Origin of the sequence: Pseudomonas kitaguniensis, from assembly GCF_049199985.1 — a bacterium.
Taxonomy (GTDB): domain Bacteria; phylum Pseudomonadota; class Gammaproteobacteria; order Pseudomonadales; family Pseudomonadaceae; genus Aquipseudomonas; species Aquipseudomonas kitaguniensis.
In genome coordinates, this window is sequence record NZ_JBLZPT010000001.1 from 1 (window position 1) to 165,244 (window position 165,244).

A 165,244-nucleotide genomic window follows, 5' to 3' on the forward strand; every position below is an offset into this window, starting at 1 on the left:
AGTCTCGTGGGCTCGGAGCTGTGCATTAGTGACTTGTTTCAGTCAGCTTTTTTGTGGCAGGTGCACCGCTATCGGGAGCAAGCCCCCTCCCACAGTTTGGTCGGTTGTGTGTCAGTGACTGAACAGCTTGGCCATGGCGTTGAGCCGCTTTTTGTATACGCGGCGCGCTTCGAGGGCTTCTTCCAGGGTTACTGCCACAAACCCCGCTCGCTGGTTTGGCTGCATCTGCCCGATCAGGTCCAGGTCGGCGCTGATCACCGTGCCAATCATGGCGTAACCACCGCCCGACACGGCATCGCGATGCAACACGATCGGCTCCAGCCCGGCGGGCACTTGGATTGAGCCGATCGGGTAGCAACTGTCGACGATATTCGAGGGGTCCGAACCCGCGCCAAACGGTTGCTCGCGAGGCTCAAAGCTCAAGGCGCTGCCGCCCTTGAAGCGATAGCCGATGCGGTCGGCCTCGGAACCGACTGTCCACGGTTCGGCAAAAAAGCTGCTCTTTGCTGCAGCCGTCAGCCGGTCGTAATACAGCCCCGGCACGACCCGCAGGGTCACATCGCCGCCGACTGAGCGACGCAATGCCATCGGCAAACTGTTGCCCGCACGCCCCTGCCCGCTGGCTTCGCCGATGGGCAACTCATCGCCTTCCTGCAAGCGCCGCCCATGAAACCCGCCGAGCGCACCCAGCGTGTAGGTCGAGCGACTGCCCAGCACCAGCGGCACGTCAATGCCCCCGGCCACGGCGAGGTAAGTGCGCGCGCCGGCCCTGGGGAATTCAAACCGCAGCACCTGCCCGGCGCGCACCTGAAACGCGGTGTCCTGGTGCACCACTTCGCCGTCCAGGCGCGGCGACATCAATGCGCCGCTGAGCGCCACCAGCGCGTCTTGTTGAAATGCCAGCTCCGGCCCAATCAGGGTGCATTCCAAACCGGCTGCGCCGGGCGGGTTACCCACCAAGTGGTTGGCCGCACTCAACGCGTACGGGTCCAACGCGCCCGACGGCGGGATGCCCAAGTGGTAATACCCTTCACGGCCGAGGTCCTGCACGGAAGTGGCGAGACCGGGTTTAAGCACCTTGATCATGCCAGCGCCTCCTGCAGGGTTTTCGGATAGCCGACAGGGTCGGCGAGAAAGTCGTCGAGGGAAAATTCCACCGGGCGAATGCGCAGGTCAAAACGCCCCGCGTCCACCTCGGCAACGGCCAGGTCATAGGCGTCACGGTCGATCGGTTTGAACTGCACGATGTCACCGGGGCGAAAGAACACCATGTGCGCCTTGAGGTACGCCAACTGCTGCGCCGGGTCGTAGATCGGCGCCGGGGTCACGCCAAACATCTGGTAACCACCGGCGCCACGCACCGAGTAAATACAGCCAAAACAGCCGCCATGCCCCAAGGTCAACTTGGGCGTGTCGGTGCGCGGCCGCAGGTATTTGGGCACCTGCAATTGCCGTTCACGCTCGACCATCTGGAACATGAACGGCAACCCCGCCACAAAGCCGACCATCGACACGAACCACGGCGCGCCACTGTGCGCGGCGATAAACGCGTCGACGTCGGCGAGGCCGTTGATGCGCGCGGCGTATTCCAAATCTGTGCCCGTGGGGTCTTGATGACGGTCGCGAAAACGCATCAGGGTTTCATGGGTCCACGGGTCGTTGTAGAGCACCGGAATTTCGATGATGCGCGTGTGCAAAGTGCGTTCAGCCACGGCCTGCGCTTCAGCGCTTTGCACGGCATCGAGCAGCGCATACGGCGCAATGCGGTCGGGGTCGAAGCGAATCTGGAACGACGCGTTAGCCAGGCACACATCCAGCACGCCTTCGAGCGCCAGGCGTTCTACGGCGCGAGTCACGGCCATGCCTTTAAAAAAGGCCTCCAGCGACATGCTCTCGCTGACCTCGGCAAACAGGTGTTCATCACCGCCGAAGCTGTAGCGGATGGGGGATGTTTGGGCCATGTCTGTTCCTCTTGTAATCATTCTAGAAAGGCAGGCAAGCAGTGCGGTGTTGATGTTTTTCGATGTTTTTCGATGTTTTTATTCTGCAGTTCTGACGTCAATGCCCGCCAAATCCAAGGCCTCGCGGGTAGCCTCCACCAGTTCCAGCGCGCCTGGGGTGTCGCTGTGCAGGCAGATGGAATCGAATTCGATAAACAGGTCTTCGCCTTCAACGGTGCGCACCAACCCGGTCTGGCAAGCACGCAAAACTCGCGCCGCGACCGTGGCCGGGTCCAGCGCGCGCACGTTGCGGGTAAACACGATGGAGCCGGTCATGTCGTATTCCCGGTCGGCGTAAAACTCGCGCACCACCGGTTGCCCCAGCTCTTTGGCGATACGCCAGATCACCGAGTGGGGCATGCAATACAGCAACAGCGTTGGCTCGATAATTTGCAAGTTTTGCACCAGCAACCGCGCGGCGTCTTCATCGCGGGCCAGGTGCATGTAGAGCGCGCCGTGGGGCTTGATGTGTTGCAGGGCCACGCCTTGCGCACGCGCGATTTCACGCAGCGCGCCGAGTTGGTAGAGGATGTCGTCCACCAGTTCCTGAGGCGGCGCATTCAGGTGCCTGCGGCCAAACCCAACGAGGTCGCGAAACCCCGGATGCGCGCCGATGGCCACGCCGAGCTGCTTGGCGCGCTCGACGGTGCGGCGCATGGTGCCGGGGTCGCCGGCGTGGAAGCCGGTGGCGATATTCGCCGAGCTGATATACGCCATCAGCTCGGCGTCGACGCCATCGCCGATGGTCCAGGGGCCGAAGCTTTCGCCCATGTCTGAATTGAAATCCACTGACTGCATCGAGGTCGCTCCGCCAAAGATGATGCTCGAAAAGTAGGCTGGCGCTTGACCCCTTGGGAAGATCTATTATCAGATAGCCCATCTTCTGAAAATCAGATAAAGCGATAAAGATCGTTCCCACGCGTGGGAACCAGCAGCAAAGGCGCGCAGTGCGTGGAGCCATCAGTTGGGAGAGTTGCATGTCATTGACCTTGCGCCAAATTCGCTACTTCGTCGCCACCGCTGAAATCGGCCAGATTTCTCAGGCGGCGATTCACCTGAACATCTCGCAGTCGGCGGTGACCACGGCGATCAAGGAATTGGAGGCCATGCTCGGCGTGCAGTTGTTCGTGCGCTCGGCGCAGGGCATGAACCTGACCGACGCCGGGCGGCACTTTCTCAACCGTGCTTATGTGATCCTGCGCAGCGTCGACGACGCGTTGAACAGCCCGCTGCCGGATTACCGCGCCAGCGGCGTGCTGCGTATCGCCGCCAGTTACACGGTGCTTGGCTATTTTTTGCCACACCACTTGCAGCGCATGGAACACTGGCACCCGGACGTGACCATCGAGGTGTTCGAGCAGGAACGCCAGGCCATCGAACACGGCCTGCTCGACGGCCAGTTCGACATGGCCGTGGTGCTGACCGCCAACCTCACCCACGCAGATATTGTCTCGGAAATCTTGTTCAACTCGGAACGCCGCCTGTGGCTGCCCAGCCATCACCCGCTGTGCGAACGCGGCGCAGTGAGCCTGGCGGATGTGGCACAAGAGCCGTACATTTTGCTCACCGTCGACGAAGCCGAACACAGCGCCATGCGCTATTGGGAACAGGCCAGGCAGACGCCCAAGGTGCGGCTGCGCACCAGTTCGGTGGAGGCGGTGCGCAGCATGGTTGCCAATGGCAGCGGCGTGGCGATTCTGTCAGACCTGGTGCACCGGCCTTGGTCGCTGGAAGGCAAACGCATCGAAACCCTGACCGTCACCGACCCGGTCACACCGATGAGCGTGGGCCTGGCCTGGCACCGCGAGCGGGCGTTTACCCCGGCGATGCAGGCGTTTCGGGATTACTTCCACGACGCCTTCCTGGCGCCGCAACAGTTGTCGGCGCGACGTTAGAGCTGCGCTTGCAAGGTGGCGGCCAGCCAGTCCATAAACACCCGCACCCGCTGTGGCAGGTGCCGTTGCCCGGCGTACAGCAACGACACGTCCAGCGCTGGCGCCGGGTAGTCTGGCAATACCGCTACCAGCTCGCCGCTGTCGAGTAAGTCACGCATCCCCAACACCGGCACCTGGATAATGCCGAAGCCGCCCAGGCACGCCGATTTGTACGCATCGGTGCTATTGACCGTGACGCGCCCCGCCATCGGCACGCGGTGCACCTTGTTACCGAGCTGGTATTCAAACCCCGCCGAGCGCGAACCCAACGGGCGCACGTAATGCACCAATTGATGGTTCGCCAGGTCGGCCAATGTCTCGGGCTTGCCATAACGCTGCAGGTATTCGGCGCTGACACAGTTAACCATCGGCATGCTGTACAGCAGCCGCGCCACCACTGACTGGTCCGGTTGCGCGCCGACCCGCAGCACGCAATCGAAGCCTTCGGCGAGCAGGTCGACTTGGCGGTCGGTGGTGCTGATCTCCAGCTCGATCAACGGGTGCGCCTGCATAAAGTGCGGCAGGCGCGGCAAGATCAGATCCCGCGCCATTACGTTGGGCATGTCGACGCGAATGCGCCCGCTGAGTTGCGCTTCGTTTTGGCGGAACAGGCCTTCAAGTTCCTCCATGTGCGCCAGCAAGTCTTTGCTGCGCTCGTACAAAACGCGCCCGTCCTGAGTGGCCTGCACCTTGCGCGTGGTGCGCTGCAACAGCCGCGCGCCGAGCAATTCTTCGAGCGCCTGCACATGCTCCGACACGGTCGAGCGTGGCAGCCCGAGGCTCTCGCCCGCTTGGGTAAAACTCGACAGCTCAGTGACCCGCACAAAGGTGCGCAACAGTTCCAGCTTGTTCATTGGATTGTTCGCTTTATCCGGCCAGTGATTCCGATAGCGCCCTGTTTATCACGTTAGGAGCGGACAAATACACTGCGTCCCACCACCACTCACAGGGAAACACACCATGACTCGCAAAATCGCACTGATCACTGGCGCCAGCCGCGGCCTGGGCAAAAGCGCCGCGCTGCAACTGGCGGCGCAAGGCGTCGACATTGTGGGCACTTATCACAGCAAGGCCGACGAGGCGCAGGCGCTGGTGGCGCAGATCGAGCAGTTGGGCGGTCGCGCGGCGATGCTGCAGTTGGACGTGAGCCAGAGCGCAACCTTCGCGGGTTTCGGTGACGACGTTGCCCGCGTGCTCAAGGATGTTTTCGCACGGGAGCATTTCGACTTTCTGATCAATAACGCCGGTATTGGCATTCACGCAAGCTTCGCCGAAACCACTGAAGCGCAGTTCGATCAGTTGCTGGCGATCCAGTTCAAAGGCCCGTTTTTCTTGACCCAAAAGCTCTTGCCGCTGATCCGCGACGGTGGCCGCATCCTGAATATTTCCAGCGGCCTGGCACGCTTCAGCCTGCCCGGCTACGCCGCCTATGCCGCCATGAAAGGCGCGATGGAAGTGCTGACCCGCTACCAGGCCAAGGAACTCGGCGCGCGCGGTATCAGCGTAAACATTCTGGCGCCTGGCGCGATTGAAACCGACTTCGGCGGCGGTGCGGTGCGCGACAATGCCAACCTCAACGCCATGGTGGCAACCAACACGGCATTGGGCCGCGCCGGCTTACCGGACGATATTGGCGGGGCGATTGCCAGCCTGCTCGCCGACGGCAGCCACTGGATTACCGGGCAGCGTATCGAGGCTTCGGGCGGCATGTTTTTGTAAGCGCTTTTCGCGCAACACGTCATAGGCCCAGTGATACACATAGGTGTACGGCAGAAAAAACAGCAGCACACCTATGTCCAGAATAAATGCCTGCATCAGGCTGATGTTCAGCCACGCGGCTATCAACGGCACGCACACCAGGATCAGGCCGCCTTCGAACAACGCGGCGTGCAGCACGCGGGTCCAGCCACTGTTGGCCAGTTGCAGGCGCGCCTTCAGACGGTCAAACAAACCGTTGAAGATCACGTTCCAGGCCAACGCCATCAGGCTGATCGCCAGGGTGACCATGCCCATTTCCAGGGCGGGCTTGCGCATGATCCACGCCAACAATGGGGTGCAGATCAATAGCGCCAGCGCCTCAAAACCAATGGCTTGGCAAACGCGTTCAGTAATCGATTTGGTAGGGCTCATGACCCGGCTCCGTGAGTGAACAGGGTTGCCATCATTACCCGCGAGCTCGATACTTCATAACCAATAACCATCGATCAAGGCGATAGCCATGGCCTCCCACGAAGTGCTGCAGGCGTTTGTACAGGCCGCCACCCTAGGCTCGTTTTCGGCGGCGGCGCGCAAGCTGGGCAAAAGCCAGTCGACCATCAGCGCGGCGGTGGCCAGCCTGGAGATCGACCTCAACGTGGTGCTGTTTGATCGCAGCAGCCGCAAGCCAACCCTCACGCCCGCTGGCCACGTGTTGTTGCAACGGGCCGAGCAGGTGCTGGAGGCCAGCAGCCGGCTTGAGCTGACGGCGAGCCAGTTGTCACAGGGGCTGGAGCCGAAGCTGACCGTTGCGATGTCGGACACTTACCAGTCCGACCGCTTTGAAATCGCGCTTAAAGCTTTTGAGCAACGCTACCCGGACCTTGAGCTGGAATGCCTGATCGCCGAGTGCGAAGACTTGATCGCGCTGGTGCAGAGCGGCCGAGCGCAGGTGGCGTTTATCGAGCAACAGGGCAGCTACCCACCCGACCTCACGGGTTCGCCAGTCGAAGAACGCACGGAAATCGCCCTGTTTGTCGCGCCGCAACACCCGTTGGCCAGCCTGAAAAACGTAACCGCGTATATTTTGCAGCAGCACCGCGAACTGCGCCTGGCCAGCATCATTAACCCGAACGAAACCCGCGCCGGCGGCCGTGTGTGGTCGGCGCCGAGTTATTTGATGCTGATGGAAATGGCGCAACTGGGCTTTGGCTGGGCGCCGTTGCCACGCTGGCTGGTGGAGCGCTTCGATGGCGGCCGCCTGGTCGAACTCAAGGCGCGCGGTTGGCCGTGCTCGGTGGCGGTCGATGCGCTGTGGTCACGGCATCATCCGCCGGGGCCGGCAGGGAGTTGGTTACTCGGCAAAATGCTGGAATAAGGCGTCCGCTGAAAACTACTATCGCGTTGGGCAAACCGGCTAGAATCCGCGCACCTTTGTAGGATTTCGGATGCGCCACCGATGGAAACCCGCCTCGTCCCCTATGAGACGCTGAGCCTTGTGCAAAAACAGCAGCTCGACGCGCTGCAAGTGCACCCCGAGCAACTGGGGTTTTCCGGCGATATTTATTGCGCGCTGAACAGCGTATTGGTCAACCCCAGCCCGGGCATCAAGGGCTTCGCCCTGCTCGCCGAGGATATTCCGGTGGCATTCCTGCTACTCAAACGCCCACCGTGTCTGCCGCATTGGGCCGACGAACAGAGTGCCACGCTGCACGCGCTGCAGGTGGATCGAAATCAACAGGGCCGTGGCTTCGGCAAAGCCTGCCTGCACGCGCTGCCCGAAGCAGCGCGGCAAGCGTGGCCGCAGATCCAGGCGCTGGAGTTGTCGGTGGACATCAACAACGTGGCGGCGATGGGTTTGTACCTGAAGGCCGGGTGGGTGGACTGCGGGCAGGCCTACAAGGCGCGGGTTGGGTATGAGCGCCGGCTGACGCTCGCATTGGGGTGAGCGGGCAAGCCCGCCCGCGCGCCACAAAAGTCCCAGGCCAGTAACCAACTACAGCCCACTGGCCAAAAGCAGGTCGCCCAAGCTGTTGCGTTACTTGGCTTCAATCGGCAACCAGACCTCTACCGTCCCGGTGCCCTTCTTCCCGTCAAAATCTGCGCTATAGCGCTCGAAATCCGCCCCGGCCACCTTGTAGCCCGAGTGCGGCAACCACTCGAACATGATGCGTTCGTAGGTCTGCGCAAGCGCCTGCACCGCGCCGTAGTGCGGGAACACTGCATAGTGATGCGGCGGAATTTCGATGTATTCGAAGTTGCTCGGCACGTCGCCTTTGGCGGGTACTTCAACCCCGGCCATGTAATCAAATTCGTCATGGTGGGGGTTATGGCAAACGCCATACGTCACGCCGCCGACACGCTTTTTGATGTCCTTGATGCAGGTATCAAACAATTCCCACAACTTGGGAATATCACCCACAGTGGCCTTTGAATAACGCCCTTGTACACCGGCAATCACCAAGGCTTTGCCGTCTTCCATGCGCGGCGCTAACGGTTGTTTTGTCTGCTGATCCATCTGAACAGTCTCCTTCTTGTCAGGGCACAAACCCGTACCGAGTATAGGGGCAAGTGCGCGCTGTACTCCAAGCAGAAATTTTTGCGGTGCCATCTGGACAACCGGCCATCATCGACCGTATTGTCAGCCCCGCAGGCCACCGCAGTGGCCGACGTCGCTCGGACGGTTCCGGGCGCTTACGTACTCTTGAGGCAACAATGGCTAACCAAGGTTTGCCGCGCCGCTTTGCGCGCATCGATCGACTCCCCCCTTACGTGTTTAATATCACTGCCGAGCTGAAGATGGCTGCGCGTCGGCGCGGCGAAGACATCATCGACTTGAGCATGGGTAACCCTGACGGCCCCACGCCACCGCATATCGTCGAGAAAATGGTCACCGTCGCCCAGCGTGAAGACACGCACGGCTACTCCACGTCCAAGGGCATTCCGCGCCTGCGTCGGGCCATTTCGCGCTGGTACAAGGACCGCTATGAAGTGGACATCGACCCGGAAACCGAAGCCATCGTGACCATCGGTTCCAAGGAAGGCCTGGCGCACTTGATGCTGGCTACCCTGGACCAGGGCGACACGGTTTTGGTGCCGAACCCCAGCTACCCGATTCACATCTACGGTGCGGTGATTGCCGGCGCCCAAGTGCGCTCGGTGCCGCTGGTGCCGGGCGTGGACTTTTTCGACGAGCTGGAACGGGCGATTCGCGGGTCGATTCCCAAACCCAAGATGATGATCCTGGGCTTCCCGTCCAACCCGACCGCGCAGTGCGTAGAGCTGGATTTTTTCGAGCGGGTGATCGCCCTCGCCAAGCAGTACGACGTGCTGGTGGTACACGATTTGGCCTACGCCGACATCGTTTATGACGGCTGGAAAGCCCCCTCGATCATGCAAGTACCCGGCGCCAAGGACATTGCGGTGGAGTTTTTCACCCTGTCCAAGAGCTACAACATGGCCGGCTGGCGTATTGGTTTTATGGTCGGTAACCCGGAGCTGGTCAACGCGTTGGCGCGCATCAAGAGTTACCACGACTACGGCACCTTCACCCCGCTGCAAGTGGCGGCGATTGCCGCGCTGGAAGGCGACCAACAGTGCGTGAAAGACATTGCCGAGCAGTACCGTCAGCGCCGCAACGTGCTGGTCAAAGGCCTGCATGAGCTGGGCTGGATGGTCGAAAATCCAAAGGCATCGATGTACGTGTGGGCAAAAATCCCGGAGGCGTATGCCGCCATGGGCTCGCTGGAATTTGCCAAGAAGTTGCTGTTGGAAGCCAAGGTGTGTGTGTCGCCGGGCATTGGCTTTGGTGAGTATGGCGATGATCACGTGCGCTTTGCGTTGATCGAGAACCAGGACCGGATTCGCCAGGCGGTGCGCGGTATCCGCGGGATGTTCAGGGCAGACGGGTTGATCGCCAAAGCCTGAGCCGATCCAACTGTAGAACTGCATCTTTGATGTAGCGCTGTGGCGCGGCAAGCGGGCCTGGGGGTGTTGTTCAGGTTGGGGATATATCCGGTATTTGGGTTATGGCTTGTATTGGTTTCGCTTTTACAGCGAGTCACTTTTGAAAGGACCGGAAGCCGGCCCAGCCAAAACTAACCAAAAGGTCCTCGCCCCACCACTCGGTGCCTCGCTTAGGCTCGGCATGCCCGCACACAGGCTTGAATCCGTGGGCCGCCGCGATGGGCCATCCTTGGCCCAGCGCGGCTAACCCGGCGTCCTGCCGGGTTACCCACGGATTCAAGCCTGCGTGCGGCCAGCGTGGTTTAACGGGGCGCTTCTTAGATCAAGATCACAAAGATCAAGAGCAAGAGCACGGCGGCCTGAAAGCCGACCTGAGTGGTTGAAGCAGATCAAGGGCGGCTTTGCATGCACAGCAGATCTGCTTTTTTTGCTTTTTTTGCTTTTTGTGGGAGGGGGCTTGCTCCCGATAGCGGTGTGTCAGTTGAAAAATATTTATCTGACACTCAGCAATCGGGAGCAAGCCCCCTCCCACAATTGTTTTTGCGCAGTGGTGGTTACACCACCAGCGACAGCAGCATGATAAAGATCAGCGCCACCACCGACAGGATGGTCTCCATCGCCGTCCAGGTCTTGAACGTCTCGGCCACGGTCATGTTGAAGTACTGCTTCACCAGCCAGAACCCGGCATCGTTGACGTGAGACAGGATCAACGAACCCGCGCCCGTGGCCAATACCAGCAGCTCACGGTTAACCCCCGGAATCAAACCCACCACCGGCACCACAATGCCCGCGCCGGTAATCGTCGCCACTGTGGCCGAACCGGTAGCGATACGAATCACCGCCGCCACCAGCCACGCCAGTAAAATCGGGTTGATCTGCGCGTTCACCGCCATGTGGCCGATCACGTCACCGACGCCGCTGGTGACCAGCATCTGCTTGAAGCCACCGCCGGCACCGATGATCAGGATGATCGCAGCGGTCGGCGCAAGGCTGGCGTCGAGCAACTTGAGGATTTGCTTGGAATGAATGCCCTGGCGATGGCCAAAGGTGTACAGCGACAGCAGCAACGCCAACAGCAATGCGGTGATCGGGTGACCGATCATGTCCATCCAGTTGCGCACTGCGTGGCCATCCGGCAGGCCGATGTCGGCGAAGGTTTTCAGCAGCATCAGGAACACCGGCAGCAACACGGTGATCAAGGTGATGCTGAAGCTCGGCAGGTTTTTGTGTTCCGACTCGCGGGCCAGTTGGTCGACCAGTTCCTGGGACGGGTTGCCTGGAATGTATTTGGCGATAAACGTGCCGAAGATCGGCCCGGCAATGATGGCGGTCGGCAGTGCGACGATCAGGCCGTACAGAATGGTCTTGCCGATGTCTGCGCCAAACACGCCGATGGCCAGCAGCGGGCCAGGGTGCGGCGGCACCAGGCCATGCACCGCCGACAGGCCGGCCAGCAGCGGGATACCGATTTTAATCAGCGACACGCCGGTGCGCCGCGCTACGATAAACACCAGCGGGATCAGCAACACAAAACCGATCTCGAAGAACAACGGAATGCCCACCAGGAACGCGGCGAACATCATGGCCCACTGGACTTTTTCCTTGCCGAAGGCGCGGATCAGGGTTTGCGCGATCTGATCGGCGCCGCCGGATTCGGCCATCAGCTTGCCGAGCATCGTGCCCAGCGCGAGGATGATGCCGACAAAGCCGAGCACCCCGCCGAAACCGTCCTGGAAGGCCTTGATGATCTTGTCCACGGGCATGCCCGAGGTCAGGCCAAGAAAGCCGGCCGCGATGATCAGTGCAATGAACGGGTGAACCTTGAACTTGGTGATCAGGACGATCAGCCCGATGATAGTAACCACTGCATCTAGCAGCAGATAGGACTCGTGGGACATGCCAAACATGGGGGGTCTCTCCTGTTTGTTGTTGTTATTAAAGCGGGTATTCAATCCTTCGCCGGGGATAGCGCTATCTTTTCCGGCAAAAAATTATTTGGATGGTTCAAAACCGTGTTGTTGCCACCAGGCATTGGTTTGCTCGGCGAGCGCCTCGACGCTGTCTTCGCTGGCGTTAAGCGCCAGCGTCAGCGGCTCGCCCACAGGCGATTCCAGGGTGGCGAACTGGCTGTCGATCAGGCTGGCTGGCATAAAATGGCCGGGGCGATGCGACACGCGGTCTGCCGCCACGGCACGGGTCAACTCCAGGAATACAAACCCCAGGCCCGGCGCAGCTTCACGCAGGTGGTCGCGGTATTTCTTTTTCAGCGCCGAGCAGGTGAGTACCGGGTGTTCACCGGCCTTGAGCGCACGGCGCAACTCATCGCAGAGGATGTCGAGCCAGCCGGCACGGTCGTCGTCGTTAAGCGGGTGGCCGGCGCTCATCTTTTCGATGTTCGCGGCGGGGTGAAAGCTGTCGCCTTCAATCGCGGTGGCGCCGTTCAGGTGGCACAGGGCTTCGCTGACGCTGGACTTGCCACAGCCGGAAACACCCATGATGACCAGGGCGGTAACAGGTTGACTCATGAAACACCTCAGGACGCAGATAGCGCTACCTTTGCAGGCGGTAAAACGCGTGCAAAAACAGGCTTTTCCCGCGCCGTCTTGTCATTTTTATGGAGTGACGCGTGCATCCTCTCCAATCATTTGAACCGGATCAGGCAACCCAACGTTCAAGTATTTGCAGCCATTTGGAGACAGCGCTACCTTAGTGCCTCGATTTTTGTTTGGCAAGCCGCCTGATGACCTCCAAGAACGATAAAAATACGCGCACTACCGGTCGCCCTACCCTTAATGAAGTCGCACGACTGGCCGGCGTCAGCCCAATTACCGCCTCCCGCGCCTTGCGTGGCATCAGCACCGTGGCCACCGAGCTGGTGGAAAAAGTGCAACTGGCCGCCGCCGAACTCAACTACGTGGTCAACCCCGCCGCCCGTGCCCTGGCGTCGGCGCAAAGCCACTCGGTGGTGGTGTTGGTGCCCTCGTTATCCAACCTGCTGTTTATCGAAACCCTTGAGGCTATCCATCAAGTGCTGCGGCCCAAAGGCTTCGAAGTGCTGATCGGCAACTCTCACTATTCGCGCGACGAAGAAGAAAACCTGCTGCGCAACTATATGGCCTACCAGCCACGCGGTTTGCTGCTGACCGGGTTTGACCGCACCGAAAGCGCGCGGCGGATGGTCGAAGCGAGCAATGTGCCGTGTGTGTACATGATGGACCTGGACCCCAACGCCGGGGTGAACTGCGTGGGTTTCTCGCAGTTGAATGCGGGTGAGACGGCAGCGGCGCATTTGCTCTCGCGTGGGCGCAAGCGCCTGGCGTATATCGGCGCGCAGTTGGACCAACGCACGCTGCTGCGCGGTGAAGGCTTTCGCCGTGCGCTGCAACATGCCGGCCTGTATGACCCCGCGCTGGAACTGCTGACACCGCGCCCGTCCTCAGTCGGCCTGGGGGGCGAGCTGTTTTTGCAACTGCTGGCCGCCCACCCGGACGTGGACGCGATTTTTTTCGGCAACGACGACCTGGCCCAGGGTGCGCTGCTCGAAGCCATGCGCCACGGCATCAACGTGCCGGAGCGGGTGGCGGTGCTGGGCTTCAACGATTTGCCGGCGTCAGCGTTTATGGTGCCGCGCCTGAGCAGCATCAGCACGCCGCGTGAGGCGATTGGGCGGCGCGCGGCTGAGCATTTACTGACGATCATGGCGGGTAACAAAATCGCCAAACCGGTGGTGGATATGGGCTTTGAGTTGCAGGTGCGCGAGAGTACCTGAGCCGCTGATTGCCTCGCGCTGTGTGGGAAGGATCAGGCGAGCGTAGGACGCCAGTAGGACGCGACTGACATTACGGTCAACACCGTGCTCCATTGCCTACGCTTACGTCAGAACCCACCGGCTTGCGCACTTGGGGAGCGAGCCACTAAGGTTTGCCGGTCGCTGAATTTCTCGGTGATCGGGTTTAGTTGCCCGACGTTTGGTCACCCTTAGTGCGCGAGCCTCACCCATGATCAAAGAAATTGAAAGTCCGCCAACCACGCTTTTCACCGTCATCCCCGATACAACCACCGAGACGCTGCTGATCAACAGCTACGAAACCGTGTGCTCGGTGCGCACCTTGTTGCTCGACCTGTCCGATGACCTCACCGGCAAACACCGCGATGTGGCCTTGGCGATTCACCAACTGAGCGAGCTGAGCGTATTGCTGGTGGGCCAGGCGATGGATCAGCACACACCCAGAATCCAGGGGGCCTGAAGGGTTTGCCTGCTAATCACACTCGCCGTCATTCATACCCACTGCTAAATTGGCCATTCTCCAACGCCAGGAAAGCACCATGGGACACTCACTGAAAATATTGGGCCGCACATCCTCCATCAATGTGCGAAAAGTGTTGTGGACATGCCAGGAGCTTGGCATCGACTACGTGCGTGAAGACTGGGGCATCGGCTTCAAGCCCACCCAATCCGCCGAATTCCTGGCCCTGAACCCCAACGCTCAAATACCCGTGCTGATCGACGACCACGGTGTGCTGTGGGAATCCAATACCATCTGCCGCTACCTCGTGAACCTCTACCAACGCCACGACCTGCTGCCCATCGCCCCCGCGCCGCGTGCGCGCATCGAGCAGTGGATGGACTGGCAAGCCACCGAACTCAACCCGTCGTGGGGTTACGCCTTCCAGGCCCTCGTACGTAAAAGCCCCGACCATCAAGACCCGCAACGCCTCCAGGCCGGGGTGCAGGCGTGGAATGACAAGATGGGCTTACTGGAACAACAGCTGGCCAGCACTGGCGCCTTTGTTGCCGGTGATGAATTTTCCCTCGCCGATATTCTGATCGGCCTCTCGGTACACCGCTGGCGGAGCACGCCCATGGCGCATCCGCCCTACCCCGCAGTCGAGGCTTATTACCAGAGGCTCAGCCAGCGCCAAGGCTTCAAGATCTTTGCATTAAGTGGTTACAATTAAACAAGCAATGATAAGCTCCCGGCGCCAAGCATCGCAGCTGACCGAGGGTTTCCCATGTCGACACTCACCACTTCTGCCATGGACGGCATCGACCCAACCCGTGCCGCGCACATCAGCGCGCGCATTGACCGCCTGCCCGCCGTCGCCACCCTCTGGCGCCTGGTGGCATTGCTCTCAATCGGCGGCTTTTTCGAGCTGTATGACCTGTTTCAAACCGCCTACATCAGCCCCGGTTTAATCAGCGACGGAATTTTCCACACCGGCGGCGAGGGCGTATTTGGCTTCTCCGACCAGGCGGCGTTTGCCTCGGCAACCTTCCTCGGCCTGTTCCTCGGCGCCAGCTTGCTCAGCCCGATTGCCGACCGTTTCGGGCGGCGCGCGATTTTTACCTTTGCGTTGATCTGGTACACGATCGCTACGGTGCTGATGGGCATCCAGACGTCCGCGCTGGGCGTTATCTGCATGCGCTTTCTGGTCGGCATCGGCCTGGGTATCGAGCTGGTAACCATCGACGCCTACTTGTCGGAACTGGTGCCCAAGCGCATGCGCAGTTCGGCCTTTGCCTTTGCGTTTTTCATCCAGTTTTTGTCGGTGCCTTCGGTGGCCTTGATGTCGTGGTGGCTGGTGCCCCAAGCGCCCTTCGGGATCTCTGGCTGGCGTTGGGTGGTACTGAGCAGCGCGGTGTTTGCGCTGTTTATCTGGCAACTGCGCAAGCGCCTGCCGGAATCACCGCGCTGGCTCGCGCAGAAAGGCCGTTTTGATGAAGCCGGGCAAATCGTCGACACCTTGGAGGCGCGTTGCCAAAAAGACCATGGCAAACCCTTGGATGAGCCGGAACCCGAAGCCGTCAGCGTGCACAGCAGCGGCCGTTTTGCCGATATATGGCAACCGCCCTACCGGCGCCGGGCATTGATGCTGATTGTGTTCCATGTGTTCCAGGCCATCGGTTTTTTCGGCTTCGGCAACTGGTTGCCAGCGCTGCTCTCGGGCCAGGGCCTCAGCGTGACGCATAGCTTGATGTACGCCTTTATCATCACCCTCGCCTACCCGCTTGGGCCGTTGCTGTTTGTGAAGGTGGCCAACCGCTTTGAAAACAAATGGCAGATCGTCGGCTCGGCCATGGGCTCGATGATTTTCGGCAGCCTGTTCGCGCTGCAAACCACGGCAGTGGGGCTGGTGATTTGCGGGGTGATGATCACCTTTTGCAACGCTTGGCTGAGCTTCAGTTATCACTCATACCAAGGCGAACTGTTCCCGACCAATATCCGCGCGCGGGCGGTGGGGTTTTGCTATTCGTTCAGCCGCTTGTCCACGGTGTTCAGCAGTTTATTGATCGGTTTTATTCTCGAACATCTGGGCACCCCGGGCGTATTGGCGTTTATCGCCAGCAGCATGTTGATCGTGATCATCACCATCAGCTGGTTCGGGCCGCGTACGCGTAACCTGGCGTTGGAAAATATCGCCCACTGACGGCAACGGTTGGCCGCCTGCGCGACAATAGTTGCCGCGACGGCCACCCCTTACTCAACAAAACCGGGAGTCTGGCGCCCGGCATGCTATTTGCTGGACGTAGTGCACCGAACAAATTCGCAGGTGACCGACCATGCTGGTTAACAACAACACTCAAGCCGTGTCGACGATCGAAAAGCTCAAGCGCTCCGACATGGACCCGGCCAACGCCGCTGCCAGTACGTTGTACAGCGGTGCCGTGCAGGCGGCGCAACAAAGCATCACCGTGCCGACCGCGCAGAAGGACCTGAACAAGGCCAGCGATCGCATCGACGAAGCGTTCGCTAAAACCCGCGTGCAGTTGCAAGCCACAACAGCGGCGACCACGGCAACCACGGATGTACCGGCAACCGGTTCGACCACCAGCACCGCACGTACCGACTTCAGCGACTACATGAAGCTGTCCCCGGCCGAACGCATCCGCGAGCAACTGCTCAAGGAACAGGGTTTGACTGAGGTACAAGTGCAGGCAATGCCGCAGGAAAAACAGGACGCGATTGGCAAGCAAGTCGCTGATCGCGTGAAGCAGCAGCAAGAACAGCAGGTAGCCGCGAAAACCGCTGACCCGCAGGCGCAAGCGCTGAAAGAAACCCTGGCCGCGCTCTGAACGCGCAGCCATTGAAGGGTGGCGCCACACCGGCTGCCACCCTTGCTCAACTAATGTTTACAACGCCTTGCCTGGCTGATCCGTAGGGGCGCTGAACATCTGCTTCATCTGGGCCGAGAACGGCACATTCAAATTCAGCGTCTTGGCCACAATCGGCGACTCAAACCATTTCACGTAGAGTGTTTTGGCTTCCCCTGATGCCATCAAGCCCGTCAGGGTGGTGTCCACCATACGTTTCAAGCCGGGGTTATTTTTCGGCATGATCAACGCCAGGTGTTCAACCACCAGCACGTCCTGCAAAAACTGATAACGCGCAGGCTCGGCGGCGCCCGCCATTAATGGGGCAACCACTACTTCATCAAACACCAGGCTGTCGGCCTGGTTGTCGACCAGCAACTTGAAGCCCTCGGTCAGGTTCCTGGCATGCACTTTTTTAAGGCTCCAGCCTTTGCGCTCTTCAAGCTGCTTAACCACCTCACCCACGGTGGTACCGTCGACGATCACCACGGATCGGCCATTGAGTTGCTGCAAGGTGTCGAGCTTTTCGCCCACCCTGCTCACCACTTTAATCGAGGCAGCAAAGGTTGAAACGCTGAAGTCGACCTGTTTCTGACGCTCTGGCGTGTTGGTGGTGGAGCCACATTCCAGGTCCACCGCACCGCTGCTGACGGCCGCGATACGGTCTTTGAAACGCAAGGGCTTGAAGCTCAAGGCCAGCTCGTCAAGCTTCAGGCTCTGCTTCAGGTCATTGGCGATACGCCGACACAAATCGATGGAATAACCCACTGGTTCGCCAGCCAGGGCTTGATAAGAGAACGGCAGGGCTTCCGTCGGATAACCGATCACCAATTGTTTGTTTTCGCGGATTTTGTTCAACACCGCATCGTTTGCAACCACGCCAGCCGACAGCACGCATAACGAAAGGAATAAGGCACCTTGCAACTTCATGGTTCGTCCCACTCAGTGAAATAATCTGAGTGTTTATACGTAGCGTTTGGGGGCACCTCTGTAGGGTTCGTCTGAATGCGTAGCGAGACTATTGCAGTTGCAAGGTCGAATTGAACTGACTGATCGCATCTACCACGTGCCGAGAACCTTCCTGGATCTCCAGAATCACCTGCCCCGCTTCATTCGCCAATTCCACCCCAAGCCCTGTGCGGCTCAGGCTTGACTGCATGCTCGACACCGCGCTCAACGACAGGTCGTGGTTTTTGCGCACCACCTCCACAATCTCGACGGTGGCCAGGCTGGTGCGCGCCGCGAGGCTGCGCACCTCGTCCGCTACCACGGCAAACCCGCGCCCATGCTCGCCTGCCCGCGCCGCTTCGATGGCCGCATTGAGCGCCAGCATATTGGTTTGCTCGGCAATGCCGCGGATGGTCTGCACGATGGCGCCGATGATGTCCGACTGCTTGTTTACCGCGTCGATGCTCTGTGCGGCATGGTTAAGGTCGTGGGAAATTTCCTGGATGATCTGCACCGTTTGCTGCACCACCTCCGAGCCTTTGCGTGCGCAGGCATCGTTTTGCACTGACGTGGCGTGGGCCGAATCGGCGGCGGTGCGCAACGTAGTGATTTGGTCGGTGATGTCGGTGGCAAATTTCACCACTTTGTACAGGCGCCCACTGGCGTCGAAAATCGGGTTGTAAGACGCTTCCAGAAACAGCGTTTTGCCGTATTTGTTTTTACGTTCGAAACGATGGGAGTGGTATTCGCCGCGGTTGAGCGAGGCCCAAAATGCCTTGTAAGCCGGGGATTCGACTTCGCTGCGTGGGCAGAAAATACTGTGGTGTTGGCCAATGATTTCATCCAGTGAGTAGTTCACCGTCCTCAGAAAATTTTCGTTAGCGTTGAGAATCTGGCCTTGAGGCGTGAATTCGATCATCGCCATGGAGCGGCTGATGGCGTCGATCAGGCTCTGGTTTTCGTGCTCATGGTGAACCCGCGCGGAGATGTCCGAGGCTATTTTGATCACACTTTGCACGCGGTTATCGCTGCCCAGCACCGGCAGGTAGCTGGCTTCGAGCCATACTTGCTGGCCGCGCTTGTTCAAGCGCATGAAGGTGCCGCTGAATGCCTCGCCCCGCGCAAGGTCGCGCCACAACTGGGTGTAGGCCTCGGTGTGGGTGTAGGCCTCGTCGCAAAAGAGCCGATGATGTTTGCCGCGGACTTCGTCCGCGCTATAGCCCATGGTTTTGCAAAAGTTGTCATTGGCGTCGAGTACCACGCCATTGCGGTCGAACTCGATCATCGCCAGGGAGCGGCTGATGGCGGCGAGTTTGGCGTTGGTTTCGGTGAGGGCACAGGAAAAACGTTCGATTTGTTGCAGGTCGGATTTGTGATGGCGGCTAAACATGGTCAGATCACCCTTGATTCCCGGCGCCGGAAGGCGGATTCCATTCATATTTTGGACAGTGCTGACAAACCTGTAACGGCACACAACATCCGAAACGCTGTATGGGCTGAACGTTATCTACAGTTATGGGTGAGCATAGACAGGCCCATGCGCTATGCAAGACCACTAGTCAGGCGGCTTTTTTTCAACACAGCGCTGACGGCGGTCGAGGAAAACGGGGAAGGGGTTTCAAGCGATCAACAGCAACCGGGTGGCCGTTGACGGGTAATCAGTCGCTCAGAGCAGGTGTTTCCTGCTCTGGGCAGTGAGGCGGGGAAATCTTGCAGATCGTTGGGTTCCAACCGTGTCACTCAGTGGCCGAACAGGCCTGCCTCGGATTTTTTGGTCTTCTTGTCGGCGCGTTTTTCATCGGCGGTTTTTGCCGGTTTTTTCTTCGCGGCTTTCTTTGAATCCATACCTTTGGCCATGATGCATGCTCCACTTACAGGGGGATGTAGCAGTGGGTATACCACCTATTGCCGGGCAGAAGGCGCTTATAATCTTTGGCCCTTGATAACACTCGCTTGAAAACCATGCCCGAATTGCACATCGAACCGCTGGCAGAGCCGCTGTGGCCGCTGCTGAACAAGTTTTACCGCAGCCATGATTCGTCAATGAAGGCCATGAAAGGCGGGCGTTTATGGGTGGCTCGCGACAGCCAAATTGTGGCCGGCCTGTGCCTGAGCCCGGTGGTGGGCGGGCAGTGGCTGACCGGGGTGTTTGTCGACCCGGCCTATCGCGGCCGAGGGTTGGCAGCGCGCATGATTGCGCAGGCCGCGACCAGTGTGGACGGTACGCTGTGGCTGTTGTGCCATCCCGACCTGGAAGGCCTGTATCAGCGCATGGGCTTCACGCAGGACACGCTATTGCCACAATCGCTCAGCGAACGGTGGGCGCGCTATAAACGCAACAAGCCAATGATCGCGATGGGCTTAGAGCGTTTAGTAAGGTAGACCTTGGATAATGTGTGATCGGCAGACAGAGCGCCCATGCTAGCCTCGGTGGCACAGCGGCCCACTTTTTGGATGATCATGAAAGCGACCTTTGCAGCTCTGTCCCTCACCGCCCTCCTCGCCCCAATGTTCAGCCAGGCAGCCGACACACCCATAACCGACCAGCACTATGCCAGCGTACTCGCCGGCAGTTGGCGCGACCCGGCCAACAGCGCGCGCGACGGCTATCGGCATCCGCAGCAGACCTTGCAGTTTTTTGGCTTGCGCGCCCAACAAACGGTCATCGAGATCACCCCCGGAGGCGGCTGGTACAGCGAAGTGCTGGCGCCATTGCTCAAGGACCACGGGCATTACATCGCCGCTGTGCAGGCCGCGAGCAATTCCGAACAATCACTGAAAAAGAAATTCGCCGCCGACCCGGCGCGTTATGCCAAGGCCCACGTGGTTGAGTTCAACCCCAAAGCGCCAGTGTTCGGCAAACCGGCTTCGGCCGACGCCGTGCTGACCTTTCGCAATGTGCATAACTGGGTGGCGGCCGACACCGCAAACGCCACGTTCACTGCGTTCTACCAGGTGCTGAAACCGGGCGGCGTGTTGGGCGTGGAAGATCACCGTGCCAAAGACGGCGCAGACCTTGCGGCCATAAAAGACAGCGGTTACCTGACCACGGCCCAAGTGGTGAAGCTGGCGACCGATGCCGGGTTCACGCTGGCCGCGCAGAGTGAGGTCAACGCCAACCCGAAAGACGCCAAAGACTACCCCGCCGGCGTCTGGACGTTGCCGCCGACGTTGACGTTAGGCGAGCAGGACAAGGCCAGGTATGTGGCGATTGGAGAGTCGGACCGAATGACGCTGCGGTTTGTGAAACCGGCTAAATAGAGGGGGCGAATGTAAACCTGTGTGGGAGCGGGCTTGCTCGCGATGCAGTCAACTCGGTGACCCTGATGGTCCGAGGTGCCTGCATCGCGAGCAATCCCACTCCCACAGAAAGCGCTTTTGCCGGGCTGGCGGTTACTCGTCAGCCGCTGGGTCCATGTCCGGGAACATCACTTCAATAAAGCCGAACTTGCTGAAATCAGTAATCCGCGACGGGTACAACCGGCCAATCAGGTGATCGCACTCGTGCTGCACCACCCGCGCATGGAACCCCTCGGCAACGCGTGTGATCGGCTCGCCCTTGGGGTCAAAACCCTCGTAACGAATCTGCTGATAACGGTCCACGGCACCGCGCAAACCCGGCACCGACAAACACCCTTCAAACCCTTCTTCCAGCACCGGGCTGAGCGGTGTGATCAGCGGGTTGATCAGAATAGTCTGCGGCACGGCCGGGGCGTCCGGGTAGCGTTCACTGCTCTCGAAACCAAAGATCACCAGTTGCAGGTCGACGCCGATTTGCGGTGCGGCCAGGCCGACACCGCCGACGTGTTCCATGGTCTGGAACATATCGTCAATCAGCTGCCACAGTTCAGGGCTGTCGAACATTTCCGGCGGAACCGGTGAAGCAATACGCAGCAGGCGCTCATCGCCCATTTTCAGGATTTCACGGATCATCGATCAGACTTCGTCAGTGGTGGGCTTGGTAGGGTCTCGGCCAAGGCCTGAGACGTGCTGTTTCTCATCCGTGTGAGTGTTCTCGTCGAACTCTTTTTCGCCTACATCCTTGCCTTCAGCCGACATGTGTTCGATCACGGCATTCATCTCTGCGCCCAGCAACAGCACGGCGGCAGAAATATAAAAGTACAGGAGCAAGACGATAATCGCGCCGATACTGCCATACATGGCGTTGTAATCAGCGAAGGTTTTCACGTAATAGCCGAAGCCCAGCGAAGCGACGATCCACACCACCACGGCCAGCACCGAACCTGGGGTGATAAAGCGAAATTTCTGCTCAACATCGGGCATCACGTAGTACATCAATGCCACGGCAAACATCAGCAAAATCACGATCAACGGCCAGCGCAAGATGGTCCACAAGGTGACCACGAATTCCTGCATGCCGATTTGCCCGGCCAGCCATTCCATCACTTGCGGGCCGAGCACCATCAACGCAGCAGCAGCCAGCAGCATGCCGGCAATGCCGACGGTATAAAAAACCGAGAGCGGAAAGCGCTTCCAGATCGGCCGACCTTCGACCACGTCGTAAGCGGCGTTCATCGCACTCATCATCAAGCGCACACCCGCCGAAGCGGTCCACAACGCGATGACGATACCCACCGAGAGCAGGCCGCCCTTGGATTGCTGCAATTGATCGATGACCGGGTTGACCTGTTCCAGCGCCTGCGGTGGCAGCACTAACTCCGACTGCAGGCGCAGCCAGGTAAAGAAGTCCGGCAGGTGCAGAAAACCGATCAGGGCAATCAAAAACAGCAGGAAAGGAAACAATGAGAACAGCATCTGGTAGGCCAGTGCCGAGGCATAGGTGGGCATCTCGTCATCGAGAAACTCTGTAACGGTGCGCACCAGCACTTTGTGCAGCTTGAGGCCTTGTAATACCGGAAAAATCATAGCGTCTCCTTTCGCCGCAAAAAGGTCGAGTTCATCGGCGACTCAGGGGCCGTTTTCTACACCAAGGTAGCCCATTTAGCGACCTTGAAACAATTTCGAAACTTTAACTGCAACAGATGACACAAAAACGGCCATCGATGGATGGCCGTCGGGCTGAGTGACACCAGCCAGCGATTCAGAATTACTTGGTGGCTTTTTTCACGGCGTCTTTGGTATCGCCGACTGCTTTCTGCACTTCGCCTTTCTTTTCCTGAACCACGCCTTCGGCACGCAGCTTGTCGTTACCGGTGACTTTGCCGACACCCTGTTTGATGTTGCCGACAGCTTCGTTCGCTAAGCCTTTTGCCTTGTCAGATGTGCTGCTCATGGTATTTCTCCGAAAGAACAATCTAAGGTTTTTGGTCACTACCTAAAGATTGACCCGAAGCCGTTCAGCAGAGTTTCAATTATTTTTCAGCGGGCATTTCATCGCAAGTAGAAGGTTTGGCTTTATGTTTTGCAGCCAACCCACGAGAATGCGCGGCACATTCAGGCTATAACGCTGAATAACAGATCCCGTAGGAAGGTTATGAAACTCAATAAAGCACAGGCCATCGCTCGCAGAAACCAGGAACTGGGCGGTGCCGTACTCGGCATGAACAATTGCCACTTCACCGACCTGGACCGCAAACGCAATATCTGGTGGTTTGACCTGCCGGTGGGGCGTATTTCGGTTGGCCAGTACGAGTGGATTCACTTGTTGATGCACAACGCCGAGTCCGACCAGTTGCTGCACCTGAAGGTGCCGACGGCGTTCCTGCGTGAAAAACTCGAAGGGCTGGTGGTGCGCAATGCAGGCAAGCGCAGCCCGGAAATCACCCTGGAGTTGAGTGCAGACAAGGATTCGTTCCTGAAGGACGTGCGCCCGGCTGGCGCCGGCGTGAGCTTCGCGCACCTGGCCCAGTAAACCCAACTGCAGCGGGCTGATCATTCCCACGCTCTGCGTGGGAATGATCATTGTGGGAGGGGGCAAGCCCCCTCCCACATTGGATTGCAGCTTGATCGCGCTACTTTTTCAGGCCGAGCTTTTTGAGCTCTTCATCGCGCAACTCACGACGCAAAATCTTGCCCACGTTAGTGGTCGGCAATGCATCCCGAAATTCCACAACCTTGGGCACTTTGTAGCCGGTGACATTGGCGCGCATGTGTTCCATCACCTGGTCTTTGGTCAGGGTAGCCCCCGGCTTGACCACGATGAAGATCTTGATGTGTTCGCCGGACTTGTCGTCTGGCACACCGATGGCGGCGCACTGCAGCACGCCCGGCAAGGTGGCCAGTACGTCTTCCAGTTCGTTGGGGTAAACGTTAAAACCGGAGACCAGAATCATGTCTTTTTTACGGTCGACGATGCGCATAAAGCCGTCCGGCTGAATGATCGCAATGTCACCCGTTTTCAACCAGCCTTCGCTGTCGAGGATCTCGGCGGTGGCCTCTTCGCGCTGCCAGTAACCCTTCATCACCTGCGGGCCTTTGACACACAGCTCGCCGATTTCACCCAGGGGCAACTCGACGCCGTCATCGTTGATGACTTTGCACACAGTCGACGGCACCGGAATGCCGATGGTGCCGATCTGAATGTGTTTGATCGGGTTGACCGTCGCCACAGGGCTGGTCTCGGTCATGCCGTAACCTTCGCAAATGCTGCAGCCGGTCACCGCTTTCCAACGCTCGGCCGCCGCCAGTTGCAGCGCCATGCCGCCTGACAGCGTGACTTTCAGCGCAGAGAAATCCAGCTTGCGGAAGCCTTCGTGGTTGCACAGCGCCACAAACAAGGTATTCAGGCCGACAAAGCCGCTGAACTTCCACTTCGACAGTTCCTTGACCATCGCCGGTAAGTCGCGCGGGTTGCTGATCAGGACGTTGTGGTTGCCGATCAGCATCATCGCCATGCAATGAAAGGTGAAGGCATAAATGTGATACAGCGGCAGCGGCGTGATCAATATCTCGCAACCTTCATTCAGGTTGGAGCCCATCAATGCCTTGCATTGCAGCATGTTGGCGACGAGGTTGCGGTGGGTAAGCATCGCGCCCTTGGCAACGCCGGTGGTGCCGCCGGTGTATTGCAACACGGCCACATCATTGCTGGCTGGGCAGGCATCGTTGACCGCCTGGCCATGCCCTTTGGCCAGCACGTCGTTGAACTTGATCGCCTTGGGCAGGTGATAAGCCGGCACCATTTTTTTCACGTACTTGATGACGCTGTTGATCAGCAGGCGCTTGAACGGCGACAACAGGTCGGCGACTTCGGTGACGATCACGTACTTGACGTCGGTTTTGGGCACGACCTTTTCCGCCAAGTGGGCCATGTTGGCCAGGCAGACCAGAGCCTTGGCCCCGGAGTCTTTAAATTGGTGTTCCATTTCCCGCGCGGTGTACAGCGGGTTGGTGTTGACCACGATCAGGCCGGCGCGGATGGCGCCGAACACCGCAACCGGGTATTGCAGGACGTTGGGCAGTTGCACGGCGATTCGATCGCCAGGCTTCAAGTCGGTATGCTGTTGCAGGTAGGCGGCGAACGCGCCGGACAATTCGTACAGTTCACCGTAGGTGATTGTCTTGCCCAGGTTGCTGAAAGCCGGTTTGTTGGCGAAGCGCTGGCAGGACTGTTTCAGTACCGCCTGAATATTAGGATACTCGTCTGGATTGATCTCTGCAGCAATCCCGGCGGGGTACTTATCCTTCCAAAAGTCTTCATTCATGGAAGCCCACTCCTCAGCGACGCGAATTCATCATCGCATTTGATGCGATTATTATTGGTGTATGTTTTTTTAAGTGCGCCCGGCGCGTTAGAGCAGGCCGAGGCGTCACAAAGCGCGCCGAGAGTAGCAGCTTTGCCAAGGGCCGCCTAGAGCCAAAATAGGGCTCTACAGTCATAAACATGACTCAAGAATGTTTAATAGTCACTTTTAGAGCAAAAATTCTATAACGCCAAAAAGACCTCTGGAACGGGCATTTCAGGACGATAAACAGCATTGTGGGAGGGGGCTTGCTGCCGGTTGCGCCAGGTCAGTCGATACATCTGGTGACTGTTCCATTGCAATCGGCAGCAAGCCGCCTCCCACAGTTTGAGCGCATTTCAGATCACGCTATGTCGCGCAGCTCCCGACGCAGAATTTTGCCCACCGGGGTCATTGGCAACGCGTCGCGCAACACAATATGTTTGGGCACCTTGTATCCCGTGAAGTTAGCCTTGCAGTACACCTTCAACTCCTCAAGGTTCAGACCTTGGGCGCGCGCCACCACAAACAGCTTTACCGCCTCCCCCGTGCGTTCATCCGGCACGCCGATTACCGCGCAATTGGCCACGGCCGGGTGGGCCATCATCACTTCTTCGATTTCGTTGGGGTACACATTGAAACCCGAGACGATGATCAGGTCCTTTTTGCGGTCGACGATGCGCACAAAGCCGTCATCATCGATCACCGCAATGTCGCCGGTCTTGAGCCAGCCCTCGGCGTCCAGCGCCTCGGCAGTCGCGGCGGGTTGCTGCCAGTAGCCCTTCATGACTTGCGGACCTTTGATGCACAATTCGCCGCGCTCGCCCAAGGGCAACTCGACGCCTTGATCATCAATCACCTTCATTGCCGTGGCTGGCACCGGAATACCCACGGTGCCCAGGCGCGATTTATTGCCATACGGGTTGGTGCTGGCCACCGGTGAAGTTTCGGTCAGGCCGTAGCCCTCGCTGATCGCACAGCCGGTAACCTGCTGCCAGCGCTCGGCGACGGCCTTGATCAGCGCCGTACCGCCGGAGTTGGTGAGCTTCAGATGGGAGAAATCCAGGTGCTTGAAGTCCGGGTGGTCCATTAACGCCACAAACAAGGTGTTCAACCCGAGCAGCCCGGTAAAACGCCACTTTTTCAGTTCCTTGATAAAGCCGCCAATGTCGCGAGGGTTGGTGATCAGCACGTTATGGTTGCCGGACACCATCATGCACATGCAATGCGCGGTGAATGCATAGATGTGATAAAGCGGCAGCGGCGCGATCATCACCTCCTGCCCTTCCTTGATCAGCGGGTGGCCGTGCTCGTCGGTCTGCGACATGCAGGCGCGCACCTGTTGCATGTTCGCCACCAGGTTACCGTGGGTCAGCATCGCGCCCTTGGCCAGGCCGGTAGTGCCGCCGGTGTATTGCAACACGGCGATGTCGTCCAGGGTCACCGGGTGGCGAGTCACACCCAGCCCGGCGCCCATGCGCAACGCGCGCTTGAACGACACGGCGCGTGGCAACGTGTAGGCCGGGACCATCTTTTTAACCTTGTCGACCACGGTGTTGATCAGCCAGCCTTTGGCGGCGGGCATCAAGTCGCCCATCCTGGCTTCGATCAAGTAGTCGATCTCGGTGTCGGCGCACACTTCCTGTACGCGCGAACCGAACAGGTTGAGGTAGAGCAGCGCACGCACGCCGGCATCCTTGAACTGGTGGCGCATCTCGCGCGGGGTGTACAGCGGGTTGGTATTGACCACGATCAACCCGGCGCGCAGTGCGCCAAACACGGCAATCGGGTAATGCAGCACGTTGGGCATCTGCACGGCGATGCGCTCACCGGGTTTAAGGTCGGTGTGCTGTTGCAGGTAAGCTGCGAACGCCGCACTCTGGCGCTCAAGCTCGGCGTACGTCAGGGTGATGCCCATGTTGCTGAACGCCGGACGGTCGGCAAACGCCTTGCAAGAGCGCTCGAAGACTTCGATCACCGACGTGTAGGCGGTGAGGTCGATGTGGCTGGGAACGCCCACCGCGCGTTTGTCATTCCAGAAGTCAGGTTGCATTATTCTTGTCCTCTTACCTGAGTGTGTCCGGCCGCTGCAGCTATAAAAGTGTGCTGCTAAAAAGCGGAGCTCTTGGGGACGGTAGCAGCTATGGCCAACCAGGCAATACAGGAAAGAGCCTCATTTATTGCGTGAATCTTCCTACAACGGCTTGCACTGATCAGGCGCGTCTCATGCGCTGAGCTATACACTGCAATCCCCCTGAGCAAAGGAGCCGCCATGCACCACAGCACCTTCTGGCTGACCGCGAATGACCAGAGCCGCCTGTACGTCAATCAATGGCTGCCCGATGGCCCGCCCAAGGCCTTGGTGATGCTGTGCCACGGCATGGCCGAGCACAGCGGGCGCTACGCGCGCCTGGCCCAAGCGTTGTGCAACGCAGGTTACGGCGTGTATGCAGCAGACCAGCGCGGTCACGGCCGTACCGCCGACCAAGGCACGCTAGGGTTGTATGCCGAACACGATGGCTGGAACACAGTCGTCGGCGACCTCGCCAGCCTCAACCAACACATTGGCCAACAGCAGCCGGGGCTGCCGATCATTTTGTTGGGCCACAGCATGGGCAGCTATATCGCCCAAGCCTACCTGTTGCACCACAGCGCCAGCCTGAATGGGGCGATTCTCAGCGGTTCGAATTTCCAGCCGGTGGCGCTGTACCGCGCGGCGCGGCTGATTGCGCGCCTTGAACGGTCGCGCCAGGGCCTACGTGGGCGCAGTGGCTTGATCGACTTTCTGTCCTTTGGCTCGTTCAACAAAGCGTTCAAGCCCAACCGCACCGCGTTTGACTGGCTCAGCCGCGACCCGAGCGAGGTGGATAAGTACATCAACGACCCACTCTGCGGGTTCCGCTGTACCAATCAACTGTGGGTCGACCTGTTGGGTGGCTTGCAGCAAATCAGCAAAGCGTCCAATCTCGCGCAGATTGATCCAGGCCTGCCGATTCTGGTGATCGGCGGTGAATGTGATCCGGTGAGTGAGGGCAAGCGTCTCAAAAGCCTGGCCCATGCGCTGCGTGAGGCCGGCTGCCAGAACGTGCACTTAAATGTCTACCCGCAGGCGCGTCACGAAGTGTTCAACGAAACCAACCGCGATGAAGTCACAGCGGATGTGCTGACCTGGCTCGACCAGGCTCTGGCGTTGCGCAGGCCGGCCCGCAGTGAATGACTTCTCGTTTAAAATACGCCGTTTAAAGTCAGTCAATTAAATTACCGATTAGCCACAGGATGCACCTTTAGATGACTCAGGTTAGCAACACCCCGTACGAAGCCCTCGAAGTCGGCCAGACCGCCAGCTACACCAAGACTGTCGAAGAGCGTGACATCCAGCTGTTTGCCGCGATGTCCGGCGACCACAACCCAGTGCACCTGGATGCCGAGTACGCCAAGGCGACCATGTTCAAGGAGCGTATCGCTCACGGTATGTTCAGCGGCGCCCTGATCAGCGCGGCGGTTGCCTGCGAGCTGCCTGGGCCGGGCACCATCTACATCGGCCAGCAGATGAGCTTTCAAAAACCGGTGAAAATCGGCGACACCCTGACCGTACGTCTGGAAATCCTCGAAAAGCTGCCCAAGTTTCGCGTGCGCATCGCCACCCGCGTATTCAACCAGCGCGACGAGCTGGTAGTAGACGGCGAGGCGGAAATCCTGGCACCGCGCAAGCAGCAGGTGGTGACACTGACCGAGCTGCCACCGATCAGCATTGGCTGAGTGCAGAACAAAGCGGGAGGGAGCTGGCTGCCGATTGCGGTGTATAAGCCACCGAATACAGTGACGGATACAGTGCTATCGGGAGCAAACCCCCTCCCACATTTGCGCTGCAGGCTAATGCAAAAAAAAGTGGGAGGGGGTTTCCCCCTTCCCACTTTTTGTTACAGCGCAGGGCTTACGACTGAGCGCGAGCCTGGTTACGCAGAGCTTTTACCTGGTCGTGGTTGCGTTGTGCGCCGTGGAACTGACGCTCAACCAAATCACGAATGCCCAGCAGATTGTGCTTGTTGATTTTCTCGATGGCTTCTTTGTAAGCCTTCAGTGCGTGGTCTTCACCGCGCTCTGCTTCGTTCAATACCGCTTCTTCGTCTTTACCGGTCACCATCGACTTCACGTCGACCCAGCCGCGGTGAAGAGCGCCAGCAACACTGCCGGAATCTTCCGGGTCACCGCCCAAGGCTTTTACAGCGGTTTTCAATTCAGCAGCGGCGGTGGCGCAATCAGCTGAACGCTTGGCGAACAGGGCTTTAAGTTCTGGGTGCTTGATGTCTTCAGCACACTCTTGGAAGCCTTTCTGGCCGTCGATGCTGGTTTCGATCAGGTCGTTCAGTACGGAGATCGATTCTTTGTTGATGTCGGTCATTTTTCAATTCCTTATGTGGGTTGAGAAAGCTTGCATGAATGATTGCAGCCCTCGTGCCAGCTTTTTAAAAACTATTTTAATTATATATTTCAATAACTTACGATTAGTTGAACCATCTGCATGTGCGTTTTTTGCATGATCTGTCATTTGGCCTTCATGCAGAATGCCTGTATTTTCGAACACCTCGCCTCAACCGCACGAAGCCCATGAACCCCGAAAAACTCGAACTGCTGATCACCCGCCAAATGCCCTTCGGCAAGTACAAGGGAAGGATCATCGCCGACCTGCCAGGCCCGTACCTGAATTGGTTTGCCCGTGAAGGCTTCCCGCACGGCGAACTGGGCGGTCTGCTGGCGTTGATGCAGGAAATCGATAGCAACGGCCTGGCCGAACTGCTTGAACCGCTGCGCCTGAAACACGCTAAACCCGCCCCCCGCCATTGAGTGAGAGCCCCGCCATGCCAAGGAATGCTGATAACGAAACTCACTGGCAAGCCATCGCCGGGCGCTACGAACTGGAGCCCGGACCGATCAATCTGGAAAACGGCTATTTCGGACGTATGAGCCGTGCGGTGCAAACGCAGTACCTGGAGCACGTGGCGTTTATCAACCGCAGCAACGCGGTGTATGTGCGCCAGCGCTTCGAACAAGGCGAAAACCTCGAGATTCGCCGTCAACTGGCCGAGTTGATCAACGTCGACCCCGCGTCGGTGGCCTTCACCCGCAACGCCACTGAGGCGTTGCAATCGCTGATCCGCAACTACAACCGCTTGGTGCCGGGCGACCAGGTGCTGATCAGCGACTTGGAGTACGACACGGTCAAAGGCGCCATGCGTTGGCTGGCAGGTGCGCGCGGGGTGGAAGTGATCGAGGTGTGCCACACGCACCCGGCGAGTTTCGACAGCCTGGTGCAGACCTATCGTGATGCGTTCGTGCGGCACCCGCGCCTCAAGCTGATGGCGTTAACCCATGTTACCCACCGCACCGGCCTGGTGATGCCGGTTGAGGCGATTGCACAGGCGGCGCGTGAACATGGCGTGGACGTGATACTCGACGGCGCGCATGCCTTGGGCCAGATCGAGTTCAACCTCGCCCAATTGGGCATTCAGTTCGCGGGCTTTAACCTGCATAAATGGATTGGCGCGCCGCTGACCCTGGGTTTTATGTACATCGCCCCGGAGCGCTTGGCCGACATCGACCCGGACATGGGCGAGTTTCACTACCCCGCCACCGACGTGCGTGCACGCACGTCTTACAGCACGCCGAATTTTGCGGCACTGATGACCTTGCCACGGGTGTTTGAAGAGCATCGCGCCTTGGGCGGCTCGGCGGCCAAAGGCGCGCGGGTCAATTATTTGCGCGATGTGTGGGTGAGCCAGGTGCGGCCGTTGCCAGGCATTGAAGTGCTGACCCCGGACGACCCGCAGTTATATTGCGGGATCACTGCGTTCAAGTTTATCGGGCGCGATCAGCAAGCGATGGCAGACCGGTTGCTCAATGAGTACGCGCTGTTTACCACTACGCGCACGGGCGCCGCGTTCGGCAGTTGTATCCGGGTAACGCCGGGCTTGGTGACATCGGCGGCGGACATGGGTGCGCTGGTCAACGCAATCACCGAACTGAGCAGCGAGTAACTGTGGGAGCGGGCTTGCTCGCGATGCAGGCACCTCTGTATCACAGGCACACCGCGTTGAGGCTATCGGGAGCACGCCCCCTCCCACAGTTGGATGCGTGTGAAGCCTGATGTTTTCTGCAGGCAAAAAAAAGCGGCGCACCGATTAATTGTGGGAGCGGGCTTGCTCGCGATGCAGGCACCTCTGTAGGCCAGGCAAACCGCGTTGAGGCTATCGGGAGCAAGCCCCCTCCCACAGTTGGATACGTGTGAAGCCTGAGGTTTTCTGCAGGCAAAAAAAAGCGGCGCACCGATTAATTGTGCGGGCTTGCTCGCGATGCAGGCACCTCTGTATACCAGGCACACCGCGTTGAGGCCATCGGGAGCAAGCCCCCTCCCACAGTTGGATGCGTGTGAAGCCTGAGGTTTTTTGCAGGCAAAAAAAGCGGCGCACCGAGTAATTGCGGGAGCGGGCTTGCTCGCGATGCAGGCACCTCTGTATCACAGGCACACCGCGTTGAGGCCATCGGGAGCAAGCCCCCTCCCACAGTTGGATGCGTGTGAAGCCTGAGGTTTTCTGCAGGCAAAAAAAGCGGCGCACCGATTAATTGTGGGAGCGGGCTTGCTCGCGATGCAGGCACCTCTGTAGGCCAGGCACACCGCGTTGAGGCCATCGGGAGCAAGCCCCCTCCCACAGTTGGACGGGTGTGAAGCCTGAGGTTTTTTGCAGGCAAAAAAAAGCGGCGCACCGATTAATTGTGGGAGCGGGCTTGCTCGCGATGCAGGCACCTCTGTAGGCCAGGCACACCGCGTTGAGGCCATCGGGAGCAAGCCCCCTCCCACAGTTGGATGCGTGTGAAGCCTGAGGTTTTCTGCAGGCAAAAAAAAGCGGCGCACCGACCAAGTGCACCGCAAAAATGCCGTTAAGCACAGCAACAACGATTCGGTGAATCAGATCAATCCAGCAGCGCCAGCGCCTGCGCGGTGACTTCCTGGATGCGTGCCCAGTCGCCGTTTTTGACCCACTCAGGGTCGAGCATCCAGCTGCCGCCTACGCACATCACGTTTTTCAACGCCATGTACTGCTTGATGTTGGCCGGGCCAACACCGCCAGTTGGGCAGAATTTGACTTCGCCGAACGGGCCGCCGAGGGCTTTGATCGCCGCGACGCCGCCGCTGACTTCAGCCGGGAACAGCTTGAAGCGGCGATAACCCAGGCCGTAGCCTTCCATGATGCCGGAGGCATTGCTGATGCCCGGCAGCAACGGAACAGGGCTGTGCACCGAGGCTTCCAGCAGGTCGCGGGTGATGCCGGGGGTGACGATAAATTGCGAGCCGGCGACCTCGGCCGCTTCAAGCATATGGCGGTCGAGCACGGTGCCGGCGCCTGTGCAGAGTTCCGGGCGTTGCTCGCGCAGCACCTGAATGGCCTTGAGGCCAAACTCGGAGCGCAGGGTCACTTCCAATGCGGTCAAACCACCGGCTGCCAAGGCATCGGCCAGCGGCAGGATGTCCTGTTCGCGGGCGATGGTGATGACCGGCAGGATCCGCGCCTTGGCGCAGAGGCTGTCGATCAGGGCAACTTTATTCGCCATGGACACGGTAGGTTGAGGGCTTTTCATAGCGGCTGATCCTTGGCTCATGGGCACCAGTAAATCTCTAATGTAGGTTGCAAAAACGCGCGAATCGGCATGGCAGCAATGTCATCACTGGCCAGCGCGGCGCTCAAGGTGGTCAACTTCGAGCTGCCGGAAATCGACAGCACGGTGTAATGCGCGGTGGCCAGCAACGCGCGACTCATGGTCAAGCGCTGATGCGGCACGGTCGGCGCCAGCATTGGCCAGCAACGGCGAGTACCGTCAGCCTGCAGGGCTTCGTTCAGGTTCGGGCTGTTGGGGAACAGCGACGCCGTGTGGCCGTCATCGCCCATGCCGAGCACCAGCACATCAATGCCCGGCAGCTCTGCCAATTGGCGATCGGCCAGTTCGGCGGCGTCTTCAAGGTTCGCGGCAACGTTGTACAGGCTCAAAAACCTGGCCTTGGCCGCTGGGCCTTGCAGCAGGTATTTCTTCAACAGGCCAGCGTTGCTGTCGGCGTGTTCCACCGGCACCCAACGCTCGTCGGCCAGGGTGATGGTGACTTTGGACCAGTCCAGGCCTTGTTTGGCCAGGTTCAGGAAGAACGCCACGGGGCTGCGGCCACCGGACACCACCAACGTCGCCTCGCCACGCGCACTGATGGCCGCGCGCAGTTGCTCGGCCACGTCATTGGCCAAGCCGTCCGCGAGCAATGCGGGCGTACGGTACTCATGAGCGCTGACGCCCTGAGGCAGTTTCAATTCAGATATCGCCATACCACGACCTCCCATCCCGCGTGATCAGTGCTATCGAGCTCATCGGCCCCCAGGAACCCGCCGCGTACGGCTTGGGCGCATCGCCGGATTTTTTCCACCCGGCGATCAACTGGTCACACCACTTCCACGCGGCTTCGATTTCATCTTTGCGAACAAACAGGTTCTGATTGCCGCGCATTACTTCCAGCAACAACCGCTCGTAGGCATCGGGAATCCGCGCGCTGCGATAGGTGTCGGAAAAATTCAGTTGCAACGGCCCGCTGCGCAGTTGCATGCCCTTGTCCAGGCCCTGCTCCTTGGTCATCACGCGCAATGAAATACCTTCGTCCGGCTGCAGGCGGATGATCAGCTTGTTGCTGATCTGCAAGCGCTGCTCCGGGGCGAAAATATAGTGCGACGGTTCCTTGAAGTGGATAACGATCTGCGACAGCTTTTGCGGCATGCGCTTGCCGGTACGCAAGTAGAACGGCACACCGGCCCAACGCCAGTTGCGAATATCGGCACGCAGGGCCACGAAGGTTTCGGTGTCGCTCTGGGTGTTGGAATTCTCTTCTTCGAGGTAACCCGGCACCGCCTTGCCAGCGCTGTAACCGGCGATGTATTGGCCGCGCACCACTTGGGTGGTCAGGCCGTCCGGGCTGATCGGCGCCAGGGCCTTGAGCACCTTGACCTTCTCGTCACGGATGCTGTCGGCGGACAAGTCAGCCGGCGGGTCCATGGCGATCAGGCAAAGCAGTTGCAGCAGGTGGTTCTGGATCATGTCGCGCAGTTGGCCGGCCTTGTCGAAGTAACCCCAGCGCCCCTCGATGCCTACTTGCTCGGCCACGGTAATTTCAACGTGGGAGATGTAGTTCTGGTTCCACTGGGTTTCGAACAGGCTGTTGGCAAAACGCAGCGCGATCAGGTTCTGGACGGTCTCTTTGCCCAGGTAGTGGTCAATGCGGTAGGTGCGGTTTTCCGGGAAAAACTGCGCCACGGCGTCGTTGACCTTGCGCGACGACTCCAGGTCCGAACCGATGGGTTTTTCGAGGACCACGCGGGTGTTTTCCGCCAGGCCGACCTTGGACAGGTTTTCGCAGATCGCGCCATACACCGCCGCCGGGGTGGCGAAGTAGGCAATCAGACGCTGCTCGGTGCCAGCGATTTCAGCCAGGGCCACGTAGTCGTCAGCCTTCAAGAAGTCGACGTGCACGTAGGTCAGGCGCGCCAGAAACCGCTGGGCGATGCCTTCGTCGAGTTGCTTGCCGACATAATTGCGCAATTCTTTTTCGATATGCGCCATGTGTTGCTGCTCGGAACCGGCTTCACGGGCCAGGGCCAGAATGCGCGTGTCGTCGTGCAGGAGCCCGGCGCCATCAAGTTGATAGAGGGCAGGAAATAACTTGCGAAGCGCCAGATCACCCAACGCGCCAAACAGGGCAAAGGTGCAGGGTTCTACGGTTATCGAAGGCATGATGTTTGTTCTTTTATCAAGTTAAGCTACAAATACCTTTTTTCAAGGCATCACTCAAGGGAAAATGTAGTAATAACCACAACATATTCCCGAATTACGCATTGCGAGTGGTGGTGTTCAGCTACCCTCAGTAGGATAGGCCACCGCAAAAGGCCACTCATCGATTAGTTGCCACCTTTTATTTGCATCGTCGCCCGAAGGAAGACTGAATGGACCGCGTGCGAAATCTTCTGGAGCAGATCCGGAACCGCCTCGAAGAACTCAACAAGGCTGAACGTAAAGTTGCTGAAGTCATCCTGCTCAACCCGCAGCAGGCCACACGCTTCTCGATCGCCGCCCTCGCTCAAGCCGCCTCGGTCAGTGAACCGACGGTCAACCGCTTCTGTCGTTCGTTCGGCGTCAGCGGTTACCCTGAACTTAAATTGCAGCTGGCGCAAAGTTTGGCCAGTGGTGCGGCGTATGTCAGCCGCGCCGTTGAGGCCGATGATAACCCCGAGGCCTACACCCAGAAAATTTTCGGCAGCGCGATTGCCTCGCTCGACAGCGCCTGCCAGGCGCTGGACCCAGCCCTGATCAGCAAAGCCGTAGACTTGTTGATTCAGGCGCGGCAGATCCACTTCTTCGGTCTCGGCGCTTCGGCACCGGTGGCGATGGATGCGCTGCACAAGTTCTTCCGCTTCAACCTGGCCGTCACCGCGCATGCCGACGTGCTGATGCAGCGCATGCTCGCGTCGGTGGCCCACACGGGCGAGTTGTTCGTGATTATTTCCTACACCGGGCGCACCCGCGAGCTGGTGGAAGTGGCGCGTATCGCGCGGGAAAACGGTGCTTCGGTGCTGGGCGTAACCGCAGAGAACTCGCCGCTGGCCAAAGCCAGTACGGTGAGCCTGAATATTCCGCTGCCCGAAGACACCGACATCTACATGCCGATGACCTCGCGGATCATCCAGCTGACGGTGCTGGATGTGTTGGCGACGGGCATGACATTGCGCCGTGGCGTGGATTTCCAGCCGCATTTGCGCAAGATCAAAGAGAGCTTGAATGACAGCCGGTATCCGGTGGGGGATGAGTTTAACTAGGCCTGAAGGTGTAGTGATGGTACTGGCCTCATCGCGAGCAAGCCCGCTCCCACATTTTGACCGAGTTCCAGCGTGGAATACCGTCAACTGTGGGGCTTGCTCGCGATGGGGCCATCAGCCACCCCGCTAAACCCCAGCCCTGGCCTGCAAACTCAAATGCGCCCTCTCCCCCGGCGCCAGGCTGGCGCCCGCCATCGCCGACTCTACGCACACAAACCCCGACGCCTCATTGAAGCTCACGCCGAGCAACGGCTGCCGGCCGGGGTGCCACACCACGGTGTCGGCGCTGTTGCCGGTGTCGATGCACAGTTCGCGCTGCCAGGCGTGGTCTTTGAGGTGCAATTCACCGTCGTGCTGAAACACCCGCTGGCACCCGCCCTCCACGCGCAACTCGCCTTCCTGCTGGCAAACCTGACGATTGAGTTGGTCATAACCTTGTGCGCCATCGAGCCCAGACAGCGCTACCTCGCCGACGTTGCCAATCCGCCAATAGGCGTGCAAAGCATGGCTCAGTTGGCACGGCAGTTCGTCCTGATGCTCGGTGCACAGGCGCAGTTCCAGGGTTTCGCCCAAGTGCGCGTGCAGGTCGACCTGCCAGTCGCACAGCTGCAACTGCCAGTGCAGGCGCACGCCGTCGTCGGCGGTGCTGCTGTGGAGCAATTTCCAGTCGATCAAACGCGCCCAGCCATGCGATGGCCACGCGTTTTCGCACGGATGGCGCCCATACCACGGCCAGCACACCGGCACACCGCCACGAATGGCGCCGACTTGTGGCCATTTGGCTGCGCACCACAGCCAGGGTTTTTGACCTCGCGGCTGGAAGTGCAGTAACTGCGCGCCCTGGCGACTGAACACCGCCTGGCACAGTGGATGGTCGATCACCAACACGTCACGCATCTGAAAGCGCTCCCAAGCGAACACCGGTTGCTCGCGCAGGGACTTGAAAAAGCGTTGCAGCGGATGCTCATGCATGTGCCACGGTCCTGAATATCTTCACAGTGCAACGCAAAAAAAGCGGGTAGCCATGGCTACCCGCAAAATGCGCACAGAGAGAAGGAGCTTATCGCAACAGCGTTAGAACTGAGACTGAATTTTCAGGCCCGCTACCAGCGCGTTGTCGACTTTGTCCACGCCGCCCGGGTGGGTGACGTATTGCAGGTTAGGGCGCACGGTCAGCCAGTTGGTAACGTGGAAGCCGTAGTTGACTTCATAGTTGTATTCGGTAGATCGCAGTGGCGAGAAACCGGCCTGGCTGTAGTCGGTAAACCCACCCGCATCGTTGGACAACTCGGCGTTCTTTCTCACGTCATCGTTGACGTGCAAACGCGCAGCGCCGATGCCGACGTCATCTTTTGGACGAGCATCGAATGGGCCTTTGTACACCAGCATCAGCGACTGATAGTTGTCGACGAGGTTGGTTTCCTTGTCGTGGAACGTAGCGTTGGCAGCGATGTTCAGGCCGCGCGAAGCGTCGCCGTTATGCGTGGTGAGTTGCTGTTGGGCAACGAACCAGTAGCCTTTTTTGCTGCTGTGGGTACGGTAGGCCTGGCCTGTGGTGGCAGCGTCGTTGCCGTTAACGTCTTCACGTACGTCGGCAGCGTCGGCGGCGCTTTTGTAGTAACCCACACGGTATTCGCCCGGCAGGTTGTTAACCTTCGGCGACCAGACCAATTCCACCGGAATCACGGTGCCCTTGGTGCCGCTGCCGCTGAGCTTGAAGCCGTTGCCGTGCTCCAGCTGTGATGGGTTCTGGTTGTAGGCACCGATTTGCGCATACAGCTCAGGCGTGATGTTGTACTTCACGCGGATAGCCGCCTGGCTGACTGGCCAGTTGTACCAGGTGTTTACATAGTTACCGACCTGCGAACCGCAGAACGACAGGTTCTGGAAGTCGCACGGGAAGGTGTTGAAGTCTTCGCCTTCACCGAAGTAACCGAGTTTCACGTCCAACTTGTTGTCGAACATCTGGTGCTGAATCCAGAACTGCGTCAGACGCACCATGTGGCCTCGGCCATACACTTCTTGAGACGAACTCAAGGTGCCGGCGCGCGGGTCACCAATACGGTCATTGGAAATGTTCTGGCCATTACGGTTGGTCAGCTGGATCTTGGCCTGGGTGTTATCCCAGCCCCACAGCTTTTGCAGGTCCAGTGCTACGCCCAGACCGAACTGGTCGGCGTAACGGGCAGTTTTGTCGTTGTTGAAGCCACCGTGCAGGTTGCCGCCAACTTCGCCCACGTAGTCAGCCTTGATGTCGATACCTTGCTCGATCAGCTTGGTACGCTCGCCGCCCCAATCGCCGGTCATCCACTTGGAATCAGCGCTGAATGCATCGGCCGCCATCGCATTGGCGGACAGTACAAGGGCGGCGGCTGCTGACAGTTGGCAGATCAGCCGGGTATTGTTCTGGTGCTTTTTCATCCCTACATCCTCGTCTTTATTGTTATTAAACTGTTTTTATCTAACGCGGTTTACTTTTTTTTCAATTAAAACAACAACTTATTCGTTTTTACAGCGCTGTAGCGCCATCGCGGGCAAGCCCGGCGATCTCCGGCACAGGCAACGCAGCGACGGTACCGAGGCGCTCGCCGGTCTTGGCATCGAACAGCAATACCTTGGCCGGGTCGAACTGCAGGGTCAGGGTCTCGCCAACCTGCGGAGCAACATCCGGCGCCAACCGGCAGCACACCTTGGTGTCGTTGAGCTGCACGAACACCAGCGTGTCCGGGCCGGTCGGTTCAGTGACCTGAACTTCGGCGCGGATACTCGACGAACCATTGCCCTCGCCGGTCGCCAGCACGATTTGCTCCGGGCGCAGGCCCAGGATCACATCGCGGTCTTCAAGGCCGGCGTCGTTCATGCTCAGCGGCAACTCACAACGAGCCTGGCCGCTGTCGAGCACGGCCACCAGGCGAGCGTCCTTGCGTTGCAGGCGCAGAGGAATGAAGTTCATCGGTGGTGAACCGATAAAGCTTGCCACAAAAAGGTTGGCCGGGTCGTTGTAAATCTCTTTCGGCGTACCAAATTGCTGAATGATGCCGTCCTTCATTACCGCCACTTTATCGCCCAGGGTCATCGCTTCGATCTGGTCGTGGGTGACGTAGACGGTGGTGGTTTTCAGACGCTGGTGCATCAACTTCATTTCGGTGCGCATCTCAACGCGCAATTTGGCGTCGAGGTTGGACAACGGTTCGTCGAACAGGTAGATCTTCGGCCGACGCGCCAAGGCACGGCCCATGGCCACACGCTGTTGCTGGCCGCCGGAAAGTTGGCCCGGCTTGCGGTTAAGCAGGTGTTCGATTTGCAACAGCTTGGCCACGCGCGCGACTTCGGCGTCGATGTCGGTCTGGCTCATCTTGCGAATTTTGAGGCCGAACTCGATGTTCTCGCGCACGCTCATGGTCGGGTACAGCGCGTAGGACTGGAACACCATGGCGATGTCGCGGTCCTTGGGGCTCATGCCGCTGACGTCCTGGTCACCGATCATGATGGCGCCGCCGGTAATGGTTTCAAGCCCGGCGATGCAGTTCATCAGCGTGGATTTGCCGCAACCCGAAGGGCCGACCAGAATCAGGAATTCGCCTTCTTTGATCGACAGTTCGATGTTCTTCAAGGTGTCGGGCAGGCCGGCGCCATAGGTCTTGTTTACATTGCGAAGTTCAAGCGTAGCCATGATTACCCCTTGACCGCGCCGGCCGTGAGGCCGCGCACGAAATACTTGCCTGCGATCACATAGACCAGCAGGGTCGGCAGCCCGGCGATCATCGCCGCCGCCATGTCCACGTTATATTCCTTGGCCCCGGTGCTGGTGTTGACCAGGTTGTTCAGCGCTACCGTAATCGGCTGCGAGTCACCACTGGAGAACACCACACCGAACAGGAAGTCGTTCCAGATCTGAGTGAACTGCCAGATCAGGCAGACCATGATGATCGGCGTCGACATCGGCAGGATGATCAGGCGGAAGATCGTAAAAAAACCGGCTCCGTCGAGGCGCGCGGCTTTGATCAGCGCATCCGGAATGCTCACATAGTAGTTACGGAAGAACAGCGTGGTGAACGCCAGGCCGTAGACCACATGGATAAACACCAGGCCGGTGGTGGTGCTGGCCAGGCCCATCTTGCCGAGGGTGAACGAGGCCGGCAGCAGCACGGCCTGGAACGGCAGGAAGCAACCGAACAGCAGCAAACCGAAGAACAACTGCGAACCCCGGAAGCGCCAGAACGACAGCACGTAGCCGTTCAGCGCACCGATGGCGGTGGAAATCAGCACCGCCGGAACGGTGATCTTGATCGAGTTCCAGAAGTAGCCATCAACCGTGGCCCAGGCCTTGACCCAGCCAATACCGGTGACCACGGTCGGCCAGCTCAGCAGGTTGCCGGTGCTGATGTCTTCCGGGGATTTGAAGCTGGTCAGCAACATCACCACCAGCGGCACCAGGTACAGCAGCACCGCGAGGATCAGCACCGCGTAAATCGCGATGCGACTCAGGCTGATGGCCGGTTTGTTAGCGAGACTAGTCATTACGCTTGGTCCTCAGCTCGGAGTACAGGTAAGGCACGATGATCGCGAGGATCGCGCCGAGCATCAGGATTGCACTGGCCGAGCCCATGCCCATCTGGCCACGACTGAAGGTGAACGAGTACATGAACATCGCAGGCAAATCGGACGAGTAGCCCGGACCGCCGGCGGTCATTGCCGCTACCAGGTCGAAGCTCTTGATGGCGATGTGCGCGAGGATCATCACCGCACTGAAGAACACCGGGCGCAGGCTTGGCAGCACCACGCTCCAATAGATGCGCGGCAGGCTGGCGCCGTCGATCTGCGCTGCACGAATGATCGACTGATCAACACCGCGCAGGCCCGCGAGGAACATCGCCATGATAAAACCGGAGGCTTGCCATACAGCGGCAATCACCAGGCAGTAGACCACGCGGTCCGGGTCGATCAGCCAGTCGAGACGGAAGCCTTCCCAGCCCCAGTCACGCAAGAGTTTGTCCAGGCCCATGCCCGGGTTGAGCAGCCATTTCCAGGCCGTACCGGTCACGATCATCGAGAGCGCCATCGGGTACAGATAAATGGTGCGAATGAAGCCTTCGCGACGGATTTTCTGGTCGAGAAAAATCGCCAGCGTCACGCCGATCACCAAGGTGATGCCGATAAACATGCCGCCGAAAACCGCCAGGTTCTTGCTCGCCACCCACCACCGATCGTTGTCGAACAACCGCTGGTATTGCGCAAGCCCCGCCCATTTGTAACTTGGCAGAAACGTCGACGTGGTGAACGACAGAACGAACGTCCACAGGATGTAGCCGTAAAAGCCCACCAGAACGATGAACATGCTGGGCGCCAGCACCAATTTAGGTAGCCAGCGCTGCAATGCATCTAACGGCGAGGCCTTGCTGAACACAGCAACAGAACTCATGGGAAAATCCAACAAAAGAAATAGGGCTTAGGGCGGTTGCAAGCTACAAGCTACAAGTTAGAAGCTGCAAGCCAGAAGCCATACAGCACACCGCTTCTAACTTGCAGCTTGCAGCTTAAGGCTGCGCCTTATTATTTTGCCGACTTGATCGCAGCGCCGAGTTTCTTGGCGGTGTCGGCCGGGTCGGCTTTCGGGTCGTTCATGAAGTTGGTCACCACGTCAAAGAACGCGCCTTGTACTGCCAGCGTAGTGGCCATGTTGTGCGCCATGCTCGGCTGCAGGCCGCCGGTCTTGGCGTCTGCCAGGAAGTCTTTGGCAGCGGTCTGCGCGCAGGAGTCAAAGCCGTACGAGTCCATTTTGTTCAACATGTCGATCCGAACCGGGATCGAGCCTTTGTTGATGCTGAAGACTTTCTGGAAGTTTTCACCCAGCACGACTTTGGCAATATCTTGCTGGCCGGCAGCGGTGCCTTTGTCTTTCTGCTTGAACACCGCCAGGGAGTCGATGTTGTAGGTGAAGGCTTTGTCGGTACCCGGGAAGGCTACGCACTCGTAGTCTTTGCCGGCGACTTTTTTGGCGGCGGTCCATTCGGACTTGGCCCAGTCACCCATGATCTGCATGCCGGCCTTGCCATTGATGACCTTGCCTGCTTCAAGGTTCCAGTCCTGGCCCTTGCCGTCGACGTCCATGTAGGTCGCGACTTTTTTCAGCTCGGTCAGCGACTTGACCATTTCCGGGCCGGTCAGCGCAGCGTTATCCAGGTCAACCAAGGCTTTTTTGTAGCCCTCTGCGCCCATCACCGACAGTACGACGGCTTCAAATACAGTGCTGTCCTGCCAAGGCTGGCCACCGTGCGCGAGCGCAATGAAGCCTGCGGCCTTGAGCTTGTCGCCGGCTGCGTAGAATTCTTCGAGGGTGGTCGGGTTCTTGGTGATACCGGCTTTTTTGAAGACTTCCGGGTTGATCCACAGCCAGTTCACGCGGTGGATGTTGACCGGTACGGCAACGTAGTCACCGTCATACTTCACAGTATCGGAGACTTTTTTGTCGAGCAGGGAGTCCCACTTTTCTTCTTTGGCGACGTCTTTGAGCACGTCCGTGTCGAGCAAGCCAGTCGACGCCCATTCCTGGATGTCCGGGCCTTTGATCTGGGCAACGCCTGGCGGGTTGCCGGCAACCGCGCGGCTTTTCAGCACGGTCATGGCAGTGGCGCCGCCGCCACCTGCGACAGCACCGTCTTTCCAGACGAAGCCATCTTTCTCAACTTGAGCCTTCAGTACGTCTACCGCTGCTTTTTCACCGCCGGAGGTCCACCAATGCACCACTTCAACCGTCCCTTTCGAGTCGGCGGCAAACACACTGAGGGGAGCTAACGAGGCAATGGAAATAGCAACGGCGAGGCGATTGATCGCGTTCATCTGAATACCTTTTCTTGTTGTTATGCATGCAAGTCTAGAGCTTGCGCTGCACGGAGTTTAAACAGGGATTTTCAAGGCGCAGGTAACAAAGGGACGTACAAATGTCACCACTTTGTGACATAAAGCCCTCGGCCCAAAGCGCTGGTCATGCTGGGTGCCAAGGGCAGTGCAGGCAGCACTACCGCTTGCCAGGCGTGGTACAGGTCGGGCTTGCCGCCCCAGATTTTGCTGCTGGGCTGGTTATGCGGGCTGAGTTCGTGATGCCAACTGCCATCGACACGGTCGATAAAGTGGCTGTCGCAAAATTCCCAGAAACGCCGATACCAGGTTTCGTAGTGCAACTCGCCCGTGCGCTTGAGCAACGCCTGCGCCGCAGCGCCTGCTTCGGCGTGGGTCCAATGCAGGCGCTCACGCACCACCGGACGATGATTCCAGTCCAGGGTGTAGACAATGCCGGGGGCACCGTCCACGGCCCATGCGTATTCGCAAGCGCTGGCAAACAAGCCCTTGGCGTCAGTCACCAGCCAGTCCGGCGTGGCCAACCCGGCCTGCAGGCGCGCGGCCTCCAGGTGCAACATCAGCCGCGCCCATTCAAAACCGTGGCCGGGGGTGATGCCGTAGGGGCGGAAGCCATCGGCGGGGTTGTCTTCGTTGTAGCCGAGCAAGGGTTTCCACTGTGCGTCGAAATGCTCGATGACACTGTACTGATTAGCCACGGCGTGGGTATGAATAACCCGCTCGACGATGCGTAACGCGCGGTCCAGCCAACGCGTGTCGGCGGTGACATCGGCCAGCGCCAGAAAGGCTTCGGTGGCGTGCATGTTGCTGTTGGCGCCGCGATAGGCTTCGACGTGAGTCCAGTCTTGGGCAAACGATTCGAGCATTGCGCCCTCCTCCTCGCTCCAGAAGAACTGGTCGATGATATGGATGGCGTCGTTCAACAGGTTCTGCGCACCGCGCGCACCCACTACCACCGCTGAGCTGGCGGCCAGCGCCACGAACGCGTGCAGGTAGGCAGCCTTGCCCCGGTTGCCGTCGACGGCGTTGGGCGCGGCGAACCAGCCACCGTGTTCGCTATCGTGCAAAGGACCATTGAGCGCAGCCACGCCGTGTTCAACCAGCTCGGCATAACCGGGCAACCCCATGGCATGGGCCATGGCGAAACTGTGGGTCATGCGCGCAGTGTTCATGGTTTCGGCGTGGGCATCGGCCGGCAGTTGGCCTTTATCGTTCAGGTTACCGAACCCGTCGGGCAGTCGAGAGGCTTTGGCGAATGACAACAGGCGCTGGCCTTCGGCGGCGAGCCAGGTGTGATGGGCAGGAGCGTTGAGCCAGCTGCTGGCAGGCAGCGGTTGCATGGTCATGGGTGGCCCTTATTATTTTTTGTGGGATGACCTGAGTCTAAACAAGGGCGCAGCGGCGGCATGTAACGAAGCAGAAGGTAAATGTCACCGACCGGTGACACTCCCAAAAGCGGCCCTGTGTATCAGCTGCTTGATCGTTCCCGGGCTCTGCATGGGAACGATCACGCTTATCTTGCCGGCGCGTTGAGCTGTTGCTGCAGGTTCTGCACCTGGCTCTGCAAGGTGGTGATATTGCGGGTGGTCTGGATGCGGAACACGTCGAATTCTTTATTGGTCGGCGCATCGCTATTAATCGACGGATTTTCCTGCGCGCTCTTGAGCACCACCAGGTCTTGTTCCAGACGAGCGATGGCGGCGCTCGGGTTGCCCTGCTTTTTAAGGGCGGCAACGTCGGCGGACAATTCCTTGACCTCGGCATCACGCTTGGCCACATCACCTTGCGCGGCCTTGAGGCTTGCGACGGCTTCGGTCAGCGCTTGAACCTGGCCTTGCAGCTTGCTGTTGGCGTTCGACAGCTCGGTGGTACCGGCAGCCATTTGCGCCAGGCGCTGGTCCAACGCGGTGGCTTGGCCGGCTACGCCGACTTGTTGCTTGCCCTGCTCCTGCAACTGGGTTTCCAACTGCTGGATTTGCAGCTTGAGCGCTTCGCTGCCGTTGTTCACGCTGGCCTGACTGGCCACCACCTTGCCGGAAATGTCCTGCAGGCGCCCTGCCGCTTCTTCGCTGATGCGTGCAAAGCTCTCTTGGGTGGCAACCAATTGCTGACCCATCAGGGAGATCTGCTGGAAGCTCCACCAGGCCAGGCCCACAAAGGCGATCAGCAGCGCGCCGACCAATGCCCACAGCGGGCCGGTGCTGGCGCTCTTGACCTTGACCACTTTGGTATTGCGCGAGCGCACGGACGTGGCGGGGGTCGGCTCGAAATCATCATCGTCCCCGTGGTCGGCCCGCAGGCTGGGAACGTTGTCGAAATCGTCTTTAGCATCGTTACGCATGAATCAACCCTGAATCGGTGAGATGGCTAGCTGAAAAATCGAGCGCCGGCAGTATAAACCGCGTCGGCACTGCACTGATCGACTCGGAACCCGGAATTCGGTTCCCGATGTGTTGCTGGTTGTGAGCTTACTTAAGCCCCGGCTCCTGGGCTTTCCACCAACCGCAGAACTCGTCGAGGGCGGTCCACAGGCTGACCTTGGGCTCGTAGTCGAGATAATGCCTGGCCCGACTGATGTCGAGGGTGAAATCTTTGTTCATGACCTGCATGCCCAACCGCGACAACGCGGGCTCCGGTCGCCCTGGCCACATCGCGCAGAATGCCTCGTTCAACGCCGCCACACTGTAGGACAAACCGTAAGAGCGATACCGGGTGACCTGCGGCAGGTCCATTTGTCGCATCACGTAATTGACCACATCCCACACCGGCACCGGCGCGCCGTTGCTGATGTTGTAGGCCTTGCCCAACGCCGAGCCGGGCGCCAACAAACTGCTGAGCAACGCTTCGTTGAGGTTGTGCACGCTGGTGAAGTCGACCTTGTTAAGGCCGTCGCCAACAATCGCCAGACGGTTCTTGCGCTGCATTTTCAGCAACCGCGGGAAAATACTCATGTCGCCTGCGCCGGTCACAAAGCGTGGGCGCAAGGCGAGTACTTCAAGACCGAATTCCTGAGCGCCAAACACCTTCTGCTCCGCCAGGTATTTGGTCGCGGCGTAGGGATGCTTGAAGCGCTTGGGCACCTGTTCTTCGGTCAGCCCAAGGTGGTCGCGCCCGTCAAAGTAGATCGACGGCGACGACAGGTGCACCAAGCGCCCGACGCGCTGTTTGAGGCACGCTTCAACCACGTTTTCGGTGACCAGCACATTGCCCTGATGAAAGTCCTGGTACTTGCCCCACAGCCCGACGGCGCCGGCGCAATGCACCACGGCTTCGACGTCACGGCACAGCTCGCGCGCCAGGCCTGCATCATTCAAATCACCCTGGATAAACTCGGCGCCGCGCCGTACCAAGTGCTCCACACCTTCGGCGCGCCGCCCGTTGACCCGCACGTCCAGGCCTTGCTCCAGGGCGAAACGCGCAAAGCGCCCGCCGATGAAGCCGCTTGCGCCGGTGACCAAGATCTTCATGTAGCCTCCTACGAATGCAGCCTCTAGCGTCAAGCTTCAAGCTACAAGTTAAAAACGGTCCGCAAGCTTTTCTCTTGCAGCTTGCTGCTTGACGCTTGTTACTGCTGATAGGGCACCAACCATTGGCCACATGCCTGGGCCAGATGGTCGGTGAGCAAGCCCAACAACTGCCCGCCACTGCGCCAATGATGCCAGTACAGCGGCACATCGATGGGCTTATCGGGTAACAATTCGACTAAAACGCCTTTTTCCAATTGGTCGCGCACTTGCAATTCGGGGACTAACCCCCAGCCCAAGCCCGCTTCCGTCAACCGAATAAAGCCCTCGGACGATGGGCATAAATGGTGCTCAAAACCACCCTCCACGCCCAGAGATGCCAGGTAACGGTGTTGCAGAAAGTCATCCGGGCCGAACACCAGCGCTGGCGTGCGCGCCAGTTGGTCGGCACGCACGCCTTCAGGGAAATGCCGCGCAACAAAGGCTGGGCTGGCCATTGCCCGATAGCGCATGGCGCCGAGCAACAGGCTACGCGCGCCGGCCACCGGGCGCTCACTGGCGCAGATACACGCCGCCACTTCACCGGCGCGCATGCGCTTGAGGCCGACGGTTTGGTCTTCTACCACCAGGTCCAGCAGCAGGTGCTGCTCGGCGCAAAAACCGCAGACGGCCGCCGCCCACCACGTGGCGAGGCTGTCGGCGTTGATTGCGATGCGCAGGCGTTCGGGCATGCCCTCGGCGTCCAGCGCCGGCACCAGGCTTTGCAGGTCGCGCTCAAGCAGCCGCACTTGTTGCACATGGTTAAGCAGGCGACGGCCAATCTCGGTGGGCGCAGGCGGCGCAGCGCGCACCAGCACCGGTTGGCCGATACGCGCTTCCAGCAACTTGATGCGTTGAGAAATCGCCGACTGCGACACCCCCAGTACCTGCGCACCGCGTTCGAAACCGGCTTGTTCCACGACCGCGGCCAAGGCAGAAAGCAATTTATAGTCGAACATCAGTTTCTCTAATGAGCGATCAGTAATATTTGTTTTTCTTATACAGCTTGGCGCCAGAGAATGACCAGCATTGATTCTCACAACTCATAAGGAACGCTCACATGGCTGGCGAAACTACCTTGGCGACGCTGTTGCGCAGTATGAGCCCACAGCTTAACGACGGCGATTACGTGTTCTGCACCCTGCCCGACGCCTGCATCCCGGCGGGTTGCGAGGTAATCGGCAGCTTTCGTGAGCAGGAAGGTTTGACCGTGATCGTTGAACGTCAACAGGCGCAACGCGCCGGTTTGAGCTTCGACTACATCACTGCGTGGATCACCCTGAATGTGCATTCCGCCCTTGACGCCGTGGGCCTGACGGCGGCCTTCGCCAGTGAGTTGGGCAATGCCGGTATCAGTTGCAACGTGATTGCCGGTTTTTACCACGACCACCTGTTTGTCGGCCGCGCCGATGCCGAGCGCGCCATGCACGTATTACGGCAATTGGCAGCGCACGCGGAGTAACACCTATGTGGCAGAGCTATGTAAACGGGCTATTAGTCGCCCTTGGTCTGATCATGGCGATCGGCACTCAGAACGCCTTTGTATTGGCGCAAAGCCTGCGCCGTGAACATCACTTGCCGGTGGCGGCACTGTGCATCGTGTGTGACGCGATACTGGTGGCTGCCGGGGTATTTGGCCTGGCGACGGTGCTGGCGCAAAACCCGCTGCTGCTGGCGATTGCGCGCTGGGGCGGCGCGGCGTTCCTGTTGTGGTACGGCACGTTGGCGTTGCGCCGCGCGTTTTCGCGGCAGAGCCTTGAGCAAGGCGGCGCCCTTAAGGTGCGCTCGTTACGCGCCGTATTGCTGAGTGCGCTGGCGGTCACCTTGCTCAACCCGCATGTGTACCTCGACACCGTGTTACTGATCGGTTCACTGGGCGCTCAACAAACCCAGCCCGGTGCCTATGTTGCGGGCGCCGCCAGCGCTTCGTTCCTGTGGTTCGCCACGCTGGCACTCGGCGCGGCGTGGCTGGCACCCTGGCTGGCGCGCCCGGCTACGTGGCGTGTGCTCGACCTTTTGGTTGCCGTGATGATGTTCAGCGTGGCCTACCAATTGATCAGTGCTTGAGGAATATTCCAAAACGCTCTGGAACCTCTATCCCACACAGTTGTTGCGTGGTTTTGCCGCACCCCCGGTGCTATGATCCGGACCCTGCGCCGCAAAGAGTACAAACTCCCCGGCGCTTGTTTGGCCGCCCGTGATCGGCCTTGCGCTCACCGCAACTGACCTGATTAGGAGAATCATCATGGCTTTCGAATTGCCGCCGCTGCCCTACGCACACGATGCCCTGCAGCCGCACATTTCCAAGGAAACCCTGGAATTCCACCACGACAAGCACCACAACACCTACGTCGTGAACCTGAACAACCTGGTGCCCGGCACCGAGTTCGAAGGCAAGACCCTGGAAGAAATCGTCAAGTCCTCTTCGGGCGGCATCTTCAATAACGCCGCTCAGGTCTGGAACCACACTTTTTACTGGAACTGCCTGGCACCAAACGCCGGCGGCCAACCCACCGGCGCCTTGGCTGAAGCCATCAACGCAGCCTTCGGTTCGTTCGACAAGTTCAAGGAAGAGTTCACCAAGACTTCGGTCGGCACCTTCGGTTCCGGTTGGGGCTGGCTGGTGAAAAAAGCCGACGGTTCCCTGGCCCTGGCCAGCACCATCGGCGCCGGCAACCCGCTGACCAGTGGCGACACCCCGCTGCTGACCTGCGACGTCTGGGAACACGCTTACTACATCGACTACCGCAACGTGCGTCCAAAGTATGTGGAAGCGTTCTGGAACCTGGTCAACTGGAAGTTCGTGGCTGAGCAGTTCGAAGGCAAAACCTTCACTGCCTGAGTACTGCTTGCAGTAGAAAAAGCCCGGCTATCCTGCCGGGCTTTTTTATGGGCGATGAATAAAGGCCAGGGCCTCGGAACTCGGTGAGCGAATTAAACCACCCAGTCAGCGTGAGGAATTTGCCTCTCTTACCTGTCGGAGAAATTACAATGTCCATTGGCGCAATAACCGGACTCGCCTCAGCCGCTCTCCCTATCGTTGGCGAAGCATTCAAAGCCGTCACCGAGATCGCTAAAACGGTCGGTGAGTTAGCCAAGTCGCAAGCGGCTGGTAAAGCAGGTGGAGGAGATCAAAATAAGGTGGCACACGAGAATTCGCATAGTCACGAAAAACACTCTATGCAGAATTCGTACAGTCACGAAAAACAAAACATAGAGTATTCGGCCCAGGTAGAAACGGTGAAGCGTTCGGTGACCTTTCAAAGCTGATAAACGCGTGACCGTGCGCGCTCGCGCAATTGCCTCAAGCAGGCGGACGCCAGTCCGCCTCGCTGCTGCGCCATCGTAACCCCGTCCATTCCTTGTCAAACCAGCCAAACGCCTGAATGTTCCTTTGACTGCCATCACGAGATTGCCAATACTCATGGCATATTGAGGCTACCCGCATGGAACAAGGAATGACCCTTTGAAGCTGGAACTCAAAAACAGCTTGTCGGTGAAGTTGCTACGGGTTGTGCTGCTGTCGGCATTTATCGTGGGCGTGGCGCTGAGCGTGGCGCAAATCGTCTTCGATGCCTACAAGACGCGCCAGGCTGTGGCGGCTGATGCACAGCGTATTCTCGACATGTTTCGTGACCCCTCAACACAGGCCGTCTACAGCCTGGACCGCGAGATGGGCATGCAGGTGATCGAAGGTCTGTTTCAAGACGACGCCGTGCGCATTGCCTCCATTGGCCACCCCAACGAAAGCATGCTTGCGGAAAAAAACCGCGCCTTGCAACAATCCTCCACCCGTTGGCTGACCGACCTGATTCTTGGCCAGGAACGCACCTTCACCACTTCATTGGTCGGCAAAGGCCCCTACAGTGAGTATTACGGCGACCTGAGCATCACGCTGGACACCGCCACCTACGGCGAAGGCTTTCTTGTCAATTCAGTGATCATCTTTATTTCCGGTGTGCTGCGCGCCCTGGCGCTGGGTTTGGTGCTGTACCTGGTCTACCACTGGCTGCTGACCAAACCGTTGTCGCGGATTATCGAGCACCTGACCTCGATCAACCCGGACCGGCCCAGCGAACACAAGATCCCGCAGATCAAGGGCCACGAACGCAACGAGTTGGGATTGTGGATAAATACCGCCAACCAGTTGCTCGAATCGATCGAGCGCAACACCCACTTGCGTCACGAAGCCGAATCCAGCCTGCTGCGCATGGGCCAGTACGATTATCTGACCGGCCTGCCGAATCGCCAGAAGCTGCAAGAGCAACTGGACAAGATTTTGATCGATGCTGGCCGCAGGCAACGCCGTGTCGCGGTGTTATGCGTGGGGCTGGATGATTTCAAAAGCGTCAATGAACAATTCACCTACCAGGCCGGCGACAAATTACTGTTGGCCCTGGCCGACCGCCTGCGCGCTCACAGCGCGAGGCTGGGCACCCTCGCCCGCTTGGGCGGCGACCAGTTTGCGCTGGTACAGGCCGACATCGACCAACCTTACGAAGCGGCAGAACTGGCGCAAAGCATCCTCGATGACCTGGAATCTGAATTCGCCCTGGAGCACGAACAGATTCGCCTGCGCGCCACCATCGGCATCACGCTCTTCCCCGAAGACGGCGACAGTACCGAGAAGCTGCTGCAAAAAGCCGAACAAACCATGACGCTGGCCAAGAGCCGCTCACGCAACCGCTATCAGTTCTATATCGCCAGCGTCGACAGTGAAATGCGCCGCCGCCGTGAATTGGAAAAAGACCTGCGCGACGCCCTCGGCCGCGATCAGTTCTACCTGGTTTACCAGCCGCAGATCAGCTACCGCGATCACCGCGTGGTCGGCGTGGAAGCACTGATCCGCTGGCAGCACCCGGAGCACGGCCTGGTGCCGCCAGACTTGTTCATCCCGCTGGCGGAACAGAACGGTACGATTATCCCGATTGGCGAATGGGTACTCGACCAAGCGTGCCGGCAGTTGCGCGAATGGCATGACCAGGGTTTCACCACCCTGCGCATGGCCGTCAACCTGTCCACCGTACAGTTGCACCACGCCGAGTTGCCACGGGTGGTCAACAACCTGATGCAGATCTACCGCCTGCCGCCGCGCAGCCTTGAACTGGAAGTCACCGAAACCGGCCTGATGGAAGACATCAGCACCGCCGCCCAGCACTTGCTGAGCCTGCGTCGTTCCGGGGCGTTGATCGCAATTGATGACTTCGGCACCGGCTATTCGTCCCTGAGTTACCTGAAAAGCTTGCCGCTGGACAAGATCAAAATCGACAAGAGCTTCGTCCAGGACCTGCTCGACGACGACGATGACGCAACCATCGTGCGCGCCATTATCCAACTCGGCAAAAGCCTGGGCATGCAGGTGATCGCCGAGGGCGTGGAAACGGCCGAGCAAGAGGCCTATATCATTTCCGAGGGTTGCCATGAGGGTCAGGGCTACCACTACAGCAAACCCCTGCCGGCCCGGGAGTTGGCGGCTTATTTGAAACACGCCGAGCGCAATAACGCAGCGATTCTGTGACATCACGAAACGATACTAAATATTTCCCTCGCATAAACCTTTACACAAAATGCAAATCTTTCGCATTATGTCGCAGTTTTTGCGCTCCCCGGGGCGCCCTATCAACAACCGAAGCAGGATGTTCGCCATGATTCGTATGCCCCTGGCCACCGCCAGTCTGCTGGCCATTGCCATTTCTCTCGCCGGCTGCGGCGAAGGTAAAGACAAGGCCGCCGCGCCTCAAGCGCCGACCCCGGCGGCCAGCACTGCCGCACCAGCGGCTGCCACGCCTGCCGGCCAAGTCGACGAAGCGGCGGCAAAGGCCGTGGTCGCGCATTACGCTGACATGGTGTTTGCGGTGTACAGCGATGCCGAATCCACCGCGAAAACCCTGCAAACCGCGATCGATACATTCCTCGCCAACCCGAACGACGACACCCTGAAAGCGGCCCGCACCGCTTGGGTCGCCGCGCGCGTGCCGTACCTGCAGAGCGAAGTGTTCCGTTTCGGTAACACCATCATCGACGACTGGGAAGGCCAGGTTAACGCATGGCCGCTGGACGAAGGCCTGATCGACTACGTCGACAAATCCTACGAGCACGCCTTGGGCAACCCGGGCGCCGCGGCCAATATCATCGCCAACACCGAGATTCAGGTCGGCGAAGACAAGGTCGACGTTAAAGAGATCACGCCGGAAAAACTCGCCAGCCTGAATGAGCTGGGCGGCTCCGAAGCCAACGTCGCCACCGGCTACCATGCCATCGAATTCCTGCTCTGGGGCCAAGACCTCAACGGCACCGGCCCTGGCGCAGGCAACCGCCCGGCGTCGGACTACCTGACCGGCGACGGTGCAACCGGCGGCCACAACGAGCGCCGCCGTACCTACCTGCGCTCGGTGACTCAACTGCTGGTCAGCGACCTGGAAGAAATGGTCGGCAACTGGAAACCTGACGTCGAAGACAACTACCGCGCCACGCTGGAGGCAGAACCTGCCACCGACGGCCTGCGCAAAATGTTGTTCGGCATGGGCAGCCTGTCCCTCGGCGAACTGGCCGGTGAGCGCATGAAGGTTTCCCTGGAAGCCAACTCGCCGGAAGACGAGCAGGATTGCTTCAGCGATAACACCCACAACTCGCACTTCTATGATGCCAAGGGTATTCGTAACGTTTACCTGGGTGAGTACACCCGCACCGACGGCACCAAAATGACGGGCGCGAGCTTGTCGTCGCTGGTGGCCAAGGCTGACCCGGCAGCTGATACCGCGTTGAAAGCCGATCTTGCCGCCACCGAGGCGAAGATTCAGGTCATGGTTGATCACGCCAACAAAGGTGAGCATTACGACCAACTGATTGCCGCAGGCAACGACGCCGGCAACCAGATCGTGCGCGATGCGATTGCGGCGCTGGTCAAGCAAACCGGTTCGATTGAGACGGCTGCGGGTAAGTTGGGGATCAGTGACTTGAACCCGGATAGCGCTGATCACGAGTTCTGATCCGGCGCTGTTAGATCATGTGGGAGCGGGCTTGCTCGCGATGCAGACACCTCGGTAACTCAGACGTACCGGGTTGAAGCCATCGCGAGCAAGCCCGCTCCCACAGTTGCCTGCATTTGGTTTTACAGATTGGGTCGGCATTCCTGGAATGCGCCCCAGGTTTACACACCCCGCACCCCAGGTAGAATGGCGCCTCAACCCCGACCACCCGAGCACACTTCATGGCGTTGCCGACCCTACGCATCATCGGTTTCATCATCGGCATCTTCCTGATCACGCTGGCGATCGCCATGGTCATCCCAATGGCCACCTTGGTGATCTTCGAACGCACCGCCGATCTACCGTCATTCCTGTGGGCCAGCCTGATCACCTTTCTCGCGGGCCTGGCGCTGGTCATCCCCGGCCGCCCCGAACACGTTCACCTTCGCCCCCGCGATATGTACTTGCTGACCGTCACCAGTTGGCTGGTGGTGTGCATCTTCGCCGCGCTGCCGTTTTTACTGACCCAGCACATCAGCTACACCGACTCATTCTTTGAAAGCATGTCCGGCATCACCGCCACCGGTTCCACCGTATTGAGCGGATTGGACAGCATGTCCCCTGGCATATTGATATGGCGCTCACTGCTGCACTGGCTCGGCGGCATCGGTTTTATCGGCATGGCCGTCGCGATTCTGCCGCTGCTGCGCATTGGCGGCATGCGCCTGTTCCAGACCGAATCCTCGGACCGCTCGGAAAAAGTCATGCCCCGCTCACACATGGTGGCGCGCCTGATTGTGGCAGCGTATGTGGGCATCACCATTCTGGGCAGCCTGGCGTTCTGGTGGGCCGGGATGGGCCTGTTCGACGCGATCAATCACGCGATGTCGGCGATTTCCACCGGTGGTTTTTCCACCTCCGATGAATCCCTGGCCCATTGGAAACAACCGGCAGTGCACTGGGTGGCGGTGGTGGTGATGATTCTCGGCAGCTTGCCGTTCACCTTGTACGTGGCCACCTTGCGCGGTAACCGCCAGGCGCTGCTCAAGGATCAACAGGTGCAAGGCCTGCTCGGTTTGCTGCTGGTGACCTGGCTGGTACTCGGCACCTGGTACTGGTGGACCACCAATTTGCCCTGGCTGGAAGCATTGCGCCATGTGGCGGTGAACGTCACTTCAGTGGTCACCACTACCGGCTTTGCACTCGGGGACTACAGCATCTGGGGCAACTTCTCACTGATGTTGTTCTTCTACCTGGGCTTCGTCGGCGGCTGCTCCGGCTCGACCGCGGGGGGCATCAAGATTTTCCGGTTCCAGGTCGCCTACATCTTGCTCAAGGCCAACTTGAACCAACTGATTCACCCGCGCGCAGTGATCAAGCAGAAGTACAACGGCCACCGGCTCGACGAAGAAATCGTACGCTCGATTCTGACATTTTCGTTCTTCTTCGCCATCACCATCTGCGCCATCGCGCTGGCCCTGTCATTACTCGGCCTGGACTGGATGACCGCCTTGACCGGCGCCGCCAGCACCGTGTCGGGCGTGGGCCCGGGCTTGGGCGAAACCATCGGCCCGGCGGGTAACTTCTCCAGCCTGCCGGATGCGGCCAAATGGATCTTGTCGTTCGGCATGCTACTGGGGCGGTTGGAGATCATTACAGTCTTTGTGCTGTGCATTCCGGCGTTCTGGCGTCACTGACCGTCAACGCCGCCAGCAACCGCGCCCGGTACTCGCCGGGCGTGGCGTCGAACCAGCGGCGAAACGCGCGGAAGAAGTTGCTCGGGTCGGCAAAGCCCAACAGGTAGGCAATTTCCAGCAAGGTCATGCTCGGCTGCGCCAGGTATTGCTCGGCGAGTTCGCGGCGAGTGTCGTCGAGCAGCGTCTGAAAACTCGTGCCCTCCTCCTGCAAGCGCCGCTGCAAGGTACGCTGGGACAGGTGCAGGGTCTGCGCAACCACTTCGCGCTTGGGTTCGCCCTGAGGCAACAGACGGCACAACACCTGACGCGCGTTATGAGTGACACGGCTCTCGGAGAACCGCGCGAGGTATTCGCCGGCAAACCGATCATGCAACAGCGCCATCGCCTCGTTGGCCGTGGGCAGCGGCGCCTCCATGTCCGCGCGCTCGAAAATCAGCGCGTCATACGCTGCATTGAATTCAAGCGGCGCGTGGAAGGCCAGTTTGTAGGGTGAAAGGTCCGCTGGCTGTTCGCCTTGCAATACCACCTTGCGCGGCTGCAGCGTGCGCCCGGTAAGCCAGCCGCACAGCGCCAATGCACTGGCCAGCGAGGCTTCGGCGCTTTGCCGGGTCGGCGGCAAGTGATCACCGTGCACTGTCAGAATCAGCGCATAGCCGTCGGGTAACAGTCGAAAACTCAAGTCGGCGCTTTCGGCGATGATCCGCTGGTAGCGCACCAGACGCCTAAAGCCTTCAGCCAAGGTGTTGCTCGACATCAGCGCATAACCGGCCACGTGAAACGACGCCGGGCGCACCACCTTGCCCATGTTCAAACCAATTGCCGGGTTGCCCGACAGCTCCACTGCCCGTTGCCACAGCCGCGTCATGGAGTCCTGCGCAAAACGCGCGTCAGGGTCACTGAGGGCGGCGTAGTCCAGGCCCAGTTGCTTGAACAAGACGCGGCAGTCCAGGCCATCCATTTCCAACGCCTTGACTATCCCCATCGCCCAGCTTGCAGAAGTTGTTCGTTCGCTCATGGCGTCTTCTTAATAAAGCAGGCTTAAAAACAGTAGCCAGGAAGGCAAGGATACTAAAGTGGCATCTATTGTCACTGGCTGTTACCACTGATCACTCTAGACTCAAATAAGCTACCCACCGCACACGTGCTGGGCAGCACCACCCACCGAGGGCTGGCAACCGTGGAAAACGTCAAACAATTCAACAGCTTCGCCGAGTTCTACGTTTACTACCTGAGCGAACACAGCAACAGCACCTGCCGGCGCCTGCATTTTATCGGCACTACATTGGTGATTGGTATTGCGGCCTATGCCATCGGCAGAGGCTCGTTGGGCTTGCTGATTGCCCTGCCCATCGCCGGTTACAGCTTTGCCTGGATCGGCCACTTCTTCTTCGAAAAGAATCGCCCGGCGACCTTTCAGCACCCGTTCTACAGTTTACTCGGCGATTTTGTGATGTACCGCGACATGATTCTGGGCAAGGTGCCGTTCTAGGCGTGTGACCTCTTGTCACTTGCTAAAAAAATAAAGGTTCCCGCATTCGTCGACATAAAAGTCTTTTTGTCATTTACAGTGCTGTATCCTGCCAAGGCTTTTTAAGAGCGCGGACACACCTGCGATTCAACACAGACCTTGCGAGGAGCGACGACTATGCACGAGATACCTAATCTCCCCTTCCCAAGCCTGCACCCAGCTGAGCAGCCAACACCGCAGCAGGCCAGCCCACAACAGCAGCCTGAGGCCAAAGAAGCAAAACCAGTCGACAGCGAAAGCCGCGACTGACGCCGTACCAGACCGTGTGGAAAGCGCAACAATGAGCGCTTTCCACACTGCCTGAATCATCTGAGAAACCCGCCATGACCGATAACTCCCCGAACACCCCAGCCAACACCCCCGACGCCGCCGTACTGGATGCAGCCTTGCAGATGGTCGACGTCTGGAACCGCCTCAGTGCAGACAAACAGGCGATGCTGCTCAAGCGCTTCGGTACCCAGGAAAACGCATTGGCGGCCCTGGTAACCACGCAAATGTTGACCCCTGCTCAGGCCTGATCTGAAGTTTTTGATTTTTTGCCGCCCCGCCTGGCCAAAGCGCCGGTATCATTAGCAGCCTATCTTTACCCGCTGCTACAGTGAACCTCTCCCATGCCAGATACCCAGCGCCCCATGGCGGTTACGCTGCAAGTCGTTTCCATCGTGCTGTTCACCTTTATCGGTTACCTCAACATCGGCATTCCCCTGGCCGTGTTGCCGGGTTATGTGCACAGTGAACTGGGCTATGGCGCGGTTATCGCGGGCCTGGTGATCAGTGTGCAATACCTGGCCACCCTGCTCAGCCGCCCGTATGCGGGCAAAATCATCGACACCCTCGGCAGCAAGCGCGCGGTGTTGATCGGCTTGGTGGGTTGCGGCCTGAGTGGCGTGTTCATGCTGCTCGCGGCGTGGTTTTCCAGCCTGCCGGCGATCAGCCTGGCCAGCCTGTTGATCGGGCGGCTGGTACTGGGGAGCGCGGAAAGCCTGGTGGGTTCGGGCGCCATCGGCTGGGGCATCGGTCGGGTGGGTGCGGCCAATACCGCCAAGGTCATCTCGTGGAACGGCATCGCCAGTTACGGCGCGCTGGCCGTGGGTGCACCGCTTGGGGTCGTGCTGGTCAGCCATTTCGGGCTGTGGAGCATGGGCGTCAGCATTATTTTGCTGGCGGTGCTGGGCGTGCTGCTGGCCTGGAACAAGGAGCCAGCGCCGATTGTGAGCGGCGTGCGCCTGCCGTTCATGAACGTGCTGGGCCGTGTGTTACCCCACGGCTGCGCATTGGCGTTGGGCTCGATCGGCTTTGGCACCATCGCCACGTTTATCACCCTGTATTACACCACCCAGCACTGGGATAACGCGGTGTGGGCACTGAGCCTGTTCGGCGCCAGCTTCATCGGTGCGCGGTTGTTGTTCGGCAACTTGATCAACCGTATCGGCGGCTTTCGCGTGGCGATTGCCTGCCTGTCGGTAGAGATTCTCGGCTTGCTGTTGCTGTGGCTGGCGCCGGATGCGCATCTGGCCTTGGCTGGCGCTGCGTTAAGCGGCTTCGGTTTTTCGCTGGTGTTTCCGGCGCTGGGGGTCGAAGCGGTCAACCTGGTGCCGGCCTCCAGCCGTGGTTCGGCGGTGGGGGCTTATTCGCTGTTTATCGATTTGTCACTGGGCATCACCGGCCCACTCGCCGGGGCGGTGGCGGCAGGCTTCGGCTTTGCATCGATTTTTCTGTTTGCCGCCCTTGCCGCCGCAGGTGGCTTGCTGCTGAGTGTGTACCTGTACCGGCAAGCGCCCAAAGCTCGCGAAGCACGTAACGCCTAGAAGTCGACCTTGCCGCGCCCGGCCTTGATGCTGCCGCGCTTGGTTTTGGATTCCAGCCGACGCTTTTTCGAACCCAGCGTGGGTTTGGTCGGGCGGCGCTTTTTCTCGACCTTGGTGGCGCTGAGGATCAACTCCACCAAGCGCTCCAGGGCATCCGCGCGGTTCTGCTCCTGCGTCCGGTATTGCTGGGCTTTGAGCACCAGCACGCCCTCGCTGGTGATACGGCTATCGCGCAGCGCCAGCAACCGCTCCTTGTAAAAGTCCGGCAATGACGACGCCGGAATATCAAAACGCAGGTGCACGGCGCTCGACACCTTGTTGACGTTCTGCCCACCCGCGCCTTGGGCGCGAATCGCAGTCAACTCGATCTCGGCATCGGCCAGGTGCACGTTGTTGGAAATAACCAGCATCAATCAAAAACCTTAGGCAACGGACAAGCCCAACTCGGACAACAGCATCGACGCCTGGACTTTGGAGATTACGGCGCCTTTGAACAGTTTGGCATCATTGAGCCGAAAGCCGCTCAAATCCGCACCGCGCAGGTCGGCACCGGCAAAGTTGGCGCCATTGATGCGCGCGTGGGCGAGGCTGCAGTCGATCAATTCAGCTTTGCGAAAATCGGCATCCGACAAGTCGCTGTCCGAGAAATCCAGGTTATTGAGCACGGTTCGGGCAAACGACAGGCCCGACAAAAACGCACTGTTGAGGCGGGTTTCGCTGAAACTCAGCCCCAGCGAAGCGCAGTGGGTAAAGTTGGCGCCGGTCAGCTTGCAGTGGGCAAAACTTGCCTGGGACAGTTTGCTGCGCTGCCAACGGGTGTTGTTCAGGTCGCAACTGTTGAACTGCGCCTCCAACAGGTTCGCCGCCTCGAAGATGGCATGGGCCGCGCGACAACTGGTCCATTGAGTGCCTTCAAGGCGTGAGCCCAGAAAAGAGCTCTGCACCAGGATGCAACGCTCGAACACCCAGTGGTCCAGCGCCATTCGCGACAGGTCTGCCCCGCTCAGGTCCACGCCGATCAGGCGCAACGGCCCGCTGTGCTGGTCGATCAAATCTTCCAGTTCATCGCGCTGCAAGCTGCCGCCGTCAATATCGGTGTGCTGCATGGGGCCTCCGGGCAGGGAATGGATTAAAACCAGGCGCAAGTCTAACCCGCCAGCGCCCACAAAAAACCCGGCATGGCGCCGGGTTTTCTTTAGGCCAGGCAGTTTACTTCAACGCCGTACTCGCCGCGGTCTGCGTCGCTCCAGCCGTGCGCTTGCTCTTGATGAAGTAGCACAGCGCCATAAACGCCACCCACAGCGGGATCGCGTACACCGACACGCGAATTCCCGGCGTCATCAGCATGATCACCAGAATAAACGCCACGAACGCCAGGCAGAGGTAGTTGCCGTACGGGTACCACAGCGCCTTGAACAGCGGCACCTGACCGCTGCGGTTCATGTGCTGGCGGAACTTGAAGTGCGAGAAACTGATCATCGCCCAGTTGATCACCAGTGTGGCCACCACCAACGACATCAACAGTTCCAGCGCATGTTGCGGTATCAGGTAGTTCATCAACACGGCCACCAGGGTGATCGCCGCCGAGGCGAGGATCGAACGCACCGGCACGCCGCGCCTGTCGATTTTCGCCAATGCCTTGGGCGCATCGCCCTGTTCCGCCATGCCCAGCAGCATGCGGCTGTTGCAGTAGGTGCCGCTGTTGTACACCGACAACGCCGCGGTCAGCACCACGAAGTTGAGGATATGCGCGGCAGTGTTGCTGCCGAGCATCGAGAACACCTGCACAAACGGGCTGGCGCTGTAGGCATCGCCGGAAGCGTTAAGGCTCGCCAGCAGGCTGTCCCACGGCGTCAGCGACAACAGCACCACCAGCGCGCCGATGTAGAAAATCAGGATGCGGTAGATCACCTGGTTGATGGCTTTAGGAATAACCGTGCGCGGCTGGTCGGCTTCAGCGGCAGTAAAACCGAGCATTTCCAGGCCGCCGAACGAGAACATGATGATCGCCATGGCCATCACCAGCCCGCCGATGCCATGCGGGAAAAAGCCGCCGTGTTCCCACAAGTTGCTGACCGAGGCTTGCGGGCCGCCGCTGCCGCTGACCAGCAAGTAGCTGCCCAGCGCGATCATGCCCAAAATGGCCACAACCTTGATAATGGCGAACCAGAATTCGGCTTCACCGAACACTTTGACGTTGGCCAGGTTGATCAGGTTGATCAACACAAAAAAACCCGCTGCCGACACCCAGGTCGGAATCTCGGGCCACCAGTAGTGCACGTATTTGCCGACAGCGGTGAGTTCCGACATGCCCACCAGGATGTACAGAATCCAACAGTTCCAGCCCGACAGGAAGCCGGCGAAACCGCCCCAGTATTTGTGGGCAAAGTGGCTGAAGGAGCCGGCGACCGGTTCTTCGACGATCATTTCGCCAAGCTGGCGCATGATCATAAAAGCGATAAAGCCGCAGATCGCGTAGCCCAGAATCATCGACGGGCCGGCAGATTTGAGCACCCCGGCGGAGCCGAGGAACAGGCCGGTGCCGATGGCGCCACCGAGGGCGATCAATTGGATATGACGATTTTTCAGGCCGCGTTTCAGCTCGCCTGAAGAGGCATGGGGTTCACTCATGAATAGGGTCTCACGCAAGGTTTGATGATGTTGAATGCACGTTGCTGACTTGAATCCCGACTCAAGCAGCGCCGCTCAAACCCCAGCGCAGGCACCTGGAGTACAGCGTATTGCTAACGGTCATGCGTCACCTGTTTGTTTTTATCTGTGACGAAATCGAACCCGTCCGGCGCGTGGCCGGGCGGAGTGATCAGGGTCGGTAAACCCTGGGTCTTGGCCTTTTGCGGGGTACGCAGCAGGCGGTCACAGTAAAACGCGGCGCAATTGTACACCGCTCGACAGCTTCAAGCCGCTGCCGCGAAGCGCCCGTGACAATCTGTCAGGTATTCCTTACGGCGCGGCAACGCTCAATGACACCCTGGCAAAAGCGTAAACACATCGTTACACGCCGTAAATTCCACGTTACACGCGGCTTGATCTGTCAGCCAACGTAAAATTGTCGGTAAGAAAATTCTGATCAATCGGTTCAGCCAGTCCGCTGTTTCTGTTGAAAAAATACCCAACGCAAAAAAACAGAACAAAAAATTCAAATGAGACCGTGTCAATAAAATTTTTGCATTTCGAAACACTCTCACCTAGGTTAATTCACTTGCTCAGCGAAGCCCGCTGGCAAGCCGTTCTCAAACAACGTCCTCTAGGAGATACACCATGAAAGCACTGGAAAACGACCTGGAAACCGAACTGCAACTCGACGATTGGTTTGAAGCGCCGACCCATGAGGCCGCCGTGGAAATGATGCAAGCCGATGCCGTTGTGCCATTCGGCACGGCGATGTGGCCTTTCTAACACCGCAGGTACCCGGCAGGTGTTGTGCACGGCACCTGCCACCTTACCCAAGGCACACAAGGACACACGTCATGGACAAGGCCCGCGCCGTCGAACACTTTCTCTACTACCTCGCTCACCACCCCGCCCTGCAAGGCTTGAATTGCCCCACCGTGCTACTCGGCCATACCGAACGTTATGACGCCATTGCCCAAGCGATCACCCAAGGCAGTGCCGCCCGTTTCAACTTTCAGGTGCAGCGCCTGGACCTGACACCCAGTGAAACCCTGGCCCAGACCATCGAAGCGTGCGACCTGTACCTGTTTCTGTACGACTCCTCGACCTTGCCCAACCCGCGTGCGGAAGGCCCGGACTTCATCCGCGCCCTGCAGGGCGTGATGGCGGAACACTGGAAAAAATCCCTGCTGTTCAAAGATTACGGCGACTATTTCTACGACACCTTCAGCGTCGAGCCGCAGCGCATTGCCGACCTCAACGCTACGCTGATCCGGCACATGTCCCAGGCCAACATGCTGAGCTTTACCGACAAGCACGGTTCACGCCTGGAAGCGCCGCTGAGCAGCATCAAGAAGTGGACCAATATCAACGGCGTCGGCAACCACGACCTGGCGCCCGGCGAGATCGCCACCCACAGCGAGGCCATCAACGGCCAAGTGCGGTTTGTCGGCACGTTTCTCAGCACCATTCCCTTCGCGCGTAAATACGGCGTGCTGCAATCACCGCTGGAGCTGTGGATCGAGAACTCGACGATTTGCGGCGTGGCCAGCGATGTGCCGGGTCTGGCGGATGACTTCAACAAATACCTCAATGCCAACCCGTCCAACCGCCGTGTCGAAGAGCTGGGCATTGGTACCAATGAAGGGGTCAAAGACTTGTACGCGCGTAATGCCGGGTTTGAAGAGCGCCATTGCGGCTTGCACCTGGGCTTGGGCGGCGGGCAAAAGGGCAGCCATCACCTGGACCTGATCTTTGCCAGCGGCGTGTTGGCGCTGGATGACAAGCCGGTGTTTGACGGGACGTTTGCGTTCTAAACAACTGACTTGAAACACTGCAGATTCAAGGGTGGGAGGGAGCTCGCTCCCTCCATGTTTTCGAGTGCGCTTCACCAAAAAAAACGCCAACCCGCGAGAGTTGACGCTTTTACTTGCAGCTTGCAGCTAAAAACTCACCGCTGCCTTCAAGGCTTTTTGCGACCAAAACCCGGGCGCTGACCGGAACCGGCCGGTGCGCCACGGCGCTTGCCCGACGGCTCATCGGCGACCAGTTTCAGGCCAGGGCGCTTTTTCGGCGCTGGCTTGGCTGGGCGTTTGGTGCTGGCGTTGTCGGCCGGGCGATCGGACGACGGCGTACCGCGGCCAGCTTCACCACGGTTGCCGCGACCCGCGGCTGGCGCTTCACCGCGCGCAGGACGCGGGGTGCGTGGCGCACGCTCGCCTTCCTGACGCGACGGCGCGGTTGGGCGACGCTCGCCTTCGATGTGTGGCTCACGCGAGATGCGACCGCCGGTAGCCGGCGCATTCAACGCCGGGCGCAGGGTGCGCGCAACGCGCTCGGTGCGGGCCACTGGGCGCGACGATTTACGCTGCATACGCTCAAGCTTGTCTTTGCTCTTGGCGTTCATCTGCGGCATGGCAACAGGCGTCAGGCCAACTTCGGCACTGAGGATGTCGACTTCGTATTGGCTCATTTCTCGCCAGCGGCCCATCGGCAGGTCGGAGTTCAAGAACACCGGGCCGAAACGCACGCGCTTCAGGCGGCTGACCACCAGGCCTTGGGATTCCCACAGGCGACGGACTTCACGGTTACGGCCTTCCATCACCACGCAGTGGTACCAATGGTTAAAACCTTCGCCGCCTGGCGCCTGCTTGATGTCGGTGAATTTGGCGGGGCCGTCTTCCAGCACCACGCCCGCCTTGAGGCGTTCGATCATCTCGTCATCGACTTCACCCCGTACACGCACCGCGTATTCACGGTCCATCTCGTAAGACGGGTGCATCAGGCGGTTGGCCAGCTCACCGTCAGTGGTGAACATCAGCAAGCCGGTGGTGTTGATGTCGAGGCGGCCGATGTTGATCCAGCGGCCTTCTTTGGGCTTGGGCATCTTGTCAAACACGGTCGGACGGCCTTCCGGGTCGTCACGCGTGCAGATCTCGCCATCGGGCTTGTTGTACATAATGACGCGGCGCACCGATTCGGCGGCCTCTTCACGCTTGATGACCTTGCCATCAATGGTGATTGCATCGTGCAGGTCGACGCGTTGGCCGAGGGTGGCTTCAACGCCGTTGACCTTGATGCGCTTCTGGGTGATCCAGGCTTCGACGTCGCGGCGTGAGCCCACGCCGATACGCGCCAGCACCTTTTGCAGTTTTTCGCCTGCTGGGCCGATTTCCTGGCTGTCGTTCTGGTCTTTGTCGTTCATCTTAAGCACCTCCCGGTGGGTCGAGTCAGGCATGGCCTGAAGAGTGTTGAAAGCGGGGCTTTGGGCGAATACGTCGCCAAAGGGTCGCGAATCATACGCGCATGACGCGCGTTGCGCATCACAGACTAGTCGATAAACACAGCGTCATTTGCTTTTCCGCCGACCGGTGGCATCCAGCGCCAACAGCCGCAATTCGGCTTCGGCCAGCACCGCGCGCTTGTCGACCTTGTCGAGTTTCTTCCAGGCGCGGATTTCGCGCTTGCTGCGGCCACAGCCGACACAGATGTCGTCGCTGAATTTGCAGATGCTGATGCAAGGGTCTTTGGTCGAACTCATGGGAATCCTCTGAATTTGGCCCCACTCAATGCGTGGGACCCATCAAAATGCAGGCGCCCAGAGCCAGCAGTACGGCCTGTATCAAAGGCGCTTGACGGTGAATAGTTTACCCGTCTTGGACAGTTTGCCTTGCCAGTCCTCTGCAGTGCATTTCAACTTAATCCAGACCGGAATCGCAGTGCCGTCATCGTCCTTGAATTCCGTGGGTTTGCACCCCTGAGGCAACGTGTTGGACGCGCCGATCCACAGTGCGTCCGAGGAACCTGGGCGGTAGTAGACAGGGCGTTCTACCCCCGTAGGCCCGGTACTCAGACCAACAGCGCCAGTGGGCGCGGCCCCCGCGATAATGTTGACGCTGACGTCACCACTGAGAGGGTTATAAGTGGCTGCCACCGCATAAACGCAGGTAAAAACAGCCGAACCGATTAAAGCCACCACGCCCAGCGAAGACGTAATGCGTTGACGAGTAATATTCATGAGGGGTCATCCAACTTAAAGGAAGGGATTACAACCACCACGAATGAAACGGCACAGTCGTAATGGCGTGCAGCGAGTAAACGCCGAGCATCACAACCAAACAACTGTCAGAACCAACAGGTAACACGCCTGCCATGCCGCAGGCTGACGGCTCGGACGCGCGGGTGAATCAGGGCTCAAACGCGCGACGCTCATTTTCGATGGCTTCGGCCAGGGCTTGCGCTTCAGCTTCTTCGTCACTCAATTGGGGTTGCCCCAAGGCGGCGACGGCAGCCAAGAGTTTCTCGCGGGCCACTGCGACACCCAGAATGTCTTCCTCCGGCTCGGCGCCGGGTTCAACGTCGACTTCACGCTCAACCTCAGGCTCAACCTCAACGTTCAGTTGAGGTTCGGGCTCGGCGGCGCCGTCACGCAGCAAATCATCAAAGTCAGTCTTGAGGCCCAACTCCATGTCGTCCAGCTCAAGCAGCAAGGTATGGAAACTGGTTTCGTCCTTCGGCGCTTCCGGCTCGGCGCTGGCGTCGGCGAGTTCTTGCAGGCTGGCGGGCACCGGAGCGTCGTCAAAGTCGAGCACCGGGTCGGGTTCCATCTCGCGCAGTTCGGCCAACGGCGGCAGGTCGTCAAGGTTTTTCAGGTTGAAGTGGTCGAGGAACACTTTGGTGGTGGCGAACATCGCCGGCTTGCCGGGCACGTCGCGGTAACCGACGATGCGAATCCACTCGCGCTCCAGCAAGGTTTTGACGATGTGGCTGTTAACCGCCACGCCACGCACATCTTCGATCTCGCCCCGGGTGATCGGCTGGCGATAAGCGATCAGCGCCATGGTTTCGAGCATCGCTCGCGAATAGCGCTGAGGGCGCTCTTCCCACAAGCGGCCGACCCACGGCGAAAACTTCTCACGGATCTGCAGACGGTAGCCTGACGCCACTTCACGCAGCTCAAAGGCGCGGCCGTCGCAGGATTTGCGCAAGATCTCCAGGGCCTTTTTGAACACGGGCGGCTCGGGGCGCTCGGCCTCTTCAAAGAGTTCGAACAGGCGCTCCAGAGATTGCGGTTTACCCGAGGCCAGAAGAAAGGCCTCCAGCAACGGGGCCAGTTCGCGGGGTTCAGTCAAATTCATCGATTCAGCTCTTTATTCGGCTCGCGCCCGCACGTGGATAGCCGCAAAAGGCTCATTCTGGACCAGCTCGACCAAGGACTCCTTGACCAGTTCAAGCACCGCCATAAAGGTCACCACCACGCCCAGGCGCCCTTCTTCTTTGGTAAACAACTCGACAAACGGCACAAAACCGCCGCCTTTAAGCCGCTCAAGTACATCGCTCATGCGCTCGCGGGTCGACAGCGCTTCGCGGCTGACCTGGTGGCTTTCGAACATGTCGCCACGGCGCAGCACTTCAGCCATCGACATCAGTAATTCTTCCAGGCTTACATCCGGCAACAGCTTGCGCGCACGCGCTTCCGGGGCATCCAGCTTGGGCACCACCACGTCGCGACCGACGCGGCTCAGGCCGTCAATACCTTCAGCCGCAGCCTTGAAGCGTTCGTACTCTTGCAGGCGGCGGATCAGCTCGGCGCGCGGGTCGTCTTCCTCGGCTTCAATCGATTCTGCGCGCGGCAGCAGCATGCGCGACTTGATCTCGGCGAGCATGGCAGCCATCACCAGGTATTCGGCGGCCAGTTCCAGGCGCACCGACTGCATCAACTCGACATAGCCCATGTACTGACGGGTGATTTCCGCCACCGGGATGTCGAGGATGTTGATGTTCTGCTTGCGAATCAGGTACAGCAGCAAGTCCAGCGGGCCTTCGAACGCTTCAAGGAAGACCTCAAGCGCGTCCGGCGGGATGTACAAGTCCAGCGGCATTTCCATCACCGCTTGGCCATACACCATGGCAAACGGCAGCTCTTGCTGGGCGCCTGCCTGGCTGTCGACAGTCTCTACGGCCGACATTCAGGCCTCTGCCATAAAGGGCGCCGGGTCGCCGCAGCCTACGCGGATCACCTCCGGCTCACCGTCGGCCAGGTTGATCACGGTGGAGGCTTTGCCGCCGCCAAAACCGCCGTCAATGATCAAGTCCACCTGTTTTTCCAGCAATTGGCGCATTTCGTACGGGTCTTCGAGCGGCTCGGTATCGCCGGGCATGATCAACGACACACTCATCAACGGCTCACCCAGCTCAGCCAGCAAGGCCAGCGCAATCGGGTGCTCCGGCACCCGCAGGCCGATGGTGCGCTTCTTCGGGTGCAGCAACAGGCGCGGCACTTCGCGGGTAGCGTTCAGAATAAAGGTGTACGGCCCCGGCGTATGCGCCTTGAGCAAGCGGAACGTGCCGGTGTCGACTTTGGCGAACAGCCCCAATTGCGACAAATCGCTGCAGATCAGTGCGAAGTTGTGATTCTTGTCCAGGTCACGCAGGCGTCTGACCCGTTCAACCGCGCTTTTATCGCCGATTTGGCAACCAATGGCGTAGGACGAGTCCGTTGGGTAGATCACCACGCCACCGGCGCGAATGATCTCCACCGCCTGTTTAATCAGGCGCGCTTGAGGGTTTTCCGGATGAATCTGGAAGAATTGACTCACGTGTTCTACCTGTTCAGACGGTGGCAATAATGGGGTCATGCTTGAATCGCCCCCACAAAAGCGGCAAGTCTTCCGGGACTTGGCGATATTCGCCAATCTCCGACCAACCGCCAGGGCCATGGAAATCACTGCCGGCGCTGACCAGCAGACCAAATTCGCGGGCAAGAATCGCCAGGCTACCCACCTGTTCGGCGGGTTGATGGCCGTTGACCACTTCAATTGCGTGCCCGCCCGCTCCAATATAGTCGGCAATCAGCTTGCGACGCTTGCTGCGGGTGAAATCGTAATGCCAAGGGTGCGCCAGGCTGACCCAGGCCCCGGAGGCGCGCAGGGTTTGCACGGTGTCTTCCAGGGTCGGCCAATGCTGTTTGACGTCGCCCAATTTGCCAGCGCCGAGCCATTTGCGAAACGCTTCGGCGCGGTCCTTAACAAAACCTTCACGCACCATCCAATCGGCGAAGTGTGGCCGGGCCGGTGCATTGCCGCTGTCGCCCAGCGCCTGCTGGACGGCGCGAGCGCCTTCGAGGGCATTGGGCATGCCTTTAAGGCCGAGTTTGCGGCTTATTTCTTCGGACCGCAGCCAGCGGCCATCGTGCAATTGGGCGATAGCCTCGACCAATGGCGGGGCTTTTTGATCAAACCCGTAACCGAGCACATGAATGGTGGCGCCGCCCCAAGTGCAGGACAATTCCACGCCGTTGACCAGCTGCATGCCCAAGCCATGCGCCGTCGCACGGGCTTCATCGAGGCCTTCGAGCGTGTCGTGGTCGGTCAACGCGAGGACTCGCACGCCTTTTTCAAACGCACGCGCAACCAGTACCGCGGGCGCGAGGGCGCCGTCGGAGGCCGTGCTGTGGCAGTGCAAATCAACATTCACGGAAGTGTGTAACCTCAAGTCAGCTGGCGCTTTCGCTACCAAGGATGTTTGTTATTATGCCGCCACATCCAGCTTCTGGCTCTTACTGTGAAACAATTCATCGACTTCATCCCGCTGTTGCTGTTTTTCATCGTTTACAAACTCGACCCAAGGGTCATCGATGTCGCCGGCCATGAGCTGACATTCGGAGGCATCTACAGCGCCACCGCGGTGCTGATCATCAGCTCTGTCGTGGTCTACGGCGCCATCTTCATTTCCCAGCGCAAACTCGAAAAAAGCCAATGGCTGACCCTGATCGCCTGCCTCGTCTTCGGCAGCCTGACCCTGGCGTTCCACAGCGAAACCTTCCTTAAATGGAAAGCCCCGGTGGTCAACTGGCTGTTCGCGCTGGCCTTTATCGGCAGCCATTTCATCGGTGATCGCCTGCTGATCAAGCGGATCATGGGCCATGCGTTAACCTTGCCGGAGCCGGTATGGGTACGCTTGAACGTGGCCTGGGTGGTGTTTTTCCTGTTCTGCGGCGCCGCTAACCTGTTTGTGGCCTTTACCTTCCAGAACTATTGGGTCGACTTCAAGGTGTTCGGCAGCCTGGGCATGACCGTGTTGTTCCTGGTCGGCCAGGGCATTTACCTGTCGCGCCACCTGCATGACACCGACCCCACTACGCCGAAGACCGAGGACTGACATGCTCTACGCAATCATTGCTACCGACGTTGCCCACTCGCTGGAAAAACGCCTGAGCGTGCGCCCTGCCCACGTCGAACGCCTGAAACAACTGCAGGCCGAAGGCCGCATCGTGCTGGCCGGGCCACACCCGGCAGTCGACAGCAATGACCCAGGCGACGCCGGTTTCACCGGTAGCCTGATCGTCGCCGAGTTCGCGTCCCTGGCCGATGCCCAAGCATGGGCTAACGCTGACCCTTACGTAACGGCGGGCGTTTACGCGGAGGTCGTGATCAAGCCGTTCAAACAAGTCCTGCCTTGAGGGTGACGCCCGGCAAGCGCCTGATGGCTCAATATTCCCGGTAATCTGCCGACAACCTGCTGAATATTCGTGTGGAATCAGGAGTTCCGATGCGCTTACGTCAGTTGTGTCTGTTGGCAGTGTTAATGATCGGGGCTACCGCCCACGCTGAAGAAACCTCAAACAGCGGCAGCCAGGTCACCGAGTTGCAGCAGCGTTTGAAAGAAAGCGAACGGCTGCGTGAAGAGCTGAGCAAACAACTGCACACCGCAGACGCCGCGCGCGAAAGTGCGCAGCTGAGTCGCTTGCGCCAAGAGAACCAACGCCTGGTGCAGCAACTCAAAGAAGCACAAGGCGGCGCCTTGAACCAGTGGCTAACCGAGCAACAGCAGTGGTTTGTCACCGGCGCAGCCGTTGCACTGATCGCCTTGCTGTGCGGGGTTTTCGCCAGCGGTGGGCACCGTCGCCGTCGACAATGGCTAAATTGAGTAAGTCATGAGCGAGCTGTTACTGATAGATGATGACCAGGAGCTGTGCGAGCTTCTGACCAGTTGGCTAAGCCAGGAAGGTTTCCAGGTGCGTGCCTGCCACGATGGTTTGAGCGCCCGCAAAGCCTTGAGTGATAGCGCCCCGGCGGCGGTAGTACTCGACGTGATGTTGCCGGACGGCAGCGGCCTGGAGCTGCTCAAGCAATTGCGCAACGACCACCCGGAATTGCCGGTGCTGATGCTCTCGGCCCGGGGCGAGCCGCTGGACCGTATCCTCGGGCTGGAACTGGGAGCCGATGATTATCTGGCCAAGCCTTGCGACCCACGCGAGCTTACCGCCCGCTTGCGCGCCGTACTGCGCCGCAGCCACCCGGCGGCTGTATCGACGCAGCTTGAGTTGGGTGACCTGTGCTTCAGCCCGGTGCGCGGGGTGGTCAGCATTAATCAACAGGAGTTCGTGCTCACGGTGTCCGAGAGCCGTTTGCTGGAAGCCTTGTTGCGCCAACCGGGTGAACCGCTGGACAAGCAGGAGCTGGCGCAGATTGCCTTGGGGCGCAAGTTGACGCTGTATGACCGCAGTTTGGACATGCACGTCAGCAACCTGCGAAAAAAGATCGGCCCGCACGCGGATGGCCGGCCACGGATTGTGGCGCTGCGCAGCCGTGGGTACTACTACAGCCTCTGAAGAAGCTGCAAGAAACAGCACAGGCTGCAAGCTGCAAGAAAAAGCTGCAAGCTGCAGGCTGCAAGAAAAAGCACGATCAAAGGCGCATTGATCGTCGCTCTTGTCTTGCAGCTTGCAGCTTAAAACTTGCAGCTTCCAACTTGATGCCCCTTACCAAACCTTTACCCTCACCTGACCGCCGCTGACCTTGATCTCCGTAATCTACTCACATCCGGACTCACCGGAATAGACACTGGAGAATCACCATGCGCAAGACCCTGATCGCTTTGATGTTCGCCGCCGCCCTGCCCACCGTCGCCATGGCTGCAATGCCGGAAGGCCCAGGCCCTGGCCCAGGCCCGATGGGCGGTCCTGAAGGCCACATGATGGGCGGCCCGGGCCACGACGGTGAACACGGCCCGCGTGGCAAAGGTGGCCCGTTCGCCCAGTTGGACCTGAGCAAGGAACAGCGCGAGCAAATCGGCAAGCTGATGGGCGACCAATGGCACGCTCGCAAAGACCTGGTCAAAAAGTATCTGGACAAACTCCCGGCCGCTGACCAGAAAGCCATGCAGGACGAAATGGCTGCCGGCAAACAGAAAACCCAAGCCGACATCCGTGCCGTGCTGAAACCCGATCAACAGAAGAAATTCGACGAAATCGTCAAAAAGCAAGCCGAGCGCCGCGCCGAGTGGAAGGAATTCCAGGCCTGGAAAGCGCAACAGCCGCAAAAAGCGCAATAATGTAAGCGCGTCACCTCCCCAGCCCAGTGGCCCTCGCCGCTGGGCTTTTCCTGTTTGAGGGTTTCCTGTGCGTTCATTGTTCTGGCGCATCCTGGCCAGTTTCTGGCTGGCCATCGCCTTGGTTGCCGGGTTGTCGATTCTGCTTGGTCACATGCTCAACCAAGATGCCTGGATTCTCAGCCGTCACCCCGGCCTCAATAATTTGGCGCAAGAGTGGACCCAGCTCTACGAAGCCCAAGGCGAGGACGCCGCTCAGGATTTGCTGCAACAACGCAAACGCCAGTACCACATCGACGTGCAAGTGCTGAATGAAAGTGGCGAGCCGGTGGTGCGCGGCACCTTCCCGCGACGCGCCGCCGCGCTTGAGGCCCGGCAAAGTGACAACAAGGATGGCCACCTGCCCTGGCGCCGCCTGACCGCCGAGTACACCAGCGAAAAAACCGGCGACACCTACTTGCTGATCTACCGCATCCCGCACCCGGAACTCGACGAATGGCACCGTAGCAGCCTGACGTGGCCATTAAGTGCGCTGGCGATTGCGCTGGTGGTGCTGACGCTGTTCAGTTTGCTGGTGACGCTGTCCATCACCCGCCCACTCAGCCGCTTGCGCGGTGCAGTGCATGACCTCGGCCAAGCCACCTACCAGCAGAACAGCCTGGCGCGACTGGCCAACCGGCGTGATGAATTTGGCGTATTGGCCACCGACTTCAACCGCATGGGCGCGCGCCTGCAAAGCCTGATCGGCAGCCAGCGCCAGTTGCTGCGCGACGTGTCCCACGAACTGCGCTCGCCGCTGGCCCGCTTGCGCATCGCCCTGGCCCTGGCCGAACGCGCGAGCGCCGAAGAACGCGAAAAGCTCTGGCCCCGCCTGACGCGTGAATGCGACCGCCTGGAAGCGCTGATCAGCGAGATTCTGGTGCTGGCGCGCGTCGATGCCGACAACGCCAGCGCCGAGGACGTCGACCTCAACCCGCTGCTCAAGACCCTGCAAAAAGACGCCCAACTCGGCGCGCCGGACCAAGTGGTGCAACTGACCGCCGACAACGACCTGCACCTCAAGGGCTGGCCGACGATGATTGAGCGCGCAGTGGATAACCTGTTGCGCAACGCCCAGCGCTTCAACCCGCTCGGCCAACCGATCGAACTGCAGGCCCAACGCCTCGGCGAACGTATTTTGATCCGCGTGCGCGACCATGGCCCGGGCGTTGAGGCCGAGCACCTGAGCCAACTGGGCGAACCGTTTTATCGCGCCCCCGGCCAAGCGGCCCAAGGCCACGGGCTGGGCTTGGCCATCGCCCGACGCGCGGCGGAACGGCATGGCGGCAGCCTGATCCTGGCGAATCACCCTGACGGCGGCTTTATCGCCAGCATCGACTTGCCGTTAACGCCTGGGGTTGCCACACCGGCCGGATGATCTTCTATAGTTAGCCTTCTCTCACGGAGGGCCTTTGATGACTGACCTGCTGACCCCCATCCAAGCCGCACTCGATCTGCCGCACACCGCGCTGGCCTTTACCGAGGCCGGCGCCCTGCCCTCGACCTTCGCCGTGACCGAACTCGCCAGCGCCAGCCTCGGTGCCGCAGGCCAGGCTGTCGCCCAGCTTGTACTGGAGATGACCGGCCGCTTGCCCAACATCACGGTCGACCGACGCCTCGCCTCCTTCTGGTTTTCGTCCTCGATTCGCCCCGTGGGTTGGCAAGTGCCGCCGCTGTGGGACGAGGTGGCCGGCGACTACGCCAGCGCCGACGGTTGGATTCGTTTGCACACCAATGCGCCCCATCACCGGGCCGCCGCTGAACGGGTACTGGGCAAGGTCAATACTCGCGCCGACATGGCCAAGCACGTCGCGAGCTGGAACGCCGCTGAACTGGAGCAGGCAATAGTTGATGCAGGCGGCTGTGCGGCGCAGATGCGTTCGTGGCGGGCCTGGCAAAACCATCCGCAAGGGTTGGCGGTGAACGCGCAAGCCCTGGTGCAGCGCCAGACGTTTGAAACCACCGCCGATAAACCCTGGCTCGGTTCAGTCGCGCGCCCGCTGGCGGGCACCAAAGTGCTGGACTTGACCCGCGTATTGGCCGGCCCCGTGGCCAGTCGATTCCTCGCAGGCTTGGGTGCAGACGTACTGCGCGTCGACTCGCCCACCTGGAACGAGCCGGGCGTAGTGCCGGAAATGACGCTGGGTAAACGCTGCGCGCGGCTCGACCTGAAAAGCATCGAAGGGCGGCAGATTTTTGAAACCCTGCTTAAAGACGCCGACATTCTGTTCCACGGTTACCGCGCCGACGCCTTGGAGCAGTTGGGCTACACCGCCGACGCGCTGCAACTGCTCGCGCCCGGTCTGATTGACGTTAGCCTTAATGCCTACGGCTGGAGCGGGCCGTGGCGCAATCGTCGCGGGTTCGACAGTTTGGTGCAGATGAGCAGCGGGATTGCCGACGCGGGCATGGCCTGCCAACACGCGGATAAACCGCAGCCACTGCCGGTGCAGGCGCTGGATCACGCGACCGGGTATTTGATGGCGGCCAGTGCGCTTCAGGCTTTAACACAGCGCTTGAAAACCGGGCGCGGCGGTTCGGCGCAGTTGTCATTGGCGCGTACGGCGAAGCTGTTGATGGACGCCGGGCCGGTGCCGGAGCAACCGGCGTTGCGCGCGGAAGACTCCACCGATCAAGGTGTGGTCGTTGAGCAAACACCCTGGGGCCAAGCCCATCGGCTGCTCGCGCCGGTGAGCATCAGCGGCACACCGTTGCAGTGGGATTTACCGGCGGCGGAGTTGGGGTCACACCGGCCACAGTGGTGAACTGAAAATCGCCTTCGCGAGCAAGCCCGCTCCCCACATTTTGAGGTATGAGCTGCGTTAACTGTGTGCGGGCTTGCTCGCGAAACGGCCCTGACAATCACAATTAAATACGCCAATGCCGTGATCTGAGTCAGCTGCTTACCCGGCACATCCAATTACTCTGTGGCCTCTCTTCTCCTGCATTGGAGGCACGCAATGTCTGAATCTCCCGGAAAACTTCGACTCGGTGCACTGGTTGCACTGGTCGTGGGCTCAATGATTGGGGGCGGGATCTTCTCACTGCCGCAAAACATGGCCGCCAGCGCCGATGTCGGCGCGGTGTTGATCGGTTGGGTGATTACCGCCATCGGCATGCTGACCCTCGCGTTCGTGTTCCAGACCCTGGCCAATCGCAAGCCCACGCTCGATGGCGGTGTGTACGCCTACGCCAAGGCCGGTTTCGGCGACTACATGGGTTTCTCGTCGGCGTGGGGTTACTGGATCAGTGCCTGGTTGGGCAACGTCGGCTACTTCGTCCTGTTGTTCAGCACCCTCGGTTACTTCTTCCCGATTTTTGGCGCGGGGAATACACCTGCGGCGGTGATCGGCGCGTCGGTGCTGCTGTGGGCCGTGCACTTTTTGGTGCTGCGCGGAATCAAGGAAGCCGCGTTTATTAACCTGGTCACCACCATCGCCAAAGTGGTGCCGCTGGTGCTGTTCGTGTTGATCGCCGTGTTTGCGTTCAAGCTGGAGATTTTCACCGCAGATATTTGGGGCGTAAAAAACCCGGACCTGGGCAGTGTGATGAACCAGGTGCGCAACATGATGCTGGTCACCGTGTTCGTGTTCATCGGCATCGAAGGCGCGAGCATCTTCTCGTCGCGGGCGGAAAAACGCTCCGATGTCGGCAAGGCCACCGTGATCGGCTTTATCACTGTGCTGCTGTTTTTGATGCTGGTGAATGTGCTGTCCCTCGGGATCATGACCCAGCCGGAATTGGCCAAGTTGCAGAACCCGTCGATGGCCGCCGTGCTCGAGCATGTGGTCGGTCACTGGGGCGCGCTGCTGATCAGCGTAGGTTTGATCATCTCACTGCTGGGCGCCCTGCTGTCGTGGGTGTTGCTGTGTGCGGAGATCATGTTCGCCGCTGCCAAGGACCACACCATGCCGGCGTTTTTGCGCAAGGAAAACGCCAACCACGTACCGGTCAACGCCCTCTGGCTGACCAATGCGATGGTGCAGGTTTTTCTGCTGATCACGCTGTTTTCCGCGAGCACTTACCTGTCGCTGATCTACCTCGCCACGTCGATGATTTTGGTCCCGTACCTGTGGTCGGCCGCCTATGCCCTGCTGCTGGCGGTGCGCGGCGAGACCTACGAAAACGCCGCACGCGAACGTGCGAAAGACCTGTGCATTGGCGCCATTGCGCTGATCTACGCGATCTGGCTGCTCTACGCCGGCGGCACCAAGTACCTGCTGTTGTCCGCCCTGCTCTACGCCCCCGGCGCGATTCTGTTCGCAATGGCCAAGCGTGAACTGGGCAAACCGATTTTCACCACGCTGGAGAAGCTGATTTTCGGCGCAGTCGTCATCGGCGCCCTGGTGGCGGCTTATGGGCTCTACGCCGGCTTCCTGACGTTGTAAGTGTTCCCACTGGAGGATCTGTAATGACCACCGAAAAAGTCAAGTACGGCGTACATTCCGAAGCCGGCAAACTGCGTAAAGTCATGGTGTGCTCCCCAGGTTTGGCGCACCAGCGCCTGACCCCCAACAACTGCGATGAACTGCTGTTCGATGACGTGCTGTGGGTGGCCCAAGCCAAGCGCGACCATTTCGACTTCGTGACCAAAATGCGCGAGCGCGACATTGATGTGCTGGAAATGCACAACCTGCTGACCGACATCGTCGCCATCCCCGAAGCCCTCGATTGGTTACTGGCGCGCAAGATCACCGCCAACCAGGTCGGCCTTGGCCTGGTCAACGAAGTGGGTTCTTGGCTGCGCAGCCTGGAGCCGCGCAAGGTCGCTGAATACCTGATCGGCGGCGTCTCGGCTGACGACTTGCCGGACAGTTTCGGCGGCAAGACGATCGAGATGTTCCGCGATTTTCTTGGCCACTCAAGCTTCATCCTGCCGCCGCTGCCGAACACTCAATTTACCCGCGACACCACCTGCTGGATCTACGGCGGCGTGACACTCAACCCGATGCACTGGCCAGCGCGACGCCAGGAAACCTTGCTGGCCAGCGCCATTTATAAATTCCACCCCGAGTTCGTCAATGCCGACTTTCAGGTCTGGTACGGCGACCCGGACCAGCAACACGGCAACGCCACGCTGGAAGGCGGTGATGTAATGCCGATCGGCAACGGCGTGGTGTTGATCGGCATGGGCGAGCGCTCGTCGCGCCAAGCCATCGGCCAACTGGCGCTGAACCTGTTCAAACACAACGCCGTCGAGCGTGTGATCGTTGCCGGCCTGCCGAAATCCCGCGCCGCGATGCACCTGGACACGGTGTTCAGTTTCTGCGACCGCGACCTCGTCACCGTCTTCCCGGAAGTGGTCAGCCAGATCGTCGCGTTCAGCCTGCGCCCTGATGAGAGCAAGCCCGGCGGCATTGACGTGCGCCGTGAAGAAGCAAGCTTCCTCGACGTGGTCGCCAGCGCGCTCAAGCTGAACGCCCTGCGCGTGGTCGAGACCGGCGGCAACAGCTTCGCCGCCGAACGTGAGCAATGGGATGACGGCAACAATGTGGTGGCCGTCGAGCCTGGCGTGGTGATCGGTTACGACCGCAACACGTACACCAACACCCTGTTGCGCAAGGCCGGGGTGGAAGTCATCACCATCAGCGCCGGTGAACTCGGCCGTGGCCGTGGCGGCGGCCACTGCATGACCTGCCCGATCATCCGCGACCCCATCGACTATTAAGGAGACCCATCATGGCGTTCAACATGCGCAACCGCAGCCTGCTCTCGCTGATGCACCACACCACGCGCGAGCTGCACTACTTGCTGGACTTGTCCCGTGACCTCAAACGCGCCAAATACACCGGCACCGAGCGGCCGCACTTGCAGGGCAAAAACATCGCGCTGATCTTCGAAAAAACCTCGACCCGCACCCGGTGTGCGTTCGAAGTGGCGGCGCATGACCAAGGCGCGCACGTCACCTATATCGACCCGGTGTCGTCGCAGATTGGCCACAAAGAAAGCATGAAAGACACCGCCCGCGTACTCGGCCGCATGTTCGACGCCATTGAATACCGTGGCTTTGCGCAGGAAATCGTCGAAGAGCTGGCCACCTTCGCCGGCGTGCCGGTGTTCAACGGCCTGACCGCCGAGTTCCACCCCACGCAAATGATCGCCGACACCTTGACCATGCGCGAACACAGCGACAAGCCGCTGCATGACATCAGCTACGCCTACCTCGGCGATGCGCGCTACAACATGGGCAATTCGCTGCTGATGATCGGCGCCAAGCTGGGCATGGACGTGCGCATCGGCGCGCCCAAAGCGCTGTGGCCGCACGAAGATTTCATCAAGCAATGCCGGGCCTTCGCCGAAGAAAGCGGCGCGCGCATCACCATCACCGAAGACCCGGTGGAGGCGGTGAACGGCGTGGACTTCATCCACACCGACATCTGGGTATCGATGGGCGAGCCGGTGGAAGCGTGGGATGAGCGCATCGAGCAACTGCTGCCGTACCAAGTCAACGCCAGGATGATGAAAGCCTCGGGCAACCCACGGGTGAAATTCATGCATTGCTTGCCGGCGTTCCATAACAGCGACACCAAGGTGGGCAAGGACATCGCGGCGCGTTATCCGAACCTGGCGAACGGCGTGGAAGTGACGGAAGAGGTGTTTGAGTCGCCCGCCAATATCGCGTTCGAGCAAGCGGAAAACCGCATGCACACCATCAAGGCGATTCTGGTGGCAGCGCTCGCTGACATCTAAAGCTCAAGGTTGGAACTCGATCATGTGGGAAGGGGCTTGCTCCCGATGACGGTATGTCAGTCACCAGAGATGTTGAATGTACAGCCGCCATCGCGAGCAAGCCCCCTCCCACAGCGGGTTCCGTATTCACAAGGCTGAACGCTAGAAGGATTTGATTATGCGTATCGTCGTTGCACTGGGCGGTAACGCCCTGCTCCGCCGCGGTGAACCGATGACGGCGGACAACCAACGCGCCAACATCCGTACCGCCACCGAACAGATCGCCAAAATCCACCCCGGTAACGAACTGGTGATCGCCCACGGCAATGGCCCGCAAGTCGGCCTGCTGTCGTTGCAGGCGGCGGCCTACACCCAGGTTTCGCCGTACCCGCTGGACGTGCTGGGCGCTGAAACCGAAGGCATGATCGGCTACATCATCGAACAGGAACTGGGCAACCTGCTGGACGCTGACGTACCGTTTGCGACCTTGCTGACCCAAGTGGAAGTGGACGCCAACGACCCGGCCTTCCAGAACCCCAGCAAACCTATCGGCCCGGTGTACAGCAAGGCCGAAGCCGAACAGCTTGCGGCCGAAAAAGGCTGGGCCATCGCCCCCGACGGCGACAAGTACCGCCGCGTGGTGGCAAGCCCCAGGCCGAAACGTATCTTTGAAATTCGCCCGATCAAGTGGTTACTGGAAAAAAGCGCGATTGTTATTTGCGCCGGTGGCGGCGGTATTCCAACCCTCTACGGCGAAGACGGCATATTGCGCGGCGTCGAAGCGGTGATCGACAAAGACCTGTGTTCAGCGTTGCTGGCTGAGCAACTGGATGCCGATTTGCTGGTGATCGCCACTGACGTCGACGCGGCCTTTATCGACTACGGCACGCCCACCCAAAAAGCCATCGGCCAGGCCCACCCCGACGAAATGGATAAGCTCGGTTTCGCCGCAGGCTCCATGGGGCCAAAGGTGCAAGCCGCCTGCGAGTTCGCCCGCAAGACTGGCAAAACTGCGGTTATCGGTTCACTCTCAACCATCGAAGCCATCGTTCAGGGCACCGCCGGCACACGCATCAGCACGGCGAAAGCTGGCATCACTTACCTGTGAAGCAGAGGAGAAACGCCTATGGCCACGTTTGAACCCGGTCACTTGCACGTCGAGCGTCACGCGCTCAACAAGGACGACTACAGCTACAACTTGTGCATCGACTACGCAGTCAGCCAGGACCCCAAGGAAGGCAAGGGGATGCAGTTCACGCTGCACGGCTCGGTGCAGGGCAAGGACCTCGACGAGGCGTTCTTTTTACCCAAGGACCAGGCGTTCGACTTTGCCCGGCATGCGATGAACATCGCGCAAAAATACGGAATGCCGAAGACGGCCGTGCTCAATGGCTCGATGCACAAGCAGTACGACTTGATGTTTGAGGACGTGCGGCAGCAGTTGGATGTGAAATCGGGCGACCCGGTCAAACCGGAACACCTGGAATAACCCCGGTGATCGTTCCCACGCGGGAACGATCAACGTCGCACTGCCCGCTCCCACATTTTGATCTGCATCATCTGCAAGGCATACTTGCCACCCTCCGCTCTTCAGAATCAACACCGCCCCATGCGTATCCACGTCAGCTTCATCGACCGCGTCGGCATTACCCAGGAAGTCCTGGCCTTGCTCGGTGGGCGTAATCTCAACCTGGATGCGGTGGAGATGGTGCCGCCCAACGTGTATATCGACGCCCCGACGCTGAGCGCCGAGGTGCTCGAAGAACTGCGCGACGCGTTGTTCAGCGTGCACGGTGTGCAAGCCGTCACCGTGGTCGACATCCTGCCCGGCCAGCGCCGCCACCTGCAACTCGACGCCCTGCTGGCGGCCATGACCGACCCGGTACTGGCGCTGGACAGCGCGGGCAAAATTCTCTTGGCCAACCCGGCGTTGATCGCCTTGTATGGGCGCGAACCGGCCGGAGAAAGCATCGCCGCGCTGTTCAACGACCCGGCGCTGCTCGACACCTTGCTTGAACAGGGTTTTCGCTTGCCCTTGCGCGAGATCAGCGTGAACGGCCATACGTTCTTGCTGGAGGCCACGCCGATCACCGATGCTGGCGCGCTGCTCACCCTTTACCAACCCAACCGCATCGGCGAGCAACTGTCTGCGCTGCACCACGACCATGCCGAAGGGTTTGACGCGCTGTTGGGTGAATCCCCGGTGATTCGCACCCTCAAGGCGCGGGCGCAACGGGTGGCAGCACTGGACGCACCGCTGTTGATCCAGGGCGAAACCGGCACCGGCAAAGAACTGGTGGCGCGTGCCTGCCACGCCATCAGCGCGCGCTACAGTGCACCGTTCCTGGCGCTTAACTGCGCGGCGCTGCCGGAAAACCTCGCCGAAAGCGAATTGTTCGGCTATGCCCCGGGCGCCTTCACCGGTGCCCAGCGCGGCGGCAAACCGGGGCTGATGGAGCTGGCCAACCAGGGCACGGTGTTTCTCGATGAGATCGGCGAGATGTCGCCGTACCTGCAGGCCAAGCTGCTGCGCTTTCTGAATGACGGCAGCTTCCGCCGCGTGGGCGGTGACCGCGAAGTGAAGGTCAATGTGCGCATCCTCAGCGCCACCCACCGCGACCTCGAAAAAATGGTCAGCGAGGGCACGTTTCGCGAAGACTTGTTTTACCGCCTCAACGTGCTCAACGTCGAAGTACCGCCGCTGCGTGAACGCGGCCAGGACATTCTGCTGCTCGCGCGCTACTTCATGCAGCAAGCGTGCGCGCAGATACAGCGCCCGGTCTGCCGCCTGGCGCCCGGCACTTACCCGGCGCTGTTGGGCAACCGCTGGCCGGGCAATGTTCGGCAGTTACAGAACGTGATCTTCCGCGCCGCCGCCATCTGCGAAAGCAATATCGTCGACATTGGTGACCTGGACATTGCCGGTACGTCGGTGGCGCGCCAAAGCGACGGCGAAGTCGCCAGCCTGGAACAGGCGGTGGAAGACTTCGAGCGCAACTTGCTGGAAAAGCTCTACGCCAGCTACCCGTCGACCCGCCAACTGGCCAACCGCCTGCAAACCTCCCACACTGCCATCGCGCATCGCCTGCGCAAGTACGGCATTCCCAACAAGCCCTGACGGCTGCGCAAAGATGCAACTGTGGGAGCGGGCTTGCTCGCGATGGCGGCGTGTCAGTTGAAAGATACTTATCTGACACACCGCCATCGCGAGCAAGCCCGCTCCCGCAAAAAGCGCTTTTGATCGGCTTCGACCACTGAGGTCGGCTTCCAGGCCGCCGGGTTCATCAAAAGCGACCCTCACCTGTACTGAAAGCGCTACAGCGTAACGCTATCGCTACAGCCATGTTTTTTGCGCGCCATGCAAGGCTTTGATCCACATAGGCTTTTTTTCAGGCGTCGACCTGTATCGAAATCGCTACAGATAAAATTTATAGGTTTATAACCAATTTTATTAACTTATTGATTTATAAAGATTTAATAACGTTGGCCGCAATATTGCTAAGCACTCTTCATTATTCCAATGCCGCCCTCCAGAGAAATCTGGCCTTGAGGAGTTTCCATGAGCGAGTTGCGTTTCACTGAAGATCACGAATGGCTGCGCGCCGAGACCGATGGCAGCGTCACCGTGGGTATCACCGCTTTCGCGCAGAACGCGCTGGGTGATGTGGTTTTCGTGCAACTGCCCGAGTTGCAGGCTTACGCCAAAGGCGCTGAAGCGTCCACGGTGGAGTCGGTTAAAGCCGCCAGCGGCGTGTACATGCCATTGGACGGTGAAGTGGTCGCAGTGAACGACACGCTCGACGGCAGCCCGGAACTGGTCAACGAAGACCCGATGGGCGAAGGTTGGTTCTTCCGCTTTAAACCCGCCGATGCCGAGGCAGTGGCTAAGCTGTTGGATCAGGATGCGTACGACCGCCTGATCAAAGCCAACGCTGAAGCTTGAGGAGCGCACCATGACGATTAATCTCAGCACCGCCAACGAATTCATCGCCCGCCACATCGGCCCGCGCCCGCAAGACGAGCAACACATGCTCGCACGTCTGGGCTTTGATTCGCTGGAAGCGTTAAGCGCCAGTGTGATCCCGGAAAGCATCAAGGGCACCAGCGTGCTCGGCCTGGAAGACGGCCTGAGCGAAGCCGACGCCTTGGCCAAAATCAAGGCCATCGCCGGCAAAAACCAACTGTTCAAGACCTACATCGGCCAGGGCTATTACAACTGCCACACGCCGTCGCCGATCCTGCGCAACCTGCTGGAAAACCCGGCCTGGTACACCGCCTACACCCCGTACCAACCCGAGATTTCCCAAGGCCGCCTGGAATCGCTGCTGAACTTCCAGACCTTGATCAGCGACCTCACCGGCTTGCCGATCGCCAACGCCTCTTTGCTCGACGAAGCCACCGCCGCCGCCGAGGCCATGACGTTCTGCAAGCGCCTGAGCAAAAACAAAAGCAGCAATGCGTTTTTCGCCTCGATCCATAGCCACCCGCAAACCCTCGACGTGCTGCGCACGCGTGCCGAGCCGCTGGGCATCGACGTGGTGATTGGCGATGAGCGTGAACTGAGCGAGGTCAGCGGGTTTTTTGGCGCCCTGCTGCAGTACCCGGCCAGCAACGGTGATGTGTTTGATTACCGCGAACTGACCGAGCGCTTCCACGCCGCCAACGCGCTGGTAGCCGTGGCCGCCGACCTGCTGGCCCTGACCTTGCTGACGCCGCCGGGTGAGTTCGGCGCCGACGTGGCCATTGGCAGCGCGCAACGCTTCGGCGTGCCGCTGGGTTTTGGTGGCCCGCACGCGGCATACTTCTCGACCAAGGATGCGTTCAAACGCGACATGCCGGGGCGTCTAGTCGGCGTTTCGGTCGACCGTTTCGGCAAACCGGCGCTGCGCCTGGCGATGCAGACCCGCGAGCAACATATCCGTCGCGAGAAAGCCACCAGCAACATCTGCACCGCCCAAGTGCTGTTGGCCAACATCGCCAGCATGTACGCCGTGTACCACGGCCCTAAAGGCCTGACCCAGATCGCCCAACGCATTCACCAACTGACCGCGATCCTGGCCAAAGGCTTGACCGCGCTTGGCCTTAAGGTTGAGCAGCAACACTTTTTCGACACCCTGACCCTCCACACGGGCGCCAACACCGCCGCCCTGCATGACCAGGCCCGCGCCCAGCGCATCAACCTGCGGGTGGTAGACGCTGAGCGTCTGGGCCTGTCGGTCGACGAAACCACCACCCAGGCTGACATCGAAACCTTGTGGTCGATCTTCGCCGACGGCAAAGCGCTGCCGGACTTTGCCGCCGAGGTCGACAGCGCCCTGCCTGCCGCACTGCTGCGCCAATCGCCGATCCTCAGCCACCCGGTGTTCAACCGTTATCACTCCGAAACCGAATTGATGCGCTACCTGCGCAAACTGGCCGACAAGGACCTGGCGCTGGACCGCACCATGATCCCGCTGGGCTCGTGCACCATGAAGCTCAACGCCGCCAGCGAGATGATCCCGGTGACGTGGGCCGAGTTCGGTGCACTGCACCCGTTCGCCCCGGCCGAACAAAGCGCCGGCTACCTGCAACTGACTTCCGAACTGGAAGCCATGCTCTGCGCGGCCACCGGTTATGACGCGATCTCGCTGCAACCCAACGCCGGTTCCCAGGGCGAATACGCAGGCCTGCTGGCGATTCGTGCGTACCACCAGAGCCGTGGCGATGCGCGTCGCGACATCTGCCTGATCCCCTCGTCGGCCCACGGCACTAACCCCGCGACCGCCAACATGGCCGGTATGCGTGTGGTGGTGACCGCCTGCGATGCGCGTGGCAACGTCGACATCGAAGACCTGCGCGCCAAAGCCATCGAGCACCGCGACCACCTCGCGGCACTGATGATCACCTACCCGTCCACCCACGGCGTGTTCGAAGAAGGCATCCGCGAGATCTGCGCGGTGATTCATGACAACGGCGGCCAGGTCTACATCGACGGCGCCAACATGAACGCGATGGTCGGCCTGTGTGCGCCGGGTAAATTCGGCGGCGACGTGTCCCACCTCAACCTGCACAAAACCTTCTGCATTCCGCACGGCGGTGGCGGCCCGGGTGTCGGCCCGATTGGCGTGAAGTCCCACCTCACGCCATTCCTGCCGGGCCACGCGGCCATGCAGCGCAAGGAAGGCGCGGTGTGCGCGGCGCCATTCGGCAGCGCGAGCATTTTGCCGATCACCTGGATGTACATCAGCATGATGGGCGGCGCGGGCCTCAAGCGCGCTTCGCAGTTGGCGATCCTGAATGCCAACTACATTTCGCGTCGCCTCGAAGAGCACTACCCAGTGCTGTACACCGGCAGCAACGGCCTGGTGGCGCACGAATGCATCCTCGACCTGCGCCCGCTGAAAGACAGCAGCGGCATCAGCGTGGATGACGTGGCCAAGCGCTTGATCGACTTCGGTTTCCACGCGCCGACCATGTCGTTCCCGGTGGCCGGCACCTTGATGATCGAGCCGACCGAAAGCGAATCCAAAGAAGAACTCGACCGCTTTTGTGACGCGATGATCGCCATCCGCGAAGAGATTCGCGCAGTGGAAAACGGCACGCTGGACAAGGACGACAACCCACTGAAAAACGCGCCGCACACTGCGGCCGAACTGGTCGGCGAATGGAGCCACCCGTACAGCCGTGAGCAGGCCGTGTACCCGGTTGCCTCGTTGATCGAAGGCAAATACTGGCCGCCGGTTGGCCGCGTCGACAACGTGTTTGGCGACCGCAACCTCGTCTGCGCGTGCCCCTCAATCGAAAACTACGCTTGAGGCAGGTATGAGCTGCAAGCTGCAAGCTGCAAGTAAAAGCAGAGTGGCTGTGGCTTGTAGCTTGCCGCTTGCCGCTTGCCGCTTGCCGCTTGCATTTGTTTATCGAGTGCTGACGCCCAACGGCGCGCCGGCACGTTTTTCAGGAGCTGAATATGCCCACCGAAACCCTGTTGAAAACTCCACTGCATGCGCTGCACCTTGAGCTGGGCGCGCGCATGGTGCCCTTCGCCGGCTACGACATGCCGGTGCAATACCCGCTGGGCGTGATGAAAGAACACCTGCACACCCGTGAACACGCCGGGTTGTTTGACGTGTCCCACATGGGCCAGATCCGCCTCAGCGGCGCGAACGCCGCCAAAGCGCTGGAAAGCCTGGTGCCCGTCGACATCATTGACCTGCCGGTGGGCATGCAGCGCTACGCCATGTTCACTGACGAACAGGGCGGGATTCTTGACGACCTGATGGTGGCCAACCTGGGTAACGATGAGCTGTTCCTGGTGGTCAACGCCGCGTGCAAAGACCAGGACCTGGCGCACCTGCGCAAACATATCGGCGACCACTGCAGCATCGAGCCGCTGTTTGAGGCGCGCGCCCTGCTCGCGTTACAAGGCCCGGCGGCGGTGAAGGTACTGGCGCGCCTGGCGCCTGAGGTCAGCAAAATGACCTTCATGCAGTTCGCCACCCTGCGCCTGCTGGGTGTGGAGTGCTACGTGAGCCGCTCGGGCTACACCGGTGAGGACGGCTTTGAAATCTCGGTGCCGGCGGCCAACGCCGAGAGCCTTGCGCGCAGCCTGCTGGCCGAAACCGAAGTACAAGCGATCGGCCTGGGCGCCCGCGACTCCCTGCGCCTGGAAGCTGGCCTGTGCCTGTACGGCCATGACATGAACACCGACACCACACCGATTGAAGCCAGCCTGCTCTGGGCGATTTCCAAGGCCCGGCGTGCCGATGGCGCGCGCGCCGGTGGCTTCCCCGGCGCCGAGCGAATCTTTGCCCAACAGCAAGCCGGTGTGAGCCGCAAGCGTGTCGGCCTGTTGCCGCAAGAGCGCACCCCGGTGCGTGAAGGTGCAGAAATCGTCGATCAACACGGCAGCGTGATCGGCACCGTGTGCAGCGGTGGTTTTGGCCCATCGTTGGGCGGCCCGTTGGCGATGGGGTATCTGGACAGCGCCTTCATCGCACTGGATACCGAAGTGTCGGCATTAGTACGTGGGAAAAAAGTACCTCTACGTGTAAGTAAAATGCCATTTGTGCCGCAACGCTACTACCGTGGTTGATTGACTGTTCCTATAAGTAACGCGGTTGCGTCAGCGTGCACTAAACTGTAACGCAACCGCCTTAAAGTAGTGCGTTTACGATAGCCAATACGCCCAGCACTTGCCTATAACAAGTGACCAACTCTATCGAATAAGTGCGCGCTACTTTATTCGCCAAACTGTCACGAAGCCCAGCAAAACATGGCCTTTTGGCAGGGCTTGTTTTTTCTCCGTTAGTTGGCGTAGAGTTTCCCCACTGTGTTTGCATGGGTCGCTTTGAACCTGGACCTGGGCAGTAGCCAACGGACGCTACAACCCGTTCGACGTCTCTTACTTTCCTGCAACTCAGCTCAGTACTCCTTAAATGAAAGGGGCTGTCATTAATTTTAGCGTCAGGGAAATAAGAAAATGGCTGAACGTCTGAGTGGTACCGTCAAGTGGTTTAACGACGAGAAAGGCTTTGGTTTTATCACGCCGGAAAGTGGTGCGGATTTGTTCGTACATTTCCGCGCTATTCAGGGCAACGGCTTCAAGAGTCTGAAAGAAGGCCAAAAAGTGACATTCATTGCTGTGCAAGGCCAGAAAGGTATGCAGGCTGACGAAGTACAAGCAGAGGGCTGATACTCGCTGCGACAAAAAGCCCCTGATGTCACCATCAGGGGCTTTTTTATGCGCGTTGCACCGGGTTGCCGCGTAAAATCGCTTTTTTATCCAGCGAGCCCTGCCATGTCCAAACCCTTGCTGAGCCCCCAGGGCGAGTTCCCCGCCGTTGGCCTGGGCCGTCGTTTGGCAGCGATGTTCTATGACTTTCTATTGTGTACCGCGCTGCTGATCGTCACGGCATTTGTGTACAAGCTTACGTGGATGGCGTTTATCGGCGAGGCCAAAATGCGCGTCCTCAGCGAATCCGGGGCGCTGGACGGTGACCCATTGCTGTCGACGCTGCTGTTTTTTGTGCTGTTTGGTTTCTTCGCCAAGTTCTGGACCCATTCCGGGCAGACCCTCGGCATGCAGGTGTGGGGCGTGCGGGTACAAAACGCCGACGGCTCGCGGATCAGCTTGTGGCAGGCGCTGTTGCGGTTTGTGGTGTCGATTGCTTCGTGGTTGTGTGTGGGACTGGGGTTTATCTGGTCGTTGTTCGACAAGCAGAAACGCAGTTGGCACGACATCTATTCCGACACACAACTGGTGCGTATTCCGAAGCAGAAGAAGTAACCAAAAGGTCCTCGCCCCACCACTCGTTGCCCGCACGCAAGCTATCGTGGTTTAACGGGGCGCCTTAGATCAAGATCAGAAGCAAGAGCACGGCGGCCTGAGTGGTTGGATCAAACGCGCTTTTTGTGGGAGCGGGCTTGCTCGCGATGGCATCAACCCGGTATGCCTGATGGTCCGAGGTGCCTGCATCGCGAGAGCGCTACATCAAAGATCCAGCTGGGCCGCCCACAGGGTGACCCTGCTTACGAGTGGATTAAGCATTACCCGCCAGTTTCAGGCGCGCAGCCTGGGTAAAGTCGAGCATCCGCTTAAGCGGCCGAACAGCCTGCGGTATCACCGACGGCTCCACGAAAATCTCGTTACTGCCCTCACGCAAACATTGCAGCGTGCGCTCCAGCGTATTCATCGCCATCCACGGGCAGTGCGCGCAACTACGGCAAGCCGCGCCGTTACCGGCGGTAGGTGCTTCGACAAACACCTTATCCGGGCACAACTGCTGCATTTTGTAAAAAATGCCACGGTCAGTCGCCACAATAAATGTCTTGTTCGGCAAGCGTTGCGCGGCCGCAATCAATTGACTGGTTGACCCCACGGCGTCCGCCAATTCAATCACCGCCGTCGGCGATTCCGGGTGCACCAGAATCGCCGCGTCCGGGTACAGCGCCTTCATGTCCTCAAGCTGCTTGGATTTGAACTCCTCGTGAACGATGCACGCACCGTCCCACAGCAACATATCCGCACCGGTCTGGCGCTGAATGTAAGTGCCCAGGTGCTTGTCCGGCCCCCAGATAATGGTCTCGCCGTTGTCCATCAGGCTTTCGACGATTTCCAGTGCGCAACTGGAGGTCACCACCCAATCGGCACGGGCTTTGACCGCCGCCGACGTGTTGGCATACACCACCACCGTGCGCTCGGGATGCTGATCGCAGAACGCCGAAAACTCTTCCACCGGGCAGCCGAGGTCCAGCGAGCAGGTGGCTTCAAGGGTCGGCATCAAGATGCGTTTTTCGGGGGTGAGGATTTTGGCGGTCTCACCCATGAAACGCACGCCGGCAACCAATACGGTCTTGGCCGGGTGCGCAGCGCCGAAGCGCGCCATTTCCAGGGAGTCAGAAACACAGCCACCGGTTTCTTCGGCCAGGGCCTGAATGACCGGGTCACAATAGAAGTGAGCGACCAACACCGCATCTTGAGCGACAAGCTCAGCGGCGATGGCGGCACGCAGGCTCGCCTCTTCATCGGCGCTGAGGGCCTTGGGCTGCTTGGCGTCGAGGTGGGCTTGAACCAGAAGGCGTTCGGAAATTTGCGTCATGTTCGCAAGACCTGCAGGCGCAGTTGCGCGAAAGTCGAGTGTACCACCGGCTCTGGAGCCTTTCGGGCGCCGCCGGACGAAGTGATTGTGTTCATCAAGCACGGTTCAGGTGAAGCTGCGCAAGGCTACAGAATATCGATTGGATTCAAAAGCCTAATCTGGCACGACGAAACAGGTCTGTCGGGTGTTCGAGCCCGCATCCCTATCACCTGATTATCCGCATCAAACAAAATCGAGTAGCTTAAGAAGGGTAAATACCCGGAGTTAATAAAAGGCTCGTCACCCTCCGGCGTTGATCTAAAAGACACCACCGCAGGATCGTAGCGCACTGTTTCCTTTGCCTCGTTGGGCAGACTTGTTGCAGCGGCAAACTTGAATACGACGGTGTGATCACTGCTATCTGAATCGGAAAATGCCAGCCTTACCTTAGTGCCCGCAGCGAGTACAGGTTGATCAACATACTGCGAAAAAACAAAAAAATGAGGGTCTCCGCTGTCTACAATCGTTGGCAAGCAAAGGCTCTGAGGCACGCCCAGACTGTCCAGACACGCCATAACGGTTCCATTTTTATCCAATTTCATCCGTGTGAAATCGTTTAACTGGCTTAAAGGTGGGTCAAGCACCAGTGCGCCAGGCTCGCTCGGTGAGCGTGGCAGTTGCACGATCCAACGTTTAATACCTGCGGCTTTCAACGGGTTGGGCACCCACAGGTCAGTGCGGGTAAAGAGGCGTATGCCCATGATGGCGCCAAATGCCGGGTCACTGCGGCCGTCAATGCCTTGTGCGAAAGGGGCTGAGGGGTCCAGTTTCGCGACAGAGCAATCCGGCACCCGCGTGTTGCAACGCAGCGTTTCAACCACGTGGACGGGAAGTGTTCCAAGTTCAAGCCCACCCAAATTGACGCGTTCATTTGAAATATGGCCGTGTAATTCGCTGCCACTCTCAAAGCTGTAAATAACCGCTCTGCCAGGCTGAGTTTTTCGCGGTACTACCGCAGCAATAGCCCGAAGCCCGATGGAGCCGGTGTCGAGGATGACATTGGTTTCCGGGCCGTCACCGATCCGCAATCGCACGTAGTAAAAAAGATTGCCCGCCACCACCTTGGACATCACTGGGATCGTCACACCTGACGTGGGCGCTGCATCACCCGTTGCTCCAGCGCTGCCACAGGCGAGATTTGCACCGCTCAAAAGCAGCGCCAGGGTAGAAATTTTTTTCAGCAGCCGACGACGCCCGGTTGTGAACACGCGGGCCATGAGCACCTTCGCAAGCAGATAAATCATGTTGAGAGCGCCGTGAGAGTGAGTGAGGTGTAAGGCTTTCAAGTATGCCCTGAGCGCACTCAGCCCTCAAAACAGGCCGTCAGGCGTCACGCGTAATGACCCGCCGATGGCAGTCTGCCGGGGTCAACTCTTTGCCCGCTCTGGACCGCACAGTGATGGTTTCAACCGGCTCCGACAATTCGTTGTCGAGCAAAATTGAATAATCCTCGCCTTCGTTGAACAGAAACTGTTGTCCCCACTGACGCATGCTGACGACGATCGGAAACACCGCGCGCCCCATGGGGCTCAGCACATATTCCTTATAAGCGCTGCCATCAGACGCCGGCTGGATTTCGAACACGCCCAGCTCGACGAGCAATTTGAGCTTCACCGCAAGAATGTTTTTAGCAAGACCAAGACGTTTTTGGAACTCACTGAACCGGCGTACATCGTCGAATGCGTCACGAATAATCATCAAAACCCATCGGTCACCGATCGCTTCGAGCGTTCGAGCTACCGGGCACTCGCTTTGCGCGAGCAGGTATTGCCTGGCCATAATTTTCCAAGGTGCGGAAGAGGATCAAAATGTTAGGTGAAAGTGGTTGCCTATAACAACCTGATTTGCTAAAAATCAGCCGACTGGTTTCTTTTCGAAACCAAAATCAAGGATGGAGTGATGCCGTACCTGTCGCCTGCACCGGTAAAAATGGAGGTAGCACCCGAAAAGGCTGCCGGTGGATACGCCGAATCTTCTGTAACGATTACGCCCCTCACGCTCAGTCGTTACCAAACACTGCTCTTCGCAGTGACCTGTGCGATGGCGGTAGCAAACGTCTATTTTGCACAGCCTTTGTTAGAGTCCATGGCTGCCAGCCTATCAGTTTCGCCCGCAACCATCGGCATCGTCGTCACAGCCACACAGGCCGGGTATGCGCTGGGGTTGCTGTTCATTGTGCCGCTGGGCGACTTGCTGAACCGCAAAAAACTTATGCTTACGCAAATGCTTCTGTCGGCGTTGGCGTTGTGCGCGGTAGGGCTGGCTCAGGATTGGGGCAGGCTGCTCGGCGCGATGATGCTGGTGGGCCTGATGGCCGTAGTAGTCCAAGTGGTGGTCGCCTATGCCGCCACCCTGGCGAGCCCCGAACAGCGCGGCGAAGCGGTCGGCACAATCACCAGCGGGGTCGTGCTGGGCATTCTGCTTGCGCGCTCCGTCTCGGGGGCGGTAGCCGACCTGGCAGGCTGGCGCGGTGTTTATTTCATGTCGGCGGCTTTGATGATCGGCATGGCGCTGGTGCTGTTTCGCACCTTGCCCGCCGCCACAGTACCGCCCGCTAAAGGCAGTTACTGGCAGTTGCTGCGGTCAGTGTTTCAACTGTTTCTGACTGAGCGCGCGTTGCGTGTCAGGGGTACGTTCGCCCTGCTCATCTTTGCTGCGTTCAGCATATTGTGGACATCAATGGTACTGCCGCTCAGCGCGCCGCCGCATTCACTGTCACCTACCCAGACCGGGCTTTTCGGTCTGGCCGGCGTGGCAGGTGCGCTAGCCGCAGCACGGGCCGGGCGACTCGCCGACCAAGGGCTAGGCAACCGAACCACCGGCGTGGCGTTGGTGCTGCTGACCTTATCCTGGCTGCCCACCGCGTTTGTCGAAAGCTCATTACTCGCGATGATCGCGGGCGTCGTGTTGCTGGACTTTGCCGTGCAAGCGGTGCATGTCACCAATCAGAGCCTGATTTTTGCCGCACGGCCCGACGCTCAGAGCCGGCTGTTAGGCGCTTATATGTGTTTCTACTCCGTGGGCAGCGGGCTCGGTGCGATTGCGGCTACTTATACGTACGCGCACTTTGGTTGGGTGGCGGTTTGCACAGTGGGGGCGTCGTTCAGTGCAGTCGCGCTGCTGTATTGGGCCTATTTGCAGCGCACGCTTGAATAACGCCCCGAAAGGTTAACTGCATGCTCACGGTCGCTTTATACAGCGACGTACCCCACCCTTCTCCATCAAGGCAACTGATCAATGAAACCACTGCACGTAGTGTTGGCTGTGCTGATAACAGCCATCTGGGGCGTCAATTTCTCGGTGATCAAACTGGGACTGGCCACCGTCGATCCGTTGATTCTGGCGGGCATCCGTTTCAGCCTGTGTGCGTTACCGGCGATATTTTTCATCCGCAAACCGGATGTAGCGTGGCGCTTCATCATCGGCTACGGGCTGGTATTCGGCATCGGCCTGTGGGGGCTGGTGAATCTGGGCATCAAGGCCGGTTTGTCGGCAGGCATCGCTTCGCTGGTCCTGCAATTCAGCGCATTTTTCACAATACTGCTCGGCAGTTGGTTGTTTAAGGAAGCGCTGACTCGCTTTCAAGTGCTGGGCATGTTGATCGCGCTCGCCGGGCTCTTGTGCATCATCAAGATCAGCGATGGTTCAGTGAGTGTCTATGGCGTAATGCTGGTGCTGGTGGGCGCGGCTTCGTGGAGCGTGGCCAATATCATTAACAAAAAGGCCAGCACCAAGGATGTCTTTGGGTTTTTGGTCTGGTCCAGCGCGTTCGCGCCCATCCCGCTATTTGCCCTCGACTATGCGGTAAACGGCAGCGCTGGCTATCGCGCATTCATCCATCAGGTGGACGCGACCTCCGTGATGTCGATCATGTTTCAGGTTTACCCCAACACCCTGTTCGCCTACTGGGTCTGGAACTCGCTGCTCAAAACCTACCCGGTTTCGACGGTTGCACCGCTCTCGTTGCTGGTGCCGATCTTCGGCGTACTCGGTTCGGTCGTGGTGTTCAACGAAAGCGTACCGGTGAGCAAAGTGCTGTCGGTGGGGCTGATTGTGCTGGGCTTGGCTGTCGGCCTTTATGGGCAGCGTATTTTCAGTGCTGTGTTCGCGCGCGTTGCACGCACTTCGCTGTAAATAACAGGCAAAAAAAAACCCGGAAATCCTCACTTGCGTGGGCCTTCCGGATTTTCTAAACCGCCAAAAATGGTGGGTCGTGTGGGATTCGAACCTACGACCAATTGGTTAAAAGCCAACTGCTCTACCAACTGAGCTAACGACCCGCTGTGTTGTGGCGCGTATAATACTGATTTCTAAGGATTATTCAACACCTTATTTGAAATAAATCAGAAATAACGCGTTGTCTGGGTAATTCCGCCCGTTTGGGGCAGTGCTGTCAGCGCCCTGGCTCGTCATTCCACAGGTATTTGTGCAATTGCAATTGCAGGCGTACCGGCAGGTTGTCCGCCACCACCCAGTCCGCCAGGTCACGGGCGTTGAGGTCGTGATGGCTCGGAGAGAACAGCACCTCACCGGCGCGACGGTCCAGGCCATACTGGATTAGCTTGGAGGCCGCCCAGTCATAGTCATCGCGCGAACAGATCACGAACTTGACCTGATCGTTGGCCGTCAGCAGGTCGATGTTCTCGTAGAGGTTGCGGTGCGCTTCCTTGGAGCCCGGCGTCTTGAGGTCGACGACTCGGCTCACACGCGTGTCGACCGCAGAGATGTCCAGCGCGCCGCTGGTCTCCAGCGAGACCTCGTAACCGGCGTCACACAGGCGCTTGAGCAATGGAATGGCATTGGGCTGGGCCAATGGCTCACCGCCAGTCACACAGACGTAGCGCGGCCGGTAACCCGCCACCTGCTCGAGGATGTCATCGAGGCTGCGCACGGTGCCGCCGCTGAAAGCGTAGGCGCTGTCGCAGTACTGGCAACGCAACGGGCAGCCCGTCAGCCGTACAAATACGGTAGGCAGGCCAGCGGTTCGCGTTTCACCCTGCAACGAGTAAAAAACTTCGGTAATGCGTAATGTGTCTTGCATAGTCGCCACGGGCATAACAGCTAAACAGGCTGTCCGCCTCCGTCAGGCACTTCAAGAAATCCCGCCAACGCGTAGACCCCAAGAAGCGTGTTTCATAAAAGGGCGTGGATTCTAACGAAAAAACCCGCGCCAGGCGCGGGTTTCTTCCAAACGTGAAAGCAGCGCTTACAAGCGTTGCAGATCACGCTGCGCCAACTGAGCGGCAGACGTACCCGGATATTGGGCAACCACCTGCTGCAGAATGCCTTTGACCTTGTCGGTATGACCCAGGCGGCGTTCTACATCAGCCAGCTTGTACAGCGAATCGGGCACCTTGGCGTGTTTGGGGTACAACTGGCTGACCTTGGCAAACGCCTGGCCTGCACCTTGTAAATCACCCTTGGCCAAGTTGACCTCGCCCAACCAATACTGGGCATTGCCCGCGTATTGGCTGTTTGGGTATTTGCGCAGGAATGCGGTAAAAGCCTGGCTGGCTTTATCGAAATCCTTGGCTTTGATCAGGTCGAACGCTGCATCGTAATACAGCTTTTCTTTGGCCGGATCACCCGGTTCACTGCTGGCGGCTGGCGCTTGGCTGGCAGTAGCGGCTCCAGCAGCACCGGCTGCTGCACCACCGATAGCGGCACTTGGCGCGCCACCGGCAGAAGAATTATCAGGAGTTGCGGCAGGTGTAACGCCGGCTCCAATGCGTCGATCAAGGTCCTGGTATCGCTCCAGGCCTTCTTGCTTCAGCTGGTTCACCTGGTTTTGCAAAACCTCAATGGTGCCTTGTTGCTGCGCCAATTGATCCTGCATGCGTTGCAGCTGGTTGAACAGTTCGCCCTGTGCCGAGGGGGCGGCCGTAGCCGGCCCCCCAGCATAGGCGCCGTTCGTGCCATAACCTGCTGGCGGATAACTGCTCCCGCTATTGTTATAGCCTGAGTTGCTATCCGACACAGGAACCGCAGCCCACACCGCAAGCGGTGTGAGGCTGAGAGCCAATACAGTTAGAGCACGACGGCACGTTCGCATGACGAATTACTTACGCAGTTCGACGCGACGGTTTTGAGCCCAGGACTGCTCGTCGTGGCCAGTAGCAACTGGACGCTCTTTACCGTAGGAAACCAGTTCCAGTTGGCCTGGAGCAACACCTTGCAGTACCAGGTAGCGCTGAACGGCTTTCGCACGACGCTCGCCCAGTGCCATGTTGTACTCACGAGTACCACGTTCGTCGGTGTTACCTTCCAGAACAACGCGAGCGCCGTTAGCTTTCAGGTCTTTCGCGTGAACGTCCAGAGCGCGCATGGCTTCTGGTTTCAGGTCCGAACTGTCGTATTCGAAGTAGAAAGTGGTGATAGCGCGCAGAGCAGCTTCTTCGCTCAGGGAGCCGTCAACCGCACCAGTGTTAGCGCCGTAACCAGCGTTTGGATCAACAGCTGCGCCTTCACCGGCATTGTCGCCGCCTTTAGACGAGCAACCAACGGCTACGGACAAAGCCAGAGCCAGAGCAGCAAACTTACCAAACTTCAGCATTTCCATCGTGAAACTCCTAATGAACCCCAGTGTGTTAAGTACTTCTTTTTGTAGCGCCGCGTCAGTTCAGGTAAGGGGACCAGGACGGTTCTCTGACTTCGCCTTGTGCGGTAGGAAGCGGGAGCCTTACGCGTCCATTAATGGACACGAGCATCAAGACTCCCCGGCCCTGCTGGCGGGTGGCGTAGATTACCATGGTGCCGTTGGGCGCAACAGTAGCTGACTCATCAAGGTTGGTATCTGTAAGGATTTTTACTGTTCCACGCTGCAAATCCTGGGCCGCAACCCGGAAATTAGTGAAACCATCCTGACGGTGAATCATCACCAACGTCTTTTCATCAGCCGAAAGTTTAGGGTTGGCGTTGTAGTTACCGATAAAGGTCACGCGTTCCGCACCCCCACCGCCAACGCTGGTTTTATAAATTTGTGGCTTGCCGCCGCGGTCGGAGGTGAAGTAGATGGTCGAACCATCCTTGCCCCAGAACGGTTCAGTGTTGATGCCCGGGCCGCTGGTGACACGGCTGATCTGGCGCGAAGCCATGTTCATCACGTAAATATCCGGGTTGCCGTCTTTGGACAGCACGAACGCCAAACGCGAACCATCCGGCGACCAGGCAGGTGCACCGTTAAGGCCTTCGAAGTTGGTGATCTGCTCACGACGGCCGGTGTCGATGTGCTGCACGAAGATACGTGGGCGGCGCTGTTCAAACGACACGTAGGCAATACGCTTGCCGTCCGGCGCAAAACGCGGCGACAGGATAGGCTCACGCGATTGCAGCAACGTCACTGCCCGCGCACCGTCGTAGTCCGAACGCTGCAAGGTGTAACGCGTGTTGTCTACGGAGAAACGCTCAGCCGTTACATAAAGCAGACGCGTCGAGAAAGCACCTTTGATACCGGTGAGTTTTTCAAACGACTGGTCCGAGATGTAGTGCGCCATGTCCCGCAGTTGTTCGGCAGTGCCCGATACGCTGCCGGTCAAAACCTGCTGCTCGGTGGCCACGTTGAACAACGTGTACTGGATTTGCAGGCGACCGCCGGCCGGCGTGATGTTGCCGACCATCAGGTACTGGGCGCCGACGGCTTTCCAGTCACGGAACACAACTTCGCTGGCCTGGTTTGGCTGGCTGATCATGTTGCCTTTTGGAATCGGCGCGTAGTAACCGGAGTTGCGCAGGTCGTCGCTGACGATCTGCGCCATGTCGTCCGGCAGCACGCTGCCGCCCTGCCAGCCGAACGGTACTACGGCGATCGGGGTGGCCCGATCGCTACCGCTGGTGACCAGGATGTTCTTTTCATCCGCCGCCGCTATCCCTGCCATACAGCAAATAACGACAAGCATTCCTCGAAGAAGGTTTCTCACAAGGCTAGATCCTCAGGTGTGAATGTCATCTTGAATGAACGATAGGGAGCGAAGTCACTTGGTTTCATTCCCTGCATCTCGGTCAACCGGCCAATGTTCTTGACCGCGGCAACCGCCGAACTGTCGAACGAACCGTCACCACTGGACTTGGCCACGCTGACCGAAGTCACCGTACCGTCCGGCAACATGCCGATCTGCAGCACTACTGTCATGCCTTTACGTGCCGAAGGTGGACGTGTCCAACCCTCTGCTGCGCGTGCCCGAATCAGATCGTCAAAACTGCCCGCGACTTCATCACCACGTTCATCGGCCAAGGCTTGCTGACGCTGCGGCGTGTCGGAAAGCAAATCTGCCAAGGCCTGAGCCTTTTTCTCTTCGGCGGATTTACGCGCTGCTTCCTGGGCCTTTTTCTTGGTGGCGTCGGCGGCAGCTTTCTTCTTCGCGTCGTCGGCGATTTTCTTCTTCGCCTCGTCTGCTTCAGCTTTTTTCTTGGCGTCTTCGGCGGCTTTTTTCTTCGCGTCTTCGACTATCTTTTTCTTGGCGTCTTCAGCGGCCTTTTTCTTGGCCTCTTCTTCGGCAGCTTTTTTGGCTTCTTCTTCAGATTTCTTCTTGGCTATATCAGCCAATTGTTTCTCTTCGGCTTTTTTAGCTTCGGCGGCTTTGTCGGCTTTCTTGGCTTCATCAGCCTTTTTCGCCTCGTCCGCTTTCTTCGCTTCGTCAGCCTTTTTCGATTCCTCGGCCTTTTGAGCCGCCTCTTCTTTCTTTTGTTCCGCAGCAGCCTTCACCGCTTCCTGCTCGACCTTCTTCTGTTCCATCTGCTCGACTTCAGTCTGGCGCGCAGCCGACTTCTGGGCTTCACCCGCAATCTTCTGATTGGTTTGGGTGGTGGCCTGACTTTTCGATTTCAGCTGATACAGGGTCGCCTGCACGATCGGCTTGGCTGGCGGCAGGTCCGGGGTCATGGCAAAGCTGACAAACAGCATGCCAAATACCAGGACGTGCAGGGCAATTGCCCAGACGCTAGGCCAGAAGAAGCTTTCCGAGGCGGACGGCTCTCGCTGTTGCTGCATCAGGGCGCCTCGGTAATCAAGCCAACGTTACCCACGCCGGCCTTTTGCAGCCCGCCCATGGCGCCCATGACGGAGCCATAGTCGACCACTTTGTCGCCGCGAATGAACACTTGGGTGTGCTTGCCGCCTTCGTTGCCGGACCGGATGATCTTGGTCACGGCATCGGTCATCTGCGGCAAGGTCATGGCCTTGTCCTGCTGTTTCTGAGTGTCGACTTCGCTGCCAAGGTTCCAGTAATAGGTCTTGTCAGCCTTGATCGAAATGGTCAGGACCTGAGTGTTGTTGTCTTGCGGCAAGGCTTCGCTGGAAACCTTGGGCAGATCAACTTTCACGCCCTGATTGAGCATCGGCGCGGTCACCATGAAGATCACCAGCAGCACCAGCATCACGTCGATGTAAGGCACTACGTTCATCTCGGCGACCGGCTTGCGCTTTTTGCGAGCTCGAGCGATTAAAGCCATTGGGAATTACCTGCTTATTCTTCGCTGGTGTGCACTTTACGGTGCAGGATCGCCTGGAATTCTTCGGCGAAGGTGTAGTAACGGCTGATCAAGGTTTCGCCACGTGCGGCAAAACGGTTGTAGGCAATTACTGCGGGGATAGCGGCAAACAGACCGATTGCGGTAGCGATCAGGGCTTCGGCAATACCCGGGGCCACAGTGGCCAGGGTCGCTTGCTGAGCCTGAGCCAGACCGCGGAACGAGTTCATGATGCCCCACACCGTACCGAACAGGCCGATGTACGGGCTCACGGAACCGACGGTGGCGAGGAACGGCAGGCTCTGCTCGAGTTTCTCTTCTTCGCGCGAAATGGCAACACGCATGGCACGGGCCACGCCTTCCATGACGGCTTCCGGATCAACGCCCGGTTGTTGGCGCAAGCGCGAGAATTCCTTGAAGCCGGCACGGAAGATTTGCTCCACACCCGAATCCGGGTCCGGGTTGCTGCCGGCCTGACGGTACAGTTTGGACAGGTCGATACCCGACCAGAAGCGCTCCTCGAAGCTCTCCAGGGCGCGTCGACCGGCACGCAGCAAATTACTGCGCTGAAAAATCATGACCCAAGAGGTAACCGATGCGGCTACCAGGATCAGCATCACCAGTTGAACCACAACACTGGCATTGCTGACCAGGCTCCACATGGAGGAATGGTCGACGACGGTAGGTTCCACGCTAAATCTCCTGCTTTGATTGTTTACCCGCGCCGCTTACGCCGGCGAAGGCCGCACGTAGAGCTTCGGGAATGGCCCGGGGTTTCAAACTATTGGTGCGCACACAAGCCACCAGGAACTGCCCCTCACAGAGCAGCGTTGCATCCGTTGCCCGCCTGACTTGCTGTTTAAAGCGCAGGCTGACACGGTTCAATTCGATTACTTCTGCGCTGACCAGCAGCTCATCGTCCAGCCGCGCCGGCAAGTGGTAACGCGCCTCGCTGGAATGCACGACAAACAACAGGTCCTCCCCCGCAAGCTGGGATTGGGCAAAGCCCAGTTCCCGTAGCCGCTCGGTGCGAGCCCGCTCCATGAACTTGAGGTAGTTAACGTAGTACACAATGCCGCCCGCATCGGTGTCCTCGTAATAAACGCGACAGCGATGTGCGAACGACTGATCCCCGTTTTGCGCGCGCATACTCTAGTGCTTACTCCTCAGGTTGCCAATCCGGCGAGGCAACTGTTTTTTCATTCTGCTTGTGATCATGCAGAACATTCCTAATCACTGAATGACGCCGCCAGCCACTAGGACAGCACAAACTTCAGATAAATCGACTGGCGTGACCTTTTAATCGTCCACTGCATCGAGGAATTCGTCTACCACGGGCATCTCGCCCAATCGTGACGGAATGTTTAACCCGAAGTGCAAGTAAGCGTGCCGCGTCACCACTCGGCCCCTTGGCGTGCGCATGATGAAGCCCTGCTGGATCAAATACGGCTCCAACACATCCTCAATCGTGTGGCGTTCCTCACTGATCGCCGCCGCCAGGCTGTCCACGCCCACCGGGCCGCCGTCGAACTTCTCGATCATGGTCAAGAGCAGGCGTCGGTCCTGGTGATCAAAACCGTGTTCGTCCACATCCAACAGGTTCAGGGCCAGGTCTGCCACGGCCTTGGTGATGTGCCCCTTGGCCCGCACCTCGGCAAAGTCGCGCACCCTGCGCAGCAACCGGTTGGCGATACGCGGCGTACCGCGTGCCCGGCGCGCGATTTCAAAGGCGCCTTCCGGGTCCAGCGGCAAGCCGAGAATGCTCGCCGAACGGCTGACGATGGTCGCAAGGTCTGCGGTGCTATAGAACTCAAGACGTTGAACAATGCCGAAACGGTCGCGCAACGGGTTGGTCAGCATGCCCGCACGCGTGGTTGCGCCCACCAGGGTGAAGGGCGGCAAGTCGAGCTTGATGGAGCGCGCCGCCGGACCTTCGCCGATCATGATGTCGAGCTGAAAGTCTTCCATGGCCGGGTACAGCACTTCTTCGACGATCGGCGACAACCGGTGGATCTCGTCGATAAACAGCACATCGTGCGGCTCAAGGTTGGTCAGCAACGCTGCCAGGTCACCCGGACGCTCAAGCACCGGGCCGGAGGTGGACTTGATCGACACCCCCATTTCCTGGGCAATGATGTTGGCCAGGGTGGTTTTACCCAAGCCCGGCGGGCCGAAGATCAGCGTGTGGTCGAGCGATTCACTGCGCCCGCGCGCGGCCTGGATAAACAACTCCATTTGCTCACGCACGGTGGGCTGGCCGATGTAGTCGGCAAGGCTCAGCGGGCGAATGGCGCGGTCCTGGACTTCTTCACGGTCGCGCGGGCCGGTGGCCGCGATCAGACGATCAGCTTCAATCACTTAAATCATTCCCTTCAAGGCTCGGCGGATCATGTCTTCGCTGCTCAGGTTCTTGTCCTTGATGGCCGACACCGCTTTGCTGGCTTCGGCAGGCTTGTAGCCAAGTGAAATCAACGCACTGACGGCATCGCTTTCGGCGCTGGCGACCTGTGCAGCCGGCATATCCGGCTGGTTGGGCACCAGCGCAAACATGTTCGGCACGACTTCCCACGCCTTGAAACGGTCCTTGAGTTCGACCAGCAAGCGCTCGGCGGTTTTTTTGCCGACACCCGGTACTTTGGTCAACGCCGAAGTGTCCTGAGCCGAAACAGCCCGCACCAATTCATCCACTTCCAGGCTCGACATCAGCGCCAGCGCAAGCTTGGGGCCAACGCCGTTCAGACGAATCAGCTCACGAAAAAAGTCGCGGTCACGTTTGCCAATGAAACCATAGAGCAATTGCGCGTCTTCACGCACCACCAGATGGGTGTGCAGGGTCAGCGGCTCGCCGACCGACGGCAGGCGATACAAGGTGGTCATGGGCACTTCCAGCTCATACCCCAACCCGTTCACATCCAGAATCAGGTACGGCGGCTGTTTCTCAGCCAGGGTGCCGCGCAAGCGTCCAATCACGGTTCAAATCCTTAAAGCTTGAGGGTCAGCTCAAGGGCTGACCGGGAAACACGATTGAGCTGATGCTATCAGAGACGCAGCCGCCCGCCACGACTGCGTGCGGTGCCCAGGCCGTGCGGTAGCAAGCTGGAGCGGGTGTGCGCATGGCAAATGGCGATAGCCAGGGCGTCGGAGGCGTCGATTTGCGGCTTTGACGTCAGCTTGAGCATGTGCATGACCATCATCTGCACCTGCTCCTTGTTGGCCGCACCGGTGCCGACCACGGCTTGCTTGACCTGGGTGGCGGTGTATTCGGCGATTTCCATGCCTTCTTCGGCACCGGCCACAATGGCGGCGCCACGCGCCTGGCCGAGCTTCAACGCGGAGTCGGCATTTTTGGCCATGAAGACTTTTTCAATGCCCATGGTGACCGGCCCGTAGGTCTGGATCACTTCACGCACGCCGCGATAGACGATTTGCAGGCGCTCGGCCAACTCGCCCGCGCCGGTACGGATGCAGCCCGAAGCCACGTAAACGCAGCCGCGCGGGGTGTGTTGCACCACGCCAAAACCGGTAATGCGCGAACCGGGGTCGATACCAAGGATTAAAGTCATAACGCCTGCGGAGTGGGGATAACACATTTTTTGACACAGAGATCTACAGCATTCTTCAGACCAGCTGTGCAGCAACTTCTTCCGGGATGTCGGCGTTCGAATAAACGTTCTGCACATCATCCAGGTCTTCGAGCATGTCGAGCATCTTCAGCACTTTTTGCGCGCCGTCCAGGTCCAGCTCGGCGCTGGTGGTCGGCAACATCACGATTTCCGCGTCAGTGCCTTTGAAACCGGCGGCTTCCAGCGCGTTACGCACGGCGTAAAAACCCGCGAACGAGGTGAACACGTCGATAGAACCGTCATCGTTGGTTACCACGTCGTCGGCGTCCGCCTCCATGGCAGCTTCGATCAGCGCATCTTCATCCACGCCCGGCGCGAAAGCTATTTGCCCCTTGCGTTCGAACAGGTAGGCCACCGAGCCGTCGGTGCCCAGGTTGCCGCCGCACTTGCTGAACGCGTGGCGCACCGCAGCTGCAGTGCGGTTGCGGTTGTCGGTCATGCACTCGACCATCACCGCCACGCCGCCCGGGCCGTAGCCTTCATAGCTGAGTTCGACCATGTCGTCGGTATCGGCAGCGCCGGCACCACGGGCCACGGCGCGGTCGATTATGTCGCGGCTCATGTTCGCGCCCAACGCCTTGTCCAGCGCCAGGCGCAGACGCGGGTTGGAGCCCGGGTCACCGCCGCCTTGGCGAGCAGCGACGGTCAGCTCGCGAATCCACTTGGTGAAAATCTTGCCTTTCTTGGCATCCTGACGCTCTTTGCGGTGCTTGATGTTCGCCCACTTGGAATGGCCAGCCATAACACAACTCCGAAATTCTGTAGAAACCTTATCAATCCCGCCGGGGCGGGATATGCCTCGTGTAACGCAAAGGCGCATCCGAAGATGCGCCTTTTTAGACCGCGTAAACCTCAGTGCGCTTTCACGCAGCAGCCTTACTCAGCCTTGGGTGTCTCGCGCAGACGGATGTGCAGTTCGCGCAGCGCCTTGGCATCCACCACGCCCGGAGCCTGGGTCATTACGTCCGCAGCACTTTGGGTTTTCGGGAAGGCAATCACTTCACGAATAGACTGCGCGCCGGTCATCAGCATCACCAGACGGTCGAGACCGAACGCCAGGCCACCGTGCGGCGGCGCGCCATATTTGAGGGCGTCGAGCAGGAAGCCGAACTTCTCTTGCTGTTCCGCTTCGTTGATGCCCAGCAGACGGAACACCGACTGTTGCATCTCTTTGCGGTGGATACGGATCGAACCGCCACCCAGCTCGGTACCGTTCAACACCATGTCGTAGGCACGCGACAGAGCGCCGGCCGGGTTGGCTTCAAGCTCCTGAGGCGTGCACTTTGGCGCGGTGAACGGGTGGTGCAAGGCGCTGAAGCTGCCGTCCTCGTTCTCTTCGAACATCGGGAAGTCAACGACCCACATCGGTGCCCACTTGCAGGTCAGCAGGTCGAGGTCGTGGCCCAGCTTGATGCGCAGTGCGCCCAGCGCTTCGCTGACAATTTTAGCTTTGTCGGCGCCGAAGAACACGATGTCGCCGTCAACCGCACCCACGCGGTCCAGAATCGCGTTCAGGTTGTCCAGCGGGATGTTTTTCACGATCGGCGATTGCAGACCTTCAACACCGTTGGCGCGCTCGTTGACCTTGATGTACGCCAGGCCCTTGGCACCGTAGATGCCAACGAACTTGGTGTAGTCGTCGATCTGCTTGCGCGGCATGCTCGCGCCGCCAGGCACGCGCAGGGCGGCGATGCGGCATTTAGGGTCGTTCGCCGGGCCGCTGAACACCTTGAAATCAACTGCTTTGAGTTGGTCGGCCACGTCCACCAGTTCCAGCGGGTTACGCAGGTCTGGCTTGTCGGAACCGTAGCGGCGCATGGCTTCTTCGAAGGTCATGTGCGGGAATTCGCCGAACTCAAGGTCCAGCACTTCCTTGAACAGGTTGCGGATCATTTGTTCGGTCAGGCCCATGATCTCTTTTTCATCGAGGAAGCTGGTCTCGATGTCGATCTGGGTGAATTCAGGCTGGCGGTCAGCACGCAAGTCTTCGTCACGGAAGCACTTGGCGATCTGGTAGTAACGGTCGAAGCCGGCCACCATCAGCAGTTGCTTGAACAGTTGCGGCGATTGCGGCAGGGCAAAGAAGCTGCCGGCGTGCGTGCGGCTTGGCACCAGGTAGTCACGCGCGCCTTCCGGGGTCGCCCGGGTGAGGATCGGCGTTTCGACATCGAGGAAGCCGTTCTCGTCGAGGAAGCGGCGGATGCTGGTGGTCATGCGCGAACGCAGGCGCAGCTTCTCGGCCATTTCCGGGCGACGCAGATCCAGGAAGCGGTAGCGCAGGCGGGTTTCTTCGCCAACGTCGGAATATTCGTTGAGCGGGAACGGCGGCGTTTCCGATTCGTTCAGCACTTCCAGCTCGTAGCCCAGTACTTCGATGCCGCCGGAGGCCATGTTCGCGTTCACGGCACCGGCCGGACGCAGGCGAACCTTGCCGGTGATTTTAACGACATACTCGCTGCGCACGCGGTCGGCGGCGGCGAAGCTTTCGGCGCGGTCCGGGTCGAACACCACTTGGGCCAGACCATCACGATCACGGATATCGAGGAAGATCACCCCGCCGTGGTCGCGGCGACGGTGAACCCATCCGCAAAGAGTGATTTCCTGACCTTCCAGGGTCTCGTTCAGTTGGCCGCAATAATGGCTGCGCATCATGGTAGTGGTTTCACTTCTCGTAATTCGAAATTCGATGGAGGCTTGCCTCGTCACCGTACTGTTAAGCAGGGGACGGATAATGCAGGAGCCTGCGCGTAGAGTTCAACTCAGTCTGCTTTGTCGCCGCCCGCCAGATTCTTTTTGGCGCCGGTCTTGAAATCGGTCTCGTACCAGCCGCTGCCGCTCAGGCGGAAGCCCGGCATGGACAACATCTTCTTCAGCTCAGGCGCCTGGCAGGCAGGGCAATCGACCAGCGGCGCTGCGCTGATCTTCTGAATGGCTTCCAACTGATGACCACAGGAAGCGCATTGATAGTCGTACATGGGCATGGAGATGTCTCGGCGATCGGATCGTAACTACGCCGCGCGCCCTGTGGATAAAGCCCGGCTTGCGCAGCAAAGCGCGAGATTATATCTGGTAAATCGACACAGCGCAGCCGGCTTTCTGCCCGAACACCGGCCCGCGATAACCGCGGGCCGGCTGCGAGCGCCGGGTTAATCCGGGCTCATGGTTGCCACGCGACCGTTTAATACGTGGACGACACACACCACCCTGACCAGCCCGCTGAAGTTCTTCACCCCTCCGTAACGCAAATGCACTTCCCGATCGACGTATGACAGCAACGCACTGACTGTGCAGGCATTGATCCTGGCTATCTCCGTGAGGATATTCCAATAGATCTGCTCCAGACGCAGGCAGGTGGAAAACCCGTTGAGCCTGACCGACCGGGACAATGGCTTGGCCAGTCCCATATCGAACCCTTTGGTGAAGGGGTCGACCTTTATCTTATGAAAACCACAGGTTTCCATTACTCCATTACCCACTGTGCGCGACATACAGCTGACACTCCATTGCCAAACAACAGCCCATGGGTTTCTCCCATTGGACAGTGGCTCTATAAAACAGCAGGACGCGAGGGGCAGCCAGAAGACGCGGAGTTGATAGTCGTAGGACAACGCCAGGAAATGCGCGGAAACAAGCAAGCAGCGCCACAAAGGCGCCACTCGCTGTTTTTTGGAGCGGGGGGTTTACTGGTTTTCGAGCAGCGAACGCAGCATCCAGGCGGTTTTCTCGTGAACCTGCATGCGCTGGGTCAGCAGGTCGGCAGTCGGCTCATCGCTGACTTTATCGAGCAACGGGAAAATGCCGCGCGCGGTACGCGTCACTGCTTCCTGGCCTGCGACCAATTGCTTGATCATCTCTTCGGCGCTGGGCACGCCCTCTTCTTCCTTGATCGAAGACAGACGCGCGTAGATCGAATAGGCGCCCGGCGCAGGAAAGCCGAGGGCACGAATACGTTCGGCAATGGAGTCCACCGCCAGCGCCAGTTCGTTGTACTGCTCTTCGAACATCAAGTGCAGCGTACGAAACATCGGGCCAGTCACGTTCCAATGGAAGTTGTGGGTCTTCAAATACAGTACATAGGTATCAGACAGCAGCCGTGAAAGTCCGTCGACGATGGATTTACGATCTTCTTCACTGATACCGATATCGATTGCCATGTTTTTTCCCTTCAATTGACGAGGATTCATTGATCCGTTGCGGCACCACTCTAGCAAGGGCACCACTCTAGCAAGAGTGCAGGCTGTGTGCAGCCCGACACACGCGGCGGCGTGCGGCAAATCGCCGCTCTCTACACCGCGACTGCCGGTTACAGCCAAGCCTGTGCACAGGCTAGAGAGATTCTCAAAATACCGCGCAAAAAGCACGCACCGGTCTAGGACACGTATTTGACGCAGAAATGCGGTCGATGTCGCAACACCCCGAAATGCTTGATTTGAGTAGGCACAGCCTTTGCTGTTAAATAGGCGGCGTGTGCTTGCCGTTTATTTCTGCGGCAGTCACATAGGCTGATACCCGCGCACGTGCCCAACGCCTCCCATTGTTCAGAAGCGAACCGTGCCAGTCAGCTCTTCCTTGTGATCCTTCTTAACGTGAGTTAATCAAAATGTTGAAAATCGTCCACCTGCTAACGGGCGTTGCAGCGTTGCTGCTGTCCTTTATACCGAGCTTGCAACAGGGAAGCCCTCCCTACCTGGAACAACACGACGCTCTGTACCTGGCCTTGTTCGGCCTTCTTAACCTGACGCTGGCACCGGTGATCCCTTACTGGAACAAAGGCACGCGTCATCAACTGCAAAACCTGGTCAGCGCGCTGCTGGTGCTGACCGTTGTCGTTCAAACCCTCACCCTCCTCGCACCTATGCCTGAAGTGGGCGGCCACCCGGCCATCCTGCTCAGCCTGGTGATTGCTGTGGTCGCCATCGCTCTTCACCTGGCCATCAGCTTCTACCGCTCGTCGCCTGCGGCCGCGTCGCAAAGCTACGATATGACCAACCGGGATACCGGGACCGTCAAGTGGTTCAACACCTCCAAAGGCTTCGGCTTTATCTCCCGCGATTCGGGCGACGATATTTTCGTCCACTTCCGGGCCATCCGCGGCGAAGGCCATCGTGTTCTGGTGGAAGGCCAGCGCGTGGAGTTCTCGGTGATGAATCGCGATAAAGGCCTGCAAGCCGAAGACGTAATCGCTGCCCTGCCGCGCCGCTGACCTTAGCGTTCGCAGCAAAAAAAAACCGCGATCCAGCACTGCTGGGTCGCGGTTTTTTTATTGCCTGGCGATTAACCAGCGGCGGTTTACACGCACGGCTTAGTAATGCGGCGGCGGCGCTTCTTCTTCGGATGACTCGAACTGGCCACCCATTTCTTCCTGGCGCTTGAGCAGCGCGGTCATCTGCAACTGCAGGCGTTCAACCGCACGCTGCTGGGTAACCAGAATGTCATTCAGGGTTTCGATGGTGTCGTCCTGAAACGCCAGGCGGCTTTCCAGGTCGGTGACGCGGTCTTGCAGATCCATGGTTCAGTCCTGAGTAAAGATGAAGTTGGCGGGCAAAAACGCGCGCAGCCTTGCGCGAATCGCCGCCACTTGCTCTTCGGTATACGGCTGCGCCGGATGTTTGCCCCAAACCGGTGCTGGCCAAGCAGCGTCATCGCGTTTGCGCACGATCACATGCACGTGCAACTGGCTGACAACGTTACCCAACGCGCCAATGTTCATCTTGTCGGCAGCCCACGCTTCGTTCAGCCACTGCGCCAGGGCGGTGGTTTCTTGCCACAGCGTCTGTTGGTCTGCGCCATCGAGCTGAAACACTTCGCTGATAGCGTCTTTGCGCGGCACCAGGATAAACCACGGGTAATTGGAATCGTTGGACAGCAACAGGCGGCAGAGCGGGAAGTCGCCAATGGCCAGTGTGTCTTGTTGCAGGCGTTGATCTAAGGCGAACACGCGGGCACTCCGTTCGGCAGGTCAATTTCAGGCGCCCAGCATACCTTCGAATGCTCAAGGCTTCACGGTGAATGCGGGTGCCTTGAGGCAGCCGAATAAAAAACCTGCACCTTTAAGTGGCAGGCGAATACCTGGGCTACGCTGGAATGGGCCTCGACGGGTTGCACCAAAATGACCCACCTGTGCTTCAAAGGCGCCCGCGATTACCCGGCAATGGTGTGAACCGGTAACGTTTTTCCTGGGTGCAGGCTGCGTGTACCGCTGGTCAGGTGCAATGCGGCTGCCTGTCGCTCAAACCAAACGGCGTAAAAGCCCGTGGTTATGCGGTTTTTACACTGCCGTCACGTTTTTCACGAAAAAATGACATTCGCTGACCGGTTTGGGCGCGCTTGTTGCATTAGTACCCGTATCGTCGGCAACGGCACCCGCTTGGACGCAGGTGCTTCGCGATCAGCACCACTAGCGTTTAAGTGCCTGCAGAGGAAGTTTTCACACTTCGAAAGCTGTATGAAAACAGCACTTAAGTTGTCAGCCCGGTTACCGTTGGGCTGTGAATTTGCGACACGGAATTAGCAATTTTACGACAGCTTCGTAAAGAAGCTGAAAGGATAGTTGAGTCAGTATCGTCAATAGGGTCTGCGTGATATAACTTTGCGCTGACACAAAAAAGAAAGAGCCGCCCAGATAAAAATACAGGTGGGACGGCAGTACTCTTCCTAAAACCAAAGGAGCAAATCACGATGCGCGTGATGAAGTGGAGCATGATCGCACTGGCTGTTTCAGCAGGCACCTCGCAGTTCGCAATGGCGTCCGCCCAAGATGATTCCAAGGGCTTTATCGAAGACAGTACGGCCAGCATCCTGACCCGTACCCTGTACTTCAGCCGTGACTTCCGTAATAACGCGCCCGGCACCCAAAGCCGCCGCGAAGAAACCGGCCTTGGCTTCCATGGCCTGTTCAGCTCGGGCTACACCCAGGGCACTATCGGTGTCGGTTTTGATGCCATTGGTTTGCTCGGCCTCAAACTCGACAGCGGCAAGGGTCGCACCGGCACGGGTCTGTTCCCGAATGGCTCCGATGGCCGTGCTCAGGATGAATACTCCAAAGGCGGCGCAGCCATCAAGTTCCGTATCTCTGATACGGTCTTGAAAGTAGGTGACCAGTACACCACCGCGCCAGTATTCGCCTCCGACGACAGCCGCTTGCTGCCAGAGCTGCCACAAGGTATCTCGATCACCAGCAACGAGATCAAAGGCCTGAAACTGGAAGCCGGTCACTTCACGTCGATCGTCGCCCAGGACCACACCTACAAAGACAGTATCTCCAGCTCTGAGCCGGTCACCGGCACCGGCCTGAGAGACGCCAACTTCGTCGGCGGCGTTTACTCCTGGACGCCAGAGCTCACTACCAGCCTCTACTACTCGAAAGTAGAAGATTACTGGAAGAAGCTCTACGCCAACGTGAACTGGACCCACGCGCTCAGCGATGACCAATCGGTCGCGGTAGACTTCAACATCTACGACACCAAAAGCGATGGCGCAGGCCTGCAACGCGCTGAAAAAGACGGCACCACCAAGCTCGACAACCGTGCATTCAGCTTGCAAGGCGCGTACACCGTGGGTGCACACACCTTCACCCTGGCAGCTCAAAAGGTTAGCGGCGACGGTGACTACGGCTACGGTGTAGACGGCGGCGGCACAGTATTCCTGGCCAACTCCATCGCTCGTTCCGACTTTAACGCCGAAGGCGAGAAGTCGTTCCAGGCGCGTTACGACATCAACATGGCAACCTTCGGCATTCCTGGCCTGAGCTTCATGACGCGTTACGTAACCGGCAGCGGCGCCAACACTGGCACCACGTCGAACGGCAAAGAGTGGGAACGTGACATCGAAGGCAAATACGTGGTCCAGAGCGGTCCGGCTAAAAACCTGAGCTTGCGCCTGCGTCAAGCGACCTATCGTTCGTCTGACAACGTGTACTACGGTTCGGCTTCCATCGACGAACTGCGTTTGATCGCGCAATACCCGCTGAACATCTTGTAATTGTCAGTTTGATTACAACGATGACTTAAGGCCTCGGCCTTAAACAAAAAGCCGCTCCCCTGTTTAAAAGGGAGCGGCTTTTTTATTGCAGTTTTATTTCATCCGAAAAATAACCAGCACGCTAACTAACGAGATTAGCTGCCAGCATCAAACCTGACCTATTGGCCAAGTTCGATGCCTTGCCGTCTGGTTGTTTAAAGGCCGGTTATTTAGCCGCAGGCTCCTGCATAACGCGAATAACCCGCTGCGGAAATGGAATATCAATCCCCGCGCCTTTCAAGCGGTCTCGTGCCAGTTCATTGAGCATAAACACCACATCCCAATAATCCGCCGTGTTGGTCCAGCACCGCAGCGACACAGTGATAGAACTGTCGCCCAAGGTCGACACCACTGCCACCGGCGCAGGATCTGCCAGCACGCGAGCGTCTTTTGCCAGCTCAAGCAGCACTTCACGGGCTTTTTGCAGGTCGGCCTCATAGTCGACACCCACGTCAAACACCACTTTGCGGGTCGGCTGACGGTTGGTGTTGGTGATGATGCCGTTGGACAGGATGCCGTTTGGCACGATCACGGTTTTGTTGTCGCCAGTGCGCAGCACGGTGTGAAAGATCTGGATGCTGTCGACCGTGCCGGAAGTGCCTTGGGCTTCGATCCAGTCACCAATGCGGAACGGGCGGAACAACAGAATCAGCACGCCGCCGGCGAAGTTGGCCAGGCTGCCTTGCAACGCCAGGCCGATGGCCAGGGTCGCCGCACCGATGGCAGCGACAAACGAGGTGGTGGCCACGCCGATCATCGACGCCACGCTGACAATCAGCATGATCTTCAACGCGATGTTCGCAAGGTTGGTGATGAAGTGCTGCAGCGCCAGGTCGGCGTTACGGATGGCCAACAAGCGCCCGACCCGGTGCGTAAGCCGGTTGATCAACCACCAGCCGATGGCCAGGGTGACCACCGCCAGCAACACACGGCTGCCGTATTCCATAATCATCGGGATCCAAGACTGTGAGGTCTTGATCAGGTGATCAAATTCAGCGTTCAAATCCATCTATATTTCTCCTGTTTCACGGATGTGCGGCTTTATTGACTGCCTAAAAACGCAAATGAGCCCCGAAGGGCTCAAGTGTAGGCACAAACTGTGGGGCGTGGGACGTCAAAAACGCCTGCAGGTTCCGCAGCGTGCTCTCAGTCGCGGAAGTTGTTGAACTGCAGCGGCATGTCAAACGTCTTGGCGCGCAGGGCAGCGATCGCTTCCTGCAAGTCATCACGCTTCTTGCCGGTGATACGCACCTGCTCGCCCTGAATGGCGGCCTGCACTTTCAACTTGGCATCCTTGACGTGAGCGACGATTTTTTTCGCCAGCTCTTTGTCGATGCCTTCCTTGAGCACGGCTTCCTGCTTCATCAGCTTGCCGGAGGCGTACGCGTCTTTGATTTCCAGGCACTGTGCGTCGATCTTGCGCTTGACCAGGGACAGCTTGAGGATCTCGATCATCGCTTCCAGCTGGAAATCGGCTTCAGCGGTCAGGTTGACGGTCAACTCCTTTTCCTTGAACTCGAAGCTGCCCTTGCCTTTCAGGTCATAGCGACGGTCCAGCTCTTTGACGGCGTTCTCGACGGCGTTGGTGACTTCGTGTTTGTCCAGTTCGGATACCACGTCGAACGAAGGCATGTCATTTCTCCAAAATAAGGGGCGGGCTCAGTAGAGATGGAGCGCGCCCAAGCTAAAATGCCCGGGCATTATAGCGGTTCTTTCGCCGCGTTCACTGTGAGCGACCCCACGGAGCACAAACTCATGTCGACCACCTGGCATATTCTCGGCGCCGGCAGCCTGGGCACACTCTGGGCCACGCGCCTGGCTCGCGCGGGCGTGCCGGTGAGGTTGATTTTGCGTGACCACGCGCGCCTGGCCAGCTATCAGGCCGGGCAGGGGCTGACGCTGGTCGAACACGACGTAGCACACACTTACCCGGTCATCGGCGAAACGCCCGACAGCCCTGAGCCGATTCAGCGCCTGCTGGTGGCGTGCAAAGCCTACGACGCACAAAGCGCTATCGCACAGCTGCAACACCGTTTGGCGGCGGATGCTGAGCTGATCCTGCTGCAAAACGGCCTTGGCAGCCAGGACGCAGTGGCCGCCCAAGTGCCGCAGGCGCGCAGCATCTTTGCCTCCAGCACCGAGGGCGCGTTCCGCGACGGCGATTGGCGCGTGGTGTTCGCCGGGCATGGCTACACCTGGCTGGGGGACGTGAGCCAGCCGACGCCACCGCTGTGGCTGGACGACCTGCACGCCGCCGGCATCCCTCACGAATGGAGCACCGAGATTCTGACGCGCTTGTGGCGCAAGCTGGCGCTCAATTGCGCGATCAACCCACTGACCGTGCTGTACCAGTGCCGTAACGGCGGCCTGCAAGACCATCAATGCGAAGTCGCAACGCTGTGCGCCGAATTGGCCGAACTGCTCGAATGCTGCGGCCAGCCCGCGGCCGCGCAAGCGTTGCACAGCGAAGTGCAACGGGTGATCCAGGCCACCGCGAGCAACTATTCCTCGATGTATCAGGACGTGACCAACGCGCGGCGCACCGAAATCAGCTACCTGCTGGGCTATGCATGCCAGGCGGCAGCCCGCCATCAATTGGTGCTGCCGCACCTGCAACAGCTACAAGCGCGTTTGGTGGGCTATTTGCGTGAACGCGGATTGGCCAGCGACTGAGGCACGCGCTACCCTGCCTACCTGTCTATCGTCTCGGAAAGCCCTGATGCCACTGCGCCAGCGTCTTGAAAATCTACCCGTAGGGCAGAAACTGCTGGCCGCCCTGCTGGTGCTGCTGACTACCGTATTGCTGGTAGCCAACCTGACGTTTATCAGTGCGGCCTACTGGATCTCGCAGGAAAGCATGGCGCCTCAGGCGCTGCAGGCCATCGGCCGCCTGGTGTCAAACCCGGCCCTCGCCGCCGATGCGCTTGAGTCCCCGGCCAAAGCCGACGCCCTGCTCGCTGAATTGACCAGCTATTCACCGCTGCGCGCCGCTGCGCTGTACGACGGCGAAGGCACCCGCCTGGCGCAGATGCAGCACGGCGATCGCCTGCATTTGCCGGACACCTACCGGCATATCGAAGCGTGGCGGCTGACCGAGTTTCGCAGCAACCAGGTCATCACCCTGCCCCGCGCCGGCCAGCCTTCCGGGCACTTACTGCTGGTGGCCAGCAGTGAACTGCCGATGGCGTTTTATACCGGCACGCTGACGGCGAGCCTGGGCATCCTGATTTTCAGCGTGCTGCTCTGGCTGATCATCGCCCGGCAAATCAAACGCCTTATCACTCGCCCGATCTACGAACTGGAAGAGCTGTCACGCCAAGTGACCCGCGAAGAGAACTACGCCCTGCGCGCCGGGCGTGGCAACCATGATGAGATCGGCAGCCTGGCCGAAGCTTTCAACACCATGTTGTCACGCATCGAAGCCCGCGAGCAGCAACTCAAACGTGCGCGCGACGATTCACAGGCCGCCTACGATCAAGCCCAGGGCTTGGCCGAAGAGACTCGCCACACCAATCGCAAGCTGGAACTCGAAGTGCAGGTTCGCAGCAAAATCGAGAAAAAACTCACCGGCTTCCAGAACTACCTGAACAGCATCATCGACTCGATGCCTTCGGCGTTGATCGCGCTGGATGAACAGCTCTACGTGACCCAGTGGAATCAGGAGGCCAGCGCGCTTTCCGGCACGCGCCTGGACGAGGCGCTGAACCAACCGATCTTCCTCGCATTCCAGCCGCTCAAACCGTACCTGCCACAACTAAAAGCCACGGTTGAGCAGCACACCGTAGAGCGCATCGAGCGCGTCACCTGGGTCAAGGATGACGAGCCCAAACATTACGCCCTGACCTTTTACCCGCTGATGGGCGGCGCCGGGCGCGGCGTGGTGATCCGCATCGACGACATCACCCAGCGCCTGTCGCTTGAAGAAATGATGGTGCAGTCGGAAAAAATGCTTTCCGTCGGCGGCCTGGCGGCGGGCATGGCCCACGAAATCAATAACCCGCTGGGGGCGATTCTGCACAACGTGCAGAACATTCGTCGCCGCCTGTCGCCTGACCTGCCGAAGAACCTGGAGCATGCCGAACGCGCGGGCGTCACGCTGGACATGGTCAACCGTTATTTGCAAAGCCGTGAAGTACCGCAACTGCTCGACGGCATTCAGCAAGCCGGCGCAAGGGCAGCGAAAATCGTCACGCACATGCTCAGCTTCAGCCGACTCAGTAATCGCCGGATGGCGCCCTGCGATTTGCCGGCACTGATCGACCAAGCAGTCGAAATTGCCGGTAACGACTTCGACCTGACCATCGGCTTCGACTTCAAGGGCCAGGCGATCATTCGTCAGTTCGACCCGCAACTGGGGCCGGTGCCCGGCACCGCCAACGAGCTGGAACAGGTGCTGCTCAACTTGCTGAAAAACGCCGCCCAGGCCATTCACCTGCGTGAAGACGACCGCGAGCCAGGGCGCATCATCTTGCGCACGCGCCTGAACCCGCCGTGGGCGGAGATCCAGGTGGAAGACAACGGCATCGGCATGAGCGAAAACGTGCGTAAACGCACGTTCGAGCCGTTCTTCACCACCAAGGAGATCGGCCAAGGCACCGGGCTTGGGCTGTCGGTGTCGTATTTCATCATCACCAACAACCATAAAGGCCAGATGGAGGTGCACTCCACCCTCGGCCAAGGCACCTGCTTCACCCTGCGCCTGCCCTTGGCCGGCAGCCAACTGCCACCCTATGAACTCACCCAACTGGAGCAATGACCATGGGCTTTCGCCTGTCGAAGATCTACACACGTACCGGCGACCAAGGCGAGACCGGCCTCGGCGATGGCCGTCGCGTCCCCAAGGACCACCCGCGTGTGGAGGCGATTGGTGAGGTCGACACGCTGAACAGCCAGTTGGGCTTGCTGTTGGCGGGGCTTGAAGAACAGAGCGGCAAGCACCCGCAATTGAATGACGTGATCGAGGTGCTCACACCCTGCCAACACCGTTTGTTCGACTTGGGCGGTGAACTGGCGATGCCGGTTTACAAGGCGTTGAATGCGGCCGAAGTTGATCGCCTGGAAGCGGCGATTGATCGCTGGAACGAGGAAGTCGGGCCGCTGGAGAACTTCATCCTGCCCGGTGGCTCGGCGCTGATCGCCCAGGCGCATGTGTGCCGCAGCCTGGCGCGCAGTGCAGAGCGCAGGTGTCAGCATTTGAATGCGCTTGAGCCGCTGGAGGGGGTGGGGTTGGCTTACATCAATCGGTTATCGGATTTGTTGTTTGTGGCAGCCAGGGTGATTGCCAAGCGCCAAGGGGTGGCGGAGGTTTTGTGGCAGGCGGCGGCGAAGCCACACTGATGATTATGTAGTGCTTGCAAAGGCCTCATCGGGAGCAAGCCGAATCGTCGCACCGCCCCTCCCACAGTTAACTGCATTCCAGAGGTGGAGCTCTATCAACTGTGGGAGGGGGCTTGCTCCCGATGAGGCCAGTCAAAACAAACTCAAACTTCCGGCCAAAACGCCCGAATCCCGGCAACCCCCTGAGCCCCGACTTCCCAAGCCTGCTCCCGCTGCGCAGGCCCAACCCCGCCCAACAAAAACACCGGCTTGCTGAACCCACTGATCAACCGCGCCGCCTGCTCCCACCCCAACGGCTGAGCATCAGGATGCGTTTGCGTCGGCTGCACCGGCGACAACGTAACAAAATCCACGTCCATCATTTCTGCCAGCGCCAGCTCTTCAGCGTTATGACACGACGCCGCCAGCCAGCGATCTTTAGGCAGCGGGCGTCCCTTGCTCGCGTATTTACGCAACTGCGCCGAGGTCATGTGCCAGCCGGCCGCCGGGAAATCCCCCAGCCATTCAAACGGGCCTTTGAGCATCAACTGCGCCTTGCCGGCACACAAGCCCACAGCATCCACCGCCAAATCACGGTATTTGGGGTCGTAACCGTTTGGCGCGCGCAGTTGAACCAGCTTGATGCCACCGGCAATGGCTTGGCGAATACCGCGCAACAGCGTCGGCGTTTCCAGCTCGCCCGGGGTGATCAGGTACTCGGCCGGCAAACGTGCGGCAGAGACGATCGGCGCATTCGCAGCAGGAAACTCGTAATACGGCAGATCACGCGGCGCAACCCATTCCAACGGCTGCCCCTCGGCGCCATGCGGCTCGCCGGTAAACGCCGAGACTTCCCAGACATCCAGCAATACCTGCTTGTCCGGGTAATCATGCTGCACCTTGATCAGCGGTCGCGCCGTGGTGACCTGGATGCCCAGCTCCTCCTGCAATTCGCGCGACAGCGCAGTGGCGACCGACTCATCGGCCTCCACCTTGCCACCGGGGAATTCCCAGAGGCCGCCTTGATGCTGAGTGTCGGCGCGGCGGGCCAGCAGAATCCTGCCGTCGACACCGCGGATCACCGCTGCTGCTACATGCACTCGTTTCACCGCGCGTATCCTCTTGGCTATCAGGTACGGTATTCCGCATTGATCTTCACGTACTCGTGGGACAGGTCGGTGGTCCAGATGGTTTCGCTGCACTCACCGCGACCGAGTTCGATGCGGATGGTGATTTCTTCCTGCTGCATGACCGCCGAGCCTTGGGCTTCGGTGTAGGTTTCTGCGCGCGCGCCACGGCTGGCGATGCACACGTCACCGAGGAACACGTCGATCTTGCTCACGTCCAGGTCAGGCACACCGGCGCGGCCAACTGCGGCCAGGATGCGGCCCCAGTTCGGGTCAGAGGCGAACAATGCCGTCTTGATCAGCGGCGAGTGGGCCACGGTGTAGCCGACATCCAGGCACTCCTGGTGATTGCCGCCGCCGTTAACTTCCACGGTGACGAACTTGGTGGCGCCTTCACCGTCGCGCACGATGGCCTGGGCCACTTCCATGCACACCTCGAACACGGCCTGCTTCAACGCCGCGAACAATGGGCCGCTGGTGGAGGTGATTTCCGGCAAATTGGCTTTACCGGTCGCAATCAGCATGCAGCAGTCGTTGGTCGATGTATCGCCATCGATGGTGATGCGGTTGAACGACTTGTTGGCCCCATCCAGCATCAGGCTGTGCAACACGTCGCGCGAGACTTTAGCGTCGGTGGCGATGTAGCCGAGCATGGTCGCCATGTTCGGGCGAATCATCCCGGCGCCTTTGCTGATGCCGGTCACGGTAACGGTCACGCCGTCGTGCACAAACTGACGGCTGGCGCCTTTGGGCAATGTGTCGGTGGTCATGATGCCGGTGGCCGCCGCCGCCCAGTTATCCCCAGACAGGTCATCCAGCGCGGCTTGCAGTGCGCCTTCGATTTTTTCCACAGGCAGCGGCTCACCGATAACACCGGTGGAGTACGGCAGCACTTGGCTGGCATCAACCCCGGCAAGCTGGGCCAGCTTCGCGCAGGTGCGCGCGGCGGCGACCAGGCCTGGCTCACCGGTGCCTGCGTTGGCGTTACCGGTGTTGGTCAGCAAATAACGAATCGAGCCCGCTACACGTTGCTTGGCCAGGATAACCGGCGCGGCGCAGAACGCATTCAGGGTAAACACACCGGCGACGGTCGAGCCTTCGGCACAGCGCATCACGACCACATCCTTACGCCCTGGGCGTTTGATGCCGGCCGAAGCGATACCGAGTTCAAAACCGGCAACCGGGTGCAATGTGGGCAAAGGACCAAGACCAACAGCCATGAATGCGCTCCTTAAAATAGGTGATGTCTGTGCCGTCGTGTCGACGGTGAAATTAATGGCAAAACGCCGCGACGGCTGATGCCGGTCGCGGCGCGGGGTGCAGCGGCGTCAGGCAAAAATCTTAGTTGATTTCGCCGTGGCAGTGTTTGAACTTCTTGCCCGAACCGCACCAGCACAGTTCGTTACGGCCCAGCTTCTGGTCATTGCGAACCGGCGTTTGAGCCAAGGCCACATCAACCTCTTCGCCCAATACTTCAGGCGCTTCCAGGCCCGGCGCTTCGTCGTGCTGGAACTGCATGCGCGAGGCCAGTGCCTCGGCTTCCTGACGCAGGCGAGCTTCTTCCTCGATCGGGTCTTCGCGACGCACCTGAACGTGGGACAGCACGCGAATCGAATCGCGCTTGATCGAATCCAGCAGCTCGGAGAACAGCGTGAACGACTCGCGCTTGTACTCTTGCTTCGGGTTCTTCTGGGCGTAACCACGCAAGTGGATACCGTGACGCAGATGGTCCATGGTCGACAGGTGGTCTTTCCACAGATCGTCGAGCACGCGCAGCACGATTTGTTTCTCGAAGGTGCGCAGTGCTTCGGCACTCGCTTGCTCTTCTTTCTCGTTGTACGCGAGCAACAGCTCGGTCATCAGTTTCTCGCGCAGCGTCTCTTCGTAGAGGTGGTCGTCGTCATCCAGCCATTGCTGGACCGGCAGATCCACACCGAAGTCAGTCTTCAACGCCGCTTCCAGACCGGCAACATCCCACTGCTCAGGCAGCGACTGTGGCGGAATGTGTGCGCTGACCGTCGCGTTAAGCACGTCCTGACGGAAGTCGGCGATGGTCTCACCAATGTTGTCGGCGGCCAGCAACGTGTTACGCATGTGATAAATCACTTTACGCTGTTCGTTGTTGACGTCATCGAACTCGAGCAGTTGCTTGCGAATGTCGAAGTTGCGGCCTTCAACCTTGCGCTGAGCCTTCTCGATGGCGTTGGTCACCATGCGGTGCTCGATCGCTTCACCGGACTGCATGCCCAGGGCTTTCATGAAGTTCTTCACCCGGTCCGAGGCGAAGATACGCATCAGGCTGTCTTCCAGCGACAGGTAGAAACGGCTCGAACCGGCGTCACCCTGACGGCCGGCACGACCACGCAACTGGTTGTCGATACGGCGCGACTCGTGACGCTCGGAAGCAATCACCTGCAGGCCACCGGACTCCAACACCGCCTGGTGGCGTTTCTGCCAGTCAGCCTTGATCTGGGCGATTTGCTCAGGGGTCGGGTTGTCGAGGGAAGCCACTTCCACTTCCCAGTTACCGCCCAACAGGATGTCGGTACCACGACCGGCCATGTTGGTGGCGATGGTCAGTGCGCCTGGACGACCGGCCTGGGCGATGATTTCAGCTTCTTTTTCGTGGAACTTGGCGTTCAGAACCTTGTGCTCGATGCCTTCCTTATTGAGCAGGCTGGACATGTGCTCGGAGGTTTCGATGGTGGCAGTACCCACCAGCACCGGACGCCCGTGGGTCATGCATTCCTTGATGTCGGCGACGATGGCTGCGTATTTTTCGTCAGCGGTCAGGAACACCAGGTCGTTGTAGTCTTTACGCGCCAGCGGCTTGTTCGGCGGGATAACCATCACCGACAGGCCATAGATCTGGTGGAATTCGAACGCTTCGGTGTCGGCGGTACCGGTCATGCCGGACAGCTTGTTGTACAGACGGAAGTAGTTCTGGAACGTGGTGGACGCCAACGTCTGGCTTTCGGCCTGGATGTTCAGCGCTTCCTTGGCTTCGATGGCCTGGTGCAGGCCTTCGGACAGGCGACGACCCGGCATGGTACGGCCGGTGTGTTCGTCAACCAGCACGACCTGGCCGTCTTGCACGATGTATTCAACGTTGCGATGGAACAGCTTGTGAGCGCGCAGGCCGGCGTACACGTGGGTCAACAGGCCCAGGTTGTGCGCCGAGTACAGGCTTTCGCCTTCCGCCAGTTCACCGATCTGCGTCAGCATCTCTTCGACAAACTGGTGACCGGCTTCGTTGAGTTCGACCTGACGGGTCTTCTCATCAATGGTGTAGTGACCTTCTTTGGTCACCACGCCTTCCACTTCCTCGATGTGCTGCTCAAGACGCGGGATCAACTTGTTGATCTCGGTGTACAGGCGCGAGCTGTCTTCGGCCTGGCCGGAGATGATCAGCGGGGTACGGGCTTCGTCGATCAGGATGGAGTCGACTTCGTCGATCACGGCAAAATTGAGTTCACGCTGGAATTTTTCTTCCATGCTGAACGCCATGTTGTCGCGCAGGTAGTCGAAACCGAATTCGTTGTTGGTGCCGTAGGTAATGTCGGCAGCGTAGGCCAGGCGCTTCTCTTCCGGCGGCTGGAACGGCGTAACCACGCCGACCGTCAGGCCGAGGAATTCATACAGCGGGCGCATCCAGTTGGCGTCCCGGCGAGCCAGGTAGTCGTTCACCGTCACCACGTGCACGCCCTTGCCGGACAATGCATTGAGGTAAACACCCAGGGTTGCCACCAGGGTCTTGCCTTCACCGGTACGCATTTCGGCAATCATGCCTTCGTGCAAGGTCATGCCGCCGATCAACTGGACGTCGAAGTGGCGCATGCCCATGACACGCTTACCGGCTTCACGGGCGACCGCAAAGGCTTCGGGAAGCAGCTTGTCGAGGGTTTCACCTTTGGCTATGCGGGCCTTGAACTCTTCGGTCTTGGCGCGCAATTGCTCGTCCGAAAGGGCAACCATTTGCTCTTCGAAGGCATTGACCAGCTGCACCGTCTTGAGCATGCGTTTAACTTCGCGCTCATTCTTGCTTCCAAAAAGTTTCTTTAACAAAGGCGCAAACATATCGGCAGGTTCTTCCACACATAGGGATGGAGGGCGCACCGTGAGTGGCCCGTGCAGCCCTCACGGCCGCATGCGAACGCGTATTCTACCCGGAATCGTGGGTGAGGAAAGTGGCGTTATTCCCCGAAGCGGGCATGTGGCTGTGAGAGGGCCTGTTTAAAATAAGGGCTTTTGCTGGAACTTCAACCCATGAGTAGCAGAAGTTAGCTATTGATTTCACGGGCAAAGCCCTGCCGACGCATTGCCTGGGGCCGCCAAGCGCTTTCTGCTAAGATGGCGGCTCTGTTACCTAAGGTGTCTAAACATGGCATTTCGCCCACTTACAGCTCGCGCTCCCGCCGCGTTGCTCCGCGAAGCCAAACCGTTGAAAGCCATCTTCGGCCACGCGCAACGCCTGGGCCTTTTGCAACGCCTGCTCGAAAGCCAACTGCAACCCGCCGCGCGTGAACATTGCCATGTGGCGTCCTGGCGCGAAGGTCATTTGCTGTTAATTGTCACCGATGGTCATTGGGCGACCCGCTTGCGCTATCAGCAAAAACGCCTGCAGCGACAATTGATGGCATTTGATGAGTTTGCCAGTTTGACGCGTATCCAGTTCAAGGTGCAGCCGCCCACCGTGCAGCAAGGCGCGGTGGGGCACACCATGGACCTGTCGGTGAATGCCGCCGAAACCATTCAGGCAACGGCCGACGGCATCAGCGACCCGGGCTTGCGCGCGGCACTCGAGCGGCTGGCCGCGCATGCCAAGCCCAAACCCTGAACGCCTATTTGCGCTTGCTGCCACCCAGCAAAGAACCCAACAACCCACGCACTAACTGACGGCCCATTTGATTGGCGGCCTGTTGCAGGGCGGATTTAAGTGCCTTGCCCGCCGCAGAGCCCAAAAATGCGCCGGCTTTGTCGGTGAAGCTCGGTTCGTCGGCGGTAGCCTTTGGCCCGTCGCTCGGTCCGAGGTCCTTGCGCGCCATCAGCACTTCGTAGGCCGATTCACGGTCAACCGGTTTGTCATAGCGCCCGCGCAACGGCGAACTGGCGATCAGCGCAGCACGTTCGGCCTCGCTGAGTGGCCCGATGCGCGATTGCGGCGGAGCCACCAACACGCGCTGGACGATTTGCGGCGTGCCCTTTTCCTGCAACGTCCCCACCAGCGCCTCGCCGGTGCCCAATTCGGTCAGCACCGATAACGCATCAAATGCCGGGTTGGGACGGAACCCATCCGCCACCGCACGCAGGGACTTTTGCTCTTTAGCGGTGAACGCGCGAAGACCGTGCTGCACGCGTAAGCCCAATTGCGCGAGCACCGTGTCCGGCAGGTCACCCGGCGACTGCGTGACGAAATACACGCCAACACCTTTGGAGCGAATCAGCCGCACCACCTGCTCCAGGCGATCCTGCAACGCCTTGGGCGTGTCGGCGAACAACAAATGCGCTTCGTCGAAAAACAGCGCCAACAGCGGTTTGTCGGCATCGCCACGCTCCGGCAACTGCTCGAACAGCTCAGCCAACAACCACAACAGGAACGTCGCATAGACCTTTGGCGACTCATGCACCAAGCGGCTGGCGTCCAACAGGTGGATGCGCCCGCGGCCATCGCTGGCAGGCTGCAAAATATCTTCAAGTTGCAGCGCCGGCTCACCAAACAAGGCTTCGGCGCCCTGCTGTTCCAGCACCGCCAGGCGCCGCAACAGCGCCTGGCTGGAGCCGGTAGTCATCAACGCCGCATCCTCGCCCAGTAGCTCCGGGTGATAGTGCAGGTGGTTGAGCAACGCCTTGAGGTCTTTGAGGTCGAGCAACAACAAGCCCTCGCGGTCCGCCACCTTGAAGCTGGCATACAGTGCCGATTGCTGACTGTCGGTCAGTTCCAACAGGCTGCCGAGCAATAGCGGGCCCATTTCGCTGATGGTGGTGCGTAGCGGATGGCCGGATTGGCCGTGTATATCCCACAACGTGACCGGATACGCCTTGGCCGTGTAGTTGAGGAAAGGCATACCCGCGATGCGCTCGGCCACCTTGCCTTGAGGGTTGGCCGCCGCCCCCAGGCCGCACAGGTCACCTTTTATATCAGCGGCGAACACGGCCACACCCGCATCACTGAAGGCTTCCGCCAGGCGCTGCAACGTAACCGTCTTGCCGGTGCCGGTGGCGCCGGCAATCAACCCATGACGGTTGGCCAGGCGCATGGCCTGGGCGATAGGCTGGCCGTCCGGGCCGGCGCCGAGAAGAAGTTGCGTGGAATCAGACATTTGGTCACCTATGGTTAAGCTTTAGCGCTGCAAGGTCGATACACAGATACGTCAGACCCAATAAGTCTAAAAAATCAGTCAGACAGTTTCCTTAACGACACTCGGAAACTTCGCACTTATTTGACGCTGCTATTTGGTGCGTCCCACCAGGACGCGCTTCGGATATCAAGACCTTAGCGGACCCTACAAGCCATGAATAAAAATCTGCGCTTCAGCCACAAGATACTGCTTGCAGCCTCCCTTATCGTCATCGCCGCTTTCGCACTGTTTACCCTCTACAACGACTATCTGCAACGCAATGCGATTCGCGACGATCTCAATAACTACCTGCATGAAATGGGCGATGTCACCGCCAGCAACATTCAAACCTGGCTCACCGGGCGCATTGCGCTGGTGGAAAACGCTGCCCAAAACATCGCCATCAACCCTGATCCGTCTGTGGTTGCCAGCCTGCTCGAACAGAAAACCCTGACCTCTTCGTTCATGGCAACCTACGTGGGCGACAGCACAGGTGCGTTCACCATCCGCCCCGACAGCAAGATGCCGGACGGCTTCGACCCGCGCGTTCGCCCCTGGTACAAGGGCGCGCAGAGCAGCAACGGCTCAACCCTGACCGAACCCTATATCGACGCCGCTACCGGCCAGTTGATCATTTCGATTGCCACACCCAGCGCCAAGGGCGGGCAAAGTATCGGCGTAGTCGGCGGCGACCTGAGCCTGCAAACGCTTGTGGATAACATCGGCGCCCTGAACTTCGGCGGCATGGGCTACGCGTTCCTGGTCAGTGCCGATGGCAAGGTACTGGTGCACCCGGACAAGAACCTGGTGATGAAAACCCTGGCTGATATGTACCCTAAAAACACCCCAAAAATCAGTCGCGAGTTCAGCGAAGTTCAAGCCAACGGCAAAGACAACATCGTGACCTTTACACCGATCAAGGGCCTGCCTTCGGTGAACTGGTACCTGGGTGTTTCGGTGGATAAAGACAAATCCTTCGCCATGCTCAGCGAATTCCGTACCTCGGCAGTCATCGCCACGCTGATTGCGGTGGTGATCATCATTGCGCTGCTGGGCATGTTGATTCGGGTGCTGTTGCAACCGCTGCACGTGATGACGCGCGCCATGCAGGACATCGCCGACGGCGAAGGGGACCTGACCCGCCGCCTGACCATCCAGAACCACGACGAATTCGGCACGCTGGGGAATGCCTTCAATAGCTTCGTCGAGCGTATTCACACTTCGATACGCGAGGTGTCCTCGGCCACCGAACAGGTCAACGAAGTCGCGCTGCGCGTGGTCAGCGCCTCCAACTCGTCGATGGTCAACTCCGACGAACAGGCCAACCGCACCAACAGCGTCGCCGCGGCCATCAACGAGCTGGGCGCCGCCGCCCAGGAGATCGCCCGTAACGCAGCGCAAGCCTCCAGCCAGGCCAGCGATGCGCGGCACTTGGCCGAAGACGGGCAACAGGTGGTGGATCGCAATATCAAGGCGATGACGCAACTGTCGGCAATGATCAGCACTTCCAGTAGCAACATTGAAGCGCTCAACAGCAAGACGGTGAATATCGGGCAGATTCTTGAGGTGATCACCAGCATTTCCCAGCAAACCAACCTGCTGGCGCTTAACGCTGCCATTGAAGCGGCGCGTGCCGGTGAAGCCGGTCGCGGTTTTGCGGTGGTGGCCGATGAAGTGCGCAACCTGGCCCATCGCACCCAGGAATCGGCGCAGCAGGTGCAAAAGATGATCGAGGAACTGCAAGTCGGCGCCCGCGATTCGGTGAGCACCATGAGTGAAAGCCAGCGCTACAGCCAGGACAGCGTAGAAATCGCCAACCTGGCGGGCGAACGCCTGAACAGCGTGACCCAGCGTATTGGCGAGATCGACGGCATGAACCAGTCAGTGGCCACCGCCACCGAGGAGCAAACCTCGGTGGTGGAATCGATCAACATGGACATCACCGAAATCAACACCCTCAACCAGGAAGGCGTGGAAAACCTGCATTCAACCCTGCGCGCCTGTGCCGACCTGGAACAACAGGCGGCGCGCTTGAAGCAGTTGGTGGGCAGTTTCCGCATTTGACCCAATGCCCGCCGCCCGGGTAGGCGGCGGGCGATTATTCTTCGCCAGGCTGGGCCTTGCTGCGCTCGCGCTGCCACAACTCGGCGGCACCGGGAAATTCGGTGCCGTCCTCCGCGTCCAGGTCATCCGGGTCAAATCGACTCAAACATCCCTCCCCCAACGTCGCCGGGGCCTTGGAAGTGGCTTTGTCCAGTGGGTCGCTCATCAGTCAGTCCTCGACGGCAGGCAAACAAAAAGGGCCTGAGACGATTTAACGCCCAGGCCCCCTGACTGTTCAATCAAAAACGTTAAATGCCCTGATCAGAACACCACGGTTTTGTTGCCGTGCACCAGCACGCGGTCTTCCAAGTGATAGCGCAGGCCACGGGCCAGCACCATCTTCTCGACATCACGGCCAAAACGCACCATGTCTTCAATGCTGTCGCTGTGGCTGACACGCACCACGTCCTGCTCGATGATCGGCCCGGCATCGAGTTCTTCGGTGACGTAATGGCACGTTGCGCCAATCAGCTTTACGCCACGCAGCGAGGCTTGGTGATAGGGCTTGGCACCGACAAACGACGGCAGGAAGCTGTGGTGAATGTTGATCACCTTGCCTGCGTATTCGCGGCACAGCTCCGGCGGCAGGATTTGCATGTAACGCGCCAGCACCACCACATCAGCGTCGTGTTGCTTGACCAGGCGCGAGACCTCGGCGAAGGCCGGCTCCTTGTCCTGCGGGTTAACCGGGACGTGGTAATAAGGGATGCCGTGCCATTCGACCATGCTGCGCAGGTCGTCGTGGTTGGAAATGACACAGGCGATCTCGCAGTCCAGCTCATCACTGTGCCAGCGATGCAGCAGGTCGGCCAAGCAGTGGGACTCACGGCTGGCCATCAGCACCACACGCTTTTTCTGCTCGGTGTCGGTGATGTGCCAGGTCATCGAAAACTCTTCAGCGATAGGCGTAAACGCCTCACGGAAGGCTTCAAGACCAAAGGGCAGTGTGTCGGCACGAATTTCGTGACGCATGAAAAACCAACCGCTGAAATCGTCCGAGTGGTGGCTCGCCTCGGTGATCCAGCCGTTGTGGGAGGCCAGAAAGTTACTGACTTTGGCAACGATGCCAACCCGGTCCGGGCAAGCGATCACCAGCCGAAAAGTGCGCATTAGGGGGAAACTCCAGAACTTCGCAAAGGCCGCCATTCTAGCGATTACGCAGAAAAACTGCAGTAGTCCTTGCGGCTTATTCGAGCCCCTTGCACCGGCTACGCCCCCTAAGCGCGTAAGGTTTTATGCGCGCTATATGCACCCGCCAACGAACGCATGGGCTGTTAACAAAAATAAACGAGATTATTCTTAGGTAACCACCGACTAATTAACTCAATGGCAGCGCTTCACCGCAAACATTCAACGTAATTCACCTAAAAACATCCTTAAATGTTTACTTGCAGAGTTTGCCTGACTATTATTAGGCCACTTCCCCTGACAATCAGCGCTCTCCATAAGGTAGCCCACATGTCCCTGATCAACGAATACCGCGCCACCGAAGAAGCTATCAAAGAGCTGCAAGCTCGTTTGAAGAACCTGTCCGAAGACGACAAGCTGCAAACTGAGCTGGAATTCGAAGGCAAACTGCGCGCCCTGATGGGTGAATACTCCAAATCCCTGCGTGACATCATCGCGCTGCTGGATCCAGAGTCGAAAGTTAAAGCGCCGCGCGGTGCTGTGAAAACTACCGGCACCAAACGTGCTCGCAAGGTTAAGCAATACAAGAACCCGCACAACGGCGAAGTGATTGAAACCAAAGGCGGCAATCACAAAACCCTGAAAGAGTGGAAAGCCAAGTGGGGCGGCGACGTCGTTGAAGGCTGGGCTACCCTGCTGGGCTAAGCTTGGTCGGGCCTTGGCCTGATAGACGCTACATAAGAAACGCCAGCATGCTGGCGTTTTTTATTGTCCGCATAGTGTGTAACTACGTGACTACAGATTCAGCCGCGCGGCTAAAGAGTCGGCATACGCCTGCCATTGATCCAACACCTCGCGCTGAAACGATGTAGCACTTATCGCCAACTCCTGACGTGCCTGCTTAAATGCCTCAAGGGTATTCGGCGCGCCGCATTCCGACTTGGACAAACGCTGCTGACAGAAAAGTTTCCAGCGCTGTTGCTCCTCGTTGTTCAAGGTTTCAGGAAAGTTACGTGCGCGGTAGCGAAATAATAATTCCGGCAAACGCTCATCATCAAAAGGCCATGACTGACGCGCGAGCTGTAAAGGCTCTGCCGCCCGGACTTGCTCGCACAGACGACGGTCGCGGTCACCTATAAAACCATCGTAGAGCTGCTGCTCGGGGTCGCTACTCGGCGCAAAATCTTCCTCGGCATAAATGGCCGCCAACTTATCGCGCCACACTTCCTGTGCGTCAGTTAGTCGCAGCGCGCGCGCCTGGCAGACGTCAATATCCAATTGAAGCCGCTCACGGTCCTGCGCCCGCAGCACATTTAAGGGCGCAACCACCGGGCACCGGTTGATGTGAATTAACTTGAGTGGCACTGGCAGTTCACCTTCCGCCAGCTCATCACGCCGCGTGTAGAGCCGCTGGCGCAAGGTAGCGGCGTCCAGATCAAGCAAGCCCTGCGGGTCGAGCCCGAGGTCACACACAATCAGCGCATTGCGATTGCGCGGGTGCCACGCCAGGGGTAATACCACGCCGAGGTAATGCCGCTCAGCAGAAAACCGCCCGGAAATATGCACCATGGGTTGCAGCAACCGCACTTGATCCATCACCCGCTGCTTGCTGCGCAGTTGGAACAGCCAGTCATACAACTTGGGTTGTGTGTCCCGAACCAAGCGCGCCAACGCAATGGTGGCACGCACGTCCGACAAGGCATCGTGGGCCTGGCCATGGTCGATGCCGTTCGCCTCGGTCAAGCGTTCAAGCTTGAGGGTGACGCGCCCGTCCTGTTCAGGCCACACAAGCCCGTCCGGGCGCAACGCGTAGGCGGTGCGCACCACATCGATCAAATCCCAACGACTGTTACCGCCCTGCCATTCACGCGCGTAAGGGTCAAAAAAGTTGCGGTACAGGCTGTAGCGCGTCATTTCATCGTCAAAACGCAGGGTGTTGTAACCCGCGCCACAGGTGCCTGGCGCGGCCAACTCAGCGTGTACACGGGTCATGAAGTCAGCTTCAGCCAAGCCCTTCCCGGCCAGAATGCCCGGGGTAATACCGGTGATCGCGCAGGCGGCCGGATGCGGCAGAATATCGTCGCTGGGCCGGCAATAAAGATTGACCGGCGGGCCGACCTCGTTTAGTTCGAGGTCGGTACGAATACCGGCAACCTGCAACGGGCGATCGCTGCGCGGGTTGATACCGGTGGTTTCATAGTCGTACCAGAAAATGGAGGTCACGGGCTGTTCCTGTACTGAAGATCGACGAAGTCTAGGCGCTGTAAGGCGTCGGGGGCCAGCGATACCTGACTGTACAAACATCCAGCAAAAACTTGAGTGGTTGCTTCCATCGTCGACACTGCTAGCATCCGTCTCTCCTAACCGCTTTGCACTGCCAGGGATTGCAATGCCACCAGCCCCTTTGGACACCCGCTATCAGATCGAGACGCCCGAAGGCATCGATCTACCCTTGCGCCCGGCAGGCTTGCCCCCTCGCGCACTGGCCTTTGCCTTCGACCTGGGCGTGCGTGGGCTGCTCATGGGCATCCTGCTCGTGCCGCTGGCGTTGCTCGGCAATATTGGTATTGGCTTGGGTTCATTGCTGCTGTTTCTGGTCAGTTGGTGGTACATGGTGCTGTTCGAAGTGCTCAATCAAGGCTGCTCTCCGGGCAAACAGGTGATGGGCCTGCGGGTGGTGCAGGACGACGGCACGCCGGTCGGCTGGTCCGCTTCGCTGATTCGCAACCTGCTGCGTTTTGTCGATATGTTGCCCTTCGGCTACTTCCTCGGCGCCATCAGTTGCCTGCAACATCCACACTTCAAACGACTCGGCGACCTGGCAGCCGGCACCCTGGTGATCTACCGCGAACGGCCCCTGGTGCGCCCAAAAATACCTCACGCTACGGCCTTGCGCCTGCCCTTTGCCCTGGAGCTGAGCGAACAGCGCGCCATCCTTGGCTTCGCCGAACGCCAGGCTGAACTGTCCGCCGAGCGGGTGCATGAACTGGCCGCAATCCTTGCCGAGCCATTGCATGTGTCTCCGGCGCGCGCCGTCGAGCAACTCAATGGTGTCGCCCGTGGCCTGTTGGGGCCTGTATGAAACAGAGCCAGTTCGAGAGCCGTCACCAAGCCCAGTGGCAGGCCTTTGCAGAGCAACTGAAAGCATTGGAGCACGGTAAAGCCAAGCCCGGTGACGCGGCCGAGTTTCCTCATCATTATCGACGTTTATGTCAGCACCTGGCCCTGGCTCAAGAGCGCGGCTACAGCAGTTACCTGGTCGACCCGCTGGAGCAACTGGCACTGCGTGGCCACCAACAGTTGTATCGCCATCGCAGCCAATTGGGCGCGAGCCTGTTGGCTTTTATCCTGGCCGACTTCCCGCGTCTGGTGCGCGAACAATGGCGTTTCGTGCTGGTCGCCAGCCTGCTGTTCTTCGGCAGCCTGGTGGGCATAGCCCTGCTGGTGTATCTGTTTCCCGGCTTGATCTACACCATCGTCAGTGCCCAACAGGTCGCCGAGATGCAGAGCATGTACGACCCCGACGCCAGCCGCTTGGGCCGCGCCGCCGAACGTGCTTCCAGCGAGGACTGGATGATGTTTGGCTATTACGTGATGCACAACATCGGCATCGCCTTCCAGACCTTTGCCGCCGGTTTGCTGTTCGGCTTGGGCAGCGCGTTTTTTCTGATTTTCAACGGTTTGATCATCGGTGCCGTCGCCGGTCATCTGACCGAAATCGGCTATGGCCAAACGTTCTGGTCATTTGTTATCGGGCACGCTGCATTCGAATTGAGTGCCATCGCCCTCGCCGGCGCGGCAGGGTTGCAATTGGGCTGGGCGTTGATCGCGCCGGGGCCACTGGCGCGCAGTGAGTCACTGCGTTTGGCGGCGCACAAAAGCGTGCAAATACTCTGCGGTGTGATCGTGTTCCTGTTGATCGCAGCGTTTATCGAGGCCTACTGGTCTTCCACCACCACCATCGCCCCCTGGGCCAAATACCTTGTGGGCACTGCACTTTGGCTGCTGGTAGCCGCTTACCTGACCCTCGCTGGACGGACTCGCCATGCGCCTGAGTGATGCCAGCGTGGCCATTCGCCCCCGTACCACTTGGGAAGCCATAGACCTTGGCATCTTAATGGCGCGCAAATATCGCCTTCTGTTGATGAGCAGTTGGGCGCTGGTCAGCTTGCCGGTGTTTGCCCTGCTCACGGCGCTGCTCTGGGACCACCCCTCTGTCGTACTGTTAGTGTTCTGGTGGCTCAAGCCGGCGTTCGACCGTTTGCCGCTGTACATCCTGTCCAAGGCCCTGTTTGGTGAAACGCCGAGCATCAAGCAAGCCGTACGCCATTGGCCAAGCCTGCTCAAAAGCCAGTTGCTGGTCAGCCTGACCTGGCGCCGCCTCAGCTTGAGTCGCAGTTTTGTGCTGCCGGTGAGCCAGCTTGAAGGCCTGGCTGATCAGGCGCGCCAACAACGCCTCGGGGTGCTGCTACAGCACAACGCCGGCGCCGCGCGCTGGCTGACCCTCATCGGTATGCACCTGGAAGTCAGCCTGTGGCTTGGCGGCATGACGCTGCTCTACCTGTTCATTCCAGAACAGGTAGAACGCGATTGGAGCTGGCAACAGCTCGCGCTTGCGGTGGGCTCGGACTGGCTTTGGCTGGAACACCTGACCAACGCCTTTTATGCGCTGGTTCTGGTGTTCTGGGAGCCTATTTATGTGGCCTGCGGTTTCAGCCTGTACCTCAACCGACGCACTGTACTGGAAGCCTGGGACCTGGAACTGGTTTTACGCCGGTTACGCCAGCGCCTGAGCAACAGTGCGCCTTTACTGGTGCTGGTTGTGGGCCTGTTGCTGATACCCGCCAGCCCGCCGGCGATGGCTGATAGCCCGAGCGAGCAGCCACCGCTCAGTACTCAAACCGCCAGCCAATCGATCAAGCACGTGCTGGAACAGCCGCCCTTCAAAAATCCGCAAACCGTTACCCGCTACCGTTTTGGTGACGAAAAAACCGTGACTGAAAAGCACACGCACGGCGACGGTAAATTACCCGCGTGGCTTCAGGCGTTGCTGAACCAACTCAACAGCAACACCTTTAAAACGCTTGGGCAAGGGTTGGAAATACTCCTGTGGAGCCTGATGATCGGCGGCGTCGCGCTGCTGCTCTGGCGCTACCGTGAGTGGCTGCGCACGTTTGTCAGCCGGCGCCCGCAGCGCAACCCCAAAATAGCCAAGGCGGTACCGGCGCAGATGTTCGGCCTGGCGCTGGGCACAGAGACATTGCCCGAAGACATCGCCAGCGCTGCTGAACAATTATGGCCCACTCAGCCGCGCGAAGCCCTGGGCCTTCTGTACCGGGGCCTGCTCAGCCGCTTGTTGCATGACTTCAACCTGCCACTGAAAAGCGCCGATACCGAAGGCCAGGTGCTGCAGCGCGTTCACCACCTGCAACAACCGCAACTGCTGGCGTTCAGTGATGAACTGACCCGCCACTGGCAGAACCTCGCGTATGGTCACCATCTGCCGCCAGCCTTTGCCCAGCAAAAACTCTGCAACGATTGGCGGGCGCTGTTCGGTTCGGAGGCCACGCAATGAACCGGCCGTGGGTATACGTCGGGCTGCTGCTGGCGTGCGTGCTGGGAGCTGGCGCTTTTTATGCGTGGCACAAGGCAATCCCGTATGACGAAGTGGTCGATCGCGGCCCCTCGCCACTCGCCAAGGCGAACCCCTACCTGGCGGCAGAATACTTTCTGCGCCAACAAGGTCTGGCCGTTGAGCACGCCAATAGCCTTGAACGACTCACCAACCTTCCCGCCAAAGGTCATAGCCTGTTACTGCTGGGCGAACGCAGCAACATGAGCCCACGCCAAGTGGATCAATTGATGGGCTGGGCGAATTCAGGCGGCCACCTGCTGGTGGTCGCCGAAGCACTGTGGGATGAAGAAACCGGCAAAAGCGCTGACCTGCTGCTTGATCGGTTGAACATCCACCCAGTCATGAGTGAGACCGTTGACGCGCCAGCCACGCCGCGCAAAAACAAAGCGCCGGACCTGACCAAACTGTACCTCGACAATGAAACCACCCCGGCGTATTTCAGCTTCGACACCGACTTCAACCTCACCGACCCCAAGCACCTGGCGCAATTTTCCGCCAACAGCGCCGGGTCCAGCCATCTGATGCAACGCGGCCTCGGCCAGGGCACTGTGACAGTTGTAACCGACAGCGACCTGTGGAAAACCGCTGGCATCGGCAAACACGACAATGCCTGGTTGCTGTGGTACCTCAACCAGGGCACCGACGTGACCTTGCTGTTTAACAGTGACGAAGACAACCTGCTGAGCCTGTTGCTGCGCAATTTTCCGCAAGCCCTGGTGGCGCTCGTCGCGCTGATCGCCCTGGCGCTCTGGCAGGCCGGTGTGCGCCAAGGTCCGATCCAGGCACCTGCGCCCAAGGCTCGCCGGCAATTGCAGGAACACCTGCAAGCCAGCGCCGACTTCCTGCTGCGTCGCAGTGGCCAAGGCAGCCTGTTGCAAGCCTTGCAACGCGACGTGCAACGCGCAGCAAGGCGTCGTCACCCAGGCTTTGAACACCTCGACAGCGCTGAACAGTGGCAGGTGCTTGCACGCCTGACGCGCCAACCCTCCCACCTTATCCGCCAGGCCCTCGGCCCACTCCCGGCAAAACGGCTCACCAGCGCCGATTTCAGCCGTCAGGTGGCGTGCCTGCAAACTCTCAGGAATGCCCTGTGATCCGGCACTTGATTGCATCTTAGGAAAGCTGGGTAAAGACCGACTGTCGGATGGTGATTTGCCAAACAAAAGGACGCCTACTACAGTAGCAAAGCGCCACTATCGTGTGCTGGGAAGCTGGTCACACACCGCAATCGCTAGTCAATGCAGAATGGAGTTCTAATAATGGCTATCAGTGCTGTCGTTAACGCCGTCTTCAACATCGACAACAAAACCTACACCGCCTCGCTCGCCATCCCAAGTTCCGCGCCCACCAAAGAAGTGCCGTTCCTGTTCAGTGTCATCTCCCAGGCTCCCGCAGCTGGCGGCACGACTCCGCCCCCGCAAACCCTGCTCGCCGTCGCAGTGGGTGGCACCAGCGAGGTGTATGTCGCGGTGTCGCCACCGATGGACATCATCTCGGGCGCCATCGGCAGCGATGTGGTGCAAGACCTGAACGTAGTCGTCTCGGAAGGCACTTACGATCCCAAGACCCATACATTCAGCTGATCCGCGCTCGCTCATTTGGCGGGGCAATGGTCATTGCCCCGCCGCTTCGAAGCACCTTGCCTGCGGGAGGGCCACTCGCCCATGGATATCCGCGTCTCGGCACATTTTGCCTGGTCACAGATTTTTGGCGGCACGTTCGCCACCCAGAGCAAGTGCCAACTCGACCTTTCAAGCCAATACAGCCTGATCTACGCAGATTTGGCCGCCGCGAATGCTGGCGGGATGGATGTCCTTGAACTGATCAACAAAGCCTTCAATACGCAACTGCCTACCGGCAGCTTGCTGGTGCAGGATGCGGGTTTCTTCACCTTCAGCCATTTCGGCAACGGTACGCCGCCCAGTGGCACTAATCTGTTCAGCATTTTTCCACAGACTCCGGTACCCATCAGTGTGGCCAAAACCACCCTGACCATGGCCAACACTTGTGGGTTCTGGCTCACGGTAAGTCTAAAGGACATAAAACTCTTCGGCAGCTTGCTGCAGATCGGTTACGACACCTCGACGGGTGCCGGTGACACACTCTCGTTGTCCGCGCTGCTAACCAGCGGCAGTACAGCTGGCGCCGCAGTCCAACAGGCGGTCTACTCTGCAGCGCTGCCAAACATTAAGTTGTTCGGCCTGTTCGGCTTCGAGAACGTCAATATCCTCTACCAGTTCACCACGGCCAGTAAACTCAGCGTCAACGGCAATCTCACTGTCTCGCTGTTCGATCACAACTATGTTTTCAGCGGTGCGCTGGTTTCCGATGATGTCACCCAGACATTCGCCGCCTGCCTGCGGACAGCCGAGCCCGATAACATCCCGGAACTGTTCGGTGGGGCCATGAGCGGCATCTCGTTCAGCAACCTGATGTTCGGCGTCTTTGCTCGTTATGGCGACGCCACCGCGCAGAAAAACTTCCAGGTACAGGGCACAGTCAAGGTGGGTTCGGCCCAGCTCACCGGGTACATCTACCTGCAAAACAGTACCCCTCAAGTTGCCAGTGTCAAAGTCGACAAGACCCTTTCGATCGGTGATGTGTTTAACCAGTGCATCGGTAGCGTGGTATGGCCCACCTCGTTGATCGACATCGTTTTCAAGGCTGGCAGCCAGCTCTACTACTGCAACACGGCGAGCAGCCAACCGCTGAGCCTGGATACGTTTGCGTGCCCTGCCACGGCCGGCACCTTACCTGCCGCTCCGCCGGCCAGCAGCATCGTCTACCAGCCGGGTTTTAATATTCAGGCACTGTTTGACCTGACACTGGTTACCACCTTCGAAGTGGTGGGCAACATCCAGATCGCCAAGGACGGCGTCACCGCCTCCATCGCCCTGGCCAACCCCATCGACATCTACATCATGACCATCGCCGCGCCCAAAGCGACCAGCGCCAGCGGTGGCCCGGCGCTGGCGATATCCACGGTGGCGGGCAAACAGTCGATGGGGTTTGCCGGCAGTGTGTGGTTCATGCAGGCATCATTCGGCGTCGATGTCAGCGTGATGAGCAGCAAGAACAGCAAGGGCAACATGCAAATCGACGGCACGCTAACCGCGCTGTCCGATTACTCGCCCTTCCTGCCGAAAAACACCTCGCTGGGGGTGCGCTACAGCAAGGATGATGGCGGTTTCCAGGTCACCAACTGGCCGAGCTTCGACTACCTGACCAAGGCGATCGACTTCATCAAGACGCTGCAAGAGCTGTCCGATCAAGGCAGTTCCGGATGCGGCAAGTTGGTAGACTTCGCCTTCAAGTCCTTGCTTGCATCGACGTTCAACATAAGCGTGTCGTTCAGCACACAGGACGACGGCGTAAGCCTGCAACTGAACGGCAAATACACCCTGTCGGTTGCAGGCACTTCACTGACCGCGGTGGCGATCCCCTTTCCTGCAATGGTTTCGATCCCATTGCCCAACTCGATCAAATTTTCGGAATTCGGGGGTTACATCGACCGTGCGCTCGCCGGCGCCGCAGAATCGTTCGTCAAAGGCTTGGCAAGCAACAGCGAGGCCATCGCAGCAGTAATCGGCCTGACGGCTGGCAAGGCTGCAGCGTCATACGCCGCCACACTGGCCTGCCAAAGCCTGATCGACGGCGCCGCCGCCGACGCCGTCGCGGCAACCGAGGCCGCAGCGCTGGCGGCAGCCGAAGCGGCCGCCGCCGGAGCAGCGGGCGCAGCTGCAGCGGTAGCCGGTACGGTTTTGGCTATCATCTCGATCGTTGGCGGGACAGGTACCGGAACAGGAACGGGAACGGGAACCGGGACAGGCACTGGGACCGGTACAGGAACGGGTACAGGCACAGGCACAGGCACCCAAAGTGCGCCCGACCACCCCAGCATCAGCATCGCCAACCGAGTAGTGACACTTACCTGGGGTGGTGGCCAGGGCAACGCCGGCTATAACGCGCAATTGCTCGACAGTGCCGCAAAAGTGCTGCTCGACCAGCCTGGTCTGAACATGACCGCGCGCGCGACCCAGTTCGATTTCGACGCGCAATGGTCCGCTGGCCCCTATAAGGCCCAGGTACAGGGTGTCCATGGCGACACCAAAACTGAATGGGCCGACGCAACGTTCCAGCGTCTTGCCGCGCCGACAGCCCTGCTGGCGCACGCCGACAGCAGCATTATCGCGCCTGACTGTGGCGTAGTGCTGAGCTGGACAGCCGTGCCCGAAGCGCAGTCCTATGTGCTCTCCAGCACTCATGCAGGCAGCGCCTGGGTAGCTGACCGTCACATCGAACCGGCGCAACCACACCAGGCGCCGCCCACGCAGTGCTCGATCACCTTTGATGTGGCGGCACCTGTCGGCGACTTCGGTTTCAGCCTGGTCACACAAGGCAGCAATACCACCGTGGCTAGCCCTGCAAGCGCAGTGCTGACCCTGAATCGTTTGGGTCAACCGCAGAAGCTGCAAGCCAGCAGTGCCGGCAGCAGCGCCACTCTGCGCTGGCAGGCAGTCGCAAATGCCACGCGCTACCAGGCGGTCATACACAGTGCCGACAGCCCGTTGCAAGTCACCGAGCTGCAGACAAGCGCACAGGGCGACGAGTTGATTGCCGCGCTGACACTGACCGGCATCGCTGGCTCGCCACGGCTTTACCACCTGCTGGTGCAGGCCATACCTGCCGTGGGCCAAGAAGGCATCCTGCCCGGCGTTCCTTCGACCACGGTGGATATCACCATCACGCTATACGCCAACGCCGTAGAGATGACGACCGCGCTCAATGGCCAGAAGGTCGAGGCCACCCTTTGCGCCCAACAGGTGTTGCAAGCGTTCCCGAGCCTGAACCTCGATACACTGGCCAGCGCCATGGCCCAAGGCGGTTACGCGCTGGCCGACACCAGCAAAGGCCTTATGGCAGTGTGGCCGCAGACCTCACCACAAGACCTGGCGGCAGCGCTGGCACAGGCTTACGCAGATCCGGAGCAAATGGCCAGCCGTCTGTTTGCGCAGGGCGTGACGGGCGCCGACTGCGGGCCTCAGCTGTTGCGCACGTTCCCCACGCTAACCCTCGACACCCTGGCCAGTGCCATGGCCAAGGGCGGTTACGTGGTGGCCGAGACCAGCAAGGGCCTGCTCGCCGCTTGGCCACAAACGCCGCCGCAGGCGCTGGCAGAGGCGTTGATCCAAGCCTACCCCGGCCCGGTACAGACGGCGCGTGCCCTGCGTGCCCAAGGCGCAAACGGCGCGGCCTGTGCAACCGGTCTGCTCAAGGCATTCCCCAAACTGGTCGATACGGATTTGGCCGCGGCCATGGCGCAAGCCGGGTACCCGGCAGCGGACACCGGCGAAGGACTCAAGGCAGCGTTCCCCAGCCTGTCACCCCTGGACCTGTCCATCGCGCTGGTCAGCGCTTATCACTGAAGCAAGGAGCCTTATGACAACTGATATCCCGCGCCTGATCAGCCTGCTACAACCTCTGCGCCAGCAAGGCATACCCGCCGTGCAGGCAGCGAGCAGCGTGCTGGCGCAACTCGACGCCCACGCCTCGATCACGCGCCGAGCCGATACTGACGCACAACGCTCAGCGTTGGCCCAGGCGCTGTCTCAGGCCTACGCGCCGGTCACACTCAACGAGATGGCCAGCATTCTGCACCAGCTCTACCCAGCGCTTGGACCAGTCGATATCGGCAAGATCCTGCTGGCACCGGGGGTATTCCCCGCAGCCACAGCCGTGCAGATGCAGAGCGCACTGGTCGCAGCGGGCTTTTCAGCGGCGGCGGTGGCCGATGCCATCAAGGTGCTCTACCCCGCCCCGCCCGTTCAGGAGCCGTTCGCGACAATCGCCACCTCGATGCAAGCCGGCAACCGTGGCATTGAATTGTGGGTAGCCGGCACATCGGGGCAGGTCTGGACCTTGTACCAACGCAGCGCCGGTGACAACTGGAGCAACTGGGAAGGCCCTGGCTTCAAAAACCAGCCGACGCCGTTGCACCAACTGGCAGCTGCACTACAGAACAATGGCAACGTATTGTTTGCCGGGCTCGACGGCGCAGGCAGTGTCTGGACCTGCAGCCAGGGCGGCCCCGGCGGTGACTGGGACGCCTGGAGCGGCCCCAACGTGGGCGTCCAGCCGTGTGCCTTCGAGCAACTGGCGGCATCGCAACAGGGTGGCAGCCGTGGCGTCGAGCTGTGGGCGGCGGGTGCTGACGGTCAAGTCTGGACCTTGTACCAAATCACCGCGGGCGGCCCTTGGAGCCAATGGGAAGGCCCCGGCTTCAAGGGCCAGCCAGCCCCGCTGTTCAAGCTGGCCGCTGCGCAACAGAGTAATGGCAGCGTGATGTTCTGGGGGCTGGACCGCGAGGGCAAGCTGTGGGGTATCAGCCAGCACTCGGCCGGTGGCGACTGGGACGCTTGGCAAGGCCCGGGGTTTATCGGACAGCCCGAAGCCTTTACCTCTATTGCCGCCTCGCAACAACAGGGCAACCGAGGTGTGGAGCTATGGGGTATCGGCGCCAGCGGCCAGGTATGGACGTTGTACCAAACCGCCCCCGGCGGCACCTGGAGCAAATGGGAAGGCCCTGGCTTCAAGGGGCAGCCGAAGCCGATGAAGAACATCGCAGCGGCCTTGCAGAACAATGGTTGTGTACTGCTGTGGGCTGTGGACAACGACAATCAGCTCTGGCATATCGCCCAAGGTTCAGCGGGTGGCGACTGGTTGGGCTGGGCCAGCACCAGCCCGCCACCGCAAGGCTGATCGGCCGCTCTGACACTCACAAGGCAGGCGTCACCCCACCTAAAGGAGCACCCGCATGACAATCGATGTACAACCCTTGATTGGCCTCCTGCAACCCCTTAAGCAGCAAGGCCTTGGCGCAAGTGACGCGGTGCGCACCGCGCTGGCGTCGGCATCAACCGGTATCGGCGCCATGGCGTTCGCACTGCCGCACGAGGAACTGGTTCGTAACGGCGCCGTGGTGGCCGAAGCGGTGCACGAAGTGTTCGCGCCCATCACTGCGGCGGCACTGGCAATCACCCTGCATGACATCTATCCGGGTCTGACGGCACTCGACATTGGTACGATCATTCTTGGCCCTAAAGTGCTGCCCGGTACGCCGGCGCCTGAAATGGCCAGCGCCCTGTCCGGTGCAGGTTTCGATACCGCCAGCACCAGCGATGCCGTCAATGTGCTTTACCCTATCACGCTAACCGTACAGGCCAACCAGGCCTGGCAAGCCAGCGGGCTGACGGTAACCGGCCGCCAGGTCACGCACATCAGCGCGCAAGGGGTGTGGACCGCCAACCCCGCCACCGGCATGGTTGGCCCCGCAGGCAACCCCGCTTACAGAGCACCCGCACGCTACACGTTGCCCGGTGCGCCGGAAGCCGCATTGATCGGCCAAATCGGCAGCAATCCGCCATTCCTGGTGGGCGACGGCGTGCAAGCACCGGCGGGCCAGTCGGGGCCGCTGCAGTTGTGTATCAACGATGACCTGGACGGAGTCTACGGGGTAGGTTTGCGCGACAACGTCGGCACGCTGCAGGTGAACCTGCAAACCCAAGGCAGTTGAGGCCTGCCTGCCCGGCGCCGCAAGGTGCCGGGAGTTCCTGTATTACGCCTGATCAGCACGCGCGCGCTCACCGTAAAGCAGGGTGATGTTGATGCGCTGATTGGCGTAGCCAGGGCGAAATGCAAGCGGCGCAGTGGCATGGAACAGGTCCGAATTAAAGATGATCGCGCGATTGCAGCGGTAGGGAATCACCAGCGGCTGAGCGCCCGACGCCTCCAGGAACGCGGCGATCCGATCACCTTGCCGGTTGTAGGTGTCGAAGTCCCAGTCCTGCGGTGCCTCAACGTCGTAGATCAGCATGCCGCCTGAGCTCTTATCCAGGTTCGCTTCATCAGGAGTGATCCAGAAATTCACGTTCACCGCGGCGAAGTCGGCATGTGGATAAGTGGCCGGCTGGTCATGCCCGTACTTGAACCCCCACAGCTGCAACAGCGGGTGCCGGGGGCCGATCACCTGCGCAAAGTACTGCTGGATTTCTTCGGCAACCTGCAGCAGCAACGGGCAGTTAAAACCGTCCCTGAAGAATGCCCCCAGGCGGCCATGCGCGTAACGGTTGGTATGCCATACGGTGGATTGCAGGCAGAACTCTTGCAGTTGCTTCAACGCGTGTGGCGTCAGGAAATCATCGATCACCACCACGCCCAGCGGGCTCTGCTGGTAATCCTGCTGCGCTCGACGCAGCGCCTCGCCAGCGTTTAACGCACCCGCGTCCTGGCGTGCGACCGGCAGATGGTGAATGACTCGACCATAGGTGGATTTCAGCGGCGTGGCCTCGTACAACCGCTGCTGCAAAATACTGTCGCTCTCATTGAAGCACTGCAGCGCGGCGTCATAGTCGTCGATGACGGCAGCCAATTGCGCACTGATTAGTTGCCGATCACGCAGGTAGCGCAACTGCTCAAGATCATGCCTCAGCTTGCCTCGGCTGAGCTTGGGCGCAGGCATGGGAACCTCCGGGATATCGCCTGGTAACGGGTGCCAGACACTGCCGCGCGTGACCGCTGCGTGGCGCAACGCCCATTGCCCTGCGTCGGCCAAGTCATTGGCCCGCAGCGCCGTGCTGGTGAGGTTGTCCAACACTTCGGGGTCATGCGGATACAGCTCGACCAGCACCTGCCACATGCTGCGTGCGGTATCGTACTGGCCCGTGTATGCATACAGATGGGCAAGCAGATAGGCCAGATTGGCACGAGCCAACACGTAACCCGGTTCCAGGCGCAAGGCAGACGTGTAACTGCCGATGGCGTCTTCGTTGTGGCCCTGAGCCTGCAAGGCCCAGCCTAAATTGTTGTGCGCGACAGACCATTCGGGCTGGTGTTGTACAGCGTACCGAAAGCAGACCTCGGCAGCCTCGAAACAGCCCTGCAGACACAACCGATGCCCTTCATCGTTCTGCGCCAACACAAGCTCCGAAGCGCTTTGCGCGGGCAGCATGCCTGGGTTGGCCTGTGCGGTTCCGTAGCGTGCGCTGGATGCTGGCGCCATCAAGCGAACCCCCTGAATTTTTTCAGGCCAAGGCTCAAAGTTATGCACAGGCCGAGGCCTTTAACGTGCGGCGTGAAGCGGCTGTTGTGTTCTGCGTTCATGCTCACGTCCTTGTGAAAGTACCAGTGAATGCCGCACGGCAAGCATAGTCGAGAAACAACCTCGGACGGCATGAGGGTGTTGATGCGTTAATGCAATTGCTATTGTGCAGGCAGGCAGTCACTTACTTGCGCCTTGAACAATACGAGAACCGTTGAATAAGGTCAGTACCTGAATTATGGAAGATGAAAAAATCAGTAAGGGTTCGGACGTTGCGAGCGATTCCCACACCGCCATCGCACTCACCGCAGACAGCCTCCAGCACGCCAGCCAACAGGCACAGGCCCTGCGCGTTGAACTGCGCAAGGCGGTGATCGGCCAGGATCAGGTGATCGACGATGTACTCACCGCGTTGATCGCTGGCGGCCATGTGCTGCTCGAAGGCGTACCCGGCCTTGGCAAAACGCTGCTGGTGCGTGCGCTGGCGCGGTGTTTTGGTGGCGATTACGCGCGTATCCAGTTCACCCCGGACCTGATGCCCAGCGATGTCACCGGCCACGCCGTGTACGACCTGCACACCGAGCAGTTCAAGCTGCGCAAAGGCCCGGTGTTTACTCACCTGTTACTGGCCGACGAAATCAACCGCGCCCCGGCCAAAACCCAAGCTGCACTGCTCGAAGCGATGCAGGAGCGCCAGGTGACGCTTGAGGGCGAAGCGCTGCCCATTGGTCAGCCGTTCATGGTGTTGGCGACCCAGAACCCTATCGAACAGGAAGGTACGTACCCGCTGCCAGAGGCTGAGTTGGACCGCTTTATGCTCAAAGTGCGCATGGACTACCCGGACGCGCAACAGGAACTGCAGATGGTGCGCGAGGTGACGCGCTCGTCCCGGGCCGACATGTTGGATGTACACCCTTTGCGTACCGTGTTGCAGGCGCGGGATGTGCTGCACCTGCAGCAGATCGCCAGTGAGTTGGCCCTGGATGAACAGGTGCTCGACTACGCCGTGCGCCTGGCTCGAGCCACCCGTACGTGGCCTGGGCTGGCCATCGGCGCCGGCCCCCGAGCGTCCATCGCCCTGGTGCGCGGCGCCCGCGCCCGGGCTTTGTTGCGCGGTGGCGTGTTCGTCACCCCGGACGACATCAAGGGGTGCGCACTGGCGGTACTGCGTCATCGGGTGCGCATTGCGCCGGAGCTGGACATCGAAGGCCTGGAGGTCGACCAGGTGCTCAAGCAGTTGCTGGACCAGATTCCGGCCCCGCGTCAGTGACTCGCCGATGAAGCCGACCCGACTGTTGTTGAGCTGGCTGGGTGTACTGCTGGGCCTGAACATTCTGCTCGGCGCGGCAGTGGCGCTGCAGTTCAACGTACCCCGCACGTTGCACTCGATAGCCTGGGGTTTGCTGCTGGCGCTGTTGCTGCTGACGTTACTGGATGCCGCGCGTCTGCGCCGCCGCCCCACTGTGCAGGTGCAACGGCAAATGCCCGGCAGCCTGGCACTCGGGCGTTGGGGTGAAGTTCGCCTGACCCTCACGCACACTTGCGCGCAGCCGCTGACGGTGCAGGTGTTCGATCACGTCCCGGATGGCCTGAGCCTGCAAAACCTGCCTCAGACCCTTGAGCTGCGCCCCGGTGAAAGCAGCGAAGTCGGCTATCGCCTGCGCCCTCTGCGCCGTGGGCACTTCAGTTTCAGCCGCTGTGAAATTCAACTGCCCAGCCCGCTTGGAATGTGGTCCGCGCGACGCTTTGTCGAGGTCGAGGATGCTACCCGTGTTTACCCGGATTTCGCCCGCTTATACGGCGCACAATTGCTCGGTGTGGATAACTGGCTGAGCCAGCTCGGCGTGCGTCAACATCAGCGGCGGGGGCTGGGGCTGGAATTCCATCAACTGCGTGAGTTTCGCGAAGGCGACAGCCTGCGCCAGATCGACTGGAAGGCCACCGCACGCCAACGCACGCCGATCGCTCGGCAATACCAGGATGATCGCGACCAACAAATTGTATTCATGCTTGATTGCGGCCGGCGCATGCGCAGCCAGGACGGCGAGTTATCGCACTTCGACCACGCGCTTAACGCTTGCCTGTTGCTGAGTTATGTCGCGCTGCGTCAGGGCGACGCGGTGGGCCTGTGCACCTTTGCCGGTGATGCGCCGCGCTACCTGGCGCCCGTCAAGGGCAGCAGCCAACTGAACCTGCTGCTCAACGCGGTGTATGACCTCGATACCACCCGGCGAACCGCCGACTATCAGGCTGCCGCCAGCCAGCTACTGGCCCGGCAAAAACGTCGAGCCCTGGTCATCGTAATCACCAACCTGCGCGATGAGGACGATGACGCACTGATAACCGCGGTCAAGCGCATCGGTCGCCAGCACCGGGTGTTGGTGGCCAGTCTGCGCGAGGAGGTGCTTGATCAACTGCGCCAAGCGCCTGTGCAAACCTTGCCTGAAGCGCTGATTTACAGCGGCACGGTGGACTACCTGAATACCCGAAACGAACTGCATGATCGCCTGAGCGCGCATGGTGTATCGGTAGTGGATACATCCCCGCCGGAGCTTGGCGCCGCACTGGTGACACGCTATCTGGGCTGGAAAAAAGCCGGCGCATTCTGAGTAAACTGGCGGGGTTCAGGCGGACGCCTGTAATGGGTCGAAACTGAAGTAGTTCACCAAGGCGTTGATCAACTGTACATATTCATCGCAGGCCTGAACCACACGGAACCCCGAGTCATAATGCAGAGGGTTGATGTCTTCATGGCTCCACAAACACGTCGCCGTGAGGTCAATGATGTGGAACTCGCCGTCTGCGCCAGGAATTTTCAAGCACAGGTCGAAATCCGCGTTGACCATCATCGGCAAGTGGCTGATCAGCATCAGCCCCTGTTCGGAAGCATTGCCGAGGAAGCCGATGGGTTTGTCGGTAATACGATTGAATACCTGCAGGAAGCAGGTTAATTCATGCCGCTCGATCCTTCGGTGGGTAAACATGTGAGTTCGCCATCCAATGGCCATGCCCTGGCCGTGCCTATGATTCGGAACGAGCCAATGGCTCACTCTCCCTGAGGCTCGGCGTGACAAAAACATCGTATTGGTCACTAAACAAATGCCGAGTCAGGTTTAAGCATTCGTATGAATATAAACCTCTACAAACGAACATCTAAACAATAGCCCAATACCGGCATCGAGCCACCCACTCAATCACAAATATAATTACAACGACGCCGGGCGTGGCTGCGCAACACTGGCGCCGGGGTAATGCCCTAACTGCTGCAGGGTATCGAGCCTGGCGCGGGCACGGTAAGCGTATTCGCTTGCGGGGTATTGGCTGATGATGAACTGATAGGTTTGTACGGCATCAACAAACAATTTTTGACGTTCCAGGCATTGCCCGCGCAACATTGAAACCTCGGGTTGTACATAACGACGGGTGCGGCTCTCGCGGTCGACCTGCGACAACTCCAGAGTAACGCGCTGGCAATCACCCACCCCGTAGGCGCGGTAAGCGTTATTCAAATGGTGGTCCATCGACCAGCGGGTACAGCCGACAACACTGACGGCCAGGGCAGCAACGAGCAAAATTCGCATAGGGGTTCTCCTGTCTTGTGCAGTGTATCGACCCCTGGCCGAAAATCTTCAAGGATGTTGGTCTATTCAACCGCAGCAAAAACAAGCCGATCGTCGATAAGTAGTGCAAACGAACAATGACTACAACGAAAGAGCATAGTAGCCTTCCCCAGCGCTTGAACTCAGGAGTCTGTGCATGTCCGTCCGTCGTACCAAAATCGTCGCCACCCTTGGCCCGGCCAGTAACTCGCCGGAAGTCCTCGAACAGCTGATTCTGGCTGGTTTGGACGTTGCCCGTCTGAACTTCTCCCACGGCACCCCGGACGAGCACAAGGCTCGCGCCAAGCTGGTGCGTGACCTGGCCGCCAAACATGGCCGTTTCGTGGCATTGCTGGGTGACCTGCAAGGCCCGAAAATCCGCATCGCCAAATTCGCCAACAAGCGGATCGAGCTGAAAATCGGTGACAAATTCACCTTCTCCACCAGCCATCCGCTGACCGACGGCAACCAGGAAGTCGTGGGTATCGACTACCCGGACCTGGTCAAAGACTGCGGCGTCGGTGACGAGTTGCTGCTGGACGACGGCCGTGTGGTTATGCGCGTCGACACCGCAACCCCGACTGAACTGAACTGCACCGTGATCATCGGCGGCCCGCTGTCCGACCACAAAGGCATCAACCGTCGCGGCGGTGGCCTGACAGCCCCGGCACTGACTGAAAAAGACAAGGCCGACATCAAGCTCGCCGCCGAAATGGAAGTGGACTACCTCGCCGTGTCCTTCCCGCGCGACGCCGCCGACATGGAATACGCACGCAAACTGCGCGACGAAGCCGGCGGTACTGCCTGGCTGGTGGCGAAGATCGAACGCGCCGAAGCCGTGGCCAATGATGAAACCCTCGACGGCCTGATCAAGGCGTCCGACGCCGTGATGGTTGCCCGTGGCGACCTCGGCGTGGAAATCGGTGATGCCGAGCTGATCGGTATTCAGAAGAAGATCATCCTGCACGCACGCCGCCACAACAAAGCGGTGATCGTTGCGACCCAGATGATGGAGTCGATGATCCAAAACCCGATGCCGACCCGCGCCGAAGTGTCCGACGTGGCCAACGCCGTGCTCGACTACACCGATGCCGTGATGCTCTCGGCTGAAAGTGCTGCTGGCCCCTATCCGCTGGAAGCTGTTCAAGCCATGGCGCGTATTTGCATCGGCGCCGAAAAGCACCCGACCAGCAAGACCTCCAGCCACCGCATCGGCAAAGAGTTCGAAAGCTGCGACCAGAGCATCGCCCTGGCCGCCATGTACACCGCGAACCACTTCCCGGGCGTTAAAGCGATCATCGCCTTGACCGAAAGTGGCTACACGCCGCTGATCATGTCGCGCATCCGTTCCTCGGTGCCGATCTACGCGTTCTCCCCGCACCGCGAAACCCAAGCGCGCGCGGCGATGTTCCGTGGCGTGTACACCGTACCGTTCGACCCGGCGTCGTTGCCGCCGCATGAAGTCAGCCAGGCTGCCATCGACGAGCTGATCAAGCGCGGCGTTGTGGAGAAAGGCGACTGGGTCATCCTGACCAAGGGCGACAGCTACCACACCATCGGCGGCACCAACGGCATGAAAATCCTGCACGTTGGCGACCCGATGGTCTGATGTGACAGGCTGAAAAACCAAAGCCCCGCCCTGTGAATGGCGGGGCTTTTTGCGTTTTTTGAGCCGTTTTTTGTGTGGGCGGTATTGGCCTCATCGCGAGCAAGCCCGCTCCCACATGTTGATCTGTGAACACTGGCCAATGTGGGAGCGGGCTTGCTCGCCATGAGGCCCAACCCATCAACCCACCTTCACCGCCGGGTGATAAAACCCGACAACGCCGCAATCGCCTCCGGCGACTTCAGGCGCTGGGTAAACAATGCGCCCTCTTCCTCGATCACCTGCCGCAACTGTTCGCGATCAACACTTCTCATCAGCTGCTTACTGACCTGCACGGCCCCCGGCGCCAGGGTTTCGAAGCGCTCGGCGATTTCCCGCGCTTTGGCGAGTGCCGCCTCACCACTGCCCAACGCCTCGGTGGCAATGCCCCACTGCGCCGCCTGCTCACCGGTAAAGCCTTCGCCCAACAGCAACAATTCAGCCGCTTTCGCATGCCCCAACAGGCGCGGCAGAATCAGGCTTGAGCCAAATTCGGGGCATAACCCAAGATTGACGAACGGCATGCGCAAGCGCGCATCGCGGCTGATGTAGACCAAATCGCAATGCAACAGCAGCGTTGTGCCAATCCCCACCGCCGCACCCGCCACGCCGGCCACCACTGGCTTGCGGCAATTGAGCAGGCTCTGCATAAAGTGAAATGGCGGGCTGTCGAGGTCGCTCGGCGGCTGTTCAAGAAAGTCGCCAATATCGTTGCCTGCGGTAAAACACTCACTGCTGCCCTGGATCAGCACGGCGCGAATATCCGCCTGCGCATCGGCTTGCTCCAGCGCCTCGGCCAGTTGCGTGTACATGGCGCGGGTCAGGGCGTTTTTCTTGTCGGGGCGGTTGAGCTGCAGCGTCAGCAACCCGCGCTCGCGCTGGACTAAAATGGCATCGGTCATGGCGAATCTCGCAACTGGAAAGTTCAGCGCTCAACCACGCGGCAGGAACACATCGGCCAGCAGTTGATTACGCGGCAATCCCGCCAAAAACAGGCGCTTGGAAAACGCCTCGACGCTGGCAGGGTGTCCGCAGAGTAAAGCCAGAGTTTGCCGCGAAACAAGCCGAAGTTGTGCCAATGCCTGGGTCAATTCAGCCGCGGTCCATAGCTCCACGCTCACGTTGGGGTGCTGCGCGGCCAGCGCCGCCAAGGGCCCGGCCAGGTAATGCGCGTCGGCGTCATGCGCCAAGTGGATCACGCGGATAGCGCCTTGGTGTTCTTGGCGCAACGCTTCGCGCAACACGCCCCACAAAGGCCCAAGGCCGGTGCCGGAAGCCAGCAGCCACAGCGGCCGCGATTGCCAATCGCAATCGTATTGCAGCGCGCCGCCGCGCAATTCGCCAAGTCGCAGGTAATCGCCTACCTGCAACTGGCGCGCAATGGTGCTGAATTCGCCGGGTTGGCGGCAATCAAGATGAAACTCCAGAAACGCATCTTCCTGCGGCAAGCTGGCCAGGGAATAAGGCCGCGCCACCTGCCCCGCCCACACCACCAGATGCTGCCCGGCGCGATAACGCAGGCCGCGCTCCGGTTGCAGCCGCAGGCGCAGCACCGACGCACTGAGCCAATCGGCGCCAACGACTTGAGCGGGCAAACCGTCACGCACCGGGTCAAACGTTTCGACCTGCACATCACCGGTGACCTGGCACTGGCAGGCCAAACGCCAGCCATCCTGACGTTGCGCCGGGCTCAGGGCGTCGGGTTGTTTGTCCTCGACAGCACCTCGGCAGCGCACCAAACACGCATGGCAACTGCCCGCCCGGCAACTGTAAGGCACGGCCACACCGGCCTGATTCAAGGCATCGAGCAGGTTGCTGCCGGTGGCTACCGACCAGTGGCGTTCGCCGACGTGCAGTTCAGGCATATAAGGTCTCAAGCATTAAAAGTTCACTAACCATAACGCGAGGCGCCTGACGCAACCCGCGTTTTTTGTGAGCGCAGGCTTGCCTGCGCTGCAAATACCCCGTTGCATCAAGCAGACCCGGTGGATGCCATCGCGAGCAAGCCCGCTCCCACAGAAAGCAAAAAAGCAGATCTGCTGTGTATGCAAAACCCGCCTTTGATCCGCTTCAACCACTCAGGTCGGCTTTCAGGCCGCCGTGCTCTTGCTGTTGATCTTTGTGATCTTGATCTGAGAAGCGCCCCGTTAACCACGATGGCCGCACGCAGGCTTGAATCCGTGGGTAACCCGGCAGGACGCCGGGTTAGCCGCGCTGGGCCAAGGATGGCCCATCGCGGCGGCCCACGGATTCAAGCCTGCGTGCGGGTATGCCGAGCCACAGCGAGGCACCAAGTGGTGGGGCGAGAGCGTTTTGGTCACTTTTGCGCTCTATCAAAAGTGACTCGCTGTAAGAGCGAAACCGATATAAGCCATAACCCCAATACCGGATATGCACCCAACCTGAAGAACACCCCCAAGCCCGTTTGCCGCGCGACAGCGCTACATCAAAGATGCAGTAGGACCTCCCACAGAGTTTGACCATAGTCGGGTGTATCGGCTACCGCACCGGGTTATACTGCCGCGCCTTTTTAGCGTCGCGCCTGCACCACTTTGGCGTGCCTTGGAAAGGTGGCTTCAGCCGACCGATGCAACACTGAAGCCACCTTTATTGAATGTTCCCTTATAGAGGAGCGCGACTCATGACCGTGATCAAACAAGACGACCTGATTCAGAGCGTTGCCGACGCCCTGCAATTCATTTCCTATTACCACCCCGTTGACTTCATCCAGGCGATGCACGAAGCCTACCTGCGCGAAGAATCGCCGGCAGCGCGTGACTCCATTGCACAGATTTTGATCAACTCGCGCATGTGCGCCACCGGCCATCGCCCGATCTGCCAGGACACCGGTATCGTCACCGTGTTCGTGCGCGTGGGCATGGACGTACGTTGGGACGGCGCCACCATGGGCCTGGACGACATGATCAACCAAGGCGTGCGCCAGGCGTACAACCTGCCGGAAAACGTGCTGCGTGCATCGATCCTCGCCGACCCGGCAGGCGCGCGTAAAAACACCAAGGACAACACCCCGGCGGTGATCCACTACTCCATCGTCCCGGGTAACACCGTGGAAGTGGACGTGGCGGCCAAGGGCGGCGGTTCCGAGAACAAGTCGAAAATGGCCATGCTCAACCCGTCCGACTCGATCGTCGACTGGGTGCTCAAGACCGTTCCGACCATGGGCGCCGGCTGGTGCCCACCGGGCATGCTCGGCATCGGCATCGGCGGCACCGCCGAGAAAGCGGCGGTGATGGCCAAGGAAGTGTTGATGGAGTCCATCGACATTCATGAGCTGAAAAAGCGCGGCCCCTCCAACCGTATCGAAGAGATGCGCCTGGAGCTGTTCGAGAAGGTCAACCAACTGGGCATCGGCGCCCAGGGCCTGGGTGGCCTGACCACCGTGCTCGACGTCAAAATCATGGACTACCCGACCCACGCCGCCTCGCTGCCGGTGTGCATGATCCCCAACTGCGCCGCCACCCGCCACGCGCACTTCGTGCTGGATGGTTCCGGCCCGGCGTCGCTGGAAGCGCCGTCGTTGGACGCCTACCCGGAAATCGTTTGGGAAGCCGGCCCGTCGGCCCGTCGCGTCAACCTCGACACCCTGACCCCGGAAGACGTGCAGAGCTGGAAGCCGGGCGAAACCGTGTTGCTCAACGGCAAAATGCTCACCGGTCGCGACGCGGCGCACAAGCGCATGGTCGAGATGCTGAACAAGGGCGAAACCCTGCCGGTAGACCTCAAGGGCCGCTTCATCTACTACGTCGGCCCGGTTGATCCGGTGCGCGAAGAAGTGGTTGGCCCTGCTGGCCCGACCACCGCGACACGGATGGACAAGTTCACCCGTCAGATCCTTGAGCAAACCGGCCTGCTGGGCATGATCGGCAAATCCGAGCGCGGCCCAACCGCCATCGAAGCGATCAAAGACCACAAAGCGGTGTACTTGATGGCCGTCGGCGGCGCGGCTTACCTGGTGGCGCAAGCTATCAAGAAGTCGCGCGTCGTCGCGTTCGCCGAACTGGGCATGGAAGCGATCTACGAGTTCGACGTGAAAGACATGCCGGTCACCGTTGCGGTCGACAGCAAAGGCGAATCCGTACACATCACCGGTCCTGCCATCTGGCAGAAAAAAATCAGTGAAAGCCTGGCGGTAGAAGTGCAGTAAGCACCTGACCCGCAAGGAAAAACGCTGAACGCAGTAAAATGTGGGAGGGGGCTTGCTCCCGATGAGTGAGTGTCAGTCAGCCTGTGCGCAGCTGACACCCTGCCATCGGGAGCAAGCCCCTTTCCACACTAGCCCCCACACAAGCCCCCACACAAAAGCCAGGCCCCACAAGATCCAGGCCGCGCATGCTATGGTGCCCACCCCTTACCGTGCCTGCCCATCACCGTATGATCGTGATCCCTCGCCCGCTGCGCCTGACCTTCTACTCGCTGCTGATCATCGCCGGCGCGGTGCTGGCCGCTGCCTTGGCCACGCGCCATGCCGAGCGCCAGGCGTTGGTCGACGACGCCGCCCGCGCCCATCAACAGCTCACGCTGTACGGCAACTCGCTGCACACCCTGATCGAACGCTACCGCGCCCTGCCCGCCGTATTGGCGCTGGACTCGGAAATGATCCGCGCGTTGAAAAGCCCGCTGGACGCCACCACCCAAGACGTGCTCAACCGCAAACTGGCGCGCATCAATGGCGCTGCGCAATCTTCTACCCTCGAATTGATGGACCGTACCGGCCTGGCCGTGGCGGCGAGTAACTGGAACCTGCCGAGCAGCTACGTCGGGCACAACTACGCGTTTCGGCCTTATTTCAGCCAGACCTTGAGCCAGGGCACCGGGCGCTTTTATGCGGTGGGGGTGACCACTGGCATTCCGGGTTACTTCCTCTCAAGCGCCGTGGTCGATGAACATGAACAGTTCCTCGGCGCCATGGTAGTCAAGCTGGAATTCCCCGAACTTGAACGCGAGTGGGCTCAAGGCAACGACCTGCTACTGATCAGCGATGCGCGCGGCATTGTGTTTATCGCCACCCAGCCCGGCTGGCGTTATCGCAACCTGCGTGCGTTGACGGCCGACGACCTCGCCGACCTTGCGGCCACCCGCCAATACGACAAAAAACACCTGCAACCGCTGGAGACTAAAACGTTGCAGCGTTTTGACGAAAACAGCCACCTGATGCGCGTCAACGGCCCGGACGGCAGCGCCAATTACCTCTGGCAATCTTTGCCCTTGAAGGCCGAGGGCTGGACCTTGCACCTGCTGCGCAAACCGCAGTTCGCCTTTGAAGACCAGCGCAACGCCGGCCTCGCCGCTGCAGGTTCCTGGCTGGCACTGGTGTTTCTGGCGCTGTTCCTGACCCAACGCTGGCGCCTCGGCCGTCTACGCCAACGCAGCCGCGAAGAGCTTGAACAGCTTGTCGAAGAGCGCACGCAGGCGCTGCGCACCGCTCAGGATGGCCTGGTGCAATCGGCCAAGCTGGCGGCATTGGGGCAGATGTCGGCCGCCCTCGCCCACGAAATCAACCAGCCGCTGACCGCCCAACGCATGCAATTGGCAACTCTGCGGCTGCTGCTCGACCACGGCCGTGTGGACGACGCCTACAAGGCGCTGACGCCACTGGACGAGATGCTCACGCGCATGGCCGCACTCACCGGCCACCTCAAGACGTTCGCGCGCAAGAGCCCGAGCGGCCTGCGCGAACGGCTCGACTTGGCGACCGTGGTCGACCAGTCCCTGCACTTGCTCGACGCGCGCCTGCGCGATGAAGCCATCGGCGTGGTGCTGGACCTGACTCGCCCGGCCTGGGTACGTGGTGATGCAATCCGCCTGGAACAGGTGTTGATCAACCTGCTGCGCAACGCCCTTGATGCAATGGCCGGCAAGCCGCGCAAACGCCTGGAAATCCGCCTGCACGGCGATGAGCAACTGTGGCAGCTTAGCGTCAGTGACAGCGGCGGCGGGATTGCCGAGGCACACCTGAACAACGTGTTCGACCCGTTCTTTACGACCAAACCCGTGGGCGATGGGCTCGGCCTCGGGTTGGCGGTGTCCTACGCCATCGTGCACGAACTGGGCGGGCGTTTGATCGCCGGCAACCATGGCGACGGCGCCGTATTTACCCTGACCTTGCCTATTGCGCTGGAGACGCCCGAACCATGTTGAACGCAGTGATTGTGGTGGATGACGAAGCCAGCATTCGCACGGCCGTCGAACAATGGTTGAGCCTCTCAGGGTTTGACGTGCAGCTGTTCAGCCGCGCCGAGGAGTGCCTGGCGCAACTGCCCAAGGATTTCCCCGGCGTGATTCTGAGCGACGTGCGCATGCCGGGGCTAAGCGGCCAGGACCTGCTGGCCGAAGTGCAGCGCCGTGATGCCGGGTTGCCGGTGATATTGCTCACCGGGCACGGCGATGTGCCAATGGCCGTCGAAGCCATGCGCGACGGTGCCTATGACTTTTTGGAAAAACCCTTCAGCCCGCAGGACTTGCTCAACAGCCTGCGCCGCGCCCTCGACAAACGCGGGCTGATTCTGGAAAACCGCCGCCTGCATCAACAGGCCGACCACCGCGCGCAACTGGAGTGCAGCCTGTTGGGTGTATCGCGCAGCGTGCAAAACCTGCGACGCCAGGTGCTGGACCTGGCGACCTTGCCCGTCAACGTGTTGATTCGTGGCGAGACCGGCAGCGGCAAGGAATTGGTCGCGCGCTGCCTGCATGATTTCGGCCCACGCGCCAAAAAGCCCTTTGTGGCGCTCAATTGCGCCGCCATCCCGGAGCAACTGTTTGAAGCCGAGCTGTTCGGCCACGAAAGTGGCGCGTTCACCGGCGCGCAAGGCAAGCGCATCGGCAAACTCGAATATGCGCATGGCGGCACACTGTTCCTCGATGAAATCGAAAGCATGCCGCTGGCTCAGCAAGTCAAACTACTGCGCGTGTTACAAGAGCAGAAACTTGAACGGCTGGGCTCCAACCAAAGTATTCAGGTGGATTTACGCATTATTGCGGCCACCAAGCCCGACCTGCTGGAAGAAGCCCGCGCCGGGCGTTTTCGCGAAGACCTGGCCTATCGCCTGAATGTCGCGCAACTGCGCCTGCCGCCGCTGCGCGAGCGTCGCGAAGATATTCCGCTGTTGTTCGAGCACTTTGCACACAGCGCCGCCGAACGCCTGGGCCGCAGCGTCGAGCCGTTGAGCGGCGCACAACTCGGGCGGCTGCTCAGCCATGACTGGCCGGGCAATGTGCGCGAGCTGGCGAATGTCGCCGAACGCCAGGTGCTGGGCCTCGGCGAGCCTGAGCCGGAAGGCATTGAGGCGGGGCAATCGTTGGCGGCGCAGCAGGAAGCCTTCGAAGCCCACTGCCTGAAAGCGGCGCTGATGCGGCACAAGGGCGACATCAAGGCGGTGCTGGCCGAACTGCAACTGCCGCGTCGCACCCTCAATGAAAAAATGCAGCGGCATGGGTTGGTGCGCGAGACGTTTATCTAGGCTGGTTTGGACGCCATCGTGAGCAAGCCCACTCCCACATTGGGCGGTACTCACCAATCAAACTGTGGGAGCGGGCTTGCTCGCGATGAGGCCCGCAACCATAAGCGGATTTCCGCTCACACCCCCAAAACCATCAGCGACTTTCCGCTCAAAAATATTCTGCAACCCTTCCAAACCGGGCCTTCATCTACTTGGCACAGCTCCTGCTATAGCCCGAACCAGGCAGCGTTCGCGCCGCTCCACAAAAACAATTAGATGAAGGATCCTTCAATGGATAACTCCAACACCTTGCCTTTGGGGTCGGCGGTTGCGCCGGCAAAAGAACGCACGACGTCCAGCCGGATCAAATCGATCTTCAGCGGCTCCGTCGGCAACATGGTCGAGTGGTATGACTGGTACGTCTACGCGGCCTTCTCGCTGTACTTCGCCAAAGCCTTCTTCCCCGCCGGCTCCTCCACTGCTCAGTTGATGAACACCGCCGCGATCTTCGCCGTGGGTTTTATCATGCGCCCGATCGGCGGCTGGCTGATGGGCCTCTATGCTGACTACAAAGGCCGCAAAGCCGCGCTGATGGCCTCGGTATTGCTGATGTGCTTCGGCTCGCTGCTGATCGCGTTGACCCCGGGTTACGACACCATCGGCATCGGCGCACCGATCCTGCTGGTGTTCGCACGCTTGCTGCAAGGCCTGTCGGTCGGCGGCGAGTACGGCACCTCGGCCACCTACCTGAGTGAAATGGCGACCAAGGAACGTCGCGGGTTCTTCTCCAGCTTCCAGTACGTGACCCTGATCTCCGGCCAACTCATAGCGCTGGCGGTACTGATCGTGCTGCAACAAACGCTGACCACCGAGCAGTTGTATGCCTGGGGCTGGCGCATACCGTTCGCTATCGGCGCGTTGTGCGCAGTGGTCGCGCTGTTCCTGCGGCGCGGCATGGAAGAAACCGAGTCGTTCACCAAAAAGGAAAAATCCAGGGAAAGCGCCATGCGCACCTTGATGCGCCACCCCAAGGAAGTGTTGACCGTGGTCGGCCTGACGATGGGCGGCACGCTGGCGTTCTACACTTACACCACTTACATGCAGAAATACTTGGTGAACACCGTCGGCATGAGCATCTCCGACTCCACCACCATTTCGGCGGCCACGCTGTTTCTGTTCATGTGCCTGCAACCACTGGTCGGCGGGCTGTCGGATAAAGTCGGGCGGCGGCCGATCCTGATCGCTTTCGGCATCCTCGGTACGCTGTTTACCGTGCCGATCCTCACCACGCTGCACACCATTCAAAGCTGGTGGGGCGCGTTCTTCCTGATCATGGCGGCGCTGATCATCGTCAGCGGCTACACCTCGATCAACGCGGTGGTGAAAGCCGAGCTGTTCCCGACCGAAATTCGCGCCTTGGGCGTAGGCCTGCCGTATGCGCTGACCGTATCGATCTTCGGCGGTACGGCTGAATACATCGCGCTGTGGTTCAAGAGCATTGGCATGGAAACCGGTTATTACTGGTATGTGACGGCGTGTATCGCGGTGTCGCTGGTGGTTTATGTGACCATGAAAGACACCCGCAAACATTCTCGGATCACCACGGACTAACGCTGCGACGCAGTAAAAAGTGGGAGCGGGCTTGCTCGCGATGAGGGTGTGACAGCCAACACATCAGTTGACTGTTACACCGCCATCGCGAGCAAGCCCGCTCCCACATTTCGGTGAGTTCAGTTCAGCTCTACCGACTGCTGGCGCGCGTATCGACGCTGCGCGTACGACGCCCCGGCAATCATCACCACCAGCACGGCCGCCAACACCGCCGATGAACCGAGGGTGCCGAAATCCAGACCGCCCTTTTCATGCGGTTTGGTGAGGAAGTCGCCCAAGGTCGCGCCAAACGGCCGCGTCAGTACAAACGCCACCCAAAACAACAGCACCGACGAGAGGTGGGTGAAGTACTTGAGTGCGACCACCACGGCAATTGCCGAACCGATCAGCAAGGCGCCGCCGGCAAACCCAAGCCCGGAGTCATCCGCCAGAAAGTCCCCCAAGGCCGTGCCCAAGGTGTTGGAGAACAGGATCGCCAGCCAGTAAAACAGCTCACCGCGAAAGCTCTGCACCTTGTTAACGTTCAGCGAATCACCGCTGAGGTACCAAAACGCAAAGATGATCATCAGCACCACAATCAGGATCATCGAGCCGGTGGCATAACCAAGGCCCAAAGTACGGTCCATGAAATCCGACATTGTGGTACCCGCCGTACTCGTCGACAAAATCACTATCCAGTACAGCACCGGGTTGTAGGTTTTCGACCAGAGTTGCGTCACCAGAGTGATGAGAAACACGCTGATCAAGATCATTGAGCTGATCGCGTACCCGACATTCAGGGTCATCGAGAGCAAATCCCCGGCGGTTTCGCCCAAGGTCGTTGCGCAGATTTTCATGACCCAGAACGCCAGGGTGATCTGAGGAAGTTTGTTCATGCGTAGAAGGCTCCAGAGCTCAGTCTTTCAGTGGGCCGACTTATACGGGGCTGTCGACCTGGCGGGCAGACTGAACGTGGCGCTGTGAAAAATAGGTGGGCAATCAATGAAAATTCCATACAGTCGATGGAAATTCGCCGCCATGGCTTGCAGTATGAGCCCCTCACCGAACTGACTAGCAGGAACCCCGGCCATGCCTGACGATATTCACTTTTACGAACCCGCCAACGGCCACGGCCTGCCGCACGACCCGTTCAACGCCATCGTCGGCCCACGGCCCATCGGTTGGATTTCGTCCCACGACAGCGAAGGCCGCCTGAACCTGGCGCCCTATAGCTTCTTCAATGCGTTTAACTACATTCCGCCGATCATTGGGTTTTCCAGCGTCGGGCGCAAAGACAGCCTGAACAATATCGAACAGACCGGCGAGTTTGTGTGGAACCTGGCCACCCGCCCGCTGGCCGAGCAGATGAATCAGAGTTGCGCGGCGGTAGCACCCCAAGTGAATGAATTCGAGTTGGCCGGCCTGACGCCGGTGGCCTCAAGAATTGTCGGCGTACCGCGCGTGGGCGAGAGCCCGGTGTCGTTCGAGTGCAAGGTGACGCAGATCATTCAGTTGCAACGTGCCGACCAACAGTTGGTGCCAAGTTGGCTGGTGCTCGGCGAGGTGGTCGCGGTGCACATCGCCAAGTGGCTGCTCAAGGATGGGGTGTATGACACCGCCGCGGCCGAGCCGATCTTGCGCGGCGGTGGCCCGGCGGATTACTTCCAGCTGGGGCCGGAGGCGTTGTTCAAGATGTATCGCCCTGGCGCCAGCAAAAGCTGACAGCAGAGCCATAAAAATCCTGGAGGGGCTTGCCGCCTCCAGGATTGGGTTAGTTGGCCGCTGTGGCCCAGGCCAACTGGCCTTCTTCATCCACATCCAGCAACCGCTCAAGCTGCACGGCAGCCGCATCGTCAGCGTCGGAGGCGGTCTTGAAGGTCTGCCCTTCAAGGATTTTGTGAAAGCGTGGCGCGCCCATGCCATCCAGTGCCTTGACGGCGATGGCTGCGCTGTAGCCACCCTCTTCTTCACGCACCAAGGCGGAAACGGCTTCGTGGTGGGCAAACTCTTTACGTGCCATGTTGCAGGTCCTGGCCAATGGGAAAGTCGACCATTCTAAACCTTAACCGGCGAGTTGCAGGTACTCGCCGTACGCATTCGCGGCGGATGCATCGGTAAAGGTCTGGAAGTCGATGCTACGGACCACGCCGTCGTTTAACAGCTCGGTAAAGATCATCAGGGCCGGGGAATTGAAGTAGGCGCTCATCGCCTGCTCGCTGCTCCAGAAACCCGCGACCAGCCACACATCGGGGTCAACCTGGGAATGCTGCAACGAAAATTGCAGGCAGCCCTGCGCCTCGCGGCCAGGTTCAAGCAAGCTGCTCAAGCGTGCACCGAGTTCGGTGCTGCACCCGGTACGGGCGCGGACAAAGGCCATATGGCTCGCGGGAATGGGGGTTGGCATGTTCGACTCTCCCGTTGAGAAGTGATGCTCGGCAAACACTGTGAGGGCGTGTTGCCACAGGATCAAAGATAACGGCGCGGCGGTGGGCGCGGTTAGTCAATTCCTGCAGGCTTATTGCACAATCCTGCCGTACGCGTAGATAAGCCGTGCAGCCCGCTGTTTTTATTCCCGCCACAGGCTCAATGTTTCAGGCAGATGACAGGCGCCAAACTTGCCTGATTCACGCTTTATCGCAGGATCAGGCAAGCATTAGGCAGAATCGAAGTAACACCTTTTGAAACTCCGCCGCTAATCTGGGCGCATTAACGCAACTCGCAGAGGACGCCTCATGTCGTCGAATGCCCCTAACGCCATGCCCCTCGATACCGAGATGGAAAAACAGCGCGCCGAACTGGCCAGCATCGTGCAGCGCCACACGTGGGAAGATGGCTCTTACGGCACGGCGATTACCTCGCTGTTTCTGAACCGCCACAACGCGCCTCGCAACTTCATGCCGGTGCTGGTGGAGCCGGCCTTGTGCATCCTGGCCAGCGGCAGCAAGGAAGTGCGCCTGGCCGACGAGATTTTTGCCTACGACCCGCTCAACTATTTAGTCTTCTCGGTGGCGATGCCGGTGGCCGGCCGGATCATTGAGGCCACGCCAGAAGCGCCTAACCTCTCGGTGCGCATCAACATCGACACGGCGCAGCTCACTGCGCTGATCGCCGAGGCCGGGCCGATGGGCGTGCCTTCGCGCCCGACATCGCGCGGCATGTACGTCGACCGCATCGACAGCCAATTGCTCGATGCCGTGCTGCGCCTGGCGCGCCTGCTCGACACACCGAAAGACGTGGCAATGCTCGCGCCGCTGATCAATCGCGAAATTCTTTACCGTTTACTGCGTGGCCCGCAGGGTTATCGGCTGTATGAAATCGCCGTGGCCAACAGTCAGAGCCATCGCGTGAGCCAGGCGATCAAGTGGTTGAACGGCAACTACAAGCAACCCCTGCGTATTGATGACTTGGCTAAGGAAGTGAACCTCAGCGTCTCGACGTTGCACCACCGCTTCAAGGCGATCACTGCCATGAGCCCGCTGCAATACCAGAAGCAACTGCGCTTGCAGGAAGCGCGACGGCTGATGATTGCCGAAGGGCTGGAAGCCTCGGCGGCGGGGTATCGGGTGGGGTATGAAAGCCCGTCGCAGTTCAGCCGCGAATACAGCCGGCTGTTTGGTGCACCGCCGTTAAGAGATTTGGCCAGAATGCGCCAGAGTATCTGACCAAAACAAGGTCAACAGGTGGGAGGGGGTTTGCTCCCGAGGGTGGTGTGTCAGCTAGAGATGAGCTGGCTGACCCAAGGCTATCGGGAGCAAGCCCCCTCCCACATTTGATCTCCAGAACGCTGGCGTGCAGCGTTGTTTGGCTCTGCGGTTTAGCGTTGTTTAGTCCAGGGTTCGGGGCAGTTGCAGGGTGACGCGCAACCCACCCTCGCGCAAATTCTGCAAGCTCACTTCACCGCCGTGGCTGTGGGCGATGTTGCGCGCAATGCCCAAACCCAGGCCGTAGCCTTGCTGCTGGCCGGAGAGGCGAAAGTGCGGCTCGAAGACTTGCTCAAGGCGCTGCTGCGGTACACCCGGACCTTCGTCGTCGACGTGCAGGATGAACTCCGCGCCGTCGTCCTCGATATACAAATGCGCGTTCTGCCCGTACTTCAACGCGTTGTCGATCAGGTTGCCGATGCAGCGTTTAAGCGCCAGCGGCTTGCCCGCGTACGGCGCCAGCGCGCGGCCGTGTTGGGTGATGCGGCCATTGCCGTTGGGCGCCAGGTACGGTTCCACCAAGCAGTCGAGCACGTGATTAAGGTCGACCGGTTCAATGTTTTCGTGGATGTCGGTGTCTTTAACGCATTGCAGCGCGCCTTTCACCAGCAGCTCCAATTCGTCCAGGTCACGGCCGAATTTGGCTTGCAGGTTCTCGTCTTCAAGCAGCTCAACGCGCAGGCGCAGACGGGTAATGGGGGTGCGCAAATCGTGGGAAATCGCGCTGAACAATTGGCTGCGCTCCGTGAGATAGCGGCTGATCCGTTCGCGCATCGCGTTGAACGCTCGGCCCACTTCGACCACTTCACTGCCACCGCCTTCGGCCACCGGCTCTACATCGGCGCCCAATGACAGGTCGCGCGCCGCCCGCGCGAGGCGCTTGAGCGGCCGGCTCTGCCAGTGCACCAACAGGCCGATAAACAACAACAGAAAACCACTGGTCAGCACGATGAACCACACCTGCTGCGACGGCAGGCCTTGTTCTTCAAGGCTGGTGTAGGGTTCGGGCAACAGCGAGGCGATGTACAGCCACTCGCCCGCGGCAAGTTGAATCTGCGTGACCAGCACCGGCGGGTTGACCGGCTCAAGGGTCAGCGCGTAATGCGCCCACGAACGCGGCAGTTCATCAAGCTTCAAACCGGCGTTGAAAATGCGCAGGTCTTCTGCGCTGACGAACTCCACCGAAATATCCACGTCGCTGCCGAGGGTCTGGCGCAGCACTTCGTCCACCACGTTGAGCACCGCGTGTTTGCGCGGGGTCTGCGGCAGTAGCTGCATGTCCAGCGGGCGGTCATTGAGCGTCACCACAAAACGGGTGCCGCCCATGCTGCGCAACTGATCAAGGACTAACGGGCGATAGGCCACCGGCAGCGAGCGGAAGTAACTCACGCTGGCGGTCATCGAATGCGCCAGGCTGCGTGCGCTGGTGACCAGACCTTCAAGCTGAGTGGCGCGCAATTGCGAGACCCAGATCACGCTGGACAGCGTTTGCGCGAACAGCACCGCGAGCAAGGTCAGCAGCAACATCCGCCCCAGCAGCGAGCGCGGCACCGGGAAGCGTCGGCGGCGCTCGGTCAGATGCTCAGTGGGCATTGCCGGCAACCACGCTGGCTGCCAACTGATAACCGCTGCCGCGTACCGTGCGGATCAGCCTTGGAGGTTTTTCGGTATCGCGCAGGCGTTGACGCAAACGGCTGACGGCCATGTCGACGATACGGTCCAGCGGCATCAGATCGCGGCCACGGGTGGCGTTGCCGATGGTGTCGCGGTCGAGAATTTGTTGAGGGTGGTCAAGAAACAGTTTGAGCAGGGCAAAGTCGGCGCCGGAGAGAATCACCTCCTCGCCGTCAGCGTGAAACAGGCGATGGCTGATCATGTCCAGGCGCCACTCATCAAACACCCACACATCGCCGGCGCTGCTGCGTTCCTGGCCGAATTGGGCACGGCGCAACAAGGCCTTGATGCGCGCCTGCAACTCGCGCGGGCTGAACGGCTTGCCGATGTAGTCATCGGCGCCCAGCTCCAGGCCGATCACGCGGTCGGTTTCGTCGGAGCTGGCGGTGAGCATGATGATTGGCACCTGCGCCTGGCGCGGGTGCTGGCGAATCCAGCGGCAGAGGCTGAAGCCGTCTTCGTCCGGCAACATCACATCGAGGATGACCAGGTCGCACGGTGCCTCATTCATTGCCTGGCGGAACCGCGCGCCATCCGGCACGCCACGCACCTGGAAACCGGCGCGACTGAGGTAGGTTTGCAGCAATTCGCGGATTTCCTGGTCGTCGTCGACCAGAAGAATCGATTTACTGATTACGCTCACGGGTCCCCCTTGTTGTTATGGTCAAACCTGAGTCATGTGTTGCTTTCGAGGACCCCTTCGCGAGCAAGCCCGCTCCCACATTTAAACTCATTCCAGCTGGATGAATGCGGTTGAATGTGGGAGCGGGCTTGCTCGCGAAGAGGCCATCATTGCCTACGCAAAAGCCTGCTCAAGTGCCACACCCGCCCCGGTCAATCCGGAATACGGCGCGGTCACCAACCACACCGGAATGCCTTTGAAATAATCGCTCATGCAGCCTTTGTCGCTGAAGCTCTTGGCAAAACCGCTGTTGATAAAGAAGTCGGCGAACCGTGGGATGACCCCGCCCACGATATACACGCCACCGCGTCCACCGGTGGTCAACACGTTGTTGCCGGCCACGCGGCCCAGCCAGATGCTGAACTGGTTCAACACTTCGATCGCCACCGGGTCCCCTGCCAAGCCGGCTGCCGTAATGGCTTCGGGCGTGTCCAGCAGCGGCGTGTGCCCGTCGACCGCGCAGATCGCTCGGTACACGCGTGGCAGCCCGCCGCCGCTCAAGGCGGTTTCGGCGCTGACGTGGCCGATTTCTGCGTGAATATGCTGCCACAACTGGGTTTCACGCGGGCTGCTCAGCGGCAGGTCGACATGCCCGCCCTCCCCCGGCAGCGCCGCCCAACGGCCTTCACCCAGGTTCAGCAAGGTGCCGACACCGAGGCCGGTGCCTGGGCCGATCACCACCGCCGGGCGCAACGGTTCCGGCGTGCCCTCACAGACCACGCGGAATTCGTCGGGTTTGAGCCGGGTCATGCCCAAGGCCATGGCCGAGAAGTCATTGATCAGCAGCAACTCGTCGACCTGCAAGGTCTTGCAAAACGCCGCCTTGCTCAGCCGCCAGTGGTTGTTGGTGAATTTGAATTCATCGCCACTCACTGGCCCCGCGACCGACAGGCACACCGCGCCGATGTCGCCGATTTGCAGGCCTTCTTCCTTCAGGTAAGCCTTGATCGCTTCCTCAGGGCTGGTGTGATCCACCGTGGCATGCACACGAATCGAATGCAGTTGCTGGTCCCGCCACAACGCAAAACGCGCGTTGGTACCCCCGATGTCACCGACCAGCGCTAGCTTCACTTAAGCGTCTCCAAGGCACAGGTAAAGGCGCTGGCGCCTTGCTCTGCGGAGCTTGCGGCCAAGCGCATAAATGCAAACAGCTCGCGACCGGCACCCACGTTGTTGCCCAACAGGCCCGTGGCAGGAATGCGCGCTGCAAATTCTTCGGCGTCCACTTTAAGCTCCAGGGTGCCCTTCACGCCATCGACGCGAATAATATCGCCATCTTTGACGCGTGCCAGCGGCCCGCCACTTTGGGCTTCGGGGTTAACGTGAATCGCCGCAGGGATCTTACCCGAGGCGCCGGACATACGCCCGTCTGTCACCAACGCTACTTTGAAACCGCGGTCCTGCAACACCCCAAGAAACGGCGTCATCTTGTGCAGTTCCGGCATGCCGTTGGAGCGCGGGCCCTGGAAACGCATCACCGCGACGAAGTCTTTTTCCAGCTCGCCAGCTTTGAACGCATCGGCCAAATCCTGTTGATCCTGGAACACCACTGCCGGTGCTTCGACGATCTGGTGCTCCGGCGCCACGGCCGAGACCTTCATCACGCCGCGCCCGAGGTTGCCTTCCATCACACGCAGGCCACCTTCGGGCGAAAACGCACGGGCCACCGGGCGCAGGATGGTTTCGTCGAGGCTCTCAATCGGGCCATCGCGCCAGACCAACTCGCCGTCGACCAAAAACGGCTCTTGGGTGTAACGACTCAAGCCCTTGCCCGCCACGGTGTTGACGTCGTCGTGGAGCAGGCCGGCCTCAAGCAGTTCGCGGATCAGGAACGACATGCCGCCCGCCGCCTGGAAGTGGTTAATGTCGGCCTTGCCGTTGGGGTACACGTGGGACAGGGTCGGCACTACCTCGGAGAGGTCGGCCATGTCTTGCCAGGTGAGGATGATGCCCGCCGACATCGCGATGGCCGGCATGTGCAGGGTGTGGTTGGTGGAACCGCCGGTCGCGTTGAGGGCGACGATGGAGTTGACGATGGATTTTTCGTCGACTATTTCGCCAATCGGCGTGAAGTTGCCGTTGGCCTTGGTCAAGCGGGTGACCTGGTGCGCCGCTTCGCGGGTCAGCGCATCACGCAGCGGCGTGTACGGGTTGACGAAAGAAGCGCCCGGCAAGTGCAGGCCCATCACTTCCATCAGCAATTGGTTGGTGTTGGCGGTGCCATAAAAAGTGCACGTGCCGGGGCTGTGGTAGGACTTCATCTCCGATTCCAGCAGTTCTTCGCGGCTGGCTTTGCCTTCCGCATAGCGCTGGCGCACGTCGGCTTTCTGTTTGTTGGAGATGCCCGAGGGCATTGGGCCGCCGGGTACGAAAATCATCGGCAGGTGGCCGTAACGCAGGGCACCCATCATCAGGCCGGGGACGATTTTGTCGCAGATGCCCAGCATCAGCGCGGCGTCGAACATGTTGTGGGACAGCGCTACCGCCGTGGACATGGCAATCACTTCACGGCTGAGCAGGCTGAGCTCCATGCCGGGCTCGCCTTGGGTCACGCCGTCGCACATGGCGGGGGTGCCACCGGCAAACTGGCCGACCGAGCCGACTTCACGCAGGGCTTTTTTGATCTGTTCAGGAAAATGTTCGTACGGCTGATGCGCCGAGAGCATGTCGTTATATGAAGAAACAATTGCCACGTTGGCGGCATTCATCATGCGCAGGCTATTTTTATCTTCAGTGCCACAACCGGCCACGCCATGGGCAAAGTTGGCGCATTGCAGCTTACCGCGCATCGGACCGTCGCTGGCTGCGCCGCGAATGAGCGCAAGGTAAGCCTCGCGGGTTGCACGACTGCGGGCGATAAGCCGTTCGGTGACCTCAATAACGCGGGGATGCATGTGTAGAACTCCAGGCTAACGGATGTGGCGACCCTGGATCCTTTGCGGGTCAAAAGCGCGCGGCGCAGGTGCTGGCAGCGTTTCTTTTGACTCATCGGACCAGTTGATTCAGGTCACTAATTGTAGATTGAACAAAATATTGCCACTAAAAAGGCTTGTTTTCTATTTTTATGCGAATAATCTTGTAATTCTTACAACAAATCGACGATAGGCACTTTCCAATGACTCTTCGTATCGCAATCAACGGTTTTGGCCGTATCGGCCGTAATGTCCTGCGCGCACTGTATACCCAAGGCTACCGCCAGGATTTGCAGATCGTCGCCATCAATGATCTGGGCGACAGTTCGATCAATGCCCATTTGCTCAAATACGACACCGTGCACGGTACTTTCGATGCAGAGGTCGCCCACGATCAGGAAAGCCTGACCGTGAATGGTGACCGGATTGCTGTCAGTGCCATTCGCAACCCTGCCGACCTGCCGTGGGCTGCGCACAAGATCGACGTGGTGTTCGAATGCACCGGTCTGTTCACCGACCGTGACAAGGCCGCCGCGCATATTACCGCTGGCGCGCGCAAGGTGATCATCTCGGCCCCGGCCAAGGGCGCCGACGCCACCGTGGTGTACGGCGTCAACCATGACATCTTGCGTCAATCCCATCAGATCATCTCCAACGCCTCGTGCACCACCAACTGCCTGGCGCCGGTGGCCCAAGTGCTGCACCGCGAACTGGGGATCGAAAGCGGCTTGATGACCACCATTCATGCCTACACCAACGACCAGAACCTGACCGACGTTTACCACACCGACCCGTACCGCGCGCGCTCGGCCACCCAGAACATGATCCCGAGCAAGACCGGCGCCGCCGAAGCGGTGGGCCTGGTGTTGCCGGAACTGGCGGGCAAGCTGACCGGCATGGCCTTGCGTGTGCCGGTGATCAACGTGTCGCTGGTCGACCTCACCGTGCAGCTGAAAAAAGAAGCCACGGCCGAGGAAGTCAACGCGCTGCTCAAAGAAGCCAGCCAGCACTCTAAAATTCTCGGCTACAACACCCTGCCGCTGGTTTCGAGTGACTTCAACCACAACCCGCTGTCGTCGATCTTCGACGCCAACCACACCAAGGCGAGCGGCAAGCTGCTCAAAGTGCTGGCGTGGTACGACAACGAGTGGGGTTTCTCCAACCGTATGCTGGATAACTGCCTGGCGCTCTGCAACGCAGAATAACCCTGTGGAAGGCGGCTTTTGTGGGAGGGGGGGGGGGGGGGGGGGGGGGGGGGGGGGGGGGGGGGGGGAGAGGAGGGTAAGGAACAACGAAAGAAAAAACAA

At 59.6% G+C, this 165,244-nt stretch carries 158 protein-coding genes, 1 tRNA gene and 2 pseudogenes; 77 read left to right on the forward strand and 84 right to left on the reverse strand.

Features of this window, described 5'->3' with window-relative positions:
- Positions 1–111: 111 nt before the first annotated feature.
- The 3 genes from ACOZK9_RS00005 to ACOZK9_RS00015 form a co-directional block, all read right to left on the reverse strand.
- Positions 112–1,086 (reverse strand): 5-oxoprolinase subunit C family protein, encoded by a 975-nt coding sequence (locus ACOZK9_RS00005; RefSeq protein WP_058415667.1) that lies wholly within the window; start codon positions 1,084–1,086, stop codon positions 112–114.
- Positions 1,083–1,961, reverse strand: a complete 879-nt coding sequence (locus ACOZK9_RS00010) for a 5-oxoprolinase subunit B family protein (protein ID WP_058415668.1) — start codon at positions 1,959–1,961, stop codon at positions 1,083–1,085. The genes ACOZK9_RS00005 and ACOZK9_RS00010 overlap by 4 nt, the downstream gene beginning before the upstream one ends.
- 78 nt (positions 1,962–2,039) lie before the next feature.
- A complete protein-coding gene (locus tag ACOZK9_RS00015) occupies positions 2,040–2,798 on the reverse strand; it encodes a 5-oxoprolinase subunit PxpA (protein ID WP_421555056.1) in 759 nt (252 codons plus the stop codon).
- A gap of 179 nt (positions 2,799–2,977) precedes the next feature.
- Between ACOZK9_RS00015 and ACOZK9_RS00020 the strand changes: the two genes are divergently transcribed.
- Entirely contained in the window at positions 2,978–3,895 is a 918-nt protein-coding gene (locus ACOZK9_RS00020) for a LysR family transcriptional regulator (protein WP_152750540.1), read from the forward strand.
- Here the strand turns inward: ACOZK9_RS00020 and ACOZK9_RS00025 are convergent.
- Positions 3,892–4,788 (reverse strand): LysR family transcriptional regulator, encoded by an 897-nt coding sequence (locus ACOZK9_RS00025; protein WP_152750538.1) that lies wholly within the window; start codon positions 4,786–4,788, stop codon positions 3,892–3,894. The genes ACOZK9_RS00020 and ACOZK9_RS00025 overlap by 4 nt on opposite strands.
- Positions 4,789–4,894: 106 nt before the next feature.
- Here ACOZK9_RS00025 and ACOZK9_RS00030 point away from each other — a divergent pair, with 106 nt between their 5' ends.
- Complete coding sequence (locus ACOZK9_RS00030) at positions 4,895–5,653, forward strand: SDR family NAD(P)-dependent oxidoreductase (RefSeq protein ID WP_152750536.1); 759 nt, start codon at positions 4,895–4,897, stop codon at positions 5,651–5,653.
- On the opposite strand, the gene ACOZK9_RS00035 is transcribed toward ACOZK9_RS00030, so the two are convergent.
- A complete protein-coding gene (locus ACOZK9_RS00035; protein ID WP_152747241.1) occupies positions 5,552–6,064 on the reverse strand; it encodes a multidrug/biocide efflux PACE transporter in 513 nt (170 codons plus the stop codon). The genes ACOZK9_RS00030 and ACOZK9_RS00035 overlap by 102 nt on opposite strands.
- Before the next feature lie 88 nt (positions 6,065–6,152).
- On the opposite strand from ACOZK9_RS00035, the gene ACOZK9_RS00040 reads away from it, so the two are divergent.
- Positions 6,153–7,007 carry a LysR family transcriptional regulator gene (locus ACOZK9_RS00040; protein ID WP_421555057.1) on the forward strand — a complete coding sequence of 285 codons (855 nt, stop codon included), beginning with the start codon at positions 6,153–6,155 and terminating at the stop codon, positions 7,005–7,007.
- A gap of 81 nt (positions 7,008–7,088) precedes the next feature.
- A complete protein-coding gene (locus tag ACOZK9_RS00045) occupies positions 7,089–7,577 on the forward strand; it encodes a GNAT family N-acetyltransferase (protein WP_421555058.1) in 489 nt (162 codons plus the stop codon).
- Positions 7,578–7,667: 90 nt separating this feature from the next.
- On the opposite strand, the gene ACOZK9_RS00050 is transcribed toward ACOZK9_RS00045, so the two are convergent.
- Positions 7,668–8,147 carry a GyrI-like domain-containing protein gene (locus ACOZK9_RS00050; protein ID WP_152747244.1) on the reverse strand — a complete coding sequence of 160 codons (480 nt, stop codon included), beginning with the start codon at positions 8,145–8,147 and terminating at the stop codon, positions 7,668–7,670.
- A gap of 197 nt (positions 8,148–8,344) precedes the next feature.
- Here ACOZK9_RS00050 and alaC point away from each other — a divergent pair, with 197 nt between their 5' ends.
- Positions 8,345–9,556, forward strand: coding sequence for an alanine transaminase (gene alaC, locus ACOZK9_RS00055; RefSeq protein WP_058415677.1), 1,212 nt, complete (start codon positions 8,345–8,347; stop codon positions 9,554–9,556).
- Between the two features lie 593 nt (positions 9,557–10,149).
- Here the strand turns inward: alaC and ACOZK9_RS00060 are convergent.
- Positions 10,150–11,502 carry a GntP family permease gene (locus ACOZK9_RS00060; protein WP_421555059.1) on the reverse strand — a complete coding sequence of 451 codons (1,353 nt, stop codon included), beginning with the start codon at positions 11,500–11,502 and terminating at the stop codon, positions 10,150–10,152.
- A gap of 84 nt (positions 11,503–11,586) precedes the next feature.
- Complete coding sequence (locus ACOZK9_RS00065; protein ID WP_099240066.1) at positions 11,587–12,120, reverse strand: gluconokinase; 534 nt, start codon at positions 12,118–12,120, stop codon at positions 11,587–11,589.
- A 212-nt stretch (positions 12,121–12,332) separates the two neighbouring features.
- On the opposite strand from ACOZK9_RS00065, the gene gntR reads away from it, so the two are divergent.
- From gntR to ACOZK9_RS00090, 5 genes are all read left to right on the forward strand, one after another.
- Positions 12,333–13,364 (forward strand): HTH-type transcriptional regulator GntR, encoded by a 1,032-nt coding sequence (gene gntR / locus ACOZK9_RS00070; RefSeq protein ID WP_161936714.1) that lies wholly within the window; start codon positions 12,333–12,335, stop codon positions 13,362–13,364.
- A gap of 229 nt (positions 13,365–13,593) precedes the next feature.
- Positions 13,594–13,842, forward strand: coding sequence for a DUF6124 family protein (locus ACOZK9_RS00075; protein WP_058414414.1), 249 nt, complete (start codon positions 13,594–13,596; stop codon positions 13,840–13,842).
- 79 nt (positions 13,843–13,921) lie between these two features.
- The gene (locus tag ACOZK9_RS00080; RefSeq protein WP_058414415.1) at positions 13,922–14,554 is read left to right on the forward strand and encodes a glutathione S-transferase family protein; all 633 of its coding nucleotides are present in this window, start codon (positions 13,922–13,924) and stop codon (positions 14,552–14,554) included.
- A 54-nt stretch (positions 14,555–14,608) separates the two neighbouring features.
- Positions 14,609–16,024, forward strand: a complete 1,416-nt coding sequence (locus ACOZK9_RS00085) for an MFS transporter (RefSeq protein ID WP_058414416.1) — start codon at positions 14,609–14,611, stop codon at positions 16,022–16,024.
- A gap of 133 nt (positions 16,025–16,157) precedes the next feature.
- The gene (locus tag ACOZK9_RS00090; RefSeq protein WP_421555060.1) at positions 16,158–16,670 is read left to right on the forward strand and encodes a hypothetical protein; all 513 of its coding nucleotides are present in this window, start codon (positions 16,158–16,160) and stop codon (positions 16,668–16,670) included.
- 57 nt (positions 16,671–16,727) lie between these two features.
- Here the strand turns inward: ACOZK9_RS00090 and ACOZK9_RS00095 are convergent, their stop codons facing one another.
- The 3 genes and pseudogenes from ACOZK9_RS00095 to ACOZK9_RS00105 all read right to left on the reverse strand — a co-directional run.
- Positions 16,728–17,618, reverse strand: coding sequence for an amino acid ABC transporter substrate-binding protein (locus tag ACOZK9_RS00095; RefSeq protein ID WP_058414418.1), 891 nt, complete (start codon positions 17,616–17,618; stop codon positions 16,728–16,730).
- Positions 17,619–17,706: 88 nt separating this feature from the next.
- The gene (locus tag ACOZK9_RS00100) at positions 17,707–18,279 is read right to left on the reverse strand and encodes a methyl-accepting chemotaxis protein (protein ID WP_421555313.1); all 573 of its coding nucleotides are present in this window, start codon (positions 18,277–18,279) and stop codon (positions 17,707–17,709) included.
- An 18-nt stretch (positions 18,280–18,297) separates the two neighbouring features.
- Positions 18,298–19,074, reverse strand: a pseudogene (locus ACOZK9_RS00105) (PAS domain-containing protein); the annotation flags it as partial.
- Between the two features lie 524 nt (positions 19,075–19,598).
- Here ACOZK9_RS00105 and ACOZK9_RS00110 point away from each other — a divergent pair.
- On the forward strand, positions 19,599–20,018 hold the full coding sequence (locus ACOZK9_RS00110; RefSeq protein WP_421555061.1) for a GNAT family N-acetyltransferase: 420 nt from the start codon (positions 19,599–19,601) through the stop codon (positions 20,016–20,018).
- Between the two features lie 78 nt (positions 20,019–20,096).
- The gene (locus tag ACOZK9_RS00115) at positions 20,097–20,897 is read left to right on the forward strand and encodes a class I SAM-dependent methyltransferase (RefSeq protein ID WP_421555062.1); all 801 of its coding nucleotides are present in this window, start codon (positions 20,097–20,099) and stop codon (positions 20,895–20,897) included.
- Positions 20,898–21,029: 132 nt separating this feature from the next.
- Here the strand turns inward: ACOZK9_RS00115 and def are convergent, their stop codons facing one another.
- From def to ACOZK9_RS00130, 3 genes are all read right to left on the reverse strand, one after another.
- Positions 21,030–21,569 carry a peptide deformylase gene (def, locus tag ACOZK9_RS00120; protein WP_122251643.1) on the reverse strand — a complete coding sequence of 180 codons (540 nt, stop codon included), beginning with the start codon at positions 21,567–21,569 and terminating at the stop codon, positions 21,030–21,032.
- Between the two features lie 3 nt (positions 21,570–21,572).
- Positions 21,573–22,523, reverse strand: a complete 951-nt coding sequence (locus tag ACOZK9_RS00125) for a YihY/virulence factor BrkB family protein (protein ID WP_122251642.1) — start codon at positions 22,521–22,523, stop codon at positions 21,573–21,575.
- Between the two features lie 181 nt (positions 22,524–22,704).
- On the reverse strand, positions 22,705–22,890 hold the full coding sequence (locus tag ACOZK9_RS00130; RefSeq protein ID WP_058414423.1) for a CsbD family protein: 186 nt from the start codon (positions 22,888–22,890) through the stop codon (positions 22,705–22,707).
- A 201-nt stretch (positions 22,891–23,091) separates the two neighbouring features.
- Between ACOZK9_RS00130 and ACOZK9_RS00135 the strand changes: the two genes are divergently transcribed.
- Positions 23,092–23,469, forward strand: coding sequence for a hypothetical protein (locus tag ACOZK9_RS00135; protein WP_058414424.1), 378 nt, complete (start codon positions 23,092–23,094; stop codon positions 23,467–23,469).
- A gap of 100 nt (positions 23,470–23,569) precedes the next feature.
- Here ACOZK9_RS00135 and fadD1 read toward each other — a convergent pair whose 3' ends face one another.
- Entirely contained in the window at positions 23,570–25,261 is a 1,692-nt protein-coding gene (gene fadD1 / locus ACOZK9_RS00140; protein ID WP_058414425.1) for a long-chain-fatty-acid--CoA ligase FadD1, read from the reverse strand.
- A gap of 382 nt (positions 25,262–25,643) precedes the next feature.
- Positions 25,644–27,332: a long-chain-fatty-acid--CoA ligase FadD2 gene (gene fadD2, locus ACOZK9_RS00145; protein WP_421555063.1), complete on the reverse strand. Its 1,689-nt coding sequence runs from the start codon at positions 27,330–27,332 to the stop codon at positions 25,644–25,646.
- A gap of 219 nt (positions 27,333–27,551) precedes the next feature.
- Here fadD2 and ACOZK9_RS00150 point away from each other — a divergent pair, with 219 nt between their 5' ends.
- Positions 27,552–28,496: an alpha/beta hydrolase gene (locus ACOZK9_RS00150; RefSeq protein WP_421555064.1), complete on the forward strand. Its 945-nt coding sequence runs from the start codon at positions 27,552–27,554 to the stop codon at positions 28,494–28,496.
- A 71-nt stretch (positions 28,497–28,567) separates the two neighbouring features.
- Positions 28,568–29,038, forward strand: coding sequence for a MaoC family dehydratase (locus ACOZK9_RS00155; RefSeq protein ID WP_058414428.1), 471 nt, complete (start codon positions 28,568–28,570; stop codon positions 29,036–29,038).
- Positions 29,039–29,213: 175 nt separating this feature from the next.
- On the opposite strand, the gene ACOZK9_RS00160 is transcribed toward ACOZK9_RS00155, so the two are convergent.
- Positions 29,214–29,681: a ferritin-like domain-containing protein gene (locus ACOZK9_RS00160; RefSeq protein ID WP_058414429.1), complete on the reverse strand. Its 468-nt coding sequence runs from the start codon at positions 29,679–29,681 to the stop codon at positions 29,214–29,216.
- A gap of 206 nt (positions 29,682–29,887) precedes the next feature.
- On the opposite strand from ACOZK9_RS00160, the gene ACOZK9_RS00165 reads away from it, so the two are divergent.
- Both ACOZK9_RS00165 and ACOZK9_RS00170 read left to right on the forward strand, forming a co-directional pair.
- Positions 29,888–30,124, forward strand: coding sequence for a DUF3820 family protein (locus ACOZK9_RS00165; RefSeq protein WP_058414430.1), 237 nt, complete (start codon positions 29,888–29,890; stop codon positions 30,122–30,124).
- Between the two features lie 14 nt (positions 30,125–30,138).
- Positions 30,139–31,314 carry an aminotransferase class V-fold PLP-dependent enzyme gene (locus tag ACOZK9_RS00170; RefSeq protein ID WP_421555065.1) on the forward strand — a complete coding sequence of 392 codons (1,176 nt, stop codon included), beginning with the start codon at positions 30,139–30,141 and terminating at the stop codon, positions 31,312–31,314.
- Positions 31,315–32,248: 934 nt separating this feature from the next.
- Here ACOZK9_RS00170 and ACOZK9_RS00175 read toward each other — a convergent pair.
- Genes ACOZK9_RS00175 through zwf form a run of 3 tightly spaced genes read right to left on the reverse strand, consistent with a single transcriptional unit; the run spans position 32,249 to position 35,098 of the window.
- Positions 32,249–32,914: a bifunctional 4-hydroxy-2-oxoglutarate aldolase/2-dehydro-3-deoxy-phosphogluconate aldolase gene (locus ACOZK9_RS00175; protein WP_421555066.1), complete on the reverse strand. Its 666-nt coding sequence runs from the start codon at positions 32,912–32,914 to the stop codon at positions 32,249–32,251.
- A 17-nt stretch (positions 32,915–32,931) separates the two neighbouring features.
- Positions 32,932–33,645, reverse strand: coding sequence for a 6-phosphogluconolactonase (gene pgl / locus ACOZK9_RS00180; protein ID WP_421555067.1), 714 nt, complete (start codon positions 33,643–33,645; stop codon positions 32,932–32,934).
- Positions 33,632–35,098 (reverse strand): glucose-6-phosphate dehydrogenase, encoded by a 1,467-nt coding sequence (gene zwf, locus ACOZK9_RS00185; protein WP_058414434.1) that lies wholly within the window; start codon positions 35,096–35,098, stop codon positions 33,632–33,634. The genes pgl and zwf overlap by 14 nt, the downstream gene beginning before the upstream one ends.
- 218 nt (positions 35,099–35,316) lie before the next feature.
- On the opposite strand from zwf, the gene ACOZK9_RS00190 reads away from it, so the two are divergent.
- The gene (locus ACOZK9_RS00190; protein WP_172979352.1) at positions 35,317–36,177 is read left to right on the forward strand and encodes a MurR/RpiR family transcriptional regulator; all 861 of its coding nucleotides are present in this window, start codon (positions 35,317–35,319) and stop codon (positions 36,175–36,177) included.
- A gap of 126 nt (positions 36,178–36,303) precedes the next feature.
- Here the strand turns inward: ACOZK9_RS00190 and ACOZK9_RS00195 are convergent, their stop codons facing one another.
- From ACOZK9_RS00195 to ACOZK9_RS00240, 10 genes are all read right to left on the reverse strand, one after another.
- Entirely contained in the window at positions 36,304–37,149 is an 846-nt protein-coding gene (locus ACOZK9_RS00195; RefSeq protein ID WP_421555068.1) for a D-hexose-6-phosphate mutarotase, read from the reverse strand.
- A 102-nt stretch (positions 37,150–37,251) separates the two neighbouring features.
- Positions 37,252–38,598: a carbohydrate porin gene (locus ACOZK9_RS00200; protein WP_421555069.1), complete on the reverse strand. Its 1,347-nt coding sequence runs from the start codon at positions 38,596–38,598 to the stop codon at positions 37,252–37,254.
- An 88-nt stretch (positions 38,599–38,686) separates the two neighbouring features.
- Positions 38,687–39,850 carry an ABC transporter ATP-binding protein gene (locus ACOZK9_RS00205; protein WP_122250868.1) on the reverse strand — a complete coding sequence of 388 codons (1,164 nt, stop codon included), beginning with the start codon at positions 39,848–39,850 and terminating at the stop codon, positions 38,687–38,689.
- 2 nt (positions 39,851–39,852) lie between these two features.
- Positions 39,853–40,698 (reverse strand): carbohydrate ABC transporter permease, encoded by an 846-nt coding sequence (locus ACOZK9_RS00210; RefSeq protein ID WP_058414439.1) that lies wholly within the window; start codon positions 40,696–40,698, stop codon positions 39,853–39,855.
- Positions 40,691–41,599, reverse strand: coding sequence for a carbohydrate ABC transporter permease (locus ACOZK9_RS00215; RefSeq protein ID WP_058414440.1), 909 nt, complete (start codon positions 41,597–41,599; stop codon positions 40,691–40,693). Before ACOZK9_RS00215 ends, ACOZK9_RS00210 begins: the two co-directional genes overlap by 8 nt.
- 131 nt (positions 41,600–41,730) lie before the next feature.
- Positions 41,731–43,017 (reverse strand): ABC transporter substrate-binding protein, encoded by a 1,287-nt coding sequence (locus ACOZK9_RS00220; protein WP_058414441.1) that lies wholly within the window; start codon positions 43,015–43,017, stop codon positions 41,731–41,733.
- 104 nt (positions 43,018–43,121) lie between these two features.
- Positions 43,122–44,381, reverse strand: a complete 1,260-nt coding sequence (locus ACOZK9_RS00225) for a D-mannose isomerase (RefSeq protein WP_421555070.1) — start codon at positions 44,379–44,381, stop codon at positions 43,122–43,124.
- Between the two features lie 167 nt (positions 44,382–44,548).
- On the reverse strand, positions 44,549–45,376 hold the full coding sequence (locus ACOZK9_RS00230) for an ATPase (protein WP_122250870.1): 828 nt from the start codon (positions 45,374–45,376) through the stop codon (positions 44,549–44,551).
- A 127-nt stretch (positions 45,377–45,503) separates the two neighbouring features.
- Positions 45,504–46,502 carry an NAD-dependent epimerase/dehydratase family protein gene (locus ACOZK9_RS00235; protein ID WP_421555071.1) on the reverse strand — a complete coding sequence of 333 codons (999 nt, stop codon included), beginning with the start codon at positions 46,500–46,502 and terminating at the stop codon, positions 45,504–45,506.
- 98 nt (positions 46,503–46,600) lie between these two features.
- A complete protein-coding gene (locus ACOZK9_RS00240) occupies positions 46,601–47,497 on the reverse strand; it encodes a LysR family transcriptional regulator ArgP (protein WP_421555072.1) in 897 nt (298 codons plus the stop codon).
- Positions 47,498–47,598: 101 nt separating this feature from the next.
- Here ACOZK9_RS00240 and ACOZK9_RS00245 point away from each other — a divergent pair, with 101 nt between their 5' ends.
- The 7 genes from ACOZK9_RS00245 (at position 47,599) to ACOZK9_RS00275 (ending at position 55,203) form a co-directional block, all read left to right on the forward strand.
- Positions 47,599–48,000 (forward strand): ACT domain-containing protein, encoded by a 402-nt coding sequence (locus ACOZK9_RS00245; RefSeq protein ID WP_421555073.1) that lies wholly within the window; start codon positions 47,599–47,601, stop codon positions 47,998–48,000.
- Between the two features lie 5 nt (positions 48,001–48,005).
- Positions 48,006–48,605, forward strand: coding sequence for a LysE/ArgO family amino acid transporter (locus ACOZK9_RS00250; RefSeq protein WP_152748397.1), 600 nt, complete (start codon positions 48,006–48,008; stop codon positions 48,603–48,605).
- Between the two features lie 178 nt (positions 48,606–48,783).
- The gene (locus ACOZK9_RS00255) at positions 48,784–49,380 is read left to right on the forward strand and encodes a superoxide dismutase (protein ID WP_017125974.1); all 597 of its coding nucleotides are present in this window, start codon (positions 48,784–48,786) and stop codon (positions 49,378–49,380) included.
- A 149-nt stretch (positions 49,381–49,529) separates the two neighbouring features.
- Positions 49,530–49,808, forward strand: a complete 279-nt coding sequence (locus tag ACOZK9_RS00260) for a hypothetical protein (protein ID WP_058414448.1) — start codon at positions 49,530–49,532, stop codon at positions 49,806–49,808.
- 196 nt (positions 49,809–50,004) lie between these two features.
- Entirely contained in the window at positions 50,005–52,056 is a 2,052-nt protein-coding gene (locus tag ACOZK9_RS00265; protein WP_152746027.1) for a putative bifunctional diguanylate cyclase/phosphodiesterase, read from the forward strand.
- A 127-nt stretch (positions 52,057–52,183) separates the two neighbouring features.
- Entirely contained in the window at positions 52,184–53,527 is a 1,344-nt protein-coding gene (locus ACOZK9_RS00270; RefSeq protein ID WP_058414450.1) for an imelysin family protein, read from the forward strand.
- Positions 53,528–53,748: 221 nt separating this feature from the next.
- Positions 53,749–55,203 (forward strand): TrkH family potassium uptake protein, encoded by a 1,455-nt coding sequence (locus ACOZK9_RS00275; RefSeq protein WP_058412437.1) that lies wholly within the window; start codon positions 53,749–53,751, stop codon positions 55,201–55,203.
- Here the strand turns inward: ACOZK9_RS00275 and ACOZK9_RS00280 are convergent.
- Entirely contained in the window at positions 55,160–56,218 is a 1,059-nt protein-coding gene (locus ACOZK9_RS00280) for an AraC family transcriptional regulator (RefSeq protein WP_152746028.1), read from the reverse strand. The two genes, ACOZK9_RS00275 and ACOZK9_RS00280, sit on opposite strands and share 44 nt — an antisense overlap.
- A 162-nt stretch (positions 56,219–56,380) precedes the next feature.
- On the opposite strand from ACOZK9_RS00280, the gene ACOZK9_RS00285 reads away from it, so the two are divergent.
- From ACOZK9_RS00285 to ACOZK9_RS00295, 3 genes are all read left to right on the forward strand, one after another.
- Positions 56,381–56,692: an Mpo1-like protein gene (locus tag ACOZK9_RS00285; RefSeq protein WP_058412513.1), complete on the forward strand. Its 312-nt coding sequence runs from the start codon at positions 56,381–56,383 to the stop codon at positions 56,690–56,692.
- 362 nt (positions 56,693–57,054) lie between these two features.
- Positions 57,055–57,249 carry a hypothetical protein gene (locus ACOZK9_RS00290; protein ID WP_122250878.1) on the forward strand — a complete coding sequence of 65 codons (195 nt, stop codon included), beginning with the start codon at positions 57,055–57,057 and terminating at the stop codon, positions 57,247–57,249.
- Positions 57,250–57,342: 93 nt separating this feature from the next.
- Positions 57,343–58,539, forward strand: coding sequence for an MFS transporter (locus ACOZK9_RS00295; protein ID WP_058412440.1), 1,197 nt, complete (start codon positions 57,343–57,345; stop codon positions 58,537–58,539).
- Here ACOZK9_RS00295 and arfB read toward each other — a convergent pair.
- From arfB to ACOZK9_RS00310, 3 genes are all read right to left on the reverse strand, one after another.
- Positions 58,536–58,949, reverse strand: coding sequence for an alternative ribosome rescue aminoacyl-tRNA hydrolase ArfB (gene arfB, locus ACOZK9_RS00300; protein WP_058412441.1), 414 nt, complete (start codon positions 58,947–58,949; stop codon positions 58,536–58,538). The genes ACOZK9_RS00295 and arfB overlap by 4 nt on opposite strands.
- Before the next feature lie 12 nt (positions 58,950–58,961).
- Positions 58,962–59,645 carry a pentapeptide repeat-containing protein gene (locus ACOZK9_RS00305; RefSeq protein ID WP_058412442.1) on the reverse strand — a complete coding sequence of 228 codons (684 nt, stop codon included), beginning with the start codon at positions 59,643–59,645 and terminating at the stop codon, positions 58,962–58,964.
- A gap of 103 nt (positions 59,646–59,748) precedes the next feature.
- Positions 59,749–61,170 carry an amino acid permease gene (locus tag ACOZK9_RS00310; protein ID WP_421555074.1) on the reverse strand — a complete coding sequence of 474 codons (1,422 nt, stop codon included), beginning with the start codon at positions 61,168–61,170 and terminating at the stop codon, positions 59,749–59,751.
- 648 nt (positions 61,171–61,818) lie between these two features.
- On the opposite strand from ACOZK9_RS00310, the gene ACOZK9_RS00315 reads away from it, so the two are divergent.
- Together ACOZK9_RS00315 and ACOZK9_RS00320 are read left to right on the forward strand one after the other, a co-directional pair.
- Entirely contained in the window at positions 61,819–61,956 is a 138-nt protein-coding gene (locus ACOZK9_RS00315; RefSeq protein WP_058412444.1) for a hypothetical protein, read from the forward strand.
- 71 nt (positions 61,957–62,027) lie between these two features.
- The gene (locus ACOZK9_RS00320) at positions 62,028–62,987 is read left to right on the forward strand and encodes a M29 family metallopeptidase (protein ID WP_058412445.1); all 960 of its coding nucleotides are present in this window, start codon (positions 62,028–62,030) and stop codon (positions 62,985–62,987) included.
- Between the two features lie 146 nt (positions 62,988–63,133).
- Here the strand turns inward: ACOZK9_RS00320 and rluB are convergent, their stop codons facing one another.
- The 7 genes from rluB to ACOZK9_RS00355 all read right to left on the reverse strand — a co-directional run bounded on the left by rluB (position 63,134) and on the right by ACOZK9_RS00355 (position 68,646).
- On the reverse strand, positions 63,134–64,375 hold the full coding sequence (gene rluB, locus ACOZK9_RS00325) for a 23S rRNA pseudouridine(2605) synthase RluB (protein ID WP_058412446.1): 1,242 nt from the start codon (positions 64,373–64,375) through the stop codon (positions 63,134–63,136).
- A gap of 144 nt (positions 64,376–64,519) precedes the next feature.
- On the reverse strand, positions 64,520–64,711 hold the full coding sequence (locus ACOZK9_RS00330) for a DUF1289 domain-containing protein (RefSeq protein WP_058412447.1): 192 nt from the start codon (positions 64,709–64,711) through the stop codon (positions 64,520–64,522).
- Positions 64,712–64,792: 81 nt separating this feature from the next.
- Positions 64,793–65,188, reverse strand: a complete 396-nt coding sequence (locus ACOZK9_RS00335) for a hypothetical protein (protein ID WP_058412448.1) — start codon at positions 65,186–65,188, stop codon at positions 64,793–64,795.
- A 169-nt stretch (positions 65,189–65,357) separates the two neighbouring features.
- Positions 65,358–66,308: an SMC-Scp complex subunit ScpB gene (gene scpB, locus ACOZK9_RS00340; RefSeq protein ID WP_421555075.1), complete on the reverse strand. Its 951-nt coding sequence runs from the start codon at positions 66,306–66,308 to the stop codon at positions 65,358–65,360.
- 12 nt (positions 66,309–66,320) lie between these two features.
- Positions 66,321–67,079 carry a segregation and condensation protein A gene (locus ACOZK9_RS00345; protein ID WP_172979353.1) on the reverse strand — a complete coding sequence of 253 codons (759 nt, stop codon included), beginning with the start codon at positions 67,077–67,079 and terminating at the stop codon, positions 66,321–66,323.
- 60 nt (positions 67,080–67,139) lie between these two features.
- Positions 67,140–67,769 carry an L-threonylcarbamoyladenylate synthase gene (locus ACOZK9_RS00350; RefSeq protein WP_058412451.1) on the reverse strand — a complete coding sequence of 210 codons (630 nt, stop codon included), beginning with the start codon at positions 67,767–67,769 and terminating at the stop codon, positions 67,140–67,142.
- Between the two features lie 13 nt (positions 67,770–67,782).
- Entirely contained in the window at positions 67,783–68,646 is an 864-nt protein-coding gene (locus tag ACOZK9_RS00355) for a PHP domain-containing protein (protein WP_172979816.1), read from the reverse strand.
- A gap of 87 nt (positions 68,647–68,733) precedes the next feature.
- Between ACOZK9_RS00355 and ACOZK9_RS00360 the strand changes: the two genes are divergently transcribed.
- The 18 genes from ACOZK9_RS00360 (at position 68,734) to ACOZK9_RS00445 (ending at position 87,475) form a co-directional block, all read left to right on the forward strand.
- Complete coding sequence (locus ACOZK9_RS00360; protein ID WP_058412453.1) at positions 68,734–69,330, forward strand: septation protein A; 597 nt, start codon at positions 68,734–68,736, stop codon at positions 69,328–69,330.
- Position 69,331: 1 nt separating this feature from the next.
- Positions 69,332–69,631 (forward strand): YciI family protein, encoded by a 300-nt coding sequence (locus ACOZK9_RS00365; protein WP_058412454.1) that lies wholly within the window; start codon positions 69,332–69,334, stop codon positions 69,629–69,631.
- A gap of 89 nt (positions 69,632–69,720) precedes the next feature.
- Positions 69,721–70,098 carry an SH3 domain-containing protein gene (locus ACOZK9_RS00370; protein ID WP_058412455.1) on the forward strand — a complete coding sequence of 126 codons (378 nt, stop codon included), beginning with the start codon at positions 69,721–69,723 and terminating at the stop codon, positions 70,096–70,098.
- 7 nt (positions 70,099–70,105) lie between these two features.
- Complete coding sequence (locus ACOZK9_RS00375) at positions 70,106–70,783, forward strand: response regulator transcription factor (protein WP_058412456.1); 678 nt, start codon at positions 70,106–70,108, stop codon at positions 70,781–70,783.
- 245 nt (positions 70,784–71,028) lie between these two features.
- On the forward strand, positions 71,029–71,505 hold the full coding sequence (locus ACOZK9_RS00380; protein WP_058412457.1) for an LTXXQ domain protein: 477 nt from the start codon (positions 71,029–71,031) through the stop codon (positions 71,503–71,505).
- Between the two features lie 67 nt (positions 71,506–71,572).
- The gene (locus tag ACOZK9_RS00385) at positions 71,573–72,919 is read left to right on the forward strand and encodes a sensor histidine kinase (RefSeq protein WP_058412458.1); all 1,347 of its coding nucleotides are present in this window, start codon (positions 71,573–71,575) and stop codon (positions 72,917–72,919) included.
- A 37-nt stretch (positions 72,920–72,956) separates the two neighbouring features.
- The gene (locus tag ACOZK9_RS00390) at positions 72,957–74,306 is read left to right on the forward strand and encodes a CoA transferase (RefSeq protein WP_421555076.1); all 1,350 of its coding nucleotides are present in this window, start codon (positions 72,957–72,959) and stop codon (positions 74,304–74,306) included.
- A gap of 195 nt (positions 74,307–74,501) precedes the next feature.
- Positions 74,502–75,929, forward strand: a complete 1,428-nt coding sequence (gene arcD / locus ACOZK9_RS00395) for an arginine-ornithine antiporter (protein WP_058412460.1) — start codon at positions 74,502–74,504, stop codon at positions 75,927–75,929.
- Between the two features lie 23 nt (positions 75,930–75,952).
- The gene (gene arcA / locus ACOZK9_RS00400; RefSeq protein ID WP_058412461.1) at positions 75,953–77,209 is read left to right on the forward strand and encodes an arginine deiminase; all 1,257 of its coding nucleotides are present in this window, start codon (positions 75,953–75,955) and stop codon (positions 77,207–77,209) included.
- Between the two features lie 11 nt (positions 77,210–77,220).
- Positions 77,221–78,231 carry an ornithine carbamoyltransferase gene (locus ACOZK9_RS00405; protein WP_058412462.1) on the forward strand — a complete coding sequence of 337 codons (1,011 nt, stop codon included), beginning with the start codon at positions 77,221–77,223 and terminating at the stop codon, positions 78,229–78,231.
- A gap of 157 nt (positions 78,232–78,388) precedes the next feature.
- Positions 78,389–79,318 carry a carbamate kinase gene (gene arcC / locus ACOZK9_RS00410; protein WP_152749992.1) on the forward strand — a complete coding sequence of 310 codons (930 nt, stop codon included), beginning with the start codon at positions 78,389–78,391 and terminating at the stop codon, positions 79,316–79,318.
- A gap of 18 nt (positions 79,319–79,336) precedes the next feature.
- Complete coding sequence (locus ACOZK9_RS00415) at positions 79,337–79,699, forward strand: DUF5064 family protein (protein WP_421555077.1); 363 nt, start codon at positions 79,337–79,339, stop codon at positions 79,697–79,699.
- 120 nt (positions 79,700–79,819) lie between these two features.
- On the forward strand, positions 79,820–81,328 hold the full coding sequence (locus ACOZK9_RS00420) for a sigma-54-dependent transcriptional regulator (RefSeq protein ID WP_058412465.1): 1,509 nt from the start codon (positions 79,820–79,822) through the stop codon (positions 81,326–81,328).
- A gap of 441 nt (positions 81,329–81,769) precedes the next feature.
- Positions 81,770–82,153: a glycine cleavage system protein GcvH gene (gcvH, locus tag ACOZK9_RS00425; protein WP_122251010.1), complete on the forward strand. Its 384-nt coding sequence runs from the start codon at positions 81,770–81,772 to the stop codon at positions 82,151–82,153.
- Positions 82,154–82,163: 10 nt separating this feature from the next.
- Positions 82,164–85,004, forward strand: coding sequence for an aminomethyl-transferring glycine dehydrogenase (gcvP, locus tag ACOZK9_RS00430; protein WP_421555078.1), 2,841 nt, complete (start codon positions 82,164–82,166; stop codon positions 85,002–85,004).
- A gap of 152 nt (positions 85,005–85,156) precedes the next feature.
- Positions 85,157–86,281 (forward strand): glycine cleavage system aminomethyltransferase GcvT, encoded by a 1,125-nt coding sequence (gene gcvT / locus ACOZK9_RS00435; protein ID WP_099239965.1) that lies wholly within the window; start codon positions 85,157–85,159, stop codon positions 86,279–86,281.
- A gap of 387 nt (positions 86,282–86,668) precedes the next feature.
- Positions 86,669–86,881, forward strand: a complete 213-nt coding sequence (locus tag ACOZK9_RS00440) for a cold-shock protein (protein ID WP_058412469.1) — start codon at positions 86,669–86,671, stop codon at positions 86,879–86,881.
- Between the two features lie 105 nt (positions 86,882–86,986).
- Positions 86,987–87,475: an RDD family protein gene (locus tag ACOZK9_RS00445; protein ID WP_421555079.1), complete on the forward strand. Its 489-nt coding sequence runs from the start codon at positions 86,987–86,989 to the stop codon at positions 87,473–87,475.
- A 253-nt stretch (positions 87,476–87,728) separates the two neighbouring features.
- Here ACOZK9_RS00445 and nadA read toward each other — a convergent pair whose 3' ends face one another.
- From nadA to ACOZK9_RS00460, 3 genes are all read right to left on the reverse strand, one after another.
- Positions 87,729–88,787, reverse strand: a complete 1,059-nt coding sequence (gene nadA, locus ACOZK9_RS00450) for a quinolinate synthase NadA (RefSeq protein ID WP_099239961.1) — start codon at positions 88,785–88,787, stop codon at positions 87,729–87,731.
- 125 nt (positions 88,788–88,912) lie between these two features.
- Entirely contained in the window at positions 88,913–90,070 is a 1,158-nt protein-coding gene (locus tag ACOZK9_RS00455) for a hypothetical protein (protein WP_421555080.1), read from the reverse strand.
- A 79-nt stretch (positions 90,071–90,149) separates the two neighbouring features.
- Entirely contained in the window at positions 90,150–90,605 is a 456-nt protein-coding gene (locus ACOZK9_RS00460) for a winged helix-turn-helix transcriptional regulator (RefSeq protein ID WP_421555081.1), read from the reverse strand.
- Between the two features lie 120 nt (positions 90,606–90,725).
- Here ACOZK9_RS00460 and ACOZK9_RS00465 point away from each other — a divergent pair, with 120 nt between their 5' ends.
- Together ACOZK9_RS00465 and ACOZK9_RS00470 are read left to right on the forward strand one after the other, a co-directional pair.
- Positions 90,726–91,982, forward strand: coding sequence for an MFS transporter (locus ACOZK9_RS00465; protein ID WP_058412474.1), 1,257 nt, complete (start codon positions 90,726–90,728; stop codon positions 91,980–91,982).
- Between the two features lie 81 nt (positions 91,983–92,063).
- Complete coding sequence (locus ACOZK9_RS00470; RefSeq protein WP_058412475.1) at positions 92,064–92,960, forward strand: EamA family transporter; 897 nt, start codon at positions 92,064–92,066, stop codon at positions 92,958–92,960.
- Positions 92,961–93,030: 70 nt separating this feature from the next.
- Here ACOZK9_RS00470 and ACOZK9_RS00475 read toward each other — a convergent pair.
- The 17 genes from ACOZK9_RS00475 to ACOZK9_RS00555 all read right to left on the reverse strand — a co-directional run bounded on the left by ACOZK9_RS00475 (position 93,031) and on the right by ACOZK9_RS00555 (position 106,068).
- Positions 93,031–93,106: transfer RNA gene (locus tag ACOZK9_RS00475), tRNA-Lys, on the reverse strand.
- 113 nt (positions 93,107–93,219) lie between these two features.
- Entirely contained in the window at positions 93,220–93,867 is a 648-nt protein-coding gene (gene queE, locus ACOZK9_RS00480) for a 7-carboxy-7-deazaguanine synthase QueE (RefSeq protein ID WP_058412476.1), read from the reverse strand.
- 165 nt (positions 93,868–94,032) lie between these two features.
- Positions 94,033–94,878, reverse strand: a complete 846-nt coding sequence (ybgF, locus tag ACOZK9_RS00485) for a tol-pal system protein YbgF (RefSeq protein ID WP_421555082.1) — start codon at positions 94,876–94,878, stop codon at positions 94,033–94,035.
- A 6-nt stretch (positions 94,879–94,884) separates the two neighbouring features.
- A complete protein-coding gene (gene pal, locus ACOZK9_RS00490) occupies positions 94,885–95,385 on the reverse strand; it encodes a peptidoglycan-associated lipoprotein Pal (RefSeq protein WP_003209827.1) in 501 nt (166 codons plus the stop codon).
- A 55-nt stretch (positions 95,386–95,440) separates the two neighbouring features.
- Entirely contained in the window at positions 95,441–96,721 is a 1,281-nt protein-coding gene (tolB, locus tag ACOZK9_RS00495) for a Tol-Pal system beta propeller repeat protein TolB (protein ID WP_152745290.1), read from the reverse strand.
- A 17-nt stretch (positions 96,722–96,738) separates the two neighbouring features.
- Positions 96,739–97,812, reverse strand: coding sequence for a cell envelope integrity protein TolA (gene tolA / locus ACOZK9_RS00500; RefSeq protein ID WP_058412479.1), 1,074 nt, complete (start codon positions 97,810–97,812; stop codon positions 96,739–96,741).
- On the reverse strand, positions 97,812–98,264 hold the full coding sequence (tolR, locus tag ACOZK9_RS00505; protein WP_161630238.1) for a protein TolR: 453 nt from the start codon (positions 98,262–98,264) through the stop codon (positions 97,812–97,814). The genes tolA and tolR overlap by 1 nt, the downstream gene beginning before the upstream one ends.
- Positions 98,265–98,287: 23 nt before the next feature.
- Positions 98,288–98,983 (reverse strand): protein TolQ, encoded by a 696-nt coding sequence (gene tolQ / locus ACOZK9_RS00510; RefSeq protein ID WP_058412480.1) that lies wholly within the window; start codon positions 98,981–98,983, stop codon positions 98,288–98,290.
- Position 98,984: 1 nt separating this feature from the next.
- Positions 98,985–99,440, reverse strand: coding sequence for a tol-pal system-associated acyl-CoA thioesterase (gene ybgC / locus ACOZK9_RS00515; RefSeq protein ID WP_058412481.1), 456 nt, complete (start codon positions 99,438–99,440; stop codon positions 98,985–98,987).
- 150 nt (positions 99,441–99,590) lie between these two features.
- Positions 99,591–100,649 (reverse strand): Holliday junction branch migration DNA helicase RuvB, encoded by a 1,059-nt coding sequence (gene ruvB / locus ACOZK9_RS00520; protein ID WP_058412482.1) that lies wholly within the window; start codon positions 100,647–100,649, stop codon positions 99,591–99,593.
- The gene (ruvA, locus tag ACOZK9_RS00525; RefSeq protein WP_058412483.1) at positions 100,650–101,261 is read right to left on the reverse strand and encodes a Holliday junction branch migration protein RuvA; all 612 of its coding nucleotides are present in this window, start codon (positions 101,259–101,261) and stop codon (positions 100,650–100,652) included.
- A 68-nt stretch (positions 101,262–101,329) separates the two neighbouring features.
- Positions 101,330–101,854 carry a crossover junction endodeoxyribonuclease RuvC gene (gene ruvC, locus ACOZK9_RS00530; RefSeq protein WP_024077147.1) on the reverse strand — a complete coding sequence of 175 codons (525 nt, stop codon included), beginning with the start codon at positions 101,852–101,854 and terminating at the stop codon, positions 101,330–101,332.
- A 55-nt stretch (positions 101,855–101,909) separates the two neighbouring features.
- Positions 101,910–102,656 (reverse strand): YebC/PmpR family DNA-binding transcriptional regulator, encoded by a 747-nt coding sequence (locus tag ACOZK9_RS00535; protein WP_058412484.1) that lies wholly within the window; start codon positions 102,654–102,656, stop codon positions 101,910–101,912.
- Between the two features lie 134 nt (positions 102,657–102,790).
- On the reverse strand, positions 102,791–104,566 hold the full coding sequence (gene aspS, locus ACOZK9_RS00540; RefSeq protein WP_421555083.1) for an aspartate--tRNA ligase: 1,776 nt from the start codon (positions 104,564–104,566) through the stop codon (positions 102,791–102,793).
- 107 nt (positions 104,567–104,673) lie between these two features.
- Positions 104,674–104,895 carry an FmdB family zinc ribbon protein gene (locus tag ACOZK9_RS00545; RefSeq protein WP_003193872.1) on the reverse strand — a complete coding sequence of 74 codons (222 nt, stop codon included), beginning with the start codon at positions 104,893–104,895 and terminating at the stop codon, positions 104,674–104,676.
- A 165-nt stretch (positions 104,896–105,060) separates the two neighbouring features.
- A complete protein-coding gene (locus ACOZK9_RS00550) occupies positions 105,061–105,402 on the reverse strand; it encodes a ribbon-helix-helix domain-containing protein (protein ID WP_058412486.1) in 342 nt (113 codons plus the stop codon).
- Positions 105,403–105,594: 192 nt separating this feature from the next.
- Positions 105,595–106,068 carry a Dps family protein gene (locus ACOZK9_RS00555; RefSeq protein WP_003193874.1) on the reverse strand — a complete coding sequence of 158 codons (474 nt, stop codon included), beginning with the start codon at positions 106,066–106,068 and terminating at the stop codon, positions 105,595–105,597.
- A 446-nt stretch (positions 106,069–106,514) separates the two neighbouring features.
- Here ACOZK9_RS00555 and ACOZK9_RS00560 point away from each other — a divergent pair, with 446 nt between their 5' ends.
- Positions 106,515–107,117 (forward strand): cold-shock protein, encoded by a 603-nt coding sequence (locus ACOZK9_RS00560; protein WP_058412487.1) that lies wholly within the window; start codon positions 106,515–106,517, stop codon positions 107,115–107,117.
- A gap of 99 nt (positions 107,118–107,216) precedes the next feature.
- Here the strand turns inward: ACOZK9_RS00560 and ACOZK9_RS00565 are convergent, their stop codons facing one another.
- Positions 107,217–107,423: a SlyX family protein gene (locus ACOZK9_RS00565; RefSeq protein WP_017847119.1), complete on the reverse strand. Its 207-nt coding sequence runs from the start codon at positions 107,421–107,423 to the stop codon at positions 107,217–107,219.
- A gap of 3 nt (positions 107,424–107,426) precedes the next feature.
- Positions 107,427–107,852 carry an HIT domain-containing protein gene (locus ACOZK9_RS00570; RefSeq protein WP_172979300.1) on the reverse strand — a complete coding sequence of 142 codons (426 nt, stop codon included), beginning with the start codon at positions 107,850–107,852 and terminating at the stop codon, positions 107,427–107,429.
- A 740-nt stretch (positions 107,853–108,592) separates the two neighbouring features.
- Between ACOZK9_RS00570 and ACOZK9_RS00575 the strand changes: the two genes are divergently transcribed.
- Positions 108,593–109,894, forward strand: coding sequence for an OprD family porin (locus ACOZK9_RS00575; protein WP_058412489.1), 1,302 nt, complete (start codon positions 108,593–108,595; stop codon positions 109,892–109,894).
- A 205-nt stretch (positions 109,895–110,099) separates the two neighbouring features.
- Here ACOZK9_RS00575 and ACOZK9_RS00580 read toward each other — a convergent pair whose 3' ends face one another.
- Complete coding sequence (locus tag ACOZK9_RS00580) at positions 110,100–110,942, reverse strand: mechanosensitive ion channel family protein (RefSeq protein ID WP_058412490.1); 843 nt, start codon at positions 110,940–110,942, stop codon at positions 110,100–110,102.
- Positions 110,943–111,079: 137 nt separating this feature from the next.
- Entirely contained in the window at positions 111,080–111,565 is a 486-nt protein-coding gene (locus ACOZK9_RS00585; RefSeq protein WP_003209785.1) for a YajQ family cyclic di-GMP-binding protein, read from the reverse strand.
- Positions 111,566–111,688: 123 nt separating this feature from the next.
- Here ACOZK9_RS00585 and ACOZK9_RS00590 point away from each other — a divergent pair, with 123 nt between their 5' ends.
- From ACOZK9_RS00590 to ACOZK9_RS00600, 3 genes are read left to right on the forward strand one after another with little or no spacing between them, the layout of a single operon-like run.
- A complete protein-coding gene (locus ACOZK9_RS00590; RefSeq protein ID WP_421555084.1) occupies positions 111,689–112,606 on the forward strand; it encodes a putative 2-dehydropantoate 2-reductase in 918 nt (305 codons plus the stop codon).
- A 46-nt stretch (positions 112,607–112,652) separates the two neighbouring features.
- Complete coding sequence (locus tag ACOZK9_RS00595) at positions 112,653–114,689, forward strand: ATP-binding protein (RefSeq protein ID WP_058412492.1); 2,037 nt, start codon at positions 112,653–112,655, stop codon at positions 114,687–114,689.
- A 2-nt stretch (positions 114,690–114,691) separates the two neighbouring features.
- A complete protein-coding gene (locus ACOZK9_RS00600; protein WP_058412493.1) occupies positions 114,692–115,270 on the forward strand; it encodes a cob(I)yrinic acid a,c-diamide adenosyltransferase in 579 nt (192 codons plus the stop codon).
- A gap of 143 nt (positions 115,271–115,413) precedes the next feature.
- On the opposite strand, the gene ACOZK9_RS00605 is transcribed toward ACOZK9_RS00600, so the two are convergent.
- From ACOZK9_RS00605 to secA, 3 genes are all read right to left on the reverse strand, one after another.
- Positions 115,414–116,358 (reverse strand): Nudix family hydrolase, encoded by a 945-nt coding sequence (locus tag ACOZK9_RS00605; RefSeq protein ID WP_421555085.1) that lies wholly within the window; start codon positions 116,356–116,358, stop codon positions 115,414–115,416.
- A 20-nt stretch (positions 116,359–116,378) separates the two neighbouring features.
- The gene (argJ, locus tag ACOZK9_RS00610; RefSeq protein ID WP_421555086.1) at positions 116,379–117,596 is read right to left on the reverse strand and encodes a bifunctional glutamate N-acetyltransferase/amino-acid acetyltransferase ArgJ; all 1,218 of its coding nucleotides are present in this window, start codon (positions 117,594–117,596) and stop codon (positions 116,379–116,381) included.
- A gap of 121 nt (positions 117,597–117,717) precedes the next feature.
- A complete protein-coding gene (secA, locus tag ACOZK9_RS00615) occupies positions 117,718–120,453 on the reverse strand; it encodes a preprotein translocase subunit SecA (RefSeq protein WP_058412496.1) in 2,736 nt (911 codons plus the stop codon).
- A gap of 304 nt (positions 120,454–120,757) precedes the next feature.
- On the opposite strand from secA, the gene ACOZK9_RS00620 reads away from it, so the two are divergent.
- Positions 120,758–121,213, forward strand: a complete 456-nt coding sequence (locus ACOZK9_RS00620; RefSeq protein WP_058412497.1) for a DUF721 domain-containing protein — start codon at positions 120,758–120,760, stop codon at positions 121,211–121,213.
- Between the two features lie 4 nt (positions 121,214–121,217).
- Here the strand turns inward: ACOZK9_RS00620 and ACOZK9_RS00625 are convergent, their stop codons facing one another.
- Complete coding sequence (locus ACOZK9_RS00625; protein WP_421555087.1) at positions 121,218–122,696, reverse strand: helicase HerA-like domain-containing protein; 1,479 nt, start codon at positions 122,694–122,696, stop codon at positions 121,218–121,220.
- Positions 122,697–122,888: 192 nt separating this feature from the next.
- On the opposite strand from ACOZK9_RS00625, the pseudogene ACOZK9_RS00630 reads away from it, so the two are divergent.
- Together ACOZK9_RS00630 and ACOZK9_RS00635 are read left to right on the forward strand one after the other, a co-directional pair.
- A pseudogene (locus tag ACOZK9_RS00630) lies at positions 122,889–123,920 on the forward strand (HAMP domain-containing protein); the annotation flags it as partial.
- A gap of 93 nt (positions 123,921–124,013) precedes the next feature.
- Positions 124,014–124,778, forward strand: a complete 765-nt coding sequence (locus tag ACOZK9_RS00635; RefSeq protein ID WP_421555314.1) for a methyl-accepting chemotaxis protein — start codon at positions 124,014–124,016, stop codon at positions 124,776–124,778.
- A 34-nt stretch (positions 124,779–124,812) separates the two neighbouring features.
- Here ACOZK9_RS00635 and ACOZK9_RS00640 read toward each other — a convergent pair whose 3' ends face one another.
- Both ACOZK9_RS00640 and purU read right to left on the reverse strand, forming a co-directional pair.
- Positions 124,813–124,983: a hypothetical protein gene (locus ACOZK9_RS00640; protein WP_162839871.1), complete on the reverse strand. Its 171-nt coding sequence runs from the start codon at positions 124,981–124,983 to the stop codon at positions 124,813–124,815.
- Between the two features lie 95 nt (positions 124,984–125,078).
- Positions 125,079–125,927, reverse strand: a complete 849-nt coding sequence (gene purU / locus ACOZK9_RS00645) for a formyltetrahydrofolate deformylase (protein WP_421555088.1) — start codon at positions 125,925–125,927, stop codon at positions 125,079–125,081.
- A gap of 348 nt (positions 125,928–126,275) precedes the next feature.
- Between purU and mvaT the strand changes: the two genes are divergently transcribed.
- A complete protein-coding gene (gene mvaT, locus ACOZK9_RS00650) occupies positions 126,276–126,650 on the forward strand; it encodes a histone-like nucleoid-structuring protein MvaT (RefSeq protein WP_058412501.1) in 375 nt (124 codons plus the stop codon).
- A gap of 90 nt (positions 126,651–126,740) precedes the next feature.
- On the opposite strand, the gene sbcB is transcribed toward mvaT, so the two are convergent.
- The gene (sbcB, locus tag ACOZK9_RS00655) at positions 126,741–128,168 is read right to left on the reverse strand and encodes an exodeoxyribonuclease I (protein WP_421555089.1); all 1,428 of its coding nucleotides are present in this window, start codon (positions 128,166–128,168) and stop codon (positions 126,741–126,743) included.
- A gap of 166 nt (positions 128,169–128,334) precedes the next feature.
- Here sbcB and ACOZK9_RS00660 point away from each other — a divergent pair, with 166 nt between their 5' ends.
- The 8 genes from ACOZK9_RS00660 to ACOZK9_RS00695 all read left to right on the forward strand — a co-directional run bounded on the left by ACOZK9_RS00660 (position 128,335) and on the right by ACOZK9_RS00695 (position 139,153).
- Positions 128,335–129,027 carry an RDD family protein gene (locus ACOZK9_RS00660; protein WP_421555090.1) on the forward strand — a complete coding sequence of 231 codons (693 nt, stop codon included), beginning with the start codon at positions 128,335–128,337 and terminating at the stop codon, positions 129,025–129,027.
- Positions 129,024–130,004 carry a stage II sporulation protein M gene (locus ACOZK9_RS00665; protein WP_421555091.1) on the forward strand — a complete coding sequence of 327 codons (981 nt, stop codon included), beginning with the start codon at positions 129,024–129,026 and terminating at the stop codon, positions 130,002–130,004. Before ACOZK9_RS00660 ends, ACOZK9_RS00665 begins: the two co-directional genes overlap by 4 nt.
- Entirely contained in the window at positions 129,991–131,520 is a 1,530-nt protein-coding gene (locus ACOZK9_RS00670) for a DUF4129 domain-containing protein (RefSeq protein WP_421555092.1), read from the forward strand. The genes ACOZK9_RS00665 and ACOZK9_RS00670 overlap by 14 nt, the downstream gene beginning before the upstream one ends.
- The gene (locus ACOZK9_RS00675; protein ID WP_421555093.1) at positions 131,517–132,674 is read left to right on the forward strand and encodes a DUF4350 domain-containing protein; all 1,158 of its coding nucleotides are present in this window, start codon (positions 131,517–131,519) and stop codon (positions 132,672–132,674) included. Before ACOZK9_RS00670 ends, ACOZK9_RS00675 begins: the two co-directional genes overlap by 4 nt.
- Positions 132,675–132,839: 165 nt before the next feature.
- A complete protein-coding gene (locus tag ACOZK9_RS00680) occupies positions 132,840–133,163 on the forward strand; it encodes a hypothetical protein (RefSeq protein ID WP_122251924.1) in 324 nt (107 codons plus the stop codon).
- 81 nt (positions 133,164–133,244) lie between these two features.
- Positions 133,245–137,006: a hypothetical protein gene (locus ACOZK9_RS00685; RefSeq protein WP_421555094.1), complete on the forward strand. Its 3,762-nt coding sequence runs from the start codon at positions 133,245–133,247 to the stop codon at positions 137,004–137,006.
- 13 nt (positions 137,007–137,019) lie between these two features.
- Positions 137,020–138,339, forward strand: a complete 1,320-nt coding sequence (locus ACOZK9_RS00690; RefSeq protein WP_421555095.1) for a PLL family lectin — start codon at positions 137,020–137,022, stop codon at positions 138,337–138,339.
- 55 nt (positions 138,340–138,394) lie between these two features.
- A complete protein-coding gene (locus tag ACOZK9_RS00695) occupies positions 138,395–139,153 on the forward strand; it encodes a hypothetical protein (RefSeq protein WP_421555096.1) in 759 nt (252 codons plus the stop codon).
- A 42-nt stretch (positions 139,154–139,195) separates the two neighbouring features.
- On the opposite strand, the gene ACOZK9_RS00700 is transcribed toward ACOZK9_RS00695, so the two are convergent.
- Positions 139,196–140,638, reverse strand: a complete 1,443-nt coding sequence (locus ACOZK9_RS00700; protein ID WP_152748863.1) for a tetratricopeptide repeat protein — start codon at positions 140,636–140,638, stop codon at positions 139,196–139,198.
- Between the two features lie 277 nt (positions 140,639–140,915).
- Between ACOZK9_RS00700 and ACOZK9_RS00705 the strand changes: the two genes are divergently transcribed.
- Together ACOZK9_RS00705 and ACOZK9_RS00710 are read left to right on the forward strand one after the other, a co-directional pair.
- The gene (locus ACOZK9_RS00705; protein ID WP_259642705.1) at positions 140,916–141,947 is read left to right on the forward strand and encodes an AAA family ATPase; all 1,032 of its coding nucleotides are present in this window, start codon (positions 140,916–140,918) and stop codon (positions 141,945–141,947) included.
- 7 nt (positions 141,948–141,954) lie between these two features.
- Positions 141,955–143,286: a DUF58 domain-containing protein gene (locus ACOZK9_RS00710; RefSeq protein WP_421555097.1), complete on the forward strand. Its 1,332-nt coding sequence runs from the start codon at positions 141,955–141,957 to the stop codon at positions 143,284–143,286.
- A 15-nt stretch (positions 143,287–143,301) separates the two neighbouring features.
- Here the strand turns inward: ACOZK9_RS00710 and ACOZK9_RS00715 are convergent, their stop codons facing one another.
- Positions 143,302–143,661, reverse strand: a complete 360-nt coding sequence (locus tag ACOZK9_RS00715; RefSeq protein WP_058412508.1) for a hypothetical protein — start codon at positions 143,659–143,661, stop codon at positions 143,302–143,304.
- Positions 143,662–143,883: 222 nt separating this feature from the next.
- The gene (locus ACOZK9_RS00720; RefSeq protein WP_058412509.1) at positions 143,884–144,258 is read right to left on the reverse strand and encodes a tetratricopeptide repeat protein; all 375 of its coding nucleotides are present in this window, start codon (positions 144,256–144,258) and stop codon (positions 143,884–143,886) included.
- A gap of 175 nt (positions 144,259–144,433) precedes the next feature.
- Here ACOZK9_RS00720 and pyk point away from each other — a divergent pair, with 175 nt between their 5' ends.
- Positions 144,434–145,885 (forward strand): pyruvate kinase, encoded by a 1,452-nt coding sequence (pyk, locus tag ACOZK9_RS00725; protein WP_058412510.1) that lies wholly within the window; start codon positions 144,434–144,436, stop codon positions 145,883–145,885.
- Positions 145,886–146,073: 188 nt separating this feature from the next.
- Here the strand turns inward: pyk and ACOZK9_RS00730 are convergent, their stop codons facing one another.
- Both ACOZK9_RS00730 and ACOZK9_RS00735 read right to left on the reverse strand, forming a co-directional pair.
- Positions 146,074–146,823 (reverse strand): enoyl-CoA hydratase-related protein, encoded by a 750-nt coding sequence (locus tag ACOZK9_RS00730; protein ID WP_099239888.1) that lies wholly within the window; start codon positions 146,821–146,823, stop codon positions 146,074–146,076.
- Positions 146,824–146,853: 30 nt separating this feature from the next.
- Positions 146,854–147,786 (reverse strand): iron-sulfur-binding ferredoxin reductase, encoded by a 933-nt coding sequence (locus tag ACOZK9_RS00735; RefSeq protein WP_421555098.1) that lies wholly within the window; start codon positions 147,784–147,786, stop codon positions 146,854–146,856.
- A gap of 776 nt (positions 147,787–148,562) precedes the next feature.
- Between ACOZK9_RS00735 and ACOZK9_RS00740 the strand changes: the two genes are divergently transcribed.
- The 4 genes from ACOZK9_RS00740 to ACOZK9_RS00755 all read left to right on the forward strand — a co-directional run bounded on the left by ACOZK9_RS00740 (position 148,563) and on the right by ACOZK9_RS00755 (position 154,989).
- Positions 148,563–150,086: a fumarate hydratase gene (locus ACOZK9_RS00740; protein WP_048727135.1), complete on the forward strand. Its 1,524-nt coding sequence runs from the start codon at positions 148,563–148,565 to the stop codon at positions 150,084–150,086.
- 227 nt (positions 150,087–150,313) lie between these two features.
- Entirely contained in the window at positions 150,314–152,080 is a 1,767-nt protein-coding gene (locus tag ACOZK9_RS00745; protein WP_152749639.1) for an ATP-binding protein, read from the forward strand.
- Positions 152,074–153,399 (forward strand): sigma-54-dependent transcriptional regulator, encoded by a 1,326-nt coding sequence (locus tag ACOZK9_RS00750; protein WP_058414758.1) that lies wholly within the window; start codon positions 152,074–152,076, stop codon positions 153,397–153,399. Before ACOZK9_RS00745 ends, ACOZK9_RS00750 begins: the two co-directional genes overlap by 7 nt.
- A 270-nt stretch (positions 153,400–153,669) precedes the next feature.
- Positions 153,670–154,989, forward strand: a complete 1,320-nt coding sequence (locus ACOZK9_RS00755; protein ID WP_058414759.1) for an MFS transporter — start codon at positions 153,670–153,672, stop codon at positions 154,987–154,989.
- A 119-nt stretch (positions 154,990–155,108) separates the two neighbouring features.
- Here the strand turns inward: ACOZK9_RS00755 and ACOZK9_RS00760 are convergent, their stop codons facing one another.
- Positions 155,109–155,864, reverse strand: a complete 756-nt coding sequence (locus tag ACOZK9_RS00760; protein ID WP_122250639.1) for a COG4705 family protein — start codon at positions 155,862–155,864, stop codon at positions 155,109–155,111.
- Positions 155,865–156,057: 193 nt separating this feature from the next.
- On the opposite strand from ACOZK9_RS00760, the gene ACOZK9_RS00765 reads away from it, so the two are divergent.
- On the forward strand, positions 156,058–156,690 hold the full coding sequence (locus ACOZK9_RS00765) for a flavin reductase family protein (protein WP_058414761.1): 633 nt from the start codon (positions 156,058–156,060) through the stop codon (positions 156,688–156,690).
- Between the two features lie 49 nt (positions 156,691–156,739).
- On the opposite strand, the gene ACOZK9_RS00770 is transcribed toward ACOZK9_RS00765, so the two are convergent.
- Both ACOZK9_RS00770 and ACOZK9_RS00775 read right to left on the reverse strand, forming a co-directional pair.
- Positions 156,740–156,988 carry a hypothetical protein gene (locus tag ACOZK9_RS00770; RefSeq protein ID WP_058414762.1) on the reverse strand — a complete coding sequence of 83 codons (249 nt, stop codon included), beginning with the start codon at positions 156,986–156,988 and terminating at the stop codon, positions 156,740–156,742.
- 42 nt (positions 156,989–157,030) lie between these two features.
- On the reverse strand, positions 157,031–157,372 hold the full coding sequence (locus tag ACOZK9_RS00775) for an antibiotic biosynthesis monooxygenase family protein (protein ID WP_099239874.1): 342 nt from the start codon (positions 157,370–157,372) through the stop codon (positions 157,031–157,033).
- 328 nt (positions 157,373–157,700) lie between these two features.
- On the opposite strand from ACOZK9_RS00775, the gene ACOZK9_RS00780 reads away from it, so the two are divergent.
- Positions 157,701–158,630, forward strand: a complete 930-nt coding sequence (locus tag ACOZK9_RS00780) for an AraC family transcriptional regulator (RefSeq protein ID WP_421555099.1) — start codon at positions 157,701–157,703, stop codon at positions 158,628–158,630.
- 162 nt (positions 158,631–158,792) lie between these two features.
- Here the strand turns inward: ACOZK9_RS00780 and ACOZK9_RS00785 are convergent, their stop codons facing one another.
- The 4 genes from ACOZK9_RS00785 to edd all read right to left on the reverse strand — a co-directional run bounded on the left by ACOZK9_RS00785 (position 158,793) and on the right by edd (position 163,919).
- The gene (locus ACOZK9_RS00785) at positions 158,793–160,220 is read right to left on the reverse strand and encodes an ATP-binding protein (protein ID WP_221033893.1); all 1,428 of its coding nucleotides are present in this window, start codon (positions 160,218–160,220) and stop codon (positions 158,793–158,795) included.
- A gap of 31 nt (positions 160,221–160,251) precedes the next feature.
- Positions 160,252–160,986 (reverse strand): response regulator, encoded by a 735-nt coding sequence (locus tag ACOZK9_RS00790; RefSeq protein ID WP_058414766.1) that lies wholly within the window; start codon positions 160,984–160,986, stop codon positions 160,252–160,254.
- Positions 160,987–161,139: 153 nt separating this feature from the next.
- Entirely contained in the window at positions 161,140–162,096 is a 957-nt protein-coding gene (locus ACOZK9_RS00795; protein WP_172979759.1) for a glucokinase, read from the reverse strand.
- Positions 162,093–163,919 (reverse strand): phosphogluconate dehydratase, encoded by a 1,827-nt coding sequence (gene edd / locus ACOZK9_RS00800; RefSeq protein WP_058414768.1) that lies wholly within the window; start codon positions 163,917–163,919, stop codon positions 162,093–162,095. Before edd ends, ACOZK9_RS00795 begins: the two co-directional genes overlap by 4 nt.
- A gap of 221 nt (positions 163,920–164,140) precedes the next feature.
- On the opposite strand from edd, the gene gap reads away from it, so the two are divergent.
- The gene (gene gap / locus ACOZK9_RS00805; RefSeq protein ID WP_421555100.1) at positions 164,141–165,142 is read left to right on the forward strand and encodes a type I glyceraldehyde-3-phosphate dehydrogenase; all 1,002 of its coding nucleotides are present in this window, start codon (positions 164,141–164,143) and stop codon (positions 165,140–165,142) included.
- Positions 165,143–165,244 lie beyond the last annotated feature (102 nt).

Bases quoted from the DNA above. Each gene is read 5' to 3' on its own strand.
- ACOZK9_RS00235 (WP_421555071.1), bottom strand. From the start codon at position 46,502: ATGAAGATCTTGGTCACCGGCGCAAGCGGCTTCATCGGCGGGCGCTTT.
- ACOZK9_RS00375 (WP_058412456.1), top strand. From the start codon at position 70,106: ATGAGCGAGCTGTTACTGATAGATGATGACCAGGAGCTGTGCGAGCTT.
- ACOZK9_RS00200 (WP_421555069.1), bottom strand. From the start codon at position 38,598: ATGAAAAAGCACCAGAACAATACCCGGCTGATCTGCCAACTGTCAGCA.
- scpB (WP_421555075.1), bottom strand. From the start codon at position 66,308: ATGAATTTGACTGAACCCCGCGAACTGGCCCCGTTGCTGGAGGCCTTT.
- ACOZK9_RS00660 (WP_421555090.1), top strand. From the start codon at position 128,335: ATGCCACCAGCCCCTTTGGACACCCGCTATCAGATCGAGACGCCCGAA.
- alaC (WP_058415677.1), top strand. From the start codon at position 8,345: ATGGCTAACCAAGGTTTGCCGCGCCGCTTTGCGCGCATCGATCGACTC.
- ACOZK9_RS00550 (WP_058412486.1), bottom strand. From the start codon at position 105,402: ATGTCGCGCACAGTGGGTAATGGAGTAATGGAAACCTGTGGTTTTCAT.
- ACOZK9_RS00230 (WP_122250870.1), bottom strand. From the start codon at position 45,376: ATGCGTAACGATGCTAAAGACGATTTCGACAACGTTCCCAGCCTGCGG.
- arcD (WP_058412460.1), top strand. From the start codon at position 74,502: ATGTCTGAATCTCCCGGAAAACTTCGACTCGGTGCACTGGTTGCACTG.
- ACOZK9_RS00555 (WP_003193874.1), bottom strand. From the start codon at position 106,068: ATGGCAATCGATATCGGTATCAGTGAAGAAGATCGTAAATCCATCGTC.
- ACOZK9_RS00335 (WP_058412448.1), bottom strand. From the start codon at position 65,188: ATGAATATTACTCGTCAACGCATTACGTCTTCGCTGGGCGTGGTGGCT.
- ACOZK9_RS00030 (WP_152750536.1), top strand. From the start codon at position 4,895: ATGACTCGCAAAATCGCACTGATCACTGGCGCCAGCCGCGGCCTGGGC.
- ACOZK9_RS00685 (WP_421555094.1), top strand. From the start codon at position 133,245: ATGGATATCCGCGTCTCGGCACATTTTGCCTGGTCACAGATTTTTGGC.
- ACOZK9_RS00705 (WP_259642705.1), top strand. From the start codon at position 140,916: ATGGAAGATGAAAAAATCAGTAAGGGTTCGGACGTTGCGAGCGATTCC.
- tolA (WP_058412479.1), bottom strand. From the start codon at position 97,812: ATGCAGCAACAGCGAGAGCCGTCCGCCTCGGAAAGCTTCTTCTGGCCT.
- zwf (WP_058414434.1), bottom strand. From the start codon at position 35,098: ATGCCTTCGATAACCGTAGAACCCTGCACCTTTGCCCTGTTTGGCGCG.
- ACOZK9_RS00380 (WP_058412457.1), top strand. From the start codon at position 71,029: ATGCGCAAGACCCTGATCGCTTTGATGTTCGCCGCCGCCCTGCCCACC.
- ACOZK9_RS00415 (WP_421555077.1), top strand. From the start codon at position 79,337: ATGGCCACGTTTGAACCCGGTCACTTGCACGTCGAGCGTCACGCGCTC.
- ACOZK9_RS00320 (WP_058412445.1), top strand. From the start codon at position 62,028: ATGGACAAGGCCCGCGCCGTCGAACACTTTCTCTACTACCTCGCTCAC.
- arcA (WP_058412461.1), top strand. From the start codon at position 75,953: ATGACCACCGAAAAAGTCAAGTACGGCGTACATTCCGAAGCCGGCAAA.
- ACOZK9_RS00220 (WP_058414441.1), bottom strand. From the start codon at position 43,017: ATGAACGCGATCAATCGCCTCGCCGTTGCTATTTCCATTGCCTCGTTA.
- ACOZK9_RS00205 (WP_122250868.1), bottom strand. From the start codon at position 39,850: ATGGCTACGCTTGAACTTCGCAATGTAAACAAGACCTATGGCGCCGGC.
- ACOZK9_RS00020 (WP_152750540.1), top strand. From the start codon at position 2,978: ATGTCATTGACCTTGCGCCAAATTCGCTACTTCGTCGCCACCGCTGAA.
- ACOZK9_RS00125 (WP_122251642.1), bottom strand. From the start codon at position 22,523: ATGATTTTTCCGGTATTACAAGGCCTCAAGCTGCACAAAGTGCTGGTG.
- arfB (WP_058412441.1), bottom strand. From the start codon at position 58,949: ATGCTGGTTATTTCCAACAACGTGCACCTGGCCGATGCCGAGATCGAG.
- pgl (WP_421555067.1), bottom strand. From the start codon at position 33,645: ATGGCGATATCTGAATTGAAACTGCCTCAGGGCGTCAGCGCTCATGAG.
- pyk (WP_058412510.1), top strand. From the start codon at position 144,434: ATGTCCGTCCGTCGTACCAAAATCGTCGCCACCCTTGGCCCGGCCAGT.
- ACOZK9_RS00365 (WP_058412454.1), top strand. From the start codon at position 69,332: ATGCTCTACGCAATCATTGCTACCGACGTTGCCCACTCGCTGGAAAAA.
- ACOZK9_RS00075 (WP_058414414.1), top strand. From the start codon at position 13,594: ATGATCAAAGAAATTGAAAGTCCGCCAACCACGCTTTTCACCGTCATC.
- ACOZK9_RS00060 (WP_421555059.1), bottom strand. From the start codon at position 11,502: ATGTTTGGCATGTCCCACGAGTCCTATCTGCTGCTAGATGCAGTGGTT.
- ACOZK9_RS00665 (WP_421555091.1), top strand. From the start codon at position 129,024: ATGAAACAGAGCCAGTTCGAGAGCCGTCACCAAGCCCAGTGGCAGGCC.
- aspS (WP_421555083.1), bottom strand. From the start codon at position 104,566: ATGATGCGCAGCCATTATTGCGGCCAACTGAACGAGACCCTGGAAGGT.
- ACOZK9_RS00455 (WP_421555080.1), bottom strand. From the start codon at position 90,070: ATGATTTATCTGCTTGCGAAGGTGCTCATGGCCCGCGTGTTCACAACC.
- ACOZK9_RS00405 (WP_058412462.1), top strand. From the start codon at position 77,221: ATGGCGTTCAACATGCGCAACCGCAGCCTGCTCTCGCTGATGCACCAC.
- ACOZK9_RS00465 (WP_058412474.1), top strand. From the start codon at position 90,726: ATGCCGTACCTGTCGCCTGCACCGGTAAAAATGGAGGTAGCACCCGAA.
- ACOZK9_RS00460 (WP_421555081.1), bottom strand. From the start codon at position 90,605: ATGGCCAGGCAATACCTGCTCGCGCAAAGCGAGTGCCCGGTAGCTCGA.
- ACOZK9_RS00600 (WP_058412493.1), top strand. From the start codon at position 114,692: ATGGGCTTTCGCCTGTCGAAGATCTACACACGTACCGGCGACCAAGGC.
- fadD1 (WP_058414425.1), bottom strand. From the start codon at position 25,261: ATGAATGAAGACTTTTGGAAGGATAAGTACCCCGCCGGGATTGCTGCA.
- ACOZK9_RS00770 (WP_058414762.1), bottom strand. From the start codon at position 156,988: ATGGCACGTAAAGAGTTTGCCCACCACGAAGCCGTTTCCGCCTTGGTG.
- ACOZK9_RS00245 (WP_421555073.1), top strand. From the start codon at position 47,599: ATGGCTGGCGAAACTACCTTGGCGACGCTGTTGCGCAGTATGAGCCCA.
- ACOZK9_RS00130 (WP_058414423.1), bottom strand. From the start codon at position 22,890: ATGAGCAGCACATCTGACAAGGCAAAAGGCTTAGCGAACGAAGCTGTC.
- gcvH (WP_122251010.1), top strand. From the start codon at position 81,770: ATGAGCGAGTTGCGTTTCACTGAAGATCACGAATGGCTGCGCGCCGAG.
- ACOZK9_RS00255 (WP_017125974.1), top strand. From the start codon at position 48,784: ATGGCTTTCGAATTGCCGCCGCTGCCCTACGCACACGATGCCCTGCAG.
- tolB (WP_152745290.1), bottom strand. From the start codon at position 96,721: ATGCTTGTCGTTATTTGCTGTATGGCAGGGATAGCGGCGGCGGATGAA.
- ACOZK9_RS00215 (WP_058414440.1), bottom strand. From the start codon at position 41,599: ATGAGTTCTGTTGCTGTGTTCAGCAAGGCCTCGCCGTTAGATGCATTG.
- ACOZK9_RS00090 (WP_421555060.1), top strand. From the start codon at position 16,158: ATGCTGGTTAACAACAACACTCAAGCCGTGTCGACGATCGAAAAGCTC.
- ACOZK9_RS00420 (WP_058412465.1), top strand. From the start codon at position 79,820: ATGCGTATCCACGTCAGCTTCATCGACCGCGTCGGCATTACCCAGGAA.
- gap (WP_421555100.1), top strand. From the start codon at position 164,141: ATGACTCTTCGTATCGCAATCAACGGTTTTGGCCGTATCGGCCGTAAT.
- ybgC (WP_058412481.1), bottom strand. From the start codon at position 99,440: ATGCGCGCGCAAAACGGGGATCAGTCGTTCGCACATCGCTGTCGCGTT.
- ACOZK9_RS00590 (WP_421555084.1), top strand. From the start codon at position 111,689: ATGTCGACCACCTGGCATATTCTCGGCGCCGGCAGCCTGGGCACACTC.
- ACOZK9_RS00160 (WP_058414429.1), bottom strand. From the start codon at position 29,681: ATGACCGACATCAACAAAGAATCGATCTCCGTACTGAACGACCTGATC.
- ACOZK9_RS00095 (WP_058414418.1), bottom strand. From the start codon at position 17,618: ATGAAGTTGCAAGGTGCCTTATTCCTTTCGTTATGCGTGCTGTCGGCT.
- ACOZK9_RS00170 (WP_421555065.1), top strand. From the start codon at position 30,139: ATGCCAAGGAATGCTGATAACGAAACTCACTGGCAAGCCATCGCCGGG.
- ACOZK9_RS00760 (WP_122250639.1), bottom strand. From the start codon at position 155,864: ATGAACAAACTTCCTCAGATCACCCTGGCGTTCTGGGTCATGAAAATC.
- ACOZK9_RS00085 (WP_058414416.1), top strand. From the start codon at position 14,609: ATGTCGACACTCACCACTTCTGCCATGGACGGCATCGACCCAACCCGT.
- def (WP_122251643.1), bottom strand. From the start codon at position 21,569: ATGATCCGTGAAATCCTGAAAATGGGCGATGAGCGCCTGCTGCGTATT.
- ACOZK9_RS00735 (WP_421555098.1), bottom strand. From the start codon at position 147,786: ATGCCTGAACTGCACGTCGGCGAACGCCACTGGTCGGTAGCCACCGGC.
- ACOZK9_RS00115 (WP_421555062.1), top strand. From the start codon at position 20,097: ATGAAAGCGACCTTTGCAGCTCTGTCCCTCACCGCCCTCCTCGCCCCA.
- ACOZK9_RS00750 (WP_058414758.1), top strand. From the start codon at position 152,074: ATGTTGAACGCAGTGATTGTGGTGGATGACGAAGCCAGCATTCGCACG.
- ACOZK9_RS00110 (WP_421555061.1), top strand. From the start codon at position 19,599: ATGCCCGAATTGCACATCGAACCGCTGGCAGAGCCGCTGTGGCCGCTG.
- ACOZK9_RS00535 (WP_058412484.1), bottom strand. From the start codon at position 102,656: ATGGCTGGCCATTCCAAGTGGGCGAACATCAAGCACCGCAAAGAGCGT.
- arcC (WP_152749992.1), top strand. From the start codon at position 78,389: ATGCGTATCGTCGTTGCACTGGGCGGTAACGCCCTGCTCCGCCGCGGT.
- ACOZK9_RS00045 (WP_421555058.1), top strand. From the start codon at position 7,089: ATGGAAACCCGCCTCGTCCCCTATGAGACGCTGAGCCTTGTGCAAAAA.
- ACOZK9_RS00445 (WP_421555079.1), top strand. From the start codon at position 86,987: ATGTCCAAACCCTTGCTGAGCCCCCAGGGCGAGTTCCCCGCCGTTGGC.
- ACOZK9_RS00240 (WP_421555072.1), bottom strand. From the start codon at position 47,497: ATGTTCGACTATAAATTGCTTTCTGCCTTGGCCGCGGTCGTGGAACAA.
- ACOZK9_RS00370 (WP_058412455.1), top strand. From the start codon at position 69,721: ATGCGCTTACGTCAGTTGTGTCTGTTGGCAGTGTTAATGATCGGGGCT.
- ACOZK9_RS00135 (WP_058414424.1), top strand. From the start codon at position 23,092: ATGAAACTCAATAAAGCACAGGCCATCGCTCGCAGAAACCAGGAACTG.
- ACOZK9_RS00315 (WP_058412444.1), top strand. From the start codon at position 61,819: ATGAAAGCACTGGAAAACGACCTGGAAACCGAACTGCAACTCGACGAT.
- ACOZK9_RS00730 (WP_099239888.1), bottom strand. From the start codon at position 146,823: ATGACCGATGCCATTTTAGTCCAGCGCGAGCGCGGGTTGCTGACGCTG.
- ACOZK9_RS00560 (WP_058412487.1), top strand. From the start codon at position 106,515: ATGTTGAAAATCGTCCACCTGCTAACGGGCGTTGCAGCGTTGCTGCTG.
- ACOZK9_RS00715 (WP_058412508.1), bottom strand. From the start codon at position 143,661: ATGTTTACCCACCGAAGGATCGAGCGGCATGAATTAACCTGCTTCCTG.
- ACOZK9_RS00470 (WP_058412475.1), top strand. From the start codon at position 92,064: ATGAAACCACTGCACGTAGTGTTGGCTGTGCTGATAACAGCCATCTGG.
- ACOZK9_RS00010 (WP_058415668.1), bottom strand. From the start codon at position 1,961: ATGGCCCAAACATCCCCCATCCGCTACAGCTTCGGCGGTGATGAACAC.
- purU (WP_421555088.1), bottom strand. From the start codon at position 125,927: ATGCGCACTTTTCGGCTGGTGATCGCTTGCCCGGACCGGGTTGGCATC.
- rluB (WP_058412446.1), bottom strand. From the start codon at position 64,375: ATGAACGACAAAGACCAGAACGACAGCCAGGAAATCGGCCCAGCAGGC.
- ACOZK9_RS00065 (WP_099240066.1), bottom strand. From the start codon at position 12,120: ATGAGTCAACCTGTTACCGCCCTGGTCATCATGGGTGTTTCCGGCTGT.
- ybgF (WP_421555082.1), bottom strand. From the start codon at position 94,878: ATGCGAACGTGCCGTCGTGCTCTAACTGTATTGGCTCTCAGCCTCACA.
- ACOZK9_RS00680 (WP_122251924.1), top strand. From the start codon at position 132,840: ATGGCTATCAGTGCTGTCGTTAACGCCGTCTTCAACATCGACAACAAA.
- ACOZK9_RS00755 (WP_058414759.1), top strand. From the start codon at position 153,670: ATGGATAACTCCAACACCTTGCCTTTGGGGTCGGCGGTTGCGCCGGCA.
- ACOZK9_RS00710 (WP_421555097.1), top strand. From the start codon at position 141,955: ATGAAGCCGACCCGACTGTTGTTGAGCTGGCTGGGTGTACTGCTGGGC.
- ACOZK9_RS00620 (WP_058412497.1), top strand. From the start codon at position 120,758: ATGGCATTTCGCCCACTTACAGCTCGCGCTCCCGCCGCGTTGCTCCGC.
- ACOZK9_RS00175 (WP_421555066.1), bottom strand. From the start codon at position 32,914: ATGAAAAGCCCTCAACCTACCGTGTCCATGGCGAATAAAGTTGCCCTG.
- ACOZK9_RS00640 (WP_162839871.1), bottom strand. From the start codon at position 124,983: ATGAGCGACCCACTGGACAAAGCCACTTCCAAGGCCCCGGCGACGTTG.
- ACOZK9_RS00745 (WP_152749639.1), top strand. From the start codon at position 150,314: ATGATCGTGATCCCTCGCCCGCTGCGCCTGACCTTCTACTCGCTGCTG.
- mvaT (WP_058412501.1), top strand. From the start codon at position 126,276: ATGTCCCTGATCAACGAATACCGCGCCACCGAAGAAGCTATCAAAGAG.
- ACOZK9_RS00305 (WP_058412442.1), bottom strand. From the start codon at position 59,645: ATGCAGCACACCGATATTGACGGCGGCAGCTTGCAGCGCGATGAACTG.
- nadA (WP_099239961.1), bottom strand. From the start codon at position 88,787: ATGACGCAAATTTCCGAACGCCTTCTGGTTCAAGCCCACCTCGACGCC.
- ACOZK9_RS00290 (WP_122250878.1), top strand. From the start codon at position 57,055: ATGACCGATAACTCCCCGAACACCCCAGCCAACACCCCCGACGCCGCC.
- ACOZK9_RS00005 (WP_058415667.1), bottom strand. From the start codon at position 1,086: ATGATCAAGGTGCTTAAACCCGGTCTCGCCACTTCCGTGCAGGACCTC.
- ACOZK9_RS00565 (WP_017847119.1), bottom strand. From the start codon at position 107,423: ATGGATCTGCAAGACCGCGTCACCGACCTGGAAAGCCGCCTGGCGTTT.
- ACOZK9_RS00700 (WP_152748863.1), bottom strand. From the start codon at position 140,638: ATGGCGCCAGCATCCAGCGCACGCTACGGAACCGCACAGGCCAACCCA.
- ACOZK9_RS00575 (WP_058412489.1), top strand. From the start codon at position 108,593: ATGCGCGTGATGAAGTGGAGCATGATCGCACTGGCTGTTTCAGCAGGC.
- ACOZK9_RS00330 (WP_058412447.1), bottom strand. From the start codon at position 64,711: ATGAGTTCGACCAAAGACCCTTGCATCAGCATCTGCAAATTCAGCGAC.
- ACOZK9_RS00635 (WP_421555314.1), top strand. From the start codon at position 124,014: ATGGTCAACTCCGACGAACAGGCCAACCGCACCAACAGCGTCGCCGCG.
- ACOZK9_RS00780 (WP_421555099.1), top strand. From the start codon at position 157,701: ATGTCGTCGAATGCCCCTAACGCCATGCCCCTCGATACCGAGATGGAA.
- ACOZK9_RS00440 (WP_058412469.1), top strand. From the start codon at position 86,669: ATGGCTGAACGTCTGAGTGGTACCGTCAAGTGGTTTAACGACGAGAAA.
- ACOZK9_RS00210 (WP_058414439.1), bottom strand. From the start codon at position 40,698: ATGACTAGTCTCGCTAACAAACCGGCCATCAGCCTGAGTCGCATCGCG.
- fadD2 (WP_421555063.1), bottom strand. From the start codon at position 27,332: ATGCAACCTGACTTCTGGAATGACAAACGCGCGGTGGGCGTTCCCAGC.
- ACOZK9_RS00690 (WP_421555095.1), top strand. From the start codon at position 137,020: ATGACAACTGATATCCCGCGCCTGATCAGCCTGCTACAACCTCTGCGC.
- gcvP (WP_421555078.1), top strand. From the start codon at position 82,164: ATGACGATTAATCTCAGCACCGCCAACGAATTCATCGCCCGCCACATC.
- ACOZK9_RS00165 (WP_058414430.1), top strand. From the start codon at position 29,888: ATGAACCCCGAAAAACTCGAACTGCTGATCACCCGCCAAATGCCCTTC.
- ACOZK9_RS00275 (WP_058412437.1), top strand. From the start codon at position 53,749: ATGGCGTTGCCGACCCTACGCATCATCGGTTTCATCATCGGCATCTTC.
- ACOZK9_RS00150 (WP_421555064.1), top strand. From the start codon at position 27,552: ATGCACCACAGCACCTTCTGGCTGACCGCGAATGACCAGAGCCGCCTG.
- ACOZK9_RS00390 (WP_421555076.1), top strand. From the start codon at position 72,957: ATGACTGACCTGCTGACCCCCATCCAAGCCGCACTCGATCTGCCGCAC.
- queE (WP_058412476.1), bottom strand. From the start codon at position 93,867: ATGCAAGACACATTACGCATTACCGAAGTTTTTTACTCGTTGCAGGGT.
- argJ (WP_421555086.1), bottom strand. From the start codon at position 117,596: ATGGCTGTTGGTCTTGGTCCTTTGCCCACATTGCACCCGGTTGCCGGT.
- ACOZK9_RS00035 (WP_152747241.1), bottom strand. From the start codon at position 6,064: ATGAGCCCTACCAAATCGATTACTGAACGCGTTTGCCAAGCCATTGGT.
- ACOZK9_RS00155 (WP_058414428.1), top strand. From the start codon at position 28,568: ATGACTCAGGTTAGCAACACCCCGTACGAAGCCCTCGAAGTCGGCCAG.
- ruvC (WP_024077147.1), bottom strand. From the start codon at position 101,854: ATGACTTTAATCCTTGGTATCGACCCCGGTTCGCGCATTACCGGTTTT.
- ACOZK9_RS00670 (WP_421555092.1), top strand. From the start codon at position 129,991: ATGCGCCTGAGTGATGCCAGCGTGGCCATTCGCCCCCGTACCACTTGG.
- ACOZK9_RS00025 (WP_152750538.1), bottom strand. From the start codon at position 4,788: ATGAACAAGCTGGAACTGTTGCGCACCTTTGTGCGGGTCACTGAGCTG.
- ACOZK9_RS00740 (WP_048727135.1), top strand. From the start codon at position 148,563: ATGACCGTGATCAAACAAGACGACCTGATTCAGAGCGTTGCCGACGCC.
- ACOZK9_RS00050 (WP_152747244.1), bottom strand. From the start codon at position 8,147: ATGGATCAGCAGACAAAACAACCGTTAGCGCCGCGCATGGAAGACGGC.
- ACOZK9_RS00295 (WP_058412440.1), top strand. From the start codon at position 57,343: ATGCCAGATACCCAGCGCCCCATGGCGGTTACGCTGCAAGTCGTTTCC.
- ACOZK9_RS00675 (WP_421555093.1), top strand. From the start codon at position 131,517: ATGAACCGGCCGTGGGTATACGTCGGGCTGCTGCTGGCGTGCGTGCTG.
- ACOZK9_RS00585 (WP_003209785.1), bottom strand. From the start codon at position 111,565: ATGCCTTCGTTCGACGTGGTATCCGAACTGGACAAACACGAAGTCACC.
- ACOZK9_RS00545 (WP_003193872.1), bottom strand. From the start codon at position 104,895: ATGCCCATGTACGACTATCAATGCGCTTCCTGTGGTCATCAGTTGGAA.
- ACOZK9_RS00775 (WP_099239874.1), bottom strand. From the start codon at position 157,372: ATGCCAACCCCCATTCCCGCGAGCCATATGGCCTTTGTCCGCGCCCGT.
- ACOZK9_RS00270 (WP_058414450.1), top strand. From the start codon at position 52,184: ATGATTCGTATGCCCCTGGCCACCGCCAGTCTGCTGGCCATTGCCATT.
- pal (WP_003209827.1), bottom strand. From the start codon at position 95,385: ATGGAAATGCTGAAGTTTGGTAAGTTTGCTGCTCTGGCTCTGGCTTTG.
- edd (WP_058414768.1), bottom strand. From the start codon at position 163,919: ATGCATCCCCGCGTTATTGAGGTCACCGAACGGCTTATCGCCCGCAGT.
- ACOZK9_RS00720 (WP_058412509.1), bottom strand. From the start codon at position 144,258: ATGCGAATTTTGCTCGTTGCTGCCCTGGCCGTCAGTGTTGTCGGCTGT.
- ACOZK9_RS00040 (WP_421555057.1), top strand. From the start codon at position 6,153: ATGGCCTCCCACGAAGTGCTGCAGGCGTTTGTACAGGCCGCCACCCTA.
- ACOZK9_RS00225 (WP_421555070.1), bottom strand. From the start codon at position 44,381: ATGACCATGCAACCGCTGCCTGCCAGCAGCTGGCTCAACGCTCCTGCC.
- ACOZK9_RS00260 (WP_058414448.1), top strand. From the start codon at position 49,530: ATGTCCATTGGCGCAATAACCGGACTCGCCTCAGCCGCTCTCCCTATC.
- ACOZK9_RS00625 (WP_421555087.1), bottom strand. From the start codon at position 122,696: ATGTCTGATTCCACGCAACTTCTTCTCGGCGCCGGCCCGGACGGCCAG.
- secA (WP_058412496.1), bottom strand. From the start codon at position 120,453: ATGTTTGCGCCTTTGTTAAAGAAACTTTTTGGAAGCAAGAATGAGCGC.
- ACOZK9_RS00765 (WP_058414761.1), top strand. From the start codon at position 156,058: ATGCCTGACGATATTCACTTTTACGAACCCGCCAACGGCCACGGCCTG.
- ACOZK9_RS00310 (WP_421555074.1), bottom strand. From the start codon at position 61,170: ATGAGTGAACCCCATGCCTCTTCAGGCGAGCTGAAACGCGGCCTGAAA.
- ACOZK9_RS00280 (WP_152746028.1), bottom strand. From the start codon at position 56,218: ATGAGCGAACGAACAACTTCTGCAAGCTGGGCGATGGGGATAGTCAAG.
- ACOZK9_RS00080 (WP_058414415.1), top strand. From the start codon at position 13,922: ATGGGACACTCACTGAAAATATTGGGCCGCACATCCTCCATCAATGTG.
- ACOZK9_RS00250 (WP_152748397.1), top strand. From the start codon at position 48,006: ATGTGGCAGAGCTATGTAAACGGGCTATTAGTCGCCCTTGGTCTGATC.
- ACOZK9_RS00595 (WP_058412492.1), top strand. From the start codon at position 112,653: ATGCCACTGCGCCAGCGTCTTGAAAATCTACCCGTAGGGCAGAAACTG.
- ACOZK9_RS00345 (WP_172979353.1), bottom strand. From the start codon at position 67,079: ATGGTGTATGGCCAAGCGGTGATGGAAATGCCGCTGGACTTGTACATC.
- gcvT (WP_099239965.1), top strand. From the start codon at position 85,157: ATGCCCACCGAAACCCTGTTGAAAACTCCACTGCATGCGCTGCACCTT.
- ACOZK9_RS00195 (WP_421555068.1), bottom strand. From the start codon at position 37,149: ATGCATGAGCATCCGCTGCAACGCTTTTTCAAGTCCCTGCGCGAGCAA.
- ACOZK9_RS00015 (WP_421555056.1), bottom strand. From the start codon at position 2,798: ATGCAGTCAGTGGATTTCAATTCAGACATGGGCGAAAGCTTCGGCCCC.
- ACOZK9_RS00695 (WP_421555096.1), top strand. From the start codon at position 138,395: ATGACAATCGATGTACAACCCTTGATTGGCCTCCTGCAACCCCTTAAG.
- ACOZK9_RS00580 (WP_058412490.1), bottom strand. From the start codon at position 110,942: ATGGATTTGAACGCTGAATTTGATCACCTGATCAAGACCTCACAGTCT.